This window comes from Bacteroides oleiciplenus YIT 12058 (genome assembly GCF_000315485.1).
In the GTDB taxonomy this organism is placed as follows: domain Bacteria; phylum Bacteroidota; class Bacteroidia; order Bacteroidales; family Bacteroidaceae; genus Bacteroides; species Bacteroides oleiciplenus.
The window spans coordinates 230,687-422,566 of sequence record NZ_JH992945.1; the positions used below are offsets into that span (position 1 = coordinate 230,687).

Annotated in this window: 201 protein-coding genes, 9 tRNA genes and 5 pseudogenes (1 of these 215 running past the window's edge); 85 read left to right on the forward strand and 130 right to left on the reverse strand. The window is 41.8% G+C overall.

What is annotated here, in order from left to right:
* The 12 genes from HMPREF9447_RS23545 to purU all read right to left on the reverse strand — a co-directional run.
* Positions 1 to 730, reverse strand: partial view of a DUF3868 domain-containing protein gene (locus HMPREF9447_RS23545; RefSeq protein WP_009132251.1) — the 5' portion only. The gene continues 974 nt to the left of window position 1, outside the view; only the first 730 of its 1,704 coding nucleotides appear in the window; its start codon is at positions 728 to 730; the stop codon falls past the left edge of the window.
* A gap of 16 nt (positions 731 to 746) precedes the next feature.
* Positions 747 to 1,304, reverse strand: coding sequence for a DUF3575 domain-containing protein (locus tag HMPREF9447_RS23550; RefSeq protein ID WP_009132252.1), 558 nt, complete (start codon positions 1,302 to 1,304; stop codon positions 747 to 749).
* 388 nt (positions 1,305 to 1,692) lie between these two features.
* The gene (locus HMPREF9447_RS23555; RefSeq protein ID WP_009132253.1) at positions 1,693 to 2,682 is read right to left on the reverse strand and encodes a tyrosine-type recombinase/integrase; all 990 of its coding nucleotides are present in this window, start codon (positions 2,680 to 2,682) and stop codon (positions 1,693 to 1,695) included.
* A 169-nt stretch (positions 2,683 to 2,851) separates the two neighbouring features.
* Complete coding sequence (locus HMPREF9447_RS23560) at positions 2,852 to 3,685, reverse strand: Rpn family recombination-promoting nuclease/putative transposase (RefSeq protein ID WP_009132254.1); 834 nt, start codon at positions 3,683 to 3,685, stop codon at positions 2,852 to 2,854.
* Positions 3,686 to 3,937: 252 nt separating this feature from the next.
* Positions 3,938 to 5,098, reverse strand: coding sequence for a diaminopimelate decarboxylase (gene lysA, locus HMPREF9447_RS23565; RefSeq protein ID WP_009132255.1), 1,161 nt, complete (start codon positions 5,096 to 5,098; stop codon positions 3,938 to 3,940).
* A 95-nt stretch (positions 5,099 to 5,193) separates the two neighbouring features.
* A complete protein-coding gene (locus HMPREF9447_RS23570; protein WP_009132256.1) occupies positions 5,194 to 6,513 on the reverse strand; it encodes an aspartate kinase in 1,320 nt (439 codons plus the stop codon).
* Between the two features lie 21 nt (positions 6,514 to 6,534).
* Positions 6,535 to 7,257: a cell division ATP-binding protein FtsE gene (locus HMPREF9447_RS23575; protein WP_009132257.1), complete on the reverse strand. Its 723-nt coding sequence runs from the start codon at positions 7,255 to 7,257 to the stop codon at positions 6,535 to 6,537.
* A gap of 40 nt (positions 7,258 to 7,297) precedes the next feature.
* Positions 7,298 to 7,903 carry a bifunctional phosphoribosyl-AMP cyclohydrolase/phosphoribosyl-ATP diphosphatase HisIE gene (gene hisIE / locus HMPREF9447_RS23580; protein WP_009132258.1) on the reverse strand — a complete coding sequence of 202 codons (606 nt, stop codon included), beginning with the start codon at positions 7,901 to 7,903 and terminating at the stop codon, positions 7,298 to 7,300.
* A 106-nt stretch (positions 7,904 to 8,009) separates the two neighbouring features.
* The gene (gene hisF, locus HMPREF9447_RS23585; protein ID WP_009132259.1) at positions 8,010 to 8,768 is read right to left on the reverse strand and encodes an imidazole glycerol phosphate synthase subunit HisF; all 759 of its coding nucleotides are present in this window, start codon (positions 8,766 to 8,768) and stop codon (positions 8,010 to 8,012) included.
* Between the two features lie 71 nt (positions 8,769 to 8,839).
* Complete coding sequence (gene hisA, locus HMPREF9447_RS23590; protein ID WP_009132260.1) at positions 8,840 to 9,571, reverse strand: 1-(5-phosphoribosyl)-5-[(5-phosphoribosylamino)methylideneamino]imidazole-4-carboxamide isomerase; 732 nt, start codon at positions 9,569 to 9,571, stop codon at positions 8,840 to 8,842.
* 3 nt (positions 9,572 to 9,574) lie between these two features.
* The gene (gene hisH / locus HMPREF9447_RS23595) at positions 9,575 to 10,165 is read right to left on the reverse strand and encodes an imidazole glycerol phosphate synthase subunit HisH (protein ID WP_009132261.1); all 591 of its coding nucleotides are present in this window, start codon (positions 10,163 to 10,165) and stop codon (positions 9,575 to 9,577) included.
* 9 nt (positions 10,166 to 10,174) lie between these two features.
* Positions 10,175 to 11,032: a formyltetrahydrofolate deformylase gene (gene purU / locus HMPREF9447_RS23600; protein ID WP_009132262.1), complete on the reverse strand. Its 858-nt coding sequence runs from the start codon at positions 11,030 to 11,032 to the stop codon at positions 10,175 to 10,177.
* A 339-nt stretch (positions 11,033 to 11,371) separates the two neighbouring features.
* Here purU and HMPREF9447_RS23605 point away from each other — a divergent pair.
* Together HMPREF9447_RS23605 and HMPREF9447_RS23610 are read left to right on the forward strand one after the other, a co-directional pair.
* A tRNA-Asp gene (locus tag HMPREF9447_RS23605) sits at positions 11,372 to 11,445 on the forward strand.
* A 217-nt stretch (positions 11,446 to 11,662) separates the two neighbouring features.
* Positions 11,663 to 12,802, forward strand: a complete 1,140-nt coding sequence (locus tag HMPREF9447_RS23610; protein ID WP_005794463.1) for a site-specific integrase — start codon at positions 11,663 to 11,665, stop codon at positions 12,800 to 12,802.
* Between the two features lie 51 nt (positions 12,803 to 12,853).
* Here the strand turns inward: HMPREF9447_RS23610 and HMPREF9447_RS23615 are convergent, their stop codons facing one another.
* The 11 genes from HMPREF9447_RS23615 to HMPREF9447_RS23670 all read right to left on the reverse strand — a co-directional run bounded on the left by HMPREF9447_RS23615 (position 12,854) and on the right by HMPREF9447_RS23670 (position 20,261).
* Positions 12,854 to 13,672: a site-specific integrase gene (locus HMPREF9447_RS23615; protein ID WP_005794462.1), complete on the reverse strand. Its 819-nt coding sequence runs from the start codon at positions 13,670 to 13,672 to the stop codon at positions 12,854 to 12,856.
* 2 nt (positions 13,673 to 13,674) lie between these two features.
* The gene (locus tag HMPREF9447_RS23620; protein WP_009132263.1) at positions 13,675 to 14,931 is read right to left on the reverse strand and encodes a P-loop NTPase; all 1,257 of its coding nucleotides are present in this window, start codon (positions 14,929 to 14,931) and stop codon (positions 13,675 to 13,677) included.
* Positions 14,932 to 14,936: 5 nt separating this feature from the next.
* The gene (locus HMPREF9447_RS23625; RefSeq protein WP_005794458.1) at positions 14,937 to 15,206 is read right to left on the reverse strand and encodes a hypothetical protein; all 270 of its coding nucleotides are present in this window, start codon (positions 15,204 to 15,206) and stop codon (positions 14,937 to 14,939) included.
* Positions 15,190 to 15,588 carry a YopX family protein gene (locus HMPREF9447_RS23630; protein WP_005794456.1) on the reverse strand — a complete coding sequence of 133 codons (399 nt, stop codon included), beginning with the start codon at positions 15,586 to 15,588 and terminating at the stop codon, positions 15,190 to 15,192. Before HMPREF9447_RS23630 ends, HMPREF9447_RS23625 begins: the two co-directional genes overlap by 17 nt.
* A 5-nt stretch (positions 15,589 to 15,593) precedes the next feature.
* A complete protein-coding gene (locus tag HMPREF9447_RS23635) occupies positions 15,594 to 15,851 on the reverse strand; it encodes a hypothetical protein (RefSeq protein ID WP_004326977.1) in 258 nt (85 codons plus the stop codon).
* The gene (locus tag HMPREF9447_RS23640) at positions 15,817 to 16,026 is read right to left on the reverse strand and encodes a hypothetical protein (RefSeq protein WP_005794455.1); all 210 of its coding nucleotides are present in this window, start codon (positions 16,024 to 16,026) and stop codon (positions 15,817 to 15,819) included. Before HMPREF9447_RS23640 ends, HMPREF9447_RS23635 begins: the two co-directional genes overlap by 35 nt.
* 6 nt (positions 16,027 to 16,032) lie before the next feature.
* On the reverse strand, positions 16,033 to 17,763 hold the full coding sequence (locus HMPREF9447_RS23645) for a hypothetical protein (RefSeq protein ID WP_009132264.1): 1,731 nt from the start codon (positions 17,761 to 17,763) through the stop codon (positions 16,033 to 16,035).
* 649 nt (positions 17,764 to 18,412) lie between these two features.
* Positions 18,413 to 18,625 (reverse strand): hypothetical protein, encoded by a 213-nt coding sequence (locus HMPREF9447_RS23655; protein WP_005794446.1) that lies wholly within the window; start codon positions 18,623 to 18,625, stop codon positions 18,413 to 18,415.
* Positions 18,626 to 18,627: 2 nt separating this feature from the next.
* Positions 18,628 to 19,521: a hypothetical protein gene (locus tag HMPREF9447_RS23660; RefSeq protein ID WP_009132265.1), complete on the reverse strand. Its 894-nt coding sequence runs from the start codon at positions 19,519 to 19,521 to the stop codon at positions 18,628 to 18,630.
* Between the two features lie 79 nt (positions 19,522 to 19,600).
* Complete coding sequence (locus tag HMPREF9447_RS23665; protein ID WP_004327399.1) at positions 19,601 to 19,882, reverse strand: hypothetical protein; 282 nt, start codon at positions 19,880 to 19,882, stop codon at positions 19,601 to 19,603.
* A gap of 139 nt (positions 19,883 to 20,021) precedes the next feature.
* Positions 20,022 to 20,261, reverse strand: a complete 240-nt coding sequence (locus HMPREF9447_RS23670; protein ID WP_004327398.1) for a hypothetical protein — start codon at positions 20,259 to 20,261, stop codon at positions 20,022 to 20,024.
* Between the two features lie 374 nt (positions 20,262 to 20,635).
* Between HMPREF9447_RS23670 and HMPREF9447_RS23675 the strand changes: the two genes are divergently transcribed.
* The 9 genes from HMPREF9447_RS23675 to HMPREF9447_RS23715 all read left to right on the forward strand — a co-directional run bounded on the left by HMPREF9447_RS23675 (position 20,636) and on the right by HMPREF9447_RS23715 (position 26,119).
* Positions 20,636 to 21,202 (forward strand): hypothetical protein, encoded by a 567-nt coding sequence (locus HMPREF9447_RS23675; RefSeq protein WP_009132266.1) that lies wholly within the window; start codon positions 20,636 to 20,638, stop codon positions 21,200 to 21,202.
* Between the two features lie 757 nt (positions 21,203 to 21,959).
* Positions 21,960 to 22,223 (forward strand): hypothetical protein, encoded by a 264-nt coding sequence (locus HMPREF9447_RS23680; protein ID WP_005794441.1) that lies wholly within the window; start codon positions 21,960 to 21,962, stop codon positions 22,221 to 22,223.
* 7 nt (positions 22,224 to 22,230) lie between these two features.
* Positions 22,231 to 23,868, forward strand: coding sequence for a DNA primase family protein (locus tag HMPREF9447_RS23685; protein WP_181976269.1), 1,638 nt, complete (start codon positions 22,231 to 22,233; stop codon positions 23,866 to 23,868).
* A 1-nt stretch (position 23,869) separates the two neighbouring features.
* Positions 23,870 to 24,052 (forward strand): hypothetical protein, encoded by a 183-nt coding sequence (locus HMPREF9447_RS23690; protein WP_005794436.1) that lies wholly within the window; start codon positions 23,870 to 23,872, stop codon positions 24,050 to 24,052.
* The gene (locus HMPREF9447_RS23695; protein ID WP_007846577.1) at positions 24,040 to 24,276 is read left to right on the forward strand and encodes a hypothetical protein; all 237 of its coding nucleotides are present in this window, start codon (positions 24,040 to 24,042) and stop codon (positions 24,274 to 24,276) included. The genes HMPREF9447_RS23690 and HMPREF9447_RS23695 overlap by 13 nt, the downstream gene beginning before the upstream one ends.
* A gap of 5 nt (positions 24,277 to 24,281) precedes the next feature.
* On the forward strand, positions 24,282 to 24,659 hold the full coding sequence (locus HMPREF9447_RS23700) for a hypothetical protein (RefSeq protein ID WP_005794434.1): 378 nt from the start codon (positions 24,282 to 24,284) through the stop codon (positions 24,657 to 24,659).
* Positions 24,656 to 25,063: a hypothetical protein gene (locus HMPREF9447_RS23705; RefSeq protein ID WP_005794432.1), complete on the forward strand. Its 408-nt coding sequence runs from the start codon at positions 24,656 to 24,658 to the stop codon at positions 25,061 to 25,063. Before HMPREF9447_RS23700 ends, HMPREF9447_RS23705 begins: the two co-directional genes overlap by 4 nt.
* Entirely contained in the window at positions 25,047 to 25,835 is a 789-nt protein-coding gene (locus HMPREF9447_RS23710) for a hypothetical protein (protein WP_005794430.1), read from the forward strand. The genes HMPREF9447_RS23705 and HMPREF9447_RS23710 overlap by 17 nt, the downstream gene beginning before the upstream one ends.
* 29 nt (positions 25,836 to 25,864) lie before the next feature.
* On the forward strand, positions 25,865 to 26,119 hold the full coding sequence (locus tag HMPREF9447_RS23715; RefSeq protein ID WP_005794429.1) for a hypothetical protein: 255 nt from the start codon (positions 25,865 to 25,867) through the stop codon (positions 26,117 to 26,119).
* A gap of 196 nt (positions 26,120 to 26,315) precedes the next feature.
* Here the strand turns inward: HMPREF9447_RS23715 and HMPREF9447_RS23720 are convergent, their stop codons facing one another.
* The gene (locus HMPREF9447_RS23720; RefSeq protein ID WP_005794425.1) at positions 26,316 to 27,812 is read right to left on the reverse strand and encodes a phage portal protein; all 1,497 of its coding nucleotides are present in this window, start codon (positions 27,810 to 27,812) and stop codon (positions 26,316 to 26,318) included.
* Positions 27,809 to 29,443: a terminase large subunit domain-containing protein gene (locus tag HMPREF9447_RS23725; RefSeq protein ID WP_005794423.1), complete on the reverse strand. Its 1,635-nt coding sequence runs from the start codon at positions 29,441 to 29,443 to the stop codon at positions 27,809 to 27,811. Before HMPREF9447_RS23725 ends, HMPREF9447_RS23720 begins: the two co-directional genes overlap by 4 nt.
* Before the next feature lie 348 nt (positions 29,444 to 29,791).
* On the opposite strand from HMPREF9447_RS23725, the gene HMPREF9447_RS23735 reads away from it, so the two are divergent.
* The 22 genes and pseudogenes from HMPREF9447_RS23735 to HMPREF9447_RS29470 form a co-directional block, all read left to right on the forward strand.
* Positions 29,792 to 29,864 (forward strand) — tRNA-Met (locus tag HMPREF9447_RS23735).
* Positions 29,865 to 29,929: 65 nt separating this feature from the next.
* Positions 29,930 to 30,002: transfer RNA gene (locus HMPREF9447_RS28620), tRNA-Phe, on the forward strand.
* Between the two features lie 79 nt (positions 30,003 to 30,081).
* Positions 30,082 to 30,154 (forward strand) — tRNA-Asn (locus tag HMPREF9447_RS23740).
* A gap of 7 nt (positions 30,155 to 30,161) precedes the next feature.
* Positions 30,162 to 30,234 (forward strand) — tRNA-Trp (locus tag HMPREF9447_RS23745).
* Between the two features lie 5 nt (positions 30,235 to 30,239).
* A tRNA-Gln gene (locus HMPREF9447_RS23750) sits at positions 30,240 to 30,310 on the forward strand.
* Positions 30,311 to 30,315: 5 nt separating this feature from the next.
* A tRNA-Glu gene (locus HMPREF9447_RS23755) sits at positions 30,316 to 30,387 on the forward strand.
* Positions 30,388 to 30,460: 73 nt separating this feature from the next.
* Positions 30,461 to 30,545, forward strand: a tRNA-Ser gene (locus tag HMPREF9447_RS28625).
* A gap of 6 nt (positions 30,546 to 30,551) precedes the next feature.
* A tRNA-Tyr gene (locus tag HMPREF9447_RS23760) sits at positions 30,552 to 30,633 on the forward strand.
* Positions 30,634 to 30,726: 93 nt separating this feature from the next.
* Positions 30,727 to 31,350 carry a hypothetical protein gene (locus tag HMPREF9447_RS23765; protein WP_005794419.1) on the forward strand — a complete coding sequence of 208 codons (624 nt, stop codon included), beginning with the start codon at positions 30,727 to 30,729 and terminating at the stop codon, positions 31,348 to 31,350.
* Positions 31,351 to 31,377: 27 nt separating this feature from the next.
* Positions 31,378 to 31,785 (forward strand): hypothetical protein, encoded by a 408-nt coding sequence (locus tag HMPREF9447_RS23770; protein WP_244267664.1) that lies wholly within the window; start codon positions 31,378 to 31,380, stop codon positions 31,783 to 31,785.
* 37 nt (positions 31,786 to 31,822) lie between these two features.
* Positions 31,823 to 33,016 carry a major capsid protein gene (locus HMPREF9447_RS23775; protein ID WP_005794414.1) on the forward strand — a complete coding sequence of 398 codons (1,194 nt, stop codon included), beginning with the start codon at positions 31,823 to 31,825 and terminating at the stop codon, positions 33,014 to 33,016.
* 19 nt (positions 33,017 to 33,035) lie between these two features.
* On the forward strand, positions 33,036 to 33,410 hold the full coding sequence (locus tag HMPREF9447_RS23780; RefSeq protein WP_005794411.1) for a hypothetical protein: 375 nt from the start codon (positions 33,036 to 33,038) through the stop codon (positions 33,408 to 33,410).
* A gap of 2 nt (positions 33,411 to 33,412) precedes the next feature.
* Positions 33,413 to 33,736 carry a hypothetical protein gene (locus HMPREF9447_RS23785; protein ID WP_004326777.1) on the forward strand — a complete coding sequence of 108 codons (324 nt, stop codon included), beginning with the start codon at positions 33,413 to 33,415 and terminating at the stop codon, positions 33,734 to 33,736.
* A 3-nt stretch (positions 33,737 to 33,739) separates the two neighbouring features.
* Entirely contained in the window at positions 33,740 to 34,270 is a 531-nt protein-coding gene (locus HMPREF9447_RS23790) for a hypothetical protein (RefSeq protein WP_004326776.1), read from the forward strand.
* Between the two features lie 23 nt (positions 34,271 to 34,293).
* Positions 34,294 to 34,662, forward strand: a complete 369-nt coding sequence (locus HMPREF9447_RS23795) for a hypothetical protein (RefSeq protein ID WP_224205391.1) — start codon at positions 34,294 to 34,296, stop codon at positions 34,660 to 34,662.
* 23 nt (positions 34,663 to 34,685) lie between these two features.
* Entirely contained in the window at positions 34,686 to 35,249 is a 564-nt protein-coding gene (locus HMPREF9447_RS23800; RefSeq protein ID WP_004326773.1) for a hypothetical protein, read from the forward strand.
* A 101-nt stretch (positions 35,250 to 35,350) separates the two neighbouring features.
* Entirely contained in the window at positions 35,351 to 35,809 is a 459-nt protein-coding gene (locus HMPREF9447_RS23805; protein ID WP_004326772.1) for a hypothetical protein, read from the forward strand.
* A gap of 62 nt (positions 35,810 to 35,871) precedes the next feature.
* Positions 35,872 to 36,093: a hypothetical protein gene (locus HMPREF9447_RS23810; RefSeq protein WP_008775833.1), complete on the forward strand. Its 222-nt coding sequence runs from the start codon at positions 35,872 to 35,874 to the stop codon at positions 36,091 to 36,093.
* A 17-nt stretch (positions 36,094 to 36,110) separates the two neighbouring features.
* Positions 36,111 to 41,591 (forward strand): hypothetical protein, encoded by a 5,481-nt coding sequence (locus tag HMPREF9447_RS23815; protein WP_009132269.1) that lies wholly within the window; start codon positions 36,111 to 36,113, stop codon positions 41,589 to 41,591.
* Positions 41,588 to 42,100 carry a hypothetical protein gene (locus tag HMPREF9447_RS23820; RefSeq protein ID WP_005794401.1) on the forward strand — a complete coding sequence of 171 codons (513 nt, stop codon included), beginning with the start codon at positions 41,588 to 41,590 and terminating at the stop codon, positions 42,098 to 42,100. The genes HMPREF9447_RS23815 and HMPREF9447_RS23820 overlap by 4 nt, the downstream gene beginning before the upstream one ends.
* A gap of 596 nt (positions 42,101 to 42,696) precedes the next feature.
* Positions 42,697 to 42,981 (forward strand): annotated as a pseudogene (locus tag HMPREF9447_RS29465) (Rha family transcriptional regulator); the annotation flags it as partial.
* A 96-nt stretch (positions 42,982 to 43,077) separates the two neighbouring features.
* Positions 43,078 to 43,437 (forward strand): annotated as a pseudogene (locus HMPREF9447_RS29470) (phage antirepressor KilAC domain-containing protein); the annotation flags it as partial.
* An 86-nt stretch (positions 43,438 to 43,523) separates the two neighbouring features.
* On the opposite strand, the gene HMPREF9447_RS23835 reads toward HMPREF9447_RS29470, so the two are convergent.
* Both HMPREF9447_RS23835 and HMPREF9447_RS23840 read right to left on the reverse strand, forming a co-directional pair.
* Complete coding sequence (locus HMPREF9447_RS23835; RefSeq protein ID WP_044138620.1) at positions 43,524 to 43,961, reverse strand: hypothetical protein; 438 nt, start codon at positions 43,959 to 43,961, stop codon at positions 43,524 to 43,526.
* A 90-nt stretch (positions 43,962 to 44,051) separates the two neighbouring features.
* Positions 44,052 to 44,273, reverse strand: a complete 222-nt coding sequence (locus HMPREF9447_RS23840; RefSeq protein WP_009132272.1) for a hypothetical protein — start codon at positions 44,271 to 44,273, stop codon at positions 44,052 to 44,054.
* A 293-nt stretch (positions 44,274 to 44,566) separates the two neighbouring features.
* On the opposite strand from HMPREF9447_RS23840, the gene HMPREF9447_RS23845 reads away from it, so the two are divergent.
* The 15 genes from HMPREF9447_RS23845 (at position 44,567) to HMPREF9447_RS23915 (ending at position 57,847) form a co-directional block, all read left to right on the forward strand.
* Positions 44,567 to 45,079 carry a hypothetical protein gene (locus tag HMPREF9447_RS23845; RefSeq protein WP_007846598.1) on the forward strand — a complete coding sequence of 171 codons (513 nt, stop codon included), beginning with the start codon at positions 44,567 to 44,569 and terminating at the stop codon, positions 45,077 to 45,079.
* A gap of 4 nt (positions 45,080 to 45,083) precedes the next feature.
* Positions 45,084 to 47,954, forward strand: coding sequence for a hypothetical protein (locus HMPREF9447_RS23850; RefSeq protein ID WP_009132273.1), 2,871 nt, complete (start codon positions 45,084 to 45,086; stop codon positions 47,952 to 47,954).
* On the forward strand, positions 47,951 to 49,156 hold the full coding sequence (locus HMPREF9447_RS23855; protein WP_005794386.1) for a hypothetical protein: 1,206 nt from the start codon (positions 47,951 to 47,953) through the stop codon (positions 49,154 to 49,156). Before HMPREF9447_RS23850 ends, HMPREF9447_RS23855 begins: the two co-directional genes overlap by 4 nt.
* A gap of 1 nt (position 49,157) precedes the next feature.
* Positions 49,158 to 49,391 carry a hypothetical protein gene (locus HMPREF9447_RS23860; protein ID WP_005794383.1) on the forward strand — a complete coding sequence of 78 codons (234 nt, stop codon included), beginning with the start codon at positions 49,158 to 49,160 and terminating at the stop codon, positions 49,389 to 49,391.
* Positions 49,375 to 50,397, forward strand: coding sequence for a hypothetical protein (locus HMPREF9447_RS23865; RefSeq protein ID WP_005794381.1), 1,023 nt, complete (start codon positions 49,375 to 49,377; stop codon positions 50,395 to 50,397). Before HMPREF9447_RS23860 ends, HMPREF9447_RS23865 begins: the two co-directional genes overlap by 17 nt.
* A gap of 20 nt (positions 50,398 to 50,417) precedes the next feature.
* Positions 50,418 to 51,737, forward strand: a complete 1,320-nt coding sequence (locus HMPREF9447_RS23870) for a hypothetical protein (protein ID WP_009132274.1) — start codon at positions 50,418 to 50,420, stop codon at positions 51,735 to 51,737.
* Positions 51,738 to 52,253: 516 nt separating this feature from the next.
* Positions 52,254 to 53,069, forward strand: coding sequence for an RNA-dependent RNA polymerase family protein (locus tag HMPREF9447_RS23875; RefSeq protein ID WP_005794376.1), 816 nt, complete (start codon positions 52,254 to 52,256; stop codon positions 53,067 to 53,069).
* Between the two features lie 245 nt (positions 53,070 to 53,314).
* Entirely contained in the window at positions 53,315 to 53,797 is a 483-nt protein-coding gene (locus tag HMPREF9447_RS23880) for a hypothetical protein (RefSeq protein ID WP_224205385.1), read from the forward strand.
* Between the two features lie 21 nt (positions 53,798 to 53,818).
* Complete coding sequence (locus tag HMPREF9447_RS23885; protein WP_005794372.1) at positions 53,819 to 54,214, forward strand: hypothetical protein; 396 nt, start codon at positions 53,819 to 53,821, stop codon at positions 54,212 to 54,214.
* Between the two features lie 6 nt (positions 54,215 to 54,220).
* Entirely contained in the window at positions 54,221 to 55,396 is a 1,176-nt protein-coding gene (locus HMPREF9447_RS23890; protein ID WP_004326739.1) for a hypothetical protein, read from the forward strand.
* Positions 55,397 to 55,398: 2 nt separating this feature from the next.
* Positions 55,399 to 55,662 (forward strand): hypothetical protein, encoded by a 264-nt coding sequence (locus HMPREF9447_RS23895; RefSeq protein ID WP_004326738.1) that lies wholly within the window; start codon positions 55,399 to 55,401, stop codon positions 55,660 to 55,662.
* Positions 55,663 to 55,689: 27 nt separating this feature from the next.
* On the forward strand, positions 55,690 to 56,157 hold the full coding sequence (locus tag HMPREF9447_RS23900; protein ID WP_005794369.1) for a hypothetical protein: 468 nt from the start codon (positions 55,690 to 55,692) through the stop codon (positions 56,155 to 56,157).
* Positions 56,135 to 56,551: a hypothetical protein gene (locus HMPREF9447_RS23905; protein WP_005794367.1), complete on the forward strand. Its 417-nt coding sequence runs from the start codon at positions 56,135 to 56,137 to the stop codon at positions 56,549 to 56,551. Before HMPREF9447_RS23900 ends, HMPREF9447_RS23905 begins: the two co-directional genes overlap by 23 nt.
* A gap of 28 nt (positions 56,552 to 56,579) precedes the next feature.
* On the forward strand, positions 56,580 to 57,287 hold the full coding sequence (locus tag HMPREF9447_RS23910) for a hypothetical protein (RefSeq protein ID WP_005794365.1): 708 nt from the start codon (positions 56,580 to 56,582) through the stop codon (positions 57,285 to 57,287).
* On the forward strand, positions 57,284 to 57,847 hold the full coding sequence (locus tag HMPREF9447_RS23915) for a DUF6549 family protein (protein WP_005794364.1): 564 nt from the start codon (positions 57,284 to 57,286) through the stop codon (positions 57,845 to 57,847). Before HMPREF9447_RS23910 ends, HMPREF9447_RS23915 begins: the two co-directional genes overlap by 4 nt.
* A 41-nt stretch (positions 57,848 to 57,888) precedes the next feature.
* Here HMPREF9447_RS23915 and HMPREF9447_RS23920 read toward each other — a convergent pair whose 3' ends face one another.
* From HMPREF9447_RS23920 to HMPREF9447_RS24050, 26 genes and pseudogenes are all read right to left on the reverse strand, one after another.
* Entirely contained in the window at positions 57,889 to 58,290 is a 402-nt protein-coding gene (locus tag HMPREF9447_RS23920) for a DUF3127 domain-containing protein (protein WP_009132275.1), read from the reverse strand.
* A gap of 186 nt (positions 58,291 to 58,476) precedes the next feature.
* Entirely contained in the window at positions 58,477 to 59,142 is a 666-nt protein-coding gene (locus HMPREF9447_RS23925) for a hypothetical protein (RefSeq protein ID WP_004326734.1), read from the reverse strand.
* Between the two features lie 90 nt (positions 59,143 to 59,232).
* Positions 59,233 to 59,526, reverse strand: coding sequence for a nucleoside triphosphate pyrophosphohydrolase family protein (locus HMPREF9447_RS23930; protein ID WP_004326733.1), 294 nt, complete (start codon positions 59,524 to 59,526; stop codon positions 59,233 to 59,235).
* On the reverse strand, positions 59,510 to 59,911 hold the full coding sequence (locus tag HMPREF9447_RS23935; RefSeq protein ID WP_005794355.1) for a hypothetical protein: 402 nt from the start codon (positions 59,909 to 59,911) through the stop codon (positions 59,510 to 59,512). The genes HMPREF9447_RS23930 and HMPREF9447_RS23935 overlap by 17 nt, the downstream gene beginning before the upstream one ends.
* Position 59,912: 1 nt before the next feature.
* Positions 59,913 to 60,428, reverse strand: a complete 516-nt coding sequence (locus HMPREF9447_RS23940) for a hypothetical protein (protein WP_004326731.1) — start codon at positions 60,426 to 60,428, stop codon at positions 59,913 to 59,915.
* Positions 60,425 to 60,832 carry a hypothetical protein gene (locus HMPREF9447_RS23945; RefSeq protein ID WP_005794352.1) on the reverse strand — a complete coding sequence of 136 codons (408 nt, stop codon included), beginning with the start codon at positions 60,830 to 60,832 and terminating at the stop codon, positions 60,425 to 60,427. The genes HMPREF9447_RS23940 and HMPREF9447_RS23945 overlap by 4 nt, the downstream gene beginning before the upstream one ends.
* Positions 60,829 to 62,094 carry an RNA-splicing ligase RtcB gene (locus HMPREF9447_RS23950; protein WP_009132276.1) on the reverse strand — a complete coding sequence of 422 codons (1,266 nt, stop codon included), beginning with the start codon at positions 62,092 to 62,094 and terminating at the stop codon, positions 60,829 to 60,831. Before HMPREF9447_RS23950 ends, HMPREF9447_RS23945 begins: the two co-directional genes overlap by 4 nt.
* A 2-nt stretch (positions 62,095 to 62,096) precedes the next feature.
* On the reverse strand, positions 62,097 to 62,306 hold the full coding sequence (locus tag HMPREF9447_RS23955; RefSeq protein WP_005794348.1) for a hypothetical protein: 210 nt from the start codon (positions 62,304 to 62,306) through the stop codon (positions 62,097 to 62,099).
* Entirely contained in the window at positions 62,284 to 62,556 is a 273-nt protein-coding gene (locus tag HMPREF9447_RS29475; RefSeq protein WP_005794346.1) for a hypothetical protein, read from the reverse strand. The genes HMPREF9447_RS23955 and HMPREF9447_RS29475 overlap by 23 nt, the downstream gene beginning before the upstream one ends.
* Positions 62,556 to 63,048: pseudogene (locus HMPREF9447_RS23965) on the reverse strand (DNA N-6-adenine-methyltransferase). Before HMPREF9447_RS23965 ends, HMPREF9447_RS29475 begins: the two are co-directional and overlap by 1 nt.
* A complete protein-coding gene (locus tag HMPREF9447_RS23970) occupies positions 63,045 to 63,281 on the reverse strand; it encodes a hypothetical protein (protein WP_005794343.1) in 237 nt (78 codons plus the stop codon). Before HMPREF9447_RS23970 ends, HMPREF9447_RS23965 begins: the two are co-directional and overlap by 4 nt.
* A 1-nt stretch (position 63,282) precedes the next feature.
* Positions 63,283 to 64,201: pseudogene (locus tag HMPREF9447_RS23975) on the reverse strand (radical SAM protein).
* Entirely contained in the window at positions 64,201 to 64,548 is a 348-nt protein-coding gene (locus tag HMPREF9447_RS23980; protein WP_005794341.1) for a DUF551 domain-containing protein, read from the reverse strand. Before HMPREF9447_RS23980 ends, HMPREF9447_RS23975 begins: the two are co-directional and overlap by 1 nt.
* 2 nt (positions 64,549 to 64,550) lie before the next feature.
* Positions 64,551 to 65,186 (reverse strand): DNA methyltransferase, encoded by a 636-nt coding sequence (locus HMPREF9447_RS23985; RefSeq protein ID WP_227212363.1) that lies wholly within the window; start codon positions 65,184 to 65,186, stop codon positions 64,551 to 64,553.
* 271 nt (positions 65,187 to 65,457) lie between these two features.
* Entirely contained in the window at positions 65,458 to 66,267 is an 810-nt protein-coding gene (locus HMPREF9447_RS23995; RefSeq protein ID WP_007854413.1) for a phosphoadenosine phosphosulfate reductase family protein, read from the reverse strand.
* A gap of 46 nt (positions 66,268 to 66,313) precedes the next feature.
* Entirely contained in the window at positions 66,314 to 66,568 is a 255-nt protein-coding gene (locus tag HMPREF9447_RS24000; protein ID WP_005794336.1) for a hypothetical protein, read from the reverse strand.
* Positions 66,525 to 66,890: a hypothetical protein gene (locus tag HMPREF9447_RS24005; RefSeq protein ID WP_005794334.1), complete on the reverse strand. Its 366-nt coding sequence runs from the start codon at positions 66,888 to 66,890 to the stop codon at positions 66,525 to 66,527. Before HMPREF9447_RS24005 ends, HMPREF9447_RS24000 begins: the two co-directional genes overlap by 44 nt.
* Before the next feature lie 54 nt (positions 66,891 to 66,944).
* Entirely contained in the window at positions 66,945 to 67,124 is a 180-nt protein-coding gene (locus HMPREF9447_RS24010) for a hypothetical protein (protein ID WP_005794333.1), read from the reverse strand.
* 51 nt (positions 67,125 to 67,175) lie between these two features.
* Complete coding sequence (locus HMPREF9447_RS24015) at positions 67,176 to 67,760, reverse strand: hypothetical protein (RefSeq protein ID WP_009132278.1); 585 nt, start codon at positions 67,758 to 67,760, stop codon at positions 67,176 to 67,178.
* Positions 67,761 to 67,768: 8 nt separating this feature from the next.
* Positions 67,769 to 68,479 carry a TIGR02757 family protein gene (locus HMPREF9447_RS24020; protein WP_005794329.1) on the reverse strand — a complete coding sequence of 237 codons (711 nt, stop codon included), beginning with the start codon at positions 68,477 to 68,479 and terminating at the stop codon, positions 67,769 to 67,771.
* Positions 68,451 to 69,119 carry a hypothetical protein gene (locus HMPREF9447_RS24025; protein WP_005794327.1) on the reverse strand — a complete coding sequence of 223 codons (669 nt, stop codon included), beginning with the start codon at positions 69,117 to 69,119 and terminating at the stop codon, positions 68,451 to 68,453. Before HMPREF9447_RS24025 ends, HMPREF9447_RS24020 begins: the two co-directional genes overlap by 29 nt.
* Positions 69,001 to 69,420, reverse strand: a complete 420-nt coding sequence (locus tag HMPREF9447_RS24030) for a hypothetical protein (protein WP_009132280.1) — start codon at positions 69,418 to 69,420, stop codon at positions 69,001 to 69,003. The genes HMPREF9447_RS24025 and HMPREF9447_RS24030 overlap by 119 nt, the downstream gene beginning before the upstream one ends.
* Before the next feature lie 5 nt (positions 69,421 to 69,425).
* Positions 69,426 to 70,388, reverse strand: a complete 963-nt coding sequence (locus HMPREF9447_RS24035; RefSeq protein ID WP_009132281.1) for a DNA cytosine methyltransferase — start codon at positions 70,386 to 70,388, stop codon at positions 69,426 to 69,428.
* A 129-nt stretch (positions 70,389 to 70,517) separates the two neighbouring features.
* Positions 70,518 to 71,054 (reverse strand): hypothetical protein, encoded by a 537-nt coding sequence (locus HMPREF9447_RS24040; protein WP_005794323.1) that lies wholly within the window; start codon positions 71,052 to 71,054, stop codon positions 70,518 to 70,520.
* Positions 71,055 to 71,330: a hypothetical protein gene (locus HMPREF9447_RS24045; RefSeq protein WP_009132282.1), complete on the reverse strand. Its 276-nt coding sequence runs from the start codon at positions 71,328 to 71,330 to the stop codon at positions 71,055 to 71,057.
* Positions 71,330 to 71,785 carry a RuvC family protein gene (locus HMPREF9447_RS24050; protein ID WP_009132283.1) on the reverse strand — a complete coding sequence of 152 codons (456 nt, stop codon included), beginning with the start codon at positions 71,783 to 71,785 and terminating at the stop codon, positions 71,330 to 71,332. The genes HMPREF9447_RS24045 and HMPREF9447_RS24050 overlap by 1 nt, the downstream gene beginning before the upstream one ends.
* Before the next feature lie 379 nt (positions 71,786 to 72,164).
* On the opposite strand from HMPREF9447_RS24050, the gene HMPREF9447_RS28635 reads away from it, so the two are divergent.
* Positions 72,165 to 72,308 carry a hypothetical protein gene (locus tag HMPREF9447_RS28635; RefSeq protein ID WP_153877579.1) on the forward strand — a complete coding sequence of 48 codons (144 nt, stop codon included), beginning with the start codon at positions 72,165 to 72,167 and terminating at the stop codon, positions 72,306 to 72,308.
* 12 nt (positions 72,309 to 72,320) lie between these two features.
* On the opposite strand, the gene HMPREF9447_RS24060 is transcribed toward HMPREF9447_RS28635, so the two are convergent.
* The 13 genes from HMPREF9447_RS24060 to HMPREF9447_RS24115 all read right to left on the reverse strand — a co-directional run bounded on the left by HMPREF9447_RS24060 (position 72,321) and on the right by HMPREF9447_RS24115 (position 79,553).
* On the reverse strand, positions 72,321 to 72,533 hold the full coding sequence (locus tag HMPREF9447_RS24060) for a hypothetical protein (protein ID WP_009132284.1): 213 nt from the start codon (positions 72,531 to 72,533) through the stop codon (positions 72,321 to 72,323).
* 1 nt (position 72,534) lies between these two features.
* The gene (locus HMPREF9447_RS24065) at positions 72,535 to 73,326 is read right to left on the reverse strand and encodes a hypothetical protein (RefSeq protein WP_009132285.1); all 792 of its coding nucleotides are present in this window, start codon (positions 73,324 to 73,326) and stop codon (positions 72,535 to 72,537) included.
* Between the two features lie 159 nt (positions 73,327 to 73,485).
* Positions 73,486 to 74,229, reverse strand: a complete 744-nt coding sequence (locus tag HMPREF9447_RS24070; protein ID WP_009132286.1) for a hypothetical protein — start codon at positions 74,227 to 74,229, stop codon at positions 73,486 to 73,488.
* 6 nt (positions 74,230 to 74,235) lie between these two features.
* Positions 74,236 to 74,514 (reverse strand): HU family DNA-binding protein, encoded by a 279-nt coding sequence (locus HMPREF9447_RS24075; RefSeq protein ID WP_009132287.1) that lies wholly within the window; start codon positions 74,512 to 74,514, stop codon positions 74,236 to 74,238.
* Between the two features lie 3 nt (positions 74,515 to 74,517).
* Positions 74,518 to 74,946 (reverse strand): hypothetical protein, encoded by a 429-nt coding sequence (locus tag HMPREF9447_RS24080; protein ID WP_009132288.1) that lies wholly within the window; start codon positions 74,944 to 74,946, stop codon positions 74,518 to 74,520.
* 1 nt (position 74,947) lies between these two features.
* The gene (locus HMPREF9447_RS27995) at positions 74,948 to 75,175 is read right to left on the reverse strand and encodes a hypothetical protein (RefSeq protein ID WP_117928592.1); all 228 of its coding nucleotides are present in this window, start codon (positions 75,173 to 75,175) and stop codon (positions 74,948 to 74,950) included.
* A gap of 60 nt (positions 75,176 to 75,235) precedes the next feature.
* A complete protein-coding gene (locus HMPREF9447_RS24085; RefSeq protein WP_009132289.1) occupies positions 75,236 to 75,850 on the reverse strand; it encodes a hypothetical protein in 615 nt (204 codons plus the stop codon).
* Positions 75,847 to 76,071, reverse strand: a complete 225-nt coding sequence (locus HMPREF9447_RS24090) for a hypothetical protein (RefSeq protein ID WP_009132290.1) — start codon at positions 76,069 to 76,071, stop codon at positions 75,847 to 75,849. The genes HMPREF9447_RS24085 and HMPREF9447_RS24090 overlap by 4 nt, the downstream gene beginning before the upstream one ends.
* Positions 76,071 to 76,979 (reverse strand): recombinase RecT, encoded by a 909-nt coding sequence (locus tag HMPREF9447_RS24095; RefSeq protein WP_004326700.1) that lies wholly within the window; start codon positions 76,977 to 76,979, stop codon positions 76,071 to 76,073. Before HMPREF9447_RS24095 ends, HMPREF9447_RS24090 begins: the two co-directional genes overlap by 1 nt.
* Positions 76,976 to 77,944, reverse strand: coding sequence for a PD-(D/E)XK nuclease-like domain-containing protein (locus HMPREF9447_RS24100; protein WP_009132291.1), 969 nt, complete (start codon positions 77,942 to 77,944; stop codon positions 76,976 to 76,978). The genes HMPREF9447_RS24095 and HMPREF9447_RS24100 overlap by 4 nt, the downstream gene beginning before the upstream one ends.
* Before the next feature lie 71 nt (positions 77,945 to 78,015).
* The gene (locus tag HMPREF9447_RS24105) at positions 78,016 to 78,717 is read right to left on the reverse strand and encodes a hypothetical protein (RefSeq protein ID WP_009132292.1); all 702 of its coding nucleotides are present in this window, start codon (positions 78,715 to 78,717) and stop codon (positions 78,016 to 78,018) included.
* A 384-nt stretch (positions 78,718 to 79,101) separates the two neighbouring features.
* Positions 79,102 to 79,353: a helix-turn-helix domain-containing protein gene (locus HMPREF9447_RS24110; protein ID WP_009132293.1), complete on the reverse strand. Its 252-nt coding sequence runs from the start codon at positions 79,351 to 79,353 to the stop codon at positions 79,102 to 79,104.
* The gene (locus HMPREF9447_RS24115) at positions 79,350 to 79,553 is read right to left on the reverse strand and encodes a hypothetical protein (protein ID WP_005794293.1); all 204 of its coding nucleotides are present in this window, start codon (positions 79,551 to 79,553) and stop codon (positions 79,350 to 79,352) included. The genes HMPREF9447_RS24110 and HMPREF9447_RS24115 overlap by 4 nt, the downstream gene beginning before the upstream one ends.
* Positions 79,554 to 80,330: 777 nt before the next feature.
* On the opposite strand from HMPREF9447_RS24115, the gene HMPREF9447_RS24120 reads away from it, so the two are divergent.
* Both HMPREF9447_RS24120 and HMPREF9447_RS24125 read left to right on the forward strand, forming a co-directional pair.
* The gene (locus HMPREF9447_RS24120; protein WP_004326695.1) at positions 80,331 to 81,101 is read left to right on the forward strand and encodes a S24 family peptidase; all 771 of its coding nucleotides are present in this window, start codon (positions 80,331 to 80,333) and stop codon (positions 81,099 to 81,101) included.
* 1 nt (position 81,102) lies between these two features.
* Complete coding sequence (locus HMPREF9447_RS24125) at positions 81,103 to 81,441, forward strand: hypothetical protein (RefSeq protein WP_004326694.1); 339 nt, start codon at positions 81,103 to 81,105, stop codon at positions 81,439 to 81,441.
* A 164-nt stretch (positions 81,442 to 81,605) separates the two neighbouring features.
* Here HMPREF9447_RS24125 and HMPREF9447_RS27510 read toward each other — a convergent pair whose 3' ends face one another.
* From HMPREF9447_RS27510 to HMPREF9447_RS24160, 7 genes are all read right to left on the reverse strand, one after another.
* Positions 81,606 to 82,553, reverse strand: a complete 948-nt coding sequence (locus HMPREF9447_RS27510) for a DUF4858 domain-containing protein (RefSeq protein ID WP_009132294.1) — start codon at positions 82,551 to 82,553, stop codon at positions 81,606 to 81,608.
* 107 nt (positions 82,554 to 82,660) lie between these two features.
* Positions 82,661 to 83,971 (reverse strand): DUF58 domain-containing protein, encoded by a 1,311-nt coding sequence (locus HMPREF9447_RS24135; RefSeq protein WP_009132295.1) that lies wholly within the window; start codon positions 83,969 to 83,971, stop codon positions 82,661 to 82,663.
* Positions 83,968 to 84,942, reverse strand: coding sequence for an AAA family ATPase (locus HMPREF9447_RS24140; RefSeq protein WP_009132296.1), 975 nt, complete (start codon positions 84,940 to 84,942; stop codon positions 83,968 to 83,970). Before HMPREF9447_RS24140 ends, HMPREF9447_RS24135 begins: the two co-directional genes overlap by 4 nt.
* Before the next feature lie 10 nt (positions 84,943 to 84,952).
* A complete protein-coding gene (locus tag HMPREF9447_RS24145) occupies positions 84,953 to 86,224 on the reverse strand; it encodes a DUF4350 domain-containing protein (RefSeq protein ID WP_009132297.1) in 1,272 nt (423 codons plus the stop codon).
* Positions 86,221 to 86,835 carry a DUF4129 domain-containing protein gene (locus tag HMPREF9447_RS24150; protein ID WP_009132298.1) on the reverse strand — a complete coding sequence of 205 codons (615 nt, stop codon included), beginning with the start codon at positions 86,833 to 86,835 and terminating at the stop codon, positions 86,221 to 86,223. Before HMPREF9447_RS24150 ends, HMPREF9447_RS24145 begins: the two co-directional genes overlap by 4 nt.
* 7 nt (positions 86,836 to 86,842) lie before the next feature.
* Positions 86,843 to 87,793 (reverse strand): hypothetical protein, encoded by a 951-nt coding sequence (locus tag HMPREF9447_RS24155; protein WP_009132299.1) that lies wholly within the window; start codon positions 87,791 to 87,793, stop codon positions 86,843 to 86,845.
* A complete protein-coding gene (locus HMPREF9447_RS24160; RefSeq protein WP_009132300.1) occupies positions 87,774 to 88,736 on the reverse strand; it encodes a stage II sporulation protein M in 963 nt (320 codons plus the stop codon). Before HMPREF9447_RS24160 ends, HMPREF9447_RS24155 begins: the two co-directional genes overlap by 20 nt.
* 102 nt (positions 88,737 to 88,838) lie before the next feature.
* Between HMPREF9447_RS24160 and HMPREF9447_RS24165 the strand changes: the two genes are divergently transcribed.
* Positions 88,839 to 89,564 (forward strand): RDD family protein, encoded by a 726-nt coding sequence (locus HMPREF9447_RS24165; RefSeq protein WP_009132301.1) that lies wholly within the window; start codon positions 88,839 to 88,841, stop codon positions 89,562 to 89,564.
* A gap of 8 nt (positions 89,565 to 89,572) precedes the next feature.
* Here HMPREF9447_RS24165 and HMPREF9447_RS24170 read toward each other — a convergent pair whose 3' ends face one another.
* The 5 genes from HMPREF9447_RS24170 to HMPREF9447_RS24190 all read right to left on the reverse strand — a co-directional run bounded on the left by HMPREF9447_RS24170 (position 89,573) and on the right by HMPREF9447_RS24190 (position 98,004).
* Positions 89,573 to 90,196 carry a TetR/AcrR family transcriptional regulator gene (locus tag HMPREF9447_RS24170; RefSeq protein ID WP_009132302.1) on the reverse strand — a complete coding sequence of 208 codons (624 nt, stop codon included), beginning with the start codon at positions 90,194 to 90,196 and terminating at the stop codon, positions 89,573 to 89,575.
* Positions 90,172 to 94,401 carry an acyl-CoA dehydratase activase-related protein gene (locus tag HMPREF9447_RS24175; protein WP_009132303.1) on the reverse strand — a complete coding sequence of 1,410 codons (4,230 nt, stop codon included), beginning with the start codon at positions 94,399 to 94,401 and terminating at the stop codon, positions 90,172 to 90,174. Before HMPREF9447_RS24175 ends, HMPREF9447_RS24170 begins: the two co-directional genes overlap by 25 nt.
* 567 nt (positions 94,402 to 94,968) lie before the next feature.
* A complete protein-coding gene (locus tag HMPREF9447_RS24180) occupies positions 94,969 to 96,447 on the reverse strand; it encodes an IS1182 family transposase (RefSeq protein WP_009130381.1) in 1,479 nt (492 codons plus the stop codon).
* A 170-nt stretch (positions 96,448 to 96,617) separates the two neighbouring features.
* On the reverse strand, positions 96,618 to 97,040 hold the full coding sequence (locus tag HMPREF9447_RS24185; RefSeq protein WP_187389047.1) for a pyridoxamine 5'-phosphate oxidase family protein: 423 nt from the start codon (positions 97,038 to 97,040) through the stop codon (positions 96,618 to 96,620).
* An 88-nt stretch (positions 97,041 to 97,128) separates the two neighbouring features.
* Entirely contained in the window at positions 97,129 to 98,004 is an 876-nt protein-coding gene (locus HMPREF9447_RS24190) for an AraC family transcriptional regulator (protein WP_009132305.1), read from the reverse strand.
* Between the two features lie 199 nt (positions 98,005 to 98,203).
* Here HMPREF9447_RS24190 and HMPREF9447_RS24195 point away from each other — a divergent pair, with 199 nt between their 5' ends.
* Positions 98,204 to 99,589 (forward strand): alpha/beta hydrolase family protein, encoded by a 1,386-nt coding sequence (locus tag HMPREF9447_RS24195; RefSeq protein WP_009132306.1) that lies wholly within the window; start codon positions 98,204 to 98,206, stop codon positions 99,587 to 99,589.
* Positions 99,590 to 99,613: 24 nt separating this feature from the next.
* Here the strand turns inward: HMPREF9447_RS24195 and HMPREF9447_RS24200 are convergent, their stop codons facing one another.
* From HMPREF9447_RS24200 to HMPREF9447_RS24220, 5 genes are all read right to left on the reverse strand, one after another.
* On the reverse strand, positions 99,614 to 100,615 hold the full coding sequence (locus tag HMPREF9447_RS24200) for an aldo/keto reductase (protein ID WP_009132307.1): 1,002 nt from the start codon (positions 100,613 to 100,615) through the stop codon (positions 99,614 to 99,616).
* Between the two features lie 81 nt (positions 100,616 to 100,696).
* A complete protein-coding gene (locus HMPREF9447_RS24205) occupies positions 100,697 to 101,602 on the reverse strand; it encodes a helix-turn-helix domain-containing protein (RefSeq protein WP_009132308.1) in 906 nt (301 codons plus the stop codon).
* 120 nt (positions 101,603 to 101,722) lie between these two features.
* Positions 101,723 to 102,298 carry a hypothetical protein gene (locus HMPREF9447_RS24210; RefSeq protein WP_009132309.1) on the reverse strand — a complete coding sequence of 192 codons (576 nt, stop codon included), beginning with the start codon at positions 102,296 to 102,298 and terminating at the stop codon, positions 101,723 to 101,725.
* Positions 102,288 to 102,758, reverse strand: coding sequence for an RNA polymerase sigma factor (locus HMPREF9447_RS24215; RefSeq protein WP_009132310.1), 471 nt, complete (start codon positions 102,756 to 102,758; stop codon positions 102,288 to 102,290). The genes HMPREF9447_RS24210 and HMPREF9447_RS24215 overlap by 11 nt, the downstream gene beginning before the upstream one ends.
* Positions 102,759 to 102,761: 3 nt before the next feature.
* Positions 102,762 to 103,595 carry an alpha/beta fold hydrolase gene (locus tag HMPREF9447_RS24220; RefSeq protein ID WP_009132311.1) on the reverse strand — a complete coding sequence of 278 codons (834 nt, stop codon included), beginning with the start codon at positions 103,593 to 103,595 and terminating at the stop codon, positions 102,762 to 102,764.
* A gap of 349 nt (positions 103,596 to 103,944) precedes the next feature.
* Here HMPREF9447_RS24220 and HMPREF9447_RS24225 point away from each other — a divergent pair, with 349 nt between their 5' ends.
* Positions 103,945 to 105,075, forward strand: a complete 1,131-nt coding sequence (locus tag HMPREF9447_RS24225) for an OmpA family protein (RefSeq protein ID WP_009132312.1) — start codon at positions 103,945 to 103,947, stop codon at positions 105,073 to 105,075.
* Between the two features lie 111 nt (positions 105,076 to 105,186).
* On the opposite strand, the gene HMPREF9447_RS24230 is transcribed toward HMPREF9447_RS24225, so the two are convergent.
* From HMPREF9447_RS24230 to HMPREF9447_RS24245, 4 genes are all read right to left on the reverse strand, one after another.
* Positions 105,187 to 105,822, reverse strand: coding sequence for a SagB/ThcOx family dehydrogenase (locus HMPREF9447_RS24230; RefSeq protein ID WP_009132313.1), 636 nt, complete (start codon positions 105,820 to 105,822; stop codon positions 105,187 to 105,189).
* Positions 105,823 to 105,889: 67 nt separating this feature from the next.
* On the reverse strand, positions 105,890 to 106,591 hold the full coding sequence (locus HMPREF9447_RS24235; protein ID WP_009132314.1) for a flavodoxin: 702 nt from the start codon (positions 106,589 to 106,591) through the stop codon (positions 105,890 to 105,892).
* 43 nt (positions 106,592 to 106,634) lie between these two features.
* Positions 106,635 to 107,237 carry a flavodoxin gene (locus HMPREF9447_RS24240; RefSeq protein WP_009132315.1) on the reverse strand — a complete coding sequence of 201 codons (603 nt, stop codon included), beginning with the start codon at positions 107,235 to 107,237 and terminating at the stop codon, positions 106,635 to 106,637.
* Between the two features lie 57 nt (positions 107,238 to 107,294).
* Entirely contained in the window at positions 107,295 to 108,989 is a 1,695-nt protein-coding gene (locus tag HMPREF9447_RS24245) for an alpha/beta fold hydrolase (RefSeq protein ID WP_009132316.1), read from the reverse strand.
* Positions 108,990 to 109,136: 147 nt separating this feature from the next.
* Here HMPREF9447_RS24245 and HMPREF9447_RS24250 point away from each other — a divergent pair, with 147 nt between their 5' ends.
* Positions 109,137 to 110,039, forward strand: coding sequence for an AraC family transcriptional regulator (locus HMPREF9447_RS24250; protein WP_009132317.1), 903 nt, complete (start codon positions 109,137 to 109,139; stop codon positions 110,037 to 110,039).
* Positions 110,040 to 110,115: 76 nt separating this feature from the next.
* Here HMPREF9447_RS24250 and HMPREF9447_RS24255 read toward each other — a convergent pair whose 3' ends face one another.
* The 3 genes from HMPREF9447_RS24255 to HMPREF9447_RS24270 all read right to left on the reverse strand — a co-directional run bounded on the left by HMPREF9447_RS24255 (position 110,116) and on the right by HMPREF9447_RS24270 (position 112,641).
* On the reverse strand, positions 110,116 to 110,868 hold the full coding sequence (locus HMPREF9447_RS24255; RefSeq protein WP_009132318.1) for an N-acetyltransferase: 753 nt from the start codon (positions 110,866 to 110,868) through the stop codon (positions 110,116 to 110,118).
* Positions 110,869 to 111,143: 275 nt separating this feature from the next.
* The gene (locus HMPREF9447_RS24265) at positions 111,144 to 112,133 is read right to left on the reverse strand and encodes a GyrI-like domain-containing protein (protein ID WP_009132319.1); all 990 of its coding nucleotides are present in this window, start codon (positions 112,131 to 112,133) and stop codon (positions 111,144 to 111,146) included.
* A gap of 1 nt (position 112,134) precedes the next feature.
* Positions 112,135 to 112,641, reverse strand: coding sequence for a hypothetical protein (locus HMPREF9447_RS24270; protein WP_009132320.1), 507 nt, complete (start codon positions 112,639 to 112,641; stop codon positions 112,135 to 112,137).
* 167 nt (positions 112,642 to 112,808) lie between these two features.
* On the opposite strand from HMPREF9447_RS24270, the gene HMPREF9447_RS24275 reads away from it, so the two are divergent.
* From HMPREF9447_RS24275 to HMPREF9447_RS24295, 5 genes are all read left to right on the forward strand, one after another.
* Positions 112,809 to 114,137 carry an SWIM zinc finger family protein gene (locus tag HMPREF9447_RS24275; RefSeq protein ID WP_009132321.1) on the forward strand — a complete coding sequence of 443 codons (1,329 nt, stop codon included), beginning with the start codon at positions 112,809 to 112,811 and terminating at the stop codon, positions 114,135 to 114,137.
* Positions 114,124 to 115,602, forward strand: coding sequence for a DUF5691 domain-containing protein (locus HMPREF9447_RS24280; protein WP_009132322.1), 1,479 nt, complete (start codon positions 114,124 to 114,126; stop codon positions 115,600 to 115,602). Before HMPREF9447_RS24275 ends, HMPREF9447_RS24280 begins: the two co-directional genes overlap by 14 nt.
* 12 nt (positions 115,603 to 115,614) lie before the next feature.
* The gene (locus tag HMPREF9447_RS24285) at positions 115,615 to 116,694 is read left to right on the forward strand and encodes an ATP-binding protein (protein ID WP_009132323.1); all 1,080 of its coding nucleotides are present in this window, start codon (positions 115,615 to 115,617) and stop codon (positions 116,692 to 116,694) included.
* A gap of 116 nt (positions 116,695 to 116,810) precedes the next feature.
* Positions 116,811 to 119,144, forward strand: a complete 2,334-nt coding sequence (locus tag HMPREF9447_RS24290; RefSeq protein WP_009132324.1) for a DUF5682 family protein — start codon at positions 116,811 to 116,813, stop codon at positions 119,142 to 119,144.
* Between the two features lie 10 nt (positions 119,145 to 119,154).
* Entirely contained in the window at positions 119,155 to 120,285 is a 1,131-nt protein-coding gene (locus tag HMPREF9447_RS24295) for a vWA domain-containing protein (RefSeq protein WP_009132325.1), read from the forward strand.
* Here HMPREF9447_RS24295 and HMPREF9447_RS24300 read toward each other — a convergent pair.
* Together HMPREF9447_RS24300 and HMPREF9447_RS24305 are read right to left on the reverse strand one after the other, a co-directional pair.
* Positions 120,282 to 121,178 carry a helix-turn-helix domain-containing protein gene (locus tag HMPREF9447_RS24300; protein WP_044138624.1) on the reverse strand — a complete coding sequence of 299 codons (897 nt, stop codon included), beginning with the start codon at positions 121,176 to 121,178 and terminating at the stop codon, positions 120,282 to 120,284. The genes HMPREF9447_RS24295 and HMPREF9447_RS24300 overlap by 4 nt on opposite strands.
* 2 nt (positions 121,179 to 121,180) lie before the next feature.
* Positions 121,181 to 122,083, reverse strand: a complete 903-nt coding sequence (locus HMPREF9447_RS24305; RefSeq protein WP_009132327.1) for a helix-turn-helix domain-containing protein — start codon at positions 122,081 to 122,083, stop codon at positions 121,181 to 121,183.
* Between the two features lie 376 nt (positions 122,084 to 122,459).
* On the opposite strand from HMPREF9447_RS24305, the gene HMPREF9447_RS24310 reads away from it, so the two are divergent.
* The 3 genes from HMPREF9447_RS24310 (at position 122,460) to HMPREF9447_RS24320 (ending at position 125,802) form a co-directional block, all read left to right on the forward strand.
* A complete protein-coding gene (locus tag HMPREF9447_RS24310; RefSeq protein WP_009132328.1) occupies positions 122,460 to 123,641 on the forward strand; it encodes an iron-containing alcohol dehydrogenase in 1,182 nt (393 codons plus the stop codon).
* Between the two features lie 98 nt (positions 123,642 to 123,739).
* Positions 123,740 to 124,354 carry a flavodoxin family protein gene (locus tag HMPREF9447_RS24315; RefSeq protein ID WP_009132329.1) on the forward strand — a complete coding sequence of 205 codons (615 nt, stop codon included), beginning with the start codon at positions 123,740 to 123,742 and terminating at the stop codon, positions 124,352 to 124,354.
* A 245-nt stretch (positions 124,355 to 124,599) separates the two neighbouring features.
* Positions 124,600 to 125,802 carry an MFS transporter gene (locus tag HMPREF9447_RS24320; protein ID WP_009132330.1) on the forward strand — a complete coding sequence of 401 codons (1,203 nt, stop codon included), beginning with the start codon at positions 124,600 to 124,602 and terminating at the stop codon, positions 125,800 to 125,802.
* Between the two features lie 12 nt (positions 125,803 to 125,814).
* Here HMPREF9447_RS24320 and HMPREF9447_RS24325 read toward each other — a convergent pair whose 3' ends face one another.
* The 6 genes from HMPREF9447_RS24325 to HMPREF9447_RS24355 all read right to left on the reverse strand — a co-directional run bounded on the left by HMPREF9447_RS24325 (position 125,815) and on the right by HMPREF9447_RS24355 (position 131,620).
* The gene (locus HMPREF9447_RS24325; RefSeq protein ID WP_009132331.1) at positions 125,815 to 126,441 is read right to left on the reverse strand and encodes a zeta toxin family protein; all 627 of its coding nucleotides are present in this window, start codon (positions 126,439 to 126,441) and stop codon (positions 125,815 to 125,817) included.
* On the reverse strand, positions 126,438 to 126,644 hold the full coding sequence (locus HMPREF9447_RS24330) for a hypothetical protein (RefSeq protein WP_009132332.1): 207 nt from the start codon (positions 126,642 to 126,644) through the stop codon (positions 126,438 to 126,440). Before HMPREF9447_RS24330 ends, HMPREF9447_RS24325 begins: the two co-directional genes overlap by 4 nt.
* 145 nt (positions 126,645 to 126,789) lie before the next feature.
* Positions 126,790 to 127,305, reverse strand: a complete 516-nt coding sequence (locus HMPREF9447_RS24335) for an HU family DNA-binding protein (protein ID WP_009132333.1) — start codon at positions 127,303 to 127,305, stop codon at positions 126,790 to 126,792.
* A 360-nt stretch (positions 127,306 to 127,665) separates the two neighbouring features.
* A complete protein-coding gene (locus tag HMPREF9447_RS27515) occupies positions 127,666 to 129,966 on the reverse strand; it encodes a leucine-rich repeat domain-containing protein (RefSeq protein ID WP_009132334.1) in 2,301 nt (766 codons plus the stop codon).
* An 8-nt stretch (positions 129,967 to 129,974) separates the two neighbouring features.
* Entirely contained in the window at positions 129,975 to 130,196 is a 222-nt protein-coding gene (locus HMPREF9447_RS24350) for a hypothetical protein (protein ID WP_009132335.1), read from the reverse strand.
* Between the two features lie 395 nt (positions 130,197 to 130,591).
* Complete coding sequence (locus tag HMPREF9447_RS24355; RefSeq protein WP_009132336.1) at positions 130,592 to 131,620, reverse strand: tyrosine-type recombinase/integrase; 1,029 nt, start codon at positions 131,618 to 131,620, stop codon at positions 130,592 to 130,594.
* A gap of 245 nt (positions 131,621 to 131,865) precedes the next feature.
* On the opposite strand from HMPREF9447_RS24355, the gene HMPREF9447_RS24360 reads away from it, so the two are divergent.
* The 6 genes from HMPREF9447_RS24360 (at position 131,866) to HMPREF9447_RS24385 (ending at position 137,739) form a co-directional block, all read left to right on the forward strand.
* A complete protein-coding gene (locus HMPREF9447_RS24360; RefSeq protein ID WP_009132337.1) occupies positions 131,866 to 132,894 on the forward strand; it encodes an alpha/beta hydrolase in 1,029 nt (342 codons plus the stop codon).
* Positions 132,895 to 132,907: 13 nt separating this feature from the next.
* Positions 132,908 to 133,438 carry a cyclophilin-like fold protein gene (locus HMPREF9447_RS24365; RefSeq protein WP_009132338.1) on the forward strand — a complete coding sequence of 177 codons (531 nt, stop codon included), beginning with the start codon at positions 132,908 to 132,910 and terminating at the stop codon, positions 133,436 to 133,438.
* 13 nt (positions 133,439 to 133,451) lie between these two features.
* Positions 133,452 to 134,354: a DUF3737 family protein gene (locus HMPREF9447_RS24370; RefSeq protein WP_009132339.1), complete on the forward strand. Its 903-nt coding sequence runs from the start codon at positions 133,452 to 133,454 to the stop codon at positions 134,352 to 134,354.
* Positions 134,335 to 135,513, forward strand: coding sequence for a MalY/PatB family protein (locus tag HMPREF9447_RS24375; protein WP_009132340.1), 1,179 nt, complete (start codon positions 134,335 to 134,337; stop codon positions 135,511 to 135,513). Before HMPREF9447_RS24370 ends, HMPREF9447_RS24375 begins: the two co-directional genes overlap by 20 nt.
* Positions 135,480 to 136,421 carry an EamA family transporter gene (locus tag HMPREF9447_RS24380; protein WP_009132341.1) on the forward strand — a complete coding sequence of 314 codons (942 nt, stop codon included), beginning with the start codon at positions 135,480 to 135,482 and terminating at the stop codon, positions 136,419 to 136,421. The genes HMPREF9447_RS24375 and HMPREF9447_RS24380 overlap by 34 nt, the downstream gene beginning before the upstream one ends.
* 169 nt (positions 136,422 to 136,590) lie before the next feature.
* A complete protein-coding gene (locus HMPREF9447_RS24385) occupies positions 136,591 to 137,739 on the forward strand; it encodes an aldo/keto reductase (protein ID WP_009132342.1) in 1,149 nt (382 codons plus the stop codon).
* On the opposite strand, the gene HMPREF9447_RS24390 is transcribed toward HMPREF9447_RS24385, so the two are convergent.
* Complete coding sequence (locus HMPREF9447_RS24390; protein WP_009132343.1) at positions 137,736 to 138,929, reverse strand: sugar MFS transporter; 1,194 nt, start codon at positions 138,927 to 138,929, stop codon at positions 137,736 to 137,738. The genes HMPREF9447_RS24385 and HMPREF9447_RS24390 overlap by 4 nt on opposite strands.
* Positions 138,930 to 139,122: 193 nt before the next feature.
* On the opposite strand from HMPREF9447_RS24390, the gene HMPREF9447_RS24395 reads away from it, so the two are divergent.
* The 4 genes from HMPREF9447_RS24395 (at position 139,123) to HMPREF9447_RS24415 (ending at position 141,803) form a co-directional block, all read left to right on the forward strand.
* On the forward strand, positions 139,123 to 139,674 hold the full coding sequence (locus HMPREF9447_RS24395) for a GNAT family N-acetyltransferase (protein ID WP_009132344.1): 552 nt from the start codon (positions 139,123 to 139,125) through the stop codon (positions 139,672 to 139,674).
* Between the two features lie 378 nt (positions 139,675 to 140,052).
* On the forward strand, positions 140,053 to 140,337 hold the full coding sequence (locus HMPREF9447_RS24405) for an RNA recognition motif domain-containing protein (RefSeq protein WP_009132345.1): 285 nt from the start codon (positions 140,053 to 140,055) through the stop codon (positions 140,335 to 140,337).
* Between the two features lie 150 nt (positions 140,338 to 140,487).
* Positions 140,488 to 141,579 carry an NAD(P)H-dependent flavin oxidoreductase gene (locus HMPREF9447_RS24410; RefSeq protein WP_009132346.1) on the forward strand — a complete coding sequence of 364 codons (1,092 nt, stop codon included), beginning with the start codon at positions 140,488 to 140,490 and terminating at the stop codon, positions 141,577 to 141,579.
* Positions 141,580 to 141,596: 17 nt separating this feature from the next.
* Positions 141,597 to 141,803: a hypothetical protein gene (locus tag HMPREF9447_RS24415; RefSeq protein ID WP_369862749.1), complete on the forward strand. Its 207-nt coding sequence runs from the start codon at positions 141,597 to 141,599 to the stop codon at positions 141,801 to 141,803.
* A gap of 94 nt (positions 141,804 to 141,897) precedes the next feature.
* Here the strand turns inward: HMPREF9447_RS24415 and HMPREF9447_RS24420 are convergent, their stop codons facing one another.
* The 4 genes from HMPREF9447_RS24420 to HMPREF9447_RS24435 form a co-directional block, all read right to left on the reverse strand.
* A complete protein-coding gene (locus HMPREF9447_RS24420; RefSeq protein WP_009132348.1) occupies positions 141,898 to 142,776 on the reverse strand; it encodes a VIT1/CCC1 transporter family protein in 879 nt (292 codons plus the stop codon).
* A gap of 131 nt (positions 142,777 to 142,907) precedes the next feature.
* Entirely contained in the window at positions 142,908 to 143,843 is a 936-nt protein-coding gene (locus HMPREF9447_RS24425; RefSeq protein ID WP_009132349.1) for a DUF1848 domain-containing protein, read from the reverse strand.
* Between the two features lie 9 nt (positions 143,844 to 143,852).
* A complete protein-coding gene (locus HMPREF9447_RS24430) occupies positions 143,853 to 144,374 on the reverse strand; it encodes a hypothetical protein (protein WP_009132350.1) in 522 nt (173 codons plus the stop codon).
* Positions 144,375 to 144,477: 103 nt separating this feature from the next.
* Positions 144,478 to 145,662: an iron-containing alcohol dehydrogenase gene (locus HMPREF9447_RS24435; protein WP_009132351.1), complete on the reverse strand. Its 1,185-nt coding sequence runs from the start codon at positions 145,660 to 145,662 to the stop codon at positions 144,478 to 144,480.
* 441 nt (positions 145,663 to 146,103) lie between these two features.
* Between HMPREF9447_RS24435 and HMPREF9447_RS24440 the strand changes: the two genes are divergently transcribed.
* From HMPREF9447_RS24440 to hydF, 5 genes are all read left to right on the forward strand, one after another.
* Positions 146,104 to 147,099: a quinone-dependent dihydroorotate dehydrogenase gene (locus HMPREF9447_RS24440; RefSeq protein ID WP_009132352.1), complete on the forward strand. Its 996-nt coding sequence runs from the start codon at positions 146,104 to 146,106 to the stop codon at positions 147,097 to 147,099.
* Positions 147,100 to 147,162: 63 nt separating this feature from the next.
* Complete coding sequence (locus tag HMPREF9447_RS24445) at positions 147,163 to 148,623, forward strand: 4Fe-4S dicluster domain-containing protein (protein WP_009132353.1); 1,461 nt, start codon at positions 147,163 to 147,165, stop codon at positions 148,621 to 148,623.
* A gap of 68 nt (positions 148,624 to 148,691) precedes the next feature.
* Entirely contained in the window at positions 148,692 to 149,732 is a 1,041-nt protein-coding gene (gene hydE, locus HMPREF9447_RS24450; RefSeq protein ID WP_009132354.1) for a [FeFe] hydrogenase H-cluster radical SAM maturase HydE, read from the forward strand.
* 109 nt (positions 149,733 to 149,841) lie between these two features.
* Positions 149,842 to 151,260 carry a [FeFe] hydrogenase H-cluster radical SAM maturase HydG gene (gene hydG, locus HMPREF9447_RS24455; RefSeq protein ID WP_009132355.1) on the forward strand — a complete coding sequence of 473 codons (1,419 nt, stop codon included), beginning with the start codon at positions 149,842 to 149,844 and terminating at the stop codon, positions 151,258 to 151,260.
* 45 nt (positions 151,261 to 151,305) lie between these two features.
* Complete coding sequence (gene hydF / locus HMPREF9447_RS24460) at positions 151,306 to 152,487, forward strand: [FeFe] hydrogenase H-cluster maturation GTPase HydF (protein ID WP_009132356.1); 1,182 nt, start codon at positions 151,306 to 151,308, stop codon at positions 152,485 to 152,487.
* 59 nt (positions 152,488 to 152,546) lie between these two features.
* Here the strand turns inward: hydF and nuoE are convergent, their stop codons facing one another.
* From nuoE to nuoF, 3 genes are read right to left on the reverse strand one after another with little or no spacing between them, the layout of a single operon-like run.
* Entirely contained in the window at positions 152,547 to 153,023 is a 477-nt protein-coding gene (gene nuoE, locus HMPREF9447_RS24465; protein WP_009132357.1) for an NADH-quinone oxidoreductase subunit NuoE, read from the reverse strand.
* 20 nt (positions 153,024 to 153,043) lie between these two features.
* A complete protein-coding gene (locus tag HMPREF9447_RS24470) occupies positions 153,044 to 154,810 on the reverse strand; it encodes an NADH-dependent [FeFe] hydrogenase, group A6 (protein ID WP_009132358.1) in 1,767 nt (588 codons plus the stop codon).
* Positions 154,811 to 154,830: 20 nt separating this feature from the next.
* Entirely contained in the window at positions 154,831 to 156,738 is a 1,908-nt protein-coding gene (gene nuoF / locus HMPREF9447_RS24475; protein ID WP_009132359.1) for an NADH-quinone oxidoreductase subunit NuoF, read from the reverse strand.
* 223 nt (positions 156,739 to 156,961) lie between these two features.
* Between nuoF and HMPREF9447_RS24480 the strand changes: the two genes are divergently transcribed.
* The 4 genes from HMPREF9447_RS24480 (at position 156,962) to HMPREF9447_RS24495 (ending at position 162,570) form a co-directional block, all read left to right on the forward strand.
* Complete coding sequence (locus tag HMPREF9447_RS24480) at positions 156,962 to 157,300, forward strand: DUF6686 family protein (RefSeq protein ID WP_009132360.1); 339 nt, start codon at positions 156,962 to 156,964, stop codon at positions 157,298 to 157,300.
* Positions 157,301 to 157,310: 10 nt separating this feature from the next.
* Positions 157,311 to 158,591 (forward strand): phosphopyruvate hydratase, encoded by a 1,281-nt coding sequence (gene eno, locus HMPREF9447_RS24485; RefSeq protein WP_009132361.1) that lies wholly within the window; start codon positions 157,311 to 157,313, stop codon positions 158,589 to 158,591.
* 275 nt (positions 158,592 to 158,866) lie between these two features.
* On the forward strand, positions 158,867 to 160,753 hold the full coding sequence (locus tag HMPREF9447_RS24490) for an FISUMP domain-containing protein (protein ID WP_009132362.1): 1,887 nt from the start codon (positions 158,867 to 158,869) through the stop codon (positions 160,751 to 160,753).
* Positions 160,754 to 160,764: 11 nt separating this feature from the next.
* Entirely contained in the window at positions 160,765 to 162,570 is a 1,806-nt protein-coding gene (locus HMPREF9447_RS24495) for a FimB/Mfa2 family fimbrial subunit (RefSeq protein WP_009132363.1), read from the forward strand.
* A gap of 99 nt (positions 162,571 to 162,669) precedes the next feature.
* On the opposite strand, the gene HMPREF9447_RS24500 is transcribed toward HMPREF9447_RS24495, so the two are convergent.
* From HMPREF9447_RS24500 to HMPREF9447_RS24580, 17 genes are all read right to left on the reverse strand, one after another.
* On the reverse strand, positions 162,670 to 162,975 hold the full coding sequence (locus tag HMPREF9447_RS24500; RefSeq protein ID WP_009132364.1) for a hypothetical protein: 306 nt from the start codon (positions 162,973 to 162,975) through the stop codon (positions 162,670 to 162,672).
* A gap of 368 nt (positions 162,976 to 163,343) precedes the next feature.
* Entirely contained in the window at positions 163,344 to 163,829 is a 486-nt protein-coding gene (locus tag HMPREF9447_RS24505; RefSeq protein WP_009132365.1) for a putative toxin-antitoxin system toxin component, PIN family, read from the reverse strand.
* A complete protein-coding gene (gene vap15, locus HMPREF9447_RS24510) occupies positions 163,795 to 164,043 on the reverse strand; it encodes a type II toxin-antitoxin system VapB15 family antitoxin (protein ID WP_044138661.1) in 249 nt (82 codons plus the stop codon). Before vap15 ends, HMPREF9447_RS24505 begins: the two co-directional genes overlap by 35 nt.
* Before the next feature lie 156 nt (positions 164,044 to 164,199).
* The gene (locus HMPREF9447_RS24515) at positions 164,200 to 165,339 is read right to left on the reverse strand and encodes a DegT/DnrJ/EryC1/StrS family aminotransferase (protein WP_009132367.1); all 1,140 of its coding nucleotides are present in this window, start codon (positions 165,337 to 165,339) and stop codon (positions 164,200 to 164,202) included.
* A 104-nt stretch (positions 165,340 to 165,443) separates the two neighbouring features.
* On the reverse strand, positions 165,444 to 166,034 hold the full coding sequence (locus tag HMPREF9447_RS24520; protein WP_009132368.1) for a sugar transferase: 591 nt from the start codon (positions 166,032 to 166,034) through the stop codon (positions 165,444 to 165,446).
* Position 166,035: 1 nt separating this feature from the next.
* Entirely contained in the window at positions 166,036 to 167,034 is a 999-nt protein-coding gene (locus HMPREF9447_RS24525; protein WP_009132369.1) for a glycosyltransferase family 2 protein, read from the reverse strand.
* Complete coding sequence (locus tag HMPREF9447_RS24530; RefSeq protein ID WP_009132370.1) at positions 167,034 to 168,314, reverse strand: nucleotide sugar dehydrogenase; 1,281 nt, start codon at positions 168,312 to 168,314, stop codon at positions 167,034 to 167,036. Before HMPREF9447_RS24530 ends, HMPREF9447_RS24525 begins: the two co-directional genes overlap by 1 nt.
* Before the next feature lie 61 nt (positions 168,315 to 168,375).
* On the reverse strand, positions 168,376 to 169,950 hold the full coding sequence (locus tag HMPREF9447_RS24535; protein WP_009132371.1) for a glycosyltransferase: 1,575 nt from the start codon (positions 169,948 to 169,950) through the stop codon (positions 168,376 to 168,378).
* A 5-nt stretch (positions 169,951 to 169,955) separates the two neighbouring features.
* Complete coding sequence (locus tag HMPREF9447_RS24540) at positions 169,956 to 171,305, reverse strand: hypothetical protein (RefSeq protein ID WP_009132372.1); 1,350 nt, start codon at positions 171,303 to 171,305, stop codon at positions 169,956 to 169,958.
* On the reverse strand, positions 171,302 to 172,828 hold the full coding sequence (gene murJ, locus HMPREF9447_RS24545) for a murein biosynthesis integral membrane protein MurJ (RefSeq protein ID WP_157225289.1): 1,527 nt from the start codon (positions 172,826 to 172,828) through the stop codon (positions 171,302 to 171,304). Before murJ ends, HMPREF9447_RS24540 begins: the two co-directional genes overlap by 4 nt.
* 43 nt (positions 172,829 to 172,871) lie before the next feature.
* Positions 172,872 to 174,149 carry a hypothetical protein gene (locus tag HMPREF9447_RS24550; protein WP_009132374.1) on the reverse strand — a complete coding sequence of 426 codons (1,278 nt, stop codon included), beginning with the start codon at positions 174,147 to 174,149 and terminating at the stop codon, positions 172,872 to 172,874.
* A gap of 53 nt (positions 174,150 to 174,202) precedes the next feature.
* Positions 174,203 to 174,934, reverse strand: a complete 732-nt coding sequence (locus tag HMPREF9447_RS24555) for an SDR family NAD(P)-dependent oxidoreductase (RefSeq protein WP_009132375.1) — start codon at positions 174,932 to 174,934, stop codon at positions 174,203 to 174,205.
* Between the two features lie 11 nt (positions 174,935 to 174,945).
* Positions 174,946 to 176,292 (reverse strand): Gfo/Idh/MocA family oxidoreductase, encoded by a 1,347-nt coding sequence (locus tag HMPREF9447_RS24560; RefSeq protein ID WP_009132376.1) that lies wholly within the window; start codon positions 176,290 to 176,292, stop codon positions 174,946 to 174,948.
* Positions 176,293 to 176,296: 4 nt separating this feature from the next.
* On the reverse strand, positions 176,297 to 177,589 hold the full coding sequence (locus HMPREF9447_RS24565) for a glycosyltransferase (RefSeq protein WP_009132377.1): 1,293 nt from the start codon (positions 177,587 to 177,589) through the stop codon (positions 176,297 to 176,299).
* A 126-nt stretch (positions 177,590 to 177,715) separates the two neighbouring features.
* On the reverse strand, positions 177,716 to 179,011 hold the full coding sequence (locus HMPREF9447_RS24570; protein ID WP_009132379.1) for a hypothetical protein: 1,296 nt from the start codon (positions 179,009 to 179,011) through the stop codon (positions 177,716 to 177,718).
* A gap of 12 nt (positions 179,012 to 179,023) precedes the next feature.
* A complete protein-coding gene (locus HMPREF9447_RS24575; protein ID WP_009132380.1) occupies positions 179,024 to 180,151 on the reverse strand; it encodes a porin in 1,128 nt (375 codons plus the stop codon).
* Positions 180,151 to 181,428: an ATP-grasp domain-containing protein gene (locus HMPREF9447_RS24580; RefSeq protein ID WP_009132381.1), complete on the reverse strand. Its 1,278-nt coding sequence runs from the start codon at positions 181,426 to 181,428 to the stop codon at positions 180,151 to 180,153. The genes HMPREF9447_RS24575 and HMPREF9447_RS24580 overlap by 1 nt, the downstream gene beginning before the upstream one ends.
* A gap of 369 nt (positions 181,429 to 181,797) precedes the next feature.
* Between HMPREF9447_RS24580 and HMPREF9447_RS24585 the strand changes: the two genes are divergently transcribed.
* Positions 181,798 to 182,778: an IS30 family transposase gene (locus HMPREF9447_RS24585; RefSeq protein WP_009128829.1), complete on the forward strand. Its 981-nt coding sequence runs from the start codon at positions 181,798 to 181,800 to the stop codon at positions 182,776 to 182,778.
* On the opposite strand, the gene HMPREF9447_RS24590 is transcribed toward HMPREF9447_RS24585, so the two are convergent.
* The 7 genes and pseudogenes from HMPREF9447_RS24590 to HMPREF9447_RS24620 form a co-directional block, all read right to left on the reverse strand.
* Positions 182,743 to 183,882 (reverse strand): phenylacetate--CoA ligase family protein, encoded by a 1,140-nt coding sequence (locus HMPREF9447_RS24590; RefSeq protein ID WP_009132382.1) that lies wholly within the window; start codon positions 183,880 to 183,882, stop codon positions 182,743 to 182,745. The genes HMPREF9447_RS24585 and HMPREF9447_RS24590 overlap by 36 nt on opposite strands.
* Before the next feature lie 2 nt (positions 183,883 to 183,884).
* The gene (locus HMPREF9447_RS24595) at positions 183,885 to 184,841 is read right to left on the reverse strand and encodes a hypothetical protein (RefSeq protein WP_009132383.1); all 957 of its coding nucleotides are present in this window, start codon (positions 184,839 to 184,841) and stop codon (positions 183,885 to 183,887) included.
* Positions 184,838 to 186,061, reverse strand: coding sequence for an ATP-grasp domain-containing protein (locus HMPREF9447_RS24600; protein WP_009132384.1), 1,224 nt, complete (start codon positions 186,059 to 186,061; stop codon positions 184,838 to 184,840). The genes HMPREF9447_RS24595 and HMPREF9447_RS24600 overlap by 4 nt, the downstream gene beginning before the upstream one ends.
* A gap of 15 nt (positions 186,062 to 186,076) precedes the next feature.
* Positions 186,077 to 187,186, reverse strand: coding sequence for a DegT/DnrJ/EryC1/StrS family aminotransferase (locus HMPREF9447_RS24605; protein WP_009132385.1), 1,110 nt, complete (start codon positions 187,184 to 187,186; stop codon positions 186,077 to 186,079).
* 88 nt (positions 187,187 to 187,274) lie between these two features.
* A pseudogene (locus HMPREF9447_RS24610) lies at positions 187,275 to 187,589 on the reverse strand (N-acetylmuramidase domain-containing protein); the annotation flags it as partial.
* A 59-nt stretch (positions 187,590 to 187,648) separates the two neighbouring features.
* Positions 187,649 to 188,137, reverse strand: a complete 489-nt coding sequence (locus tag HMPREF9447_RS24615; RefSeq protein WP_009132386.1) for a UpxZ family transcription anti-terminator antagonist — start codon at positions 188,135 to 188,137, stop codon at positions 187,649 to 187,651.
* A 75-nt stretch (positions 188,138 to 188,212) separates the two neighbouring features.
* The gene (locus tag HMPREF9447_RS24620; protein WP_009132387.1) at positions 188,213 to 188,761 is read right to left on the reverse strand and encodes a UpxY family transcription antiterminator; all 549 of its coding nucleotides are present in this window, start codon (positions 188,759 to 188,761) and stop codon (positions 188,213 to 188,215) included.
* Between the two features lie 814 nt (positions 188,762 to 189,575).
* Between HMPREF9447_RS24620 and HMPREF9447_RS24625 the strand changes: the two genes are divergently transcribed.
* Together HMPREF9447_RS24625 and HMPREF9447_RS24630 are read left to right on the forward strand one after the other, a co-directional pair.
* Entirely contained in the window at positions 189,576 to 189,935 is a 360-nt protein-coding gene (locus HMPREF9447_RS24625; RefSeq protein WP_009132389.1) for a hypothetical protein, read from the forward strand.
* A gap of 118 nt (positions 189,936 to 190,053) precedes the next feature.
* Positions 190,054 to 191,880: BT4734/BF3469 family protein (locus HMPREF9447_RS24630; protein ID WP_009132390.1), on the forward strand; the 1,827-nt coding region annotated here is incomplete at its 3' end.

Below are 191,880 nucleotides of genomic sequence, written 5' to 3' on the forward strand. Positions count from 1 at the left end.
CATGTTCCACCGTAGGTTCAAGGAAAGAAAGCATGGAGGTATAAAGTTCGACATCACGAACGGAATAAGTAACAGGATATGTGACGGAAGGAGTTGCGACAAGAGGTTCGACGTATTGCACAGGGATGGTTTGTTGAACGGAGACAGGTTGCTGCATTAAAATCGGTTGTTGTGTAGACACAGGGTACCGTACAGGTGCCGTTTGTTGCTCAATCATTTGCTCAGTGAATAACCGCATACTGATAGTATCCACACCCAGCAATTGAAGGTCACAGCAATCCTTCACCTCCTGACGCAGAAGGAGTATGGCATCGCCCATCCACACCGAATAAGGCACGCCTATATGATAGGATACGGGACGCGGGGCAGAGCGGCGTTTGCAGAGCTGGATAAGGTAAGGTTCGGCACGGTGCGTCCTGCCGTTCGTATTCAATGCCCACTCGCGACGGTCGAAGCGGTAACGCCGCCGACCACTCACCAGCACAGGAGGAAGTTCCAGACGACCGCCACGGGCGTTTGCCAGTATAGGAGTGAAATGCACACAGGTGCGGCTGTTGGGACGGACGGAAGATAAATCCATTTTCAGGCTCAGATACAAGCTGTCATTCGTCACTTGTGCATCCGCAAGGGTGACATGTGCACCTTGCCCTTCAGCAGGAAGGGCAGGCAGGAAAAATAGCAGTGCGAGGAACGGGTACCTCAGGGGAAAGGCATATATCGTATTCATCATGGCTGTGAAGTGGGGTTTAACGTAAGAAATAGATCAGTGAAACACCGGCGCGGGTAGGTCCGAAGTAGGTACGTTTGAAACGGCCTACCCGTTCGCCGCAATCCCGGCAGAGGTATTTATCGTAGGAAAGCTGTGCATAACCGCCTCCTACGGTCACTTCCATCCCCCAACGCTCGCCCAGGACCCAGTGGTAGCCATAGCTCAGACCGCCACCGTAAAGGTTGCCCCGGTAAACGTACTCCTTCATGCAGGGGATAAAATCTATCTGTCCGATATTGAAATGGGCATAGTGTCCGTGAAGACCGATGAAGTGACCTTCAAAGCGGCGGCAGAACCAGTAGCGGAATTCGGGTTGCGCGAAAGCGAGGTTGAGCTTCATGTCATTGGAGAACTCCCAGGCGTTATAACCGCCGTCCAGGGCAAGAGTGAAATTACGCCCTAAAGAGAATTCAACGCCGGCATTGGGAGTGGTGGTACCCCAAAACAGCAGGTTCGTGCGCAGTGCTGTGCGCTGGGCCTGCAATCCCGGATAGGAGGACGCCAATAACCAAAGAACGAGAATAATGCGTTTCATAAGCGTAAATAGTAGCGTTATCATGAATACGACTCATTGGAGTCGTTACTTACCAAGTAACGGCAAGCATACCGCCGCCGCACGGGAGAAAAGAGTTTTTCCAGGGAGTTTTTTATGAAGAAAGTACATTTGACGGGAAACAGAAGTCAATAAAAGGGTGCTCCATGTTTGAAAAGGCAAATATGGACAGGGAATTTGCGTGTTCCCGACAGGGAGAAACAAACGCAATATTGTATTTTGTGTGTATTTGATGTATTTTCTGTTGCTTATTAAAGATTTATTTGTGTTTTTAAAAAAAACATCATGTTTTATTTGGATTAACAAAAGAAAAAGATAAACTTTGCAAGCAGAAACTTCCCGTTACTTGGTAAGTAATCTTATCGCAACACTATGTTCTATAGGGGATAAGGAATATCCCGTTTCTCCCTTCGTTTTTCCCGATAGTAGAAATTAGCTTACGGTTTGCCTTGTCTACCTTCTCATTCTCGAAAGGTTTCAGATAGGTTTCCGTCACACGTACCGAGGAGTGTCCCAGTGCCTGGCAAATGATGCCGACGGGCATTCCCATATGATAAGCCAATGTGGCCCATGTATGCCGGGCCGTATAGGAACTGATTTTGATGCCGGGTAAAAGACGTTTTGCCAATGCTCCCAGCATCTTATTGAAATTCCGCAAGGCTCTCTGGTAGTACCAGTATAAGGCATCCTCCCCTTCCGGGGCATCATTCAATATGGGAAAAAGGTAGAGGGAGGCATCGTCTTTATCCTTAAACTCTTTCAGCAAGGGCAAGGCTTCCCGGGGGATACGCAACGTAATCTGCTTTCCCGTCTTGTGGCGGCGGTACACGATCCTGCCGTCACGTACATCCCTCTTGCGCAGGTGGGCAAGGTCGATGAACGGCATGCCACGCAATAGGAACATCAACAGGAAATAGGCTTGTGCACGTTGCAGTTCTTTGCAGGGCACATCAAGATTTGTGTGCATCAGCCTGCCCATCTGTTCCTCAGTCAATGCCCGTTTAGTCTGCGACTTCACCTTGGTATACACGTCATCGAAGAGTTTAGCGTTGTGCTCCGGCGTGCCGGGTGGGGACAGGCGGTTATATACCGCCTGCAAGGTACGCATATAGGTGGAAATAGTGTTCCAGCTCAGTCGCCTTTGCAGCAGCCAGTCCTCATACGCTTTCAGGCGACCGGGAGTAAACACGTCATTCACGGGCATCGCGCCGCAGGAGAACTTTGCAAAAGAGTGCAAGGTGCTGGTGTAGGTATGCACCGCAGGATACCTCCTGTCTTCTTTCAATTCGTCAATGACCTCCGCCATATACAGCGAAAGGTCCAGCCTTCCGTCATCTTTCTCAATCCTTTCTGTATTCATTACTTTTATCATTTAAAGTTGCACACTACGAAGTGAGTCCTGAGAACAGGAACCACAAGCGTAATGTTTGTGAATACAAAGTAAAGAAAGTGAGGGGAAGACAAAGAAAAAGCGTGCAAACCTTATTATAGGTTTGCACGCTCAATATATATGCTTATGAGATGGCAGATTACAATGCGGCTATTTCATCCTCCGACAAGCCTGTGATTTTAGAAATAAATGCATAATCAGCTCCCTCAGCTTTCATGCTACGAGCATTAGCAAGACGTTCTTCTTGACGTCCTTCTTCACGCCCTTCCTCTTTCGCTGCATCCATCACACACAAATTAGTGCGGTATACATTTACACTATTCTCATAACGTTCACGCTCCTCTTTACTAAGAGAAGCCACATCGGCAATTTCTTCTAACTTTTCGAAGACTGCCTTGCGGGCCTTAAAAGGCATTCGTTTCAGTGTCTCCATATTCTTTAATGTATATATCCAACGTTCAAAATCATTCTCACATTCTTCTTCCTCCTTCTGAAAAAGAGGAAGAGCTATAAATATCTGGCGCATTCTGTCAGTGAATAACTCACCCGTATCACGGTCGGCAAGGATAACGTCAGTCCTCAATTTAACACTGCTGTCAAATAAAAAGTTCATAAAGAAAACTCCATATACAGCTTTAATACCGAACCGCCATTCATTCCCTTTCTCAGCCTGTTGCACTATCGCATTAGAAAGATAATAAAGCGCACGTTCCTTAAAATGCAACTGAGACTTATTCTGCATCTCTACGATTATCTTTTCACCGGTATCGGTGCAGCAATAAATATCATAGATAAGGCCTCGCCCTTCGTTATACTTAGGCAATTGTTCATTGTTCAAGAATGTGAGATCTGTTATCACCCGTTCACCCTTCAGCAAATCATTTAAGAAGTCTATTAACAAATCCTTAGAAATCTCTTGGCCGAATATTTTCTTAAAACCGTAATCGGTGAACGGATTGATAAATTTTCCCATTGTTATGTGTTATGTGACAACAAAGATACAGAGAATTATCATAGTTGGTACTACAAACAGCGCTTTTTTGCACAGATTAATTTCCACAAAGTCTATTCTACTATAAAATTATAGCTTCTTCAACGATATCACCAGGAAACATTTACCAAGTTATTTTTTTAGTGTTATTAAAAGCATGATAAAGTATCATTACAATACTCCTAATCTTTTGTCAAACGACGAATACCGTCAATCTGCAAAAGGTTATTCCTTTTACACCAACTCGTCCGAAGTATACCCCTTCGGCAACTCACGGCAGTTATAGCTTGAAGCCATAATCTCACCATAGGCACCGGCAGAACGCAACGCTATCAAATCTCCGCGCTTCACCTTGTTCAAGTCTATCGCCTTGCCGAATACATCGGAAGACTCACAGATAGGACCTACCACATCATACGCCTCCACAACTTCTTCGGAAGTGATATTCTCTATCTTATGATAAGCCTGATACAGTGCCGGACGAATCAAATCCGTCATACCGGCATCGAGAATGGCAAATTTCTTATTAGCTCCCTGTTTTACATAAAGCACACGGGAAATCAGCGAACCGCACTGCCCCGTTATGGCACGCCCCAATTCAAAATGGAGTGTCTGATAGGAACGCAATTTCAGATGCTCGGCATAGGTCTCAAAATAGTCTTTGAAGTCAGGTATCGCCTGGCGGTTAGGATGCTTATAATCAATCCCCAGTCCGCCACCTACATTGACGTGCTCGATGCGGATGCGGTGAGACTCCAACTTATCCTGCAATTCGTTCACACGGTTACAAAGAGCCACGAAATCACTCATATCCAATATCTGTGAACCGATGTGGAAGTGCAATCCGATGAACTTTACGTTCTTCATCTCCAGCGCCACATCTATCACATTGTCCATGTCCTGCATACTGATGCCGAACTTGTTCTCCGCCAGTCCGGTAGTGATGTTGGCATGAGTATGTGCACCCACATTGGGGTTGATACGGAAAGCTACATTCGCAACCTTGCCCTTTGCCGCAGCCAATTCATTGATGATTTCCAGTTCAGGAATGGACTCTACATTGAAACAGAAAATATTATAATCCAATCCGAGATTGATTTCCCAATCCGCCTTGCCCACTCCGGCAAACACAATCTTATTCGTCGGAAAACCTGCCTTGATGGCTGCACGGACTTCACCACCACTTACACAGTCGGCACCCAATCCGTTCTCACGGATGATGGAAAGCACCTTAGGATTAGCATTTGCCTTCACGGCATAGTGCACATCAAAGTTGCCATACTTTGCGGCTTCGGTGCGCACACAGGAAAGGGTTTCACGCAACACCTTCGTGTCATAGTAATAAAACGGGGTGCGCAGCTCACGGAATTTATCTATGGGGAATGTTCCTTTCATATTCTTTATCTAAATATAGTGTATTCTTTGTTCAGTTAAAAAGAGCGCTTTTATCAGGATTGGTAAAAGCGCTCGGGGTGTATCAGGGTTATCTCTTATTCTTCGTTGAACAGTGCATCACTAAGCGACTGCAAGGCTTTCTTCTTATCGCACTCACGAATGAGGAAGGAAATGTTGTAGTTGCTACCGCCGAAGGAAATCATTCGTACAGGTATGTCGCGCATGGCATCCAGTGCCTTGGCTTCGAAACCTACGTTCTCCCATTCCAGGTCGCCCACCACGCAGACGATACACATATCCTTATCCACGGTTACCGTGCCGTATTTCTTCAGGTCGTCCAGAATCTCATTGAGATGTTTCGTATTATCAATAGATACGGATACACCTACTTCGGAAGTACAAATCATGTCGATAGAAGTCTGGTAACTCTCGAAGATTTCGAATACTTTGCGCAAGAAACCATGAGCAAGCAACATACGGCTGGATTTAATCTTGATGGCCGTGATACTGTTTTTCGCAGCAACCGCCTTGATTTTGCCCTTTTCGGTATCATTGGAAATCATGGTGCCGGGAGCGGTAGGGTCCATCGTATTCAGCAAGCGCACCGGAATATTGGCATACTTGGCAGGCTGTATACAAGTGGGGTGAAGAATCTTCGCACCGAAGTAAGCCAGCTCAGCAGCTTCTTCAAAATGAAGATGGCGCACGGGAGCAGTCTTATCAACAATACGCGGGTCATTGTTGTGCATGCCGTCGATGTCCGTCCATATCTGGATTTCGGAAGCATTGATGGCAGCGCCAATCAGAGAAGCGGTATAGTCACTTCCACCACGTTGCAGGTTGTCTATTTCTCCGTAAGCATTACGGCAGATGTATCCCTGAGTGATGTAGATTTCAGCACCGGGATGCAATTCCAGTTGCATGTGGAGTTTATCCTTGATATATACAGGGTCGGGTTCCGCATTCTTGTCGGTACGCATGTATTCCAAAGCCGGAAGCAGAATAGACTTTACACCGCATTCCTGCAAATAGTAGTTCATCATGGCAGTGGAAATCAACTCTCCCTGTGCCAGAACCACTTTCTCTTCGAACAACGTGAAAAGATCTTTGGTATACGAACGGATGTAGTCAAAATGAGATTTAATCAACTCCAGACCTTTCTGTTTATACTCGGGAGTGGAATATAATTCATCTACATGCTGTTTATACTTAGCTTCCAGCTTGTTGATAATTTCGTTAGCACCCTCCGGATTCTTCTTGTACAGATAGTCCGAAATTTCCACCAATGTGTTAGTCGTGCCCGACATAGCTGAGAGGACAACTATCTTCTGCTCGCCATCGGTAATCAATTTGGCCACTTCCTTAATCCGCGGGGCAGAACCAACGGAAGTACCTCCAAACTTTAAAACTTTCATCTTCGTTCCTGTATTAAATGATTATATATTATTATTTATTTCTTCTACAATAGGCATCATGCCTGAGTATTCGGAAGTCGCATCCGTTATCTGATGACCTGCACAGCGGTACACCTGTCCCGGAAACTCATGCAGCAACTGGAGATTGTGCGTAGTCATCACCACCAATGAGCCTGTACGGCTGATGTTATGCAGCAATCCCACAATGGCACGTCCGGTCTCTGCATCCAGATTGCCGGTCGGTTCGTCCGCCAGGATAATCTCAGGAGAGTTGAGCATGGCGCGGGCGATGACGATGCGTTGTTGTTCGCCTCCCGAAAGTTCGTTAGGGAACTTATAGCCTTTGTTGCCCATGCCTACCTGCATCAACACTTCGCTGATACGGTCTTTTATCTCTGCTTTATTCTTCCAGCCGGTAGCTTTCAGCACAAAAGCAAGGTTGTCGTTCACCGTGCGGTCCGTCAATAACTGGAAGTCCTGGAATACGATGCCCAGTTTGCGGCGCAGTTGCGGAATATGTTTACGCTTGATGCGGTTCATATCATACCCCAATACGACTGCTTCACCGGAAATGATATCCAGTTCGCCATAAAATGTCTTCAAAAGACTGGTTTTGCCCGAACCGACTTTACCAATCAGATACACAAACTCCCCCTTCTGCAGCTCGAGGTTCACCTCGTTCAGCACGCACAAGTCTTGTTGGTGTACTTCGACATCCTTATATCGTATCAGCGGTTCGCCCATTCCCTATTTTTTAATTTTCAATTTCCAATTTTTAATTCAATCAGTGTTTCTTCCACGAAGCACTGTGACGTACCTGCAATTCGCGTGCCAAATCTTCAATGCTGTATCCTTTGGACGTAAGCAGCACGATAAGGTGGTATATCAAATCGGCTCCTTCATAAATCAGACGTTCGTCAGTTCCGTTGCAGGCTTCAATCACGGTTTCCACAGCTTCTTCGCCCACTTTCTGTGCCATCTTGTTTACACCCGACTCAAACAGGCTGGTCGTATAAGAGCCTTCCGGCATCTCTTCGTGGCGCTTAGTGATGAAGTCCTGAAGAAGTTTAAGGAACATAACGGGTTGTTCGTTCTTCTCACCCCAGCAAGTATCCGTGCCTGTATGGCAAACAGGACCCACAGGATGTACCTGAATCAGCAATGTATCCTGATCACAGTCTTCCTTGATAGAAACGACATTCAGGAAATTACCACTCTCCTCACCTTTCGTCCAAAGACGGTTCTTGGTGCGGCTAAAAAAGGTTACTTTACCGGTTTCTACCGTTTTGTCGTAAGCTTCCTTATTCATGAAGCCCAACATCAGCACCTTAGCGGTGTCTGCGTCTTGTATGATTGCCGGAACAAGTCCGTTCATTTTATCAAAATCCATTTAGGTAATTATTAATTATAAGCTATAAATTATTAATTGCTATGCAGCGTGATGCGGTAATATTCTGTCACCTTTATCGCCTTATCACTTTGTCACTCTATCACTTTTACATCACCCGCATTGGTATTCCTTGGGCGCAAAGATACGATTTTAAATCGGGAATTTTAATTTCTCCGAAATGAAAAACGCTGGCTGCCAATGCGGCATCTGCTTTTCCTTGCAAAAAGACATCACGGAAATGCTCTTTTGCACCCGCTCCACCCGATGCAATGACCGGAATAGAGAGGCTGTCGGACATCTCGGCAAGAGCTTCGTTGGCATATCCGGTCTTTACGCCATCGTGGTTCATGCTGGTGAAAAGTATTTCTCCGGCACCACGTTCCTGAGCTTCTTTGGTCCAGGTAAACAGTTCTTTATCTGTTTCTACACGTCCTCCATTCAGATAGCACCACCAGCCTTTTTCGGTCTGTTTAGCATCTACAGCCAGCACACAAACCTGAGAACCAAAGTTTTTTGCAATTTCGTCTATCAACTCAGGACGACGGATAGCAGAGGAATTAATGGAAATCTTATCTGCACCGGCATTCAGCAAGCGGTCTACATCGCTCAGTTCGTTGATGCCGCCACCTACCGTAAACGGAATGCTGATATTGGCAGCAATGCGCTTCACCAGTTCGGCAAATGTCTTACGACCTTCAAAACTGGCTGTAATATCAAGGAACACCAGTTCATCAGCGCCTTGCTCACTATATGCACGCGCCAATTCAACCGGATCACCCGCCTGACGCAGGTTCACGAAGTTGGTTCCTTTCACTGTTTGCCCGTCTTTAATATCAAGACAGGGAATAATTCTTTTCGCTAACACCTTAATTATTTATGATTTATAATTTATGATTTATGAATGCTGATTTATAAACGACGTATAGTCCCCATAAATCATAAATCATAAATCATAAATCTTTCAATTTCCTTCATTGTGATGTGCCCTTCATACAATGCCTTACCGAAGATAACAGCAGGTACGCCCGCATCTTCCAGCGCGCGGATGTCTGCCATGCCGCTCACACCGCCACTGGCTATGAGATAAAGACCGGGGTGTTGCTCCAGCATCTCCCGGTATAGCTCAATGGACGGCCCTTGCAACATACCGTCGCAACTGATATCGGTACAAATCACTTTTTGAACGCCTTTCTCCACATATTCTTTCAAAAAGGGGAACAATTCGCAAGCACTTTCATCCTTCCATCCGTTTACGGCTATTTTGCGGTCTTTCACATCCGCACCAAGAATGATTTTCTCACTACCGTAGATATCCAACCAATGGCAGAAAAGTTCGGGGTTCTTCACGGCAATGCTACCGCCTGTTACCATCTGCGCCCCGTTTTCGAAAGCTATCTTCAGGTCTTCATCACTCTTCACTCCTCCGCCGAAGTCAATAATCAGGGAAGTCTGAGAAGCAATCCGATTCAGTACCGGATAGTTGACGATATGATGAGAAGCCGCTCCATCCAAGTCTACCACATGCAGGCGACGAATGCCATGTGCTTCCATCTCCTTGGCCACTTCCACCGGATTTTCGTTATACACCTTCTTACTGTCATAGTCACCTTGCGAAAGGCGGACACATTTTCCGTCGATAATATCTATTGCAGGAATCAGCTCTATCATTGATTACAGTTCTAAAAAGTTACGCAAAATACGTTCGCCCACGCTCCCACTCTTCTCCGGGTGGAACTGGGTGGCATAATAATTATCCTTATGCAAAGCCGCACTAAAAGGATGAATATAATCCGTTACAGCCGCCGTACATTCGTTGACCGGCACATAGAAACTATGCACGAAATAAACAAACTCATCTTTAGTGAAGCCTTTGAACAAAGCGCTGTTCGTCTCGGTAAGAGTATTCCAGCCCATATGAGGCACTTTATCTTCATGTTTCTGCGAAACAAAACGTTTCACCTCCGTATCAAAAATACCCAGACAATCTGCATCGCCTTCTTCCGAATGACGGCACATCAACTGCATACCCAGGCAAATACCCAACAGGGGTTGCCGTAGCTCTTTTATCAACGTATCCATGCCGTTGGCACGCAAAAACTTCATCGTCGTTTCCGCCTCGCCGACACCAGGGAAGATAACCTTGTCTGCCGCACGCAATACATCCTTATCCGCTGTGATTACCGCTTCCACGCCCAAACGCTTCAACGCATAGTCCACCGAATAGATGTTGCCTGCATTATATTTGATAACTGCAATCTTCATGAATCTATATTAACTAAATATCACTGTCTTATTCTTATATGCCAAAACTTTACGTTCAATGTGCTTCTGCACGGCACGAGAGAGAACGATTTTCTCCAGATCCTTGCCTTTATTGACAAGGTCCTCCACCGTATCTTTATGCGTAATACGAACCACATCCTGTTCTATGATAGGCCCTGCATCCAACTCCGTAGTCACGTAGTGGCTGGTGGCACCAATAATCTTCACACCGCGTTCAAATGCCGCATGATAGGGCTTCGCACCCACGAATGCAGGCAAGAACGAGTGGTGAATATTGATAATCCGGTTAGGATATGCATCAATCATCTGTTCTGAAATGACCTGCATATAACGTGCCAACACGATGAAGTTCACCCTATGTTTTGCCAACAGCTCCATTTCCTTTTGCTCTTGCTCCGCCTTTGTTTCCTTGGTGATAGGGAACAAATAAAAAGGTATGCCGAAACGCTCGGCCACATGTTGCAGGTCGGGATGGTTGCTTATAATAAGAGGTATCTCCACATTCCATTCGCCTGCGGTATAGCGTGCCAGCAAATCAAACAAACAATGTGACATCTTTGAAACAAAGATAGCCATACGCGGTTTTGCATCCGAGAAATAAAGACGGAAAAACATCTCATACTTCTGTGCATACAACGTTGCAAAATAATCTTCAATTTTCTCTTGCGGTATCAGGAAGTTCTTCAATTCCCACTCAATACGCATGAAAAAGATATTCTCCACATGATCGACGTATTGGTCCAGATAGATAATATTTCCTTTGTTTACCGTTATAAAGTCCGTCACTTCTGCCAGGATTCCCGGTTTGTCGGGACAGTGAAGTAACAGTTTGGCAGTTTTCATCATCCTAAATTATCGTTTTTTATCGTTTGCAAATTACAACTTTCTCGTTTTGAGTTTGCAAAAATAACGATTTATTGCAAAACAACGAAGTTTTCGAGCAAGAAGTTTAAAACAAGCGATGGATTCTTTCGTTTTCACCACAAAAGCCTCGTAATGCCTCGCAACAAACAGCTTTCGAAACTCCTATTTTTTTCATATTACAATGCGCTCAAAATGAGGATATAAAAGGAAAAGTGATAAAATTAAGCAAAAAAAAATCATTGCAGCTATTGCAGATTTCAAAGAAATGCCTACCTTTGCAACCGCAATCGAGAGAGATAGCAAACAAAAAAATGAAATTCTGGTGCGTTAGTTCAGTTGGTTAGAATACATGCCTGTCACGCATGGGGTCACGGGTTCGAGTCCCGTACGCACCGCGAAAGGGAGTAACATTAGTTACTCCCTTTTTTGTTGTGTATCAAACAATTAAGGCATTGGAAGTAGATGGAGAACATGTAAAAATTGGGTGTATATTTACCGGAAACTTACCAGTATTTCCCGATTTTTACCGATATTTTCACCTATAATGATACCGCCTTTGATACCATTTTTTTATTGTAGCGATAATCAGTAGATACCAAAACTCAAAAGAATATGAAATATCCGACAATGAGATTCGTCTTTGATCGTAAAAAGGTTGCGACAAAGACACACAAGGGACTCGTTCAAATTGAAGTTTTGAGCGAAGGTAAGAGAAAATGGATCGGAACCGGCGTTAAAGTCTATTCCGACCAATGGAATGATCGAAAGAAGATAATCAATTCAGTTGAAATGATTCAATTGAACCAGTGTCTTGATGAACAACTCCGGATTATCCAAAATTGGATTAATGAGCTTATCAGCAAAAAGGAAGTTTTTGATTTTGATAAGCTGGATAGATTTTTGAGATATACCAATAAATCAGAAAGTTTTGTTGACTTTGTAGAAAGAAGAATTGAAGAGCGTGGAGATATAACGGAAAGTACCAAAGCTTCCCATCGGACATTTGCGGCCTCATTACGTGAATTTGACAGAATAATATATTTTTCTGATCTGACAAAAGCCAATATCACATTGTATGATGATTGGTTACATGCTAAGGGCTATTCACAGCCGACAATATATAACTATCATAAACGTAACAAACGTTATATTCACGAGGCCATAAAGTTTGATTTGCTAAAAAATGATCCGTATAAGGGTGAGCGTTTTTCCCGTGGCAAACATGCCATCAGGAAATATTTGACTGCCGAAGAATTGAAGAAAGTGAAAGATGCTCAAATAGACTCGGAAACGATCTGTAGAGTCCGTGACCTTTTTATTTTTCAGGCATATACTGGAATATCCTATGCTGATCTTGCTAAATTCAATTTCAAACGTGACGTACAAAAACGCGGCAATAAGTATGTTATATTGGATATTCGTTTAAAGACAGAAGAAAACTATTTTATCGTATTACTGTCTCCTGCAATGGAAATATTGAAAAAATATGATTATGTGCTTCCGATTATCAGTAATCAACAATACAATTTGCGGCTTAAAATAGTTGCTGATTATGCAGGGCTTGATAGAAATTTGACCGTTCACATGAGCAGGCACACATTTGCGACAATGTGCCTGAACAATGGGGTTAAAATGGAAAATGTGAGTAAAATGCTCGGTCATACAAATGTACGCACCACACAACAATATGCTAAAGTTCTGAATGCCGAAGTGGAAAAAGACTTTGAGATGCTGGAACGGATTTTGTCATAGCATAAGAGAGCCACGCTAAAATAGTTCTACTGATATTTAGCGTGGCTTGTTTCATTTGAAATACTCCATAACTTGTGCCGATTGTTCACGGAGACCACAGCAAAGATAATTTTGAGTCATTTCCACACTTGCATGTCCCATCATTTGGCTTATAGAGTATAAATCGGCACCCCGTAAATACAAATTGGTTGCAAAACTCCGGCGTGCCGTATGGCTTGAAACAAATTCCCATTTTTCACCTTCCACTTCCTTTCCGGCCTTGAATATTTTAACCGCTTCTGTGATTCCGGTTTTCCGGCAAATATTACGGATATTATTGTTGAATGTCGGATCGCTAACTTCTTCTTTAGGCAAGTTTGTTAGTAGCTCTTTCACAATTGGCTTCAATGGCACTGTGGCATGAGTCTTAGTCTTTAAGCTGACATAAGAGATCATTCCACCCACTATATTACGGTTGTTCAACCGTGTATAGTCACTATGACGGCAACCAGTAAAGGCTCCTATTAAAAATTGTGTGCGTACCAATTGTTCGTTGGCATTCTTGGGAACATAGGTGATAATTCGTTCAAGTTCTTCATCAGTAAGCCAAACATTAGTGCTTCTCACATTTTTTACTGAAAGGATTTTATTATAGTCTTTAGGTAGCTCAACCTCTTCATTATACAAGTTCAATACAGCTTTTAATTTGGCGGCATATTGGCGAACAGAGTTTGGTGCCAGCCGTTCTTCCATATAATCAACAAAAGCCTGCAATCGGACTTTTGAAAGATTCTCCCATGTTGCCGGGCAATCGTTCGCCTTACTATACATGTTGAGTATAATTTCATATTTGGGGTATTTTACCAAAAATGCTGTACGTAAATCTTTCATTTTTATTTCATTTCTTTATTCCAACTATCATAAATATCTTCCCAATTATCACCTAAGCCAACCCTTATACCGAAAGCGTTGTAACATTGTTGTACCGTTTCTTTCGGTGGTAAATATCTCCCGTCACTTAACATTATATAGCCTTCGTTTATTTCTTGTTGTAGCAAGTTTATATCTACTGGCATAATTTCATCAGGGAACAGCACCACGTTTCCTTTACTCGTTTGATAACTGACTCTTGGTAGTTCAAAATGCCCTCTCTGCCCAGTCAATAAAGAACAGATTCCGATTTCTCCGGTAATGAGATGAACTTCCGTGTCTGGCGCATTTATAACCATAAAATAGGCGTTATCGTCATTTTGGAAATGATTTACTACTCTGCCCACCCTTTCTGTATCACATCTTCTCATTCTCTCGTCCCAAAGATGTCCCAAATCATCATGGAACCGGATATAATCTCTTACCTTATCCCATGTTCTTACAGACAGAAATTTCATAGCAGGTAGAGTAAGAGTTTTTTCTACACCATTATCATATTTAAGTTCATGGGTAAAGTAATGTTTTCGTGAGCCGGTAATGTGTATATCCGTAACATCAAAGTTTTCATCATATCCGTTTTCGGTGGAATATTCTTTAAGAACAACAATATCACTCTGTACGATTTCATCAACTATCTTTTGAAACTCATTATAGGCGTTGGTTAGCAGGTTTTCGGTATTCATGTTGTCCTGCATGGGTATTTGTGCAACAAGTCTTATCGGGTATTCATTATGTTCTGTACCATAGCACATATTCTCCACAATACCACAATTAACCTTCCCACATCTTTCATGAAAGAAGTCCATTGTACGCAATACATCTTGGTTGCTTAATTTCGTGGGTTGGGTGACAAACAGCACATAACTTACTTTTACCCTACTAAGAAGTTCTATATGCACGTTTGTAACACTTGGAGGCGTGTCAATAAGAACATAATCCGGGTTGATAGAGTGTATTTTCTTTTTAGCCAGTTCAAGATATTGCCTTACCATTGATTTTTCCAAGTAAATAAACTTGGAAAACATATTTCCAGAAGAGTGTACCCAAATCATTTCATGCGGATGATCGCCTTCAAATTCGGTGTTCATTGACGGGGTATTTATATCTGCATCAATGATAAACACCTTATTCCCTTGTTTTGCAAGTAATCTTGCTATATTTGCGGTTGTTGTGGTTTTGCCTACGCCGCCTTTGCCTGAATATATTATAATAGCTTTCATATCAATTAAATATTTGGTTCAATAAATTCTATATTAGCCATCCGCATTTCATCTTCAAACGCCCATTTGTAATTGTGATTTTCCCAAAATGAAGCATATTCACAACCACGGCAAGTAACGGAGTATCGGCCTTCTCCTATTTTTCTTGCTTTACAAACATCGCGGAAAATCCGGTTATCTATCGGAAAGTCTGTAAAACATACGATCTCTTTTCCTTCATCCAGTAGCTTTTTAAGAAGCTGATAGTCACGACTGGTTCTATATGGCATATTCATGGTTGACCCCTTCTTTCATCAATTCAGGATTATCAAAAGCATTTCCTATGACTCGAATTTCCCGTTTGAAATCATTCCACCAATCAGGTGAAATTTGTTGCCATGGGTTCATCCATTCTTTATTTAAGTCGCTGATATTGGCAAGGCAAAAGCAGGCATATTCATCTATGTATTTAACCAATTTGGGATATTTACCATTAACACTAATAATGTCATGTTCGTAAATTTCTGTACCTTCTTTATCTGTTTTGCCTATAAATTGGCCGATTGTTTTGCAATCAACCTCATACTCTATGAATGTTCTTTTACCTCTATGGTTCAGATCACCATATACCCACATCTTTGTATTAAGGCTTTTGCCTCTGAATTTTATTATTCTCATAAATATTAAGAGTCAAGTTTTTTAATAAATTCATTTAATCTACTGGCTGAATAATCGGTACCGCCAATTATAAAATAACCATCAACGGCAAATTTGAATGCTTCAATGGCTTTTTGTCTCATTCCTTCTTCGGCTATCGCTATTGCTGCATAGGCTTTTGCTTCTGATATGGCATATTGCACATAGCCGGTAGAATCCATCCGGTTGTCACTTTCCAAATCCAAAGTGTTACGTCTGATATAATCTTTTGCTTTTTGATTCATACTTTTGGGTATTTTCCTTCTCCTTTCGGATCAGTTCATTAATAAATTTACTCATGTTCGGTTGCTCTCTGACAAAATCAACCAAATCAATATCCAGTCTAATAGCATAGACCTTACTTTTCGTAACCGGTTTGTTTCGGCGATAACTTCTTTTGGCTTGTTTATTCTCTTCCATAATAATTCATTGATATATGTAATAATTCGTTTGAAATGGCTGTAATTTAGGCTTGTTTGCCTCTTTTGTTCCGTCTCTGATTCGATGATTACCTTTGGTGTGAAAACGTCTGAAATCGCCCCAAAATAGTTCATCTGCATTTGCCTTTGGTCGGATTGTTCCCCAAACATATCGCCGTAATAGTTTGGGTAACATCATGGAAACAAACAGTAACGCTATACATTGGTGATTCAATAGTTTGGGCACAACGATTCGGCTGATAGTTCGTTCATGTTTATGTATGAAGATAGGCACCGGGAAAACCAAAGGCCGATCAATATACAATAGTTCGGGTGTGTATGCGCGTACTGGTTCATCCTCTGTTATTGGTTCGGGTACATTTGCGTTTGTTTCTTCGCTTACTGATTCGGTTAATAGTTCAGGCAAAGAAATGCCGGATAGTTCGGTTAACATTGTTAGCCTCTGTAATGCTTTGTTTATTTGATCCTGATAAAACCAACGGGAAATAAAATCTATCAAAGCTACCAAAGCAAAGACAAACGCCGGTGTTTTCGTTTGTGCATCCACATATAAGGCCGGTAAATGTTTTTCCGGTTCTCTTACCGGTTCTTTTTCCGGGATGATCGGAGCTTTGGCGCGATCTAAAGCCTTTATATTACATTTTAAGTTCGGGCAAATAGAATCATTTATAAATGCAGGCATAACCACACCTATACGCGCCGTCTTATCATCAAAGACCGCCGCCCGATCAGGTGCAACCAGCCACACGCCACCAGTCCAGCCGGAAAGCAAGGGGATAACGTTTGATGCAAAGAAACCTAGCTTTATATCAATTAAAGCGGCTTTTTCCAATGTTGCACAAAGTTCTTTGTGTCCGTTACTGTCTGCATCATTATAAGATAAATAAACTTTATTATCTCCGGCAATAGTACGAAGTGAAAAACCGCTTTTTTTGTTTCGTTTGGCTATTTCTTTTACAAAACCGGCGACCGCTTTTAATTCGCTTTTCTGAATCTTTATAAATCCGTCTTTTGAAAGATTGGGGTACACAAGCCGGTAATTAGGGAAATATCCGGCAAAATCACAAACAAAGGTTTGTTTCTTATCGTTGGTTATTTCTGTAATATTGCCGCCTTCCTGATTACAAACACAAACAGAACACCGGCCAACCATTTCTTTTAAATGTTTGGGATTGATAAATAATTTTAGGCCGTCAGGCAAAAGCCCGGATGTTTCAATAATTACGGGGTATTCTTTTAATGTACGCCCGTCAGAAGCAACTAAAGCCGATTTGTAAGGATCAAGATAAATATAATTAAATACCGGTCTTAGAGGATCTTTTGTTACTAATTTAGTGATATTTAGATGTTCCTTTGTAATCCACATATCAAAGGAGCAAACAATATTTTCGCGCTCTTCTATTTTGGTAAACCTTGTTTTATTGGCTTGTTTGGTGCCTATCAGCTTTTCAAATTGCCAAACAAGATTAAAAACCTGATCCACTGGAAAGGAACATTTAAAGCTGTTTATTTGTACAGTCCTAAAATCCGTTATATTTAGTTTGGCATCAACGCAAAGATATTTTATATTTATCTCGTTACCGTTGGCATCTTTCAGTTTTGCAAGCTCCGCGGCGGTATAGGTGCCGGGAGCTATTTCTATTTCATTTGTAAAAACGTCGTTTGCTATTTTAACCAATTCGGCCAAAATGAGGCCATTAAATTCTTTTTCATTCATAACATTAAATAGTTAGATATTTTACACCAAAGTAAAAGCCTAAAGCAAGGCAAAAAAGCAAGTAAATAGGAAGCAGCCAAAGACCGCCAAACGCGCTAAAGCAGATTAACAAAACTACTATTAGCCAAATAATTACGCCCACCATGTTAGAAAGTAGGGTTTTCAAGCTCTTGCAAAAAATCGTCCTCCGTTATACTCTCACATATATTTGAGCCATCAACATAAACACTAAATCCGGTTGCGGTGCGGAATACTTCTAATTTGTGCGTTTCTCCGTTTGGGGATTCTATTATATAAGCAGTCATAATATCAAAGTTTAAAGGAATGCCGGGAAACCGCCCGGCGCGGTGGAATGTTTGTATTATTCGTTTATGTTATGCAAATTACAGTTCCAAACGTGTTAGGGAATGAACCGTCTTTGTTAAGGCTAACAATAGATATATTATCCCCGTTATCCTTTATTACATAAACTATAAGTTTTCTAAATCCATATAACCCAATATGATATAATATCTTTTTCTCCATAAATTTAAAATTTGTCTGATTGATCGTTTTTATTTATGAAGTCTTTTAATTTTTTGGGATCGGTGCCAGAGATAAACACCACGGCACCGAATAAAAGCAGCATTAAACAAAACATAGCTTATTATTAATAAAGTGTTGCACGTTCGTATAAACTTTGCGATATAATGCCATCTTTACAAAGTCCGTCTTTATATTCTCCGAAAGCTATATTAAAATCCAGTTTAAAAGAATGTTTCTTTTTGTTGGCTTCTCTTTCAAATTCGCCTCCGAACTCTTTGCAGAACACCCAAAAAGATCGGCGTAACTCTTTTTGATTGGTTATCGTATATTTTGCCATGGCTATTTCATTTTAAAAGTTATGCCAGCAGGCAACAAAGAACGGTTAACACTGGAAACGAATTTATTAAAATCGTTCTCCGTTACTTTTGTTTCGTAGTCTTTCCAATTAAAAACAAGCTCGTTACTATGATCGTAATATATCACATTACAAACTGATAACCCGGCATCAAGAACGGCCAGCATAACTCGCTTTTCATTTTCGGCCTTTTGTTGTTTCTTTTTGCAATCGTTAATTATTTCAGCGCGTTTTTTCTCGTATGCTTTGCGCTTTTCTTCGTCTTTTCGCGCTTGTACAGCTTCAGGACGATAATAACCCTCGTTTATTCTGTTAGTTATAGTTGTACGTTCTTCATCCGTTAATTTCAAAGTAAAACGTTCATTTTCCGGCTTATATGGGTTTTCCCATATTTGCCCGGTTAACTCTTCCAGCTTTTTTATAGCCTCGTTAGATTCTCTTTTCCAGCGTTCAACGATACCAAGCGTATAAAGAAGGTATTTAAAGTATTGTTTATCTTCTGCCTGATAAAGTAAATTATACTCCGTTTCTGTAATACGCAAATAGTTAATTGCAGTTTCTTTGCTGCTGTTTGTAATATGATAAAACCCGTTTTCAACTGGGTACATTGGCGCGCCGTAATGATTAGACAAATGAAGATCAACGAACATTTTAAACTGTGGGAAACGCTTTAGTATTTCTTCATGGCAGCAACCACCAGCACACCAAACGAAACGCCCGTTTTTGCGTTGTTCGTAAATATCCGCCGTTATACTCCAATCGCATATATTATTTTTGCAATCATCAGCCAGTAATATTTTAACATTGATTTCAAAGGTTGTCCCGGCTTGAATATATCTTTTTGATACTGTGTAACAAAGTCTATTTGTAGTAGTCATAATACAAAGTTTTAAAGGGTGAATAATGAAAAGTAAGAAGTAACCCGGAGCCATGACAACCCCGGAAAAATAGTTATTATTAGAATTTAGAAAGATATTCCACGCATCCGATAATATAGGCCGCGTGTTCTCTTGCCGCTTGTTCTTTTTCTTGCTTGGTTGCGGTCTTATGATCCTGATCGGAAAGCATTTTAGCCGCCATCCGGACGATCTTTTTCATAGTAGAACAGTTTGCAAGATATTCAACGGAAGGAGTTAAACCGCGGTTTACTTTTTTCAAGAGTGCATTTTGCAGCCATTCAGTAAGCGCGTAAATATCGCGAGAATTGCGAATATAGATAATTAATAAATCTGTGTTCATAACGCAAAATTTAAAGGGTGAAACTTGGTTTGTCTTTGTTTTTCCCTTAACTTTGCGTTATCACTGTGGAAGGTGATCCGATAAACGCAAAGTTTAAAGGGAGGCCGGGAAGAGTCGCCAAACTCGACCCGGTTTTTTATTAATATGAAATCTTTTGAATGCGATCAAAAGGAATTAATAACGCTATATGTTTATCTTGATAGTGAATCAGTTCAAAACTATTTGCCGTTGATAGTCTTATAATAGCGGCTTTTTTCGCCGTTTCTTGAAACACATCAAAATGAACCTTCAAACGGTTGCAACAGTTTGTGCCCTCTGGGGCTACATGTACGGCGTTTAGCGTTACATTTTTGTTTTGTAAGTTTAGTAATACTTCCATGATCTTATATTTTAAATTAAACACTCAACCAAGAAGAAGTAAAAGCGGAATTTGTGGAAGGTGATCCGGTCTTTTATCTCCTTTTCTGTATTACAAAGATACGAATAATATTTGTAATACAAAACAAAATGTACTTTTATTTTTAAGAAAATGCTCCGTTTTTACATTTATTAATATTGATATAATATATTGATTATCAATAAATTAATAAATAATATGATGATAAATATAAAGTATTTAAGAAGTAAGGAAATATTTATAGAAAATAGGTGTTTAAATACGCTTATTTGCTTTATTTATAGCCTTTGTTTAACTTTGTAGCAAGTTACAGAGCGCGAGACGCCAATATAATAAACCCTTTTATATCGTTTTATATGGTGTATAGTAAGCGCGTAACAGATTTACAGCAAATTTATCAATTAACCCCGGATGATGTTTTCTTTTGTATGCTTGTAGCATCCGGCGCCAGTCGTGGCGAAGCATACGCAACTATATTTAGACCACGATCTACAAAGATAGAAACAGCGCAACGCGGAGCCGCCCAACTTGCAAAGGATAAACCCGGCATTAATAAACTAATACGGTCTTTTGAAGATAACCGCGCCGCCTTCCTTCCTGACAATGATAGCCCCAAAAGCAAGAAGAAAAAGAAAAACACAGAAACAGAAGAGGAAGAAAAAGCCGGAAATGTTGTACAATACCGAGATAAAGACGCTGTTTTATCAGGTCTCGAACAAACTTTGCCTTATTTGAGGGGCAAAGATCGTGCAGATGTATTAATGAAAATAGCCGATTTACAACAGATGAAGAAGGACGAAAATACAGAAGAAGAGGAAACAGTACATTATTATTTGCCTTTGCAGTGTTATAGATGCAGCCTTTTTATAGCTGATCGAGCAAAGCGGAAAGCAGAAGAAGCGGAAAAGCCGGATAATATTTAATATTATAGGTATAATATAAAGAGAATCAAGGCAAAGCGCGGCTTTTCTCCTTCTTTGCTGGTCAACTGGATAATGAAAGCAGGGAGGGCCCCCCCCGGCTACCCAAGACACCAAGCATGTTTCAATCCCGGTCAAGATTTTTATTTTTTTTTCTTTTTTGGAGCCAATAATGGATGTTTTTAAGGCTTTTCCAATGATAAATTACAAAAGTGAATGTCCGATGTATAGTTTTACTTCTGAAAATGTATAGTATATGTATAGTTTACTTCATAACTATACATGTGTAAATCATTCATTATTAGGTCAATGGAAATTTAATGTATAGTATGTATAGTTTATATGTAAATTGCGTATGGGAAAAAAATATATATAATATGGTTTGCATAAAAAACTATACATACTATGCACTATTTTTCCATTGATTTGTATTTCAATATGTTATATATGTATAGTTGCCTTTAAAACCCTACATAAACCATACATATCAGAGAGAATGTTCCATCTGTATTTCCTATTGAAATAGAGTAGTTATCCTTTGTTTATCAATATTTTGCGATTATTGGTCTTCAATGATGCAACGAATAAAAACATGGCAAAAAGACTTCAAAAAAGCGTGTTTATTCTATATTTTAAGTAGAAAATAATAGTATTTATATGGTAATTATGTAGAAAATAAGCTATATTTGTGGCATAAAACACTTGAAAAATAGCATAAAAACAGTAGAAATGCTTTGTTTTCGGGTATAAAAACGGTGGTATGAATAAGTTTGAGTCTATATTGTTTGATTATGGGCGATACGTTTTTGTTTCTGTGTTCAGAAAAGCGCAGGAAGAGGAAAGATATGAAGATTGTGCGGTGATGCGAGATATTATGCAAAAATATCATATACCTTGTGACACATCTTTAGAGGACTGGCGTACTGATTTGTGGCGATTTGGATATTCAGGAGATGTTGCTATAAATAATCTGTCAGTATATATGGTTGAGGCCTTAACCCGTGCCGGGTATTCAAATTCATAGATTGTACATGGAGAAGGGAAAGTATAGGAAGTTGTTAAATGAGGTCTTCGGGCTTATGAAAGGCGAGAAACTGGATGCCGCCTTACAAGAGTCCAAAAGTGCAGCGCGTGTTGACGCTGTGCAGGACTTGATGCGTGCAGCCATTATACGATCTTCGATTTGTAAGTTCAATGGTACGCCTTACTATTTCAGTGGCCGAATATATGAAGAGATGGCATGGGATGATTTTGGCAATCTGATATATGACTTGATGCGTAAATGCAAAATGCCCAATGGTGATTATTCCCGTGTGGAGGGTGTACTGAAAGTCTGTAAGCGTGTGGTGGCAGGAAAAGCCTTGAAGCCTGATAATGCCATTGTGGTGTTCAATAACTGTGTGTTTGATATGAGTGCTCGCCGTGCGCATTCTTTCAACAGCCGTTGGGTACAGACTACATGTGTTCCCTATGACTACAAGCCGGAAGAGCATGTCTTTCTTTGGAGAATGTTCCTGGATGAAGTTTTGCCGGACAAAAACATGCAAAAAGTTTTGCAGGAGTTTCTTGGAAGTATTTTTGTTGACCGGCGTGTGGCGAAAATGGAAACTATGCTTGTTCTTCGTGGCTCCGGCTCCAATGGCAAAAGTGTAGTCTTTGAAACGATCATGGGCATACTTGGCCGGGAGAATGTCAGCAATTTCGGCATAGGTGCATTGATTACTGGAAATGAGAGAAAAAAAAATATCGCTTTCATTAATGGCAAGCGGTTGAACTACTGTTCTGAAATACAAGCGTTAGAGTTTGGTAAGGATAGTGACACGTTGAAGAGCCTTATCAGTGGTGAACCTACCGAAGCCCGGCCTATCTATGGCGATAACTTCACTGCTTACAATATTCCTCTGCTTATGGCAAATGCCAACCAAATGCCGTATTTGAAAGACTGGAGCTATGGAATGAGGCGGCGTATTTGCATTATTCCCTTTGAGGTGGAGATACCCAAAGCCCGGCAGAAAAAAGAACTGTCACGGGATTTGGAGGCCGAATACCCAGCTATATTCAATTGGATATTGGAAGGACGTGACCGTTTTATCGCCAATGGTTATAAGTTGACAGACAGTAAGGAGCTTGAAAATGTCATGGATGAATATCAGTCGGAAAGTAGTACCGTAATGAAGTTCATGTATCAAATGAACTATCTGTGCCGCTATGAGGAAATTGCCGATATTGAACCCAAATGGATGTCTTCGGCCATTCTGTACCGGAAATATTGCAAATGGTGTAGGGACAATAATGCCAAAGAAGAGAATGTGACAGTATTCGGACGTATTCTTTCGGAAGCCGGTTATCGTAAAAAAAGAACCCCGAATGGTCAGGTGTATGGTTTGTATGGAACAGCCTTGACGGAAAAACTCTATTATGAGAAACGGGAAGACCTACGGGGTAACTATAAGCAAAGGATCGCTAAACCGGTTTATCAAGATGGCAAACGATACGCTTATACCCATGAAGGGCTTGCGGCCTGCTTGTCATTGAGCATTTATCAAGTCCAGCGTTTGTTCCGGGAGAAGAAACTGGAGGGGACGTACCACATGGAGAAGAGAACAACTGTTTTTGACTTGGACGCTGTGGAGAAGATTATCAAACAATTAAAAATAAGAACCAAATAGTATGATCGCACCGGATGAATTTGCAGAGGTTATTGAAAAAATAGATAACCTACGGGGAGCGTTGGAAATCCCTATGCCAGCTGGATTTCATGTAAATCAAATGAAGCGTGAGCTTGAAGAAGTATCAGACAAATTAAAACGGATTTACGTTGAGGAAGAAGACGAAAATCCATGGGAGGAATAAGCATGGCAGTAAAATTTAGACACAAGGAAACGGGATTGTTCTTTTGCAGGGCAAAGGGATTATCCCCTTCAAGAAGAGATTATGACAAACTTGGAGAAGAAGGTATTTTTAGGAAAAGGCATTTGTCTAAGCGAGGAAGAATCTACGAAAGCGCAACTGAAAATCAGAAACGGGATTGGATTGGTAAGAAACATGCAGATGAATTTGAAATAGTAAAAGTATGAAAAATATGAATCACATAGAGTTAAGTGTTGAGCTGATGTCTATTCTTCGGGCCTTGAACTATTCATGTGAATTGAAGACAATAGAAGGTAAGAGCATTGTAATGGATATAGCAGTGCAAGGAGAATTGTCTGTCAGACACCAAAAAATGATTGAAATGCTTCTTGGTGGATTTCTCTCTGAATTTTATTGGGTAAATGGGAAGCATCATATTTATATCAGAGAAGAGTGCAAAGGGCTTCTTCCTGATGATGATAGGTATAGTTGCTTGATTTATGAAATGAATAAAGTATCATCGGATGAAGAACGTATAAACTCTTACGGTAAGGAATACTTTTTTAATCTTGGAGATAGATTTGAACGTAAATTAAAAATAGGATTATGAGCAAAAAAACAAATGGTATTCAGGTAGGTAACTTTATTGTTACGAGGGATAATGGTAGTGAACATGACTGGATCAGTATTAAGGCAGTGTCAGGTTTTTGGAGTATGCGTTTTCGGGATGATAACGGAATGTTTTCCCGGATTCGGGAGTTAACCAACAATAAGGAACTTCGTGAATATTTGGAAACATGGATTAAAGTATGTTTCCTTATTAGTAATGCAACCCCTGACGTTAAGTTTATGGAAGAGTTTTTTAAAAGCTATTCTGATCTTACCGAACGGCTACGAGGCTTGCAGCAACCAGTATCACCGGAAGATGATGCCAAGATACTGGAAGAAGAGAGAAACATGAATAGTATCAAGGAAGGTATTAAGGAGGAACATAAAAATGAGGGTACCGACTGATAAGGAAATTGAAGAGGCCAAAGAATACCTCCGTCAACGTCTGGATGCGGAGCTATCCATGCGTACCAATCTTCAAATTGTAATGATCGAGGCGGCAAAGCAAATTATAGATATTTCATACCGGTACAAGATCAGCCCTGAACTATTCCGTTTTTCAGCAAACAGACAGTTGCAGGAGGAAGTGGATGCCATTATTTTATCCCTTCTTGAAATAATTGAAGACTATACTTATACTTTGGCAGTAGCGACACATGAGGATAATAAGGATGCAATCATAACATGTATAACGCGAGAATCATACGGCAAAACCTTCACACAACGTGCAAGAGAATATGTTGACCGGTTTTCAAAGGAGGTTGAAACGGCCATTGCCGCCGGATTACTACTGAACCTTTCCAAAGACAAATTACTTTCATCTATCAGGCAGTCGGTAAAAACGCCATTGCTTAATGAGCATGTACAGAGAGCTATTTCAAAGGGTTATCCGATTATTTCAAGACTCGGTGTTCAGGAGTCTTTTGGAGTAGGACGTACTGTAAGCTCTTGGACTGCACTGTCAGATTTGACGGAGTATGCTGTGGCAGAGGGTTGGATGAAGCATTGGGAATTGCAGGCTAAAGCCTGTGGAGCCGTAGGGTTCTTTGTCATGCGTGGCAGCTCCTATCCTTGTAACATTTGTGACGATGAAGTCGGATTTCATGTGGAATGGGACAAATTACCACCGTATCACGGTCATTGTAAATGCTTTGCCGTTCCCGTATCAGCAATATAATTATTTAACATACTAAATATCAGAATATTATGTTTGGATTATCATTAATCAGCACAAAGAAACTCAATCATCTTGCATCAGAATGCAGCAAACTGGCTATTGCCAATGTTGAGCTTTCAAAACAAAATGCGACACAATCTAAAACTATTATGGAACTTACTGGAGAAGTCCGGGTGCTAAATTCTAAAATCCTTCTGAATGAAAGTATCAATGATGATCTGCAAAAGAAGCTTAACCGGAAATATCCTCGAAAGCCTTATAATAAAAAATTGTATCGAAAGTAGTGTCATATTCAATTCATTCATTACATTTGCAATGTAGAAGCTGACTTGTTATAACACAAGCTTATCAACCAAATTGTTGAAAAAGTAAAGCCTCTGTCTATTTTATGTAGGCAGAGGCGGCTTTTCCTAATGTATAGTTACATTGGATTCAGAGCGCGGAGTACGGGATTGCTTTCGCGCTCCGCGTTGGTACAGATCATTTTGCATTACCCTCTTTATTTTCATTTTTCTTGATTTTCAGTTGATATAGCAAGTCAGCTTGTTGCTGTTCCTTATATTCACGCATGATACGATCCCATTCATTGTTTTTTCCATAGCCGGATTCTTCCGAGCCGGTTTCTTTTGATAAAATACCGGCACCGACTAATTGTACCAAGTTCGATACCAATTCGGCTGCATTTTGGTGGACGTATGGAACTGCCCACGAAAAAATTTTCAAATTGAGGAATTTGGTAAGTTGGCCTTTTTCTGTTCCATATCCGTGCAGGAACAGCCGTTTCATTTTGTCTATTGATTCGTCAAATTCCTTGCAGTCAATCATGGCTTTTTCCAAAGATGGTGAATAGATCAGCTTGATAGCAACACCCGGTAAATCTCCTGACTTTACTTCGGGAGGCATGACAACAAAACTCCCCATAAAAATCATTTTAAGTAATGTATTAATTTGAAGTTCAAATGATTGTGATGCTTCGGGACGATTCATAAAGCCTGCATCATCATCCTTCCCCATAGTGATAGCTTTTACCGCACCATACATATCTCCCTGAATCTCAACATCTTCACCTTTAAGTAACATGATTGGAAATGCGTATGCCATATTGTTTTGACACAAATGGGAAATAGCCAGTTCGTACTTGTCGATATTATCTTGTGAAAAGCTCCAGCAGGCACCGTGTTTGTCCCGATAATATACAACCGGACATTCGGTAAATCCATGATCGTGTTCTTCCACTAATGTATATCCTTCAATACCGAAATACTGTTTCACTTTGTTTATTGCTCCGGCTATTCCCCTTTTATCCTGCCGGTAACGGTACATTTTTTTATTATCCCACACTTCCACCCAAGAAATGAGTTCCTTTCCCTCTTCGTCATAGTCGCTGTATCGCCGGGCAAACAGTGTCATTTGACCGGTTATGGAATCGTAGTGAGGATAAAGAGTGTCACCATCAAAATAGGAGAGATTCTTGGTGAACACCTTGCCTTCATTCATATAGAATACGATTGCTGCATCTCCCGTTATTTTTACACTTTTGGCATATTCGTAAAATGCAATCTCCATATTTTTATCCAGCCATCCTTTTTGAAATTCGAGAAATATTTCCCGTGAACTTTCATCAACTTTGGTATCGGTCAGCTCATGATGAATGTCATTGCCACATAGATGTACAAGTTGTTGGATAGTGATTATCATCTGAAAGGGAAAAGAAGCACGGAATACTTTCTCCCGGAAGAACCGTTTCTTCTCTTCGTCATATTTCAGTCTGTCCGGGTAAAACAATTCCGAATTGATCTTGTGCCCTGAAGGATAAAACTCACGGATAAAATCAGCCTGCGAAATGAGCTGCCATGTCAGCCTATCACTGTTGTTTGTGAACGATGCGTTTCTTAAATCGCTCGTAATCCTGCCTTGCAAGTAACCTTCGGGAGTAACCCTTGCAAAAGGCTTTTTTGTAAGAATCTCTGCTATCATATTAATCCTAAACCTTTTATGTGTTTGCGTTTATGTTTAATTTCAAAAATCATTCGCATAAGCAATGCTTCTATGAAGTCGGGAGAATGACCTACTAATTTTTTCATTATAATCTTCTTGATAATAGTCCAGCCTTTCTCTTCACTGTCTTCATCCTTTCGTATCGCTTTCCTTTCCTTGTCGAGAATCTGTCTAAGGGGAACTTTCTCAAACCCTTTGCCGGAGAACTTGCGTTCAAGAAGAGTCGGTTCAATGGAAATCTCCCGGTTGATAATTTTTTGTGCGAACAGATATGCCGCTTGTGATTTTAAATTCGCATAGATGTATTTGAATTTCTCTTCCACGGCTTCTTTGTTGTTGAATGGGATTGCATTCGGGAAAAAGCCTTTGAATATTTGTCCGAGTCCGTTAAGGTCATAGGTGAAGCATTCTTCTCTTACATGCCATTCTTCCAGCATCGCTTTTACGGTATCGACTGTTTTCTTGCTGTCAAGTTTGCAAACAAATATGTCTCTTATATGCCATCCTTCCCACAGCCACATGACAAGACTGTCGCCACCCTCAAATGCCGCATCACATGATACCCGGCGTATTCCATCACCTATCTGCATGGAATTGCGGTATAAGGCTTCCATGTGAGTCAGCTTTATTATATCATCTCCGGCAGCTTTGTATTTCCAGTTACCGTCAAGATCGCGTGCGCGTTGTTCGTCTGACTGGTTGACAAGGTTAGCCAAATAGGTCGGATCAGAAGACATCAGTTTTACATTATCGGAAAGTTTTGCTTCAATAAAAGTAACCGACTTGATAAACAGTTCTTGTGGTGTGCCATATTGCTCATACTCCGGCTTCCAGTAGGCGTGTATAATATCCTTGCATTGCTCATATACTTCCTCACGGGTATCTCCCCAATATATACCTGAAACATTGTCCCCGTCCATAAAACAATACCGGACTCTGCCATCACGTTCCGGGATTGGAAGACCATCTTCTCCGATCCACCAGTCAATGAATTTTGCAACCCAGCTGTCAGGATCAGGGTTACATGTTCCGATAAAGCGGTTACGGATATGAAAGGCGTTACGGTTACAAGTGATAAGGTATTTGAATTTGAGATATTCCATGTGGGTTATTTCATCCACACCTATATATGCGAACTGTTTACCTTGAAAACGCTTTTTGAAATCGTCAAGTGTGTCAGCATGATAGCTGAATTTTAAAAATCCACCTTTATAGAAATTCCAGCGCATGTCGTTTTTGGACTTGTTGTATTCCCCAAAATCATCATATAAGGTGGATGATGTTTCTACCATATCAGAGAGATCGTCTATCTCATGCCGGAGAAGCACAGAACGGAAGTTTTTATTTTTTATATCTTTCAATGTTTCCATAAGAAGAGTAAAAGTTTTACTTCCTCCACGGCATCCCCCACAGATGGTAATATCAGCCGGGGTGGAGAGCATGTTTTCCTGCCCTCCACCTTGTGCGATTATCTTATTCGGATTAGGAATTTTCCTATCCGCGTCCCTTAACATTTGGATATATTCATAATCAAGCACCAAACTGGCATTAACCGTTTTTATTCCACTATATTTCTCCATAAAAAGAAAACCGATCCTCACATTACACATGTGGAGACCGGCCTATAAGCTCTGATTCTAATATTGCAGTACAAAAATACGCATAAAGAGTATTATTTTCTACATTTTAATAGAAAATAATATCAAAAATGTTTTGAGAAAAGAAATCCAGTACATATATTTGCAACGAAAACATGGAGTATGATAAAAATTAGTGCGGATAAAGATGCAGATCAAAGGGAAATATACAACAAGATAGTTTTATGTCCGATATGCGGTCAGAAACTAACTGATATAAGCTATGTCAATGGTGTTGTTATATTGAGAGTGAAGTGTCGTAGATGCAAGAACTACATAAATGTGGATATTGTGGGTACAAAGTAGTTTTCAGGATAATATCGCGGAGTGGAGCAGCTGGTAGCTCGTTGGGATCATAGCCCAAAGGTCATTCGTTCGAGTCGAATCTCCGCAACAATAGTTGGAGTTGCCGCATTGTTTCTCCCTTCGATGTGGCGTATGGGGATAAAGGGAGAATATGGAAAGATGGCAGACGTGGTGTATGCGCCGGACTGAAAATCCGGTTAAGGTGATTCGATTTCATCTCTTTCCACAAAACCTATACGGTGTGGTTCAATTCCCACAGGTACGCTGAAATGGGGTATCGCAGGTTAGGTGAGTATAGGTATATTGTCCGGTTAGCTCAATTGGTAGAGCAATACACTGTTAATGTAAAGGTCGGTAGTTCGATTCTATCACCGGGCGCAATGAAGCGGAGATAGTTCAGTTGGAAGAACGTCAGATTCCAAACCTGATTGTCGGGGGTTCGAGTCCTTCTCTTCGCGCATATTGAGATATGGTGTAATGGCAACACAGCAGATTTTGGTTCTGCTATTCAAGGTTCAAATCCTTGTATCTCAACAAATGGCGTATTCGACTAACGGTTAGGTCGTCACCTTTTCACGGTGGAAACTAGAGTTCGATTCTCTGATACGCTACACAGAATGAATAACGTCCGAAATACAAGGGAAATGCGGTGGTTTCACCGAGACATCTTGTAGGTCGCATATTGGAAGTATGGGTGAGTGAACGATACCACCTCTTTGCTAAAGAGGCAAGCTGAAAGGCTTCGGAGGTTTGAATCCTTCTGCTTCCGCAAAACGGGTAGTTACCGAAGTGGCAAACGGGATAGACTGTAAATCTATTGGCTTTCGTCTTCATTGGTTCGAGTCCAATACTGCCCACTATTAAATGGAAAATAAGACCAAAGAGTCAGATTGATGCAAAAAGCATTGTCTGACTCTTTTTTTATTCAACATAAACACAAAATAAACACGATGGAACAAGAAAAAATCTTATCCACATTAAGTGAGAAACTTGGAGAAACCAGTTTTTCACCGCAGACATTACAGACGTATGTAGAACTTAATCCCATAGCCGAAGGTTCGGAGCCTGACGAGGCTTATTGGAACAAGGCTGTGAATTTTCTGAAAGGGATGCAAGGACAGTACAACCATGATGTCGCAACCAGAGTTGAGGACTTTAAGAAAAACTATAAGCCCCAACCGACTCCCCCGACACCTCCAACTCCACCGGTACCACCGAAAAACGATGATGAACTGGAGAAGAAACTGAAAGAACTGGAAGCACGTTTAGACGCGGAAGACAGCAAAAAGGTTCAAGCTGATTTGTTGAAGAAGGTTACGGCTGCAATGAAGGCCAAACAAGCGAATGATGATTATGTGTTGAGCAAGACCTTACAAGGGGTAACTTTCGATACCAAGAAAACTGTGGATGAACTGGTTACTGAATTTCTGCCGAAATATGATGCAGAATATAAGGCGTGCAGGGGTTATGGCACCGCCCCAAGAACTTCTGACGGTTCAGGTGGAACACAACACAATGCAGCCAGCAGATACTTTGAACGTAAAGGCAAGAAGGAAGGCTGGAAGAAGAATTGAAATTATTAACTCTAAAACAATAAATGTATGGGAACAATGGGTAACACGTTTGATGTGAACACCGTGAAATACGGACATGCCCGTAAAGTGTGGCGTGAAATCCGTCACCGTTATCCGGGCGGTGGTATGGTGAGCAACATTTCCGATTGGGTTGCGGTTGGCAAGATTCCTGCCGGTACAGCTGTGAAGTTTAATCTTTCAGGTAAGACATTCACCGCTTATACGGATGCACAGATCAAGGCGGCTGAATCAGATATTACCACTCTTGGCATTAATGGTTATTTGCAAGAAGATATTCTTGTAGCCAGTGGCAACACAAAGGCCAGTGGGACAGTAGTCTATGCCGGAGAGATTTATCAGTACATGTTTGACGAAGAAGTGGTCGCTATCCTGCAAAAGATTACTACACTTCCTCAAATTGTATGGGTGCAGTAAAAGAATTTGAAAACAACATTTAAAATACGACAATTGTATGAATACACTTCCTATTGATTTGTACAAGGTTATCGAGTATGGGCTTGGTGGGGACACTTGGCAAGAATTTATTGACCGTTACAAGGAGAAGTATGACCTACTTCAAATTGATGGTTTTGAATTTGAAGCAACCAAGTTGGATTATACTTTCTCCCAGCTTATTACGAGCCTCGGCGTGAAAACGCTGCCAGCTTACGTTGATCCGGAAAGTCCGGGTTATGAAGCTGCATTGGGAGAACTCGAAGGAAGGACGGGTAATATCCCGACTCAAAAGAAGTTCTACCGTTTGAACCGTGTGACTGTGAGACAACAATTGCAGCTGTTGCAACGGGTAGGCATGTCCGCATTGACGGAAGAGATGCAGAATGTGTTCTTGGGCTTGCTTGATGAAAGTGCTGACGGTCTTATCGGATCGTACTACAATGCGCTTACTCACCAGCGAATGAGAATTGTTTCCACGGGTAAGTTCACTATTGATACTGATAACAACCCACGTGGTTTGAAGGGTATCACTATTGACTTTAATATCCCTGAAAACCATTATCAAGTATTGGCCGGCACAAGCCGCTGGTGGACTAAGGATGAACATATTCCGGCAAATCAAGGCTCTGCCTCTGATCCGATTATGGATGTAAAGAACAGAGTGAAAGAGATTCGCCGCAAATATCATTATTTGGGCAAGATCAGGATGGAGCTGGCGCAGGACTTATGGGATGATTTAATGACTCATACCACGGTTCTTAAACGTATCGGCCATTCCCTCTATCCGACTGTGACGGATGATAGTACGGTTATTGCCAATGCACAGAATGAAGATGAAGACCGCCTGAAAGCCATTTTCAAGAAACTGGTTAAGGTGGATGAAATCGTGCCACGTGACAGCTATGCTTTTGTTGACAAGCCCGGTAAGGATGCGGACGGACAACCTGATCTTATCACTGAACAAGTGGAGAACTTCAAGGCCACCAATATTGCCTTTATACCAGTAGGTCAGATCGGTACTATTCAAGGTGTGGAGCCTTTGACTTTGGGATATGAGGCAAACAAGGTTGCTTCTTATGACGGTGGACGCTTGAAACTGACACAGAGAGCCAATCCTGAAACACATTCAATCTATATTGAAAGTGAAGCCGCCCAAATGTGTGTGCCGAGAATGCCACAGTATATGTTCATCTCTACTGTAACTGTGTAATTCTTAAATTCATGCAAGAATGAATGAGGAACTTTCTCATACGGAAGATATGACCATTGAGGACTTTTTGAGTGGCGCAACTGCTTATGAAATAGCGGACAACGCCCTCAAAAGGGTTCTTGTCAAGCGGAAAATCGCTTTTGGAACAATGGTAAGTGAACTGACCGAAAGGCAGCTTGATCTTGCCACTGCCGATATTTACATGTGGTGTGCAAGCACTCCAAGCAGTAAGAATGATACCGAAGACAGTGACGGGGGATGGAAGCATAAGGAAGGTGGTTGGCAGACCAGTGCATACGACAAGCGGCAACTCCGTGAAATGGCGAAAGAACTGTATGAGAAATGGGATGAAGAAGTTGTAAAGGGCACTAAAATCAGAATAGTCAATTTTTGAGTATGAAAGTAAATAATCCACGGCATCCGCACAAATGTACTGTTTACCGAATTATAGGTGAGGATTCTTTCAGTGATGGTGAGAAGGTGATCTTGTATGAAGGTATATGCCGAAAGGAAGGTAGTACAAATTTGCGGACATTCAAAACCGATAATGTGATAAAGAGCGATTATCTGTTGAGCCTTCCCGGAATTGTTGAAGGAATATTGGCCGGTGATCTGATAGATGTCACGGACAGACAAGGCACTTTCACTCAATGTATGGTTACTGATAGCTATGCCGGAAATTTGGGAACAACTGTGTATTTCAATCTTGCAAAAAATTAACGCATGGATAACCGGAGCAATGAAGTATTGTTTGATGAAGGAATAAGGAAGGCAAAGGAGCTTGTTTCAGGATATATCTTTGATGTCTTGACTAAATGCTGTGAAGAACTTATCCAAGATGCACTTGATAACAAGTCAGGCTTTCGGAATCTTACGGGTAATACAATAACCAGTTATGCGTGCGGATTATTCATGGACGGTAGATTTTCCTATTTCGTTTGTAGTGGAGATTCAATGAAACAACCGGTGAGAGTAAAGCTGACTAAAGGTGAAACATTTGTAGGTGTCAGTTATGATAATCAGAACAGACGTTTTACTGGAACAATAGAAACTGATAAAGGTTATGGCGAAGCATTCTCCTTTGATTTCTTGAAAAGATATAAGTCGGAATCACGTAAAGGATTTGAGATAGTAATGTGCACGGGTACTGAATATTCAACCTATTTGGAGAATGTGTTGAATGCAGATGTTCTGACCGGAACATTTCAAAGGGCACAAAATACATTATTCAAGAACTTTAAACCAATGAAATGATGGGACGGACAGTTTATAGACGTATGGATATATTAAAACAAATCGCTGATGCAGTAACCGGCATTGGTGAAAAGGTTTTCATAACAGATCGTCCGGCTGCTGAACAAAAGGCGATGAAGGACTTTGTTGTTATCCGGTTGCCACAAACTATCCAAGATAAAGGAAGTACCTACCAAGACACTTACTGTCAGATAAACGTTTTTGCGCATGATCGCTCAAACGGTATTGAGAATACAGTCCGTTTGGATGAAATGCAAATGGAAGTGGTTTCAAAATTTCCAATAGTGACGGAATTGTTTTCAGCTGTAAGTCCACGATTGCTTCCCGGAGGAAATGACGGACTCGGTTTTCATTCCTTAATAATACAAGCGAAGCTAATAATAAACAAATGACACAAACTTAAAAAGATACGATTATGGCAGAGATTTCTATTACTACCAAACTGGAAGAGTTAAAGGTGCTCTTTAATCAGATGAAGGAGGTTTATTATGTGTCCAAAGTCAATAGTGACCTCGCAACTTTAGCGGCTTTTGATATGGAGCTGCCGGTACTCTCTGACGGAGTTACATTTGATACCGGAGCTGCCGATGTTTCCAAGATCAAGTTGACAACTGGAGCAACTTGGACTTCTATTGCTAATGCTGGAGATTCCGATATTCAGTTTCAAGTACCTTCCGTGGCAGGAAAGATCAATGACTTGTTACTGAACAAGAAAGCGGAAACGGTGACTATGACTGCTACCATTGATGGTGAGACTTATGAAGGTGAAGGTTACAATATCGAACCGAAGAAAGTAATCGGAGGACTCTTCATGCGTAGTGAAGACCGTCAAACAGCCTTGTTCTTACCGAATGTTGAGGGGTATAGCAACTTCGTCAGCGAGCAGGATAAGCCGGGGTACTTTAATGTATCTGTTTCTCCGTTGAATGATGCTAAGGGTGCCTCTATTTACATTTTACGTAAAAAAGTGTCCGAATAAAAAACTTAGGATATAACACTTTGCAAAATTCATATCAGCGAAAAGGTGGTGAGCTACTTGATACCGGCCACCACCTTTTTTCGTATAAAACACGATAAAATATGACAAAGAAGAATGACATAACACTTCCTACACCGGAGGATGAAAGGCTATTGAATGATGTGTTGGAAGACAGTGTGGACTATGTGGAAGTCCGAGGAAAGAAATATGGTATTTCATGGCTGAAAAGAGGGACTATACGCAAATTCACCAGTACCATGCAGAAATCGGGAAATGATGATAAGATCAGTTGCCAATGTGCAGCCGCTATCATTTTGAACGGATATTGGAAGATCAAGTTCTTCTATCCTTTCTTGTGGCGATGGTTCTTTTATATCAAACAATATGGAGATCATGAGCTGATGAAGGTTATAGCCGTCGGCAAAAAAAAAATTCCAGTGGAAGACTACTTGACTGCTACCATATATCTGACCGCGATGAAGGACACGATGATGACAATGACAAAAGAGGAAGCAGAGCATATCCTTCACGAACCAGCTACGGACAAACGTGGGAAATAGGCAAGTCCTATCCGTGGCTGACAGAGCCTTTGAGAGTATTTGGGATTCCAATAAGCAAGCCCTTGTTTGGTATTTATTGGGTACTTACAAATGCACAAATTGAACTATTGGCAATGGATGTGTCTATTGTGGTTACAGATTGTGACAAGGACAACAAGGAAAAGAAGCACGATACGAAGAACTTCAAATCCCCTTCCGTAAGCGAAATAGAGGATGCTGCCAAACGCTGGAAAGATAAGTATGGCAATGGAGAAACAGCAATTAACATTAATGATTATAAGTAACACAAACACAATAATATATGGCTGATCTCGGTAATTTATATTTTGATATACTGTTCCGTGATAAGACAGCGGAACAACGTAAAAAATTGAAAGCGGAAATCACCAAAGACTTGCAGGCAAAACTTGATGTGGGTTTTGACAAGAAGAAGTTGGTTGGCGATATGAAGACTTTGCTTCAAAGTGAGAAGTTTAAGATCAATGTGGTAGTGGATAAGGCCAGTACCACACAAGCTGTCCGTGCCGCCTTGCAAGCCGCCGGGTTGAATACAAACTTTACAGCAAGTGATTTACGCGCCGCCAAAGCCGCAGCCATTCAAACCAAAGCGGAGGCTTCTGCCGCAGCTGCACGTGAGCTTGCGCGACAAAGAGCCGCCCGTGCCGCCAAAGCGGAACTGGATTTGGCTAATGCCCGTGAGAGATCAGCCAATGCAGCAAGGCGGCACATGACAGCCACTCTCAATATGAATGGAGCAATGAACAGCCAGTTGAGTATTGTCGGACAATTAAGAAATGAATTTTTGGGGCTATACTCCATTTATGCGGCACAAAATTTCTTACGTGCAGTGGTTGATATTGGTGGTGAGTTGGAGAATCAGAAAATTGCAATGGCCTCTATCTTGCAAGATGAAGGCAAAGCTACAACCATATTCAATCAGATTAAGAAACTGGCTGTTGCTTCTCCGTTCGGGGTTATGGACTTGAATCAGTATGCCAAACAACTTTCCGCGTATTCTATACCATACAATGAATTGTATGATACCATGAAAAGGCTGGCTGATATATCAGCCGGTGTAGGTGTTGATATGGGACGTATCATATTGGCCTACGGTCAGATAAAGGCTGCTAAATTCTTGAAAGGAACGGAATTACGACAATTGACGGAAGCGAACATTCCTATGGTGGATAAACTGGCCGAGCGATTCAGCAAGTTGGAAGGCCGCATTGTCAGTGCCGGTGAAGTGCTTGATATGATCTCGAAAAAGAAGGTTACGTTTGAGGATGTAAAAGATGTTCTTTGGGAACTTACGGATGATGGTGGCATGTTTAATAATATGCAGGAAGTTCTTTCAGAATCAGTTAAGTCCAAATGGAAGAACTTGGCTGATGCGATTGACATTATGCTTGGTGATATTGCGGAGTCAACGGGTAGTACATTGAAATGGACTGCCGAAAGCCTTACCACCCTTGCACAAAATTGGAAAGAAGTTGTACCGGCTATCGAAGCTGCCGTTGGAGCCTTTGGAGTATATAAGGTAGCTACATTTGGCGCAAACCGCTTGATTGGGAATGAAAGTGCGGCTCTTATAAAAAGTACGCTTGCTGCCAAGCAAAAGGCAGCAGCCAATCTTGTTGTCGCATCCAGTTATCGTACACTTACTAATGCGGAAAAAGGACTTATAGCTTCAAGTAATACTATGACAACCGCAGATTGGAAAGCGTTGGCAAGTAGTGGAGCTTTAACTAAGGAGTATGCCTTGCGGTTAATGGCACTTGGAAAATTGAAATCAGGACAAGCCGGTCATATTGTGCAGGTACTTGGTATATCTCGTGCTGAAATGTCGGCTGCACTTTCAACAAGTAAATGGCGTGTAGCCATGATCTCATTGGGTTATGGTATAAAACAAGTAGGAGTTGCATTAAAAGGTTTGCTTTTTAATCCATACATGCTTTTGTTTACTGGGCTTACTGCCATTGCTGAATTATGGTATAAGTCCGGGCAAAAGGCTGACGAAATGAACGAGCGTATTTCCGAGTTGACAACAAGAGCACAAGACGGTTTCAAGAACCTAACGAAAGAAGCTCAAAAATTTGCTGATGTTGATCCTTTTAAGGCGAATGATGCCTCACTGATTGCTTCCATTGAAGAAATGAAAACAGCATTAAAGGATTATTCCCCGGTTTGGGCAGATACTTTTAATGAAACGTTTAAGACTGATGATGAAGGAAATACAGTTAAAAGCCTTGCGGAACAATATATATTGCTTCGGAATGCTTTGGATGATACAAAAGAGGCTTATAGATTGTTGAATGCCATAAGAGGTACATCTGAATATGCGAATGATGCTACTGATGGTTATTTTGACGAAAGCTTTAGTGAAAATATTGAAGACTACATCAAGACAGAGAAGCAGATAGACAAGATTATAGACCGTATGGCTGGTAGCTATATAGAGTATTATACTGCCATGCAGAAAGTTATAGCCAAGTATGATGATTTTGCTAAAGTCGCTTCGGGCAAATCATTGAAAGAGCAGTTGGATATAATCAAAGAATATCCCAAGGCATTAGCCAGTTTGAATAATGAGTTACCTTTCACGGGAGGATATAGGGATGATATTTTTCAGCTGCGGAAGGCATGGAAAAACTCTAAACGTGTTTTTGAGGAAGAAGTATCACCGGATATGCAGAGTTTCATATCTGAATATAAGTCACGATTACAAGCTGCCGGATGGAATTTAGACAATTTGAGTGACGCTCAAAAAATAGCTATCGGTTTGGATATAAGTTCTTTCTTGGATCAATTTAAAGAGATGCCGGTAGATATACGGAATTTTCTTAATGGTGAGATTCTTGAAAAACAATTCAATATTAAGATTAATGCTGAATATACGGAAACTATTCAGAGCTTGTCAGATTTGCAGAAAAAGTTCAATGAAGCCACAGATGGGCAATTTGAAGCTCAAATAAAGGTTTCTACGGATTCAGAGAAAATTATTGAAGGAATACAAAAAGCGTATAAGGAAGCTAAAGAGATAACAAATCAATTGAAGCCGGTATTGATTAAAGCCGGAATAGATTTGTCAGGTATTGGAGCTATTGACTTGTCAAAACTTCCCGACTGGCAGAAGCAAATTGTATCAGATTATAAAAAGGCTTTCGACACAATGCAAGCCGGTGAGAAAGGAGCTAAAGAAATCGGTTTTTCTCTCACTGATCCAAGTAAGGATAAGAGCAAAAAGGATGCCTTCGCTGAAAGATTGAAAGAACGGGTAAACTTACTAAAGGAGGCATATTCTGAATATAAGAAGTGGACTGACATTGTTGGAAAGGGAGAAGCTGCCAATAAGGTTAAAGGATCGGGTATTTTTGACTCCTTATTCAAAGGTAAAGAACCTGTGGATATTGAAAATTATCGGGATGAATTGAATAAGATTCTTAACCAGCTTGACGATAAAACCAAAGAACGTAGGGAATTGAAAGTCTCTATACGGAAAGTACTTCTGGATATTGATGCCAACGCTATGAAAGAAGCTTCGGATAAGGCCGCAAAGGAACTTGAAAGGTACGTGTCTGATGTTTCAAAGAAATGGGATATATACAAGCAGCTTGTCAATGCCGGTGCAAGTAAGAAGGATGCTTCTTTATACGCTTTCGGAGCATTGTCTGAATATGAGAAGAAATCCGAGGAATTAGCTGAAAAGGTAACTAAGAAAATGAAGGATAAAGGGGTATATATACCTTTGACTTTCACCGAACAAGAGGCCACAGAATCACTTGGAGGTAAAGACAGTGTTTTGTATAAACAGTTTTTCAGTGCATGGAAGGAAGCTAAAGAAGCTATTGAAAAAGATAGTTTGGAAGTAAAGCTGAAAGAAGTTACTGCCCTCAACAAATACAAATCTATCGCTGAAAAGATACGGGACTTAAGCGAGAAATATGCTCCCTTAACCGGCACCTTCATTGGTGAAAATAATGAACTTGTTGGGAATGTTGAAGGCATGACTCCCGGACAGAAAGCTCTTTTTACCGAATATAAGGAGGAACTGGCAAAACTAAGGGGACAACTGCTTGAACTTCTTCCGGTATGGGAACAGATATTTGGAGATCAGACCTATAAATCATACGGACAGATACAGCAAGCATCCGATTATGCGCAACAGATTATTGATAATGCTTCTGTAACTAAAAACAAGAATGGAAAGCCAACAGCTTTTACTTCTTGGTATTTGGATGAGAATGGTAAACGGATTGATGTTTCAGGAGAATATTCTCAAATTGAGAAGTTAAAGAAAGCCATACAAGACTTATATAAGGCCGGATTACAGAAGAATCCGTTTGCCACTCTCATAAAAAATATTCGTTCTTTATTCTCCAGTGGAGATAAAGATGAAAAGGGTACCATAGAAAAGATTGCAGCCATAGGAGAAAGTGCCGCTGAAAGTGCTGATCTTGTCGGCAATTTTGCAGGGCAGATGTCTTCCATGTTCGATGCTTTGGGCAATGAGGGTATGGCCGACACGATGGGTAATGTGCAGGATGCCATGTCTTCTATAAGCAATATCGGGCAGGGATTCGCCAAAGGTGGAATAGTTGGTGGTATTGCTGCCGCTGCCGGTGAAGCTGTAAACTGGATTGGGAAGATAGCACAAGCACATGACAAAAAGCTTGATAAGGCTATTGAAAAAAGTAAACTTCGTGCTCAACAGTTGCAGTATATATACGAACAGATTGACGGTATTCTTGAACGTTTCTTGGGCAGTGGCACGGAACTAAAACTTGTAGATGCAGAAAATGACCGTACCCGGTTGAATCAATTAAATAATCAGATTGAGGCAATACGCAATAAGGGGAAGATCAACATCTTCGATTTGATGTCTTTGCAGAAATATAAGCAGGAAGCGGAAAAACTTCAAAAACGTGTTTCGGCATACGATGAAGGCGGTGCATACGGGTATCAACGTGCCTTGATGCAAGAACAACTTTCAGAATTGGAGAAACAGCGGCAAGCCGAAATTGACAAGAAGAAGACGGATGATAGCAAAGTGGCTGATTATGAGAATCAGATTGCGGAGATGAAACAGCAAATAAAGGATTTTGCCGAAGAAACGGCTGAATCTCTTTATGGCATTAATTTGAAAGACTGGGCTTCGCAGTTGGGAGATGCCTTGTATGAGGCATGGCAGAAAGGCGAGGATGGTGCCGAAGCTTTCAAAAATAAGGTTGCCGACATTATGGGTGATGTTATGAACTCCATTCTCAAAATAAGTATTTTGGAACCGGCCATGCAACAGCTTCAAAAGATGCTTTTTGGTGAGGATGGAATGAGTGGTTATTTCGGCAAGGATTTCTCTCTTGACGAAAAGGAGTTGGAAAGTATTGCGGACTATCTAATGGGGGTAAGTGAGAAAACCGATGATTACTATTCCATGCTTGACAAACTGAATAACTATATGGAAAAGAAATATGGTATCAGTATGAAGGAAGAGGAAGAAGACAGTGGAAGTGGTTTATCTAAAGGCATACAGAATGTTACTGAAAATACCGCTAACCTTTTGGCTTCTTATATAAATGCAATCCGGGCTGACGTGAGTGTTAAACGGGAGTATGTGCGCAGATTGGTTGAAGAATTGTTCCCGGCCTATAATGTAATAGCACAAGCACAATTACAACAACTGACAATGATACAGATAAATACAGCAAAGAATGTGGAATTTGTGGAAGAAATCAGGGATATACTACATAGGAATATAAACGGTGTAAACAAGTTTAATATATGATTATGAACAGATTGAATAGTGAATTGAGAGGTCATGCCGTATCGTATGGCCTCTGCACACAATGGCAAGGTGACTGGCAAAACAATAAAAGCCAGCAAGAATTGATCGGAATGTATATACGGGGCATTGATTTTTGTATTGAACACGATTATCCGACGGTGGAATATATAAAAGGCAATTTTGACCGGAGTCTGCTTCATCAAAACCATATTTTTGTTGATGAACCAGTGATCGGAGGCGACAATGGTGTATATGTACTGAACGGTAAATGTTCAGGCAAACTTTCTTTCGGTAAATTTACAGTTGTTACTCTCCATTTGCGGCATGATAGTGAATTGACTCTTGAAGTGGAGGATTGTGCCAAAGTTTTTGTAAGTGTATATGATCGGGCTAAACTACATGTAAGGCAAAGCGATGTGGCTAAAGTTTATGTATATGTTCATGGTGGAAACTGTAAAGTTGAAACCGATGGCAATGTCATGGTAAGATATAAAATGAATGGGGATTAACATGCGTTTTGCAACATCCTTATTTATAGCCTTTTATATTCCTATATTATTTGAACGGTATCATAAATGACAATCAACATCTCGCCACAATACGGTAGATACGCGCATTATTTATATTATGTCTAAATTTTAGAGTAAATATAACTGTTTTTATTTACCGATTCTTACCGTTTGTTACTGATGTTTACCGAATTTATTTTATTGATTTTTAGGTTGTTGTATGGTGAAAATATCGTCTTTATATTTGCGCTGGAAACAATGCTGTAAGGTTCATTACGTGGTTGTCATGAACTGGAGTAAAATATTATAGGGCATTCTCTTTGAGGCAGACAACCACATTAGGCTTCATCGGGATTTGCCCTTTCTCTTTACTATTATGTCAAGCGTGACTATTATATTAAGGAGGGTTCAGTAGGTACGAGTAATGGCGTATTGGGGTTCGATTCCCTGCCTACTACAAGATCGGACAAAATAATTCCCCAAAAGCGGAGATGTCCGAGCCGCTGATGGGGAAAACATTAACTTTATAGTGCAAAGATATGGAAAATTTTAATCAGTTAATACCTATTGATGAGGGAAAAGGTAAAAAAAGAACAATGACCTCCTTGCAGATTGCAGAAATTACGGGCAAAACTCATTCAAATGTAATGCGAGATATTCGCAATATCCTTGAACAACTGGAAGATAGACGACAATTCAGTTTTGAATTATCATCAAGACCTCAACCTATGCCAAACGGTGGAAGCAAAGAAGTGTCTTGTTACATTCTCACCAAAAAGGATTGCCTTCTTCTCGCAAGTGGTTATGATGCAAATTTACGAGCCAAAATTATTAATCGTTGGGAAGAACTTGAAGAAAACAAGCGTGAACTTTCCCGTAAAGACCTTGCTTTGATGGTTCTTCAAGCCGAAGAGGAAAAAGAACGATTGGCTTTGGAAGTACAGAAAAAGGAAGAAGAAAAGCAGGCTATCATAGAGGAAACAAAACCTGCCGTGGTTTTTACAGAATGCGTAAAGAATGCTTCTACCAATATTCTTGTCCGTGACCTTGCCAAACTGATAACCCAAAACGGATATACCATTGGAGAATATCGGTTGTATGATTGGCTTGTGGAAAATAAATATCTTATTCGTCATAAGCGATGGAGCAGGTCAAAGAATAAATATCTATTTGATTACACTCCTACACAAAGAGCTGCGGAAATGAAACTTTTCTTTGTGACGGAGAATGCTATAATGCAGGGCGGTAATCCTACATTCATAAAACATACGTGCTGTGTGACCGGGAAAGGTCAGGTGTATTTTCTAAATAAATTCAAATCTTTAGCGGCGGTATAGTTGGAAATAACAATGAAAGCCAACTTGCGATTCTTATCAATACATAACAAATAAATAGGCTGACTATGAAGCCAGCCTATTTATTGTTAAAAGTCAGGGTGCGTTTTTGAATATTCATCTATCATTTCCAAGTCTCGTTGCTGTTCAATACTACCACCATATTCCTTTTGTCCTTCTCCAGTCTTTTTGTTATGATATTGGTAGATTTCTTCGTTGTCTGAAATAGAAGAATTACATGCTTTAAACATTGCGGACAAGAATATACTAATAAAAACAATAGCAAGTACTCCTATAACAAGATCTGAACTGAATAATGATACGTTTTTTAATAATCTGTCCAATAGAAAAATAGAAGAAATTCCAAATGCAAAACCACCCAACCATGTTGCAATCGTAAAATCTGCGTATAAGCCAATAGTGAATATAATACCATACATTATTGTATAAATAATTTCTTTTATAGGCTTTTTCTTATTTTTCTTTTTATTTAAACGAGGTTGGCGAAGCGACTTGGCTTTACTCATTCCACAATTTTTACAGTAGCTTAATTGGTCTTCATTTTCAGTACAACATTTCTTACATTGCCACATATTTATATATTTTAATAATGAATGTCATTTCATTTCTTTCAAGATTTCACGAACTTCAATAGCTTTCATTCTTTCTATTTTTTCTTTTTCTCTCCGAATAAGATCATTTATAAATCGACTTACGTTTGGTTGTAGATTTACAAATTCTACCAAGTCTAAATCAAATCTGATAGCCCGAACCTTACTTTTACTCGCAGGTTTTGTTCGATGGTACACTCTTTTGGCTTGCTGTTCCTTTTCTATCATACCTTTAGTACTTAACTCCTAACATATAATAACCTCTTTTATAATTAAATGCAAAAGTATTAATAAATAAAATTATGACAAATGATATTTTTTATGTTTTTCAACATACACGTGGAAGCAAGTTAGGGGTTGAGTATAATAATCTACTAAAAAATGCTTTTATGGCATTATTTTCTATGATTATATAGAAAATACAATTATATTTGCGTTGAAATAAGATTAAAGTATAAGGCCATAGAGCTTGTTGTGGAGACTAAATATCTCTGCGGCAAGCTCTTTTTTAATATATGTATATGAACGAACCGTATTCTATTTTGATGCAGAAAACTACCGAGAATGCTCCAGTCAAAGACAGCTTGGCGCATTTTGGAATTGTGTGCACAGAATTTCCGTTCAAGCCGGGTGGGGAAACGAAAGATTTACCCAAACGGGATTGGCCGGATGAAGACGGTGAAGATACTTACATACCCGATAAGCTGCTATTAAAGGCATACGACTTGGAAGCCGAGATGTGCTATAAGGGAGATTTGGGTACTGCATACGATAAAATTATGGCCTTTCAAAACTATCTCACGGGAGAAAATGGTGACGGTGCCACCTTGAAAATATATAACTCGCACACGGGTATCGGGCGGCAAGGACTTTACTTACTGGAGGTTGGAGATTTTGAATTTAATAAGTCCAATATGGATGAAGTCTTGACCTTCCCGGTAAAATTCAGAGTAACTGATCCTCGAACTCAAATAATCCCCTCGTATAGTGTTGCGGAACCGACAAAGATAGTTGCATTGGTTGAAAAAGTATAGCTGTATGGCATGGAAGGTTTATGATAAAACTGGCAATACGGTACGTTGTACACTGAAAGGTTTGGAGTATAATGGTACATGGATGGGTGCATGTTTTGTGACAAGCACTCTGAAAAGTGCCGTACCCATTCTTTTTGAGATAGGTGACTATGTTATGTACCGTGGTGAGAAGTTTGAGATAAACTATGATCCTACGGCATTAAAAAAGGCGGCAAGAAAAACTTCGGGAGAAGCGTTTGTCTATGATAACGTAAAGTTCAACTGGCCGGGAGATGAATTGACGCGATGTGATTTTCTTGATTATGTGAAAAGTGATAATCAGATACACTTCACTTCTTTGCCTAAGTTCAGTTTCTTCGCTTCGTCTATACAAGATTTGGCAGACCGTGTTCAAGTAAATCTTGACCGTATATATACCGGAGCACAAAAATGGACGGTTGCCGTACACCCTGAATATGTGAGCACTACCAATGTAAACATTGATGTGAACAATATAAAGGTATGGGGTGCATTGGAGTTGTTCAATTCAAAATTTGGTGCGAACTTTGTTATTCGTGGCCGAACAATAACAATCGGTACTGCCGGTATTGCTGTGGGCAATATTTTCAAGTATGGACGTGGAAACGGTTTGTACGAAATTCAACGTACAGCCGATGCGGATCAACAGATTATTACGCGATTGCGTGCATACGGTAGTACAAGAAATATGCCTAACCGGTATTATAATAAGCTCTCAAACAGTTCTCTTACCAATTATTTGCCGAATAACATGGCCGTGGAAAATCTGATGTTACCTGATTTTCCTAAGACAACGCTTGATCCATATATTGACAGTAAGAATATTGCTGTGCTTGGCATTCGGGAAGGGAGTGTTTATTTTGACGGTACCGGTGGTTTGGAGGAAATATGTCCTTCAATGGAAGGTATGACCGCCGAACAGTTGAAAGATGCAGGTATTTATGTATCATTGGATGCCGGGGATAATGGCAATCTTGACGAAGTGGCTGATGCCGAACAACTGACAGATGATGGTACAATGGATAGCCTGAAGGAAGGTGAAGATGTCCCACCTTTTACAATAACGCTAAAAGATGTTGGTTTCAATATAAACGATTACCTGACTTCTGAAACAGCCACCATTAGCATGAAAAACGGCATGTGTGGTGGCCGGGATTTTGAAATAACCAAATGTGAGAAGAAGGGCAATAAATATGTGCTGACTTGTAACCGTGTATATGATGAAAGTCTGAAATTATATTTCCCATACAAGGATTACAATATAAAGTCCGGTGACAAGTTTGTCCTGCTTTATATTGATATGCCGGACGTTTATATTCAGGCCGCTTCACAACGGTTGCTTGCTACCGCGAAAAAATATCTTGCAAAGAATGACTATGTGCGCTATTCGTATGAACCGAAGGTGGATGATATTTTCATGGCACGCCAACATGATGAGGCTGTTGCAAGGGGGGAAGCAAGCATACATGATACTTTGAAAGAAGGGGACTTGATGCTATTCACTGATAGCGATCTTGGTATTGAAGGCAGCATCATTATTGATACCCTTATTATCAAAGAGGGAGAAGATATGATACCGAAGTACACTATGACACTTCGGGAGGAAAAGGCTGTTGGATCGCTTGAAAAAATCCAAAATCAGATAGACTCTATTGCAGGTGGTGGGCAGGGAACCGGTGGCTTGAATACCCAACAGATACAGTCTATCATCCGTTCACTGGGCAATCAGCTTTTTCTTTCGCGCACCCACAATGATACGGCAGCTGGGCTTATCGGCTTCTTAGCCGGTGCTATCTTTGGTGCAAGCGGTTTTGCAGAGGGTTTGACCGGCTTTGGGGCGAAAATAGACAGCATGGGACGTGGGTATATGGAAAGCCTCACGTTACGCAGGTTTTTAGAGGTGCCGGAATTGCGTTTTAACCGTGCTGAAATTGTGCTTGGTGACAAATGGCGTTCTCCCGGTGCTGGAATTATAGAGAGTGTTGAGCCTGATTATGATGCTGATGGTAACTTGCTACGTTCCGGGACAATAAGTTTGAAATTACAAGACGGTGAAATAGGTGCTGTGGCTGTGGATGATATTTGCATGGGGTATTTCCATGACTATGAAACGCCGGGGAATAATGCGGTATCTGATATAGATGATAGCCGTGGCAACCGTATGTTTGCCGGTTTCTGTACAATCTATTTTCGTATTACAGAAATATTGGATGCCGGAACAAACAAAAGGTTTCGCTATGTGCTTCGTGGTGTTTCTGATCGTTGGCAATATTCTTTCCATCCGTGTGAGGCTTTGCATTTTGTCGCTTATGGCAACTTTACAAACAAGGAACGCCAGACTTCCGCTTATGAGACGAGGACATACCGCCGTTTCTTGGTAGGGGTAAATGACTGGGAGTTTACAAAGAGTATGGTTGCAATGCAGGATGGGGATTTGAGCAATCTCAACATCTTCGGGTTGGATATGACCGGTTATTCTGCTTATCTGAATAACATTTATATGACCGGCACAATCGAACAGTTACAGATAGATGCACCGGTACGCATTGAGATTGATACGCAAGGTGACAATTTTCTTGCTTATGGTGAATCAATGGAAATTACTTGCAAGGTCTTTAAAGGTTGGGAGGATATTACAGACACAGTTAGACAATGGGCTATCCGAAGGGATAGTGGAGATACCGCCGATGATGAAGCTTGGAATATCAAGCATAAGGATTTCAACGGTTCAATAACGATACATAACACAAAGGAAATTAGTGATTTAGGAAATAATTCAGTAACAGTGGTAAGTACCTTGTTTACCATAACGGCAACAAATGATACTGCATCAGTAGAAGCAATTGTGACGATATGATAGAGAGTGAAAAGAAAAGAATCAGAAAAGAGTTTCAACCGCTTACGATTGCAGTAAGCTTGAAGATAATGACACCGAACAGTCCGGCCAATCAGGTCTATAATCCGGTGGCAAATGAATATGATCCTGACCGTGGGGTTACTCCACTGGTGATTTTACCGGAAGTCATAGCGAATGCCGCTGACGGTAGCTGGGATATGCCTTATGTTAATTCTTTGTTGGCAGAAATGAACTGGTTTGCTAATGGAGAGAATATTTCTGCAATCAGTTCATGGAATGGGAAGTACAGTATAGATACGGTTGGAGATACACGCGGTGCCATTACCATAAGCAGAAATGTGGCTCCGGGTGAAAGTTTTGAGTTGTATTTTGAAGGTCTGATAGCTGATACCCGGCTTGGGGTGAATATTCCCGTTAAGACTGACTCTATCATGTTGACAACGGTAGATAAGAGTGAAGATACCTACGGTTTGTCTATTGGGGATAGTCAGATAATCCAGTACAATCCATTTCTTGACAAGCTTTTGTTGTATGATTACAAGGTAGCCAACAATTTGATTTCCGCATCTACGGCCAATAGGAATGCAGCTTTGGATGAAAATTCATACGAGCGCACCATTCCACTTATGGTAACAAAGGGAGTGAATAAAATAACTACCGGATATACAATTGAACTTTATCAGGTGAACAGCATATCAAGTCAAACAATGCTGACTACCGCAAACCATGAAATAGTGGCTTTGTCCTTAACCAGCCTGATAATGGACTTGCGTTTGGTCGAGAAGGGGGATTACTTGCTGTTGGTGAAGGTTGGTGGAAAGGAGGTTGCAAGACAGCAATTCTCCGTCAATCGTGTTTATCCAAAATTTACGTGCATACCGGCAAGTCAGGCTTCCATCAATCCTGATGAAATCCTGCATAGGAATATAGCTATGGTACAGTGGAATGGAGAAATTGTGCCGATACCGGCACCGATTATCCGCATGGTATGGTTTACGGACAGTGCAAATAAGACCGGGGTACAATGGCAGGAGGGGGAAAAAACTGTGATAATGTTGGATGGAACCGGTATTGGTGAAACTTATCTTGACGATTGGTTGGACGTGTACATTAAGGCCGAGCAAAAAAAGGCTTTCTCTGTATTGACTGATGGGACAAATGAATATACGGACAGTAACGGGAACATATATATAAATAATTGATATGAGGTATGTTGTAGCAAATAAGGAAAAGGCTTTGGATGCCGGGGTTCTGTTGTTGGGGCACTTGGTAAAGGGAGAATCCATCATCTTGAATGAAAAGGAGGTAATGTGCCTGCCTTCTCTTGATGGAGAACTGGAAGATAGAATACTGTTGTTGGACGGTATCGTTTATACTAATACAAGCATGAATCAAATTATATCAGAAGGAGGTTGGGAATATGGCAGAAAATTATAGTGCCCAAAATAGCATCACGATTAAACGTCTTCGTTCCAATGACAGCCTGATGCTGACTTTTGAAAATAATGGCATTCCATTGTTTCAGGCCGTAGATGAAGAAAGTGGGGCTGTCTCTCCTGATTGGAGTATAGCTGCGAATCAGCCGGTACGGACACCCAAAGTAACTTCGGCACGTGGGTTGGCGGTCAGTTTGTCTGGTCATAGTTGGGCTTACAATGGAGTGGCTTTAAATTTTAACGGTGCGGAAAGTGGAGGTTGGAAAAAAGACAGTACGGGCAAATTCTCTTTGAATACCAGTACCGGTGCCATTAAAATTGTCGGAAACTTGGCAAGCAAAACGAATATTGCAGGAGATACATTGACTTATTCATGTGTCGCTTCTACGGCAGGTGTTGAGTATAATTTGACCGGGGAACTGCCTATTGCCATTCAGAATATGGGAGCCAGCTCTTACTATCTTGCTATTCTTGCAAGTACCGAACAGTTAACAAGCAAAGTAACAAGTTGTACTCTGACTACCAAGCTGTATGCCGGTGCCAATGCCATTACCGATTACTATATAAAATGGTATAAGGACACGGCGGCTTGGACTGATAAGAACGGACAGAAAAGTGTAACTGTTACCCGTGGTGATGTGGACGGTACCCAGTTATTCATAGCAGAAGTTTATCAGTCTTCAAGTGCTTCACAACCGATAGCACGTGCCGGGGTACGTATCATTGATACGGCAGATGAATTTCAAATTGTATGTTATATAACTTCTTCCAACAAAGAGGTTGATACCGGACAACCCGTTACAGTAAGTGCCAAGATTGTAAATATGACTACGGGGTCAACTTATACTCCTACTTCCGCATCGTGGACTATGGATGTGATGGATAAGGAAAACTGGAAGAGTTTGAAACATTCTACAACAAATTCTATATCTGTAACAACAACGGAAACTGACAGAAACGGGACTCAATATGATGTTGATGTTTTGGCAGAATGTCATTTTAATTAACATAAAAACAAAATAATATTATGGCAACTAAAGGATTAGGAAATGAAACATTGGTGACCTCCATTCTGCGTTCCAATACAGTATTGGTGGAAGTTGGTGGTAGTGTCAGACGCATTACCGTGGAAAACTTCATGAATGCTATTAATAATGGTGACGAACAAATGTTGAGGCAGGTGGCTTGGGGGATTCCAATCAAACAATCAACCCAAAGTAGCACGAACTATGGTGTGATAGGTAATACAGCCGCATGGACAGAATACAAGTTGTATTGTGGCCGTTATCTCGTAACGAATGATGGAAGGGCTGCTAAAATGTCCCCTACCAATAGTGCGGTGTTTGCTGATGGTACTGCGGTGGATGAAACCAAAGGGCATGTGATGTGGATAGGGCCACGTTTGTATTATCGTGTACAGACTGACAGTGTAAGTGGTGTACCAGTCTTATGGCTCTCGATGCTACCTATTGGCGGTGAGTTTATTGGTGGGGCAAATGGTGGAATGTATAACTGTATCGGTGCATACAAAGGCTCCATGTCAGGTAGCGCACTTGTTTCACGTTCAGGAGTTGCACCGGCAGGCAGCAAGACAATCAACGCATTTTGGAATGCTGCACAAGTGAACGGTAAGGAATGGGGACTGACCGATTACGATCAGAGAAAGCTTATTATGATGTTGGGGCTGTCCCAGTACGGAGATACCAATATTCAAGCCAAACTTGGTTATGGTGTGGGTGGTAGCTCCAGTAAAGACTTGTGGGCTGCTGCGGCAGCATTGCAAACTGGCGCAACAAAGAGTCTCGGTGACAATTGGGGCAAAATAGCTATTTCTGTGGTGAATGGAAGTAATACTGGAGTGGATTGTTCACGGGTGAACATGATGGGTATAGAAGATCCTTATGGGTGGCAGTGGGAATTTCTGCAAGGAGTATTTTGCGGTAGTTCCAACAATAGTGCTCAAAGTGGAACGGAAATTTTCATTTACAAAGGAAACCGTTTACCGACTACTGCTGAATTAGCTGCGCATCCAAATGGTGAATACAGACAAGCTACCCGTCAGACAGCTTCCGGTCAAGTGCAGGAAATAATTCTTGGGGAGCATTTTGATATTTTCCCGAAAAAGATTGGTGGAAACAGCACTTCTTATTGGGCTGATTATTCATGGGCAAACACTACTGGGCAGCTGGTTCTTTGGGGCGGTAATGCGGCTTACGGTGCGCATTGCGGCCTCGCTTTTGCGCACTCGTATGACGATTGGTCGGCCTCGAGTGCGGCTTTCGGCTCTCGCCTTGCGTATTTTGGGAATTTAACATTTGTTAGCGGTGCATCTTTGATGGCTGCATAATAGATTTTGAAATATTAGTTCTTTGAATTTCAATTAATTAAAACCCGTCCACCTTCTCGTTTTACGGCAACGGATAACGGGACGAAAGCCGAAAGGCGTGGACGGTTGGCAGAGGGGAACAAGAGCTGGTTCTTTGGGGCGGTAATGCGAATAACGGTGCGAATTGCGGCCTCGCTTATGCGAACTCGAATAACGATTGGTCGAACTCGAATGCGAATATCGGCTCTCGCCATACTTATTTATCGTAGAGTAATCTGCGAGTTCTCCGAGCCATGACCTTGCAGGATTTATATCGTTGCAACGTAGTAATCAATTGGTTACGATGTCAGAAAATCAAGAATGCGGAAAGGTTGCCCAATTTGCGAAAGGCAACAAGCGGTGTTAGTAGGTTGGTTCTCGAAAGCTCCGGGCGAATTATTCAAGCAAGTAAAAACAGCTTGCAGTTATCGGAATAATTAAAATAGTCTGAACAAGACAAAATTGGAAGTATGGTGTAAATTTTAAAACAAAGCAGCAGTGAATATTGGAAGAAGTGATATTGATTGGAAGAGTCTATCGCATAATGAAATTGATAGAATTATAGCGGAAAGGATAGAGGCTGACAATAAACGGATAGAAGCAAACGGTGGAAAGAAATCTAAAAGAGCCGGGTATATTCTTGAACGTATAGCAGAGATAAATAATTTACGTGAAGCGGACAAAGAAGCACAAGATGGGAAGGTTAAGAAAAACCGCTTTATCAGGCGGCATAATCTACACCCGGAAGAAGACCTCCGAGCTTTGCAGTTGATGATCCTGACATTGGATTTTCCGGCACCGGATTATAGCGTAATGAGAGTAAAAAGTGATGCAGGAAAGGTTCGAGATATTGTCAAACAGAAATATTTCCCGTGGCGTATATTGCACCATGCAATTATGAGGGTGATTGAAGAAGATGTTTATAGAAATTTGATTTATGATACAAGTGCGTGTATCAAGGGAAAGGGATTACATTTTGGAGTAAGGAGAATGAAACGTTTTCTTCACCGGTACCCGGAATACAAATGGTTCGTAAAGACTGATTTCAAAAAGTTCTATCAAAGTATTCTTCATGAGCTTATTGTTGCTGCATTGAGAAGGAAATTCAAAGATGAACGATTTATTAAATTGATCGAGATAGCTGTTTTATCGTATGACAGCGGAACAGAGTTAGTTGACGTATTGGAGAATGAAGTTGAACGGAAGAAGAGGTGTTCCGATTGGAGCATTTACAAGCCAACCTATCGGGAATTTTGCGGCAAGCCGGATAGATCATACAATGAAGGAGAAATATCGTGTCAAATGCCTGCATAGATATTGCGATGATAATGTTATGCTGGCTCGTTCTAAGGCCGAAGCGTTGTTTCTTATTCGTGCGTATGAACGGGAAAGTGCAAAAGTTGGGTTGGTAGTTAAAGCAAACAGTTGTATTGCTCCGATAGGAACAGAAACAAAAAATGGGAACAAAAAGCATAGAAAGCGAAAACGTAGTAAGAGGAAGAAGGATTAACTTTTTGGGCTATTGCTTCACGAAAGATAATGTTCGGATGCGTAAAAATATGAAAAAGAACTTTGCCCGAAAGGTGAAACGAATAAAAAGCCGGAAACGTAACCGCGAGATACGAGCTTCATACTGGGGCTGGTGTAAGTGGGGAGATTGTAAGAATTTATGGAGAACAATAACAAATAATGATATGAGTTTTGCAGATAAAGGTATCAAACAGAGTGGTAGAACAAAGGACGGAAAGAAGTTCTTCGATGTAAAAGAGACAAGATTGATGGATATTCTCAATGTCCCTATAACAGTGGTGGACTTTGAAACGAATGTGAAGACAAAGCAAGGTGAAGGTAGATATTGTGTTCTTTTTGAACAGAACGGACAACGTAGCAAATTCATAACGAACTGTTACAATCTGAAAGATGTGTTGGATCAGGCTCGCGAAGCGGAGAATAACGGTCAGAAGATTTTTCCAGTGGAAAATGTGATTGTCAAGCGGCGTTCGTTAGGTGACGGGAAGAGTGCTTATTATTTTGAAGAATAATTATAAAAATGGAGGTAATTTATGAAAAGTTATGGAACTCTTGTAGGAGAACTGCCGACTGGTATTGAATTTGTAGTTGAAGGTGCGTTGCTACGCATTTACTTCGACTTTGAGAGAAGAGAAGCTGTTCAAAAGGCCGGTTCGGAAGATGTGGTGGTTGAAGACCAGTATGTCTGTGAAAACGTGGATGTTGAAGGGGAACATGATTATGACAGTATTGTAAGTGCCATTATCATGGAACGTTATGATGCGAATAAACGTGATGCCATTTTCGCCAACTTGGAAATGGCACGTGATATGGCTTCGGAACTTGACGAAGGTAAGCGTGCCGAATATCTGAAAGAATACACTGATTATCAGAGTTATCGTATCAAGGCTAAGGAGATCGCAAAAGAAGTATTAGCAAAATTGAAGTAATCCGGTATGGAGGCGCAAGGGCATATATTAATACGAAGAAAGGCCAAAAATGGAATTGACGGTACTAATGGGGAACCGGGGAAAAACGGGCTGCAAGGCTGTATTCTCCGGCAATCCGAATGGGCTAAAGGCATAGAGTATCGCAATGACGAGGCTTTGACTTCCGGTACCCGGTACTTGGATATTGCAATTGTGACTACCGGTGCTAATACGTTTAATGCGTATAAATGTCTGAAAACTCATACGTCCAGTGATTCCATTCCGGTGACAAATACAACTTATTGGCAGAAGTTTAATTCTTTGGTGCCAGTGTACACTCCGCTTATCATGGCTCAAAATGCTATTCTACGGTTCATGCAGGGTAATCAGCTTTTGATAATGAAGGGCGATAATAAAACGGTTGCAGCAGGTCTTGTTGGTGGTGACTATCCGTTATGGGTTGGAGCTACAACACCGACTGATGCGCCATATAAGGTGAGTATAGCAGGGAAACTCTATGCGGCTGGTGCGGTTATTTCAGGTGACAGCACTTTTGAAGGTACATTGAAAGGTGTATCAGGCTCTTTTACAAGGTTGAATTGCGTGAATGCTGCTGGTGATGCGGTTGGAGGAATCAGCTTTGGAAGTGATGGAAGAATGTGGTTTGATGGTGATATGTATCATCAAGGTACTAAGGATAACCGGTCATTACGTTTCTACACTTCTGACTTATGGTGTAGAGGCGTGTTTGGCGCAAGGGAAAGAAGCATTATGGTAGTTTACGGCTCCTATGCCTATGTGTACACAAAAGGTGCTGATAAAACCGGTACTTATATACCTTTGACTTCCGGGACTTCCTCTGCTAACGAAACTTATTATACAGTTCCTTGCTATTCGCCAAGATACGATTATAACGGTGAAACTTCGGGTTTTCCAGTTGATACGGTTATATTTAGAATAACATCGAATGTAACCTACCGTTATCTTTTGAGTCTTGCCGTCACCCAAAGGATATTCGTGGTTAATGCAAATGACAATTATAATAATGTTCAGATATATGCGAATGGAACAAAGCAAACATTGAATGGCGGTTCCATGCACCATTGTATGCAGTTGGTGGATTTTATGTATCCGTCACCGAACTCTGACTGGTTGGGAAGAGGACTGATGTTCGGTGCTTCAAATGATAATGATTGGAAGTGATTATGAAAAGGATAAATTTTGAAAGAATTGAGATATTTGTTGATATTGATAAGACGAGATGTTCCGTTGAGAACTACAAGAAGGATTTTGCCAATATCATTTATCAACTTGGCAGGGGAATAGAGGCTCATGCCCTCGCATTTAAAATATTCAACTCCAATGGAGAAATTGAGTATAACGATGAAGAGTGTAATATGATTAAGGAATACGCAAGTTTATGTTCCCCAGCCTTTATTGATGCTATCAACAAATTACTATTGGAATAAAAATAATAAACGCAAACACAAAAGGATATGAACGACATTATTGAAACATTCATTCACGACCATTTGTTTTTACATTTGGTTTTGATAGCGGTAAGTATGACAGCTATCATAATCGCAATGGGGATAGATTTTATTTCGGGGATTCAGAAGGCCAAACAGCGTGGGGAACTTCGTACCTCGAAGAAGTACAAAATGACAGCGACAAAAGCGAAGAAATATTTTAATCCGTTTCTGACACTGGTTATGATTGACCTTATATGTTGCATCGTCATTCCATTTCCAGTATTCGCTATGTTATGGGCGGTTTATTGCGTTTTCTGTGAGTTCAAATCGGTACGTGAGAAATCATGGGAAAAGGCCGAGCTTCGGAAAGCGGAAAAGACCATGAGTATAATCATTGAGAATAAGGACGATATAGCACGACTGGCCGCACAAATATTGTTTGAAACACAAAAAGAAAAGGAGGATAAAAATGACACGGGGACTACGGAATAATAATCCGTTAAATATACGGAGAAATAATACGAAATGGCAGGGGTTGTCTGCAACACAGACAGATAAAAGTTTCTTTCAGTTTAAAACTATGGCATACGGTTATCGTGCTGCTTTTAAAACTCTTCAAACTTATATTCTTAATAAGTATGATACTGACAAAGACGGCACGGCCAATGAACTTGAAGATGTTATTATGCGATGGGCACCGCCATGTGAGAACAATACTGAAGTGTATATTGCCACAGTCGAAAAGCGTTCAGGCATATCTCGTCATACAATTCTGAACAGAAACAACCGGGAACAACTTATTGCGGTGGTGGCTGCAATGAGTTATGTTGAGAATGGTGTTCCTGCAAACATGGATGAGGTAAGGAAAGGTTGGGAGTTGATATAGGAAACAAACATATAAACACATAGAAGATATGGCAAACTTGAATTTTACTCTTAAAGAAGAGGATTGGTACGAAAGCCAACCTATACAGTTATCTACTGGGAAATTTGCTATTAGCATCAATTTTGGAGATGCAGCAAACAACAGAGTTGTTGTGTACAAAAGTTCTAATGGAAAGGATTATGTACCTTACAAAACAGCACTTGGGGTTGGAGAGTTCTGTGATATGAATGTCGACGGGTTGATAGCCGGACAATATGTTATGGTAGGATGTAATGAACTTCCTATTTCATCTTCATTTTTGGAAAGTTCTGATGGTAGCAGCAGTGCGAGCAAATCGGATATTTTAGCAGAAAGCGGACGTGCTCAACTGGCAGAGTCCCAACTGGAACAGTCCATAAATGCGGTGAAGACCGCTTTGGATGAATTGGTTGGTACTGTTGATGCGACTACGGCCATTGACACCTTCAATGAAATTGAAACCTTCCTTGCAGGAGTAACCAATGAAAAAACTCTGACTGGAATGTTGGCTGTTACTGATGGAAAGGCCGTGACCGCACAAACAACGGCTGATGCTGCAAAAAGTACAGCTCAAACAGCTCTTAGCAAAGCCACTGCCAATGAAACAAAACTTAATACAATACCTGAAATGCCGGAGAATGACGGTAAGATATATGGTTTCTGTAATGGTGCATGGGTAGTTATTGCGGAAGTTGGTAAAAATGTATATACAGATTGATTATGAGATTGAAGATAGGTATAGGAGTAATCTTTGTGTTACTCCTTGCGGCAACCTTTTTGATGTACCGGTTGTGGCAGGAAGAGAAGAAGGAAAGTGCCCGACTTTCAGATAATATGAAAAGTCTCTGTACTGGGCTTGAAGAATATAAGATTAGGGATAGTCTAAATGTGGTTGAAAACCATGTTTTACGGCTTAACATAGAAGAATTGAAAGAGCTGCGGAGTGCGGATGCAAAACTAATAAAAGAATTGAATCTGCGTCCAAAAGAAGTCGAATATATCACAACCACAAAAGTTGTCACTAAAGACAGTATTGTATTTGTTCTGAAAGACAGCTGTTTCAATTATTCAGATAAATGGGTGGATTTTTATGCAAATATTCCTGACAGCACATTTACTTATGAAGTGAGAGACAGTCTTTCAAGTGCGATAAGCCGGATATATAAACACAGGTTCCTATGGTGGAGATGGGGGACAAAGGGGTATAAACAAACGATAGTCAATCATAACCCACGAAGCAAAATCGTTTATAATGAAATTGTAAAGGTGGAACATTAATTAATAAGAAGGGAGCCGAAATGCTCCCTTCTCCTTTTTCTTTAGAAAGGCAAATCGTCTTTTTGTTCCCCAAAATCCACTGGCGGTTGAGGTATGGCAGTTTGTACGGGTGCCGCGGTGGATGATGCCCCCTGATAATAAGTTTGGGGCTGTTGCGCTGCGGTAGGCTGTCCTGGATTACGGAGTGTTGCTTTCCAGCAAGTAATGGAGTTAAACCATTTTCCTTGCCATTCATTCGCATTAATATCTATTTCAATATCAACGTCTTGCCCGACTGCTAATCCAAAATTCTGAATATTGCTATTCATTACTGAAAAAGCGACTTTTTTAGGGTATTGGCCGGAAATTTCCAAAACGAAATCTTGTCTTTGCCAGTTGTTACCATTTTTTGAGACACCCGATTGTATCGGTTGTGCCACAATAATTTTTCCTTCTAATTTCATTGTTCGCTTATAAATAGTTAAACACTATATGCCCGGCCTTTTCAAGTTTACGGGCATAATCTAACATTCTTTCTTTAGTGCTGAAACTTTCATCATTCCACCAAATGCCAAATCTTTTAATCTGACACTGATAGCGTTTGTCTCCTAATAGATTCTCGGATATTCCTATACGATATTTTGCCATTTTTATTCATCATCCCCAGCCGGATTTAACTTGTCTGACTCATTGATTGCGCGGCTGATAATATCACAATCAGTAAGTTTTCGTTGTATGATAGCCATCCCCCTTTTGCAATTATCACTTTGATTGAGGTCACAATACCCTCCCTTATATAAAATATCAGAAAGTTCGTCCAATACTTTAAGTGTGTCAGTGAGCCGGAGATATGTTATTCCGGTTACTTCTTTGTTGTATGGACGGACTTCTTCTATCCGTTTGTCAAGGGATAGACAAGCAAGCTCTGCCATACATCTTGTAAGTTCTACTTTGGCAAGTAAGGCACTGTTTTCAATCCGGCATTTGTCAAATTCCAGTTTAATGGAGTATTCCATTTTAAGCAGATCAGGTTGTACTTCATCTGCAATATACTGGTTAGCATCAGCCATGAAAAAAGCCCGGTGTCCAGCTATTTTATTGATTTTCTTTTCATATTGAAGCATCAACTGTTCCAGTTTATTTCCTTGCTGCTTTACGCGGAAACGACAAAGCCTTGATTTACGTAATTCACTTAACATTTCTACAATTAAGGAACAAACTATGTCATTGGTGAACAATATGTTATATATTGCTGCCAGTGTGATATTTTCAGCTTTTAACTTCTTGTCTTTTATATCACCTATTTTTCTTTCCATAAGTTCATGAAATCTTTATAGACACATGGTAGTGCAAAGATAAGGACAAACGTCTCAACAATCAACTTTATTAATTGTCCGGTTCCTATATCAATCCATTCTGTTTTTATTATAATTCATTTTGGCTTCAATGAGTGAATCAATGTCACATTTGAAATGATGTAGTGTACTTAGGGCAACAATGATTACATCTGCCAGTTCTTCTTCTACATCTAAATACTCTTTAATATGTGGAGATTTCTCACCCGTACACTCAAAGACTTCGGCAACTTCTTCAAGCAGATCGCGGTGAAGATTGTTGTTGCTATCATTGTCGGGATCAATCTTTCCACGTCTTACGGCACATTCATAAGCTTTCTGCGCGATCTCATTTAATTTTCCCATTATCAATATGTTTTATCCAGTTATTATCTTTCTCCAAAAACCATTGCCAGCCATTTTGGGGCTTGATTTTTCGTTTTATATACCGGCGAACTGTGGCATAATTCAGATTTAGCTTTTGGGCGGCTTGGGTTATTGAATCGAATCTATACCATTTGCCTTCGGGAGTGATTGCGATACACGCAAAGGCATGGGCGTTTCCATTAGACCAATATCTATGTCCTTTCAAAGCCTCGCTGTGTCTTTTTCTTATTTCAACAGCTCTCTCTTTGCCATAGTATTCTTCATAGGTTTTTCCTCTTAATCCGTGGTGATAGCCTTTATTGAAAACATTATGTCCGTTGACAACCCGTGTGACCGGTATTTCAGGGTCTAATCTTAATTCCATATTATTCCTTATTTTTGTAATTATCTCTTCTCATTTGGTGATAGCGATAGTACATGGATAAGTCGAGTTTACGAATGAAATTATCATCCGCTTTCATGTCAGAAACTTTTTGGGCAGGCTTGACTACCTCAAAGAAAATTCTCTTTACCGCATACCTTCCCTTTTCAAGAGAATAACATTGCACTGATCCTTCATAAGCATAAATAAGCCCGGCAAAATCAGGGACTTCATCGGGCTTTATCAAACTTTTTGGTACTATATAATAAAAATAATTGGTACGTTGGCCGGAAGTGACAACATCAAACTTGTTCTTGCCATATTTATCACTTTTCTTTTTATCCTTATGGAAATCACATCTGCTTACTTTTACTTCATATTCATAAGTCAGGCGTGACCGGGTAACTTCCAATAAGTCAGCTTCCCATTTCCCGACAAAAATATTGGGAAAGATGCGGTTTCCTTTTTTATCACGAAAAACATGATCGCAAAAGCCTTGTATAATATCAAGTGTTTTCATTTGATCTTTCCATGTTCCTTATCCAGTTCATACTCAAAAAATCCTTTTGCCTTATCATAAAGTCCGTCCTTTATATCAGAGAAATACATAGCGGCATTAAAGGCTTTCAATGCTGCCACACGAGCTTTCTTCTTATAATAGTCTGCCCGTTTGATCGTATTTTCTTCTTTTCTACGTTCTTGCTGTTCCAAATATCGGTCAACCGCTTCTCGTCCCCAACGGAACATGTCTTCTTTGTCGGCAAAGGTGGCAGATTCTTCACGGATCAGCCTTTTCTCCGAGGAAATGACATAAGCTGATATTCCTTTGTATCTACGAATGGAAACGGCTATGTCGAAACCTTTATAATTTTGCTGTTCAACATAGCCGCCAAGAGTATATGGGAAGTCTGTCTTTTCTATCATACTGCTTTGATATTGATTAGTGGCACAATTGTATCAATAATTTCTACCGTAGGTTCTATAAGCTCTTTTATTTCCTGAACATTTTTGTATGCCATAGGACTTTCATCCAATGTCCCTTCACATACGGAAGTGGAATACACTTTGCTCATTTGGGTTTTGAATGCGTCCATTGATAATCTTTCTTTAGCTTCGGAACGGGAGTATAAGCGTCCTGCACCATGTGGTGCAGAATAGTTCCAGTCTTTGTTTCCCTTACCACGACAAAGAAGAATACCGTCTGCCATATTCATAGGAATCACAACGTAATCATTGGCGTATGCGGCAATAGCCCCTTTACGGATTATCATATCATCAAAGCTGATATAGTTATGGACTGTCTCAACGGATATTGCAGCGTTCCAGCCCAAAGCTCTGATTATACGTTGTATAATCAACTTGCGGTTGAATGCGGCATATCCTTGTGCGATCACCATGTCACATAAATAGTGGAGCATTGCTTCATTTGTGAGATACCCAGAATATTCGGTAAATTTTTCCTTCAAACGTAGTATTTCAGTTTGCATGAATTGTGGCTCAACAGTGGACTTCAAGCGTTGAATTTCATTAGAAAAAGCCTTTTTGTCAAATTTTGCTATTTCTGCATGGAATTTACAGACCTTCACACCAAAGTTGCGCGATCCGGTATGTATTGTAAGAAATATATTATTGGTTGACTCGGCACGCCCCAGTTCTATAAAGTGGTTTCCACCTCCCAATGTACCTAAAGAGTTGTAGAATGCGCCTTCATTTATCCCCACCTTCTTACAAAGTTGTGATACATATTCTTCATTAATAACTGGTTTGGTTAGTTGGTATTTAGAGCAGAACTGATCCATTCTGATAGATAAGAAGGTAAACAAATCTTCCTTTTCTTGTTTGGATAAAGGTTGTTGGTTAATCTCAAATCCCATAGGTATGATGGAACGGATTGCATGATTAATGTCCGGGAAAGAACCTTCTGTTATTGCGTTTTCAATTTCTACACACAACATTCCACAACCAATATCCACTCCGATATGATTGGGGTTGACACGATCTGTAACTGGCATGGTGAATCCAATCACTATATCTACTCCTTGATGGGTATCAGGCATAATACGAACCGGAACACCAGTCGTAACCGGATTGTTCAAAATGTTTTGTATCGTTCCAATAGCTTCATTTTCTATTGTATTTGCAAATATTTTACAATCTTTGCCGAATTTTCCTTGTAATTCAATCATAATCAAATCTTTTCGTTAAGTTTTTCAAGAAGTTCATTCGCACAGTTCTTTGCGTATTCTTCATCTTCATCATGAAAGGACTTGACTGTTATCCAAATCCCTGCAAATTTAACTTGCACTTTGTAATCAGGAAGAAGGTATTTCTCTCTGTTTTCGCTGCGATTATCTTCTACGAAGGTAGTCGTTTTATTAATTCTGTACTGTTTCATCATTATTTATTTCTTTAGAGTGGCAATTTCTATCAAGTATCTCAATGCACTGTTTAATCCCAGTATCAAATCCTTCTTTATAGTCTTTGGTATGCTCACCTAAAACATATATAGTCATTGACAGCCAAAATAGAAGTATGCCAACGGATTTATACCAGCATGGTAAAGATATAGAAAAGGGTTTTAAGGTGATAGAGAAATCACCGATCCACAGAAGACCGGCAATGAGCATGAGTAAATATAAGACTTTCATCATTTATCATTGTTAAGTTCAACATATTTGCCTTGTAAAGAGCAGTTCCTTAAAATTTCGGCATTTTCCCGGCCAAATGCAATAAGAACACTACCGCAACCGGGGCTGTCCCCACGTGTTCCATCGGGACGGAAGAATTTTATTCGATTTCTCAAAAACATCATACCAGTTGCTTTCGTGAAGATGATGTCTTGAAACTTATTGCTGTCACACCGGTTAAAAAGTAGTGCTATACCGTTGCCGTGTTCTGCCAATTTCTCTACAAACTGCCATATAAGCGGTTTGGAGTACGGAGGGTTAAGCCAAATTCGCCCCCCCCCAATTTTGTACAAGACCATTGTCCTGCTTGTTGTACATGATTTTTGCAGTAGGCCAAAGAGGGTGCATGGGAGCACATGGATCAAGGTCAAATTCACCTAATGCTTCAATGATTTCTCGTGGTGTGTACCATTCATCGGAAGCATTTGCAGATCGTTCAAAAGATGTATTCATGTATTACTTACATTTAGGATTTTACGAATTTCTATATGATCACAATTTTCATCAGCCTTTTTCAGAATATAAGCAATCTCTTCTTCCTTACTCATGTTCTGTGGACGTTTCGTTGCTTCTGCTCTCAATTCAGAAATAATTTTATCTACTTCGGGATTAGGAGTTTCATATAATTTTTTAAGTTCAGCGGCTCTACGTTTAATAAGTCGCTCTGTCTTTTTGTTTAATTTCATCTTACAACATTTTAAAGTATTCCTTGCATAAAAATCCTTTTCTTGGTGAAAAGTCTTTGAAGTCGCAACTCATGTATATTTCCTTCCTATCAGCCCAATGTGCCATATCTTTCTGCCACTGTGGAATAATTTGGTGTGGATTGTTCAGATCACGAAAGGGTTGACAATGTGGAAGAAAACGGCGGCTTTTAGATTTCCAGTAGTTGACGCGCGCAAACGATTCTTTAAAGTCCATAAGGATGCAATACAAGAAATATTCCCCTTTATATCCATACTTGTCTATTAAAGCGGAAGCACGTTCAACTTCTGCAATCTGTCCCGGTGTATCGCATCCAAAGCGAATACGTTTAATCCATTTTACTTTTGCAAGTAGCCGAGCGATTTCATCCGTGATTAAACGGGCATCCAGTCCTTGATTAAAATCCACTTTGATACCCAGTTTGATGATTTTCTCTATTTGCTGCAAGCCATAGTTTGAGGCCAGTATATTATTATCCATAAGGATAGCTTTTTTCCGTCCGGCTGTTATTTCCTCAATATCCATATAAGGTGAGATTTTTCCTTCTTTTTTAGGAACAACACACCATTTACACCGATTGGGACACCCACGTGTCAGAAATCCATAGGATAAATTGGAGTCAATATTGTAGATCGAGTAATCAGGTTGAAGACGATCAACCTCAACTGGAAGAACTTTTTCAATATCATATCCGGTACCACCTTTTTCTATTTGGTTAGTATTGATATAATAGTTATAGTCGGGTGTGAAAGTGAAAACTTTAGCTGCATATACTTTATCATATTCACATAGTGGATTATACCATTCCACTTGATCGCCTCTTGCTTTGTGGTAAGCACTGATCTTCATAAGTGCTAAATTGGGGGAAATTGCTATCAACGGCTAAAATTCCAATATTCATTATTCTTCAAATTTAGGTTTTGGCATCCATGCTATCGGTTCCCATGACGGAGGTATGCTGCTCATTGAAGAGTAAATTGGGTTACCTTTGTACGTGTCATAGATATAACCATCCATGCAGAACCATACATTGTTGCTATATGTACCGTTAAAAATCGCACCATGTTTACATAGAATGATGATGTCTTCATTTTCATCCGGTAACCGTTCTTTCACTGATACCCACGGAGGTTGTTTTGTCTGCCATCTGGCTCCTTCTTTGAATCCTATTCTAAAACAAGTTATTTTATCCCAGTCAGGATGTACGCCTCCAATTTCATTTACGGCTTCTTCTAATGTCTGTTTCATATCTATTTATCAAATAAATTAGTTTGAACCAACCTTCCTCTCTCTGTTTTTATCTCCCCAAAACATTCCCGGTGAAAACGTTCTTCTTGTGCTTCAAAGTATTCTTCATCTATTTCAGTTGCATAGAAATCGAATCCAAGTCCATAAGCAGCTATTCTGCTGCTTCCTGAACCTAAATGACTATCAAAAATTTTGTCTCCCTCTTTGGCGTTTTTTCTTAATATTTCAGCATATAATTTCACTGGCTTCTGACAACGATGGATATTTCCACCTCGTTCTCCAATTGTACACCGGTTTAGAGTTATGATCCGAAGAGCCTTGTCAAAACTACTCCATGCCAATTCACCGTCAGACATAGTTAATCCATGTTGTCCTTTATCCCAAACAATCCAACCCATTTTGGGAGGAAGATAGGTAGTAAAGTAGTTACCACCAAAAATTATTTGATTCTTCGATACCCTGAATAGTTCCTCAAAATATTTCTTTCCGGGGGGGGACTTATCCCAATCCTTTCTTTTATATTGTTTAAAGCCTAAATGCTTCGGCATCCCACCTTTGTGCATTATGTCTATGCCATACTGGGGATCGACTATCGCTAAATCAAAGAACTTATCAGGAATCCCCTTCATGTATTCCATACAGTCCATGTTATATACTTCGCTTATCGGCATTATTTATATCCTTTCTATTCTGTTATTATTAATTTCATGTGCATTCTTGAAATCATTTTCTCTTCTTCTTTCAACTTATGATAATAATCTATAGCTTCATCTTTAGTATTGAATGTACCAACACACGAATAATGCCAAGATCCGAAAGGATCTTTGAGGATATACAAGTTGTATGAACCTAAGACCGTTTTCGCCAAATAGTAAGGATCTCGTATCATAATGTTCATTCCATTTTTATTTACTCGCATAGTCCATGAAACAGACTCATGCAGGCATATCCACCTTCCGGCTCGAACATATCAGGGGTATGTTCTTTAACGTACTCCAAAACTTCCTCTACATAAGGATATTGTTTGTTTTTACAGAATCTTTGAGGTATGTATAATGGAGGAAAGAAGGAATGTCCTACGCTTTTCTCTGCTTGAATTAGGCGTTGGCACATTTTAGGATCATTTTTGGCTATGAGTTCGATTTCTTTGTGCCGACACATGATACACGGGAAACATCCAACACGTGAGAATCCACGATAATACAATGGATTCGGTTTCTGCCCTGCATCCAGTATGCAATCTATAACTTGCTGTGCACTCCATTTGAAGATAGGTCTTAGAACAGAAGCGTCATATTGGGAACACCATTCTTTGACATCCTTACTTCGGTAGTTTTCAGTTCTTCCTTTCTTATTAGGTTGAAAATACGATTTGAAGTACATACATTCCTCTTCCATTGCCGCACGTGCTGTACTTTCTCCGGCTCTGATACCTTGTATGATAATGCAGCTTTCTTTCAAAGAAAGTACATAATCAATCATTGGCTTCATTTTTAGTTCACTGGTACAAAATCGTGCATTCGTGGAAGGAAATCTTTTCTTATGAGCTGCCAAAGACACAAAATCATATTTTGATTTGAGAGTTATAAGTCTTACACCCATTTGCAGACAAACATCATTCACATGTTTATATGTGTCAGGGTGTTCCCAACCGGTGTCACAAAACACAGCGGTTAAATTCCCCCCCCCCCATATTGTTTGAAGGCTTGGATTAAACATGCTTGTGAATCCTTACCACCTGAAAAACTTACTAATATTTTCATTTTTATGCCATTTCAATTTTTACATATTCATTTTTATTAATCCCGGCACTACCTTTGGGAGAATACACTAATCGGCCTCCATTATCCAATATCTTTTGTACATCTTTCATAGCTTGGTATGCTTGGGTATAGTCTTTGTATTCTTGGTGGCCTATTGGATATTTGCAATATCTTCTACCACCGTCAGGCATGATGCTGATACCGAATACTGTTTCATAAGTTTTTCGGTTGAAATTCTGTTGAGTCCTTACTTTCATTTTTTTTGATACATTTTCCCAGTTTAAGTATAAATACACATTCGTTATCCGGTGCTCCCCAATTGGTGTTACCAACTCCGATGGTTATAGATTCAAGTTCAAAAAGCATTGTCCGTTTGGTGTAGCCAAAACGGAAGCGAACATGAGTGTATTCTTTGGGGTGAAAGCCGTTTCCACGTGTAATACAAGAAAAACAAATAGCTTTCTTACAATAGAAACCAGTCTTTTCATAGGAATTGCGACCTCCACATTTTGCTAATCTTCCGATCCAGTATTTCTTGATCTCTCTGTATTCTTCTTTCTTATTTCCGGATTCGATCATTTCATACCATTTTGCTTTTAATGGCAGGTCAAGGATTTTCATATTAACCATAGTCTAAAAGAGTTGCGGATTCTGTTTGTCGTGAAGGATTTTTTGAACACGTTCAATTTCTTCATCTACTTCACGCTCAATTTGTTTACTTATTCGTAAATCTATCTGTCTCTTATTTTTTAAATATTCTTTTTGGCAACGGCGCATTTCCACCACTTTGTCGAAAAAATCTTTTGGAGTCATAGATTTAAAAGGTATGGAAAAGGCCGCTTTGATGCGGCCTCCCCAGTGTGATTACTTTTTTCCAATCAGAAAGTCTTTCCACAATTCTTTGAATTGTTCTCCAAAGTAAATTGCGATTTCACTTGATTTTACAGCAAGGCGAGAGCCGACATACGCAACCGAGAGCGGCCAAGCGTTATACGAGTGCGCAGAAGCGAGGCCGCAAGCCGCACCGTGAGTCGCATGACCGCCCCAAAGAACCAGCCGATTACGATCCTCTTCGTCCATTTCATCAATTTCTTTTTGATTATAAAGATAAAACCACGGCGTATAACGGTATTCATCTTTAGTAAATCGTGGAAAATCAGGATCGTTGTTTAACGCACGGGCAATAGTGTATAGTTTGATGTAGGCGAGGTGTGCAATATCAGCCACTTCTTCTTTGTGTCCGTCTTCATCTTCAACAAGTAGGCGAACAATGGGTTTTACACCTATTGCTTCACAAGCATCTTCGTAGGTTTTAATATTGTGATAATCTGTATAATCCGGCTTTTGCTTTCCGAATAGGGCTGTTAGAATACTAATTGCTTTAGGACAGTCGTTTGCTTCACTAAAAGCGGCTGTTACCTTTTCTTGTGTGATTTTAAGTTCTGACATAATGTAAATTATTTATTGTTAATACTATATCCGAATAATGCAAAATCTCCCCGGCACGGATCATCCGGGAAAATTGTTTTCATGTAATTGGTTACTTGTTGAACCATTTTCCAGTCCTCTGTTTTGCGTGTTGTTATCCCAAGCTGATGTGCCATTTTTGCAACATGCGCATCCAATGGTATGTATAATTCTGTTGGATGAATAATAGTCCAAATACCTAAATCCACCGGCGATTTTCGTACTACCCACCGTAGAAACAGACAAATACGCTTGCATGGAGAATCACGCTCCAATTTTGGAATACCTTTTACGCCACCAAAATCTGTTTGTATTTCACGGATAACATTGTTGTAACCCTCATAAAATACTTCCAAATCATCCCATTCCTGATATATGTTGTACAACCGCTGGCAAATGCAGAAGAAGTCATGGTAGGTGAACATACGGTAGAAGGTATTTGTATTTTCTTTGTATTGTTCCCATACTTTGTTCATAATGAAGTCATAAGGAGAATTACCCATTAGATTATCCAAAATTTCTGCTTGCTGCATTATCAGTTTGCGATTCCCGAAAGCTATCCATGAAGTAAGAAAGGCACTGATTTCTATGTCCTTTTTATCACTGTACTTATGTGGGAAGAATATAGGATCATCTTTTATAAAATCAGGTGTTTCAAATTGTTTTGCCCAGTCAAGTAGTTTGTTTCTTAGTTCTTCCATAATATTCTTCTTTCCATTTTTTGAAAGCGGCTTCTTTATCATTTGATTTCATCCTTTGTATGAATGATTGATGGGATTCCAATAATTCTTTGGCCTCTTCATCTCCATTTTCCGATCTTTCAGTTAGATGTTTGATATATTCTCCGTAGAACATTCCAGTGCTGTTATTATTTTGTTCATGGGCTTCATTAATTGAAAGAGAAGAAACAATTTCATCACGCTGTACATCGTATTCATTTAACCAGCCGAGAATGATATTACCGTCCAGTCTATCGTAAATCTTACCGGAAGCCATAGCATTACGGAAACACAATTTGATTTCCTCCAATTTGAGATAATAGAATCTGTCTATTATTAGATCAGCGGTAAGTGCCACTTGAACATCATTCATCGTTTTTCCAACATTGAAAAAAGACACAAGCTCGTTAATCGCAATTACCAGTATGGCTCTTGCGCCAGCCAATGTGATTTCTTTTCTTATAACGGAGAGTGGTAGGTTAGGAGTGTTGAGAACAGCTTCTTTAATCGAACTTACGTGCAATCCCTTGTAATACTCCGCTTGCAAGGTCAGCAAGTCTTTCAACGCTTTCTTTTCGGTTGCCGGGAGATTGCTGTTGACTTGAATTAAGTTGTTTCCCATACTTGTTAAAATCATTATTAGACCATCTGACTAAACGTTTGGAAACTTCAAATGTACGTTCCTTCTCAAAGCGCATTTTCCGGCCTCCGCATTCAGTCCAATACTCAAAAAAGTCCTTCAACATATCATCAGGATATTTTCCTCTATACATGAGGACTTCACTTCTGAATTTGTCTTTCCTTGCAGAAAGAGAATCCTTATTCATATTCATCTTATGGCCTAATCCGGCCATGAATGCTTGTTCCAATGTTGCATCGGGATGATCCCGACACCATTGGGCTGCTAATTCTTCTGATTTCATTTGATTTATAATTTAGATAACCAATATTTCCATACTCGTGAGGCTACTTGTGCCATCATAACGGGTGGTACACTCATTCCACAGATATAATGTGGGGATTGGTTGAGGAAATGATAATCTTGTGGAAATGTGGATATATTACATACTTCTGACCGTGATAAATATATAGGCTGTTTAAAAGGAATAATTGAGTCTGCATGAGTTGTTAGGGTGTAGCTTACTTTGTTCTCATATAGATATTGTTGATTAAAAAAGCCTCGTTTTCCAGTTTGTTTCTTATAGGCCTCTGCCAAAGCAATATCTCCTGCCACTCTCTGCTCAAATAACTTTCTCATTTTTACGCCAATAGGCTTTCCCTTGTAATCCGCATATTCCCCATAATATATTTCCGATTCATTAAATTCCATGTCGATGTATGGCTCAACATTGAAGAGGTCTGAAACTTTTAGGAAATGGGCTCCCAAATCATGTCTGATACATATAAAGAATACACGTTCTCTTTTTTGAGGTACTCCCATTTTAGAAGCATCAAGAAGAAAATGCTGACAGTAATAACCAGCTTCCTCAAAGCCTTTGTATATACGTCTGACATAATCAATCGCATTCCCTAAAAGAAGTCCTTTTACATTTTCAGCAATAACGACTTTAGGTTTTAAGCGTTTGGCAAGTGCAATAAAATCAAAAAAGAGCGTGTCTAAAACTTGTGTCTTTTGACCTTCCTTGAATTTCTTTTCTTTACCCCACGCATCTTCACGTAATCCCGACATGCTAAATGTACTGCAAGGTGGTGATCCGTCCAATATATCTAAATTGTACAGTTCTTCGGGAAGATTATTCCTTTTCACTAAATCACGAATATCTTCCAAATAACTATACTGGGGATGATGGTTTGTTTCATAGCATTTCATCATTCGTGGATCAATCTCATTACAGCCAATAACATCGTAACCTGCTATTTTGTAACCCATAGTAGAGCCACCGCCACATGCAAAACAAGAAAATACCTTTCCCTTATCTTTAGTAAAAACAGCATCTTCTAAAGACCAGCGATAAGGATAGAGATGTTGTGTATGGGGGGGGGGTAATTACATCTTTCATCATTCCACCTCCCATAATTCAGCTACTCTTTTGAACTCTTCATCAGCTGGAACCGGGCAATCTTTGATCCATTGCATATCTTTTACTTTCCATAACGAAAGGTCTGTGTTGTCAGGAATATGCTTTTTAATATCAGGAAAAAGATTGAGCCGAAGAGATTTACTTTCCATAAGTTCATCTTTGTAATCCAACAAAAAATTATTGGCCTCCAATAAACTATGAACATCATTAACAGAATGTGGAGTGTAAACAACTCCATCGAAGTATCTGATATAATTGGGGAGCATATCAGCCAGTGCCGTATATAGAAATAATTTTCCTTTATTTCCATAGGCCAATTTTTGAACGGTTTTGATACTTTCAGCCAAATTTGCCAGTTTTTCAGGAAACAAAAGTGGTTCTCCACCAGTTATCATGATCTCTTTGTAATTAAAGTGCTCAACAACTGGTAATTTTGAAAAATCCCATGAGTTGTTGCAACACATAGGACATTTGTTCGGACATTTGGTTGTAACCAATAGACGTAACTTTTCCATTTATAATGATATTGTTTGGGTGTATTTCAATTCTCCGGTATATCCACGTGCTTTCAATTCTGCGATAAGTTCCCGTGGAGAAAATTTTGCCAATTCAGGATTGGAATATATTTTCTTCAAATTCCCCCCCCCCGGAGTTTTCTTACGGTTTCTGGCATAAACATTACCGCACTCTTTACAATATGTCTGCAATCCATCTTCGGTTGAAGCATTTTTCCAAAACTCACTGACCGGAAGTTCCCGGCCACATTTGCTACATTTTTTTAATTTTTCCATTATTCCTTTTCTTTAATTCTACCATATTCACATATTAGTAAGGCATCCGAAGTTGCCAATGTAACTTTTGCATACGGGAACAGCTGTTGGGCTTTCTTCTTTAAGATGTTTTTCCATTCTGTCTTACCCAATTTGTCTGTATTTCGTAATCCTATAGTTTTTTGCCAAGTTTGTGGAGATACTGTTACTGTCGGAATCCCACAAGCTATCAATCCCATAGTCAGCTGTCCGTAACTTTCTCCAAAAACAAAAGAGGCAGAAGCACTTTGTCCGGTCATGCCATTCACTCGTTCCAAATAACAAACGCTATTTTCTTTGTATATGGAGAGAAAATCTAATAAGTCTTTGGGAGTTGGTGGCATTTTGATACACTCCAATAATTTGTTATTCTCGGTGTCGTACACTACAATACCACCGTTTTTGCCAACATCTATACCTATGATCCTTCGTTTCATAAATTATACTTTTTTGTTTATAAATCTTTTGAGCTTAATTACATCTTTCTTTCCAAGCCTTAGTGCTTCACTGGTCTTGATGTCAGAAGGTGAAGCTTTACAATTCTCGGTTATCCTTTCAAAATGTCGGATAAAGGATTTTAGGAAATAGTCGGGAATTTCAACTTTCATAATGATTGATTTATGAGAATAAGCCCGGACTCGAACCGGGAACTGTTGCAATCAGGATTTTCGTTTCTGCTTCCGTTTGTACGTATGTCAAGTGTTAATAGCATGATTACCTGACTCGTGATGCTATTCGTGCATTTTTACCACAGAAACTAAGCGTCTTCCAATTCCGCCACTTATTCGTTTGCCTCCACAATAGAGGCATTCTTATATGAACAAAAAGACTCTTTGTAGTATCTACCGCCGTGGAGCGTATGCAGCGTACTCGGCTCGACTTGCAAAGAGAAGAAAAAAGGTGAGGCATGATAGTTCCCGGATAGGCGGCCAAGCCACACCGGGAGAAGCTGATTATTAATCGGGTTAATGATTATTGTTTTAAGAATTTAGCAAAAGTCTTGATTGAGCTTTCATTATTACTTTTTAAAGAGGCCAATTCTGTATTTTTAGAAGTTAGCGTAGAAATAACAGATTTATTCTTTTCGATTTCTGTATCAATATCACTATTAAGTGTTTCCAAATCGGCTTTTGCTTGTGCAAATTGAGACAATATTGTATCTCTTCTTTGTTGAAATGTCGGCATACTATTTTGTTATTTTTAGAAATTCAGGAGCAATACCATACAAAGGGCTTGTTCCATCCCATTTGTCAATGAACTGTTTATATAATATTTCTTTTGTCAGACCTCTTGACTGAATTAGAGCCTGCTCGGTTTTTAACTGTTCCAGTTCATTGCGCTTCTTCTGTTCCTCAATTTGTTGATCCAACACGGAGATATTGGTATTCACTTCATTTCTACTATCAATTTTTTCGCGAACTTTATCGGAGAACTCCAACTGGGCAGAGAATGTGAGTAATTGCAGACCTCTTTTTTCAAACTCTTTGTCAACTATCTGTTCCAATCGTTTCTCAAACACTAATGAACCTCCATCAGCCATTAAACTGTCAGTCTTATGTTTCCGACTTTCCTCTTTTATCAAATCATATATACGTGGCTCCAAAATGTTATCTTCTAACGAAGACATGAAATCACTTCCACGGCCAATATGCTTGTTGTCAAAGACAACATCAATGGCACGGTTCTTGATAACTTTATAGCTATATGTGGGACGTGCCTTGAACTCTGTATTATCGGCTGCTTTCAGTGTGACAGCTTCGGCAAATTCTCCACGCTGATCGAATAGCGGAACTTGAAAAAGCTCTGTGCCTAATTCCCATGTAGATACCTTACCGGAAACGATTTTAAAATCTTCTTTCCCTTGTTTGCCGTAGTTCTCCATAAGGACACCGGCATAATTGGGAGCAACTCTTTCGCATGAAGCAAACAAAACAACGGCAAATAATGCCACAATCAAAAAATCAATCTTTCTTTTCATTTTCTACTTTTTTAATGATATTATAAACTATAAATGCTACAGTCAGCATGATTATTGAAATTCCAAGCCACGCATTTATGTGATTGAATACGCGGTTGCCAATGAAGAAAGCCGATACGACAAGTACCGGCTTCCAGTATTTCTTTACAGACTTCATTGTTATTGTTCGATAATGGCAATATCCGGTGCCAATTTACGAATTAACAACAATTGCTCGTCAATGGCCTTATTACGCTCTTCTTCCACTATTACTTCTGCACCGGGAGAGCAAAGGGATAATCGAATGTTACGCCCATCCACATCTGCAATGATTTCCACTTCAATTTCTTCTGCCGGGCGACCTTTGAAAATCGGAACAATAAGATTGAATGAGGCCGGAAGATTGGAGTTGACAACTTGGCTGTAATTGTCAGTGCGACTACCGTTGTCTTGTCGGGAGTTTTCCACTTTTGAGTCAATGCTGGCTTTGAAGTTCTTCAAGACTGTTACCAGTTCCATGTTGTATTGTGCATCCTTGAAGAAGGCACGATTCATTTTGAAGAACTTTGAAAGCTGCACCGGTTCCCATGTCTTGCTTGTGTTAATACCAAATTCAAGAAACTTGGGATAGTATTTCAACTCACCTCTTACAGTAGCTTTATTCCTACTGTCAGTTTCATTGGTGACAAGTTTAAGTGTCATTTTCTCCCGATCAACAAGAATATAGCAACGTTTCTGATTGATCTGCTCTTTTTCAGAGATTCTTTTCAAGAGAAATTCATGAACACTTCCAATTGTTCCGGCTAATTCTACCTTATCAGGCTCCAGTACCGGTAACTCATTTTCTTCGTGAAGTTCAATAACTCTAAGGGTTGCTTCGGTCATACCCGGAGCAAAGTTCACTTGCATCTTTTCGTTTCCCATGCTGTTCTACAAATTTTTAGTTCTGTTTTTAAATGATTTGGCAGGTTTGAAATGTGGAGTATAATGCTCCGCTATGACAATAGTCTCGTTTTTGTGTATGTTACGAGCAACTTTTCGTTTATAGTGTTTGGGTGACAGTGTGCCAAAACCTCTGATATAAAGAGTCTTTCCATTAGCTACTGCATCCACGGTCTCTTTCAGTGCTGCCTCTATGACAGTTCGGACTTCACAAATAGCGATACCGGTTGATTCGGCTACTTGCTTGATAAGTTCTTCTTTCCTCATAGCTTATCCCTCCGTACCAGTAGATTCCATGTCCTCGAAGACTGTTTTCTGCATCTCTTGTGCTTCCATCGGACGTTCTTTAACCAAGTCACCATTACCATTGTAATATCCGGTAGTACGGGTGCTACGTTCCATGAACTTAAAGCATTCATCCGTAATTTCCTCATAACCACGCTTTATATCGGTAAGCAACGTTTTTTTACGCTCTTTTTTAGGTTTCATCTTGTCTTTGTATGCCTGCATGAAAGCTTTCTTTTCTTCTTCCAGTGCGGCCATATCAAGATCAATATTTGCCAACTCCGTTTTCCGTTCACCCATTTCTTCCTCACTGAAAGGAGAGGTATAGGTGATTCTTTCAACTGCTGCGCAATTGTCTTCCAACATTTGTCTGCGAAGCAATGGATTCTTGTCTTTAAATAGTTCTTTATCCATATCATAACGGTTTTAAGCCATATCGGGCAGAACCGACAAATGGCTGTGGGTTAGTCCTTATGTTTGCTTTGTGTATATCATCTGTACGATGATTGAATAATCGGGGTAATCCCGTTATTTTGTCATATACAACCAGTTCAGACGATACATAACAAATAAAGCCTTTCAGTCGCTCTTTCAACCATGCGTTCTGATAGGCTCTGCGTTCACGATACTCTTGGTAGCTCATTCCTTTGGGACGAGCTGTGAGAAGGGGAGTGTAATTTCTCGCCCCCCCCCCGATTTAGATTTACTCTTTCCCATCAATCAAATTTTTATATTGTTTTTCTGAAACGAACTTGTCGCAGTTCTTATACCAAGTGCCATCATTTATTTTGTATGGGTTGCTCGTTTCATCCACTTCATTCATAATACCGACTACCGCATTTTCTTTGTTGTTATCATCCCATACGATAACAACATCGCCGACAGTCGGGATATATTCAGGCTGTAACTTCTCAAAATTGAAGGAGTAATGTTTTTCTTCCTTCATGGCGGCAAGCATCTTTGCCTTTTCCTCTTCTGTAGCTTTACGGAATCCCTTCATGCCTCCGATACCAGCTTCGGGTGTGAGTTTTACAAAAACTCTGTCACCTTCATCGTTGGAAGGAACATAAGCGACAAGGCCGAAAGGTACTTTTATTGCTGGTAAAAAAGGAAGCGGCCTTTCTTCTCTAATTTCAGAGAGAATCATCATGCTGCCCCCTCCGCGATTTGGATTGATAATTACGTCACCGGGGATGAATGTCTCACCTTCAAACTCAAATTTACCCCCCCCCATAACTTTTTGGGTAGATTGCATACTTTCTTCTTTCACGATTTTTACCATGTGTCCTTCGGGCACTTCAACTGTTACTGTTCTCATTTTAATTTGATTTTAAACTGGTTATTGTATTCTATGTATTTTTTCGGGCAGGTTGTTTCTATAATTCCGTTCATTGTAGGAATACGAAACAACTTGCCGGATTTATGAAGCTCTTTTTCAAGCTGTTTTGCTTTATGTAAAGCAGCCAAAGAACGTGTTTCATTTTCGATCAGTTCTTTAGCCGCTGTGATACTGTTACTAATTTTTTCACATGAATCCATTACTTGACTTCTTCTGCGTATGGAGTATCGTCTTCCTCAAAATCGTCCGGTTTCTGACCTTGTGCCTTTTTCCAGTCTTCAAACATTTCATCATCCAACTGGCTCTCTGTTTCAAGAACTTTAATCATGGAATCTGAAATGCCGGTTTTGGGCAGGAATTTGAAAGCCCAGTTCACGATTGTTTTTCGAGCCATTTCTTCAAAGTCTGTGTCCCACGGGGATTGCTTGCCTTTCTTGACAGCCTCACTACGACTTTTTATTTCTTCAATACGTGCTTTGGGCATTGCATCGAATTTTACAACACCGGAAGTCAAGACTGCAAAATAGTAGCCTCCAAGAAGATCACCACGTTCTCCGAATACATTGGGTTTGTGGATGATAGTGCCACCGGTACCTTTTGTCATGCTGAACTCGTCATTAGCATAAACCAAATCAGAATAAATATCTTTTACAACACCGGTGCGGATCAAAATATCAACTTTACCCATGTATGAAGCTTGGAACTTCACTTTGCCTTTGTACGGTACAAGATACCCCAACCTTAGTTCAGGATTGAGCGTCAGACCGGTAAGAGAAACGTTTTTGATTGCTTCGACAAGATGATCGGGATATTGCCGGGCACAGTCAATCAAATAAGGATTATTCAACATTGCCTGCATAGCGAAATTGACTTCACGGGCAAATTGCTGTTCTGTGCCACCAGCTGCTATAAATGCCTTTTTAGGGGAGATAAAACAGCTTTCCAATCCTTTCAGTTGTACTGGAAAGGCTGGTGGGGCAGAAGGAACGGGCGGTTGTGGTGTGGAAGGTGTTGGGGAGACCGGTTCTGTTTTTGTTGGTGAAGGAGCATTGTGTTGTTCCATTCCCAAGTTCCCTTGTTGGGGGGATTGATTCTCTGTTTTACTCATTGTTCTTGATTATTATAAAAGTTAAACATCTTGTTCTTTTCAAATGCAGGTGTGTCAGGTATCATTATTCTTCGTCCTTTGAATCCCGGCTGAATAAATATCTGTGCACCGTCAAAATCATTGTTTTGTGTACAGTAAACATGCTGGTCTAACAATTTCTTGAATGCCAATGCGCTTGCCCCCATTTTCACAATTCCGTCTTCCAAATGGAAAGCCCAGTTAGCTGCACTGACAAATACTGCGTCATAGGGAGCTGTCTTTTGTTGCATAACCCAGTAGAACTCCTTCCATACTCCAGTACGTTCATGTTCAAAAAACTGGTAGAAGGCTGCCGAAATACCGTAATGAAATTTGGCGATAGTCCGGTTAACTGTTTCTTCATGAAGATCATCAACCGCCAATGTTTTCCAGTCAACAATTTTTTTGGCCGTTTCCACATCAGGGCGATATTTGAACTTGCATCCTTCGTATTCAACGAAATGGCTAACTTCGGCTTTTCCCCATTTTAATATCTGCCTAATCTGTTTGGAGGTGTCCCGGCAATTATTAAGAAGCTCATAAACCATTGTTTCAACCAATTGTATATCGGTTGTGCTTGTCAATGTTTTACCGGGATTTGATTCTTTGGCCTCTATTAGTGCAATCTGATATTTTTGGGTGTCTCGTCCATACGGACAGCCAGTTTTAGGATTTATAGGTGGCTCAAATACAAGAAGATTGTTTCTCCATTTGTCAAGTGTTCCAGTATTAACAAGACTTTCCATTGCATCATGGTACAGCGAGCCTTTTTCAGAAGCTTCAATACTGATCTCGAACATTTCAGGGTGCAATGCCTTGTATCGGGCAAACTTTGGGGACACCATATAATCTTTAATCTGCGTACTACTTAGGAAATCTTTGAATCTTTCTCCACGGTGGTATTCTTCATTTGGCAGATTGTAAATTGTATCTTCTATATTACTCATATAATGAATTTGGAGTTTTACAAAAAACTCCCTACTTTCGCAAGCAAGGAGCCAATAACTAACTAAAAAACTTATTCATCACTTGTAGATAGTAATTCTTTGTAATTCTGTAATATGTATTCTTTTTCTTTATCTGTAAAAGAATAGGCTTTAGCCATAAATTTCATTGCCATATCCTCATTGTGATCGGAAAGGGGATAATAGTCAGTAGCGAATTTGTAAGTAAGCCTATTCAATCGCTCATACTTAACTTTGACCTCTTTAACCCGTCCGCTTATTTCCGAGATAATACCGGACGCTTCTTGCATCTTTTCGTCATATTCTTTTTGGTCTTTCGCTGCTTGTTCTTTCATAACCTTGTTCTGTGCGGCAAAGTTTGAAATCTTTTCGTATAGTTCACTTGAATATACAAAGCCACAGTTAACCTCAAAGTCTGGCTTGATAGAGTAATTGTATTTATCTTTCTTGACGAGATATTTGTAGTCGCTTCCGAGTTTGTTCCAATCGTATTCAACTTTGCGAAGGGTTTTCGCATTACGTAATGCTTCTGCTACCGCATTCGCTTCTTCCATGTCTGTAAAAGCGTAACCTTCAAAGAATGGGATCGTGAACACTTTCAAATCAGCAGGTTCAATCTCAAACAATTCGGGAACCTCCGGCTTATCCATAATTTTGATACCTTCCTCCATCATGCGGAGTTTAATCAATTTCTGTACATCTTCCTCCGTTAACGCAAGAATCTCTTGCTCGGTCATTTCTGTAATTCCTTTCATACTTTTAGCATTTAAAATGTGTTCCCGTCCGCGTTCCGATGGATTGTTGGCCGTAGCTTTTTAGCGGTGACCGCTTCTTGCGAAGCACGGGTATATATATCATTTAAAGTATCTATTCAGTTAAGAATGTATTTATAAACGCCCTACGTTTACTTTGTCATAATATAAGTTGTTTTTGATAACTTAGTGATTCGTGTGCTGCATCTTCTTATTGGCAGTCCGTATTCACACTCTTTTCACTAATCCGCTTTGGCTACTTTGTCGGTCTATTTCGCCCTTTAGATAAGCAGTAAACCTTGTTTTAAGTCTTTATTTGTTCAGACTATACAATATGTCAAAGAACGTTTTGTTAGTTCCCGGAAAGACGGCCAAATCCGTCCGGGATTATTTTCTTTCCATGAATTTTCTCAAAGCTGATTTGGTAAAAATGAGACTCTTGCCATTTTTGGTGTGAGGAATATCATGTATTCGATTGTATAAGGTTTGCAACTTCCATCCAAGAAATACAGCTGCTTGTTTGGCATTCAAATACTCTTCGGTTTCAACAGTCGCCATTTCAGTTACAGCCTTTCTCACATCATTGCGAATAAACTTGTGCAGTTCTTCTGCAATCATTCTGGCATCTGAACGGTTCATTTCTTTATCGCTTCGATGGTTATCTGATTTTTATCTTTGTCGATGGATGTTGAATATCTTTCAACGTCTTCACGGGGATCAGTAAAAGCTAATTGATAGGCGTAGCTTCTTGCATTGACGCAATCCTTGTAAGAATCCAGCTGCATTACTTTGGAAGAACCAGCTTTAATACTTAGAATATCTTTCTTTGTTACTTTCATATTATTTTCTATTTTATACTTAAATTTTCCACAAAAAAATTTGCATAAAAGAAAGCTAACAACTACATTTGCCAATGAGATATGTAGTAAGTGGCTTTTGAAGTCGCCAGCTTTCTTGTTGTTCAAACTTACACTCTTTGTTTGTTTGACGTTGCAAATATACTTCATATTTTCAGAAGTACAATAAAATGCTTCATAAAATTTGTAGTATATCGTATGTTATAAAACATGTTTTAATATAAGTTGCTGGTTTATAAAATGTTATACAAGTGAGGCTTGCGTAAAAAGAAAGCTTTCTGAAAAAAAAGTAATGTCGTTCTATTAGTATTGTAATAATTGAAGAAGTAAAAGACGATCTCATTCGGTAAGGTGCTGGATTGCTGCATAGTTAGCCCTTAGACGGTTTCCCGTTTTTGCTATATGCAGCATAAGAAATGTCTCGTTCGTATAAGTACGCCGTTCTTAGCTGGCCGGGCATTAACAAGTTACCCGACTTCCCGGATTTTTCGCTTACTTGTAGCTGTGCAGGCATCCCGGTTTCGTTTGCCTCTCAATATCGCACGCCTTTCGCAGTATTGAGTTGTAAGAGTGTAACCCTCTGTCTCTCCGCTATGCGGCCTACCGCCGATTACACAATGTGGAGAAAAAGAAAATCCGCAAATAGGTAGCAGCTATTTACGGATTTCTATATATAAACTCCAAATAGGATGTTTAATCAATTTATGTGGTAATACTGCTACTATTACGGATGCAAATATACTACTTAATTTGTGAAGTATGCAAGAAGTTGACGATAAAAAATTGAGTGATCTCTCAAAAAGGTTTTTGCAAGCAATTTCATATTGTGGTTTGAGTGGGTATAAATTGAAGAAAGACAATATTATATCCAGTGAATCAACTCTTACCAGTATAAAAAAAGGGATTCAGTTACCAAGTAAAAAAACAATTGATGCTTTTTGTGAGAAGTATGATGTGAGCAGAGCATGGCTATATACTGGAGAAGGTTTGTTTGCAAAGACTCCATCAGGACAGATAGAACCTTCGGAGAAGGATATTAGGGATGCTCTGAAAAATGCGAGAATGCAATCAGACTCTACGATTAGTAAAGTAGCTCCTTATCTTCAAGATATTCTTGTAAAAGTAAAATATGTTCCGATAGATGCTGCGGCTTCATTTGTCGAAAGCTTATATAACACAGCTTATGAAATTGATTCTTATGGTGTCATGCCGGAAGAAGGTGAAGTGCTTGATGATTCTTATATGGTCTTTCAAGTACGTGGTGACAGCATGGAGCCAACTATACCGGACGGAGCTAAAATTCTTGCTCGCAAAATAGAAGAAGGTTTGTGGGAAAGCGCGTCAGGAGTTGTGAGTATTGTGTATGGGAAAACACTTTCAGTCAAGCGGATATTGAAAAACAGTCTTTTCTTGGATAATGTGCTGACTTTAAAGGCTGATAACCCCAAGCATGGCCAGTTAGATGTCGAGAGAAGAGAAATAAGGGGGATGTGGCAAGCATTACGCATAATAAGTCAAAAGATTATTTGATATGGAAGAAAGGGCTATTGACAGATTACGAAAATTTGCAAGGTATGCACGTGATAAGGGAGTTGTCAAAGGTGAGAACTCGTTTGAGGCTTATTGTGAATTATCAAATAGATACATTTATAATTCCATAAGGAACGGGAAGGGGGCTATTGGAACTGATATAATAGCTCGTATTGTGGATAAGTTCCCGGAATTGAATGTGAAGTGGCTTTGTACTGGCAAAGGGAATATGATTGAGACGGATATTGATGCGAATGTCAACTACAAAGCAGCTTATGAAGGTGCGATGATGCAGATAGAAGCACTGCATAAAATTATAGAAGAAAATAAGCGGAGATGATATAAATATGATACCATTAATATATTTTTAATAAGTATTTTATTGATTATCAGTATAATAGCAAAATGTGTTAGTCCCGTACGCACCGCGAAAATCGAGATTAAAGCTCTGAAGTTTATAGCTTCGGAGCTTTTTCTTTTTTAGCTAGACCAGATTCATATCTGTCAACGCCTGTCACTGCCAGATGATATTTTTAATGCCGTAGTGGTGAAGAGCACCTTTTCTATTTCATCGGAAGGATAGAATGAACGAAACTGCTGAGTAAGATTCAACTTTAGCCGATAGAACCTTCCTCCTATCTGCGCAAATGAAACAACAAGTTCCATACCTTCATAAAAAAGTCTGTATCCATTCCAGTTACGAATAAATGTGCCTTTAAAGTTATGCATATCGGGAAGGTAAAAGGTAAAGTCGCCTTTGCCTTCGGAGGTATATTTAAAATAGAGAAGTCCTTTTTTCAATTGCTCGTGCTCTTTTAAATCAGTATTGATTTTCTCTTGAGCCTCCACGGAACCAACAAAATTCATGGCATAGTCTCCTTCATCTAAACGATAGTATTCATAGCGTCCTTTGGCCTCATCGGGTTTTGAATAAAGACTCAGGGCAATCAACGTTTTCCGGGCATTTTTGCGTGTCCTGAAATCCCAAAACTTTTTTGTGAACAGTTCGTCTAAGCTATAATTAAAACTACCCTTATTTATTATTTCTCCTGCACTTTCCTGAAACATTATCTCTTTGCCAAAGGGCTTTTTATCCGTAGTAAATTCTATTCTTTTTTTATATATCGGATCGTAATTATACTTGGTAGCACCACTATAGGGCATCAGACTCATTCCCGGTTTTCGAAGAGGTTCTTGCCCCAATGGATAAGGGCTATCCGGCAGACTTGTGTCGAAATGTAAACGATCTTTATAAATAATGGGTTGTTCGGGAAGCTGATTAAAGTTAGTACCTATTGACTGAATGGCACTCTTATTTAATTCTATTTCTTCAGAACTTTCTAATATCTTCTTCAAATTTAAGGAATCTTGAGCTGTCCACTGGGCACAACAATCCATTGCACACCAAAGATATACCATAAACAATATAGCTACTTTGATAATCTTCTTCATACTTAATACCTACATAATTCGAAACAAAGATAGACAAGTACACGTCTGTCTACAATTAGTATCGACCAGCAGTTTCTATTAGTAGATGAAACAGTATGATTTAAGGATCATAAGAGTTGTCTCGATTTCATCTCCAGATATTTATTAATCACATCAATCGAAAGGTTTTCAGGGGTAGTTAATAAGGAATAAATGCCATGCTGTTTCAGCGTGGATACTATCAATCGCTTTTCAAAGGCAAATTTCTCGGCAATGACATGACGATAATATCCTTCCGTATCCTTCGCAGGAGTGGCAATGTAGTTTTTCAGTTCTGCATCTTCAAAAAAGACCACAAGCAGACGGTGCTGGCGATTTAATTGCTGCAAATACGCCAACTGGCGGTTCATGCTACCCAGACTGGAGAAATTAGTATACAACACCAGAAGACTGCGTTTAGTGACATGCTTGTTCAAATGCACACAAAGGGAAGAAAAGTCCGTTTCACCGAAAGTGGTCTGCTGAGCATAGAGATTTTCAAGCAATGTCTGCATATGGCCCGAACGCTTGGAGGCCGGAACAAATGTGTCGAAGTGCGCATCAAAAGTCACAATGCCCGCCTTGTCTTCCCGACGCATGGCTACGTACGAAAGAACCAGCGAAGCATTTATCGCATAATCGAGCAAAGTCATTCCACGGAATGCCTGCTGCATCACCCGGCCTTTATCTATCACATTGTAAATCTGTTGGGAGCGTTCATCCTGATAGATGTTTACCATAAGTTCGTGGCGACGGGCACTTGCTTTCCAGTTTATCGTACGGTAATCGTCGCCCTTCACATATTCTTTGATCTGCTCAAACTCGGTATGATGTCCCACCCGGCGGATGCGTTTGATACCCATCTCTGTAAGGTTATCACTGATGGCCAACAATTCATACCGGTGCAACATCAGGTAAGAGGGGTATACTTTGATGTCGAGCGACTCTCCACAGGTATACCGACGGGAAAGCAAACCTATTTTATGGGTGACGAACACACGAATCCTCCCAAAACCGTATACTCCCCGACTGGTAGGACGCAGATTATAACTGATTGACTTTCCCTCATTAGCCTGAAGTTCGGTCCGGAAACATATATTGCGCTGCTGAAACACAAAAGGAATTTCATCGACAACTTCTACAGAAACAGGATGCGGATAACTGTTCTCCACCCGGATGCTCACCGCATTTTCATCCCCGTTGGAGAAACGGTCGGAGCATTGGCGGAATGCCTGGATACCCCGGATACAATAGAGCATATATCCATCTGCCAGCACCGCCAGAAAAAAGATAAAAAGTGCCCATTGCCCGATCACAAACAATGGGTCATATACAGTTCCGCTACCCAACAACAGGATAATCAGAATGAGGATAATATAGAAGCGACGGGTCAGAATCATTTCGGAACTTCCACCTTATCAATCAGGCGTTGCGTTACTTTCACCGGAGAATAGCCTTCCATTTCAGCTTCCGCAGTCAGGATGAGACGATGTTGAAGGACACTTGAAGCGACAAACTTAATGTCTTCCGGTGTCACAAAATCACGTCCCTGCAACAATGCATAAGCCTTGGAAGCCTGCAACATTGCTACGGATGCACGCGGGGAAGCCCCCAGATACACCGCCTTACTTGTACGTGTCTGCTGCACAATCAAGGCAATATATTGAAGCAGAGTGCGGTCTACAAACACTTGGTTCATTACACTGCGGAGAGATAAAAGTTCCGCTTTCGTAATGGCAGGAGTGACGTCTTCCAGCTTCACCAGCGAGGCATTGGTATGATGGCGTTCCAGAATACTCACTTCTTCATCCAACGAAGGATAGTCCATTGTTATTTTCATCAGGAAGCGGTCGAGCTGCGCTTCGGGCAATTTATAAGTTCCCTCCTGCTCCACCGGATTCTGAGTAGCCAGAATTGTGTAAAGCTCTCCCATCGGGTACGTCGTCCCGTCAATGCTGACCTGGCGTTCTTCCATCACTTCGAACAAGGCCGCCTGCGTTTTGGCAGGGGCACGGTTGATTTCGTCCACCAGTATGACATCGGCAAACACCGGTCCTTGATGGAAGTCAAAATCATTGGTTTTCATGTTGAAGACCGTAGTACCCAGCACATCACTCGGCATCAGGTCCGGAGTGAACTGTATGCGACTGAAATCAGCATCAACCAGCCGGGCAACCAGACGTGCCAGCAAAGTCTTCGCTACCCCCGGCACTCCTTCTATCAGCACATGACCATTTGCCAGAATAGCTGTCAGCACCAGGTCTACCGTTTGCTCCTGCCCTACGATGACAGAAGCAATCCGATCTTTCAACTCTTGTATTTTCTCGGAAAAGAGGGTTAAATCCACCCGTTGTTCTGTGTTCTCTTCCATAAGTTTCTTTTTATATATGACTAATTATTTCATTCATTTTATCAATGTAGCGCTTCATCTGTTCCACGGAGATGTCACATCCACCATAAATTACCGGCCTGACTGTACGGATAAATACTCCTATTTCTTCCTCATTCATACCTGTTTTCAGGGCAATCCTGCTGAAAGAGCGTTCATCATCCGCTACTTCTTCTATATCTACCTGAATCTCCCTCCTCAACTCTTCTGCAAAGTACATGTACTTTTTGCGAACCAAATCGCCATGGTCTTTCTTCTGGAAATAGAGAGTGCCTATCAATTCTGTGAACTCCAGCGACTTATTTTCCGGTTTGCGGATAACCGGTATCGCACGCTGTCTTCTCCGTGCAGTAAATAGCATGAAGAGCAGTATGGCAAGCATCGTCAGATACAAAGCCCAACGAAGCGGCCTCTGCGAGAGGAAATAGCGGAAAGGAGACATCTGCACCTGTGCTGTTTGCTCCATATAAGCTTCAGTACGGACAATGGAAAGTTCTCCCATTTGCGATAGCAGACGGAAAAGATAAGTAGCATTATTCCCGTCCAGCACACCGTAGTTGGTAAAGAGTAACGGTGTGGAAGCCAGAATAATCTCTCCTTTCCCCCACTGATATGACATGGCAACCGGAACGTGGGTAATAGTATCTGAAAAAGCGGAATCCACATCAGCTTCATATCTGAATTCATTTACTGAAATATTCTTTACTGCCAACACCTTCGCCGGAAGCGAATCTGTGAGAAAATAAGATGAACACAGTTGAGGATAGAAATAGAAATTCTGTCGGGGATAAACCGCAGAATCCCCTATCCAACACAGACTATCCTTCATCAACAGTGAAGTAGCATACTTCTTCAAAGCTACCGGACTAAAATAAGAATAGCTGTTTCTGAACTTCAATGTGTCTTCCAGCTTATTGCTGAACCAGGTACTTACCAACATTATCTTATTCCCGCGTTCCGCCATTTTCAGTAAAGCATCCACATCTACCTCTGATGGCATCCGGTTATTGGCAATAGCTAATATTCCCCTGCAAGACACCGTATCCTTCTGCTCCATCTGGTAAAAGGTTTCTCTGGATAATGAATACCCCATCGGCAACGAAACGGACAACAAGCTGTCAAAAACAGCACACCCGAAAGGCTGCTTATCGTAATGGCTGAAAGTAGGATTCCACACGAATTTCTTCGGCAAGCGACATTCTATTGCAAACATCAACAGCAGAAAGATGACAATTCCGACGATGAACCAATGACTTCCTTTCATGCAGCCCCTCCTTTCTTCACATCTTCCTGCAAGGAATGCATGGTGTGAAACAACGCTTCGGTCGCTTCAAAATTTCCATAACGCACCCGCAGGAAATGATGGGTCAACTGCCGGAAAGCGGGCAACCGCACTTCATTGATGTACTGTGTGGGTGTTTTGTAAAGTTGCCAGTCGATACGTCCTTCATCACTGAGTTGCTTTAGCGTCTGCAAATATAATAACCGGACTGCTTCCCTGTAGTCATGACGTGAAAGTGCATCGGCAATCCCTTTCGTAAAATCCACTCCATAAATAGTATCTTCTTCCACCGTATAAGGCAAGGCATTCTTACGGGAATACGCGAATAATTCCGGATGCTTTCTGTAAACGAACCAGCCTACCAGAATAAGGATAAGAATGGCGATACCTATCAGAATCAGTTCCGAATATTCTTCCGCAAAGTTGCTACCGAATATTTTTTGCATGACTTCTCCGAACCATCTGTTGAACCACTCGAATAAATTAATTTCGGGAGCAATCAACTCACGGTTATAGTCATACGCCGCATCAGACTGCCATACGGCAACCTGAGCGGTGTCACAAACCAATGTATCAGCCGGAGAAGTTATCATTTACATTTTAAAGCTTATCGAAATTATCAATATCACTTTCTACCATGATGCTATCCACCTTTTCCGAAGCATGACCATACTGATAAGCCAGTCCGACAAACGAAAAAATCATGGCGAGGTAAGCACCAAATACCTGTACAACAGCCAGCAGATAAAGCAAGAAGCTATATCCTACGGATACGGTTGCTTCAGTCCCCCCGCTACTTGTAGCAAAGATGTACTTCACCACTGTTCCTATGTACCAAGGTATCAGCGCCACTCCCTGTAAGATACCGGCAATGATTCCCATGACAAGAGATATCATAAAGATACCTCCCCAAGTAGTAAATCCCAAGCGAAAAGTCTTTTTCAGCGACTCCACAATACTGATATCTTCAAGCAGGTAGATAGGTGCCCAGAGACTAAACGGTACAGCTACGGCTATCATAAACGGGGTTAGCAGAATTATAACAATTGGGAATAAAGTGACAGGAAATAAAGCAGCTATGACACCGATAACCAGGCTGGCAAACATCGTCAAGAGCAATCCGAAGAAGACCAATATAAACATCCTCTTCACATTATGGAGCAACATAGGTCGCAGCATCCCCAACGTGACGCCTTGCAAGCGTTCCTCCCGCTCATTATAAGTCCGAATCATTGCATAAACCAATGCAGTCAGCAACACAATGCCTATTATCAACAGAAGCATATACAGACCGTAATAAGAAAAGAACGACATCAGCAAAGTAGAATCAGAATACATAGCTCCACTCTCCATCAAACCAGACATACCTATCGTATAAGTCATCAATCCATTCAAACTTAATGCCTGAACAAGACAAAGCGGTAAAAGCAAATAGGTTGCATACTTCAGCATCAACTTCCAATTCTCTTTTATAAAATCGAAAGATGCATTAAACTTCTCACCGAAAGAACGTTTTACGTACAACGCAATTTTAGGTTTCTCTGTTTCCATGTCGTTTTCTATTAGGTAAATAAATATAGTAGAATAAAATAAATGCCAGGGAAGCAAGAATCAGACCAAGTCTCAGTGCATCAGGTAACTCGGTGTGGCGGGTGATAAAGCCTTCAATGAATCCTGCCATGACAAATACAGGGATAGTGCCTATCACAATCTTCACTCCTCGTTTGGCTCCCCTTCGGAAAGATTCCAGTCTTGAATAGGTTCCGGGGAACAGCCACCCGTTTCCCAAAGCCAGTCCGGCAGCACCGGCCACAATGATGGCCCAGATTTCGAGTGTTCCGTGCAGCCATACGGCAAGCATGGACTCTCCAAGCAGACCGTGCTGGAAAAAGAAGGTTTGGAAAGAACCCAACATGATTCCATTGGCAAAAAGCATATATCCTGTGCCGAAGCTGGTTAAGATTCCCATTGCAAAGCAATTGAAGGAAACCATGATATTGTTGAGCGTGATGCCCAGAAACATAGGCACTTCCGAAGAGCCGCTATATACAGCCATAGGTTCTCCGTTGGCTATGTTATTCAATGTCATATCCACATAGTTATTTCCCAGAATCAGACGGACAAAATCGGGGTCACCCACAGTGGAAATCACTCCGACCGCTACGCTGACAATGAAAATAAAGAATGAAACAAGCAGTTCACGACGTGCATCGTGCATGGTCTGCGGTACTTCCTGCGTCCAGAAAGTGATAACTCTTGACCACTTCTCACGCTTGTTCCGATAAATTTTATTATGCAGCGCCGAAGCGAGATTGTTCAGATAAATGGTAATACGGGAGGTTGGAAAATGCGTTTGTGCAAACGCCAGATCGGCAGTAAGGTCCGTATATGCGTCGGCAAGCCTGTCGGGAGACAAGCTTGTAGCCTGCTCCACCACCTTCTCGGCTTCTTTCCATTTTTCGATATTCCGACGAATGAACGTTACTTCTTTCATACTTTTCCCAAGGACTTCGGATGAGTTTTGTCTGAAATCGGTAACAAAAATAAGAGAATAATGATATATTTGCAACGAAATACTAAAAATGTTCAATCGGAAATGGCAGAATCTACTATAATCACCGGACAATTCGTCCGTATCAGCCAAACACCCGCCAGCATTGGCGAACGATTTCTGGCATTAGTCATCGACTATACCCTAATAGGACTTTATGTATATTCCACTGCAACCCTGCTCCCCAAACTTCCGGTATCTTCGGATTTTACAATGACTGTTTTTTTTGCCGTAATCTATCTGCCTGTATTATTCTATGCATTTTTATGTGAAATGTTCAACCACGGGCAAAGCCTCGGAAAGAAGCTCATGAGCATCCGGGTGGTAAAAGCCGATGGTTCCACTCCGAGCATAGGTTCTTATCTGCTTCGCTGGCTTCTCTTCCCAATTGATGTTCCCGTCACCGGAGGGCTCGGAATATTAGTTATTTTACTTACCAAGAACAGTCAGCGGATGGGCGACCTTGCCGCAGGCACAATGGTTATCAAGGATAAGAATTACCGCAAGATACATGTCAGTCTTGATGAGTTCGATTATCTGACGAAAGATTACCGTCCCACATATCCGCAAGCCGCCGACTTATCACTGGAACAGGTAAATGTAATCACCCGGACTTTGCAATCCGGGAAAAAAGACCGTACACGGCGCATCATGCAGCTTGCCCAAAAAGTGCAGGAGATTCTTTCAATTACACCCCGGGATGGCGGACAGGAACAATTCCTGCAAACCATACTCCGGGATTATCAATACTATGCATTGGAAGAAATCTGACGACTCAATTAATCTTCATAGCATAACAGATTCTTCATTTGCATGATGATATAGGACTTCCATTCCATAAGTATTTCTGTAAAATCTTCGTTCTCCCCCTCATTGGAGGACAGGGAAAGAAACAGCTTCTTTGCCAGGAAAGGAAAAGTCAACGCTCCATAAAGTGTAAAAAAGATGAAGTGCATAGGAACCTGCTTCAGTTTACCGGAATCCATCTCCTCCTGAAGGCTGGTAGCTATTTTGTGGAAATAGCGTTCCAGTTGCAATTCACGGGCCGTACTAATCAGATGTTCCACATCACGTTCTATCTCCCTTACCATGAACACCGGAAGATAAGGATACCGGAGGAAAACATTAAAATAAGCATCCACCAGTCTACCCACCCGTTCAGGAAGAGGTTTATCCTGCAACATGATATCCTGAATTTCAGGAGCCAGAGAAAGTATGATGTTCCCGAAAACCGCTTGAAACATCTTGTCTTTCGTCCTGAAATAATAATGCAGAACTGGTCTGTTTATCCCTACAGCCGTCGCGATATCACTCATGTTCGTTTCAACAAAACCATTTTTCATAAACAACTGCTGTGCAGCCTCTATTATTTTTCTCTCTAAATCGTTGTCATTTGTCGCCATATCTCTCGTTCTTTCAAATTGTCTATAAAAAGTAACATTCTATTTACTATATTTACGTCGCTCACTCCACTATCAAAATCTAAAGATAATAGATTTATATCCGGGAAAAGAATTTTGATGCGTTTTTCTATTCCTTTCGCCACAATATGATTGGCGATGCAGCCGAAAGGTTGTAAACTGATGACGTTATTCACTCCCTGACGGACATATGAAACGACTTCCGCAGGAAGCAGCCAACCCTCTCCAAACTGGGCACTGAGTGAAATAATATTCTCAGCTCCGGCCGCTTCATCGAAAATGTCATTGAAAGGAGCGAAGTAACGAAAGCGACCTGCAATCGTATTTATCTTATCCACTTGTTTTTTCACAAGCTTATAAAGCCAATCAAAAGCATAATCGGAAAATTGCTTCTCTTTAAGATAGGACTGCACATCCACCTTCCGGTTCACGAAACTTTGCATGAAAAAGTCAGTCAGAATTGGAGGAACCACCTCTATACCTCTTTCTATAAGCCAATCAATGGCATTTTTCTGTGCAAAAGGATTGAACTTCAGAAATATTTCTCCGACAATCCCCACCTTCGGAGTATCGCAATCCATACAGACAGCATTAAATTCATCGGCAGCAGCTTGCAACAAACGGGTTAGCTGTCTTGTACTTCTTCGCAGGATAGCTTCAGAAGCGAGTCCCAGATATTTATCACGCAATTTAGCCGAAGCGCCTGCTTCTTTCTCGCGGACTACGGAGGCATAATAGAATTTGGCAATACAGTCGCTATACAGAACCGAGTAAAGGGCAATAGGAAGCACCTTCAACCAATTCACCTTGAAGGCCGGCTGGTTATTCTCTATCATGCTGCCGAAAGAGACGGATATCACCGGTACATCCGTATATCCGGCATCTATCAGGGCCTTTTTTATCAAAGAGATATAGTTGCTGGCACGGCACTGCCCGCCTGTCTGGGTAATGGCAACAGTGGTTTTTGCAGGGTCATACCGCTTTGTCTTGAACGCCTTTATGATGTCACCCACTATCAACGTAGCCGGATAGCAAACTTCATTATTGGCATATTTCAATCCCCATTCGCTCGATTCACCGTCGCTCAAAGGCAGGTTTTCCGCATCAAATCCGGCAACCTGCAAAAGAGCCGGAAGCAACGGGGAGATGAAAGGTGTAAAGAACGGAAGCAATATCTTACGGTCACGATATGCCTTATCATACACCGGGACTGTTACGAATTCTTTCGTATCCTGCTTTTCGTTTTCCTGCGTATTTGCCAGTTTCAGGCTTTCTACCAAAGACCTCACTCTCAACTTCATCGAACCGACATTACTTATATCATCCAGTTTCAATAAAGTGAGAGATTTATTGTGACGCATCAGCAAATCGCGCACTTCATCCACCAGGAAAGCGTCCGGACCACAACCGAATGAGGTCATCTCCACAAACTGCACATCTTTCCCTTGTTCGGCACACCACTTTGCCGCTTTCAGAATGCGATGTGTATAGGCCCACTGGGATACAAAATGAATGTCACCGAGATTGACATCTTTGTCCCTGCCCCAATCGTCGGATATGACATTCACTCCCATATCAGCAATCATATCAGATATCTTATGTTGTATTAACGGGTCGCTATGATATGGACGACCGGCAAGTACCACAGTAAGAGCACCCTCTTTGCGTGCACTCTGCAAAATCTCCCCGTTGCAGGAAACCAGCATCTTTTCAAAAGAATCCTGCTTACTCTCCGCCTTGTCAAAAGCAAGCTGAACCATCGTTTCATCAACGCCCAGTCTGCAAAGCAGTTCCTTGCATTGTTTATACAGCAGCTTCCGGTCTTTAAAAGATATGACCGGGGAATCGATAGGTATGCCACAGGATTGCACGCTCTTGATGACTTCCGAATATCCCGTCACAATGGGACAGTTATAACTGTTCTGCTCCTTCTCTTTCTTCTCAAAAATGACGAAAGGCATAAATATCCGGTTCACCTTTTTATGTATCAGATTGGAGATATGGCTATGCACCAGTTTGGCGGGAAAACAAATATTGTCGGACATAACCATGCGTGCATTATTCTCATAACTCAGGAAGTTGGAGACATCGGACAGGCAGACCTGTATGCCGCAAGCCGTGAAAAGAGTGTGCCAGAAAGGATATTCCTCATACATATTCAGACATCGGGGAATCCCGACAGTCAGCCAGGGATTGGTAATTTCCACCTTGCGGTCGAACAAAAGTTCATTCTTCCGGTGATAAATATTCTTTCCTTTATATTCACTGCCTTCGCCATTCGTGAACACCTTTTCGCACCGGTTGCCCGAATAGTAACTTTTCCCGTTTTCAAAGTCATAGCGCATCACCAGACATTGATTGTCACAGCCTTTGCAATGGAGGAAACGGGACTTGTATTGTGCCTTTCCTATCATTTCTTCCAGACGGATAGTTGCGCCCTGGTGCTTCTTTGCATAGAGGGCACAGCCGAATGCTCCCATCAGTTCCGGAGTGGTACATCTGGATACTTCGGTATCTGTGAGAAGTTCTATTGCACGTACAATGGCATCATTGCGCATTGTGCCACCCTGCACGACAATGTTCTTTCCCAATGCAGATACATCTTTCAGTTTCAACACTTTATAGAGACAGTTCTTAACGACTGAATAGGCCAGTCCGGCAGCAATGTCGTCTACCGTAGCTCCATCACGCAGCACTTGCTTCACTTTAGAATTCATGAAAACCGTGCATCGTGTCCCCAAGTCGCATGGAGCCTTTGCACGACAAGCCGCTAAAGAGAAATCATGCACCGTATATCCCAATGATTTAGCAAAGGTTTCCATGAACGAGCCGCATCCTGATGAACACGCTTCGTTTATCTCAATCCGGTCTATCCCGTCTTTATTTACGAATATGGCTTTCATATCCTGACCGCCAATATCCAGAATGAAAGACACATCCTTGTCCAGATATTGCGCCGCCATATAGTGGGCTATGGTTTCGATGATACCGGAATGAAGCTGGAAAGCACACTTCATCAAATCTTCACCGTAACCGGTAGAGCAACTTCCTTTTATATTTAGTACGGCTCCACAGTCCGAACATTTTTCATACAGGTCTTTCAGCCCTTCTTCAACGGTCTTAATAGCGTTTCCACCGTTCGTATTATAATAGGAGTACAACAGCCTCGATTCCGCATCAATAACCACAATCTTGGTAGTCGTGGAACCGGAATCGATACCCATGAAAACATCCTGTTCACCGGCAACTAGCTTGGATCTGACAATCTTGTTTCCGGCAATCCTTTCTTTCCATTCTTCGTATTCCGCTTCATCCTCAAAAATAGCTTTCAGACCTATAAACTTACCAGAAGAAGCATCTAACTTTTTATCAATAGCATCAATCAAGCCAGAGAGTGGAAAACTATGGTCTTTGTCCGTACAGGACAAGGCAGAGCCTAATGCCGGAAGCAGAGTTCCATCAGTCGGTAAAATCACTTCTTTTTCGTCAAGAGACAGATAATCGATAAAAGCCTTACGTAGCGCCGGAATAAAGGCCAAAGGACCGCCACAAAACAACACCGGAACCTGAATATCACAACCACGCGCCAGAGTAGTCACAGTTTGCACCGCTACCGCACGAAAGATGGAAGCCGCAATATTTTCCCGGCTGACATTCTTTGCTATAAGATTCTGAATATCCGTTTTGCAGAAAACTCCGCAACGTGAAGCTATCGGATACACCCGGTCCGCATTCATAGCAAGGGCATTCAGTTCGGAGACATTCACACCCAGTATAATTGCCATCTGGTCGATGAAAGCTCCAGTACCTCCCGCGCAGTTACCATTCATGCGCAAATCCGTAGCCTCGCCATTCCGGAAGAAAACAACTTTTGCGTCTTCACCGCCAATATCCACCATAGTGGCTACCTGAGGGTGTTCTTTCTGTATCGCTTTCGCTGCGGCAACCACTTCCTGCACAAATGGCAGGGAACATTTTTCAGAGATTCCCATTCCAATGGAACCGGTGATTCTGACAGTTACCTCTTCATCCCCTATCTGGGAAAGCAGTTCTTTCAGGAAAGCAACGACCACTTCCCTGACACGCGTATTATGTCTTTCATATTTTGAAAATACAACGCTCTCTTTTTCATCAAGTACAACCAGCTTTGCTGTTGTAGAGCCAACATCAAGACCTATCTTCCACATATCGTTTCTATAATATATCGTTTAATCAGACTTACAAGTTTGACACATGTGTCAAACACAAACATAAGAAGAATAAATGATATACTATAACTCTATCATTCAAATAATTAACGTACTTTCAGGAGAAAAGGAGATAATTAAGGTTCATTAAGTTCGATATTCTCTTTTCGATGGGTATTGGCTTAGGGAGACTTTGTATTCAGCTGCGAAGTATTTAGGAAGGGGGTAACTCCGTGGTATAACTAACTAATTCCAACACCACAAGAAAAGAAATAGTTCATTACTGTAGGGTTATGAATCAAACGGACTATCTCCATTCCCCTCCTCCAGTCGGAGGAGGGGTGCCCAAAGGGCGGGGCGGTAGGTGAGAAAGAAATTCCTTAGTGTTATTATTGATAGGTACTTTATTGTTTTACCTACCACCTCCCCCTACGGGTACTCCTCCTCCCAGGAGGTTGTGTAAAAAGTAAGAATCAAGTATTCTTTGACATTTTGTATTAAAAAGGAAATGCTCTTTATCTCTTTATTTTGGAATTTCTATTGTTGTCCTTTGGCAAATGACCGCTATTAGGTATACTTAATACCCCAATAGTGGACTTGTTGCAATAGTACCTGTATGCTTTGAATGTTAGTCACCCTTCTTAGGTTATAGCATGTTGCGTACAAATCTATTTCAGCCTGTACCTTTTCCTTTCCTCTGAGTAGGAGTGGTATTTGCCCCATCCAGTATTTAAGAGTTCCGAAGGGATGTTCTACCAATGTTTTTCGTAAATGTATAAGCGCTTTGTATTTCATCCCCTTACACTTCTTCATATACTGTCTTATGGGTTCGGCATCTGCCCTTCGGTAGATAATCCGACCTTTTTTCGATGTGGTGCAGAACTTTATCAGGGGACAACCCTTGCAGTCTCTTCCCTGATATTTTCTATAAAGCTTTCCATGTTTACGAACTTGCCTGTCTTTAATAGGTAATATCTTTTCTTGGGAGCATATATAATAGTCATTGTCTGCATCATAGGTAAAAAAGATTCCGTGCTCCCGATCTTCTTTAGGAGAATGGTCTCCTTCATTGAAAGGAACGGCAATCACTTTGCCTTCTTCTTCAAGGGCCAGGATCTGTTCTTCATTGGCATAACCGGTGTCGGCAACGGCTTGGGTTACTTCTACCTGAAGGTCTTCCTGCATGGCATGAATCGAAGATTGAAGGTCTTCAAAGTCATTCGGGTGGTCGGTAACCTGCATGGCACCTATCAGATGATGTTGGGAATCTACCACTGATTGGACATTGTAAGCCGGAAGAAAACCGTTGCGGGTCTTCATCAGGCGAGCTTCGCGGTCAGAGGGAAAGCTTCTTTTGGAACCTTCATCCAGCATACGCTGTTTTTCCGCCTGAAGTTCTTCAACCTGTTGGCTCAAATGGGCTATCTTCTCCAGTAGGGAGCTCTCCACACCGAGATCGTCCGAGAGTTCGGATAATTGTTCCTGGGCTGTTTCCACCAGATCATTTTCATTAAGCTGGTGCAGATACTTCTCTAAACGGGTATCCAACAAGGCTAACTGTCGATTAATACCATCTAAAGTAAGACCGTCACGATTGGTATTGGCTTTGATTTTACTGCCGTCAACAGCTACCAATTTGCCTGAAATATAACCGGAACTGACCAGAAAGCGGCGGAAATCAAGGCAACATTCATGAATGCCCGAAGTTTGTTTGGAACGGAAATCGGCAATAGTCTTATGATCGGGATGGAGATTACCCAGAAGCCAGATCAACTCCATATTACGCAGAGTCTCGCGCTCCAGTTTACGGGAAGAACTGAGACTGTTTAAATAGCCGTAGACATACAGCTTGAGTAAAGTACCAAAGCTATAAGCCGAACGGCCTGTAGGACTGTTACCTTTATAAGATGAAAAATCAGGGTGCAATTTGATAAACTGATCGACAAAAACATCAATCAGACGAACAGGGTTCTCACAAGAGATATAAGAATCTAAAGACTCGGGAAGAGTCAGTTGATTACGATCAAAAGGTTGAATATAGCCCATAAAATTAATCCTATTGTTATCAAAGCAAAGATATAAAATCCTTTTTATACAATATGTCAAAGAACACTTGATTCTTACTTTTTACACAACCTCCCAGGAGGAGGAGAATTGAGATAGTTTTGCTTATCATTTGTTTCATTTCTAAACTGAACAGAGCACGACTTAGCCAACTACTCAACCGCAAAGCTTTCCGATTTAAAGTTACTATAATACCTCCCGGAAATTGCCGTAAACTTCAGGACACAATAATCCGGGTCTGTCACACCTCCCGGATAATACATGGTATCGCCTTCCTGCCATATCATTTCCTTACTGGCGTTGTCCGTCAGCACTTCCATTGTACCGCACAACATCACTCCCCTGAAGAATCGCGTATCACAAAAATAAATGCTTGCACGATTATTCTTCCGGTATTGTGCAACACGCATCGACGAAGTATTCGTGGTCAGATAGATAACTTTTATCCCCTCCCTTTTCCGAGGCTGTAACATAGCTTTGATATTCGGAAACCCCTCTGCATCTATCGAACCGATGAAAGCGGTCTTCAACTTATCAATCATACCTCCTACTGTTTTCTCTGCATCTCTCATCATTTCATTATTTTATTGGTTATTGTTGCGGCAAAGATAAGCACGACACAGAACATCAATGCAATAAAAACAAAGGGAGAAATAGCACTTTTTACGGTTTATACAGTTTCCGGTAAGCTAATGGTGTCTCTCCCGTACACTGCCGGAAACAACGCACGAAATAGGCAACGGTGGAGAAATGAAGTTCAAATGACAGATCTGATATGGAAATATCGGTGTAGATAAGCTGCTTTTTAGCCTCATCCATAATCTTATTCAGGATATATTGTTTGGTGCTGAGGTTCATTGCCGAATTCACAATCTCATTCAGATAGTTGGGAGTAATACAAAGCTTATCCGCATAAAAACGGACGGAATGTTGTTCTTTCAGATTCGCTCCAACCAGCTCTACAAATCTGCTGACGTGAATGCTGCCGGCTTCCTTATCCTTCTCTCCCCGAGATAGCATATTCAGATACCCCCGGTTCAGCAGCATAAGGGCTTCGTAAAGCAATGCCCTCAGCACATGCACGTCATTCTGCTTGTACAAACCTATCTCTGCCTTTATATCATGCAGAAGCTGCATCATGCGCTCATAAAGTTCATCCATCAAATGGAGTTTAGAAGCTGTCTTTTCCAGATTGAAGAACGGGAGATGTTGCACAAACAAAGGGTCTTTGAAGAAGGAAGACAAGAACTCATCTTCGAAAATCAGCGCATAACCATCTGCAATATGATTCGTATCCCAATTCCGTATTTCGCCGGGTTTGGAGAAGAATACATCGCCGGGAATTGCTTCACATATCTGATTATCAATAGAGAATCTCCCCTCTCCTTCCGTAATGAAAGTAATGTCATAATAAGTCAACGTATGCACAGCCCCTTTAGCCAGAAACCGCTTCACGTATTTCAGTTCCACGACATCCACTAAAAGTTCACTCCCATACTTATGCTTATAAAACGTATACCGGGGGATTGATTTCTTCATTTAATAATCTTTTGCTACGAATAAACTCTTACCATGAAATTACAACCCGCAAATATATTGATTCCCGCCATAAATCCACTTGCACACCTGATTTAAAATTATGTTTTTCACATCTGCCGGTGATATTTAGAATGAATATTTATTCCCTTGTCATTTCTTTTACTAACTTTGACAATCAATACATATAAAAACTACTCTGATGAAGAAACAGTTTGCCTTATTACTAATGGGAATATTTGTTCCTGTTTGCATCTATTCCCAGGATATTTCAGGTACATGGAACGGGAAACTATCACTCCCTACCGGCTCACTTACCATTTGTTTCAATCTGCAAAAGACGGAACAAGGTTATACATCCACCTGCGACAGTCCGGATCAGGGAGTTAAGGGTATTCCTACAGAATCAACCCTTTTCAAAGATTCGGTACTAACGATTCAGATTCCCAATATACATGCCTCTTATAAGGGAAAACTCGGAGCGGACAACAAGATATATGGAAACTTCACACAAGGCATTCTATTGAAATTAGATTTGGAAAAAGGAGAATCCGCCAAGATTAACCGTCCGCAAGAGCCTCAACCGCCTTTCCCTTATAAAGTGGAAGACATAACCATTGAAAATCCACAAGTCGGCATCACACTTGCCGGAACATTGACTTTGCCTGAACAAGGGAGTAAATTCCCGGCAGTAGTATTAGTGACCGGTAGTGGCCCGCAAAACAGGGATGAAGAAATCATGGGACACAAACCTTTCTTAGTGATTGCCGATTATTTAACCCGCAACGGAATAGCCGTTCTGCGCTGCGACGACAGAGGTGTCGGCAAGTCGAAAGGAGTATATGCATCTGCCACGAATGAAGACTTTGCCAGCGATGCGGAAGCTGCTTTCCAATATCTGAAAAGCAGGAAAGAGATAAATTCCAAACAGATAGGAATCATTGGGCATAGCTGTGGGGGAACTGTTGCTTTTATGCTGGCTGCCCGGAATAAAGAGGTGGCTTTTATCGTTTCATTGGCAGGTGCTACCATTCAGGGAGACAGCCTGATGCTGAAACAAAGTGAAATGATTTTCAAATCCAGCGGTATGCCGGATGCTGCATGGGAATTGACTAAACCCGTGCTACGCACCCGCTACGCTTTATTAACCCAGGATAAGAGTGCAGAAGAAATCCGGAAGGAATTGTATGCCAATGTTGTGCAAACACTTTCTCCCGGACAACTACAAGATATCAACATCATGAAACAGGCAGAGGCTCAAATGAACTCAATGCTCTCCCCCTGGTATTTGCATTTCATGAGATATGACCCAACTTCCGACTTAAAGAAGACCAAATGCCCCGTCCTGGCTCTCAATGGAGAGAAAGACCTGCAAGTAGATGCCGACATAAACCTCGGAGCCGTGGAACAGTGGGTGAAATCCAACGGAAACAAACAAGTCACCACTAAAGAATATCCCGGCCTGAACCATCTGTTTCAAGTGTGCAAGACTTGTACTATCAACGAATACGGACAACTGGAAGAAACAATAAGTCCGGAAGTTCTGAAAGATATGTCAGACTGGATTCTCAAATTGAAGAAGAAATAAATATCCGGAGGTTGCCCCCGATGCTTATTTACCTACAAACTTGAATTCACGCTCATTGTATCTGTCACCGACATTGGGGTACTTCTTCAACAGATGTTCTATGTCCGCAATATCTTCGGCAGACAAATTCATATCGGCAGCTTTTGCATTCTCTTCCAGATACCGGAGGCGTTTGGTTCCCGGTATAGGAATGAGATTCTCACTTTGTGCCAATACCCAGGCTAAGGCAAGTTGTGCAGGAGTAATCCCTTTCCCCACTGCGATTTCCGCAAATCCGGCAGATAATTTTTGATTGTTTTCCCAATGTTCGCCATTGTAGCGGGGCAGATGCTTTCGGTAATCATCTGCTCCCAGAGTTTCCACGTGAATTGTATTAGTCACCAGTCCCCTGCCCAACGGTGAAAAAGGTACCAGGGTAATCCCCAATTCTTTTGTCAATGGCAATATTTCCTTTTCTTCATCACGAGTCAGCAAAGAATACTCACTCTCAACGGCTGCAATGGGGTGCACGGCATTAGCTTTCCTCAGAGTTTCGGGAGAACACTCGCTCAGTCCCAGATAACGCACCTTGCCTTCTTTCACCAACTCTGCCATCGCCCCTACCGTTTCTTCAACAGGAATAGACGGATCTATCCGGTGGGCATAGTACAAATCTATCGTCTCAATCTTCAACCGCCTGAGGCTTTTCTCCACCGCCTGCCGGACATATGCGGGAGAACCATCCACATAGCTCTCGCCTCCGCCAAACACGCTGCCTTTCTCATTACGCAACCTGAAACCGAACTTCGTTGCAATAAAAACTTGATTTCTCTTTTCGCACAGCACTTTAGAGAGCAGTTCTTCATTAGCTCCGTTGCCATAGACATCCGCCGTATCCCAAAAGTTCACACCAAGTTCCAGGGCACGATACAACGTTGCCATACTCTCTTTCTCATCCGCCGTGCCATATGCGGCACTCATCCCCATGCAACCCAATCCTATTGCGGACAGTTGCACATCCGTTTTACCTAATTTTCTATACTTCATAATCTTTATATTTAAGTCGATGCAAAATTAGGCGATAGTACACGGATGGATTAGCACTATTCAAAGCATCATTTATACAAATCAAATAGTTGCCTGCTCCCGCACTTTGGTCGGTGACTGATCGGTATGTTTACGATAGAATTTACTGAAATAGGAAATAGATTCAAAACCCAGGCTGAATGCTATTTCAGATATGGAACGATTAGTATGCTGCAAATATTGGGTAGCTTCTTTGATGACTCTTCCGGCAATCAGTTCGGATGTCGTTTTTCCGGTAGTCTCTTTAACAACCTTATTCAGATGGTTGACGTGTACGGACAACCGGTCGGCATAATCGGCAGGAGTATGCAAAATCAGTGCGGCACGGGGGTAATCTACCGGGAACTGTCTCTCTAATAGTTCAAGAAACAATTCAGCAATGCGTTGCGAAGCATTCGGGTGCGATTCATACTGATTGGTATCCTGCATCTTCACAGCCGTATGTATCAATAAATGCAGATAGCACCGCAAGACATCAGGCTTGCCTGCATAATCAGATTGCAGTTCTTCCTGCATCCGGGCATATATGTTTTGCACATTCGCCAATTGCACTTCATCCAAAAAGAAAACCTTATCACCCGTCAGCCTGAACAAAGGCGTATTTGCTAAAGAGCCGTTCTTCTCTTCCGTTCGTACAAACTGCTCATTAAAGATACAAAACATTCCTTTCTGTTCTTCACTGACAGACTCCCACGCATAAGGCACCAAGGGATTAGAAAATAACAAGGCAGGACGGTCCACAAATATCCATTTATCAGCATAATACAATTTTCCCGTACCCATAATCAGAGTCACCTTATAGAAATCCCGATAACTGAATTGCACCGTCCCGAAGTTACATTGCCGGGAGAAGAGATTGAAGTATTCTTTCTCTTTGGAATAAACGGCAGCCGGCTTCGGGTCGTAGCATTGTATTCTCTTATAGAACTGAGGAATTGTTTCAGGCATAACGCATATCTGTTTTGCTACAAATTTACAGATTCTTCTTTAATTCTACCGCAACAGAATAGACTAATAGTGCTCTTTATATCAGTATTGGAGAATTAAAAGCTATACAGGTTCTGAAATTCATAAGAGTCTCTTTATTTGTTTTATCAAGTCTTCCATCTTTCGCTTATTCTTTTCAATCATTCTCGGCCGCAAAAAGAACCAGTTAAAACCGATCCATAAAAGTACAACAGAATATGCTGCCACACCGAATATTAAAGACCTGTTTAAAGTATATTCATACATATAGAGTCCAATTCCTGCGGACAATAAAATGAAATAGAGGTTCATCAGTTTAGTCTGCATGATATATTCCCTGCTTCTAACCTCAAGCAAAGCATTCAGGTAATCCATATTCGACTGTTTTTCGTCTATTTTCCTATATAATGAAGTCAAGCCATTATTAAAAACGAGAACCATTCCCATTGGCAGAACTGACAGTATAATTCCGATTTTGGTACTCATCAATTGTGGTTTAAAGTGCACCCAGATAAAGATGATAAAAAGAATGGTAAGCAGTAAGACCACATTGAGGATGATCGTTCTCCTGATTCTCTTTTTTCTGAAACTTTCTATTTTTCCAAATATGTCGGACTGGTCAACAACCGGAACCATTTGCTTGTTCCACAACTCCCTAATATCTATATCATTTCCCATACTCTTTAATTTTCTTTGTTAACAACGCTTTTATACGATGGATTTTCACTCGGATATTGCTCTCGGACAATCCTACAATTTGCGCAATATCCGATTGCCTGACATCTTCCAGTTCCAACGAAATAATGATACGGTCTATCTCTGGAAGTTCGGCTATAGACTTATACAATATGCGGATCTGAGGTTCGATATCTACAACCTCCTCCTCGGGTAAATCAACAGGTAATTCGGTTGAAACGATTCGTTGCTGCCGCTCCAATTGGCGAAGGCAGTTGTTGGTTGCAATACGGAATATCCAGGTGCTGATATTGGCTTCATTCCTGAAAGCAGGCAGATGTTGCCAGACTTTGATGAATGTGTCCTGAGCCATATCCTGCGCTAAATTATAGTCGTTTACGTATCCCATACACAAACGGAATATTTTGCTCCAGTATTCCTTATATATTACTTCAAATTCCACTTCTTATTCTTTAATGAATTCTCTTATCTGATTCATAAACCACTCTTTATCATCAAACATCACGAAATGCAACCCCTTATTAGCATATGCAAACTGCACTGTAGACAGATTCTTATATTGTTCTTTTATGACCGTTTCTATATTCCTAAAATGAGGTTCCAGTAAAATCAAAGAAGGAACTGTTATGCTCTTTATCCGTTCTCTCAAATCCGTGTTCGAAAAATCGCAATACATTTTAGCGAATGTTTCCCGGTCGGACTTCAATCCCCAACTTACGATCTCATCGAATTTCAATGAATCAGTAGTAAGACTTGCAGTACTCATTCTTTGCATCTGGACGAACTGTTCTTCATTCATCGCGGTAATCCGGTTAATCATCTCCGAGCAATCCTTAGCAGGAACCGACTTAAATTCCGGATTACTCAGAGCCATTAAACAAGGTAAAGCATCCACTACTACTATTTTCCTGGCAAGATAAGGAAAATCAGCCGCAATTGCAAGAGCCAACCCTCCTCCCATACTATGACCAATAAGAATCGGCTTTTCCATTTTCTTATCTTTTATAAACCAGGCTATCTGCATTTTCCAGCTCTCAAATGAAGGGTTCTTTTCCGGTACAACCCCTGAAAAGCCTGCCATCGTCAAAACATAGCAAGTATAATCCTCCTTCAATACCTCAACAGTTTCCCTCCAGACATCTCCCGAACAGGCAAACCCGGGAATAAATATAATGGCCTGCTTTCCCGTTCCTGATTTAATTACTGAAAAGGAATAGTCTTGTGCAAGAGCTAAAGAGGAAGCAAGAAATGCCACTAAGATAAAAAATACTTTTTTCATTATCATTCATTTTTAGATTTACCCTTTAGATACAAGAGGCTTCAGAATGTTACAGAAACGGCTAATTTATTTTCAGACCATCTCAATTCCACCAGTAAATTAAGATATGAATGATGAATAGTTGTTAATTCCATTTTAAGATAATGAACTATTTTTTCAAAAATAATGTTGTTGTAAATAAACAGCAGACTTAACTATAAATCAAAGAAAACTGAATTATGAAAAAGAGATTCCATCAGTTCTATTTATTTTAAGCAAAGTGCCTGTTTTTCGACAATTTAAACCAAAACTATTAACTCCTGAAAGGAGATAAACCAGTCAGGATATATAAAATTTAATTATTTTAATTATGAAAAAATCAATTATTCTATCAGTTTTTGTAGCAGCAGCACTCACAGCGAATGCTCAGACTACCGTACAAGGCAGCAAATTCACAGACAATTGGTCTGTAGAACTAAAAACCGGTATAATAACTCCCGTAACCCACAGTGCATTCTTCAAGAATGCCCGCCCGGCTTTGGGAATTGAGTTTACCAAACAACTGACTCCTGTTTTCGGATTGGGAGTTCAAGGTATGGGATATATAAATACCACGAATAGCAAAACTGCTTTCGATGCTTCCGACCTTAGCTTATTGGGTAAAGTCAACTTGATGAACCTGTTCGCAGGCTATACAGGCACTCCTCGCATATTCGAAGTCGAAGCCGTAGCCGGTGCGGGATGGTTGCACTACTACATGAACGGCCCTGGAGATGTGAATTCCTGGTCCAGTCGTTTCGGAGCGAACTTCAACTTCAACCTTGGCGAAAGCAAAGCGTGGACTATTGGGGTGAAACCGGCACTAGTATATGATATGCAAGGTGACCACAACCGGAGCCGCTTCAATGCAAACAATGCAGCATTTGAACTAACAGCAGGCGTAGCCTACCACTTCAGCGGCAGTAACGGAAGCCATCACTTCACTTTGGCAAAACTATATGATCCAGCCGAAATCAGTGAATTGAACGGTACGATCAATAACTTACGCCAACAGGTAAATGAAAGAAATAATGTGATAAACGATGCTACCCAGACAATCGGCGGTCTGAAACAAGAACTCAACGAATGCCGCAATGAAGCAGCCAAAGTTGTTGTAGTGAAGAAAACAAACCTGATTCCGGAATCCATCATCACATTCGGACAAGGCAGATCTACAGTAGATGCTTCACAATTACCAAACGTTGAACGTGTAGCTTCTTATATGAAAAAGTATACAAATACAGTAGTTACCATTAAAGGATACGCTTCTCCGGAAGGCAGTGCCGAAGTGAATGCAAGAATTGCCAATGCACGTGCCGAAGCTGTGAAGTCCATCTTGGTGAAGAAGTACAAAATCAGTCCCGACCGTATTACAGCCGAAGGTCAGGGAGTGGGCGATATGTTCACAGAACCGGATTGGAACCGCGTTAGTATCTGTACCATTGAAGATACAAATAAATAAGGCTAAAAAATAAAGTGGACTAAATTCATGTGAATATCCCACTTCACAAAAAATGAGGAGCAAAATCAACATTAGTGTTGTCTTTGCTCCTCATTTCTTTTATTCATCTCATCATTTAAAGTAGCCCACAGGGTGATTCAGCATAGGAATCTGAGCGTCTTTCAGTTTTAAGACCTTCTTTAGCTGAGCAGCATCCATCGAACCACGTGGCACTGTAGCCAACTTGGCAGCAGAGCAGAACAAAGAGATATTCTGCGAAACAATACCAACATCCATAGCTCCCACCATTTGATTCTGTGCTTTTTGAGCATCACCAAAACGGGAAACATCACTAACCAGTACCAAAGATACCGGAGCCGCTTTCACAAAATCTTGTCCACCAGCAACCGCATCGCGATGATCTCCTTCGGAAACCAGAGTTAACTGATGATTTTTTGCGTCGTACAAATAGCTCCCTTCGGGCAGTATCACATACACATCTACATCCTGTTTATTCAAAGCCGACGGAGCTGTCCGTTTTCCAGACTCCGGACGGTTGATTCCGTTAGCAGCCCATAACAGATCCGACAAGTCAGCAAGACTCAATGCCTTCGAAGCATATTCGCGTGTAGACTGACGTTCAGACAATGCTTTCATTACCGCACCGGCACGATTCAAATTGGGCTTTGGTAATTTAACGACTTTATCAGCAGCAGAAGCAGCCACTGAAAGCACTAAACAAATTAGCAATAGTTGTACTTTTCTCATAACTGTGGTATTTTTTAAGTTATGAGGCAAATATAATCAAAAAAGAGAGTGTACCCAAATTAAGAATCTATTTAGCAGCAACAAAACCTAATTCTTGCAACCATTTCAGTACACGCGGTTTTGCATCTTCCACGCCATTTCGTGAGACAGGTAACCCCTTCACTACTTTTGCATCCTTTTCCAGTCCGACTATAGTCTTCAAAGCCTGGGAGAAACCACTTCCACCATGTGTACAGAAAGGAACAATCGTTTTCCCACTGAAGTCGTATTCTTCAAAGAAACTATAGAGAGGCATCGGCATATCATACCACCAGTTGGGAAAGCCGACGAATATCACATCATAATCTTTCAGGTTCGTAATGTGTGTAGCCAATTGGGGACGAGCCGCAGATTCTACTTCCTTTTTTGCAGCATCAATCAGTTCCTTGTGTGTGCCGGGATAGACATGAACAGTCTTGATGGCAAACATATCTCCACCAGTTGCTTCACTGATGATTTTGGCTATATATTCGGTATTTCCATATAGATCACCATTTACAATCACGCGACTGGCACCTGCTACAGCATCCACTCCGTCTGTTTCGGGTGAGGTGAAGTATGTCACCAGTATCTTACCATTACTTCGGGGTATGGATTCAGCTATTTCTGCCGTTTCCACTATTTCCGTTGCACTATCAGTACATTTCACGGATACAGAATTTGCAAAAGCGAGAGAGCAGCAAATCAGTGCTGCCAATACTCCGAGGGATAAATAATATTTTTTCATCATATCTACTTTTTTATACTTTTTCAATTAACAGGTTATACTTCCATCAGTTTGCAGCTAACATACCTATTTCATGCAGCCAGTTTTCTACACCGCTTGTACTTCTGGTAGAACCGAATGCCCGCAAATGGACAGAAGCGGATGTCACTTCATGAATCTTATCTACTGATTGCTGGAAGTAAGTATTGGCGCCATAGGTGAAAAAGGGAATAATGGTCTTCCCCTCTAAATCATAGCTTTCAAGGAAGGTACAGACTACCATAGCAGGGTAATGCCACCAGATAGGACTGCCAACAAAGATTATATCATAATTATCAAGGTTTTCAGGCAGATTACTTACTTCCGGACGTCTGTTATTGTAGGCTTCATCCTGTATGCGATCAGAGTCATCATAAGGATTACTTGCATAAGGCTCTAAAGCTCGAATGCGATATGTATCAGCACCGATCAACTCTGCAATGCGGTTAGCTACACCACGAGTAGTGCCGGTCGCCGAGAAGTAGGCTACCAACATTTTAGTTTCGGCTTCTCCCGTATCTATTCCATTCGAATCAACATCTTCCGTATCTTCTTGAAAGTCATCACTGGAACATGCCTGCATGCCCAACATTACCAATAACATAAATGGTAATAAGAATAAAGTTTTCATTTGTTTACTGTTTTATTGAAAGAAAAAATTATTAGCAGTTTTCATCTCATACGTACATCATTTCAAGTACTCTTTATAAAAAGCATCCAATTTGGGAAGCGTTATTTTCATATATTCCGGGCGGTCATACAAATCTACGTGCGATGCACCGGGAACAACGAACAGCTCTTTCGGTTCGGCAGCCTTGCTATAAGCATCTTCACTGAAATATGCCGATACCGCACGTTCACCAACAATAAACAGTAGCGGACGCGGTGAGATGGTTTCAATCTGTGCAAAAGGAAAGAAATTCATCATTGGTGCCAGACTGGTAAAGGTATAATAACCGGTTGAACTGGGATGCTGACCGCGAGGCGTGCGGTAATAATCGTAGAACTCACGAGTGTTCTCCGTATCTCTATCACTGACCGATTCGGGAATGGCACCGATGTCACGTCTTTCGGCTCCACCAAACTCACGGGTACGCTGCTCACCGATTTCATCCAATGTCTTCATGCGTTGGTCATAGCTGATGATATCCCCCAAACCTTGACGACGGGCGCGTCCCATATCATACATACTGAGAGTAGCTACGGCTTTAATGCGATGATCTATCTGTGCTGCACTGACAGAATAGCCACCACCACCGCATATACCTAACACACCGATGCGTTCACCATCCACTGAAGGATAAATACTTAGAAAATCCACTGCTGCACTAAAGTCTTCCACACGCGTTTCCGGTGATTCCATACGACGCGGATAACCGCCACTTTCCCCATAATGGGAAGCATCAAAAGCCAGAGTCACATAACCTAATTCGGCCAATTTGCGTGCATGAAGTCCGGAGGTTTGTTCCTTTACACCGCCAAACGGATGGCCTACTATGACAGCAGGGTATTTCTTATTTGTATCAAAATCTTTAGGCAGATATAAATCACCGACCACATCTATCTGAAAGCGGTTGTGGAAGGTTACTTTCTGCATTCTCACTCCGTTCTCCAATTCTGCTACGGGAGTTCCAGGATTGGTAATCAGTCCCTTCTCCTGAAGTAGTTCATTCAACACAATACGCGCAGAATCTGCCTCATCACGACCGATATTTCTTTCTACAATAGTAAGCAAGTGGCGAAGTTCGTCAGGTGTAATACCAATATTCAGACACATTCCCATGTGCGAACGTATCATTGGTTCTACGCCACCAATGGCCGCCAGTATAGAAACGGTAGTGATTTCCCGTTCCTGATACGTTAGTACATCCCGCTCGAAAATATCGGCAAACAGATGTTCCTTCAGGAACACTTCAATCTCAGGAGCAAAAGCAGCATACCCTGTACGGGGAGCATCAGCTGGTATACCTGTCAGTTTGGAAAGGATTTCTTTGCCGCGATCATACTTGCTACGTTCGTCGGTAACAGGAGATGCTTCACGCCCCATGCGGTCATGGATGTTTTTTGCTTTCCGTTCATCCAGTACACCCATGAAAGTCTGTAAACCACGAAGGCTGCGGGGAAAGCCACAATAGGCATACGCATGTACTAATACTTCTTTAATTTCATTTACAGTCAATCCGGCATCCAAGCCTTCGGCAAGTGCCACCTTCAAATGTTCTAAATCGCCCTTACCCGTATAAGCAGCAATGGCGACCATGTTTTGTTGTTTTTTGTTCATTGCATGTTCAATTTTAGGAGTCTGTGCCAACAAACTGCCACTACAAAAAAGTAAGTAGAAGCTACTGATTGCCAGCATTAAACAATCTTTCAGATACATCATAATCATTAGGGGTTATTCGTTATTATTTTGATATTGCAAAGTTACGGGATTAACAGACGGCAGTAAATAGACAGATTACTGAAATAGGTATACAGATTACTGAAAAAAACATTATATTTGCCACAAAACCTCTAAAACGTACAATATATGGAAGAGATATTGAAACTGGATACAGTAAAGAAATACAATGATTTACTGGGTGTAGAAACAATTCATCCATTAGTAAGTGTCATCAATGCTTCTGAAATTGCACCGCTAAGACATGTACGCAAAAACATAGGTTTCTATGTAATCTACCTGAAAGACATAAAATGCAGCGATTTATTAAAATACGGACGAAAATTCTATGATTACCAGGAAGAGACTTTAGTATTTGCTGCTCCGGGGCAGATTGTGGGAAATAATGATACGGGTGAGTATTTCCAACCCAAAGGCTGGTGGCTGACTTTTCATCCGGACTTACTTCACGGCACTCCTTTAGGAAAGCGGATGAAAGAGTATAGTTTTTTCTCTTATGCCACAAACGAAGCTTTGCATATATCCAAGAAGGAAAGACAACTTGTAATTGAGTGTCTGACACAGATTGACGAAGAAATCAGAAAAAGTAGCGACAAGCACAGCAATCTGATTATTACTTCGACTATAAAATTACTGCTTGATTATTGCACACGTTTTTATGACCGCCAGTTCAACACCCGCAAAGAAGAAAACAAAGATAAACTGGGGCAATTTGAAGAATTGCTGAATGATTACTTCGACTCGGATAAGCCTAAAGAATCAGGAATCCCGACAGTGAAGTATTTTGCAGATGAACTATGCTTATCCTCCAATTACTTTGGAGATTTAATCAAAAAGGAAACTGGTAAATCGGCACAGGAATATATACAGTCTAACATCATCGACAGGGCGAAAGAGTTATTATCCGCTTCAACAAAATCTGTTAGCGAAATAGCCTACGAGCTGGGATACCAATATCCACAATATTTCAACCGTTTCTTCAAGAATGCGGTAGGGTGTACGCCCAACGAATACAGGAAAACGGAAAATTAATAGAAAAACGATGAATGCAGACTTATCATATTGGTATTAACAGCATAAGGGAGTAAAAAAAGCCGGAGCTACATTTTCATTTTTTGAGTATTCTCTTTAAATAGTTGACATCCAACAATAAATTCACAGTTTCAAACTTTCCTTTATAGAACGCCGCCCAGTTATTGAACACACAAGGCAATTCCTTTGCTTTTTGCAACGTATCCACTTGAATTAAAGAGACCGGAACATCATTCACTTCACAATACTGCTTTACGTTCTCAATGCTTTGACAGATATAGGGGCATTGCATATCATAATAAATGGTTAGTTCTTTGTTTTCAACCTCTAATTTCTTAGCATTGGGAGCGAACTCAGGTGTTGTTCCGTCAAAAGAAAGTGCAAGCAGTTCATACCCATTATCGGTAGTATCAACCACCTCAAAGCCAAATTTCTTTGCAAATGATTGGTCAGAAAGCCAGGATTTCTGTTTCTTCGCCCCAAGCATACAAATGCCGGATTTAGCTTTTTCTTTGGCATCAGCCAAGCAATACTCCATCAATGCACGCCCATACCCATTTCCTTTCGGACCACCCGTAACCCACAGGCAATACACATAATAATAGTTGTTGCCAATGATAGGCACCCAAGCTGTTTCAAGAGGAGCATATTCAATGAAGACACAGCCTTTTACGTTCAACTTTCTGAAAACATGCCCTTCCTTCAAGCGTTCTGCAAGCCATTGCCGCTTTGCTTCAACACCTGGATGAGGCTTTTTACTACGGATAATACAGCACAAATGCTCACTGGCAAGGTTTTCTGTTGTTAGGTTTATAAAATCAGTATTCATAGGTATTCTTATCTTCAAATTAGTCATTGTCGAAAGTATTGCAAATATATGTATTTATAATCAGGTACACATATAACCCGTTGATGAAATAGCCAATCTTTTGCCACCATATTGGCAATCTTTTGCCACCATATTGGCAATTTTTTGCCATCGTATTGGCAATCTTTTGCCACCATATTGGCAATTTTTTGCCATCGTATTGGCAAACTTTTGCCATCGTATTGGCAAGACTTTGCCATAGGCTTGGCAAAACTTTGCCACTGCGGTGGCAAAAATCACTTCTTGATTACCGGAATATATACCTCCGTAATGAGTTTTTCCTCTTCTACCTCATCCGGTGAATTCAAATACTTTTCAAAGACCATACTATCTCCAATCTGATACTCACTATTGAAAAGCCAATACCTATATATATAAGTATAAGCATCGGGCAATTGCTTGTATGAACCACATACTGTAAATACAGCGTATACCCCACCCTCTATGGTTTGAACTCCGAAACTTCCGGTAGATTTTAAATGGTCGGAGTTGCTGATACAGACGTAAAAACGTTGCAACTCCGGCGAAGAGATAATGCTCGGTACATCGCGGCAAAAAGAAAAATACCCAGTATTCTCGTCCGGAATACCTTCTTTTTTCACATAGCCCAATAATTTATCCCATGCCTGAGTAAATGCATCAGCATATTGATACGGACTTATAACCTGGGTATATACCACTTCAAAAGGATCCAACTTCCGTATGTCACACGGAATATCAGAGATTCCACATTCACGCCGTTTCACAGGCGTAGTTAAATCCGTAGGCATGCTTCTATATGAAGTCGGCGGAATTCCAAAATACTTTTTGAAGGCTTTGGACAGTGCAAACTGAGTTTGATAACCCACCTGCTCGGCTATTTGCACAAGAGTCAGATTAGTAGTTTGCAACTTAAAGGCTGCCCTCTCCAACCTGATACGCTGAATATACTCTCCTACGGTTTCGTTCATCACAGACTTGAAAATCCGGTGAAAATGGAAGTGGGAAATATGGGCGATATTAGCCAAATCCGTCAGTTCTACCTTCTCCTGTAGATTAGTCTGGATATAATCAATAACCTGATTCACTGGTTTCAAATAACTATAAGAAGTAGACTCTTCCGTGAACTCTCCATTTTGATAGCAATAACTGCAATAATCCTTGTTGAGACTTCTGTCCCTATTAGTGCCGAAATGCTCTAAAGCAGCCATTGCCATTCCGCAACTCTGACATATACATTCTTCCATCTTATTCAGTTTTTCGTGTCCCTAATGCCTTGGCTTCCAATCGCCAGTTTCCATCCTCCTGCTTGCGCACGCGTTTCCAGACGAAAGAAGTATCCGTGATATCTGAAAATATCCACTTCAAACTCTGCCGGGTGATTTCAGTCAGTACAATTTCGTCACCCACCCTACAGGCTTCCAGTCTGACACTCTCTCCCGGTTCTCCCCAAAAAACATCCCATGCCAGAGTGGTGGGATTGAATATCCGGATAGTAGTGCCATAAGATGCATCCGGCTGGATATCCATAAGCCGCTCGGTCCGGGAAGGTACGATGAATACGTCCTGTATGGCCATGCCTTCAAGTACCCACGAGAAAATCCATTCGCCCTTCACACGTCGGGCTTTCGCATCACATAGATGGTCATTCCATTCAAGGTCCCATGCACCCACCAACTTTCCAAAGAAATTATATTCTTCGGGAATCCTGTCGTTTTTATGATTACAGACCAATGCTTTTTCAAAATCTTCCATATTCTTCTCATATTATTGATTACCGGACAAATGTAGACATATCCTGTCAAAACGAACTTATCCAAACTTGCGATTTTACCAAAACTCTTTCCCCGGAAAAGCCGGAAAACAGAAAAAAAACGCTATACTTGCAAATCAAAATATAGTAATAACTGACCCCAATAATCATGTTATTAAATCTAACAGAAGAACAAATCATACAATTAGCCCCGGATGCAGCTTCCGTGAAAGCGGGAAAAGGCTTGGCGACAAAAGCCAAATGGGTATTGCTGGAACACAGCGACCGTGCCATCTGGGGACACTGCCAGGGAAGTGGAAAGACTCCATACCAGACCGTAGTCGATACAAAAAATGTTGCATTCAAGTGTTCGTGCCCAAGCCGGAAGTTTCCATGTAAACACGGATTGGGACTTTTATTTTTGTATGCCGCGCAAACTGATTTATTCAAAGAAGCGGACGAACCGGATTGGGTGACCGCCTGGCTTTCCAAACGGGAAGAGAAAGCGGAAAAGAAAGAGCAGAAAGCCAAAAGCGATGCTCCCGTAGACGAAACGGCGCAAGCCAAACGGCAAGCCATGCGCCATACCAAAGTGCTGAACGGTATAGACGAACTGGAAATCTGGATAAAGGACTTGTTGCGCAACGGGTTAATCAACATACCGGAACGGGCTTATGCTCTTTTTGACGGTATTGCCCGCCGCATGGTCGATGCACAGGCTCCCGGACTTGCCAACCGGTTGAGAAGCATTCAGGAAATCAACTTCTACAATGAAACCTGGAAGTACAAACTGACCGACCAACTCGGAAAGCTTTATCTGTTGATGAAAGCTTATAAAAATCTGGAACAGCAACCGGAAGACTGGCAGAATGAAATCCGTACCCAGATAGGCTACCCGCAGGCCAAAGAAGATGTGCTGGCAGGAGAAGTCATTGAGGACCAATGGATAGTACTCCACAAAAAGAGCCAAAAGGTGAATGAGCTGAACAATGATATTTACTGGCTGCATGGCCAGCAAAGCAACCGTTTCGCCGTTTACCTCAGCTTCACGACTCCCGGCTCATTGCCCGAATACAACCTTGTGCCCGGAAGCATCTATCACGCCAAACTCTGTTTCTACAAAGGAGTAGGCAACCTGCGCGCACTGTTCAAGGAGTGCGAATTATCCGGTGAGACATACGTTCCGCATTTTTGCAGCAACCTGCAGGAAGCCGCAAGCCGATACAGGGAAACGCTGCAAGTTAATCCGTTTGCCGAAAACGTACCTATATTGGTAGAGAACATCAGACTGTCCGTACAAGGAAAGCAACTGTACATACAGGACGTGAACAACGAACGCATGCCTGTGCAGATGCAGGAAACAACGAAAACAGACATCCTTGCCGTCACAGGCGGAAAGCCTTTTGCCGCTTTCCTGCTGGCGGATGCCAATTGCTGGGAACTGAACACGATGTGGTATCAATCTAACTGTTATATTTGGAGAGATGAACATAACTGAGCCAATCATAAATGCAGCATTACTGGGAACTGCAACCAAAGAATTCACCCCGTCCGGCTTTCCGGAAGCATTGGAAGAGAACTTCCGCCTCCTGCAGGAAAAAGCCGAAGATGCGGAAGCCGCTTTCTATCAGATAGCAGCGTTAACCTTCGCCTATCAGCGTGCCGGAACAGAACCGCAGTCCGCCGAAGAAACCACTGCCATCAGTGAGGCTCCGGAAGACAGTCTGCCTTACTTTGACCGCACCGTCGGTGAAATGCTTGTCCAGATGGTGAACGAACGCAACCGATACCTCTTATTATATGCTTACCGGAAAGCGGTGCAGTGCAACAAGCTGATTCCGCCTTTCTATCTGCGCCCGCTAATCTCCCGAGCCTACGACCGCAACAACCCCGACAAGCACGAAGAACAGTCATTGCTCTCTTTGCTGGCGGGAAACCGTGGTCGCTGGCTACTCCCGCACATGGAACTTCCCGACTGGGGAGACACCGGAAACGAGACTTGGGAAACTGCCTCGCACGAAGAACGGAAGCGAATGTTGCAACGTCTGAGAAAAGAAAATCCGGAACAGGGACTTGCCTTGTTGCAAACCGAATTGAAAAATGAGTCCGCCGCCCACCGTGACGAACTGATACAGTGCCTTCGCATCAACCTGAGCAAGAAGGATGAACCTTTCCTGCAAGAAATTATCACCACCGACCGGAGTAGTAATGTAAAAGAAACCGCCCGCCGACTGTTATGCAGCCTGCCCGACTCCGAGCTGGTAAAGACATACTGCGACTTGCTGCGTGGAAAACTCCGTCATAAGATGCTGCTGGGCTGGTCGTATGAGAAAATCGCTTTTACTCCGGAACTAAAGAAATTAGGACTGGAAGAAGTCAGCCCCAATAAAATGGAGAAGGACGACGAATTTCTTCTGCGTCAGCTTGCGGAACGTGTGCCCCTCAGTTTTTGGGCGGAGTTATACGACTGTTCTCCGGAAAAGGCAGCCGCCAAACTGGCCAAAAAGCCTCCGTTCAGTCAATACTTCAACCTGCGCCGGCCGATAGTGAATTTCAATGATAACTTATGGGCTTACCAAACGCTGAAAGAAGATGCGAGTGAACATTATTTTGCTTCGTTGATAGGATTGTTGACACCTGAACAACGGGAAGAAATCGACTTCCAAACCACAAACAAGAACCTCAGTGCCCTCGACTCCTGGTATAATGAAGACGGAAAGCAATGGGGACCAAAGTTCTCCGCACGGGTGTTGCAGCGATTGTTCCAAAGCGATTATTATTATCCTCCCAAAGAGACCGCAGAACGCTTGGCGCTCTACTTGCCCCGGGAAGTATATCCCCAACTGGAGAAATATACACTGGCAAATGAAGCGGACCACTTCGCAGCCAAATTCAGTAGGTTGATAACTGAATACATGAGAATGAAAGAGAAAATAAATACCATGTTCAATGACAATAAATAATATAAAAACAATATGAGTACCTTACTTAGACAACATGCCGAACAGCAATTCGCAGAAGAGTTGCACGAGCTGAAAAAGAATGAAACAAATTCTGTTCCCGAGAACTGGGAGATGTCTCCGCAATCCGTAGTTACTTACCTGATGGGGGGCAAACTGAAGAACGGATTCGAAGTTTCACCTAAATATATAGGTAACCGTCGCCTGATGGAGATTGCAGTCGCCACACTGGTAACTGACCGTGCGCTTTTGCTCTACGGGCTTCCGGGTACGGCAAAAAGTTGGGTGAGCGAACATATTGCTGCGGCCATCTCCGGCAATTCCACGCTGATAGTGCAAGGTACTGCCGGAACGGGAGAAGAGGCGATTCGCTACGGATGGAACTATGCCCGCCTGCTGGCAGAAGGCCCGAGTGAAGGGGCTTTGGTGCAAACACCGATTATGAAAGCAATGCAAGAGGGCAAGATAGGACGTATCGAAGAATTAACCCGTATCGGCTCGGACGTGCAGGATACACTGATTACGATTCTTTCTGAAAAGACGCTTCCCGTTCCTGAATTGAATAAGGAGGTACAGGCAATACGGGGATTCAATATCATTGCTACTGCCAACAACCGCGATAAAGGAGTCAATGATTTATCAAGCGCTTTGAAACGTCGTTTCAACACTGTTATCCTGCCCCTGCCTGATAGCATTGATGAAGAAATAGATATTGTACGCCGTCGTGTGGAAAGCTTTGAAAAGGTGATGCAGCTTCCGGCAGAGAAACCGGCACTTGAAGAAATCCGTCGGGTGGTTACCATCTTCCGCGAACTGCGCCAGGGAGCCAGCAATGACGGAAAGACGAAACTGAAAAGTCCAAGCGGAACGCTGAGTACGGCTGAGGCTATCTCTGTGGTGAATAACGGTCTGGCTATGGCAGGTTATTTCGGAGACGGGCAGATACATGCCGAAGACCTTGTTTCGGGGATTCTGGGTGCAGTGGTGAAAGACCCCGTACAGGATAAAGTGGTATGGCAGGAGTATATGGAGACGGTTGTGAAGAACCGCGATGGATGGAAAGATATTTACCGGGCTTCAAGAGATATGATTTGATAAGAGTGTCTCAAAGGAGTATCTCAATTCCCCTCCTCCTGGGAGGAGAATGAAGTTACTCTTGTCAAATCATCTGTTAATCAAATAAAATCTTAATGAACTAAAAGACTCAAAAAATGTCCATTCATTTATTAGGAATAAGACACCACGGCCCCGGTTCGTGCCGGAATGTACTGGAATACTTGCAGGAGCTACAGCCTGACCTTATCCTTCTGGAAGGTCCGGCAGAAGCTGAGGTATTGCTTCCATGTGCATTGAACGAGCAAATGGAACCGCCCGTTGCCCTGCTTGCCTATCAACCCGACCAGCCGCAGAATGCCGTGTTCTATCCGTTCGCTGAGTTCTCTCCAGAGTGGCAGACGATATGCTATGCAATGCGCAATGAAGTGCCGTTGCGTTTCTTCGATCTGCCCCTAGCACACTCTATGGCGCTGAGTCAAAAGTCTGCCAAAGAAGAAAAAGAAGAAACGCCGCAGGACGAACCGGAAGGACAAGAGACGACACAGGAAGTTATTACTGAAACGGAAACAGGCATTCAAGAAGCGAAAATAAGTGCAAAAGAACAGGAAACTGCCTCCGAAACCGAAGAAGGAACCACCGATATATACAGAGACCCTTTCGACTATCTGGCGGAAGCCGCCGGATATACGGATGGCGAATGTTGGTGGGAAACTACCATCGAGCACCGTAAAGACAGTGCCGACGTATTTCTGGCAGTGCAAGAAGCGGTCACCGCACTACGTGAAGAACTTCCCAAACATACCTCTCCCCGCGACCTGCTCCGTGAAGCCTGGATGCGCAAGATGATACGTGCGGCACAGAAAGAGAACTTCGAACGTATCGCCGTGGTTTGTGGCGCCTGGCATGTGCCTGCACTTGAAAATATGCCCAAAGTGAAAGAAGACAATGAACTGCTGAAAGGACTTGCCAAAGTAAAAGTAGAATGTACCTGGATACCCTGGACCTACGACCGCCTCTCCTTCCGCAGCGGGTATGGAGCGGGAATAGAGTCTCCCGGCTGGTATCATTATCTCTGGCATCATCCCGAAGATGACGGTACTCTCTGGATCAGTCAGGCCGCCTCTCTTTTCCGCAAGAAGAACATGGATATTTCAGTGGCCCACGTCATCGAAACGGTTCGTCTGGCACAGGTGACGGCTGCTTTGCGCAACCTCCCCACCCCTTCGCTGGCAGAGTTCAACGAAGCCATCACCACCGTCATGGGCTTTGGCGACGACATCCTTCTGCAAATCATCAAAGAAGAACTTATCATCAGCGACCGTTTGGGGCGTGTTCCAGACAATGTTCCCAAAGTTCCCCTTCTGGTAGATGTGGAAAAGACACAAAAGCGGCTGCGCGTTCCGTTTACCGCCGAAATCAAAGAACTGACGCTCGACCTTCGTAAACCGAACGATCTGGAAAGAAGTATCTTCTTCCACCGCCTGCACCTTTTAGAAATAGATTGGGCCATCCCGGGCAGCTCCGACGGTAAAGGTACGTTCAAGGAAAAATGGACGCTTTACCACAAACCGGAACAGATCATCAGCATCATCGAAAAAGCCATCTGGGGAAATACACTGGAAGAAGCCACCCAAAAGTATCTGCTCAAACAGACCGGAGAGATAAGGCATATTCCGGAACTCACCCATCTGCTCGACCGGGTGATTCCCGCCAATCTGCCGGATTTAGTAGATGCCATGACCGTACAACTCGACCGTCTTTCGGCTGCCTCTACCGATATTATCGAAATGATGGAAGCCGTTCCCGACCTGGTCAGCATCGTCCGCTATGGCAATGTGCGCAATCTGGATTTCTCCAAAGTAGGTAATATGCTTCATGCCATGATTGCCCGTATCCTTGCAGGAGGCGTACTTGTCTGCATCAATATCGATGAAGAGGCGGCAGCGGATATTCTCAACAAACTGGTGTCTACGGACTATGCGGTATCCACCCTTAACGATCCGGAACTGAACACGATGTGGCTTGAATTTATCCGCCAGGTGCGTACATCCGTTAATGTACATCCGCTGTTATCCGGCTATGCCACACGCTTGCTGAACGACAAAGGGGACATCTCACCGGAGGAGGCACAGAACACCCTCAGTTACTATTCTTCCGTCGGCAACGCTCCGGCAGACATGGCATATTGGTTCGAAGGATTTCTCCGTTCTTCCGGAGCTATCCTGTTGTTGGATGACAATCTTTGGAATCTTGTAAACAACTGGGTATGCGGGCAGGACAAGGAGACTTTCATGGAACTGCTCCCCATATTGAAACGCACATTCAGCGAGTTCACCCCACCGGAACGCCGCAAACTGGGCGAAAAAGCCAAAGCAAGCGATGCAGGCGGCATACAGACGCAGACGGTCACAGTCTCCGCCCACAATGAAGCGGAAGCTGCCAAAGTAATCCCGCTGATCCGCCAATTATTAGGAATTGAAACGAAGTAAAGAGTAAACTATGGAAGAAGAATATCTGAAAAGATGGCGCCTGATATTGGGTGGAAACGAGGCCGACGGTACAGGCATCACGCTGACGCAGGAAGAGCAACGCATCGACCAGTCTCTGGAAGCTGTGTACGACAGTGATCGGCGCGGCGGACTCGGCTCGTCCGCCCCGAAAGTAAGCCGCTGGCTGGGAGACATCCGCGAGTTTTTCCCGCAGACGGTGGTACAAGTTATCCAACGCGATGCCATCAAACGGCTGAACATCACCTCACTGCTGACGGAAAAGGAAATGCTGGAAACCGTAGTGCCGGATGTGCATCTGGTAGCTACACTAATGTCGCTCAGCCGTGTAATCCCGGAAAAGAACAAGGAAATGGCACGGCAGGTAGTCCGCAAAGTAGTGGATGAATTGTTGCGCAAACTCTCTGCCCCTACCCAACAGGCTGTGACGGGAGCACTCAATCGTTCCGCCCGCCGGAGAAATCCGCGTTATAACGAAATAGACTGGAAAACCACCATCACCAAGAACCTGAAAAATTATCAGCCGGAATATAAGACGATTATCCCGGAAGTGCGCATCGGCTACGGCAGGAAGCGGAAAGCGATGAAAGACATCATTCTCTGTCTGGACCAGAGCGGTTCAATGGGAACATCGGTGATTTATTCTGGAATATTCGGATCGGTGCTGGCTTCCATTCCGGCAGTAAGCACGCGGATGGTAGTATTTGATACGGCAGTTGTAGACCTGACCGATGATTTGCAAGACCCGGTAGATCTGCTTTTTGGCGTGCAGTTGGGTGGAGGTACGGACATCGCCCGTGCCCTGACCTATTGCCAGGGAGTGATTACCCGTCCGCAGGATACGGTACTGGTGCTGGTTACCGACTTGTATGAAGGTGGCGATGCCCGGGAAATGCGCAAGAAGTTCGTATCTTTAGTGAACAGTGGTGTGCAACTCATCGTGCTGCCTGCACTGAATGACGACGGCGCCCCCTCTTACGACAAGAGCCATGCGGAGTTTCTGGCAAATATCGGTGTACCGACTTTCGCCTGTACACCCGATAAATTTCCCGACCTCATGGCGGCAGCGCTTAGCAAACAAGATATAGGGATGTGGATATCGCAGAACATCAAAAGTACTTAGTTCTGTGAAAGCCTGTATTCATTAGGGGCTACCCCTACCAGTTTTCTGAACAGGTTGCTGAAATATTGCACGCTTGAAAAGCCCAATATTTCGGCAACCGAACTAACGGTATTCTCATTGGCAGACAACATTTTCTTGGCTATCTCTATCCTTTTCAACTGGAAATATTCATCCAGGTTCTTCCCCGTTTCAAACTTCAACAGGTCCATGAAATAGCGTGGCGACAAGTGAAGTAGATTTGCACAATACTTTACGGTCGGCAATATCTTGGTCTTCAACTGCCCGGAGCGGATATATTCATCCAACAGCGTATCCATTTTGCACAATATTGTCTTATTCGCCTCATTCCGCGTAATGAACTGGCGTTCGTAGAAGCGGGAACAATAATCCAGCAACAATTCTATATATCTTGAGATTAACACCTTGCTATGGCAGTCTATCGCATGCTTTAGTTCCTGCTCTATATTGCAGAAACACTCCACAGCTTTCGTTTTCTCACGCAACGACAGATGCAACGCTTCATTGGGACTGTAAGAGAAGAACGGACAATGCCTGACGTGCTGCTCCAGAGAGGTATTACACAGAAAGTCCGGATGGAATGCCAGCAGCCAACCTTTTTGGGGAAGAACCTTCCCGTCATTCATATCGATAGATGCTCCCGGAGCCAGAAACAACATGGTGGCATTGGAATAGTCGTAGTATTTACGTCCATAGATATAGTCGCAACATTCACTTTCCAGCAATAACAGGGTGTAAAAGTCGAACTTGATGGTACGTTGCATCACGTTGGCTTTGGATAAGTCAATAGCACTCACCAGCGGATGCAGTGTCTTGTTGCCCAGGCAACAATTACACTGATGTACGGTCTCTATGTTCAATATATCCTTTTTCAAAGCTATGAATTTTGCAGTCGGTATTCGTTCGGGGTGCAGCCTACGCGCTTCTTAAACAGGCGGTTCAGGTGCTGCGGATACTGAAATCCCAGCCTGTAAGCAATCTCGCTGATGGTTTCTTCCGCTCCGAGGATGTGCTCTTTGGCCAGTTCGATGACCTTTGTCTGTATATGTTCCTGGGGTGTTTTCCCGGTTTCCTTCTTAATCATATCACCAAAGTAATTGGGAGAAAGATAAATCCTGTCTGCGAAATATTTCACTGACGGCAACCCCTCCTGCATCGGAAGACCGCTCTGGAAATATTCATCCAACAGTTGTTCGAACTTCGTCAAGGCATCTTTATTCGCATTGCTACGGGTGATGAACTGGCGCTCATAGAAACGCATGCAATAGTTGAGCAAGAGTTCTATGTTCATTGCAATCAATGACTTGCTGTGCTTGTCTATAGGATGCTCCAGTTCGATGCTGATTTTCTTCAGGCAGTCCATCACGGTTTCTTTCTCCTGGTCGGACAGGTGCAAAGCCTCATGCACTGCATAAGAGAAGAAGGTATAGTTCTTTATCGTTTTCCCAAGTGCAGTCCCGTGAATCAAATCGGGATGAAAGACGAGACCGTAAACGGGCTGGCTGATTTGGTCACCAACCGTACTCACACTAATCGTCTGTCCGGGTGCAAAACAGACAATAGTACCTTCCTGATAGTCATAAGACTGACGGCCGTACTTAATATCACAAGTCTTTGCCAGCTTCAAAAAAAGTGCGTAAACACCATAATGCATTTGTATTTGATTGACCGCCCGCGTCGCTTTCGTAAGATCGACAACACTTACCAAAGGGTGCAATGTTTCAAGTCCGTACAAATGATTGTACTGGTCCACATTATCCAGATTTATAACCTTTTCCATAATCCTAAGTATTTGAACAGCAGCAAAGATATGAATTATTTTTTCAGAATAATAAGGTGTCTGTAATAAGGGTTATACTATCTGTAATTGGGGTATAACTTTCATTCATTACGAAAAAGAAATGAATAAAGTTACGAGCTACAGGCTACAAGCTACAAGTAGCTGCGCTATGTTCCGAAAGGCACTTGTAGCTTGTAGCCTGTAGCTCGTAACTGATTCATTACCCTACAAGAATAAGCAGAAACAGTAAAAAGGGTTATTCAATCTGTAATCCGGGTATTCTGCAATCGCAGGAAGACAGCTAATTTTGCAGCATCCGATAGTTCCCTATGGAGAACCATTAAAACGATTACAAAATTAAATAACTGAAAGACGTATGAATACAAGAATGAATTTTTCTTTTTACAACCCTACCCGCATCCTATTCGGCGCAGGCGAACTGAACAATCTGCACAAGCAGACAATGCCCGGCAAGAAAGCCCTACTTTTGATTTCAAATGGTAAGTCGACCAAGGTCAACGGTTCGCTCGACCGCACGATTGAACAATTGGAAAAGGCCGGCATAGAGTATGCCATCTTCGATAAGATTATGGAAAACCCGTACCGAAGCGTCGTCATGGAAGGAGCCGCTTTTGCCAAAGAAAATACCTGCGATTTTATTCTGGCTCTCGGAGGAGGTGCCGTACTCGATGCATCAGTCGCAATAGCGGCAATGGCAACGAACCCGGGCGACTTATGGGATTATGTTTTTGGCGGCACCGGCAAAGCAATGCCACTGAAAAATCCGGGATTGCCCATAGTTACCATTGCCACAACTTCAGGAACAGGCTCCGAAATCAATTGCTGGGGCGTTATCTCCAATCCCGACACGAATGAGAAAATCGGTTTCGGCGCACCGGAACTGACTCCCGTTCTTGCCATCGTAGACCCGGAACTGATGCGAACCGTTCCCGCCAAATACACGGCATACCAAGGATTTGATGCTTTGTTCCACAACACAGAGGTAATGATAAGCAACAGCGTAAATATTCTGAGCGAAGCGATTGCATTGTCCGCCATCGAGAATATTACGAAATACCTGCCACGTGCAGTCAGAGACGGGAATGATATGGAAGCAAGAGAACGCGTCGCTTATGGCAGCACAATGGCAGGCATCACCATGCAACTGACAAGCACCACGGCCGAACATTCCATGGAACACTCCATGAGTGCCTATCATCATAATCTTCCTCACGGCGCAGGGCTGATTATGATTTCCCGTGCTTTCTATGAGTTCTTCATCGAGCGTCATGCCTGCGACGAGCAGTTCATCAAAATGGCAAAAGCAATGGGCATTGAAAATGCCAACAAACCGGAAGATTTCATCACGGCGCTTGTCAAATTGCAGGAGGATTGCGGTGTGGCCGATTTGAAGATGAGCGATTACGGGTTCCGGAAAGAAGAATCCATGACGCTTGCCCGAGGTGCCCGCTCCATGCAGGGAGGATTATTCCTTGCCAATCCTTGCGAAATGACGGATGAAGACTGCGCGGGAATTTTCGACAAATCCTATCGTTGATGGATGGATGGGCGAACCTTATAAGTCATGCCAGTGTTTTTAATATAAATATACGCTTCAAAGTCTGACGAATATAATTAATATCAAGAAGAAAAAAGATGAAAGTATTACTGATAAATGGAAGTCCCCGGAAAAACGGAAATACACATTTGGCTTTATCGGAGGTAGCAAAGGCGCTGAATGAAAACGGAGTAGAAACAGAAATCATTTCTATCGGAACAAAAGCCGTACAAGGTTGCATAGCCTGCAATCGCTGCACTGAATTGGGACGGTGTATCTTTAAAGACGAATTGTACAACAACATCCGCCAGAAACTGGAAGAAGGTATTGACGGACTGGTAGTAGGCTCACCGACCTATTACGCCGGTCCCAATGGTTCGCTGTGCGCCCTGTTAGACCGTCTTTTCTATTCAAGCTCGGAGTTGATGGAGTACAAACCGGCTACGGCAATAGCTGTTTGCCGGAGAGGTGGAGCCAGTGCTACTCTTGACAGATTGAATAAGTATTTCACAATAAACCATATGCCTGTTGTTTCTTCCCAATATTGGAATATTATTCATGGAATGATGCCGGGCGATGTCCTGCAAGATGCGGAAGGATTACAGACTATGCGAATGTTAGGCAGAAATATGGCCTGGTTATTGAAAAATACGGCTGACGGGCAGAAGCACCCGGAAGCAGAACCTTTGGTACGGACAAACTTTATCCGTTAATTGAAATCATAATAGAATCATTGAGTTCTCACAGAGAAGCGTAAACAGACTAAAACGATGTGTTTCCATAGTCTGTTTACGCTTTTATTTTCAGAAAAAAGGGGGCAATAGCTATCAATTTATTCTCCAGCATCCCATAATCTGTAATTCGGGTTATCACTCCCGTAATCTATCTACCAAGATTTGTATGAGTTCTTCCGTACTTTGCAGTATAGAAATCAATGTATCAAAGAACCATATAATTTATGAAACAGACTAATAAATTGAAACCCGGTTCGGGCGCTTTGCTCGTATTCATCCTCACCGCAGGAGTCTTCGGAATCATCAACACCGAAATGGGAGTCATCGGAATCCTCCCCCTGATAGCCGAGCATTTCCACGTAACCGTTCCCGAAGCAGGATGGACGGTCAGTATATTCGCATTGGTAGTGGCTATATCAGCGCCCATTATGCCGCTACTTTTCTCGGGCATAAACCGGAAGAAAGTCATGCTACTGGCACTGGGAGTCTTCACACTGAGCAACATCATTTCGATGCTTACCTCCAACTTTACCATACTACTGATAGCCCGTGCCCTTCCGGCTTTCCTTCATCCTGTATATGTATCGATGGCTTTCACGGTAGCGGCCGCATCTGTCAGCAAAGAGAAAGCTCCGAAGGCCGTAGCCAAAGTCTTCATCGGAGTATCCGCCGGCATGGTATTGGGTGTACCGGTGACCAGCTACATAGCGAGTGAGGTGTCGTTTACGATGGGTATGATGTTTTTCACGGTGGTGAATGCACTGGTATTTATGGCTACCCTCCTATTCGTGCCCTCCATGCCCGTTAAAGAAAAGCTATCTTACGGTACGCAACTCAATGTGCTGAAAAAGAAGATTATCTGGTATTCCATTATGGCTGTCACCTTGATAAACGGTGCTTTATTCGGATTCTTCAGTTATATGTCTGATTATCTGAGAACGGTTACAGAAGTTTCTTATAGTGTCATCAGCATCTTGCTGATGATATACGGGCTTGCCAATATTATCGGAAACGTCATTGCAGGAAAACAGTTAGCCACCAACCCGATACGCAGCATGATATTCATTCCGTTCGCACTATTCACCTTTTATATATGTATATTCATTTTAGGGGAATGGCTTGCGGCCATGACTGTTATTATTCTGATTCTGGGTATTCTGGCAGGATACGGGCAAAACACCATGCAATATATGATAACCGAAGCCGCTCCCGAAGCTCCGGATTTCGCTAACGGCTTGTTCCTATTATCCGCCAATCTGGGTACGACGGTGGGTACGGCAGCCTGCGGAGCATTTATCACTTTCTTTGATACACGCTATTCCGTAATCGGTTCTTCGCTGTTCCTTGCGGTCAGCATAGTATTCGTTGTTCTGAGAATTCGCACGGTGCAATCTTCGAAAACGATGGGACTGAAAGTCGCAGCATAATAATGGAAACTATTAAATCGACAAATCTTCAAGCCCCCCTTTATAGATGGGTTGAGCCCATCTGGGAATATCCTCTACATATTTCTTCACCAATTTTCCATCTCTTAATCTGAATAGTAAGCAGGCATCTGCATTATCAACAGAATTATCATAAACGTAAGTTCTGTCCGCTAATTCGGAAACAATGCAACCATTGGCTATGGACTTATCGTAACGCGAAATAATCTTGGTGATAGGAACATCATGCCCCCCTTCCATCACTCTGCGTGCAATACGTGCAGCATTAATAGTAGGATGTGCCGTACAGACGAAAAAAAAACGAACGAAGAAACCGGCCTCTTTCGCCCGCATCACATAATCAATTTTATCTTCTACAGAGAGAACCGTTTCAAATATAATACTTCTGCGTTCTACAAGACATTCCTCCCGCAGCTTTTCACAGTATTGCACAGACTGTATGATAGCTTCCCGTGAATTCCAGTCGCCGAATTTATCTTGCGCTACAATATCCGGATTAATATAAACAGCATCTTCCATCCACTCGTGATGAAGAATTTTAGAGGTCACAGAAGTCTTCCCCGAACCGTTTGGTCCGGCAATAACAATCAACACCGGCTTATGAAAAATAGTTTCCATCATTTCTTCCTTTCACTACGTTTCTTCGCCCACTCCCGCTTACGCAAGGTTACAGTTTCATCCAATTGCTTGAAGAACTTTTCCGTAGCCTCCATTGCTTTATGCTTAGCGTCTTTTGCCACCTCACTCATTAGCTGGGCAAGCATGGCATCCGTAGGGTCTTCCATTCCGGTCAAACGATAAGCATTCATTTCTTTCTCTGACATAAGTTTTTCTTTTGATTCAATGCCCCAAAGATACAAAAACTCCGGCAATGCTACTGCATGCCGGAGCTTTTTTCATATATCCATCATCCGCCGTTGCCACCAACCGCCGGACGCCTCTCTTTTTATTTTATAAGGTCATCGGCCTCTATCCCAACGGATTTTCATCAAGGCTACCTTCACCACCGGAGCCACCGGAACCGGAGCCGCTTCCGCCGCCCTGCCCTTTCGCTTCTTTATAAGCGCGGGTGCTGGCATAAGTGAAACCATTGTCCACCACACCCACATTCTCGAACGAGAGTCCGTCCTTGATGGCGGACATCAGTTCTTTGGAGGGGGTGAAGATTACTTTGACGTTCTTTATCATGGTGGCGGCGTTAAACTGGTCCACATCCTCCACACCCGCGCTGCCGAAGCTGAGGCGCAGGGTGCCCAGCTTGCCCAGTTGCACGCTGTTGCCCAACTGCAATTGCAGGGGGATGCCGTCGCACACCAGGTTGAAACCCGACTCCAGTTCCGTGGGCGCAGTGGTGGTGTTGCGGGTCACCACGCGGCAGACGGTGCCGGTGTTCAGGCGGTTAGTTACTGTGGGCGAAGCATACCACTTGCCCGGGTCGTCCTTCTTCTGAAGGTTCTTTTTTCTTACAAATCTATATTTTGGCATATCGTTATAGTTTTTATTTAATGATGCGTCGGTCTGGGAAAGGGATTTTCCGGGGTGGCTCCGGAAGGCCCTGTGGCGCGGTTTTTCAGTTCTGGGCACGGAGCAAAAACTGCATGCGCTTCGCGTTTAAACTGCGTGCGCACGCAGTTTAAATTCCGTGCGCTTCCATTTTTAACTCCGTGCGCACGCAGTTTTCGCTCCATACGCACGCGGTTTTCGGGGAATCGGCGGAAGATGATATATATTTACATAATTAGCGACCGTCGTTCTGTTTCCGTTGTGTGGCGCTACCGATGCCTCTCTTCGGACAATGCCGAAGAGAGGGGATGCGGTAAATGCCTGAACAAGGAAATGAGGGAATTAGGGTACGGAGACAGCACCTCCCCAAGCGGTGAGGACAGATGCATAGTTGCTAAGATGGGTGGCACCTTTGAAGCAATCGGTGGTAGTCCATGATGCGCCGCCTTTCTCATAGCTCCATAGGTCGGGAGCCGTGCCGCCGGAGGTACCGGAGGAAAGGGCGCTTCCTACATTCTCGAAACATTTATTGAACCGCATACTTTTCCCGGAAAAGCGGTCATGGCTATTGGTTGCACTGAATATATTCTCGTTCAGCACAAGACTGGTGCAACCGGAAAAGCAGCCGTAGAAGTTCGTTGCCTCCGTGTTCTTATCGAACAATCCTGACGGAATGCCGGACAGTGAGGTACACTCGGAGAAGCAGGAGCTGAAGTCTGTTGCCAGCGTGTTCTTGTCGAACAAACTTGCCGGGATGCCGGACAGTGAGGTACACTCGGAGAAGCAGAAGCCGAAGTCCGTTACCAGCGTGTTATTAGCGAACAATCCTGTCGGAATGCCGGACAGTGAAGTGTGGGAAAAGCAGTAGCGGAAGCTCGTTGCCTGCGTGTTGTTATCGAACAAATTTGTCGGAATGCTTAGGACTGAAGTGCAGCCGGAGAAGCAGAAGCCGAAGTCCGTTACCAGCGTGTTCTTATCAAACAATCCTGTCGGAATGCCGGACAGTGAAGTGCAGCCGGAGAAGCAGCCGCTGAAGTTCGTTACCTGCGTGTTATTGGCGAACAATCCTGACGGAATGCTGGACAGTGAAGTCCAGCCGAAGAAGCAGTGGTCGAAGTTCGTTGCCTGCGTGTTCTTATCGAACAATCCTGACGGAATACTGGACAGTGAAGTCCAGCCGTAGAAGCAGTAGCTGAAGTTCGTTGCCTGCGTGTTCTTATCGAACAATCCTGTCGGAATGCTTGGGACTGAAGTGCAGCGGGAGAAGCAGGAGCTGAAGTCCGTTGCCTCCGTGTTATTGTCGAACAATCCTGTCGGAATGCCGGACAGTGACGTGCAGTTGTAGAAGCAGTAGCTGAAGTTCGTTACCTGCGTGTTCTTGTCGAACAATCCTGATGGAATGCTGGACAGTGAAGTGCAGCCGTTGAAGTAATTATTGAAGTCCGTTGCCAGCGTGTTCAGCAAGGGGGTGTCGATGCTAATCAGCTTAATTAGATTGGAACTCGCCCCTCTATAAGAGTCAAATTTTATAGACGGTATTTGTTGTTGCGTTTTGTCCGTCTGTCCGGATGTGATAGTAAGGGTGTATGTGCCTGCCGCTACATACGTGTGGTTGAAATTATCATTCCAAGAAAGGGCAGTGCCCGATGCCACCGTCGTAAGAGCGGTGCCGTCTCCCCAGTCTACAGTAAGTTCGGCAGGGGTGCTGCCGGATGTGGGAAATGGAATACTGAATGTCAGGTCGCCGCTGCCCACCTTTACGGTGAGTGCCATTACCGCTTTCTCCTGCCAACTCATCGAAGTTCCGTCTATCGCCGCCGTATATCTCATTCCCGCAGCATAAGTCTTTCCTCCGTCTATCGTTATTTCCGCCTGATAGGTCTTGTCGCCCGTCAGCGTCACGATGAATTTTCCTCCCGCTTTCACCGCCATCTCTTCGGGCATGAAGGCAAGGTAAGCGGTCAGTGTGCGCTTGCCGGCATTGAAGGTCACGGCTCCCGGTGCAAAGTTCAGCGTGAGGCAGCGGGTGCCGCCGGTCGTTTCCACCGTCCACGCCAGGTTGGTCAGCTTGCCCACTTCGGCAGGCACGTTGCTGAGGTCGAACTTCATGATGCTGTTCTTCATTGCTAAAGTGAAATCGTTGCTGAGGTCTGCGATGCCCGTGGAGGCCAGCAGCAGGTAGTTTCGGAGGTGGGCGGTGTTGCCGTCAGAGGTCTGCGTCTGTCCCGTCATGGGGAGGGCGGCGGAGCCGTCCGTGGTGTTCACCGCTACGGTATGGGGGTAGTAAATCGTCCAACTGTCACCGGGGTTGTTAATTGCCGTTCCCGTGAAGGAGCCGGAAGTGGCGCCGTCCGTACCGTTGTACAGGTAGTCGTCGGCATGGGTCACGCAGTTGCTGCCGTTCATCCGCACCACGGTCAGGCAGTCGCTCGCCTGCCAGGTCAGTTTACCGTCCGCGCCTGCAGTGCCGTCTTCGTACGCCACGCGGGTGCCGGACTGCCGTCCGGTGGCGGCGTGTATGGTCATCTTTCCATCTTGTTTGTCGGGGAGGGTGCGGACTGTGTCCGATAAGTCGTCGGTGCTGCAGCCTGAGGCGACAACAGCCAGTGCAAGCGTCAGGGAGGCTGCACAAATCTGTTTCATCGTTTTCATTATTGTTCGAAGGTAAGGATGTCGTTTATCATGTCTTCAAGATCGCTAACGGCGCTGCCGTTATAGCCGCGAGTAGAACCGCTACGGTAAGTTCCTGCAGAGCGGTAGCCACCGCCTCCATCGCCCACACCGGGCAAATCGCCGCTGCCGGCTATCACACCTTCTGTCTCCATAGGTATCACTTCAATCTGCGGTGATACGTAGTTTTCCTTGTGTTTCATAATTCTGTAAATTTATATGTTTATAATTGGGGATGCATGCCGCATGATGGGAAGTTACTTTCCAAGTAACAGCGCACTACTATCCGATGCAGCCCGGAAAAGCGTTTCCAGGACGCACCGTTTAGACTAAAAGATACTTTTCGGGATAAAGAAAGTACAAGAAGTTGTCATTCCGCTTTCAGGACAAAAAGTGGGAGCTGCATTTCATATGCCTGCCGCAGTAGAAATAGGAGGATAATATGTGTTTTTCTTATTTCAGAGTGTTATTATAGTGTATCGTACAAATTTTATTTCAACTTTTCTTAAGGTTTGCTTGACTGTTTGTGAAAATAAGTGCACCTTTGTAGGCGATTACCGTTGTTACTTGGAAAGTAACTTCTTGCTAAAATCGTGCCTTACAGTATGTTGTTATTAGCAAATTTCTTCCATTTGCCTTTCTTCACAGTTGCAATCAGTTGTTTATTCGCTTTATCGAGCCGTTCGTTCTCAAAAGGCTTCAGATAGGTTTCCGTCACCCGTATGGAAGCGTGTCCCAGCGACTGGCTGATGACTCCCAGAGGCAGCCCCATGTGATAAGCCAGCGTTGCCCAGGTGTGGCGTGCCGTATACGAGCTGATCCGTACGCCGGGCAGCAGAAACTCCATCGCCCGTGCCAAATCACGGTTGAACAGTCGCAAGGCATCCTGATAGTCCTTATACAACCCCCATCCGCCAGACGTGTCCGCATCCAGAATGGGGAGCAGGTAGGGGGAATCCGGATTCTCCTTTCCGTACTTGCGCAGCAGGCGCAACGCTTCGGGACACAACTCCACCCGCATCGGGCGTTTCGTCTTGTGGCGCAGGTAGACGAGGTATCGACCTTGCAAATCGCGCTTTCGCAGGTGGGCAAGGTCGATGAAAGGCATGCCCCGGCAGAGGAACATCAAGCGGAAATAATCGAGGGCAGTCTGTCCGGCAATGAAGGGACTGCCCGCCAGCACCTTTTCCATCTGCCATCCTTGCAACGCCCGTTTGGTCTGCGAAACCACGCGGGTATGCACGTCAGCAAACATCTTTGCATCATGTCCCGGAGTGCCGGCAGGCATCCAGCGATTGTACACCGCACGCAGAGAACTCATGTAGCAGGTCACACTGTTCGGCTTCAGCGGACGCGCCTTTTTCTGCATCAACCACTCCTCATAGGCTTTCAGCCGTTCGGGACGGAAGACTTCATTCATCGGCAAAGGCACTCCCCTGCCACCGGCAAAGTCCTGAAACGAATGCAGCGCACACAGATAACCATGTGCAGCCGCATACTTCTGTTCATGTTTCAACTTTTCAATCACCGCAAGCATGTAGGACGACAGCTCCATCCTTCCCACATCAATTCCCACATCGGCTCCTGCATCGGTTCCCACGTCAGGTTCCATATCTTCTGTTTTCATACTTCGATACTATTTAGTTACACGCAACATCGCGCTTAAACCCACAACGGGTTTCGTATCCGCAAAGTTTGTAAACAGAAGATAAAGAAGGACAAGCAGGCGATAAAGCTCCCCGCCCATTTCTTCATAATCTGTAATTCGGGTTATCATGTCCGTAATCTGTCTACAAACAGTATGCTAACTCCGCCGTACATTTGCATTGTAGAAAACAGAGAATCAATTTAATCACCAAAAACAAAGCGTATATGAAACGAATACTATCAGTAGCAGCGTCATTTTTAGTGACACTCGGCACAAGCCTCTCCTTCGCACAAACAGATGCGGACAACTTTTATAAAAGTACTCTTGTCAACATGGAGAAAGTATCCTTCTCCAACCAGTACAAAATGAAAGTGGCCGGCAACCTTTTCCTGCCCAAAGATATGAAAGCAGGAGAAACGTATCCCGCAATCATCGTCGGGCACCCGATGGGGGCAGTCAAGGAACAAAGTGCAAACCTCTATGCCACCAAGATGGCCGAACGCGGTTTCGTCACCCTCTCCATCGACCTGTCCTTCTGGGGAGAGAGTGAAGGAGAACCGCGCAACACCGTCTCCCCGGAAATCTATGCGGAAGACTTCAGCGCAGCAGTCGATTTCCTCGGTACACGCCCGTTCGTCGACCGCAACCGTATCGGCGTAATCGGTATCTGCGGCAGTGGAAGTTTCGCCATCAGTGCGGCAAAAATCGATCCGCGCCTGAAAGCCATTGCAACCATCAGCATGTATAATATGGGTACAGCAAGCCGCAACGGACTGAAACACGCACTGACCCTGGAACAAAGGAAACAAATCATTGCCGAAGCCGCCGAACAACGCTATGCGGAATTTCTGGGTGGAGAAACGAAATACACCGGCGGCACCGTACACGAACTGACGCCTGACTCCTCTCCTATTGAACGCGAGTTTTATGAATTCTACCGTACAGAACGCGGAGAATTTACCCCCGAAGGTGCAACGCCCCTGACCACCACGCACCCCACCCTGGCAAGCAACACGAAGTTCATGAACTTCTATCCGTTTGTCGATATCGAGACCATCTCACCGCGCCCCATGCTCTTCATCGCCGGAGAGAATGCACACTCACGCGAATTCAGCGAAGACGCCTACAGCAAGGCTGCCGAGCCCAAAGAATTATACATCGTGCCCGGTGCAGGCCATGTGGACCTTTACGACCGGGTCAGCCTCATCCCGTTCAACAAGCTGGACTCTTTCTTTAAGGAATACCTGAAATAATACCGTGAAGATTATGAAATATTACTTAGTACTCATTTTTATGACGTTGACATTGTCCGTTTGGGGCACATCATGCAGCGACGATGCTCCTATACCCGAAACAGGGCAACAGATACCTCCGGGAAGTACAGACGATGATGATCCCCCGGTTAATCCCGGTAATGACGATGATGATGATGACGATAATCCTATGAGCAACAACCTAAAAATAACAGTCGGCTCCGCCTCATTCACCGCCACACTGGAAAACAATGCGGCGGCAACAGCCTTCAAGGCATTACTGCCTATGACCATAAACATGTCCGAACTGAACGGCAATGAAAAGTACTTCTACCTATCAGGAAACCTGCCTACCGCATCTTCCAACCCGGGAACCATCCGCACGGGCGACCTGATGCTTTACGGCGGCTCCTGTCTGGTACTTTTCTATGAGACTTTTTCAACATCCTACAGCTACACTCGCCTGGGGCGTGTAAATAACCCTTCGGGACTGGCATCCGCCCTCGGTTCGGGCAGTGTAACCGTAACATTCGAACTACAATAAAAACAAAGAAATTATGGAAATTATCAAAAACAAAGAATTCGGAGGCGAACGCCCCCTGTTTGCCACTCACAACCTCCAACTGGAAAATGTAACCATCCATACAGGCGAGTCCGCACTGAAAGAATGCAGCAACATCATAGCAGTGAACTGCCGCTTCGAAGGGAAATACCCATACTGGCACAACAATGGCTTCACCATAAAGAACTGTTTCTTTACAGAAGGTGCCCGTGCCGCACTTTGGTACTCACAGAATGTACAAATGACGGATACCGTAGTGGAAGCACCGAAGATGTTCCGCGAAATGGACGGCATAAAACTGGAAAACGTGCAACTTCCCAATGCCTTGGAAACCCTTTGGTTCTGCCGCAATGTAGAACTCAGAAACGTACAGATTGACAAAGCCGATTACCTGTTCATACACGGTGAGAACATACGCATCGAAAATTACAGCCAGAACGGCAACTACTCATTCCAGTATTGCAAGAACGTGGAAATCCGCAATGCCATCATCAACTCCAAAGACGCTTTCTGGAATACGGAAAACGTAACGGTATACGATTCCGAACTGAATGGTGAATACCTGGGCTGGCATTCCAGAAACCTGCGTCTGGTGAACTGCAAAATTTCAGGTACGCAACCACTTTGTTATGCCCACGACCTGATTATGGAAAACTGCACAATGGCCGACGATGCCGACCTTGCATTTGAATACAGCAGTCTCCAGGCCACCATCAAAGGTCCGGTTCACAGCATAAAGAACCCACGCACGGGAAGCATCACGGCCGAAAGTTACGGAGCCGTCATCATAGACGAAAACATAAAGGCTCCCGGCAACTGCAAACTGAAACTTTGGGACGACCAGACCTGTTTTGATGAAACAACAAAAGAGATGCAATATGCCGTACAACTTCGATGAAATCATTCCACGCCGGGGCACGAATTCTTATAAATGGGATTCTGCCACGGACCCGAATGTATTGCCGATGTGGGTAGCCGATATGGATTTCCACACAGCACCTGCCGTGACGGAAGCGTTGAAAAGGCGGGTGGAGCATGGCATCTTCGGATACGTCCGTGTACCCGATGCTTACTACAATGCAACGATCAACTGGTTCAAAAGACGCCACGACTGGAGAATAGAAAAAGAGTGGATTATCTATACCTCCGGAGTAGTACCGGCGCTGTCGGCAATCATAAAAGCCCTGACCGGCCCCGGCGACAAAGTCCTGGTGCAGACTCCGGTGTATAATTGCTTCTTTTCGTCCATACGAAACAACGGATGTGAAATCGTTTCCAATCCGCTGATTTATGAGAATAAAACTTACCGGATTGATTTCGATGACTTGGAGAAGAAGGCTGCCGATAGTAAAGTCAAACTCTTGCTATTGTGCAACCCTCACAACCCCGCCGGAAGAGTATGGAACCGGGAAGAACTGATACGTATCGGTGAGATTTGCCTCCGGAATCATGTAACGGTAGTAGCGGATGAAATTCATTGTGAACTGGTTTTTCCGGAATATACCTATACGCCTTTCGCCTCCATATCGCAGGAGTTCCTGATGAATTCCGTCACTTGCATTTCCCCCAGCAAGGCGTTCAACCTGGCAGGAGTCCAGATTGCCAACATCGTATCCGCTGATACCGATGTATGCAAGAAGATAGACAAAGCCATCAATATAAACGAAGTCTGCGACGTAAATCCATTTGGAGTAGAGGCTTTGATAGCTGCCTATAATGAAGGGGAAGAATGGCTGGAAGAACTGAAAAGGTATTTGTTTGATAACTATAACTACCTGAGGAGTTTCTTCGCCGAACATCTGCCGGAGCTCCCTGTAACGAAGCTGGAAGGTACTTATCTGGTATGGGTGGATTGTTCTTCATTAAAGCGTACCTCAGAAGATATAGTGACCTCGCTATTGGAACAGGAAAAACTCTGGCTGAACGAAGGCAGCATGTACGGAGATGCCGGAGAAGGCTTTGTACGTATCAATATAGCCTGCCCGCGACAGGTATTGACAGAAGGTTTAGAAAGGTTTAAACGATGGAAGAACCAAATAAAGCAAACAGGAACATAACCGGTATCATTACCGCCTATTTCCTTATCTATGTAGTTTGGGGATCTACCTACTTCTTCATAGGTGTAGCATTAAAGGACTTGCCTCCTTTTCTGCTCGGAGCTTTACGGTTTACGGCAGCCGCACTTATACTCCTCGGCATATGCCACCTGCGGGGAGAAAGAATATTCAGAAGAAGCCTGATAAAGTGCTCTGCCGTCAGCGGAATTGTATTGCTGTTCATAGATATGGCCGTAGTGATGCTGGCACAACGCTACTTAACCAGCAGCCTGGTAGCTATCATCGCTTCTTCCACCGCACTCTGGATTCTGCTGCTGGATGCCCCGATGTGGAAAACCAATCTCCGCAATCCCCTTACAATCGCAGGTGGAATCATTGGTTTCGGAGGCGTCATATTGCTTTATATGGAACAACTCAATGCAGCAAACCTGCATCCGCACAGCGAATGCGGCATCTTACTTCTTGTTTTCGGATGCATATCCTGGGCACTGGGCACCTTGTATGCCAAATACCGTTCTTCCCGCGAAGAAGAAGTGAATGCGTTTGCCGGTTCAGGCTGGCAGATGCTTTTCGCCAGCGGTATGTTCTGGATTTGCAGTACCGTGAACGGAGATATGCAAAGGCTCGATCTGTCGGATGTTTCATCTGCAAGCTGGCTGTCGCTGGCTTATCTGATATTCTTCGGTTCCCTGCTTGCCTATTCCGCCTACGTCTGGCTGCTGAAAGTGCGGCCTGCAGCAGAAGTCGGCACCCACGCCTATGTCAATCCGTTCATTGCCGTACTTTTAGGAGTAATCCTCGGAAATGAGCAGGTGACGTTTATCCAGTTGGGCGGACTATTCATCATATTACTGGGAGTTATGCTGATAGGCAGAAAACATAAGAAACAACCACCAGAGCCCATATAAGCGTCTCCGTTTTTTCCGGATAAGTTTACTGAATAGTGTTCATCTCAAACTTTCATACATCCGCATCACTACTATTATTGTTGTTTGCAAATTTATTCGGATTATAACGGAGACGTTTTCTTTAAATATTAGTAATTTCGCGAAAACATATATAAGAAATTAAAATATCATGGAATATAGAACATTAGGAAATACCGGTTTATCAGTCAGCGCCATTGCACTGGGCTGCGAAGGTTTTATGGGTAAAACAGAAGAACAAGTATGTTCGGATATGGATTTTGCCATCCGGAAAGGAATCAACTTTATTGATATATATAGCTCTAACCCTGATTTACGGAGCAACATTGGCAAAGCGCTGACCAATCGCCGCCAACAATTTATTATCCAGGGACATCTATGCACCACTTGGGAGAACGACCAATATCTGCGGACCCGAGATATAGAGAAGACCGCCGCTTCCTTCGAAGACCAACTGGTACAGCTTAATACCGATTATCTTGATATCGGTATGATTCACTACGTGGACAGCAAAGAAGATTTCCACGAAATATTCAACGGTCCAGTCATCCGGCTGGCCCTGCGCCTGAAAGAAGAAGGAAAAATCCGCCACATCGGATTGAGCAGCCACAACCCCACCGTTGCAAGAATGGCTGTGGAAAGCGGACTGATTGAAGTGCTGATGTTCTCCATCAATCCTTGCTACGACCTGCAACCGCCCACTGAAAATGTAGATGACTTATGGGCCGATGAAAACTATGCCCATTCCCTGCAGAATATAGATCCGGAACGGGAAAGACTCTACGAGCTGTGCGAAGAGAAGGGGGTAGGAATAGATGTCATGAAAGTCTATGGCGGCGGAGATTTATTGAGTGAGATCAACTCCCCATTTGGCAAAGCTATGACACCGGTGCAATGCATCGAATATGCACTGACTCGCCCGGCTGTTGCCTCCATCATGGTGGGGTGCAGAAGTTGCGATGAAATGCAGGCAGCCATCGACTGGTGCACTGCCACCAAAGAGGAAAAAGACTACACCGCTGTAATGACAGGTATGGAAAAATTCACCTGGAAGGGGCATTGCATGTATTGTGGACATTGCGCTCCCTGCTCCGTAGGCATCGACATAGCAAGCGTGAACAAGTACTACAACCTGACCATTGCCCAGAACGAGATACCTGAGACTGTGCGTGAACACTACAAAGTCCTCACACACCACGCCTCAGAGTGCATCCAGTGCGGACAATGCGAAACGAACTGTCCTTTCGGAGTCGCCATCATCGAACAGATGGAAAAAGCGACTGAGAAATTCGGATATTAACAGAGCGAACGTTGCTTTACTTTCCACGCATAGAGCAGCACCACGATAAACGACAGCAACGGAACTATAAACGAGAAAGACATATTCGTCTGGTCGGCCACATACCCCATCATGAGCGGTCCTACCGCTCCCCCGATGGGGGACATCATCAGATAGGAAGATGCACGCTTGGTATGGTTGCCCAATCCTCTCAGCGAAAGTGCAAAAATAGTGGGGAACATGATAGCTTCGAAAGCATACCCCAGAAACAAGGCTACCAGCGACAGGATTCCTAAATCAAGGACTACCAGAGAAGTACTGATCACCGTCCCTACCGCACAGAAGAACAGCACTTTTTCCGCCCGGATATACCGCATAATCCAGCTACCGGCAAAGCGCCCGCACATGAACAAGCCTAAACCGCCGAATGAAAGCACTACAGAAGCGTCACGGGCATTCATCCAGCCGTCATCCACTACATAATTAATGAAGAAGCTATTGATAGAAATCTCAGCAATCTCGTAGCAAAACAAACTGATAATACCAAAGATGAACAGCTTGTGTGACCAGAGTCCACGTGCTCCGCCTGCTCCTACTTCTTCCTCATTTTCTCCATGAACGATTTCCGGCAAACGGATTTTGTAGAAGACCAGTGCAACTCCCAATACAATGATTCCCATCAGTGTATACGGCAGTGATATATTGCTTTCTCCTCCTTCTGAGAATAGTAATAATCCTCCGATAAGCGGACCGCAAATACAACCCAATCCATTGAAAGATTGTGCCAGATTCAACCGGCTGGCAGCTGTTTCGCGATCACCCAGCTCCGTCATGTAAGGATTAGCGGCCGTTTCCAGAAATACCAATCCGCAGGCTATAACAAATAGAGAAAACAGAAAAAAGTTGAACGACATCCAGTATTCTCCGGGTATGAAAAGCAAGGAGCCTATGCCATAAAGCAACAGGCCGAAAACGACACCTTTCCGATAACCGTACTTATTGATAAACAGTCCGGCTGGAATAGCCATCACGAAATATCCCAAATAAAACATCACCTGTACCCATGCCGAGTGGGCACGTGTAATAACCAGCACATCTTGAAAGTGTTTGTTCAGCACATCTAATATCGCATGTGCAAATCCCCACAGAAAGAACAGGGACGTAACCAGAATAAAAGGAATCTTATACTCCTTCTTTACTAAATTTTGCATACAGAACTCTTTTTTTTAAAAACCACTCAAGGTTTTTCAGCGTGCAAAGATAGCCAAGAAGTTTCATAGTACGGCAATTTCCCGTAACTTTGTGCCCGAATTAAATAGTATATATTTTCTGTGCTTCTGCTCTTTTATGCAAACAAATGAAACGCAGGAAAAGAAAAAAAATATTATCCCCTAAGAAAAAAACATGAAAACATCCCCCAAACAATACATTGAAACCCCACGACTGATTCTACGTGGTTGGAAAGAAGAAGATATTCCCACCTTTGCCCGATTGAACAAGGATGATAAAGCAATGGAATTCTTTCTCAATAAGCTTTCCTATCAGGAAACTCTCGATTTCTACAATCGTATTCAGAAAGAATTCTCTACCAACGGATACGGACTATATGCAGTGGAAAAGAAAGAAGACCATATGTTTATAGGCTATGTAGGATTACACAACATTACGTTTGATGTAGACTTTGCCCCTGCCGTAGAGATAGGCTGGCGTCTGCTCCCCGAAGTCTGGAATCAAGGATATGCCACCGAAGCAGCTTCAGCCTGTCTGGAATATGCAAAGACGACATTGGGACTGAAGGAATTATATTCCTTTACCTCACTTCCCAACAAGCGTTCGGAGCGTGTGATGCAAAAGATAGGTATGGTAAAAAATAAGGAATTCAATCACCCATTAGTCAGTCCCGGTCATCCTTTACGCAGACATGTACTATATAAAATATCCTTGGCAAATATCTAGTCAATATACTGCCCATGAGTACCTGTAAGGCACATAAAAAAGGGCTACACCCTTTATCCCGGATAGCTACACCCTTTACCCCAAAAGGTGTAGCCATCCTGGGAAAAGGGTGTAGCCTTGAAAAAGAAAAGGTTTTTATCTTTAAGGAAAAGCGCAATATACCACAGGAAGCCCTAATGCAAATAAAAAACAATTATCGCTTTTTTATTAATAAATCATGAATTAAAAGTTGCCGTATCCAACTATTGTATTACCTTTGTCGCAGTTTGAGTTACGAATCGTTATCGTATAGTTCTTCTTTTTATCCTTTATTAAGCAGACCTCTCCTTTAATTATCCCCTCACTCTTACACTAATATTTATTTAATTAAAATTTCAAATGAACATTTACATTTCAGGTTTAAGCTTTGGCACAAATGATGCCGACTTGAACGAATTATTCTCAGCGTATGGAGAGACTTCTTCAGCTAAAGTTATCATGGATAGAGAAACCGGAAGATCCAGAGGATTCGGTTTTGTAGAAATGACAAACGATGCAGAAGGACAAAAGGCAATTGACGAACTTAACGGCGCAGAATATGACCAGAAAACTATTTCGGTAACCGTTGCACGTCCTCGTGAAGAAAGACCCCGTAACAACGGCTATAATTCCAGACGTTATTAATGTCTACCCCACAAACAAGAACAGAAGATTGAATTTTCTGTTCTTGCTTTTTTTCAACCAAAACAGCAATACAAAGAAAAGAACATCGCTAAACGAATAGAATACCGGAAGTATATTTATCCGCCACAGTCTTGTTACAATATCAGTTTTATGAAGCCATTTTTTATTGGAAATATAGAGATAAAAACACCTATCATACAAGGTGGAATGGGAGTCGGAATTTCATTATCCGGCTTGGCATCAGCCGTAGCCAACGAGGGCGGCATTGGTGTTATTTCATGTGCAGGTTTAGGCTTGCTATACCCTAAAGGCAAAGGAGACTATACCGAAAAATGCATTTGCGGGCTAAAAGAAGAAATTCACAAAGCCCGCCAAAAAACGAAAGGAATCATCGGAGTGAACATCATGGTGGCCCTTTCCAATTATGCAGAGATGGTCCGTACTGCCATAAGCGAAAAAATCGATGTAGTCTTTGCCGGCGCAGGACTTCCTCTCGACTTACCTTTATACCTGACGCCGGAAAGCAAAACGAAGCTGGTACCCATCGTATCTTCTTCAAGAGCTGCAAAAATAATATGTGACAAATGGGAGAAGAATTTTGATTATCTGCCTGATGCCATAGTAGTAGAAGGTCCCAAAGCCGGAGGGCATCTGGGATTCAAGAAAGAACAGTTACAAGATGCCAAATACGCTTTGGAAGCATTGATACCCGAAGTAGTAGCTATCGCAACGAGTTATAAGGAAAGAAAAGACATTCCCGTAATTGCCGCAGGTGGAATCTCCACAGGTGAAGACATTGCACGGTTCATGCAATTGGGAGCTTCAGCCGTACAGATGGGAAGTATTTTTGTAACAACTCAAGAGTGTGATGCTTCGCAAACCTTTAAAGAGGTGTACATCCATTCCAAACCCGAAGACGTACTTATCATCGAAAGTCCCGTAGGAATGCCCGGACGAGCCATTGACGGAGAATTTATCCGCAATGTAGAGAAAGGACAGGAAAAGCCCAAGTGTTGTTCGTTCCATTGCATCAAAACGTGCGACTATCAGAAAAGTCCTTATTGCATCATCAAAGCATTGTATAATGCAGCCAAAGGCAATATGAAAAGAGGGTATGCCTTTGCAGGCAGCAACGCTTTCCTCTCCGAAAAAATACGCAGTGTGAAAGAGGTGATTACTACATTAAACAATGAATTCATCTTAGCGACCTGCCAACTGGCCCCAGCGAAAATGAAAACTTAAAAAAACAATTCGATATGATGAAAAAGAGTATTATCCGACCAGAGACAGGGTCTTCCAATCAATTAACAGAGAATGCTATCAAAGAGCACAAGAAAAAAGTGGGAGAAGTAATCCTTGTGGCAATCACTCCGCGGACAACGATTGAGCTTCCGGCTCATCTATCTCAGGCTGAAATAGCCGAACGTGTAGAGCTTTATAAGAAGCTACACAGTTCGAAAATATAGTTTCAGTTTATTTTCATCAATTGACTATAACAGAAAATCCCTGAAGTTTAACACCTCAGGGATTTTTTTATAATCACACGACGAGAACCTTTCTTTAAGCTTCTATCCCCGTCACTGTCTTCAACAAATAGCCTATCAGAAAACTTATCCCGGCTACAGAAAAACTCAGTATTGCCATTTCCGAAAAGCGGCGTTTGAAGCTCTCGTTCCGGGCTATGGCATAATAATAATTGAAGAAAGCAATGATGAGCAATGCCATTAGAAGCATAATGCATAACGCCATGACAGGGCTCGACAAAAGAATGAACGGCCCCACCAAAGCTACCACAGTAATGATATAAGCAATACCTGTATAAATAGCCGCCTTGACCGGACGTTTGTTTCGTGTCTTTTCCGATTTTGTAGAAAGATACTCAGACGAGGCCATAGAAAGTGCCGCTGCAATCCCCGTAATACTTCCGGTTAAAGCAATCAGTTTCGTATCATTCAATGCCAGCGTAAAACCTGCCAATGCTCCGGTAAATTCCACTAATGCGTCATTCAAACCAAGCACTACCGACCCCATATATTCCAACCGCTCCTCGCTAATCATTCCTATGAGTTTTTCTTCATGATGCTGTTCGTCTTGCGCCATCTCAGCAAAATGTTCCATATCGGGATAGCGAGAATAGACACTCGTTGTTTCTTTCTCTCCCAACTCCAACCGCCGGACAGCGAATGTAATGCCTAACAGGCGTACCAGCCATACATAAAAAAGGATTTCCCAACGATTGGGAGTAACCTCCCGATGGGTGTAACTGCGCAACGTAGCATAATGCCTGCTTTCATCTTCTGAAATACGTTGCAGGATTTTCCGGTTTTCCGGATCTTTTTCAATAGTTGCCAGCTTCTTATATATGATGCACGATGTGATTTCTTCCCGCTGAAAGCCAATTATCTTCTTCAACAACTCCTGCTCTGTTTCCTGTCTCATTTTTCTATAAATTAAGTAAACGCAAAATTATGCATAATCGATGTTATACAACAATCAAACCCATAATTATTTTCATGAAGACATCAGTTTTTTCTCGAAAAGAATCAGAAGACAATAAAGATACGGTTGTTTTAAAATAAGGAAAGCTGATCAGTGCGAAGACTCTTCATTTCCCGCTCCACAAGCACGGCCTCATCTCCAACTTCGCCGATCAGCATGGGAGAATTCTTGTCGTGCCTACTACGATTAAACTTCGCCGTATTATAATTACCTTTAATCGCATAACAGTAAATGCACCCGTTAAGGCAGCTTTCATAAGTACCGATATCGATGCTTTCCACACAACGGCAGATGTCCCGTTGGTTCTTGTCTTTACGGGAAAGAATAGGATAGCCTGTGATTCTTTCAATCAAGCGATTGTCAACACACAGGCCACTTGGAATGCCTATATGAGATAAGTCTATTCTGGTAGTGCAAGTATCCAGTTCCATCGACAACTCATCCGCCGTTTTCCTGAAAGCAACCGCCATCGCCTCAATATCCTCTTTTGCTAATGGCTCTATATTGAATTCACGAAGAGAGGCACGCACATGCGGATAATGGTCAATAAAACCTAACATACATTTCTCCGTATATCCTTGCAGGGCAACTGCCATTTCAGCAAACTTATCCTGATGAAAAGCTACTGTATAATATTCGTTCGTAAGAATCGGATCATACCGCCACACCACTTTTTCTTTTCCTATCCTATCGGCAAGACGCTTAAAAGTATCAATACGCTTGTCAAGTGACGGTAATTTACTTTCCAATTCCGTCCCGTAGGGATTTAGTGTAAACTGAAAATAATATTTATAGTCAGCCAACCTATCCAGTTTCTCAATCATCGGGGCCGGATTCTTTGTCCAAAACACCACACAATCAATGACAGCAGGATCTAAACTGACCCTGCTTATCATATTTGGATTATACGGATTCGGAACAAGGACATATCCTTCATTTATCCGGTTGAAAAACCATTCCGAATAAAAAGCAGGTATATCCGTCCTGCGGCTGGCACTGATTATCATACCGGCATCCTATTCTTTTTCAGACAACGGAGCCACATAATCTTCTTTAATGAACTCATCATATACCCTTTTGGGATGATCGAACGGAGCTACCCCAGTACGATTTTCATTAAAATTCTCACGCCGGAATTTTTTCAGTTTCAGATTATCTTCAGCATACTCCCTAAGTTTTCTCTTCTCTTGTCCATACAAGGAACTGGATAACACTTCAGACTCCAATAAACCTTCCTTAGGAGTGATAGATGGTAACAGATTCTGTTCCAGCAGTCCACGATAAGCCCCATTATATTCGCACCAGACATTACTACCCAGAACAAACAAGCGATAGGTGTAATTAGACCATGCTGTCTTGATAGTAATTTCACGAGCATAAATTTCTACTGTCGCTTCCGAGGCATAACTCGGATCGCGAATGACAACCAACTTCCGACCTGAAATATCTTCTTTTACCAAAGTAGACCATCTTTCACTGTGCAAGATTTCTTCAATAATTTCAGGCAGTTTTTCTTTGATTTCAAAATGTATTCTCATATTCTTTGCCTGTGGGTCAGGACTTTTTTATTACCCTCAATTTGATATATGCCCCTAAAGATAACGAAAATTCATTTGAAAAACAATAAGTGCCGCGAAAATATTATCCATTTGCCATCTGATAGATATTTTCCATATCTTCACGATACAATATCTTCAAATTTCCTGTCGTTCCCTTTCCGCCGGAACTGCACTTATCCGCCATCACTCTGATTTCGTCATCAGTGGCCTGTCGTCCTATCAGCTGACAGATGCTGACAGGCATCCCGATAGCACGATAGAAATTCTCCATGGCTTCAATACCCGCCAAAGCTGTATGTTCAGCCGATTTAAAATCATTCGTCACTCCCATCACATTTACGGCAAACTGTGCAAAGCGTGTCACATTTTCTTTATAAACATATCGCGCCCAACTCCCCCAAAGAGCAGCCAGACCCGCACCATGAGCCACATCGAAGAGTGCGCTTAATTCATGTTCAAGTTGATGTGTAGCCCAGTCTCCGGTGGTTCCGCATCCCGTCAGGTCATTGTGTGCCAAACTGCCGGCCCACATAATTTGTGCACGGTGAGCGTAATTTTCCGGGGCTTTCAGCACTTCAAAAGCATTGTCCTTCACGGTGCGAAGAATACCTTCGGCCACAGCATCCGTCACGGTCATGTCATCATCATGAGAGAAATAACGCTCCATCGTGTGCATCATGATATCCGTCACGCCGCATGCCGTCTGATAGTTGGGCAATGTAAAAGTGCGTTCCGGATTCATTACCGCAAATTTGCAACGGCATAAATCATTGGAATACCCTTTCTTCAAGTCACCGTTTTCGTTAGTGATTACAGTGCTGTTACTCATTTCACTGCCTGCCGCCGGAATCGTCAGTACGGCAGCCACCGGAAGACAAGCTTCCGCCCTCGCCTCGCCCATATAGAAGTCCCAGACATCACCCTCATAAGGCACACCGAAGGCTATTGCTTTCGCAGAATCGATGACACTACCGCCACCTACGGCAAGAATAAAATCAATACTCTCTTTCCGGCACAACTCAATACCTTCATGTACCATCGACAGACGTGGATTAGGTACTACCCCACCAAATTTTATATAAGTGATACCTTCCGCTTCCAACACCCGGCAAATTTTGTTGAGTAAACCGGAACGTTCGGCACTCTGTCCACCATAATGTACCAGAACATTCGTTCCACCATATTGTTTCACCAGTTTCCCTGTTTTCTCTTCCGAAGCTGCTCCAAACACAACTTCCGTGGGAGCATAATAAGTAAAGTCTCTCATTGTTCGATATGATTGCTTGGTTATTATACAAAGATAAAACACTAATATTAAAGATACAAGGTTTATAGAAGTTATAACCTGCCAAAGGAATTATTCACACTTCTTTAATCCTACACGACAAACTCTTCTTCATTCTTTATTTTCTTCTATATATACTTGATGATTACTTATAGCAAATTCGGTTCTTTACCATAAAAGGAGCTATTTAACCGAATTTGTACCGAGTTTATACCGAGTATGTACCGAATCTATATCGAATTTATTATATACACTCTCTCTTACTTAAATATATGGGCAATTTACAAAACTTGTATCCATTCATTCTCGTTCCCTATTCCTATCCATTCAGAATATAACTTTTCTTTATGTCTGATAAAAGAGTATGAATAGGTTATCCGGACAGAATGGCATAGCTTTGTAACGAATTAAACAGAATATATCATGTATAAGCAAATTATTCGTCCATTACTTTTTTTGTTGAGCCCCGAGAGAGTACACTCTCTCCTATTGTCCGCTTTGCAGTGCTATGGTCGCTTGCCGTTCGTTCGCTCCTGGGTACGCCGCTATTACAAAGCTACGGATAAGCAATTGGTCTGGAACCAGCTCGTCTTTAAGAACCGGATCGGGCTTTCTGCCGGATTTGACAAGGGCGCCGAAGTTTTCAACGAACTTGCCGATTTCGGATTTGGCTTTATCGAAGTAGGAACCGTGACACCGGATGGTCAGCCAGGCAATCCAAAGCCGCGCATTTTCCGTCTGCCGAAAGCTGCTTCACTGATTTCAAGGACAGGATTTAATAACCCCGGATTAGACATTGTGAAACGTAACTTAGAAAACAAAACGGATGCATATTTGCTCGGCATCAATATCAATAAGAATCCCCAATCTGAAAAAGAAGAAGCCGTGAACGATTTCTTAAGACTATATGCCGGCCTGTATGGTCTGGCGGACTATTTCACACTGAACTGGGGGTCCATAGAGGTGACTTTGATGCATAAGGTTCTGGAAACGCTCACCGCCTTCCGGAGTAAACAGAAGAATTATCGTCCTATACTCCTGAAAGTACCTGCCGATATTACTACCGAAGGAATGGATGCAGTGCTTAATTGTATACAGACCTACAGACTGCAAGGAGTGATAGCCACCGGACCTACAATGGATCGTTCAAATCTATCCCCTTACACTTCCATTCAACTGGAAACTATCGGTGCAGGCGGAGTAAGCGGAAAAGGGATTGGAAATAAGTCCATCGAGGCCGTAAAATACCTGCGTTCCCACAGCGAGAAAGGTATGTTGATTATAGGCGCAGGCGGCATGATGACTCCTGAAGATGCCAGGAAGATGCTGGCAGCCGGAGCGAATCTGATACAGATTTACTCCTCTTTCATCTACGAAGGGCCGGCAATTGTTAAGAATATGATTAAAGCTATCCATTAGAATAAGAAACAATCGTTATCTTTGCACGGTAATTACCAACTAACTAATTCCGATATAAATATTATGGCATTTACCAACAACATTATGATTGTCCGCCACAGATTGCTGACAGAGCTGGTAAAATTGTGGAGAGATAACGAACTTGTAGAAAAAATAGACCGTCTTCCCATCGAACTGAGTCCGAGAAGATCAAAGCATGCCGGGCGTTGCTGTGTACATAAAGAACGTGCCGTATGGAAATACAAATCGTTGCCGCTACTTGGCTTGGACATGGAAGATGAACAAGACGAATTAACCCCATTGTCAGAGTACGCAGCGCGTGCACTGGACAGAGCCGAAAATGGGAAACCGAAAGATAACATCATGTGCGTGATTGACGAAGCATGTTCGGCTTGCGTACAGATTAATTACGAAATCACCAACCTTTGCCGTGGTTGCACTGCCCGCAGTTGCCAGACCAACTGCCCCAAAAAAGCTGTCCACGTGAAAGAAAGCGGACAGGCATGGATAGACCATGACGAGTGCATCAGTTGCGGTATCTGCCACAAGAATTGTCCGTATCATGCAATCGTTTATATCCCCGTGCCTTGTGAAGAAGCCTGTCCGGTAAAAGCTATCAGCAAGGATAAAAAAGGTATCGAGCATATTGACGAAAGTAAATGTATCTATTGCGGAAAGTGCCTCAACGCTTGTCCGTTCGGAGCTATCTTCGAGGTGTCGCAAGTATTCGACGTCCTGCATAAGATACGTAAGGGAGAAAAAGTAGTGGCTATTGTTGCCCCATCCATTCTGGGACAATTCAAAACAACCATCGAACAAGTGTATGGCGCTCTCAAAGCCGTGGGATTTGCAGATGTCATCGAGGTGGCACAGGGAGCCATGGATACCGTCAGCAACGAGGCACACGAATTGATAGAGAAACTGGAAGAAGGGCAGAAATTCATGACCACTTCTTGTTGTCCGTCGTACATCGAACTGGTAAATAAGCATGTGCCGGGAATGAAGCCCTACGTATCGAGCACCGGATCGCCTATGTACTATTCCGCACGTATCGCGAAAGAGAAACATCCGGACGCGAAAGTAGTGTTCATCGGTCCTTGTGTGGCCAAGCGAAAAGAAGCACAATGGGATGATGCAGTGGACTTTGTCATGACTTTCGAAGAAGTGGCATCCGTATTGGACGGACTGGACATCCAGCTGGAACAGACACATCCTTATAGCATGTCATTTGCATCCGTACGCGAAGCACATGGATTTGCACAGGCAGGTGGTGTAATGGGGGCTGTAAAGGCTTATCTGAAAGAGGAAGCTGACAATATTAATGCCATTCAAGTAGCTAACCTGGATAAAAAGACTATCGGTTCTCTGCGTGCTTATGCCAAATCGGGTAAAGCTCCGGGACAGTTCATTGAAGTGATGGCATGCGAAGGCGGATGTATCACAGGACCTTGTACGCACAATGAAATTGCAGCCGGTAAGCGTCAGTTTGTACAGGAATTGGCGAAGCAGGAAAAGACTTATTAGATAAGTAGTAAGTAGTTAGTAGTAAGTAGCAAGTAGTGAATAGTTAGTAGCTTATTAACTTTGATAGAATGAAAACTTTGATTGCTAAACTCCGGCAGGAGCACCATCTGGATGCAGAAGAATACAAAGCTCTGCTGCTTTGCCGGGATGTCGATGCCCTGATATACCTGCAAGAACAGGCACGGGAGGTAGCACTCGGACAGTTTGGTAATCGGGTATTTATTCGCGGGCTGATTGAGATAAGTAACCGTTGCCGCAATAATTGCTACTATTGCGGCATACGGAAAGAAAATAAAAATGTTGCACGCTACGAGCTGACGCAGGAGGATATTCTGAACTGTTGTCGTAAAGGATATGCACTCGGTTTTCGCACCTTTGTATTGCAAGGTGGCGAAACACCGGCTGCAAAGGATGACGGGATGGTTGAAACAGTTTCCTCTATCCGGCAAGAATTTCCGGATTGTGCCATAACCTTGTCGTTAGGCGAAAAATCCCGTGAGGCTTACGAGCGCTTTTTCCGGGCAGGAGCCAATCGGTATTTATTGCGGCACGAAACGCACAATGAAGAGCATTACCGCCACCTGCATCCGTCTGGTATGTCCATAAAACAACGGCTGCAATGCCTGACGTGGTTAAAAGAAATCGGTTATCAGACCGGGACGGGAATTATGGTAGGCAGCCCCGGACAGAGCGTAGACCATCTGGTGGAAGATATTCTTTTTATAGAACGATTCCAGCCGGAAATGATAGGTATCGGCCCGTTCATCCCGCATCACGACACCCCGTTCGCCACCGCCCCTCCGGGGAGTATGGAAATGACTTTAAAACTCCTTTCCATCTTCCGCCTGATGCATCCCGGAGTGTTGCTGCCTTCAACAACAGCACTGGCCACCCTCTCTCCGGACGGAAGAGAACGCGGCATACTGGCAGGAGCCAACGTGGTAATGCCCAACCTTTCCCCCCGCAACCAACGGGAGAAATATACACTTTATGACAACAAAGCTTCTCTTGGTGCCGAAGCCGCAGAAGGATTACAGCAATTAGAAGAGAAGTTGGCAGCTATAGGCTACCGAATATCGAAAGAAAGAGGCGACTATAATAGTGGTTAGTGATAAATGATTAGTGATTAGCCGGCTGCAGAATAAAGAGCTAACGACTAATCACCTATCACTAACAACTAATCACTTATCACTAACCGTTAATCACTAAAAAAACGCCATGTATAATGTTAAATCAAAACAAGCGGAAGAGTTCATCGATCATCAGGAAATTCTGGATACGCTGGACTATGCCCTTTCCAATAAGAACAACCGCGCACTCATAGAAAGCCTGATTGAAAAGGCTGCCTTGTGCAAAGGTCTGTCCCACCGCGAAGCTGCCTTGCTATTGGAGTGCAACCAGCCCGACCTGACGGAACGTATCTTCCATCTGGCACGGGAAATCAAACAAAAATTCTATGGCAACCGCATCGTGATGTTCGCACCGCTATACCTTTCCAACTACTGCGTAAACGGTTGTGTCTATTGCCCTTATCACGCCAAAAACCATACGATAGCACGCAAGAAACTGTCACAGGAAGAGATACGGCAGGAAGTCATTGCCTTGCAGGACATGGGACATAAACGTCTGGCCCTGGAAGCCGGCGAAGACCCGCTACGTAATCCTATCGAATATATTCTGGAATCTATCCGGACCATCTATGGCATCCACCATAAGAATGGTGCCATCCGGCGGGTAAATGTGAATATTGCTGCTACAACGGTAGAGAATTATCGTCGACTGAGAGATGCAGGTATCGGTACTTACATTCTTTTCCAGGAAACCTATCACAAGGAGAATTATGAGACCTTGCATCCCACAGGCCCTAAAAGCAAATATTCCTATCACACCGAAGCTATGGACCGTGCCATGGAAGGCGGTATCGACGATGTAGGTATAGGTGTATTATTCGGGCTGAATACCTATCGGTACGATTTCGTAGGATTATTGATGCATGCCGAACATCTGGAAGCAGCATTCGGTGTCGGACCGCATACCATCAGCGTACCGCGCATTTGCCCGGCCGACGATATTGAGACGAAAGATTTCCCCAATGCCATTTCTGATGAAATGTTCTGCCGTCTCGTTGCAGTAATCCGCATTGCAGTACCTTACACCGGAATGATTATTTCCACCCGTGAGTCGGAAGCAGTACGGCGCAAGGTATTGGAATTAGGTATTTCACAAATCAGTGGAGGTTCACGTACCAGCGTAGGAGGGTATGCCGTACCGGAAACGAAAGAAGAAAATTCCGCCCAATTCGACGTTAGTGACCGCCGCACGCTGGATGAAGTGGTAGGTTGGTTGCTCGACCTGGGACATATTCCCAGTTTCTGTACGGCTTGTTATCGTGAAGGACGGACAGGTGACCGTTTCATGTCTCTTGTCAAACGAGGGCAGATAGCCAACTGCTGCCAGCCCAATGCACTAATGACATTAAAAGAATATCTGGAAGATTATGCCTCACCGGAAACATGGGAAAAAGGTATCCGCCTCATTCGCGAAGAGATGGAGCGCATTCCTAATCTAAAGATTAAGGAGATAGCGATGAGAAATCTGTACGAGATAGAAAACGGAAAAAGAGATTTCAGATTTTAAGAAGAAGTTGATGTATTCAGTTCATACATAAACAAATTAAATCCTATGAACCAGACTCCTAATGCCAACCGCCTGCAAATCGCCCTCTTCGGGCGACGAAACAGTGGTAAATCCAGTCTTGTCAACGCACTGACGGGGCAAGATACTGTCCTCGTCTCTCCCACTCCCGGCACCACTACGGACCCGGTTACGAAAGCGATGGAAATTCCCTCTCTCGGTCCCTGCCTTTTCATAGATACTCCGGGGTTCGATGACGAAGGTGAGTTGGGAGAAATGCGCGTGGAGCGTACTCTGAAAGTCATAGAGAAAACAGACATCGCCTTGTTCCTTTGCGAAAATGAAGATGAAGAAGAACAAGTATGGATAAAACGCCTAAAAGAGCGGAATATCCCCGTAGTACTCATCCTTAATAAATCCGATATTCGCCCCGACATTGAGCCCCGGGCTGCACAGATTGAGAAAGTTTACGGAGAACATCCCGTCATTGTAAGTGCCAAAAATGCTACCGGCATGCAAGAGATTCATCGCGCTATTCTGGAGAAACTCCCTGCTGATTTCGGAGAACAAACCATCACCGGGAATCTGGTGAAGGAAGGAGATGTGGTATTATTAGTCATGCCACAAGATATTCAGGCTCCTAAAGGACGTCTGATTCTCCCCCAAGTGCAGACTATCCGCGAATTACTGGACCGGAAATGTCTGGTCATGAGTTGCACCACCGATAAATTGGGAGATACATTACGTGCGCTCGCCTCTCCGCCCCAACTGATTATTACAGACTCACAAGTATTCCAGACTGTCTATCAACAGAAACCAGCAGAAAGCCGTCTCACCTCTTTCTCCGTACTCTTTGCCGGCTACAAAGGAGATATACATTATTACGTGGAAAGTGCCGCCGCCATCGACAGCCTCACAGAGCAATCACATGTACTGATAGCCGAAGCCTGCACGCATGCCCCACTGACAGAAGACATAGGAAGAGTAAAACTCCCCCGCCTGTTGCGGAAAAGAATCGACGAAAGACTAAAGATAGATATCGTTTCGGGAAATGATTTCCCTGAGGATTTATCCGGATACAATCTGATTATCCATTGCGGTGCCTGCATGTTCAACCGCAAATATGTACTTAGCCGCATCGGGCAGGCAAAAACACAGAAAGTGCCGATGACAAATTATGGAATAGCAATTGCACATTTAAGTGGGATACTTGATAAGATCAGTTATTGAATGTTCTCCGGGCAAATGATTATTTGCCCGGAGAACACACTCCTTTTTCCAGGAAGTTACTATTCCAACTCCTCCAAAATCTTCTTCACATCCACCGCCTGAAGCCTCCCGTACACCTTCTCTCCAATCATCACTACAGGTGCCAGTCCGCACGCTCCTACGCAACGCAGACAATCGAGTGAAAACTTCCCATCCGGTGTAGTCTCCCCTACTTCGATACCCAGCACGCGCTTGAATTCCTCAAGCAATTTCTCCGAACCACGTACGTAGCACGCCGTTCCCATACACACCGAAATAGGATGTTTACCTTTAGGAGTCATCGTAAAGAATGTATAGAATGTTACCACTCCATACACACGCGACACCGGAACATTCAGCTTTGCAGCAATCAGGCGCTGCATCTCTTCCGGCAGATAGCCGTGCAGATGCTGCGCTTCATGAAGTATATTGATAAGTTCGCCCGGCTGATTGCCATGCTTGTCACAAATAGCACGCACTTGTTCGGCAACGTCACAGGCTAATTTGATATCTGACATAGTTTCTCCGTTTTAATAAGTTAATCAATCGCCTTATTGAAATAATGCGTATGCAGCAACCGTTCCGCAGTCTCACTCAGCGGCCGTCCCAGATATTCCTCATACAGAGTCTTGATGTACGGATTCTCGTGCGATTTACGCAAAGGCTTCTGTGCATCTTCCCGGTACAGTGCATTGGCACGTGCATACAGCACTTCCGAGTTGCCATGATGCAACGGTTGTCCGCCACCACCGATACAGCCCCCCGGACATGCCATAATCTCAATCACATGATACTCATTCCGCCCGTGGCGAATATCTTCCAGCAGATGGCGTGCATTACCCAGACCATGGGCAATACCCACTTTCAGTTCAAAGCCATCCAGATCAATCGTTGCACGACGCACACCGGCCAGGCCACGCACCTGCTCAAAGTTCACATTCTCCAATGTCCGCCCGGTATAAATCTCATAAACCGAACGCAATGCTGCTTCCATCACACCACCGGTTGTTCCGAAGATGACACCTGCACCCGTTGAAGCTCCCATCGGCTGATCGAACTCCTTATCCGTCAGTAGCGTAAAGCCTATGTTAGCCCGTCTGATAAGCCGTGCCAGTTCACGGGTGGAAATAGAATAATCCACGTCCGGACTACCATCTGTCTTAAACTCATTGCGGTCGCACTCATACTTCTTTGCCAGACAAGGCATAATTGATACCACCACCAACTTCTCACGCGGAATGCCCATCTTCTCCGCCCAGAATGTCTTGGCAATGCTACCGAACATCTGTTGTGGCGAGCGTGCCGTAGAAGGAATATCAAGCATATCTGGGAAATGATGTTCGAAGAAGTTCACCCATGCCGGACAACAGGAAGTCAGGATAGGCAGGCGAACAGATTTATCCCCATTCATATAACGCGTCAGGCGATTCAATATCTCGGCACCTTCTTCCATGATGGTAAGGTCGGCGGCAAAGTCTGTATCAAATACATAATCAAAACCCAATTCACGAAGGGCGTACACCATCTTTCCCGTTACTAACGTCCCGGCAGGCAACCCGAATTCTTCTCCTAGAGCCGCACGGACGGCCGGAGCTGTCTGTACAATTACTACCTTATCCGGATTTTCCAGATCCAGCAACAGGCGGTTGGTATGATCGCGTTCCGTCAATGCCCCTACCGGACAAACAGCTACACATTGTCCGCAATAAGTACATTCACTGTCACTCATCATCTTATCGAAAGCCGGAGCAATCGTAGTATTGAAACCACGGCGAATGGCTCCCAAGGCGCCTACCGTCTGCACTTCATTGCATACACTCTCGCAACGACGGCAGAAGATGCACTTATCCATATTCCGCACAATGGACGAAGTGACTTCACGCTTACGAGGCGAAAGCTCCCCACCATTATAAGGCATCCGCCGGATATTGAAACGCAGCGCCAAAGTCTGCAACTCACAGTCGCCGCACTTCGGACAGGTAAGGCAATCATTCGGATGATCCGAAAGTATCAGTTCAGCTACCACCTTGCGGGCATTCATCACACGCAGGGTACTGGTACGTACTACCATTCCTTCTGTACAACGGGTAGCACAGGCGGGAGCCAGATTACGACGTCCTTCCACCTCCACGACACAGATGCGGCACGAGGCCGGATTATTCTTAACGCAAGTGCCCTTCAAATCAATATGACAAAGGGTAGGTATATCTATACCGATTTTCCGTGCGGCTTCCAGGATAGTCGAGCCTTCAGGCACGGTAATATAATGGCGGTCTATTTGCAGGGTTATTTGTTTTTCTTCCATTTTCTTTCAGTTTAGTTCCCTTAAACTACATTGATTGCTTTGAATTTACAGCGTGCCATGCACATGCCGCACTTGATGCACTTGTCCGGATTGATGACATGCGGTTTGCGCACATCACCCAGAATGGCATCCGCCGGACAATGCTTAAAGCAAAGATGGCAACCAATGCACAGTTCCGGATTAATGGTATAAGTCAGTAATGATTTGCACTGCTTCGCCCGGCAGGTTTTATCCCTTACATGCTCCACGTATTCATCATAAAAGTTATTGAGCGTAGACAGTACCGGATTGGGTGAAGTCTGTCCCAGCCCACACAAGGCAGTATCCTTTATCACCTTTCCCAATGTAGAGAGTGCATCCAGATCTTTCATCGTGCCTCGTCCTTCGGTTATCTTGTTCAGCAGTTCCAGCAGACGCTTGTTACCAATACGGCAGGGCGTACATTTTCCGCATGATTCTTCCACCGTAAAATCAAGATAGAAGCGTGACACAGAAACCATACAATCATCTTCATCCATTACAATCATACCACCGGAGCCCATCATCGAGCCTTCCGCTAGCAAGTTGTCAAAGTCAATCGGTGTATCCAAGTGCTTTTCTGTCAGGCATCCCCCCGAAGGTCCGCCCGTCTGCACCGCCTTGAATTTCTTTCCTCCCTTAATGCCACCGCCAATTTCATAAATCACCTCACGCAGTGTCGTACCCATTGGCACTTCTATCAAGCCGACGTTGTTAATCTTACCGGCCAGGGCAAATACTTTTGTCCCTTTCGAACGTTCCGTGCCGATAGACGCAAACCATTCCGCACCTTTCGTCAGAATGATAGGAATATTGGCAAGCGTCTCCACATTATTCACATTGGTCGGCTTGCCCAGATAACCGGCTTCGGCAGGGAAAGGAGGTTTCAAAGTAGGTTCACCGCGCTTTCCTTCCATAGAGTGGATCAGGGCAGTTTCCTCACCGCATACGAATGCTCCCGCGCCGTAACGTATCTCAATATCAAAACTGAAATCCGTACCGAATATATTCTTTCCCAATAGCCCGTATTCACGTGCCTGGGTAATAGCTATTTTCAATCTTTGTATGGCCAGCGGATATTCTGCCCGGATATATACCAATCCTTTCGGAGAACCAATGGAATAACCGCAAACTGCCATTGCCTCAACAATGGAATGCGGATCACCTTCCATGATGGAGCGGTCCATAAAAGCACCGGGGTCTCCTTCATCGGCATTACACACCACATATTTCATATCAGCCTGTTGCTTATGGGCAAACTCCCACTTCTTCCCTGTAGGGAAACCGCCACCACCGCGTCCGCGAAGTCCGGAACGTTTTATCACGTCAATCACTTCCTCCGGCTTCTTATGGAGCAGACTATCTGCCAATGCCATATAGCCATCCAGTGCAATATATTCCTCAATATTTTCGGGATCGATGAAACCGCAGTTACGCAAAGCGATACGCATCTGCTTCCGATAGAAATCCATATGCTTGGAGTCACTGACGGTTTTCTCCGTCTTCGGATCTATATAGAGCAGCCGTTCTATTTTCCGTCCCCCAATGATATGCTCGCCGACTATCTCGTCGGCATCATCAGGAACCACCTGGGTATAGAAAGTGTTATCAGGGATAATCTTTACGATAGGTCCCTTTTCACAAAAGCCGAAACAACCGGTAGTGATAATGTCCACCTTGTCGGCAATATTATTTCTCTCGAGTGCTTGCTGAAGACGTTCAGCAATGATGTGGCTGTCGGATGCCTTGCAACCTGTACCACCACAGATCAGAATTTGCAGATGCTCGGTTCCCAATGCCAACCCACAGCATTGCGCGGCAACTGTCTCATTGCTTTCTTCGCGTAGCAAGAGCGTGCCTTCTGCCCTTTTCTTGATAATTTTCAGATCATGGATAGTTAGTACTTTCATTTTGTAATAGATTTGGGGTCGGGAACAAAGATACAAAAAGAGTTGAGATTACAAAAGGGAAGTAATAAAGATTACAGGAGGGAGAATACAAGGCTATAGATTACAATATGACAAAATTCACAGATAACAATATATAAGTATTGGCAGAAAGGATATTCACTATTTGTAGGTATTGCCCCATCTCCTCATTTGTGCGACCTTTGCAGCAAACAAAAATCAGCTTATGGAAGAAATACTGAAGCGGACAACAAACGGTTTTATCTCCTTTTGTACTAAGTGCCACGCCTACCATGTAGAATTCGGCAATCTTTTCTTCACCTTCACGGAAGATGAATTCGAACATTTCTGCCAATATATCAACTCTATCGACGGCGAATATTATCAAGAGTTGAACAAGAACATGAAGAACGCCCGCAAGATATTTCTCCGGATGCCAGTAAAAGGCTTTTATTGCGCCCTCTATTCGGATGAACTGAAGGAGTTGAGACGCCTGATCGACTTTTCACTGACAGACGACGTCATTGAAAGCGCATTATCTCTAGAAAACTATTGTTTAAATTAAGAAGATAATTATGAAAATTGAAAAGATTGTAGCCCGCGAAATACTTGATTCACGCGGTAATCCCACAGCAGAAGTGGACGTAGTTTTGGAATGTGGTGTTATGGGACGTGCAGCCGTACCATCGGGTGCTTCAACCGGTGAACACGAAGCACTGGAATTACGCGATAAAGATCCGAAACGCTACGGTGGTAAAGGAACTCTGAAAGCCGTAGAGAACGTAAATACTGTCATCGCTCCGGCCCTCATCGGCTGGTCGGCATTGGAACAACGTGCCATTGACAAGAAGATGCTGGAACTGGACGGTACTCCCACCAAATCAAAATTGGGTGCCAATGCCATTCTGGGTGTTTCTTTGGCTGTTGCCAAGGCTGCTGCAAATTACCTCGACATACCTTTATACAGATATATCGGCGGAGTAAATACTTACGTTATGCCTGTCCCCATGATGAATATCATCAACGGTGGTTCACATAGCGATGCTCCCATTGCTTTCCAGGAATTCATGATCCGCCCTGTAGGTGCACCTTCTTTCCGTGAAGGCCTGCGCATGGGTACTGAAGTATTCCACGCCTTGAAAAAAGTATTGCACGACCGCGGTCTGAGCACTGCCGTAGGAGATGAAGGAGGCTTTGCCCCTGCATTGAACGGAACTGAAGACGCACTGGATTCTATCATGGCAGCTATCAAAGCCGCAGGTTACGAACCGGGCAAGGATGTAAAAATCGGTATGGACTGCGCATCATCAGAGTTCTATAAGAATGGAGTGTACGACTATACTCTCTTCGAAGGAGAGAAAGGTAAGAAGCGTACTGCCGATGAACAGATAGATTACTTGGAATATTTGATTAATAAATACCCGATTGACTCCATTGAGGACGGAATGAGCGAAAACGACTGGGACGGCTGGAAGAAGCTGACCGAACGTATCGGTGATCGTTGCCAGCTGGTAGGAGACGATTTGTTTGTGACAAACGTAGAGTTCCTTGCCAAAGGTATTGCCATGGGCTGTGCCAATTCCATCCTCATCAAAGTCAATCAGATCGGTTCGCTCAGCGAAACGCTGGATGCTATCGAGATGGCTCACCGCCACGGCTACACCACGGTTACTTCCCACCGCTCCGGCGAAACGGAAGATGCCACCATTGCCGACATCGCCGTAGCAACCAACAGCGGACAGATCAAGACCGGTTCGTTAAGCCGCTCCGATCGCATGGCTAAGTACAACCAACTGTTGCGTATCGAAGAAGAACTAAGCGGACTTCCAGTATATGGCTACAAAAGAATAAAATAATGCTTTGTAGTGAATAAGTCATAAAAGCGAATGAGGGTGCCTGTGAAGGTACCCTCATTCGCTTTTAGATAATTATGCATATAAACTTCTACCCATACCCAATACCATTGATGAGACTTTGGAGATTTAAAACTATAAAGTAACTTATATTTCAGGAATGTCTCAAATTTCGATACTAAAAAACTCCCATATTGAAAAATTATATATTTTTGCACCCGCTTTCGGAAAAAGTCCGAAAGAGCTATCAATATTCAATATAACATTTTACAAAAAGCATGAATCACCCTTACAAAAAATTCATCGTTCCCGCCTTGCTCGGAACGTTGTTTTTAGGCGCCTGCTCAGACGATGCACCGTCTGAGGGAGAAGATAAACAGCAAACTTATTCATTAGTAGTAAAAGGTATTACGACTTCCGGTTCAGATTCTTCTGAGGAACTACGGGATGTGTCAGTTTTCCAGTTCAGCGATGGTAACCTGTACAAAATGCAACAATTGACTCCCGAATCCAATGGTCAGTCCAGTATTTCCGCACTCAGCGGATCACGGCTATACTTCCTCACCGGAGTGACACTTCCGGTTCAGGAAGGAAACATTACCGAAGAAGAATTCCGCAATATGACCATCGGCGAAGGACTGCATAATAATTCAGCTCCTGACTTTATGGCTGCAGTTGTTGAATTGGAAAATACTCCCCAAACACGCAGTAGTCAGGAAATTAACGTTGGCATGAAACGCGGTGTAGCTCGTATAGACCTGAATACCACAGCAGACAGCAAAACATTAATCAAAGAAGTAATCATAGAGGATGCTCCGGCTGAAACATATCCGTTCATCGAAAACACTTCCGCATCAGATAAAACAGTAAGTTACTTAAAGAAATTTGAGCCTGCTTTCGGTGGAGAACAACAGGGAATATTCCGCATTTTCGAGAGTACGCGTCCTGTAAATATCATCCTGCGGGGTACATACGATGATATCCCCATCAGGCTAAAGATGCAATTACCAAGTATAGAACGCAACAAAGTTTACGAACTGTCAGTACTCAATGTAGGTGCCACAGTAGAAGGAATCTTCGAAATCAAGCCTTGGGAAGAAGGCGAAACGATTATCGGGAAACCTGATACGGAGCATCGTATCCTGCTTAATGCTTCCCAATCCAAAATTCCGGAAGGAGTAACAGTAGATTATGAGAATAATATAGTAGAGGTACCCGCCACAGGAGTCAGTGACATGAAGCTGGCATTTATTTCCGACACCCGGATTGACATATCAGCTACTGAGGGTACTGACAGTGGCGTGAATCTCAGTGAAATGTCGGTATCTGAAGAAACAGAAGGCATAGTGTCGGCATTCAATGTATCGGTAGCCGCACAAGGCAGTGGCCGACTGGGCTATACAATTCTGGTACATTTAAAAAATGCTTTGCTGACCGGCTCTTATGATTATGTAGAAATTCGTGTGGCTCCGAGCGACAAGCAGATTGAGACCGTTGAAATGGGTGGTAGTATTTGGATGGCGTTCAATGCACGTAGCCGGGATCTGGAAGACCAGGTATATCCTTTAGACGGTGCTACTGTTGAGGAGATGTACCATAATGGTTGGCTCAGCAGTATCGGTGGTTTGTTCCAGTATGGACGGAAGTATATGTATATCCCCTGGCAAGGATATAAACCCTCAAACAATCTAGGTAATCAAACAGCCGACATACCCTGGCAAAGCGATACCCATATGCCTTGTCCGGAAGGTTACCGTGTGCCAACCCGCAACGAACTAAACTCTCTTCTCCCCAAAGGGCAGGAAATTCCCGGCACTTATACAGCAGGAAACGGGGAAAAAATAACCGCTACACTCCACGTTGGCGAAGGAACCCTGACTACCCCGACTGGTGTAACAGGAACGCAACACTATGTGAGATTTACTTCAGAAGATACCGGACGTTACCTTATCATCCCGCTGGCAGGCGGAAAAGGTGATAAGTCTACCACCAATAATCCGTCTTTCGGAAAAAGAGCCGTGCTATGGACAAGCGAACGTAACGGCTGTCCAGGTGGTTATGCATGGACTTACTGGTTGCCGTTTGAAGGCAAGGAAACAACTGCTATTGCCGAAAAACAATTGCAGATGGAAGCGTTTGCATCCTTACGTTGTGTAAAAAAATAAAGGAGGAATTTATGAAGATTGCAAAAATCATACTATTATTTCTGGCATTGTTGCTGACGAACTGCTCAAACGAACTTGAGCAAGAATACGGCCTCACACCGCCTGCCTCCGGCCAGGTAACATTTCTTCTTGGATTGCAGGAAGATGATACTTCTGCCATACGGACACGCAACGGTGAACCGGAACAGATTGCCCGCATGTGGTATGCCATTGCCAATGACCGGGGAGAAATACTCAAACCGCTGTATCAAAAGCTGGAAGCAGACTTCTCCAAACTGACCATTGAAGGATTGGGATACGGTGACTATACGGTTGTATTCCTAGCCACCACAAATCCAGAATCAAATGCGACGATCAACGAACCTGAGCAATTGTCAGATGTCTGGCTGCTGAATCAGGTGGCAAAAGCCCCTCTTGATGATATCTATTTTTACAAAAAAATAGAGCTACACATTGGTAAGGAGCAAGCTGCGGAATCGCAAACAGTGACATTGGAGCGATGCGTAGGCAAAATTGATATAGACTTGAACGTCTCGTCCGATTATATGTGGCGTTTTATCCGCAAAATTGACATCACATTTGATGATGCTAAAGGAATATATACCGGTCTCAGTGCAAATGGCGAATACTCCGGTACGGAAGGTATTGAATCTTATGACATCACGGAAAGTCGTTCATTTTACTCATTGCCAAGTAAAGAGGCACTTTCCGGATTTGTAACGATCGAGTCAAATCGCAGTGACGGCACATCGTTTGTACACAAATACCGCTTCAGTAACTGCAAAATCGAGGCAGGTCGTATATCCCACATCAGCATTGACTACCGGCATCCGGAAAGTTTGGACGGATTGCTTTATATCCGTGAAGAAGATTTCTCCCGCTTCGAAACTGACACCATGTTTTTAGCCAACGAGCCACGAGATATCTTCTATGACAGCAAGCACCGTTCCTTTTATGCAAACGCACCGTTACAAGTATCTATCTCGGATGAACATCAATTACTGGTTAAATTCTTCTCACCGATTGCTATCCATGATGTGACTATTCTATGTCGATTCAATAAAATCAGTACTGAATTCCTTGAGTTGGCACATTTCGATGTGATCTATCCTTTCATGGAAGCCACTTTCCCGTTGCCTGTCGTAAGTTCTGACCGCACATTCACCAGCAGCAGCGGCAGAAAGATAGTAATACCTGCACAACCAGAACTTTCCAGTGACGATGTTACGCTTACTATCCGGACGGAAGACCCGTATATGAAGAAGATAGAGCAGATAGACAGCCGGTGGTTCATCCGTTTCTCAGCTTATTCAGCCGACAACGGACACGCTTACTGGCGGCACATGAATCCATTATTATGTCGTCACGGGGTGGCATTGGCTATCAACATGGCTTTCATGTTCTCTTCCGAAGAGTTTAACACAGAAATGAACAAATATGAAGGCAAACTGAAGGATAACGGAGGAAACGCCATCAATCTGGATGCATTACGCCAGAGAATCCGCAGTCATGGAGGACTCGTATTGGGTTGCGTATCAGGCGTCGGCGGTCTGGGAGGTGGCAACACTTACGGATTGGCGAACTACTGTTATACTGGAGTCTATTTTGATGCAACACCGCTGGGATCTAATCCGCACAACTATGCCCGACAAGCTATGTTCCACGAATACGGGCATTGTTTAGGTTATAACCACAGCAGTACCATGACTTATGGCGACCAATGGACAGTACTCTGCGCCACAGTATTCGTAAATATGGGGCAAGAGGGTAAATTACCAATATGTTCAAAAAATATAATTGCCAATTTACCGATGTAAAAGATACAAATAGTAAATAAAAGCAAAAAGGGAGGAAGCAGATATGAGTAAATCAAATTTCTGCCCCTCCCTTTTAATTATGATATAAATAAAGACCTATTACTTCTGAACCTCTCCTTTTTCATTGAAAAGAACAGGGTTTTCAGCACCGGCAGCATCCACCAATGTTACCTTATAAGTCTTAGTTCCATCTTCAGCAACTTCAACGGCTGCCTCTTTGATGGTTGCCTCAGAGTATTTTTCCTTAATGGTATCCTGAACCGCTTGAGGAAGTTCCTTTACATCAATGGGCTTAAACTCGTTGATCATCGTTACGATTTCAACCTCTGATACCATGTTGTTAGCAAATGCTACTGAAGTACCCAATCCCATCACCAATGCTACTGCTAAAAATAACTTTTTCATAATTCTAATTGTTTAAGTTAAACTTTTCTTGTTTGCTCTCACATAATATAGTGCAAGATGCATGCCAAAGCTATAATCAAAGTCATATTTAGCTATATATCAACTACTTGAACAACTACAAAATAAAAAGTATTTTTCTGTTTTGAGTATTTTTTCCACAATTATGTGGAAATCTGTCCACAAACAAAGTTTATGTTTTGTTGAATATCAGAAATTAAGTCCTCTACATTAAGAAATAGCAAAAAGATAAGTTCCTAAGATAACTTATACTACTACTTTTGCATTTAGGGATGAAAAGCCTCTCGAAATCACTGCTGCTATACATATGTTTTTGAGCAATACGTCATTTGGGGACGGTTACCTTAGATTTATTCTCCGATAACGATAGCATAATAGTCTTCTAAATCTTCATGAAGAAGCGAAGAATATCCTAATGAAGAGGCTAATGCATCAAACTCTATAGCAGTAACAATCTGACAAGAACCAATTTTTTCTACAATTAATAAATCTTTATCACCGGTTATCAAATAATCAGCTCCCGACTCTAACGCTAATTCTAATAAATAATCATCTTTAGGATCACGGCAACGAGAAGAAATATTATCTATTTTGTAGTATAACGTCTCTTGAGTCACAAATTCCCATAGCATATCGAAATGTTCTTTAGAAAAATATTTCGCAAATTTAGGGCGTAAGGCAACGTCTGTAATCTCATCTAAAAGTTCTTGAGAAACAACCAACTCTATATTCCCGTTGGATATGAGTTCCAGCAGGCAAGACAACTTCTTACCTATCAGAAAACTAATCCAAAGATTTGTATCAACAATTATTTTTATCCCGCAATCGTTTTTCATATGCCTCTTGTCTAACAGCTTCCACTTCAGCATCTATTTCCACTTGTGAAATTTCATCTGTTTTAAAAGCATTCAATAATCGTCTCAACTTAATGCCGCGCGTTTCGACAGCAAGTGCACGACTCAACTCCAATTTGTCATCATCAGAGAGTTGTTGAGTTAACTCCAATATCTGATTATAATTCAGACGTATTTTCAATGATACAGTTGCCATACAATTACACATTGATATTACTTGTAAACAAAAGTACGACTATTTATGCAACTATCAAATAAAGATGCGATAATTTTCTTAATGATTATGCCTAAATGAAAAAAGCCGGAATAATATCATTCCGGCTTAAAAATAAAACTGCAATAGTTTATCCTATTATTTCTTGCAACAACCTTTTATTTGCTCTACAATATATGCCACATCTTCATCCGTCACCCAAGGACCGGCAGGAATACATAAACCCATATTAAACAAACGTTCAGAAACACCATTCACATAGCAAGGATTATGGGCATAGACAGGCTGAAGATGCATAGGCTTCCACAAGGGACGGGTCTCAATTCCCCGTTCATCGAGTTTACGGCGGACCTCATCATAGGTAGTACCGGTCTTCACAGGATCTATCAGAATAGTAGACAACCAGTAATTAGCGTTGAAACGATCATCAGGATTAGATTTCAACGTTATACCGTCCACACCTTCAAAAGCCTGCTCGTAAAGAGCATGTACATGGCGGTGATGCGCAATATGCTCATCCAATACGGTCATCTGACCACGACCGATACCTGCACAGATATTACTCATACGATAATTGTAACCGATCTTTTCATGCTGGTAATGAGGGAAAGGTTCACGAGCCTGCGTAGCATAAAACATGGTCTGCTTCTTTGCCGCTTCATCAGGAACGATTAACGCGCCACCACCCGAAGTAGTGATCATCTTATTTCCATTGAAAGACAACACACCAAAAGTACCGAATGTACCACACTTTTGTCCCTTGAACTCAGAGCCTAAAGCCTCGGCAGCATCTTCCAACACAGGAATATCATATTTCGATGCAATAGCACAAATCTCATCAATTCTGGCAGGCATACCATAAAGATGAACCGGAAGAATAGCTTTGGGCTTTTTACCTGTTTTCACAATTCGGTCTTTGATAGCTGCTTCCAGTAAAGCAGGGTCCATATTCCAAGTGTCTTCTTCACTATCGATAAATACAGGGGTTGCCCCCTGATAAGCTACAGGATTAGCTGAAGCACAGAAAGTGAATGACTGGCAGATCACTTCATCACCTGTACTGACCCCCAACTGAATTAAACCTAAATGGATAGCTGCTGTACCTGCCGATAAAGCAACGACTTCCTTATTCTGTCCCACAAAATGTTTCAGGTCGTCTTCGAAAGCATTGACATTGGGTCCCAAAGGAACTACCCAGTTGGTATCAAAGGCTTCGCGTATGAAGTCTTGCTCCTTGCCGCTCATATGAGCAAGGCAAAGATAAATTCTCTTGTCCATTGAATTATATGATTAGAAGAAAACGATAAATAGAAAAGTAAGAGTATAAAAGGGAAGGTTATTTACGCCATAAATAATAAGGCGCAAATAACCATTTTATGATATTACAAATCTTTTCCCAATATCGTATAAATAATGATTTTAATGTCATTCCAAAAAGACCAGTGATCCAAATATTCTATATTAATTCTCACTTTATCAGGGAACAGTACCTCATCATTATACCTTTGAGGTTCTTCCTGTTGTGCTAATAATTCTTCTTCATTTCGGTATTTTAAACTCGCAGGTCCAGTGATACCCGGTTTTAATAGTAACATCCTTCTATTTTCACCTTCTAATTTATCAGCGTACCCCGGTACATCCGGTCGAGGACCAACAAAACTCATGTCCCCTATTAATACATTCCACAATTCGGGCAATTCATCCAACTTATATTTCCGTAATTTTGCTCCCAAAGGAGTGATACGACTCTCTCCTTGTACAGAGATCGAACTACCAGAATGATTTACCATCATAGAACGAAACTTATACATGGTAAATAATCGTCCATATTGCCCTACTCGCTTTTGGGTAAAAATAACAGGACCATCTGGCATTTTGATACGAATCAAAATGCCAACTAGTAATAAAACAGGAAATAAAAAGAACAAACCGAAAAGCGATACACCACGGTCAAAAAACACTTTCAATAACATATTAAAAGTTTCCCCCCTTTTTTCTACACACATTCAGTATCCCCATAAATGATCCCCAGCCATACGATAAATGCAATACAATAAAAGAACTTAACAGATAGTAAAAATTCAACTTTCTATTTAGGCTAAGTGATAAACATATTGTAGATATACAAAGCGTATATAGCAATAATGACAATAAAGTTACCAACACTAATGGCATATAAAATACAGATAACACTATTGGCAATAGAAGTGAAAGTAAAAAAAACAATGGAACAAAATGTCTGACGGACAATGAGCGAAACTGCCTAGTATAATATACAGTCAAGATATTCCATTTCCCATTTCCAAAATTATTCCTAGCCAATCCTTTAAAAGTTTCACGTGCCAAATAGATACAGTATGTATCAGGAATTAAAAAAATGCGTCCCCCCCCACGAATTATACGCTTATTCAGCTCTATGTCCTGATTTCGTATTAGTCTTTCATCATACTCCCCATACTTCTCAAACACTCCTCTACGCCAACAACCAAAAGGAACAGTATCTACATTCACCGGCTTGTTAACTCCCAACCGAAAAGTAGAATTTCCAACACCAAACCTATTACTTAATACCTCCTTTATGGCAAGCGTTTTTGAATTTCGATTTAGCACATCCGTCCGACAAGCTACCCCCACATTATCTGCATTCAGTTCAAAAAGTTTTTTCTCCAAAACCGAGAAATAATTGATAGGATATTGGGCGTGGGCATCCAAACGCATTATCACATCTCCTTTAGCTGCCTTAATGCCTATATTCATTGCAACCGGAACTATTCGCTTTACGTTGTCAACCAAATGAATAAAAGGATACTTCGTGGCATAATCTCCAATTATATCTCGAGTACTATCCTCACTCATACCATCCACAAATATTATTTCAAGCCTTTCTTTCGGATAATCCTGAAGCAAAATAGACTGAATGCAGACATCAATATATTTTGCTTCATTATATACCGGACAAACTACAGAGAGCATTACAATCTTCCGTCAATCATTTCACGATTCAGCATACCTTTTACATCATATACCACACCATTCTCACATTTCAGGAAAGTACGTATATCCTCCTGTTTGAAAGCATCGTGCGCCACACCAAGAATCACGGCATCAAACTCCTCTTTCAGCTCCTCCAAGGATTTATTGGTCAGTTCTATGTCATATTCATGCTTCACGTGCATACCATTCGCCCACGGGTCATATACAGTGATGTTTGAACTATATTCGCTCAATGTAGAATAGATATCCACAATCTTTGTGTTACGAATATCCGGACAATTCTCTTTAAATGTGATACCCAGCAACAGAATCTTCGCATCCTTCACCAGTACCCCCTTCTTGTTCATCAACTTAATGACCTGATTAGCCACATAGTCCCCCATACCATCATTTAATCGACGAGCCGCCGACATCACTCGAGGAAGCACTCCATATACCTGAGCTTTCTGAATCAAATAATAGGGATCCACACCGATGCAATGTCCCCCCACCAGCCCGGGTTTCAATTTGATAAAATTCCACTTGGAAGCGGCAGCATCTATCACGTCGTGGGTATCAATGCCCATGGCATTAAAAATCTTAGCCAGTTCATTCATGAAGGCAATATTCACATCTCTCTGTGAATTCTCAATAATCTTCGAAGCCTCTGCCACTTTTATGGATGGTGCTTTATGCGTACCATTCACCAAAACAGAATTATATACCCCATCCACAATGTCCGCAATTTCCGGCGTAGAACCTGAAGTCACTTTCTTGATTTTCTCCACTGTATGTTCCTTGTCACCCGGATTGATGCGTTCGGGAGAATAGCCAGCAAAAAAATCCGTATTGAACTTCAAGCCAGACACCTTTTCTACGACAGGCAGGCACTCCTCCTCCGTTACACCGGGATAAACCGTAGACTCATACACCACAATATTCCCTTTGGATATAACCTTACCCACCGTCTCACTGGCTCCCCACAAAGGTTTTAGGTCAGGATGGTTATTTACATCTACCGGAGTAGGAACAGCCACCACGTAAAAGTTACAGTCCTTTATGTACTCCAACTTCGCGGTACAGAAGAAACCATGATTTTTTATAGCATCCTGTAGCAATTCGTCTGACACCTCTAACGTTGCGTCATGTCCACCCATCAAGGCATCCACACGCGCCTGATTCATATCAAACCCTACTGTTTTATATTTTGTCGAGAAAAGACGAGCCAAAGGAAGCCCTACGTAACCGAGACCGATTACGGCAATTTTAATGTTTTGCATAATGATATGATTCTTTTGTATAAAAAAACTATTTTGAACCTCTATTTAATTACCTATTTTATCAATTCAAATTTATGGAATTACCAACATACCCTTGCAACCTATGCTTAACATATTCTACTGAATAATACTCGCTCATCCAATAAGCATGTTTCGACATTTGTAATCTCAGATGTTTATCAAAGAGTATTACTTCTATTGCTTTCAAATAAGATTTTGCATTAAAAGTGTCACAAAGAAATCCATTTACACCATCTATAATAAACTCATCATTATATTTCCAATTAGATGCTATAATTGGTAATCCTACGGACAAAGCCTCAACCAAAATACCCGGACATCCTTCACCTTCATAATGTGACGGAAAAATCAATACATCATATTGTTTCAATGTAAGCACTACCTCAGACGGTTGTAACTCACCTTTATACTCAAACATTGGATTATCTGATAAGTAAATATCAAAATAGTCATCCTTTTTCTGACCATAAAAATCAATCTTAACCATCTTAGAAAGACCTGCAGCACAAAGACATTTCGAAACTTCAACCAAAGTATCCAACCCCTTACTTTGTTCAACACGAGATATAAAACAGATTCTCAGCATGTTATCTCTTACAAAAGATGTTATTCTATCTAATATAGGAGGCTGAAACTCTTTGCGTTTTATAAGAGCGTTAGCCTGCATAGTATGTAATAAACGCCTGTCCTTTTCTAGTAACATTACTTTATCTATCAATTTTTGCTGTCCATTCTCAAACGGAATGATAAATCCACTCTGTCCGTCCTCCACAAATTCATGAGAGTGTTTCCATTCAGTTACAATCACAGGAATACCGGAAATATAAGCATCTACTACGGAAACTGGGAGACCTTCGGTAAAGTAGTAATGTGTAGGAAAAAGCATCACATCATACTGGCTGATTGTATTATAAATCTCTGATGGTTGCAAGATACCCATATAATCCACAAATGGATATTTTGTAATGTTTTCCTCAAAAAATGTTCTATCATCTTCAGATACGGGTCCCAAAAAAGTGATTGAAAACTTATCTTGCAGTTTATTTTTAGCGATATAGTCTGCGAGATTGAAAATCCAGTCCAAGCCCTTCATTTTGTTGACACGCGCCATAAATACCAGTCTCAACTTCCTTGAATTGAAACGCTCAGAATCGAATTCAAAAAAACGGAAGTTTGGAAAGATATCCACATTTTGAAAGTGATAATATTGTTTCAACTCATTTTCCAAACGCTGTGTTTCTACATGGATGCCTGCTATACGTTTGAGCATAAAACGATGAACAGGCATTTCTAATAAAAACTCTTTCAGCCATCCCCCTACCACAAAATAATGGATTTTAAAACGGAAGACAACAGATAAACAGAAGACAAGGGGAAAAAATGATTTCAGATTATTTTGAGCCGGAAGATAAAACAGTATCCTACAGCAAATCATCTTCCAGAGTAACTTGACTATACCAAGCCTGTGATATTTAATATTTTCTGTATCATAATAATCTACCTCTCCTTCCACCTGTTCTCTGACCAGTCGATAAACGCCACGAGTCTTTACAGTTTGTCCATCAAGCTGATTGGTACAATAACCGAAATAACCTACTACCAATGTCTTACTCATTTCCTCTATTTTGTGCTGTTGAATGGAGAAAGAAATAACTTCATATAACGATTTACAATTATATTGTAAATGCGATATCCATTCTTTCCGTCAAAAGTTTCAATATATCTATCAAATAGTTGTTGCCTGCCTGACCACTTAGGGTCTTCAGAACTTCTTACCATATCAAAAAACTCTACCACCTTTTCATCTGAATTAAGTTTGTAATACTTCTCAACAAGCTCTGGATTATTAACCTCTACATTCATATCATATCTCAGAGGAATCCCAATCGGCTTATTAGCAGCCAATACAAAATAAATCAAAGAACAATTAACATCCACCATACAAGCATCAGCTATATGCAAACCTATCAAGTAATCACTGGTTGTATCCCAGACTATATTAGGGCTATTTTTACAGAAATCTACAAATATTTCATAATCTTTTATAGACCAAAAAGTTCCTACTAACTCATGAATCAAAGATGGATGTAATCTGAATATAAAGCCCATATCCTGATGTCTTTTACAATAATCCATAATTGTCTTGAAATAAAGGTCAAAAGTCACTTCGTCAGAAACGCCATGCATCCTAATACCATGGTCAGTCATCAACATTACGGTTTTCTTACCCTTCAATTTTTCCCATCCTTTAGGATAAAAAACTGGAGAATTAAGTTCTCTATATGCCAAATCAAACTGGGCTGGTGATATTCGTTCTATTTTATCCCGACCTATGGCATCTATCAAACGATTGTAACAAAGGTTGCCAACACAACACATATCCGCATTATAGCGTTGCAGATTCATGCGTTTTACCGTTCGGTCACCAAACCATATCGACCCTATACCCAAAGGCACAAGAGCAACATATTTAGAGAACTCCCTTATTTTTTCCAGTTGTGGAGGATAGATTATCTCTAAATGATAAAGTACTGATATATCAGGGCAATCTTTACTTAAATCATAATTATAATCCTCCACATACTTGAACTTTAAATCCTGCATTTGCTTTATCATGCCGTAAGGAGAATTCCCAAAAAGCACGATAAGAAGATCAAAACGTTCATCATTTCTGAAACTCTCACAAACTGTCTGAATCACACTGAATGTTGATTCACTACAATGAAAAAATCGTATCCTTATTTTATCTTCAGAATTCAAATAACTTTCAGAGTGGTTATTGTCATCAAGTTCAGTTACACTCACAACATTGCTCACAGCCAATCGGGTTCGCATATCACTACGATACTTCCTACCAGTCTCTTCATTAAGGATTTGTGCCGAACCCTTAAAAAATGATTCAATCTTAACTCCGATAGAACTATGTGCTATTTTTACCAACGCTTTTCGATAAAGTAGTTTTAATGTCATTTTGATATTTTATTTTTTATTTTCAACGTCAATGCTTTAAGCTCAGTAAGTTTAAGCGTATGAAGAACTCCCAAATACGTACAAAAACATACTACCGTAGCGACTACTAACACATAAAAATGACTTTCGATTTTTATGTATAACACGGCACAAGTCAATATTGCCGATATAATGGCGGCAATGCCTACTTTTGCAAAAAAGACATAGCAGTCTTTCCACGAAACATTTTCAAAAACAGAGTTTATCCTGTTGAAATAGAGAAGACAAGAAACCATATGTGAAATACTTGTTGCTACGGTTATACCTAATATACCCCAAAATCCTGACAACAGAATAGTTAATGATATATTTATCGTTATCGCAATCATACCGATTGCCATTGGAATCCGTGTGTTTTCTATGGCAAAAAAGGGACGCTTGGCAACCACCATTACAATACGGGGTACAAAACCTATGGCATACCCTATTAAAGCCTGTGAAGTGACAAATACACTTTCTGAATTAAATTTACCGCGTTCGAATACAAAAGAAACGAGATGATCTGCACAAAATATGGTAACAATGCTGATAGGAATAACCATTAAAGATATATATTTTATAATCTTTTTCAACTCATTTATCATCTCATCATATCGCTTTTCGATTACAAGTGCTGAAAAAAATGAGAGAAGAACAATTGTCATAGTTTGCATAAACAAGGCAGAAACAACATCATTCAACGTACCGCTGTATGACAAACCTGATACATATCCTACACCTTGCTTTGTAGCGAGATATTGATCCACCAACGCATTTATCTCCCCTACGGCTTCTCCTAATAACAAAGGAAGAATTAACAAGAATAATTTTTTTATATCTATATCTTTCGAATAAGAAAAACGTCTGAATTTTAATACCCGCCGAACACAAATATACAGCACGGCTGTTTGTATCAGATAAGCAGCCAAAAAACCAATGACAACCGCATTTACACCAATCTGATCAGAAAGAAATACAATAAATACAATAAGTGTCAAATTTTGCACACACCCCATCAACGCACCGGGAACAAATTTCTTATGCGCATTCAACACACAAGTAAATATTGTTGTAATAACATAAAATATCGCCACAAGACTTAGTTCTCTAATATAGAATGTCAACAAATCAACCTCTTTTGCTGTATAATTTGATGCCATTAATGATGAAATATAAGGTGATATTACAAAAATCACAGCTGTCACGATGAAAGAAAAAGGCAACATTGAACATAATAAAGCCGAAATAAACCTATTACCGGTTTCCGAATCATCTTTTCTTGCCGTATTGTACATAGTAAGCCCTACAACTGCCAAGCAAGAGAATATGGTAAAGACAAAATTATTAACAATAGTGTTTGCCAAGTAGAACATATCCACTTCTACAGACGTACCAAAATATGCCGCCAACATAGCACTTTCAACAAATCCCACTATTTTGGATACGATAATCACTATCAGTACACCCATAGCAGCGGAAGTAATAGTTTTATTTTCTTTATTCAATATCATTATTCAATACGAAAAATGTCACATTTAATTAAATCTCTTAATGAGCTTGCACTTGTGCCTTGTTTTGATAAAGGGAACAAATGACGTAAGACAAAAGGATAAGTCCAAGTGGGCTAAAGAATTCCGTACTAATAAAAAACTCAAATACAATAAGAAACAGAATAATTGCCACATAAGATTTTTTTAAGCGAATGGTTTTTAATGCCAACCGATAAAACACACCGAAGTATAATGCCACGCCCAATATACCCGATTTATAAAAAGTACAATAAAATTGACTGTCTGTTACATTCACATCTTTGATTGAAAATTCTCCTAAACCAGTCAACCAATACTTAACTATTATAGTTTTCATAGCATTTACAGCACCATCTTCACCAAATCGTGTTTCGAGAGATCCCCCAATGTTACCCTCTGTCAAATATTGGAGATAATAATCGAGATATAAAACATCACCTAATAAATTATAGAGCACAACTACGATAAAGGCCAAAAAGAAAATAACCACAGGCAGTTTATAATCTTTCTTGGAAGTACGAATCCAGAACAATCTAATAATTAAACAAAATACTAACACAGCTACTCCCCCCAGAAAGAAACGCTTCGAACTTGAGCACAACCCCACAAAAAGACTACACAACACCATAAGAATGGAGCCCCATCTCAAGTCTTGAAAGTATTTTACTATAAAAATTCCTATTCCAAGCATACTCAAAGAGCCAACTAAAGAAGAAGTGGTAAATGTGCCATGAAGACGTCCTATAGAACCTCCTCTTTCAAGTGTAGATTCAAGACTTCCCGTATTCCCCATGTTTCCAAACAACCGCATCCACGTCTCCAAAACTCGATTCGGGCTCCATATTTTCAACAGGTTAAACTCAATACATAACACTACACTATTAATAAGGATAATACAGGTCAAGATGAATATAAATCGGTCTCTAAAAACACTTGTCTTTGACAATACATTAATAATAAACAGAGATTTCACAGTACCAACGATGGCAAAAGCTGCTACCCCACCTTTTACATTATACAAAGTTAAACTAAGCACTGTAGCAAATAATGTTAATAAGAAAACCCAGACAAAAGGACTCATAGCAGAGGCTATATCATAGTTACATTTATTATATTTTTTATGCCATATATATAAGAATGGAAGAAATACGTAACTATATTGCAATGACAAACCACCCCAAAAAAATACCGGACAGCAAACAAGTAGAACACAAAAAAGCACAATCCCTTGGGCTGCATCCTTACACAAAAGCTTGTAATTAACTACCGATATTATTAATCCCCAAATAATATTCATATAATCTATTCGGCTATTTATCGTTATATTACCATTTCCACTTCACTAAATACTTATACTCTTCCACTGTTTAATTTATAATCGTAGCTATATGCACCTTCAGCTCTAAAGTCACTATTGTAACGAAATAACACCTCCTTGAAAATTTCTTCGTATTTAGGTATAAAGAGATCCTCTTTTTTCATCATACGATTAATTATCTCTTCCGCAAATGGACGAGTTAGCGATAAATCATTCTTCCCACCGGAAAAATTAGTACCTTTCAGAGAACCTGGCGAAACATTTAATATTTGATTGGTAAATCCACCTTTAAGTAACTCCACGTTCAAACTCTCTATGAATATCTTTAGAGCGGCTTTTGATGCACCATAAACAGAGAAAAAAGGAGAGGACATAAATCCAGATATGCTCACTAAAACTGTACAATAAAAGTCCTCATTAGACTTCATCCTATTATAGAAATGCTTGATAATACGCATTACTCCAATGGAATTGATTTGCATGGTTCTCACCAGTTCGTCTTCTGATAGATTTTCAAAAAGCGAAAGTTTACCTACACCTGCTGTAATCACCAACTTATCGACATCAATAAAACCATCAAAAACTGAATAATCATCAAATTGTAAATCAAAAGGAATAAAATCGACATTTCTCGGCAGTAAAATATCAGAACAAATCTTATCTATTATCGTCACCTTTCCAGTCTCTGACAGAATTAGCGCTATTGCTAAACCTATACCGTTACTACCACCTACAACAAGAGAATGGCCTTCCCTACTAATCATAGTATTTTCAGTCATTTTAAAATTTTCGTTCTGTCCCCTTTTATATACTCCTCTATTATTCCTGCAATGGTCACCGACTCTATCCAGCTTAACTTGTAGCTGCTGATTCTCCCCTGCACAATCATAGAGGCAAATTCTTGGATTTCATAGCGTAAGCCTTCACCTTGCCAAGCATAAAAATATTTTTGGTTCAAGTTCTGATCTTCATATCTTACTTCAAAATAATTGGTTAACCACCAAGGAGAAGGAACTAGAACATATCCCTTTGTGCCTGAGATTACTAAATTACCTTCGGTTTTCACACCAAGCCCAAGAGTAATAGATGAAGTTGCATTGTCGTAGTTAATCACTCCCCGTGTGAAGACATCAACACCATTCACTATTTTAGAATGGAAATTTAACTCGGCATAATCCATTCCAAGTAATTTGACAATAGACATCAATGGAAAAGAAGATAATTCTGTCATACTCCCTCCCGCCTGGTTAGCATCCAACTCTCGTACATCACCACTGACCAATTTAGACAAGGAAGCTTTCACATCTATTACATCACCAATCACACCACTCTTCACCAATACTTGCAAATGGTTCCAAGCGGGGCTGAAGGCTGTCTTAGAGGCTTCGAGCAGTACCAGATTCTTCTTTCGCGCAAGTTCATATAGCTCTTTTGCTTCATCACCTCTCAACACCATTGGAATTTCACAAAGTACATGCTTTCCAAATAACAACGCTTGTTTAATATACCCGTAGTGCGTTAAATGTGGAGAGGCGATATATACCGCATCAACCTTTTCAAGAAAACTGTCAATATCATCGTAACGACCTTTGACGGCAAATTTTTCCGAGAAAACATTCGCTTCAGAAAGTTTTGGATTGTAAACAGATGTAACTTCCACGCCACTAACGTATTTACTTTCAGAAATAAACCGTCCGGCTATTCTTCCTGTACCAATGATACCAATATTAATATCTGTTGTAGTTTTAGCACGAAGCATGGTAGAAGAAATTCCTTCTGTTCGAGGTAAATAAACCACTTTACAATATTCATTTAAGTATTCAAATTTGCCTTTCCAATCCGAACCTATGGCAAATATATCAATCCCAAACTTTTGAATATCATCTATTTTCTGCCCGACATAATCTTCAATAATAATCTCATCCGCATATCCGGTAGCCTTTACCGCATCCACTCTTTCCAACACATTGTTACGAACATTCAGCTTTCCCCTGCCACGATCAAAACTGTCACTGGTAACTCCCACTATCAAGTAGTCACCAAGTTCCTTCGCTCTTCGTAGAAGATTGATATGACCCTCATGCAGAAGATCATAAGTTCCGTATGTAATTACCTTTATCATATATTTAACAACGACTTTTCTTGTTTTTCAAATTCATCATACCTTGGCTAATTCGGTCTTTCAAGAAGATAGTGAAAAAATATTTGGTTTTTTTTATATAGTCTATCACTACAAGAAATAACAATGTCCTCAAAGGCACCAAATATCGTTTCGTACACTTTGAGAAACCAAAAAGATAGTTCGGATCTACTTTGTGTGAATTATATACAGATTCATAAGACTCAATACACATCTTCTTATATTCAAAGTCACTCATATTAATTGCTTTTTCAATATAGGTATCCACAAGATTGCCTGGAGATGTCGATACTGAATAGTCCAAGTATTCAGGCAAATAGCCGTATACTTCGCATTCCCCTTCGCAATAATTCCGAGCAGGAATTGACATTATGCCATTAATCGCTCCCACCGACACGCCTCCCGCTACGCTTATATTCAAATGAGCATGTTTTATACAAGCAGGCAATACTTCTGGAGAAATACTACCTAATAATTTTATATCCTTTTGAATATTCGGATTTAATTTTTCAATCTCTTGTATTACCTTAAACCGATGAGGGCCATCTCCCACAATATCTAATCGTATCTGAGGGTATTTTTCCTTTAAACGCCCATATGCGCGTATTAAACCTAAGATGTATTGTTTATGAGGAAAATCAAATCTTCCGATGGTTATTATTGTAAAATTACAACGTTTGATTCGTTTTTCTAATTCATCATAATTCAAAAGAGGCAAAGACTCCACATCCTTTAATAATTTGATGTCCCTATTACTTATATGTACATGATAATTATTTTCTAAAGCGTCTATTTGCTTTCTTGCATAAAAGCACAGATGATTGTTATTTTCCCATTCCGTAAAAACCGTACACATACATTTATATACCATGAATTTGAGTGGATTGCAAAATATCGCCTCCAAATAATAAGCATCGCCTTTTGTATCAGGAATTCCATAAATTGACTTAATGTTTAAATCCGGAAAACTTCTCACAATAGTATCTGCTTTCAACTTTGCCATAGTCGTACATGAGAAAATAACAATCTCTTCATCTTTTGACAGATTCAATTTCTCATGTTTAAACCAGAAAAGCAGATTCGAATTGACTTTTACAATTTCTAACCTTGGGTCCTTTATAACATCATCGTATACCTTTCCCGTTTGAAATCTAATATTCTGCATCCAAATAACCCGTACTCCATGATTTAGCATATATTTCATTAAATAATAGAGATATTTTTCAATACCACCAATGCTTATCATAATAGGATAATTAACAATAAATGTTCGTTTCATATAAGCACTCTTACTTAAAATTCCTCTTTTATCAATTGATATTTTTCCTTTATTAAATAGCCGTTTCTACATGTAAATATTTTCCACCTACCAAATATTACCTTTACTTGATTATAACCGTAAAATTCATTCATCAAATCTTCTGCAATCTTCTCCGTCAGGTTCTTTATTACAAATCTTGACATATTCGTTTTTTGTAATGGTTCCTGATTTATTATAGTCAACTTTACCTATTGCGAATTTGATTGAATAGACGATTGCCTTTACAAGATAAGGAATAAAAACTAAACAAAAAATTATTGTAAATAACTTAGAAGAGCCTGTATAAAGGATAATTATATTAATCAAACCTATAATCCCCATTATGACAACCAAGAAAAGATTGGGTTTGAGATTAAGTTTCCGATTCGCAAATATACGAATCAGATCATTAAGCAATGTCTTTGAGGCAGAATCCAGTGATGTTACAGCAAACCCCAACATGGTAAAAGCTGTTAGGGTATATATCATCCAACCGCGTGAGAATGACAAGGTATATCCTGTTGCGGCACTTACTAAATGCCACATAGACGTAAGGATAATCAATGATATCGTACCATATTTAATAATATTTTTTACACTATACCCATTACTACAATATGCAACAAATCGACCACAGAATATGGACCACGACACAACAGTTGCCTCAAAATACCACCAATATGGATTAGTCAAGAGTTCTTTCCAAGGTTCATTATTTATCATCCCTTGGAAAGGTAGTATTTTACTAGTGTCTATACTTTCGTTGCCCAAAGTACTAATCGTAGTGAACAGGGTTATAGTCGTAATCAAAAACATGTAAATATTAATACGTGAGTACTTTACCAGTAAATTGAATTTTACCGATAAGGCAGCAAGAACTATGAATGTAATTATAATAGCTAAAATAGAAGATATACGAATTAGCTCACAATCAATGTTTAACGGTAGAAGAATAGTAGTTGCAGCCATAGGTATTGAAGTAGAAAGACCCACAACTATTGAAAGGGAATTTAATATCACACTTGATCTTTTTTTGTAAGTAGCCAAGCTGTATATACCTGCTGTTATCATAATAGTTGTTTGCCCAAGCGTGTAGAACAAGTCAGCATTCCAAGTACCAAAAGTATTTTGAAGCTCAGTAGGGAAACTACCTACAAGATAAACACCCGTAAAAGTACATGCCAGCATAGCCATGTAGCTAAATTTACTTTTGATAACTTTATGTTGATCTACCAGCCAAACCACTCTATTTCCGTGGTCAGACACATATAAACACACGTTAGCAATAAAACTTAGGAGAAAAACGCCCAAATAGATGGTAAGCATGACCGGGTAATCCATTCCTGTGCCCTCAAGCCCATTCATCCTTTGAAAATGGGTGATAATTGATTCAATATTCATAAATTTTATGTCTTAGAAATAATAGCCAATATTCAAATTCAACCTTGTATGCCACTTATTATCCGCTCCGGTTGCAAAAGAGTTTTCCCAATCCGGACTAATCCATGGTTGATTCTTTGCAGCTACAACATCTGCGTAAATATAAACCGGGCCGGTTGACACACTGCACCCCACTACATTCATATAAGAATCATTGAATCCTTTTCTTGCCTTGTACATATAGCTGTAATCATTATAAAACTTTATGTGATCAATCAATTTGTTTACAAAAGGAATAGTATATGATAGACAAGCACTATAAGTCTGACCTTTGTCTACAACCTGATAAGGAGCGTCAAATGCTACCATTGAAACATAGCCATCTTCTTTTGACTCTTCACAACCATAATCAAAATACGTTACCTGAGTTTTGAGATTCCAATTCTTCCAATCCAAAACAAGATGCATAGCATAAGCAAAACGTTTATCATTATGCCTTGAATCAATATTGTAAGCATTTCCAATAAATCCTGAAATACCCGCCTCATACTTAACATCTGCCTCTCCTTTATAAGCCACTCTACCACTTATCGTATTAGTTTCTTTGCTACGACCAGCCAAGTCGTAAGAATAACGGCGACCGGAAACGACAGAACCTTCCCCATTCAGCAAATCTGAATTCTTAAAGAAAGCCATATTGAACTGCCAATGCTTGGTAACATACTGATAACTAATACCAAAATCATCGTCATCCTCCAAACCTATGTAATAATTTATATTGAAGAAATAACTATTTGACTGGTAAGGCTGAATTCCAAAGGGCACTATAGTCTGACCAAATCGCAATTGATTCTTATCATTGAATTTATATCCTATCCAGCCACTCTTAAGCATACCTCCACCGTTTGATTCAGAGTAGAAACGATACTCAGCATGGAACACCAATTTTCTATATGCTCCATCAGCATTCAAACGCAACACATCGTATAAAAAGGAACCACCTTGATTACGACTATCTGGATTCCAATCGTTATAACGATAATTAAAACGAAGGCAACCACCTAATTTCAGTGTAGGTTTTTCCCTTTCCTGAGCATAAACGCTGTTTATCAACAATCCACCCAATAATATAATTATAAACCTTTTAAAATTATATTTCATTATTTTCCTTCTAACCCTTCCTTGTAAACTTTACGAAGAAAATCGAAATCAGTATACTTGATCACCATATCCTCACCATCATCATTAATAACTTGAACATTCTTGTTGATTGCATCAACAGTTGATATCATATCCTCAATATTTTCACTGACAAAAGAGAAATTACCAACCCCCCTGTAAGGAACAGCATCATCACCTACCTGCTTTAGAATATCCATTTTCAGGTTTGGTATTTCTTTCAATTTTTCAAGGCCCCTATATTCAACTATTTTCCCTCCCTTATTTGTCCAAAGGATCATTCCTGTTCCACATTTCACAAAAGCACGTTTTTGAGGTTCCGGTAATAGATGCTTAGTTGCCAGACCGCGAGCATAGTCAACAATTATTTTTATAACATCACAGTTACACAAAGAATTATAAGTCTCATAAATTTGTTCACCAGAGAGACGATAGCCCATCTCAATTATATAGAAATGGGCATCTTCATCCAGCATAACTTGTACCCATGCGTACCCCTCTCTACAGCCAACAGCCTTTAATACCTCCTCTATTTTAGGATTAATTTCCGAAATGAATTTTTCAACATGGTGGGTTGCCGTAGAAGTAATTGTGTAACAGTTCTTCGGCTCTCCCGGCTGTGAATACATTCCATTAAGTGCAATAAGTCTGATATCACCATCTGCTATTGCATAACCACTCCACCATTCTTCGCCATGCAACATACGTTCAACAATAATCTTATTATTCTTTGACAATGAGCGAACGTACCTATATGCCTTGATCAGTTCTTCTTTATTGTAACAATAGCTAATACCACGGTTTCCGCTCATGTCAACAGGTTTACACATTACTGGAAATTGTACTTTATCAAGTTCCTCGTCTGTTAAAGCATCCGAAATTTCGTAATCCATAGGTATCGGTGCGCCAAGTTTCTTGCAAAGAGCCTTGAAATCAGCTTTATCACGAGAATAATGCCATGCTTCAGGCGTGCAATAACATGGAAAACCAAGTCGCTTACACAGTTCCATTGTCATTTCCAAATTGAACTCACTTATTCCACAGACAACAGCTGTAACATTCTCCTCTCTGCATTTCAGTTCAAGCACATCAAGGTCTCCCGTATTTATCATCCAATATTCATCGGCATCTTTTTTAGCTAAAGAATGGTTTGGATCTAAATAATCTGTCACAATCGTATGCATACCCTGAGATTTTGCATACCTTAGTATTTCTCGGCTTCCTTGACCAGTGCCGAGCATTAATAATTTCTCTTTCATATTTAAGCATTTTTATCACATTCTATATTATTGGCTAGTCACATGAAAGACACATAACACACCTTCTCTTGCCCGATTGAAGGACAGGTATCTCATTAATGAAATTAACAGTTACTAATGCATCGTTACCAAGTAAAGACTTAAACTCATCAATAAAATGTTGCCTTTGTGATTTCAAAGATTCATCTCTAACACAGAGATTAACTTCATATAAATATTTACCCTTTTGTATAAATTGCCACTGATTAACATCAGGATTACTTAGATTCAACTAATAAATGCAACAGCATTTAAAATAACCAAGGGATGACATCCCTTGGTTGGCGTAAAAAATCACCTTAATTTTGTGGTTCCTACACTACAAAATTTATGGGACATTTAACGTTAGAACAAAGATACAAAATTGAGGCTTATAAAAGTCTAGGAAAAGGAATTACAGAAATAGCCAATTATGTTGGTCGGGACAAATCTGTGATTTCAAGAGAAATCAAGAGGAACGCCGATGCTAGAAGTGGTTTATATAAAGCCGATTTAGCGCAGCGAAAAACAATGAAAAGGCATCAGAACAAACGTAAACCATGTAAATTTAACGAACATATTGAAGCCAATGTAGTACACTATTTGAAACAGGATTTCAGTCCTGAACAGATAGTCGGAAGAGCTGCCTTGGAAGGTAAAGAAATGGTTTCTCATGAGCGGATATATCAATACATCTGGAAGGATAAACGAGGTGGTGGCAAGCTCTACAAACACCTAAGAACTAAGGGGAAGAAATATCGAAAAAGAGGTTTAGGCAAAGATGACAGAGGATTGATAACCAATCGGGTAGATATAGATAAGCGCCCCAGGATTGTCGAGGATAAGAAACGGGTTGGGGATTTAGAGATAGATCTAGTAATTGGCAAAGATCATAAAGGGGCATTGCTAACTATTAATGATCGCGCCACTGGGTTACTCTTTATGGGTAAGGTAGAGACCAAAGAATCAATCGAAATAGAAGCTAAAACAATTGAACTCTTACAAGATTGGAAACCGTTGTTACACACCATTACCTCAGATAATGGAAAAGAGTTTGCTAATCATCAGCAGATAGCAGAAAAGCTCGATATAGACTACTTTTTCGCTAAGCCCTACCACAGCTGGGAAAGAGGAGCAAATGAAAATTTGAATGGATTGATAAGACAATATTTCCCAAAAAAGTCTAATTTTACAAACATCACTCAGAAGCAAATTGACAGAGTAATAAGTATTTTAAATAACAGACCACGAAAAAGATTTGGATTTAAAACGCCCAATGAAGTTTTCGCTCAAAAATTAAACGAAAACATAGGTGTTGCATTTATAACTTGAATCCACCTTATTATAAATATCGTATGGACAACTATTGAACATATCTATTTGTCTTCCATTAGTACAATAAATCAAATCTGTTTTACGACCAATAAGATTAGAAAGCCCCATCAAAATACCATCTTTCACTTCTCCAAGCATTGCAGCATCACCAATATCATATCGTATCATTGGCATTGCATAATTAGTGAAATCCGTAACAACAATCCGACCAAGTTCTCCTGGCATAACTGGTTCTGAACTATTGAACTTCAGAACTTCAATGATACAGTTAGATCTATTAAGAGTAATCTCCGTTCCTGGCTGATTAATTTCAGATTGCCCCAATACTCCATTCTCTTCATTTGCATATTGTGAAACAACATTACAATACATTTTTTCATGTAACTTTCTTAAAGTACTATCCAACATCACCTCTCCCCCCAATATAAAAGTTGGATGGTTAATGTATTCCAAACCGTTTTCTATAGCATAAGTTGTAATTGTATCTATTGGTGTACAATAACCACGTATAACTTTTGCACCACTATCATTGAAAGCCCCAATTATTCTATTTATTTTTTCTTCATTAAGATTTGTATTGTCAATATAAGTAATGTTTAAGTCCTTCCTATAAAAGATTTCTTTATCGCCACCATAATAATGAGCAAGAGCTCTCATATGACACATAGGTTCAAAAGAATGGAACCCAACTAATTCATTTCCAAACTTGATTGTAGCAATACGTCGTGTACGACATCTTGTATCCTGCGGTAATGAAAATGGAGTCCCTGTTGAACCACTTGTTGATTGAATGTGAAGCTTTCCGTGTTGATTAGGAATCGATTCTTTAGAAGCAAGAAAATCTGTTGGATTTGCTCTAATCAATTGCTTGTCTATAATAGGAAAATCTTGCAGATTAATTGAACCAACCCTTTTATAGAAAGGAACATTATGAATGGCGAAATCAATGAAGCCAGAAAGACGTTGTTGACGAATTTTTTCACCTCCAACAGGATTATTATAGATGTACTCAATTTCCTTGAAATCATTCCACATATGTGAGCCTTGAATAAAATCCTTCATCCAAAACTTTTTACGCATATACTGTTCTTTTATGCTCATAGTCAACAACTATTTATTGTTCGTATTATATAATTCATATCTTCCCCACCATAGCGTTGGTCTATTGGTAAAGGAATGATTTCATCCACCATTTGATAATCTAAATCATTGGGTGAACACCACTTTTTCACATTATCCCAATAAGAAGCAACAAAAATGCCATTCAGAATGAGACGTTTTCTCAAATTTGTATTTTTAGTCCAATATGGATAAACCATCAACGGTAGATTCTTCATCGGAAGTTTTAGCATATTTAATTCTCCCAAGCTTTCATCCAGTATGTTTACATTATTAATACGCGCTTGACGGATAATATCAAAGTCAAGATTACGAAGAAGACGTTTAGTCAAGTCAGACATAACTTTAATCGGTTGATTTCTACTCATTCTCGCTATAGCCCTTGCCTCTTCCAAAGCAGTGTTTGCATTTTTTTCATATCTGACAAAAGCGTGGGGTAACCGATCATAAGTTTCATCTTTCTCCTTTATCAATAAACGTTCCTCTTTATGAGTATAAGTAATAGAACCAGAAGTAACACCAACAAACTTGTGAGGTGTGAAGAAAATATTCATTCCTTTCTGAGGCTCATAGAAAAAAGCTTGTGCGCTATCAACTATAAGTTGATACCCATACTTTGAATATAAATAATCTGTATACTTGCCTTTTAGACCATAGTAATTCGTATATATTAAGTACTCGTTCTCTTGAAGTTCAATATCTTCAGCTATTTCTAAATTAGAGTTGACATGATAATACTGATACATTAAACCTAACACGTTGATAGGTTGCATAACAGTATGACAAGTATAATACGGAATGTAAACCTTTGATATATTCCCTATTATTCTAAAAATATACTCTAAAGCATTACGCCCTGTGTTTAAGAGAACTCCGTCACAATGGGGAAAAGCCCTATCATATTGTAACTCAAATTCAAAATAACCGCCTATTTCTTTCATTGTAACTTAACTTTAATAAATTCATCTTTGCGGTCACAAAATTCGTTCATTTGCTCTACGGTGTTAAAATGGAAAAAGACTATACCAAGAGCTTTACCTGCCCCATCAAAAGAGCTCACTTCATCACCATTTTTCTTATAGATGCACTTTCGATAGATGAACGGTTCGAGTTCTGGAGAAAATTCTATTCCAGCAAATTTTCCATCTTTGTAACAATGAAGCACATAGTGCATGAAGCAGCCTGGCTTCTCCTTAAAATTCAATTTAGGAACTTCCCCCATTGCTACAGCAATGTTTGCCTTCACAAGGTCAACACCAAAAACATCACTAAGCTGAATAGGAATCATGTTGCCACCAGCCCGTGGACCAAGTTCAAGAAAATGAGGCTGATCTTCTTTATCAAGAATCAGTTCTATGTTCATCTCACCAAATTGAATATTAAGAAGGCCAATAAGTCTCTGTAGCTCTTGGTGTAAAACATTGTGCTGATATTCAGTCAATGCACATGGCTTCCTTTTCCCAATAGGAATAAGTCCACAACCATCGTAATCACGAAAACAATCCATTTCTCCATAGAGCACAATCTTCCCACTAACTACAAAAATGTCACCACCGATTACGAATGGATAGCCACGCTCAATAAATTCCTCAACAATAAGAATTTTATTACGGCTATAATTATCAGCGTAAGCAATTGCATTTGCAAAAATTTCATCAATATCAACATCAAATTTAGAGTCTATTTTTGTCACTCCCTTTGAACCTGACGAATCAGTAGGCTTAATGATTATTGGAAAATGAAAAGTACTAATGTTTTTTTTGAATTCCTCAATATTTATATCAGGTGAAAAATTGTAGTGTTGTGGACAAGCAAAACCGTTCTCCTTTAAGAAGTTGCGAAAGAGGTGTTTCACACCTAGAATTGCAACAGACTTACTTGGATTAGTCGGTAAACCCAACTCCTCTGCAACAATAGCAGCTGAAAATGCTGCTGGATCAGAAGCATAAGCAAGAATACCATTCACCTGTTCCGTTTTTGCAATATCATAGACTGCAGCAATATCAGTTGTACTTTTCTGATAAAACTTATCAGCTACATATTGTCCGGGATTGTCTGGCAAATAATCACAAAGGACAGTATAGTAACCCATCTCTTTAGCTGTTTCTATAGCAACAACTTGTTGAGCGGAACCACCTAATAACAAAATTTTTTTCACCATAATCCTAATAAACACCTATTTAAGAACGCATTGTAATATTTTAGTTATTTCTTTTCTACTCAATCCGCAATACATTGGCAAACAAATCACACTATCCGCCACCTCATGCGCGACCGGCAAATTAGCAGGATTAGCCGATTCCAACCCTCTATAAGTAGAAAACTCACTTATCAAAGGATAAAAATACCTGCGTCCCAAAACATTCCGTTCTTTCATCTTGAAATAAAGTTCGTCACGCGTCATGCCATATTTCTCAGCATCCACGAATATCGGAAAGTAGGAATAATTATGACGGACCCCTGGCATATCTTCCATAAATTTAATGCCATCCACGTTCGCCAACGCTTCGCGATATTTGACAGCTACCTGCCTACGGGTTTCAATCGCCACATCCACCAGCTTCAAGTTCAACAGTCCGTAAGCGGCACGCACTTCATCCATCTTACCATTGATACCGGGAGCAACAATAGTTGTCTCACCGGCAAAACCGAAATTTTTCAAATAATCAATACGTTGTTTGGCTTTTTCATCCTGACATATTAAAGCTCCTCCTTCAATGGTGTTGTAGACCTTCGTAGCATGAAAGCTCAATGTGGACATATCGCCCTCATTTAAAATAGACCTACCGTTTATTTCCACGCCAAAGGCATGAGCAGCATCATAAATCACCTTTAAGCCATACTTATCAGCAATTTCCTGAATACGTTCCGTATCACAAGGCTTGCCATAGACATGCACAGGCATGATAGCCGTGGTTTTAGGAGTAATAGCGGATTCTATCTTTTCAGGATCAATATTGCAAGTCACCGGATCAATATCCACAAATACAGGTTTGATGCCATTCCACCACAAAGAGTGAGTAGTAGCGACAAAACTGTAAGGAGTTGTAATCACTTCACCTGTGATACGCAATGCCTGCAAAGCACACATCAGAGGCAACGTACCATTAGTGAATAGACTGATATAAGGTACTTTCAAATATTCACATAAAGCCTTCTCTAACTCCTGATGATAATGACCGTTATTGGTCAACCACTTGCGATTCCATATATCCTGCAAGTAAGGGATGAAATCGTCCAGTGAAGGGAGTAATGGGGAAGTAACCGTAATTACTTTATTTTCCATTTTACTACAATAAATATATTTTTGATTTTCTACTCGCGTTTAAGTGCAATTTCTAATATGCCGCCTCTAACTTCACATCATACCTATTCTACGCATAAGCCGGACCATTATAGCATTTAGCAAACGCTCCCCAATCTTTAGATTGCAAAACACGGAACATCGGAGGATTACTTTTGATGAAGTTCGCGAAAAGAAGCAGGTTGCTTGTATTCGCTTTCACACATGCTCTGTCTAAACTCTTTACGCTTGCCTCACCGAAAACCGCATAATTGAAGCCCATTATCTGAAACATATCCCAACTGGCAAAGGCATCAGTTGCCTCCCTGTTGATTTTATGAACCTGCTCCAAACACTTATACTCGCGGATACCGCCTTTATAATATTGTTTAGTCCATTTGGGATAAAACTTTGAATATTCAGTTGTACCTTTTCAACTATGCACACGCACATAATATGCACTGACTAATCTTCTATATATTCCCAAGGATAGGGATTGTCAATCATATTCTGGAACTCAGCAATAGCTTCCTGTTGCTCTGAAGTGAGCAATGCTGAATCCCAAGAAGCGATGATTGTACGACCTTCGTCAGCCAAAGGCTCATCGAACACTTCGCCATAGCAGGCAGTGAGCAGACGAAGTTTCAAAAGTGAAGCGGGAAGAGCATCAAGTATATCCCAACAACGATCTAAGACTTCCTGAACATGTTGCGACTTCTCACCGTGGTCAATGAAAGAGGCATTGTAACCCATCAATAGTGCAAGACAAACATTCGCCTGTTCTTCAATGGTAGCCCCCTTGGCACCGGAATCATACAAGGCAGTGGTTAGGCAGTAGACTTCACCGTTACGACGGGACAGGTCATCGCTATAAATGGGGTTCCCGTCAACACCTAAATACATCAACTCGTGCGCTGCACGCTGAAGAGCAGCTGTTTCTGCAGAAAGAGACATAATTATTTTAATTTATGATTTCAGATTTATGATTTATCAACTGTCAACAATCAATCATTGATTATCAACTGTCAATTATTTGATTACTTCAATTAGGTTCGGATGGATGGTAGCCATGGCAACAGCGATAACACCTTGTATAGCAATGACCACACGGCGGTCACGCGAACCTTTCACTTTCAAGAAGATACCTTCCTGACCCTCGAAGTCACCACCCGTAATGCGAACTTTGGTACCTTTCGATAAATTCAGTTCATCAGGTTGGAAGTATAGAAGATGGTCGCTATAACTTCCGGCTACAGCAATGAAACGCTGCATCTCATTGTCGGGGATAATAATCTTCTGTCCGCTACGGGTATCGGTGATGTACTGCAGGTAAGCTACCTGAGACTTGATACGCTTCAACTCGGAAGGGCGAGCATGGACAAAAAGCAGATTGTGAACGACCGGAACCAAAACACGGATTTTTTTTCCTTTCTTGATGCTTATCTTGTATTGCATAGGGACGAAGCAGCCCAAATTTTCTTTCTCTAGTAGACGCATAGCATCGGGCTCTCTACGGTATGTAGCACGCATGGCATACCAGATTTCAGACTCTTTTTCAGTATCTTTTTCCGCTTCCATTCGATGAGTATTTCAGAAAAGGGTGTTCCTTCGGGGCTTTGAACTCCCAGAATACACTTGAAATTCAATCACTTGCGAACACTTTATGTAGAATACGGCAAGCTTCGTGCTCCTCTTGCCTATTGACTTTCCGTAGCTGTTCATTACCTTAATCATATTGCAGGTAAATAGCTATAAACGATAGGATTACAAGGAAAAAGTGCCTTTTAATCGTTCGTCTTTTGTGCACACCCTGAGCCTACATTTGCCCTAAGATTCTTTCAATAAAAAAGCAGGTGTAAAATCACAATTTTATTTCAGATATAACTCATTATGAATTAGTAATATATGACACTTTTAAGAAAATAAATCGATTTTATTTATCAGAATATTTTGTTGTTTCATTTCAGCAAACTATCTTTGTGCACATTAAACGAACGATTAAAAAACACCCCATATTTAACACAATTTTCATTGACAGCATTTTCATTTCATCGCTCTACTCGTCGATTTCATCATCATTGTAACCTTATCCCGTCAACCTCACAAAAGCGCATTTCCTTTTATAATAATGTGCCCGCACATACATACGCACAGGCGCGTATTTCCCTACTTTTTCTTTAGACCTTGTTACACACATTTTATTAGTAATAGGGGGTAGCCCCTCTACCCTATTTACACATTCGTGTGTAACACATAACATCAGAAATATCCATTTTTATATACGGAAATAGTACGCATTATAATTATAATCGTTAATTTTGCTTTCAAATGCTAACTAACAATAAATTACTAACTTTTAAAATTGTGGTTTTATGAATAAAAAAACACAATCTTGAGTATTGAACTCATAAAAGAGGATGCTTATGACATCCAGATCGAGAGAGAAGAAAACAGGATCAACATCCTGTTAGTTGAAAATGAAGCAGTTGACGAGCGCATAATCGTCAAAGCCTGCGAAAGGGAAGACTTCCTGACCCCATGGGTACAGAAGCTTATCGGGCAAAAAAAGGAGATAGGACTGAAAGGAACCACACACCTGGCAAGATTGCTAAACCGAAGTGTAGCGTTCGAAAAAGGAAAAAATGAAAAAGGATTCATATCCCCAAAAAGCCTTAATAGTGAAATCATTAAGCTGAGAAAAACACTACTGAATGAAGGAAAGGAAAACAGGAAAAAGAAGAAACTGAGATAGATCCGAACGTTTCTGCAAAATTGTGGTAATTGCGCCTTTTTCGGGTGAAAAGGCGCAATTATATTTAAAATATTATTCATTCTTTTGCGCCGCCATAAGGCAGACTAAAACAAAAGAAATGGAAAATATTCCGGTAACCGCATACAGCGGTTTCAGTAATGTCCGGGGAGAAATAACACTCCGGAAAGTGATAGAGAACATCACAAAAGGAATGCATGCAAAACTTGTATTCAAAATCAGGATGCTCGTCAGTCAGGGAAAGATAGAAGAGGCGAACAATGTGAAGAAGCAATTGCCATTCTATACCGTAACGGCAGGATACAAAGAGAAAAGACAAGCGTACAGCATTACAGGCTATACTTATGCCATTCTGCTGGACATTGACGACCAGCCCGAAGAGAAACTGGAAGAACTGAGAGAGAAAATCAATGAAGACCCTAATACGCTGGCTTCTTTCCTAACTCCAAAAGGACACGGGTTCAAAGTATTCGTATTTCTGCGTACACAATACGCGTTGACTCTGAGAGAAAGTTTGGGTAAAGCGAAGGTGGACTTCGCCACGCTGGAGAAGCATCACAGAATGATGTATGATGCCTGCAAGGAATACTATGAACAGTTGCTCGGCGTAGAAGTGGACGGAAGTGGGAAAGATATATCAAGAGGATTCTTCACATCCTACGATGAGAAAGCCTATCTGAACGAAGAACTACTGAAGGAGATGGACGAGACACTGACAGATATTGTTCCACCCGAAAAGCCACAGGTAGGAAGAAAGAAAAGTGGTAAGGCGATAAGTGATAAGGTGGTAAAGGAGAGAGCTGTGAGTGATGATAAGGTGATAGGTGGTAAAAGTGATAAAGTGGAAGCCGAGCCGTGGGAAAAGATGGAATTCAACAAGGCAGTGCTCGCGGTAAAGAGAGTGTCGAAGTTTGAACCCGGAAACAGGGACAGTTTCATGTTCGCACTGGGAAATAAGTGTTATGCAAAAGGGTTGGAAGAAAGCGTAGTGATACGCCTGGCGCAGGAGAAGTTCGGAAGTGACGGGTTCAATGCGGGTACGCCCATACACAACGCATACATCTATACCGACAAGACCACGGAAGCTGCCATGCACAAGGAAGAGAAAACGGATACCATCAATCAGGTGCTCGATTTCCTAAAGACACATTATGACATACGAAGGAACGTGATACTGGACCGACTGGAATACCGCGACTTCAATGAGAAGGAGGAGAAATGGAAAGGAAAGTTCCGGCCCATGAGGGCGAGAAGTTTCAACTCCATATTCCTGCAACTCCAACTGGCAGGAATCAAGTGTTTCCGAAATTTCCTACAGGCGGTCATCGATTCGTCCTATGCAAGAGATTTCAATCCTTTCATGGACTACATCGGGAAGCTGAAACCATGGGACGGGGTGACAGACTACATCGGCGAGCTGGCGGACACCGTGCAGACCGAAGACCGGGAGTTCTGGCTGAAGAGTTTCCGAAGGTGGTTCGTGGGGATGCTGGCGGGCGCATTGCAGGACGACACGGTGAACCACCTGGTCATCATCCTCTACTCCGAACAGGGAAAAGGAAAGAGCACCTGGATACGCCGATTGCTGCCACCCGAATGGAAAGAGTATTACCGCAACGGCATGGTGGACCCGGGAAACAAGGATCACCAGATACTGCTCAGTACACATGTTATCATCAATATGGAAGAGTTTGAAGGAGTCAGAGTCGGAGACATGGCGGGACTCAAGCGGATTATCACCCAGGAGAGCGTGACCGAACGCAAGGCGTACGACATACAGGCCTATAACTTTGTGCGCCACGCATCGTTCATTGCCAGCACCAACAGCCGACAATGCCTGCAGGATATAGGCGGGAACCGCCGCTTCCTCCCCTCCTCCGTCACCTCGCTGGATTACCGCACACCGGTCAATTACGAAGGGATATAT

Bases quoted from the DNA above. Each gene is read 5' to 3' on its own strand.
- HMPREF9447_RS24145 (WP_009132297.1), bottom strand. From the start codon at position 86,224: ATGAAAGGAAGTCATTGGTTCATCGTCGGAATTGTCATCTTTCTGCTG.
- HMPREF9447_RS23785 (WP_004326777.1), top strand. From the start codon at position 33,413: ATGAAAGTAAATAATCCACGGCATCCGCACAAATGTACTGTTTACCGA.
- HMPREF9447_RS24200 (WP_009132307.1), bottom strand. From the start codon at position 100,615: ATGAAGTATAGAAAATTAGGTAAAACGGATGTGCAACTGTCCGCAATA.
- HMPREF9447_RS24445 (WP_009132353.1), top strand. From the start codon at position 147,163: ATGGCATTTACCAACAACATTATGATTGTCCGCCACAGATTGCTGACA.
- HMPREF9447_RS24515 (WP_009132367.1), bottom strand. From the start codon at position 165,339: ATGGACAAGAGAATTTATCTTTGCCTTGCTCATATGAGCGGCAAGGAG.
- HMPREF9447_RS23705 (WP_005794432.1), top strand. From the start codon at position 24,656: ATGAGCAAAAAAACAAATGGTATTCAGGTAGGTAACTTTATTGTTACG.
- HMPREF9447_RS24530 (WP_009132370.1), bottom strand. From the start codon at position 168,314: ATGCAAAACATTAAAATTGCCGTAATCGGTCTCGGTTACGTAGGGCTT.
- HMPREF9447_RS24025 (WP_005794327.1), bottom strand. From the start codon at position 69,119: ATGGGAAACAACTTAATTCAAGTCAACAGCAATCTCCCGGCAACCGAA.
- HMPREF9447_RS24295 (WP_009132325.1), top strand. From the start codon at position 119,155: ATGGAAGAAGAATATCTGAAAAGATGGCGCCTGATATTGGGTGGAAAC.
- HMPREF9447_RS23820 (WP_005794401.1), top strand. From the start codon at position 41,588: ATGATTATGAACAGATTGAATAGTGAATTGAGAGGTCATGCCGTATCG.
- HMPREF9447_RS23550 (WP_009132252.1), bottom strand. From the start codon at position 1,304: ATGAAACGCATTATTCTCGTTCTTTGGTTATTGGCGTCCTCCTATCCG.
- HMPREF9447_RS23640 (WP_005794455.1), bottom strand. From the start codon at position 16,026: ATGGAAGAGAATAAACAAGCCAAAAGAAGTTATCGCCGAAACAAACCG.
- HMPREF9447_RS24480 (WP_009132360.1), top strand. From the start codon at position 156,962: ATGGAAGAAATACTGAAGCGGACAACAAACGGTTTTATCTCCTTTTGT.
- HMPREF9447_RS23800 (WP_004326773.1), top strand. From the start codon at position 34,686: ATGGCAGAGATTTCTATTACTACCAAACTGGAAGAGTTAAAGGTGCTC.
- HMPREF9447_RS23690 (WP_005794436.1), top strand. From the start codon at position 23,870: ATGATCGCACCGGATGAATTTGCAGAGGTTATTGAAAAAATAGATAAC.
- HMPREF9447_RS24175 (WP_009132303.1), bottom strand. From the start codon at position 94,401: ATGTGGAAGATAGGTCTTGATGTTGGCTCTACAACAGCAAAGCTGGTT.
- HMPREF9447_RS24020 (WP_005794329.1), bottom strand. From the start codon at position 68,479: ATGGAAGAACTAAGAAACAAACTACTTGACTGGGCAAAACAATTTGAA.
- HMPREF9447_RS24245 (WP_009132316.1), bottom strand. From the start codon at position 108,989: ATGATGTATCTGAAAGATTGTTTAATGCTGGCAATCAGTAGCTTCTAC.
- HMPREF9447_RS24015 (WP_009132278.1), bottom strand. From the start codon at position 67,760: ATGTCAGAACTTAAAATCACACAAGAAAAGGTAACAGCCGCTTTTAGT.
- HMPREF9447_RS24105 (WP_009132292.1), bottom strand. From the start codon at position 78,717: ATGAAAGGAATTACAGAAATGACCGAGCAAGAGATTCTTGCGTTAACG.
- HMPREF9447_RS24560 (WP_009132376.1), bottom strand. From the start codon at position 176,292: ATGATAAAGGTAATTACATACGGAACTTATGATCTTCTGCATGAGGGT.
- HMPREF9447_RS24325 (WP_009132331.1), bottom strand. From the start codon at position 126,441: ATGATGGAAACTATTTTTCATAAGCCGGTGTTGATTGTTATTGCCGGA.
- HMPREF9447_RS23840 (WP_009132272.1), bottom strand. From the start codon at position 44,273: ATGATAGAAAAGGAACAGCAAGCCAAAAGAGTGTACCATCGAACAAAA.
- HMPREF9447_RS24525 (WP_009132369.1), bottom strand. From the start codon at position 167,034: ATGCTCTCTGTAGTTTGTCCGGTATATAATGAAGCAAAATATATTGAT.
- HMPREF9447_RS23880 (WP_224205385.1), top strand. From the start codon at position 53,315: ATGAAAAAGAACTTTGCCCGAAAGGTGAAACGAATAAAAAGCCGGAAA.
- HMPREF9447_RS24420 (WP_009132348.1), bottom strand. From the start codon at position 142,776: ATGAGACAGGAAACAGAGCAGGAGTTGTTGAAGAAGATAATTGGCTTT.
- HMPREF9447_RS23950 (WP_009132276.1), bottom strand. From the start codon at position 62,094: ATGATTGAATTACAAGGAAAATTCGGCAAAGATTGTAAAATATTTGCA.
- HMPREF9447_RS24355 (WP_009132336.1), bottom strand. From the start codon at position 131,620: ATGAAAACAGAAGATATGGAACCTGACGTGGGAACCGATGCAGGAGCC.
- HMPREF9447_RS24595 (WP_009132383.1), bottom strand. From the start codon at position 184,841: ATGAAAGAAATAGGCGGTTATTTTGAATTTGAGTTACAATATGATAGG.
- HMPREF9447_RS24365 (WP_009132338.1), top strand. From the start codon at position 132,908: ATGAAATATTACTTAGTACTCATTTTTATGACGTTGACATTGTCCGTT.
- HMPREF9447_RS24225 (WP_009132312.1), top strand. From the start codon at position 103,945: ATGAAAAAATCAATTATTCTATCAGTTTTTGTAGCAGCAGCACTCACA.
- HMPREF9447_RS23700 (WP_005794434.1), top strand. From the start codon at position 24,282: ATGAATCACATAGAGTTAAGTGTTGAGCTGATGTCTATTCTTCGGGCC.
- HMPREF9447_RS24385 (WP_009132342.1), top strand. From the start codon at position 136,591: ATGGAATATAGAACATTAGGAAATACCGGTTTATCAGTCAGCGCCATT.
- HMPREF9447_RS29475 (WP_005794346.1), bottom strand. From the start codon at position 62,556: ATGAAAGTCTTATATTTACTCATGCTCATTGCCGGTCTTCTGTGGATC.
- HMPREF9447_RS24425 (WP_009132349.1), bottom strand. From the start codon at position 143,843: ATGATAATCAGTGCCAGCCGCAGGACGGATATACCTGCTTTTTATTCG.
- HMPREF9447_RS23665 (WP_004327399.1), bottom strand. From the start codon at position 19,882: ATGAACACAGATTTATTAATTATCTATATTCGCAATTCTCGCGATATT.
- HMPREF9447_RS23895 (WP_004326738.1), top strand. From the start codon at position 55,399: ATGAAAAGGATAAATTTTGAAAGAATTGAGATATTTGTTGATATTGAT.
- hisA (WP_009132260.1), bottom strand. From the start codon at position 9,571: ATGATAGAGCTGATTCCTGCAATAGATATTATCGACGGAAAATGTGTC.
- HMPREF9447_RS24120 (WP_004326695.1), top strand. From the start codon at position 80,331: ATGCAAGAAGTTGACGATAAAAAATTGAGTGATCTCTCAAAAAGGTTT.
- HMPREF9447_RS24495 (WP_009132363.1), top strand. From the start codon at position 160,765: ATGAAGATTGCAAAAATCATACTATTATTTCTGGCATTGTTGCTGACG.
- HMPREF9447_RS23865 (WP_005794381.1), top strand. From the start codon at position 49,375: ATGGCAGAAAATTATAGTGCCCAAAATAGCATCACGATTAAACGTCTT.
- HMPREF9447_RS24045 (WP_009132282.1), bottom strand. From the start codon at position 71,330: ATGGAAAAATTAAAAAAATGTAGCAAATGTGGCCGGGAACTTCCGGTC.
- HMPREF9447_RS24250 (WP_009132317.1), top strand. From the start codon at position 109,137: ATGGAAGAGATATTGAAACTGGATACAGTAAAGAAATACAATGATTTA.
- HMPREF9447_RS23655 (WP_005794446.1), bottom strand. From the start codon at position 18,625: ATGGCAAAATATACGATAACCAATCAAAAAGAGTTACGCCGATCTTTT.
- HMPREF9447_RS24290 (WP_009132324.1), top strand. From the start codon at position 116,811: ATGTCCATTCATTTATTAGGAATAAGACACCACGGCCCCGGTTCGTGC.
- HMPREF9447_RS24095 (WP_004326700.1), bottom strand. From the start codon at position 76,979: ATGAGTAAAACAGAGAATCAATCCCCCCAACAAGGGAACTTGGGAATG.
- HMPREF9447_RS27995 (WP_117928592.1), bottom strand. From the start codon at position 75,175: ATGAGCTACCAAGAGTATCGTGAACGCAGAGCCTATCAGAACGCATGG.
- HMPREF9447_RS24035 (WP_009132281.1), bottom strand. From the start codon at position 70,388: ATGGGTTACAAAATAGCAGGTTACGATGTTATTGGCTGTAATGAGATT.
- eno (WP_009132361.1), top strand. From the start codon at position 157,311: ATGAAAATTGAAAAGATTGTAGCCCGCGAAATACTTGATTCACGCGGT.
- HMPREF9447_RS24210 (WP_009132309.1), bottom strand. From the start codon at position 102,298: ATGGGAAATGATATAGATATTAGGGAGTTGTGGAACAAGCAAATGGTT.
- HMPREF9447_RS24140 (WP_009132296.1), bottom strand. From the start codon at position 84,942: ATGGAAGAGAACACAGAACAACGGGTGGATTTAACCCTCTTTTCCGAG.
- HMPREF9447_RS24375 (WP_009132340.1), top strand. From the start codon at position 134,335: ATGCCGTACAACTTCGATGAAATCATTCCACGCCGGGGCACGAATTCT.
- HMPREF9447_RS23815 (WP_009132269.1), top strand. From the start codon at position 36,111: ATGGCTGATCTCGGTAATTTATATTTTGATATACTGTTCCGTGATAAG.
- HMPREF9447_RS23925 (WP_004326734.1), bottom strand. From the start codon at position 59,142: ATGGAAAGAAAAATAGGTGATATAAAAGACAAGAAGTTAAAAGCTGAA.
- HMPREF9447_RS24270 (WP_009132320.1), bottom strand. From the start codon at position 112,641: ATGGAAGATTTTGAAAAAGCATTGGTCTGTAATCATAAAAACGACAGG.
- HMPREF9447_RS24620 (WP_009132387.1), bottom strand. From the start codon at position 188,761: ATGGAAGCGGAAAAAGATACTGAAAAAGAGTCTGAAATCTGGTATGCC.
- purU (WP_009132262.1), bottom strand. From the start codon at position 11,032: ATGATGAAAACTGCCAAACTGTTACTTCACTGTCCCGACAAACCGGGA.
- hisH (WP_009132261.1), bottom strand. From the start codon at position 10,165: ATGAAGATTGCAGTTATCAAATATAATGCAGGCAACATCTATTCGGTG.
- HMPREF9447_RS24320 (WP_009132330.1), top strand. From the start codon at position 124,600: ATGAAACAGACTAATAAATTGAAACCCGGTTCGGGCGCTTTGCTCGTA.
- HMPREF9447_RS23725 (WP_005794423.1), bottom strand. From the start codon at position 29,443: ATGTGTAATGTGAGGATCGGTTTTCTTTTTATGGAGAAATATAGTGGA.
- HMPREF9447_RS24180 (WP_009130381.1), bottom strand. From the start codon at position 96,447: ATGGGCTATATTCAACCTTTTGATCGTAATCAACTGACTCTTCCCGAG.
- HMPREF9447_RS24265 (WP_009132319.1), bottom strand. From the start codon at position 112,133: ATGGAAGAATGTATATGTCAGAGTTGCGGAATGGCAATGGCTGCTTTA.
- HMPREF9447_RS24585 (WP_009128829.1), top strand. From the start codon at position 181,798: ATGGGACATTTAACGTTAGAACAAAGATACAAAATTGAGGCTTATAAA.
- HMPREF9447_RS23995 (WP_007854413.1), bottom strand. From the start codon at position 66,267: ATGTTTAATCCAAGCCTTCAAACAATATGGGGGGGGGGGAATTTAACC.
- HMPREF9447_RS24390 (WP_009132343.1), bottom strand. From the start codon at position 138,929: ATGCAAAATTTAGTAAAGAAGGAGTATAAGATTCCTTTTATTCTGGTT.
- HMPREF9447_RS24580 (WP_009132381.1), bottom strand. From the start codon at position 181,428: ATGAAAGAGAAATTATTAATGCTCGGCACTGGTCAAGGAAGCCGAGAA.
- hydF (WP_009132356.1), top strand. From the start codon at position 151,306: ATGAACCAGACTCCTAATGCCAACCGCCTGCAAATCGCCCTCTTCGGG.
- HMPREF9447_RS24615 (WP_009132386.1), bottom strand. From the start codon at position 188,137: ATGTCTCTTTCTGCAGAAACAGCTGCTCTTCAGCGTGCAGCGCACGAG.
- HMPREF9447_RS23615 (WP_005794462.1), bottom strand. From the start codon at position 13,672: ATGAAAGATTTACGTACAGCATTTTTGGTAAAATACCCCAAATATGAA.
- HMPREF9447_RS23635 (WP_004326977.1), bottom strand. From the start codon at position 15,851: ATGAATCAAAAAGCAAAAGATTATATCAGACGTAACACTTTGGATTTG.
- HMPREF9447_RS23870 (WP_009132274.1), top strand. From the start codon at position 50,418: ATGGCAACTAAAGGATTAGGAAATGAAACATTGGTGACCTCCATTCTG.
- HMPREF9447_RS24590 (WP_009132382.1), bottom strand. From the start codon at position 183,882: ATGAGCATAAAAGAACAGTATATGCGTAAAAAGTTTTGGATGAAGGAT.
- HMPREF9447_RS24540 (WP_009132372.1), bottom strand. From the start codon at position 171,305: ATGACATTAAAACTACTTTATCGAAAAGCGTTGGTAAAAATAGCACAT.
- HMPREF9447_RS24085 (WP_009132289.1), bottom strand. From the start codon at position 75,850: ATGAGAACAGTAACAGTTGAAGTGCCCGAAGGACACATGGTAAAAATC.
- HMPREF9447_RS24150 (WP_009132298.1), bottom strand. From the start codon at position 86,835: ATGATAACTTCTCCGGCTGATACATTGGTTTGTGACACCGCTCAGGTT.
- HMPREF9447_RS23910 (WP_005794365.1), top strand. From the start codon at position 56,580: ATGGCAAACTTGAATTTTACTCTTAAAGAAGAGGATTGGTACGAAAGC.
- HMPREF9447_RS23775 (WP_005794414.1), top strand. From the start codon at position 31,823: ATGAATACACTTCCTATTGATTTGTACAAGGTTATCGAGTATGGGCTT.
- HMPREF9447_RS24505 (WP_009132365.1), bottom strand. From the start codon at position 163,829: ATGAAAAACGATTGCGGGATAAAAATAATTGTTGATACAAATCTTTGG.
- hydG (WP_009132355.1), top strand. From the start codon at position 149,842: ATGTATAATGTTAAATCAAAACAAGCGGAAGAGTTCATCGATCATCAG.
- HMPREF9447_RS24395 (WP_009132344.1), top strand. From the start codon at position 139,123: ATGAAAACATCCCCCAAACAATACATTGAAACCCCACGACTGATTCTA.
- HMPREF9447_RS23575 (WP_009132257.1), bottom strand. From the start codon at position 7,257: ATGGGCGAACCGCTGATACGATATAAGGATGTCGAAGTACACCAACAA.
- HMPREF9447_RS23765 (WP_005794419.1), top strand. From the start codon at position 30,727: ATGGAACAAGAAAAAATCTTATCCACATTAAGTGAGAAACTTGGAGAA.
- HMPREF9447_RS23790 (WP_004326776.1), top strand. From the start codon at position 33,740: ATGGATAACCGGAGCAATGAAGTATTGTTTGATGAAGGAATAAGGAAG.
- HMPREF9447_RS23945 (WP_005794352.1), bottom strand. From the start codon at position 60,832: ATGATAGAAAAGACAGACTTCCCATATACTCTTGGCGGCTATGTTGAA.
- HMPREF9447_RS27515 (WP_009132334.1), bottom strand. From the start codon at position 129,966: ATGAAACAGATTTGTGCAGCCTCCCTGACGCTTGCACTGGCTGTTGTC.
- HMPREF9447_RS23660 (WP_009132265.1), bottom strand. From the start codon at position 19,521: ATGACTACTACAAATAGACTTTGTTACACAGTATCAAAAAGATATATT.
- HMPREF9447_RS24285 (WP_009132323.1), top strand. From the start codon at position 115,615: ATGAGTACCTTACTTAGACAACATGCCGAACAGCAATTCGCAGAAGAG.
- HMPREF9447_RS23610 (WP_005794463.1), top strand. From the start codon at position 11,663: ATGAAATATCCGACAATGAGATTCGTCTTTGATCGTAAAAAGGTTGCG.
- HMPREF9447_RS23885 (WP_005794372.1), top strand. From the start codon at position 53,819: ATGAAAAGTTATGGAACTCTTGTAGGAGAACTGCCGACTGGTATTGAA.
- HMPREF9447_RS24240 (WP_009132315.1), bottom strand. From the start codon at position 107,237: ATGAAAACTTTATTCTTATTACCATTTATGTTATTGGTAATGTTGGGC.
- HMPREF9447_RS23770 (WP_244267664.1), top strand. From the start codon at position 31,378: ATGGGAACAATGGGTAACACGTTTGATGTGAACACCGTGAAATACGGA.
- HMPREF9447_RS23850 (WP_009132273.1), top strand. From the start codon at position 45,084: ATGGCATGGAAGGTTTATGATAAAACTGGCAATACGGTACGTTGTACA.
- vap15 (WP_044138661.1), bottom strand. From the start codon at position 164,043: ATGGCAACTGTATCATTGAAAATACGTCTGAATTATAATCAGATATTG.
- HMPREF9447_RS23685 (WP_181976269.1), top strand. From the start codon at position 22,231: ATGGAGAAGGGAAAGTATAGGAAGTTGTTAAATGAGGTCTTCGGGCTT.
- HMPREF9447_RS23900 (WP_005794369.1), top strand. From the start codon at position 55,690: ATGAACGACATTATTGAAACATTCATTCACGACCATTTGTTTTTACAT.
- HMPREF9447_RS23980 (WP_005794341.1), bottom strand. From the start codon at position 64,548: ATGAAACAGACATTAGAAGAAGCCGTAAATGAAATTGGAGGCGTACAT.
- HMPREF9447_RS23715 (WP_005794429.1), top strand. From the start codon at position 25,865: ATGTTTGGATTATCATTAATCAGCACAAAGAAACTCAATCATCTTGCA.
- HMPREF9447_RS24070 (WP_009132286.1), bottom strand. From the start codon at position 74,229: ATGGGAAACGAAAAGATGCAAGTGAACTTTGCTCCGGGTATGACCGAA.
- HMPREF9447_RS24520 (WP_009132368.1), bottom strand. From the start codon at position 166,034: ATGTTATTGAAAGTGTTTTTTGACCGTGGTGTATCGCTTTTCGGTTTG.
- HMPREF9447_RS24380 (WP_009132341.1), top strand. From the start codon at position 135,480: ATGGAAGAACCAAATAAAGCAAACAGGAACATAACCGGTATCATTACC.
- HMPREF9447_RS23630 (WP_005794456.1), bottom strand. From the start codon at position 15,588: ATGAGAATAATAAAATTCAGAGGCAAAAGCCTTAATACAAAGATGTGG.
- HMPREF9447_RS24360 (WP_009132337.1), top strand. From the start codon at position 131,866: ATGAAACGAATACTATCAGTAGCAGCGTCATTTTTAGTGACACTCGGC.
- HMPREF9447_RS24470 (WP_009132358.1), bottom strand. From the start codon at position 154,810: ATGGAAGAAAAACAAATAACCCTGCAAATAGACCGCCATTATATTACC.
- HMPREF9447_RS23680 (WP_005794441.1), top strand. From the start codon at position 21,960: ATGAATAAGTTTGAGTCTATATTGTTTGATTATGGGCGATACGTTTTT.
- HMPREF9447_RS24600 (WP_009132384.1), bottom strand. From the start codon at position 186,061: ATGGTGAAAAAAATTTTGTTATTAGGTGGTTCCGCTCAACAAGTTGTT.
- HMPREF9447_RS24315 (WP_009132329.1), top strand. From the start codon at position 123,740: ATGAAAGTATTACTGATAAATGGAAGTCCCCGGAAAAACGGAAATACA.
- HMPREF9447_RS24565 (WP_009132377.1), bottom strand. From the start codon at position 177,589: ATGAAACGAACATTTATTGTTAATTATCCTATTATGATAAGCATTGGT.
- HMPREF9447_RS24165 (WP_009132301.1), top strand. From the start codon at position 88,839: ATGGCAGAATCTACTATAATCACCGGACAATTCGTCCGTATCAGCCAA.
- HMPREF9447_RS24535 (WP_009132371.1), bottom strand. From the start codon at position 169,950: ATGAGTAAGACATTGGTAGTAGGTTATTTCGGTTATTGTACCAATCAG.
- HMPREF9447_RS23625 (WP_005794458.1), bottom strand. From the start codon at position 15,206: ATGAATATGCCATATAGAACCAGTCGTGACTATCAGCTTCTTAAAAAG.
- HMPREF9447_RS23795 (WP_224205391.1), top strand. From the start codon at position 34,294: ATGGATATATTAAAACAAATCGCTGATGCAGTAACCGGCATTGGTGAA.
- HMPREF9447_RS24040 (WP_005794323.1), bottom strand. From the start codon at position 71,054: ATGGAAAAGTTACGTCTATTGGTTACAACCAAATGTCCGAACAAATGT.
- HMPREF9447_RS23710 (WP_005794430.1), top strand. From the start codon at position 25,047: ATGAGGGTACCGACTGATAAGGAAATTGAAGAGGCCAAAGAATACCTC.
- HMPREF9447_RS24255 (WP_009132318.1), bottom strand. From the start codon at position 110,868: ATGAATACTGATTTTATAAACCTAACAACAGAAAACCTTGCCAGTGAG.
- HMPREF9447_RS23645 (WP_009132264.1), bottom strand. From the start codon at position 17,763: ATGAATGAAAAAGAATTTAATGGCCTCATTTTGGCCGAATTGGTTAAA.
- HMPREF9447_RS24155 (WP_009132299.1), bottom strand. From the start codon at position 87,793: ATGGAAACAGAGAAACCTAAAATTGCGTTGTACGTAAAACGTTCTTTC.
- HMPREF9447_RS23675 (WP_009132266.1), top strand. From the start codon at position 20,636: ATGGTGTATAGTAAGCGCGTAACAGATTTACAGCAAATTTATCAATTA.
- HMPREF9447_RS24575 (WP_009132380.1), bottom strand. From the start codon at position 180,151: ATGAAATATAATTTTAAAAGGTTTATAATTATATTATTGGGTGGATTG.
- HMPREF9447_RS23920 (WP_009132275.1), bottom strand. From the start codon at position 58,290: ATGAAATTAGAAGGAAAAATTATTGTGGCACAACCGATACAATCGGGT.
- HMPREF9447_RS23890 (WP_004326739.1), top strand. From the start codon at position 54,221: ATGGAGGCGCAAGGGCATATATTAATACGAAGAAAGGCCAAAAATGGA.
- HMPREF9447_RS24135 (WP_009132295.1), bottom strand. From the start codon at position 83,971: ATGATTCTGACCCGTCGCTTCTATATTATCCTCATTCTGATTATCCTG.
- HMPREF9447_RS24190 (WP_009132305.1), bottom strand. From the start codon at position 98,004: ATGAAGAAATCAATCCCCCGGTATACGTTTTATAAGCATAAGTATGGG.
- HMPREF9447_RS23930 (WP_004326733.1), bottom strand. From the start codon at position 59,526: ATGGGAAAATTAAATGAGATCGCGCAGAAAGCTTATGAATGTGCCGTA.
- HMPREF9447_RS24115 (WP_005794293.1), bottom strand. From the start codon at position 79,553: ATGAAAGTAACAAAGAAAGATATTCTAAGTATTAAAGCTGGTTCTTCC.
- hydE (WP_009132354.1), top strand. From the start codon at position 148,692: ATGAAAACTTTGATTGCTAAACTCCGGCAGGAGCACCATCTGGATGCA.
- HMPREF9447_RS27510 (WP_009132294.1), bottom strand. From the start codon at position 82,553: ATGAAGAAGATTATCAAAGTAGCTATATTGTTTATGGTATATCTTTGG.
- hisIE (WP_009132258.1), bottom strand. From the start codon at position 7,903: ATGGATTTTGATAAAATGAACGGACTTGTTCCGGCAATCATACAAGAC.
- HMPREF9447_RS24410 (WP_009132346.1), top strand. From the start codon at position 140,488: ATGAAGCCATTTTTTATTGGAAATATAGAGATAAAAACACCTATCATA.
- HMPREF9447_RS24030 (WP_009132280.1), bottom strand. From the start codon at position 69,420: ATGAAATCAGAAGAATTAGCAGCCCAATGGTGTCGGGATCATCCCGAT.
- HMPREF9447_RS24500 (WP_009132364.1), bottom strand. From the start codon at position 162,975: ATGAAAAAGTTATTTTTAGCAGTAGCATTGGTGATGGGATTGGGTACT.
- HMPREF9447_RS24350 (WP_009132335.1), bottom strand. From the start codon at position 130,196: ATGAAACACAAGGAAAACTACGTATCACCGCAGATTGAAGTGATACCT.
- HMPREF9447_RS23805 (WP_004326772.1), top strand. From the start codon at position 35,351: ATGACAAAGAAGAATGACATAACACTTCCTACACCGGAGGATGAAAGG.
- HMPREF9447_RS24075 (WP_009132287.1), bottom strand. From the start codon at position 74,514: ATGAGGAAAGAAGAACTTATCAAGCAAGTAGCCGAATCAACCGGTATC.
- HMPREF9447_RS24430 (WP_009132350.1), bottom strand. From the start codon at position 144,374: ATGAGAATACATTTTGAAATCAAAGAAAAACTGCCTGAAATTATTGAA.
- HMPREF9447_RS23955 (WP_005794348.1), bottom strand. From the start codon at position 62,306: ATGATGAAACAGTACAGAATTAATAAAACGACTACCTTCGTAGAAGAT.
- HMPREF9447_RS24280 (WP_009132322.1), top strand. From the start codon at position 114,124: ATGAACATAACTGAGCCAATCATAAATGCAGCATTACTGGGAACTGCA.
- HMPREF9447_RS24275 (WP_009132321.1), top strand. From the start codon at position 112,809: ATGTTATTAAATCTAACAGAAGAACAAATCATACAATTAGCCCCGGAT.
- HMPREF9447_RS23555 (WP_009132253.1), bottom strand. From the start codon at position 2,682: ATGAATACAGAAAGGATTGAGAAAGATGACGGAAGGCTGGACCTTTCG.
- HMPREF9447_RS24415 (WP_369862749.1), top strand. From the start codon at position 141,597: ATGAAAAAGAGTATTATCCGACCAGAGACAGGGTCTTCCAATCAATTA.
- HMPREF9447_RS23855 (WP_005794386.1), top strand. From the start codon at position 47,951: ATGATAGAGAGTGAAAAGAAAAGAATCAGAAAAGAGTTTCAACCGCTT.
- HMPREF9447_RS24570 (WP_009132379.1), bottom strand. From the start codon at position 179,011: ATGAATATTGAATCAATTATCACCCATTTTCAAAGGATGAATGGGCTT.
- HMPREF9447_RS24235 (WP_009132314.1), bottom strand. From the start codon at position 106,591: ATGATGAAAAAATATTATTTATCCCTCGGAGTATTGGCAGCACTGATT.
- HMPREF9447_RS24305 (WP_009132327.1), bottom strand. From the start codon at position 122,083: ATGGAAAAGGTTATAAATCTGGATAATGTGGACCAGTACAATCATTTG.
- HMPREF9447_RS23570 (WP_009132256.1), bottom strand. From the start codon at position 6,513: ATGAAAGTTTTAAAGTTTGGAGGTACTTCCGTTGGTTCTGCCCCGCGG.
- HMPREF9447_RS24310 (WP_009132328.1), top strand. From the start codon at position 122,460: ATGAATACAAGAATGAATTTTTCTTTTTACAACCCTACCCGCATCCTA.
- HMPREF9447_RS23620 (WP_009132263.1), bottom strand. From the start codon at position 14,931: ATGAAAGCTATTATAATATATTCAGGCAAAGGCGGCGTAGGCAAAACC.
- HMPREF9447_RS24065 (WP_009132285.1), bottom strand. From the start codon at position 73,326: ATGAAAAGAAAGATTGATTTTTTGATTGTGGCATTATTTGCCGTTGTT.
- HMPREF9447_RS24205 (WP_009132308.1), bottom strand. From the start codon at position 101,602: ATGCCTGAAACAATTCCTCAGTTCTATAAGAGAATACAATGCTACGAC.
- HMPREF9447_RS23970 (WP_005794343.1), bottom strand. From the start codon at position 63,281: ATGAAATTAAACAAAAAGACAGAGCGACTTATTAAACGTAGAGCCGCT.
- HMPREF9447_RS23695 (WP_007846577.1), top strand. From the start codon at position 24,040: ATGGGAGGAATAAGCATGGCAGTAAAATTTAGACACAAGGAAACGGGA.
- HMPREF9447_RS24220 (WP_009132311.1), bottom strand. From the start codon at position 103,595: ATGAAAAAAGTATTTTTTATCTTAGTGGCATTTCTTGCTTCCTCTTTA.
- HMPREF9447_RS24330 (WP_009132332.1), bottom strand. From the start codon at position 126,644: ATGTCAGAGAAAGAAATGAATGCTTATCGTTTGACCGGAATGGAAGAC.
- HMPREF9447_RS24555 (WP_009132375.1), bottom strand. From the start codon at position 174,934: ATGATTAGTAGGGAAGGCCATTCTCTTGTTGTAGGTGGTAGTAACGGT.
- lysA (WP_009132255.1), bottom strand. From the start codon at position 5,098: ATGAAAGGAACATTCCCCATAGATAAATTCCGTGAGCTGCGCACCCCG.
- HMPREF9447_RS23670 (WP_004327398.1), bottom strand. From the start codon at position 20,261: ATGGAAGTATTACTAAACTTACAAAACAAAAATGTAACGCTAAACGCC.
- HMPREF9447_RS24110 (WP_009132293.1), bottom strand. From the start codon at position 79,353: ATGAACCGTTCAGATGCCAGAATGATTGCAGAAGAACTGCACAAGTTT.
- nuoF (WP_009132359.1), bottom strand. From the start codon at position 156,738: ATGAAAGTACTAACTATCCATGATCTGAAAATTATCAAGAAAAGGGCA.
- HMPREF9447_RS24605 (WP_009132385.1), bottom strand. From the start codon at position 187,186: ATGGAAAATAAAGTAATTACGGTTACTTCCCCATTACTCCCTTCACTG.
- HMPREF9447_RS23905 (WP_005794367.1), top strand. From the start codon at position 56,135: ATGACACGGGGACTACGGAATAATAATCCGTTAAATATACGGAGAAAT.
- HMPREF9447_RS23780 (WP_005794411.1), top strand. From the start codon at position 33,036: ATGAATGAGGAACTTTCTCATACGGAAGATATGACCATTGAGGACTTT.
- HMPREF9447_RS24435 (WP_009132351.1), bottom strand. From the start codon at position 145,662: ATGAGAGACTTTACTTATTATGCTCCCACGGAAGTTGTGTTTGGAGCA.
- HMPREF9447_RS23940 (WP_004326731.1), bottom strand. From the start codon at position 60,428: ATGAAAACACTTGATATTATACAAGGCTTTTGCGATCATGTTTTTCGT.
- HMPREF9447_RS23935 (WP_005794355.1), bottom strand. From the start codon at position 59,911: ATGGAATTAAGATTAGACCCTGAAATACCGGTCACACGGGTTGTCAAC.
- HMPREF9447_RS24000 (WP_005794336.1), bottom strand. From the start codon at position 66,568: ATGAAAGTAAGGACTCAACAGAATTTCAACCGAAAAACTTATGAAACA.
- HMPREF9447_RS24170 (WP_009132302.1), bottom strand. From the start codon at position 90,196: ATGGCGACAAATGACAACGATTTAGAGAGAAAAATAATAGAGGCTGCA.
- HMPREF9447_RS24090 (WP_009132290.1), bottom strand. From the start codon at position 76,071: ATGGATTCATGTGAAAAAATTAGTAACAGTATCACAGCGGCTAAAGAA.
- HMPREF9447_RS24195 (WP_009132306.1), top strand. From the start codon at position 98,204: ATGAAGAAACAGTTTGCCTTATTACTAATGGGAATATTTGTTCCTGTT.
- HMPREF9447_RS23985 (WP_227212363.1), bottom strand. From the start codon at position 65,186: ATGGAATACATGAAGGGGATTCCTGATAAGTTCTTTGATTTAGCGATA.
- HMPREF9447_RS23845 (WP_007846598.1), top strand. From the start codon at position 44,567: ATGAACGAACCGTATTCTATTTTGATGCAGAAAACTACCGAGAATGCT.
- HMPREF9447_RS24160 (WP_009132300.1), bottom strand. From the start codon at position 88,736: ATGAAAGAAGTAACGTTCATTCGTCGGAATATCGAAAAATGGAAAGAA.
- HMPREF9447_RS24050 (WP_009132283.1), bottom strand. From the start codon at position 71,785: ATGAAACGAAGGATCATAGGTATAGATGTTGGCAAAAACGGTGGTATT.
- HMPREF9447_RS23720 (WP_005794425.1), bottom strand. From the start codon at position 27,812: ATGATAGCAGAGATTCTTACAAAAAAGCCTTTTGCAAGGGTTACTCCC.
- HMPREF9447_RS24005 (WP_005794334.1), bottom strand. From the start codon at position 66,890: ATGATCGAATCCGGAAATAAGAAAGAAGAATACAGAGAGATCAAGAAA.
- nuoE (WP_009132357.1), bottom strand. From the start codon at position 153,023: ATGTCAGATATCAAATTAGCCTGTGACGTTGCCGAACAAGTGCGTGCT.
- HMPREF9447_RS24550 (WP_009132374.1), bottom strand. From the start codon at position 174,149: ATGAATATTATTTGGGGATTAATAATATCGGTAGTTAATTACAAGCTT.
- HMPREF9447_RS24440 (WP_009132352.1), top strand. From the start codon at position 146,104: ATGTATAAGCAAATTATTCGTCCATTACTTTTTTTGTTGAGCCCCGAG.
- HMPREF9447_RS24370 (WP_009132339.1), top strand. From the start codon at position 133,452: ATGGAAATTATCAAAAACAAAGAATTCGGAGGCGAACGCCCCCTGTTT.
- HMPREF9447_RS24405 (WP_009132345.1), top strand. From the start codon at position 140,053: ATGAACATTTACATTTCAGGTTTAAGCTTTGGCACAAATGATGCCGAC.
- HMPREF9447_RS24100 (WP_009132291.1), bottom strand. From the start codon at position 77,944: ATGAGTAATATAGAAGATACAATTTACAATCTGCCAAATGAAGAATAC.
- HMPREF9447_RS24060 (WP_009132284.1), bottom strand. From the start codon at position 72,533: ATGCCGACATTTCAACAAAGAAGAGATACAATATTGTCTCAATTTGCA.
- HMPREF9447_RS24230 (WP_009132313.1), bottom strand. From the start codon at position 105,822: ATGAGAAAAGTACAACTATTGCTAATTTGTTTAGTGCTTTCAGTGGCT.
- HMPREF9447_RS28635 (WP_153877579.1), top strand. From the start codon at position 72,165: ATGAACAAAAAGACTCTTTGTAGTATCTACCGCCGTGGAGCGTATGCA.
- HMPREF9447_RS24335 (WP_009132333.1), bottom strand. From the start codon at position 127,305: ATGCCAAAATATAGATTTGTAAGAAAAAAGAACCTTCAGAAGAAGGAC.
- HMPREF9447_RS24080 (WP_009132288.1), bottom strand. From the start codon at position 74,946: ATGGATAAAGAACTATTTAAAGACAAGAATCCATTGCTTCGCAGACAA.
- HMPREF9447_RS24185 (WP_187389047.1), bottom strand. From the start codon at position 97,040: ATGATGAGAGATGCAGAGAAAACAGTAGGAGGTATGATTGATAAGTTG.
- HMPREF9447_RS24010 (WP_005794333.1), bottom strand. From the start codon at position 67,124: ATGACTCCAAAAGATTTTTTCGACAAAGTGGTGGAAATGCGCCGTTGC.
- HMPREF9447_RS24125 (WP_004326694.1), top strand. From the start codon at position 81,103: ATGGAAGAAAGGGCTATTGACAGATTACGAAAATTTGCAAGGTATGCA.
- HMPREF9447_RS23835 (WP_044138620.1), bottom strand. From the start codon at position 43,961: ATGAGTAAAGCCAAGTCGCTTCGCCAACCTCGTTTAAATAAAAAGAAA.
- HMPREF9447_RS23560 (WP_009132254.1), bottom strand. From the start codon at position 3,685: ATGGGAAAATTTATCAATCCGTTCACCGATTACGGTTTTAAGAAAATA.
- HMPREF9447_RS23860 (WP_005794383.1), top strand. From the start codon at position 49,158: ATGAGGTATGTTGTAGCAAATAAGGAAAAGGCTTTGGATGCCGGGGTT.
- HMPREF9447_RS24490 (WP_009132362.1), top strand. From the start codon at position 158,867: ATGAATCACCCTTACAAAAAATTCATCGTTCCCGCCTTGCTCGGAACG.